Annotated in this window: 211 protein-coding genes, 5 tRNA genes and 2 pseudogenes (2 of these 218 only partly in view); 121 read left to right on the forward strand and 97 right to left on the reverse strand. The window is 60.1% G+C overall.

Annotated elements, in window-relative coordinates:
- The 22 genes from leuD to ACSPX5_RS04780 form a co-directional block, all read left to right on the forward strand.
- Positions 1-568, forward strand: the 3' portion of a protein-coding gene (leuD, locus tag ACSPX5_RS04675; RefSeq protein WP_439821037.1) for a 3-isopropylmalate dehydratase small subunit. It extends 77 nt beyond the left edge of the window; 568 of the gene's 645 nt are visible here — the last part of the coding sequence; the start codon falls outside the window, past its left edge; the stop codon is at positions 566-568.
- Positions 569-712: 144 nt separating this feature from the next.
- The gene (locus ACSPX5_RS04680; RefSeq protein ID WP_439821038.1) at positions 713-1,477 is read left to right on the forward strand and encodes a class I SAM-dependent methyltransferase; all 765 of its coding nucleotides are present in this window, start codon (positions 713-715) and stop codon (positions 1,475-1,477) included.
- 71 nt (positions 1,478-1,548) lie between these two features.
- The gene (leuB, locus tag ACSPX5_RS04685; RefSeq protein ID WP_039770158.1) at positions 1,549-2,631 is read left to right on the forward strand and encodes a 3-isopropylmalate dehydrogenase; all 1,083 of its coding nucleotides are present in this window, start codon (positions 1,549-1,551) and stop codon (positions 2,629-2,631) included.
- Positions 2,632-2,697: 66 nt separating this feature from the next.
- Complete coding sequence (gene asd / locus ACSPX5_RS04690) at positions 2,698-3,810, forward strand: aspartate-semialdehyde dehydrogenase (protein ID WP_007956451.1); 1,113 nt, start codon at positions 2,698-2,700, stop codon at positions 3,808-3,810.
- Between the two features lie 113 nt (positions 3,811-3,923).
- Positions 3,924-4,934: an aspartate-semialdehyde dehydrogenase gene (locus tag ACSPX5_RS04695; RefSeq protein WP_439821039.1), complete on the forward strand. Its 1,011-nt coding sequence runs from the start codon at positions 3,924-3,926 to the stop codon at positions 4,932-4,934.
- 209 nt (positions 4,935-5,143) lie between these two features.
- Positions 5,144-7,783, forward strand: coding sequence for a FimV/HubP family polar landmark protein (locus ACSPX5_RS04700; protein WP_439821040.1), 2,640 nt, complete (start codon positions 5,144-5,146; stop codon positions 7,781-7,783).
- A gap of 150 nt (positions 7,784-7,933) precedes the next feature.
- Entirely contained in the window at positions 7,934-8,758 is an 825-nt protein-coding gene (gene truA, locus ACSPX5_RS04705; RefSeq protein ID WP_169432613.1) for a tRNA pseudouridine(38-40) synthase TruA, read from the forward strand.
- A gap of 64 nt (positions 8,759-8,822) precedes the next feature.
- Entirely contained in the window at positions 8,823-9,437 is a 615-nt protein-coding gene (locus tag ACSPX5_RS04710) for a phosphoribosylanthranilate isomerase (RefSeq protein WP_169429655.1), read from the forward strand.
- Positions 9,438-9,628: 191 nt separating this feature from the next.
- Positions 9,629-10,549 carry an acetyl-CoA carboxylase, carboxyltransferase subunit beta gene (gene accD, locus ACSPX5_RS04715; protein WP_007956457.1) on the forward strand — a complete coding sequence of 307 codons (921 nt, stop codon included), beginning with the start codon at positions 9,629-9,631 and terminating at the stop codon, positions 10,547-10,549.
- Complete coding sequence (folC, locus tag ACSPX5_RS04720; RefSeq protein ID WP_439821041.1) at positions 10,546-11,853, forward strand: bifunctional tetrahydrofolate synthase/dihydrofolate synthase; 1,308 nt, start codon at positions 10,546-10,548, stop codon at positions 11,851-11,853. The genes accD and folC overlap by 4 nt, the downstream gene beginning before the upstream one ends.
- Complete coding sequence (locus tag ACSPX5_RS04725) at positions 11,837-12,511, forward strand: SPOR domain-containing protein (protein WP_439821042.1); 675 nt, start codon at positions 11,837-11,839, stop codon at positions 12,509-12,511. Before folC ends, ACSPX5_RS04725 begins: the two co-directional genes overlap by 17 nt.
- Before the next feature lie 98 nt (positions 12,512-12,609).
- Positions 12,610-13,170, forward strand: a complete 561-nt coding sequence (locus ACSPX5_RS04730; RefSeq protein ID WP_007956464.1) for a CvpA family protein — start codon at positions 12,610-12,612, stop codon at positions 13,168-13,170.
- Between the two features lie 41 nt (positions 13,171-13,211).
- Positions 13,212-14,717 (forward strand): amidophosphoribosyltransferase, encoded by a 1,506-nt coding sequence (purF, locus tag ACSPX5_RS04735; RefSeq protein WP_007956466.1) that lies wholly within the window; start codon positions 13,212-13,214, stop codon positions 14,715-14,717.
- A gap of 80 nt (positions 14,718-14,797) precedes the next feature.
- Positions 14,798-16,009 carry an O-succinylhomoserine sulfhydrylase gene (locus ACSPX5_RS04740; protein WP_439821043.1) on the forward strand — a complete coding sequence of 404 codons (1,212 nt, stop codon included), beginning with the start codon at positions 14,798-14,800 and terminating at the stop codon, positions 16,007-16,009.
- Positions 16,006-16,782, forward strand: coding sequence for an SDR family oxidoreductase (locus ACSPX5_RS04745; RefSeq protein ID WP_169429661.1), 777 nt, complete (start codon positions 16,006-16,008; stop codon positions 16,780-16,782). Before ACSPX5_RS04740 ends, ACSPX5_RS04745 begins: the two co-directional genes overlap by 4 nt.
- A 90-nt stretch (positions 16,783-16,872) precedes the next feature.
- Positions 16,873-16,948, forward strand: a tRNA-Val gene (locus tag ACSPX5_RS04750).
- Positions 16,949-17,003: 55 nt separating this feature from the next.
- Positions 17,004-17,080, forward strand: a tRNA-Asp gene (locus tag ACSPX5_RS04755).
- A 93-nt stretch (positions 17,081-17,173) separates the two neighbouring features.
- Positions 17,174-17,250, forward strand: a tRNA-Asp gene (locus ACSPX5_RS04760).
- A 423-nt stretch (positions 17,251-17,673) separates the two neighbouring features.
- On the forward strand, positions 17,674-20,505 hold the full coding sequence (locus tag ACSPX5_RS04765) for a xanthine dehydrogenase family protein molybdopterin-binding subunit (RefSeq protein WP_439821044.1): 2,832 nt from the start codon (positions 17,674-17,676) through the stop codon (positions 20,503-20,505).
- Positions 20,498-21,037: a (2Fe-2S)-binding protein gene (locus tag ACSPX5_RS04770; RefSeq protein ID WP_039771584.1), complete on the forward strand. Its 540-nt coding sequence runs from the start codon at positions 20,498-20,500 to the stop codon at positions 21,035-21,037. The genes ACSPX5_RS04765 and ACSPX5_RS04770 overlap by 8 nt, the downstream gene beginning before the upstream one ends.
- 2 nt (positions 21,038-21,039) lie before the next feature.
- Positions 21,040-22,275: a c-type cytochrome gene (locus ACSPX5_RS04775; protein WP_439821045.1), complete on the forward strand. Its 1,236-nt coding sequence runs from the start codon at positions 21,040-21,042 to the stop codon at positions 22,273-22,275.
- Between the two features lie 2 nt (positions 22,276-22,277).
- On the forward strand, positions 22,278-23,249 hold the full coding sequence (locus tag ACSPX5_RS04780; RefSeq protein WP_439821046.1) for an XdhC family protein: 972 nt from the start codon (positions 22,278-22,280) through the stop codon (positions 23,247-23,249).
- Positions 23,250-23,301: 52 nt separating this feature from the next.
- Here the strand turns inward: ACSPX5_RS04780 and ACSPX5_RS04785 are convergent, their stop codons facing one another.
- Positions 23,302-24,585, reverse strand: coding sequence for an NAD(P)/FAD-dependent oxidoreductase (locus ACSPX5_RS04785; protein WP_207864987.1), 1,284 nt, complete (start codon positions 24,583-24,585; stop codon positions 23,302-23,304).
- A gap of 184 nt (positions 24,586-24,769) precedes the next feature.
- Between ACSPX5_RS04785 and ACSPX5_RS04790 the strand changes: the two genes are divergently transcribed.
- Positions 24,770-24,846, forward strand: a tRNA-Val gene (locus ACSPX5_RS04790).
- A 1,682-nt stretch (positions 24,847-26,528) separates the two neighbouring features.
- On the opposite strand, the gene ACSPX5_RS04795 is transcribed toward ACSPX5_RS04790, so the two are convergent.
- The 7 genes from ACSPX5_RS04795 to ACSPX5_RS04825 form a co-directional block, all read right to left on the reverse strand.
- Complete coding sequence (locus ACSPX5_RS04795) at positions 26,529-26,879, reverse strand: hypothetical protein (RefSeq protein ID WP_439821047.1); 351 nt, start codon at positions 26,877-26,879, stop codon at positions 26,529-26,531.
- Positions 26,880-27,512: 633 nt separating this feature from the next.
- A complete protein-coding gene (locus ACSPX5_RS04800) occupies positions 27,513-28,976 on the reverse strand; it encodes a DEAD/DEAH box helicase (protein WP_439821048.1) in 1,464 nt (487 codons plus the stop codon).
- On the reverse strand, positions 28,963-29,253 hold the full coding sequence (locus ACSPX5_RS04805; protein WP_439821049.1) for a hypothetical protein: 291 nt from the start codon (positions 29,251-29,253) through the stop codon (positions 28,963-28,965). The genes ACSPX5_RS04800 and ACSPX5_RS04805 overlap by 14 nt, the downstream gene beginning before the upstream one ends.
- A gap of 2 nt (positions 29,254-29,255) precedes the next feature.
- Complete coding sequence (locus tag ACSPX5_RS04810) at positions 29,256-29,663, reverse strand: hypothetical protein (protein WP_439821050.1); 408 nt, start codon at positions 29,661-29,663, stop codon at positions 29,256-29,258.
- 8 nt (positions 29,664-29,671) lie between these two features.
- Positions 29,672-29,941 (reverse strand): hypothetical protein, encoded by a 270-nt coding sequence (locus tag ACSPX5_RS04815; RefSeq protein ID WP_439821051.1) that lies wholly within the window; start codon positions 29,939-29,941, stop codon positions 29,672-29,674.
- A 302-nt stretch (positions 29,942-30,243) separates the two neighbouring features.
- Positions 30,244-31,200, reverse strand: a complete 957-nt coding sequence (locus tag ACSPX5_RS04820; protein ID WP_236197429.1) for a tyrosine-type recombinase/integrase — start codon at positions 31,198-31,200, stop codon at positions 30,244-30,246.
- A 425-nt stretch (positions 31,201-31,625) separates the two neighbouring features.
- Complete coding sequence (locus tag ACSPX5_RS04825) at positions 31,626-31,919, reverse strand: hypothetical protein (RefSeq protein WP_439821052.1); 294 nt, start codon at positions 31,917-31,919, stop codon at positions 31,626-31,628.
- A 442-nt stretch (positions 31,920-32,361) separates the two neighbouring features.
- Between ACSPX5_RS04825 and ACSPX5_RS04830 the strand changes: the two genes are divergently transcribed.
- The gene (locus tag ACSPX5_RS04830; protein WP_323160999.1) at positions 32,362-32,817 is read left to right on the forward strand and encodes a DUF2214 family protein; all 456 of its coding nucleotides are present in this window, start codon (positions 32,362-32,364) and stop codon (positions 32,815-32,817) included.
- 212 nt (positions 32,818-33,029) lie between these two features.
- Here the strand turns inward: ACSPX5_RS04830 and csrA are convergent, their stop codons facing one another.
- Positions 33,030-33,224, reverse strand: a complete 195-nt coding sequence (gene csrA / locus ACSPX5_RS04835) for a carbon storage regulator CsrA (RefSeq protein WP_003179932.1) — start codon at positions 33,222-33,224, stop codon at positions 33,030-33,032.
- Between the two features lie 250 nt (positions 33,225-33,474).
- Between csrA and ACSPX5_RS04840 the strand changes: the two genes are divergently transcribed.
- On the forward strand, positions 33,475-33,843 hold the full coding sequence (locus ACSPX5_RS04840) for an SPOR domain-containing protein (RefSeq protein WP_439821053.1): 369 nt from the start codon (positions 33,475-33,477) through the stop codon (positions 33,841-33,843).
- A gap of 87 nt (positions 33,844-33,930) precedes the next feature.
- Positions 33,931-34,842, forward strand: a complete 912-nt coding sequence (locus ACSPX5_RS04845) for a siderophore-interacting protein (protein ID WP_439821054.1) — start codon at positions 33,931-33,933, stop codon at positions 34,840-34,842.
- 55 nt (positions 34,843-34,897) lie between these two features.
- Here the strand turns inward: ACSPX5_RS04845 and ACSPX5_RS04850 are convergent, their stop codons facing one another.
- The 3 genes from ACSPX5_RS04850 to ACSPX5_RS04860 all read right to left on the reverse strand — a co-directional run bounded on the left by ACSPX5_RS04850 (position 34,898) and on the right by ACSPX5_RS04860 (position 37,150).
- Entirely contained in the window at positions 34,898-35,587 is a 690-nt protein-coding gene (locus ACSPX5_RS04850; protein ID WP_169429669.1) for an endonuclease, read from the reverse strand.
- 4 nt (positions 35,588-35,591) lie between these two features.
- The gene (locus tag ACSPX5_RS04855) at positions 35,592-35,882 is read right to left on the reverse strand and encodes a DUF1654 domain-containing protein (RefSeq protein WP_439821055.1); all 291 of its coding nucleotides are present in this window, start codon (positions 35,880-35,882) and stop codon (positions 35,592-35,594) included.
- Between the two features lie 179 nt (positions 35,883-36,061).
- Complete coding sequence (locus ACSPX5_RS04860; protein ID WP_085712019.1) at positions 36,062-37,150, reverse strand: asparaginase; 1,089 nt, start codon at positions 37,148-37,150, stop codon at positions 36,062-36,064.
- A 339-nt stretch (positions 37,151-37,489) separates the two neighbouring features.
- Here ACSPX5_RS04860 and ACSPX5_RS04865 point away from each other — a divergent pair, with 339 nt between their 5' ends.
- The 8 genes from ACSPX5_RS04865 (at position 37,490) to ACSPX5_RS04900 (ending at position 45,115) form a co-directional block, all read left to right on the forward strand.
- Positions 37,490-37,936 carry a hypothetical protein gene (locus ACSPX5_RS04865; protein ID WP_207864981.1) on the forward strand — a complete coding sequence of 149 codons (447 nt, stop codon included), beginning with the start codon at positions 37,490-37,492 and terminating at the stop codon, positions 37,934-37,936.
- A 200-nt stretch (positions 37,937-38,136) separates the two neighbouring features.
- Entirely contained in the window at positions 38,137-39,093 is a 957-nt protein-coding gene (locus tag ACSPX5_RS04870; RefSeq protein WP_169429672.1) for a sugar ABC transporter substrate-binding protein, read from the forward strand.
- 55 nt (positions 39,094-39,148) lie between these two features.
- Complete coding sequence (locus ACSPX5_RS04875; protein WP_207864979.1) at positions 39,149-40,702, forward strand: sugar ABC transporter ATP-binding protein; 1,554 nt, start codon at positions 39,149-39,151, stop codon at positions 40,700-40,702.
- Positions 40,699-41,676 (forward strand): ABC transporter permease, encoded by a 978-nt coding sequence (locus ACSPX5_RS04880; RefSeq protein WP_169429674.1) that lies wholly within the window; start codon positions 40,699-40,701, stop codon positions 41,674-41,676. Before ACSPX5_RS04875 ends, ACSPX5_RS04880 begins: the two co-directional genes overlap by 4 nt.
- A 3-nt stretch (positions 41,677-41,679) precedes the next feature.
- Positions 41,680-42,699, forward strand: coding sequence for a LacI family DNA-binding transcriptional regulator (locus ACSPX5_RS04885; RefSeq protein WP_169429675.1), 1,020 nt, complete (start codon positions 41,680-41,682; stop codon positions 42,697-42,699).
- A 24-nt stretch (positions 42,700-42,723) separates the two neighbouring features.
- On the forward strand, positions 42,724-43,641 hold the full coding sequence (gene rbsK, locus ACSPX5_RS04890; RefSeq protein WP_439821056.1) for a ribokinase: 918 nt from the start codon (positions 42,724-42,726) through the stop codon (positions 43,639-43,641).
- The gene (gene rbsD, locus ACSPX5_RS04895; protein WP_169429677.1) at positions 43,638-44,042 is read left to right on the forward strand and encodes a D-ribose pyranase; all 405 of its coding nucleotides are present in this window, start codon (positions 43,638-43,640) and stop codon (positions 44,040-44,042) included. Before rbsK ends, rbsD begins: the two co-directional genes overlap by 4 nt.
- Positions 44,043-44,086: 44 nt before the next feature.
- Positions 44,087-45,115, forward strand: coding sequence for a nucleoside hydrolase (locus ACSPX5_RS04900; protein WP_169429678.1), 1,029 nt, complete (start codon positions 44,087-44,089; stop codon positions 45,113-45,115).
- A 32-nt stretch (positions 45,116-45,147) separates the two neighbouring features.
- Here the strand turns inward: ACSPX5_RS04900 and ACSPX5_RS04905 are convergent, their stop codons facing one another.
- Complete coding sequence (locus tag ACSPX5_RS04905; protein WP_207864975.1) at positions 45,148-45,360, reverse strand: hypothetical protein; 213 nt, start codon at positions 45,358-45,360, stop codon at positions 45,148-45,150.
- 131 nt (positions 45,361-45,491) lie between these two features.
- On the opposite strand from ACSPX5_RS04905, the gene ACSPX5_RS04910 reads away from it, so the two are divergent.
- Together ACSPX5_RS04910 and ACSPX5_RS04915 are read left to right on the forward strand one after the other, a co-directional pair.
- Complete coding sequence (locus ACSPX5_RS04910; RefSeq protein ID WP_169429680.1) at positions 45,492-45,797, forward strand: hypothetical protein; 306 nt, start codon at positions 45,492-45,494, stop codon at positions 45,795-45,797.
- A 168-nt stretch (positions 45,798-45,965) separates the two neighbouring features.
- Complete coding sequence (locus ACSPX5_RS04915) at positions 45,966-46,283, forward strand: I78 family peptidase inhibitor (protein WP_169429681.1); 318 nt, start codon at positions 45,966-45,968, stop codon at positions 46,281-46,283.
- Positions 46,284-46,355: 72 nt separating this feature from the next.
- Here ACSPX5_RS04915 and ACSPX5_RS04920 read toward each other — a convergent pair whose 3' ends face one another.
- Both ACSPX5_RS04920 and ACSPX5_RS04925 read right to left on the reverse strand, forming a co-directional pair.
- Complete coding sequence (locus ACSPX5_RS04920) at positions 46,356-46,568, reverse strand: cold-shock protein (RefSeq protein WP_003179963.1); 213 nt, start codon at positions 46,566-46,568, stop codon at positions 46,356-46,358.
- A gap of 291 nt (positions 46,569-46,859) precedes the next feature.
- Positions 46,860-47,159 carry a hypothetical protein gene (locus ACSPX5_RS04925; protein WP_169429682.1) on the reverse strand — a complete coding sequence of 100 codons (300 nt, stop codon included), beginning with the start codon at positions 47,157-47,159 and terminating at the stop codon, positions 46,860-46,862.
- Between the two features lie 372 nt (positions 47,160-47,531).
- On the opposite strand from ACSPX5_RS04925, the gene thrS reads away from it, so the two are divergent.
- The 9 genes from thrS (at position 47,532) to ACSPX5_RS04970 (ending at position 54,987) form a co-directional block, all read left to right on the forward strand.
- Positions 47,532-49,454, forward strand: coding sequence for a threonine--tRNA ligase (thrS, locus tag ACSPX5_RS04930; protein WP_439821057.1), 1,923 nt, complete (start codon positions 47,532-47,534; stop codon positions 49,452-49,454).
- Positions 49,454-50,005 (forward strand): translation initiation factor IF-3, encoded by a 552-nt coding sequence (gene infC, locus ACSPX5_RS04935; protein WP_169432615.1) that lies wholly within the window; start codon positions 49,454-49,456, stop codon positions 50,003-50,005. The genes thrS and infC overlap by 1 nt, the downstream gene beginning before the upstream one ends.
- A 60-nt stretch (positions 50,006-50,065) precedes the next feature.
- Complete coding sequence (gene rpmI, locus ACSPX5_RS04940; RefSeq protein WP_002553160.1) at positions 50,066-50,260, forward strand: 50S ribosomal protein L35; 195 nt, start codon at positions 50,066-50,068, stop codon at positions 50,258-50,260.
- A 30-nt stretch (positions 50,261-50,290) separates the two neighbouring features.
- The gene (gene rplT, locus ACSPX5_RS04945) at positions 50,291-50,647 is read left to right on the forward strand and encodes a 50S ribosomal protein L20 (RefSeq protein ID WP_002553161.1); all 357 of its coding nucleotides are present in this window, start codon (positions 50,291-50,293) and stop codon (positions 50,645-50,647) included.
- A gap of 109 nt (positions 50,648-50,756) precedes the next feature.
- Positions 50,757-51,773, forward strand: a complete 1,017-nt coding sequence (pheS, locus tag ACSPX5_RS04950) for a phenylalanine--tRNA ligase subunit alpha (RefSeq protein WP_065261418.1) — start codon at positions 50,757-50,759, stop codon at positions 51,771-51,773.
- Positions 51,774-51,799: 26 nt separating this feature from the next.
- The gene (pheT, locus tag ACSPX5_RS04955) at positions 51,800-54,178 is read left to right on the forward strand and encodes a phenylalanine--tRNA ligase subunit beta (RefSeq protein ID WP_439821058.1); all 2,379 of its coding nucleotides are present in this window, start codon (positions 51,800-51,802) and stop codon (positions 54,176-54,178) included.
- 3 nt (positions 54,179-54,181) lie between these two features.
- A complete protein-coding gene (gene ihfA, locus ACSPX5_RS04960) occupies positions 54,182-54,484 on the forward strand; it encodes an integration host factor subunit alpha (protein ID WP_002553164.1) in 303 nt (100 codons plus the stop codon).
- Positions 54,465-54,821: a MerR family transcriptional regulator gene (locus ACSPX5_RS04965; RefSeq protein WP_003179985.1), complete on the forward strand. Its 357-nt coding sequence runs from the start codon at positions 54,465-54,467 to the stop codon at positions 54,819-54,821. The genes ihfA and ACSPX5_RS04965 overlap by 20 nt, the downstream gene beginning before the upstream one ends.
- A gap of 89 nt (positions 54,822-54,910) precedes the next feature.
- Positions 54,911-54,987, forward strand: a tRNA-Pro gene (locus tag ACSPX5_RS04970).
- Positions 54,988-55,183: 196 nt separating this feature from the next.
- Here ACSPX5_RS04970 and ACSPX5_RS04975 read toward each other — a convergent pair.
- The 5 genes from ACSPX5_RS04975 to ACSPX5_RS04995 all read right to left on the reverse strand — a co-directional run bounded on the left by ACSPX5_RS04975 (position 55,184) and on the right by ACSPX5_RS04995 (position 60,002).
- Positions 55,184-55,885 carry a VIT1/CCC1 transporter family protein gene (locus tag ACSPX5_RS04975; protein ID WP_084317898.1) on the reverse strand — a complete coding sequence of 234 codons (702 nt, stop codon included), beginning with the start codon at positions 55,883-55,885 and terminating at the stop codon, positions 55,184-55,186.
- A gap of 69 nt (positions 55,886-55,954) precedes the next feature.
- On the reverse strand, positions 55,955-56,926 hold the full coding sequence (locus ACSPX5_RS04980) for an FAD:protein FMN transferase (RefSeq protein ID WP_323160829.1): 972 nt from the start codon (positions 56,924-56,926) through the stop codon (positions 55,955-55,957).
- Positions 56,910-59,090, reverse strand: coding sequence for a PepSY domain-containing protein (locus ACSPX5_RS04985; protein WP_439821059.1), 2,181 nt, complete (start codon positions 59,088-59,090; stop codon positions 56,910-56,912). Before ACSPX5_RS04985 ends, ACSPX5_RS04980 begins: the two co-directional genes overlap by 17 nt.
- A gap of 25 nt (positions 59,091-59,115) precedes the next feature.
- Entirely contained in the window at positions 59,116-59,586 is a 471-nt protein-coding gene (locus ACSPX5_RS04990; protein ID WP_169429685.1) for a DUF2271 domain-containing protein, read from the reverse strand.
- A gap of 92 nt (positions 59,587-59,678) precedes the next feature.
- Positions 59,679-60,002 carry a PepSY domain-containing protein gene (locus ACSPX5_RS04995; protein ID WP_169429686.1) on the reverse strand — a complete coding sequence of 108 codons (324 nt, stop codon included), beginning with the start codon at positions 60,000-60,002 and terminating at the stop codon, positions 59,679-59,681.
- 132 nt (positions 60,003-60,134) lie between these two features.
- Between ACSPX5_RS04995 and ACSPX5_RS05000 the strand changes: the two genes are divergently transcribed.
- Complete coding sequence (locus ACSPX5_RS05000) at positions 60,135-60,794, forward strand: response regulator transcription factor (protein ID WP_439821060.1); 660 nt, start codon at positions 60,135-60,137, stop codon at positions 60,792-60,794.
- The gene (locus ACSPX5_RS05005; protein WP_439821061.1) at positions 60,791-62,119 is read left to right on the forward strand and encodes a sensor histidine kinase; all 1,329 of its coding nucleotides are present in this window, start codon (positions 60,791-60,793) and stop codon (positions 62,117-62,119) included. The genes ACSPX5_RS05000 and ACSPX5_RS05005 overlap by 4 nt, the downstream gene beginning before the upstream one ends.
- Before the next feature lie 125 nt (positions 62,120-62,244).
- Here ACSPX5_RS05005 and ACSPX5_RS05010 read toward each other — a convergent pair whose 3' ends face one another.
- The 7 genes and pseudogenes from ACSPX5_RS05010 to ACSPX5_RS05040 form a co-directional block, all read right to left on the reverse strand.
- Positions 62,245-63,324, reverse strand: coding sequence for an ArsO family NAD(P)H-dependent flavin-containing monooxygenase (locus tag ACSPX5_RS05010; protein WP_439821062.1), 1,080 nt, complete (start codon positions 63,322-63,324; stop codon positions 62,245-62,247).
- Positions 63,325-63,449: 125 nt separating this feature from the next.
- Positions 63,450-63,577: pseudogene (locus ACSPX5_RS05015) on the reverse strand (YgaP-like transmembrane domain); the annotation flags it as partial.
- A 14-nt stretch (positions 63,578-63,591) separates the two neighbouring features.
- Entirely contained in the window at positions 63,592-64,011 is a 420-nt protein-coding gene (locus tag ACSPX5_RS05020) for a DUF6691 family protein (protein ID WP_207864851.1), read from the reverse strand.
- A 2-nt stretch (positions 64,012-64,013) separates the two neighbouring features.
- A complete protein-coding gene (locus tag ACSPX5_RS05025) occupies positions 64,014-64,448 on the reverse strand; it encodes a YeeE/YedE family protein (RefSeq protein WP_207864849.1) in 435 nt (144 codons plus the stop codon).
- Positions 64,445-64,552 (reverse strand): annotated as a pseudogene (locus tag ACSPX5_RS05030) (transcriptional regulator); the annotation flags it as partial. The gene ACSPX5_RS05025 and the pseudogene ACSPX5_RS05030, both read right to left, overlap by 4 nt.
- A gap of 146 nt (positions 64,553-64,698) precedes the next feature.
- On the reverse strand, positions 64,699-65,820 hold the full coding sequence (locus tag ACSPX5_RS05035) for a Gfo/Idh/MocA family protein (RefSeq protein ID WP_439821063.1): 1,122 nt from the start codon (positions 65,818-65,820) through the stop codon (positions 64,699-64,701).
- 120 nt (positions 65,821-65,940) lie between these two features.
- On the reverse strand, positions 65,941-66,861 hold the full coding sequence (locus tag ACSPX5_RS05040; RefSeq protein ID WP_102621554.1) for a MurR/RpiR family transcriptional regulator: 921 nt from the start codon (positions 66,859-66,861) through the stop codon (positions 65,941-65,943).
- A 311-nt stretch (positions 66,862-67,172) separates the two neighbouring features.
- Between ACSPX5_RS05040 and ACSPX5_RS05045 the strand changes: the two genes are divergently transcribed.
- The 11 genes from ACSPX5_RS05045 to ACSPX5_RS05095 all read left to right on the forward strand — a co-directional run bounded on the left by ACSPX5_RS05045 (position 67,173) and on the right by ACSPX5_RS05095 (position 81,190).
- Positions 67,173-69,110 (forward strand): bifunctional 5-dehydro-2-deoxygluconokinase/5-dehydro-2-deoxyphosphogluconate aldolase, encoded by a 1,938-nt coding sequence (locus ACSPX5_RS05045; RefSeq protein WP_439821064.1) that lies wholly within the window; start codon positions 67,173-67,175, stop codon positions 69,108-69,110.
- A gap of 43 nt (positions 69,111-69,153) precedes the next feature.
- Entirely contained in the window at positions 69,154-70,047 is an 894-nt protein-coding gene (gene iolE / locus ACSPX5_RS05050; RefSeq protein WP_439821065.1) for a myo-inosose-2 dehydratase, read from the forward strand.
- The gene (gene iolB / locus ACSPX5_RS05055; RefSeq protein ID WP_323160835.1) at positions 70,044-70,853 is read left to right on the forward strand and encodes a 5-deoxy-glucuronate isomerase; all 810 of its coding nucleotides are present in this window, start codon (positions 70,044-70,046) and stop codon (positions 70,851-70,853) included. The genes iolE and iolB overlap by 4 nt, the downstream gene beginning before the upstream one ends.
- Before the next feature lie 30 nt (positions 70,854-70,883).
- The gene (locus tag ACSPX5_RS05060; RefSeq protein ID WP_439821066.1) at positions 70,884-72,386 is read left to right on the forward strand and encodes a CoA-acylating methylmalonate-semialdehyde dehydrogenase; all 1,503 of its coding nucleotides are present in this window, start codon (positions 70,884-70,886) and stop codon (positions 72,384-72,386) included.
- A 25-nt stretch (positions 72,387-72,411) separates the two neighbouring features.
- Positions 72,412-73,233, forward strand: coding sequence for a TIM barrel protein (locus ACSPX5_RS05065; RefSeq protein WP_169429696.1), 822 nt, complete (start codon positions 72,412-72,414; stop codon positions 73,231-73,233).
- Positions 73,234-73,278: 45 nt separating this feature from the next.
- Positions 73,279-75,210 (forward strand): 3D-(3,5/4)-trihydroxycyclohexane-1,2-dione acylhydrolase (decyclizing), encoded by a 1,932-nt coding sequence (gene iolD, locus ACSPX5_RS05070; RefSeq protein ID WP_439821067.1) that lies wholly within the window; start codon positions 73,279-73,281, stop codon positions 75,208-75,210.
- 35 nt (positions 75,211-75,245) lie between these two features.
- The gene (locus tag ACSPX5_RS05075; RefSeq protein ID WP_439821068.1) at positions 75,246-76,271 is read left to right on the forward strand and encodes a Gfo/Idh/MocA family protein; all 1,026 of its coding nucleotides are present in this window, start codon (positions 75,246-75,248) and stop codon (positions 76,269-76,271) included.
- A 66-nt stretch (positions 76,272-76,337) separates the two neighbouring features.
- Positions 76,338-77,390, forward strand: coding sequence for a Gfo/Idh/MocA family protein (locus ACSPX5_RS05080; protein WP_439821069.1), 1,053 nt, complete (start codon positions 76,338-76,340; stop codon positions 77,388-77,390).
- A 157-nt stretch (positions 77,391-77,547) separates the two neighbouring features.
- A complete protein-coding gene (locus tag ACSPX5_RS05085) occupies positions 77,548-78,474 on the forward strand; it encodes a sugar ABC transporter substrate-binding protein (RefSeq protein ID WP_207864834.1) in 927 nt (308 codons plus the stop codon).
- A 70-nt stretch (positions 78,475-78,544) separates the two neighbouring features.
- Positions 78,545-80,110 carry a sugar ABC transporter ATP-binding protein gene (locus ACSPX5_RS05090; protein ID WP_439821070.1) on the forward strand — a complete coding sequence of 522 codons (1,566 nt, stop codon included), beginning with the start codon at positions 78,545-78,547 and terminating at the stop codon, positions 80,108-80,110.
- A gap of 57 nt (positions 80,111-80,167) precedes the next feature.
- Positions 80,168-81,190, forward strand: coding sequence for an ABC transporter permease (locus ACSPX5_RS05095; protein ID WP_007956055.1), 1,023 nt, complete (start codon positions 80,168-80,170; stop codon positions 81,188-81,190).
- Positions 81,191-81,299: 109 nt separating this feature from the next.
- On the opposite strand, the gene ACSPX5_RS05100 is transcribed toward ACSPX5_RS05095, so the two are convergent.
- On the reverse strand, positions 81,300-81,557 hold the full coding sequence (locus ACSPX5_RS05100; protein WP_207864830.1) for a hypothetical protein: 258 nt from the start codon (positions 81,555-81,557) through the stop codon (positions 81,300-81,302).
- Positions 81,558-81,782: 225 nt separating this feature from the next.
- Between ACSPX5_RS05100 and ACSPX5_RS05105 the strand changes: the two genes are divergently transcribed.
- A complete protein-coding gene (locus ACSPX5_RS05105) occupies positions 81,783-82,112 on the forward strand; it encodes a hypothetical protein (RefSeq protein WP_169429703.1) in 330 nt (109 codons plus the stop codon).
- A 56-nt stretch (positions 82,113-82,168) separates the two neighbouring features.
- Here the strand turns inward: ACSPX5_RS05105 and ACSPX5_RS05110 are convergent, their stop codons facing one another.
- The 4 genes from ACSPX5_RS05110 to ACSPX5_RS05125 form a co-directional block, all read right to left on the reverse strand.
- Positions 82,169-82,582, reverse strand: coding sequence for a VOC family protein (locus ACSPX5_RS05110; protein WP_169429704.1), 414 nt, complete (start codon positions 82,580-82,582; stop codon positions 82,169-82,171).
- A gap of 159 nt (positions 82,583-82,741) precedes the next feature.
- On the reverse strand, positions 82,742-83,686 hold the full coding sequence (locus ACSPX5_RS05115; RefSeq protein WP_169429705.1) for an alpha/beta hydrolase: 945 nt from the start codon (positions 83,684-83,686) through the stop codon (positions 82,742-82,744).
- A 112-nt stretch (positions 83,687-83,798) separates the two neighbouring features.
- Positions 83,799-84,797 carry an NAD(P)H-quinone oxidoreductase gene (locus ACSPX5_RS05120; protein ID WP_169429706.1) on the reverse strand — a complete coding sequence of 333 codons (999 nt, stop codon included), beginning with the start codon at positions 84,795-84,797 and terminating at the stop codon, positions 83,799-83,801.
- Between the two features lie 63 nt (positions 84,798-84,860).
- Complete coding sequence (locus ACSPX5_RS05125; RefSeq protein ID WP_439821071.1) at positions 84,861-86,081, reverse strand: YbfB/YjiJ family MFS transporter; 1,221 nt, start codon at positions 86,079-86,081, stop codon at positions 84,861-84,863.
- Between the two features lie 112 nt (positions 86,082-86,193).
- Here ACSPX5_RS05125 and ACSPX5_RS05130 point away from each other — a divergent pair, with 112 nt between their 5' ends.
- The gene (locus ACSPX5_RS05130; RefSeq protein WP_439821072.1) at positions 86,194-87,069 is read left to right on the forward strand and encodes a LysR family transcriptional regulator; all 876 of its coding nucleotides are present in this window, start codon (positions 86,194-86,196) and stop codon (positions 87,067-87,069) included.
- 66 nt (positions 87,070-87,135) lie between these two features.
- On the opposite strand, the gene ACSPX5_RS05135 is transcribed toward ACSPX5_RS05130, so the two are convergent.
- Positions 87,136-87,858 carry a pirin family protein gene (locus ACSPX5_RS05135; protein ID WP_169429709.1) on the reverse strand — a complete coding sequence of 241 codons (723 nt, stop codon included), beginning with the start codon at positions 87,856-87,858 and terminating at the stop codon, positions 87,136-87,138.
- Positions 87,859-88,071: 213 nt separating this feature from the next.
- Between ACSPX5_RS05135 and ACSPX5_RS05140 the strand changes: the two genes are divergently transcribed.
- Both ACSPX5_RS05140 and ACSPX5_RS05145 read left to right on the forward strand, forming a co-directional pair.
- On the forward strand, positions 88,072-89,022 hold the full coding sequence (locus ACSPX5_RS05140; protein ID WP_169429710.1) for a GlxA family transcriptional regulator: 951 nt from the start codon (positions 88,072-88,074) through the stop codon (positions 89,020-89,022).
- A gap of 90 nt (positions 89,023-89,112) precedes the next feature.
- Positions 89,113-90,585 carry an ATP-binding protein gene (locus ACSPX5_RS05145; protein ID WP_439821073.1) on the forward strand — a complete coding sequence of 491 codons (1,473 nt, stop codon included), beginning with the start codon at positions 89,113-89,115 and terminating at the stop codon, positions 90,583-90,585.
- Here ACSPX5_RS05145 and ACSPX5_RS05150 read toward each other — a convergent pair.
- A complete protein-coding gene (locus ACSPX5_RS05150) occupies positions 90,547-93,333 on the reverse strand; it encodes an ATP-binding protein (protein ID WP_439821074.1) in 2,787 nt (928 codons plus the stop codon). The genes ACSPX5_RS05145 and ACSPX5_RS05150 overlap by 39 nt on opposite strands.
- Positions 93,334-93,666: 333 nt before the next feature.
- Between ACSPX5_RS05150 and ACSPX5_RS05155 the strand changes: the two genes are divergently transcribed.
- Positions 93,667-94,236: a flavodoxin family protein gene (locus ACSPX5_RS05155; RefSeq protein WP_169429713.1), complete on the forward strand. Its 570-nt coding sequence runs from the start codon at positions 93,667-93,669 to the stop codon at positions 94,234-94,236.
- Between the two features lie 7 nt (positions 94,237-94,243).
- Here ACSPX5_RS05155 and ACSPX5_RS05160 read toward each other — a convergent pair whose 3' ends face one another.
- Entirely contained in the window at positions 94,244-94,645 is a 402-nt protein-coding gene (locus ACSPX5_RS05160; protein WP_439821075.1) for a helix-turn-helix domain-containing protein, read from the reverse strand.
- Between the two features lie 210 nt (positions 94,646-94,855).
- Here ACSPX5_RS05160 and ACSPX5_RS05165 point away from each other — a divergent pair, with 210 nt between their 5' ends.
- The 5 genes from ACSPX5_RS05165 (at position 94,856) to ycaC (ending at position 99,576) form a co-directional block, all read left to right on the forward strand.
- On the forward strand, positions 94,856-95,776 hold the full coding sequence (locus ACSPX5_RS05165; RefSeq protein WP_169429715.1) for a LysR family transcriptional regulator: 921 nt from the start codon (positions 94,856-94,858) through the stop codon (positions 95,774-95,776).
- Positions 95,777-95,960: 184 nt separating this feature from the next.
- Positions 95,961-96,377, forward strand: coding sequence for a DoxX family protein (locus ACSPX5_RS05170; protein WP_439821076.1), 417 nt, complete (start codon positions 95,961-95,963; stop codon positions 96,375-96,377).
- Positions 96,370-96,996: an antibiotic biosynthesis monooxygenase gene (locus tag ACSPX5_RS05175; protein WP_323160848.1), complete on the forward strand. Its 627-nt coding sequence runs from the start codon at positions 96,370-96,372 to the stop codon at positions 96,994-96,996. Before ACSPX5_RS05170 ends, ACSPX5_RS05175 begins: the two co-directional genes overlap by 8 nt.
- A gap of 45 nt (positions 96,997-97,041) precedes the next feature.
- Entirely contained in the window at positions 97,042-98,880 is a 1,839-nt protein-coding gene (locus ACSPX5_RS05180) for an amidohydrolase (protein WP_169429718.1), read from the forward strand.
- Positions 98,881-98,949: 69 nt separating this feature from the next.
- Positions 98,950-99,576 carry an isochorismate family cysteine hydrolase YcaC gene (gene ycaC / locus ACSPX5_RS05185; RefSeq protein ID WP_011333417.1) on the forward strand — a complete coding sequence of 209 codons (627 nt, stop codon included), beginning with the start codon at positions 98,950-98,952 and terminating at the stop codon, positions 99,574-99,576.
- 283 nt (positions 99,577-99,859) lie between these two features.
- Here the strand turns inward: ycaC and ACSPX5_RS05190 are convergent, their stop codons facing one another.
- Positions 99,860-101,287, reverse strand: coding sequence for a mechanosensitive ion channel domain-containing protein (locus tag ACSPX5_RS05190; RefSeq protein ID WP_439821077.1), 1,428 nt, complete (start codon positions 101,285-101,287; stop codon positions 99,860-99,862).
- A gap of 63 nt (positions 101,288-101,350) precedes the next feature.
- Complete coding sequence (locus tag ACSPX5_RS05195; RefSeq protein WP_323160850.1) at positions 101,351-102,367, reverse strand: alpha/beta hydrolase; 1,017 nt, start codon at positions 102,365-102,367, stop codon at positions 101,351-101,353.
- A 162-nt stretch (positions 102,368-102,529) separates the two neighbouring features.
- Here ACSPX5_RS05195 and ACSPX5_RS05200 point away from each other — a divergent pair, with 162 nt between their 5' ends.
- Positions 102,530-103,429: a LysR family transcriptional regulator gene (locus ACSPX5_RS05200; protein ID WP_439821078.1), complete on the forward strand. Its 900-nt coding sequence runs from the start codon at positions 102,530-102,532 to the stop codon at positions 103,427-103,429.
- 126 nt (positions 103,430-103,555) lie between these two features.
- Here the strand turns inward: ACSPX5_RS05200 and ACSPX5_RS05205 are convergent, their stop codons facing one another.
- The 3 genes from ACSPX5_RS05205 to gspG form a co-directional block, all read right to left on the reverse strand.
- Positions 103,556-104,128 carry a hypothetical protein gene (locus ACSPX5_RS05205; RefSeq protein ID WP_439821079.1) on the reverse strand — a complete coding sequence of 191 codons (573 nt, stop codon included), beginning with the start codon at positions 104,126-104,128 and terminating at the stop codon, positions 103,556-103,558.
- Between the two features lie 77 nt (positions 104,129-104,205).
- Positions 104,206-105,393 carry a type II secretion system F family protein gene (locus ACSPX5_RS05210; RefSeq protein ID WP_439821080.1) on the reverse strand — a complete coding sequence of 396 codons (1,188 nt, stop codon included), beginning with the start codon at positions 105,391-105,393 and terminating at the stop codon, positions 104,206-104,208.
- 14 nt (positions 105,394-105,407) lie between these two features.
- Positions 105,408-105,836 carry a type II secretion system major pseudopilin GspG gene (gene gspG / locus ACSPX5_RS05215; RefSeq protein WP_439821081.1) on the reverse strand — a complete coding sequence of 143 codons (429 nt, stop codon included), beginning with the start codon at positions 105,834-105,836 and terminating at the stop codon, positions 105,408-105,410.
- Positions 105,837-106,037: 201 nt separating this feature from the next.
- Between gspG and ACSPX5_RS05220 the strand changes: the two genes are divergently transcribed.
- From ACSPX5_RS05220 to ACSPX5_RS05340, 25 genes are all read left to right on the forward strand, one after another.
- Entirely contained in the window at positions 106,038-106,649 is a 612-nt protein-coding gene (locus tag ACSPX5_RS05220) for a lytic transglycosylase domain-containing protein (RefSeq protein ID WP_169429725.1), read from the forward strand.
- 202 nt (positions 106,650-106,851) lie between these two features.
- Positions 106,852-112,677, forward strand: coding sequence for a manganese-oxidizing multicopper oxidase MnxG (mnxG, locus tag ACSPX5_RS05225; protein WP_439821082.1), 5,826 nt, complete (start codon positions 106,852-106,854; stop codon positions 112,675-112,677).
- A gap of 145 nt (positions 112,678-112,822) precedes the next feature.
- A complete protein-coding gene (locus tag ACSPX5_RS05230; protein WP_439821083.1) occupies positions 112,823-114,745 on the forward strand; it encodes a cytochrome D1 domain-containing protein in 1,923 nt (640 codons plus the stop codon).
- A 13-nt stretch (positions 114,746-114,758) separates the two neighbouring features.
- Complete coding sequence (locus ACSPX5_RS05235; RefSeq protein WP_439821084.1) at positions 114,759-115,409, forward strand: SCO family protein; 651 nt, start codon at positions 114,759-114,761, stop codon at positions 115,407-115,409.
- Entirely contained in the window at positions 115,406-116,026 is a 621-nt protein-coding gene (locus tag ACSPX5_RS05240; protein WP_439821085.1) for an SCO family protein, read from the forward strand. Before ACSPX5_RS05235 ends, ACSPX5_RS05240 begins: the two co-directional genes overlap by 4 nt.
- Positions 116,027-116,035: 9 nt before the next feature.
- Entirely contained in the window at positions 116,036-117,586 is a 1,551-nt protein-coding gene (locus ACSPX5_RS05245) for an ABC transporter substrate-binding protein (RefSeq protein WP_439821086.1), read from the forward strand.
- 15 nt (positions 117,587-117,601) lie between these two features.
- Positions 117,602-118,363 (forward strand): SurA N-terminal domain-containing protein, encoded by a 762-nt coding sequence (locus ACSPX5_RS05250; RefSeq protein ID WP_207868238.1) that lies wholly within the window; start codon positions 117,602-117,604, stop codon positions 118,361-118,363.
- Between the two features lie 235 nt (positions 118,364-118,598).
- A complete protein-coding gene (locus ACSPX5_RS05255) occupies positions 118,599-119,132 on the forward strand; it encodes a response regulator (RefSeq protein WP_169429732.1) in 534 nt (177 codons plus the stop codon).
- An 80-nt stretch (positions 119,133-119,212) separates the two neighbouring features.
- Positions 119,213-120,919: a GspE/PulE family protein gene (locus ACSPX5_RS05260; protein ID WP_207868242.1), complete on the forward strand. Its 1,707-nt coding sequence runs from the start codon at positions 119,213-119,215 to the stop codon at positions 120,917-120,919.
- On the forward strand, positions 120,900-121,703 hold the full coding sequence (locus ACSPX5_RS05265) for a hypothetical protein (protein ID WP_439821087.1): 804 nt from the start codon (positions 120,900-120,902) through the stop codon (positions 121,701-121,703). Before ACSPX5_RS05260 ends, ACSPX5_RS05265 begins: the two co-directional genes overlap by 20 nt.
- Position 121,704: 1 nt before the next feature.
- A complete protein-coding gene (locus ACSPX5_RS05270) occupies positions 121,705-122,250 on the forward strand; it encodes a PilN domain-containing protein (protein WP_007956129.1) in 546 nt (181 codons plus the stop codon).
- Positions 122,237-122,785 carry a GspMb/PilO family protein gene (locus ACSPX5_RS05275; protein ID WP_439821088.1) on the forward strand — a complete coding sequence of 183 codons (549 nt, stop codon included), beginning with the start codon at positions 122,237-122,239 and terminating at the stop codon, positions 122,783-122,785. The genes ACSPX5_RS05270 and ACSPX5_RS05275 overlap by 14 nt, the downstream gene beginning before the upstream one ends.
- Positions 122,785-123,303: a hypothetical protein gene (locus tag ACSPX5_RS05280; RefSeq protein WP_207868248.1), complete on the forward strand. Its 519-nt coding sequence runs from the start codon at positions 122,785-122,787 to the stop codon at positions 123,301-123,303. The genes ACSPX5_RS05275 and ACSPX5_RS05280 overlap by 1 nt, the downstream gene beginning before the upstream one ends.
- A complete protein-coding gene (locus tag ACSPX5_RS05285) occupies positions 123,300-125,147 on the forward strand; it encodes a secretin N-terminal domain-containing protein (protein WP_439821089.1) in 1,848 nt (615 codons plus the stop codon). Before ACSPX5_RS05280 ends, ACSPX5_RS05285 begins: the two co-directional genes overlap by 4 nt.
- Before the next feature lie 2 nt (positions 125,148-125,149).
- Positions 125,150-125,623, forward strand: coding sequence for a type II secretion system protein (locus tag ACSPX5_RS05290; RefSeq protein ID WP_169429739.1), 474 nt, complete (start codon positions 125,150-125,152; stop codon positions 125,621-125,623).
- Positions 125,624-125,628: 5 nt separating this feature from the next.
- Positions 125,629-126,003: a type II secretion system protein gene (locus ACSPX5_RS05295; RefSeq protein ID WP_169429740.1), complete on the forward strand. Its 375-nt coding sequence runs from the start codon at positions 125,629-125,631 to the stop codon at positions 126,001-126,003.
- Positions 125,978-126,529 (forward strand): type II secretion system protein, encoded by a 552-nt coding sequence (locus ACSPX5_RS05300; protein WP_439821090.1) that lies wholly within the window; start codon positions 125,978-125,980, stop codon positions 126,527-126,529. Before ACSPX5_RS05295 ends, ACSPX5_RS05300 begins: the two co-directional genes overlap by 26 nt.
- Complete coding sequence (csgE, locus tag ACSPX5_RS05305; protein WP_439821091.1) at positions 126,526-126,918, forward strand: curli production assembly/transport protein CsgE; 393 nt, start codon at positions 126,526-126,528, stop codon at positions 126,916-126,918. The genes ACSPX5_RS05300 and csgE overlap by 4 nt, the downstream gene beginning before the upstream one ends.
- Positions 126,915-127,346 carry a curli assembly protein CsgF gene (locus tag ACSPX5_RS05310; protein ID WP_007956141.1) on the forward strand — a complete coding sequence of 144 codons (432 nt, stop codon included), beginning with the start codon at positions 126,915-126,917 and terminating at the stop codon, positions 127,344-127,346. Before csgE ends, ACSPX5_RS05310 begins: the two co-directional genes overlap by 4 nt.
- Before the next feature lie 29 nt (positions 127,347-127,375).
- The gene (locus tag ACSPX5_RS05315) at positions 127,376-128,236 is read left to right on the forward strand and encodes a CsgG/HfaB family protein (RefSeq protein WP_115077264.1); all 861 of its coding nucleotides are present in this window, start codon (positions 127,376-127,378) and stop codon (positions 128,234-128,236) included.
- Between the two features lie 878 nt (positions 128,237-129,114).
- Positions 129,115-129,495, forward strand: a complete 381-nt coding sequence (locus tag ACSPX5_RS05320; RefSeq protein WP_439821092.1) for a DUF6124 family protein — start codon at positions 129,115-129,117, stop codon at positions 129,493-129,495.
- 72 nt (positions 129,496-129,567) lie between these two features.
- On the forward strand, positions 129,568-129,708 hold the full coding sequence (locus tag ACSPX5_RS05325; protein ID WP_439821093.1) for a hypothetical protein: 141 nt from the start codon (positions 129,568-129,570) through the stop codon (positions 129,706-129,708).
- A gap of 116 nt (positions 129,709-129,824) precedes the next feature.
- On the forward strand, positions 129,825-130,097 hold the full coding sequence (locus tag ACSPX5_RS05330) for a CopG family ribbon-helix-helix protein (protein WP_236196860.1): 273 nt from the start codon (positions 129,825-129,827) through the stop codon (positions 130,095-130,097).
- Positions 130,097-130,372 (forward strand): type II toxin-antitoxin system RelE/ParE family toxin, encoded by a 276-nt coding sequence (locus ACSPX5_RS05335; RefSeq protein WP_439821094.1) that lies wholly within the window; start codon positions 130,097-130,099, stop codon positions 130,370-130,372. The genes ACSPX5_RS05330 and ACSPX5_RS05335 overlap by 1 nt, the downstream gene beginning before the upstream one ends.
- 46 nt (positions 130,373-130,418) lie before the next feature.
- Positions 130,419-130,637, forward strand: a complete 219-nt coding sequence (locus ACSPX5_RS05340) for a hypothetical protein (RefSeq protein WP_439822001.1) — start codon at positions 130,419-130,421, stop codon at positions 130,635-130,637.
- Positions 130,638-130,706: 69 nt separating this feature from the next.
- Here ACSPX5_RS05340 and ACSPX5_RS05345 read toward each other — a convergent pair whose 3' ends face one another.
- The 4 genes from ACSPX5_RS05345 to ACSPX5_RS05360 all read right to left on the reverse strand — a co-directional run bounded on the left by ACSPX5_RS05345 (position 130,707) and on the right by ACSPX5_RS05360 (position 136,335).
- A complete protein-coding gene (locus ACSPX5_RS05345) occupies positions 130,707-132,158 on the reverse strand; it encodes a curlin (RefSeq protein ID WP_439821095.1) in 1,452 nt (483 codons plus the stop codon).
- Positions 132,159-132,184: 26 nt separating this feature from the next.
- Complete coding sequence (locus ACSPX5_RS05350) at positions 132,185-132,649, reverse strand: curlin (protein WP_323160865.1); 465 nt, start codon at positions 132,647-132,649, stop codon at positions 132,185-132,187.
- A gap of 69 nt (positions 132,650-132,718) precedes the next feature.
- A complete protein-coding gene (locus tag ACSPX5_RS05355; RefSeq protein ID WP_207868151.1) occupies positions 132,719-134,953 on the reverse strand; it encodes an Ig-like domain-containing protein in 2,235 nt (744 codons plus the stop codon).
- Positions 134,954-134,988: 35 nt separating this feature from the next.
- Positions 134,989-136,335, reverse strand: a complete 1,347-nt coding sequence (locus ACSPX5_RS05360; protein ID WP_169429748.1) for a hypothetical protein — start codon at positions 136,333-136,335, stop codon at positions 134,989-134,991.
- A 308-nt stretch (positions 136,336-136,643) separates the two neighbouring features.
- Here ACSPX5_RS05360 and ACSPX5_RS05365 point away from each other — a divergent pair, with 308 nt between their 5' ends.
- The 5 genes from ACSPX5_RS05365 (at position 136,644) to ACSPX5_RS05385 (ending at position 145,140) form a co-directional block, all read left to right on the forward strand.
- The gene (locus ACSPX5_RS05365; protein ID WP_439821096.1) at positions 136,644-138,092 is read left to right on the forward strand and encodes a sensor histidine kinase; all 1,449 of its coding nucleotides are present in this window, start codon (positions 136,644-136,646) and stop codon (positions 138,090-138,092) included.
- A 157-nt stretch (positions 138,093-138,249) separates the two neighbouring features.
- A complete protein-coding gene (locus ACSPX5_RS05370) occupies positions 138,250-141,057 on the forward strand; it encodes a multicopper oxidase domain-containing protein (RefSeq protein WP_323160866.1) in 2,808 nt (935 codons plus the stop codon).
- A gap of 17 nt (positions 141,058-141,074) precedes the next feature.
- Positions 141,075-142,145, forward strand: coding sequence for an SCO family protein (locus ACSPX5_RS05375; protein WP_439821097.1), 1,071 nt, complete (start codon positions 141,075-141,077; stop codon positions 142,143-142,145).
- 102 nt (positions 142,146-142,247) lie between these two features.
- The gene (locus ACSPX5_RS05380) at positions 142,248-143,741 is read left to right on the forward strand and encodes a sensor histidine kinase (RefSeq protein WP_439821098.1); all 1,494 of its coding nucleotides are present in this window, start codon (positions 142,248-142,250) and stop codon (positions 143,739-143,741) included.
- Positions 143,710-145,140 (forward strand): sigma-54-dependent transcriptional regulator, encoded by a 1,431-nt coding sequence (locus ACSPX5_RS05385; RefSeq protein ID WP_169429753.1) that lies wholly within the window; start codon positions 143,710-143,712, stop codon positions 145,138-145,140. The genes ACSPX5_RS05380 and ACSPX5_RS05385 overlap by 32 nt, the downstream gene beginning before the upstream one ends.
- Here the strand turns inward: ACSPX5_RS05385 and ACSPX5_RS05390 are convergent.
- Positions 145,131-145,499 (reverse strand): hypothetical protein, encoded by a 369-nt coding sequence (locus ACSPX5_RS05390; RefSeq protein ID WP_169429754.1) that lies wholly within the window; start codon positions 145,497-145,499, stop codon positions 145,131-145,133. The two genes, ACSPX5_RS05385 and ACSPX5_RS05390, sit on opposite strands and share 10 nt — an antisense overlap.
- A 134-nt stretch (positions 145,500-145,633) precedes the next feature.
- On the opposite strand from ACSPX5_RS05390, the gene ACSPX5_RS05395 reads away from it, so the two are divergent.
- Positions 145,634-146,443, forward strand: coding sequence for a class I SAM-dependent methyltransferase (locus ACSPX5_RS05395; protein ID WP_439821099.1), 810 nt, complete (start codon positions 145,634-145,636; stop codon positions 146,441-146,443).
- A gap of 8 nt (positions 146,444-146,451) precedes the next feature.
- On the opposite strand, the gene ACSPX5_RS05400 is transcribed toward ACSPX5_RS05395, so the two are convergent.
- The 19 genes from ACSPX5_RS05400 to ACSPX5_RS05490 form a co-directional block, all read right to left on the reverse strand.
- On the reverse strand, positions 146,452-146,760 hold the full coding sequence (locus ACSPX5_RS05400; protein ID WP_102622394.1) for an addiction module antidote protein: 309 nt from the start codon (positions 146,758-146,760) through the stop codon (positions 146,452-146,454).
- Between the two features lie 2 nt (positions 146,761-146,762).
- Positions 146,763-147,056, reverse strand: a complete 294-nt coding sequence (locus tag ACSPX5_RS05405) for a type II toxin-antitoxin system RelE/ParE family toxin (protein WP_323160871.1) — start codon at positions 147,054-147,056, stop codon at positions 146,763-146,765.
- A gap of 149 nt (positions 147,057-147,205) precedes the next feature.
- Positions 147,206-147,898, reverse strand: coding sequence for a GNAT family N-acetyltransferase (locus ACSPX5_RS05410; protein ID WP_207868138.1), 693 nt, complete (start codon positions 147,896-147,898; stop codon positions 147,206-147,208).
- A 115-nt stretch (positions 147,899-148,013) separates the two neighbouring features.
- The gene (locus tag ACSPX5_RS05415; RefSeq protein WP_439821100.1) at positions 148,014-148,805 is read right to left on the reverse strand and encodes a ChbG/HpnK family deacetylase; all 792 of its coding nucleotides are present in this window, start codon (positions 148,803-148,805) and stop codon (positions 148,014-148,016) included.
- Positions 148,777-149,964 carry a GNAT family N-acetyltransferase gene (locus ACSPX5_RS05420; protein WP_439821101.1) on the reverse strand — a complete coding sequence of 396 codons (1,188 nt, stop codon included), beginning with the start codon at positions 149,962-149,964 and terminating at the stop codon, positions 148,777-148,779. The genes ACSPX5_RS05415 and ACSPX5_RS05420 overlap by 29 nt, the downstream gene beginning before the upstream one ends.
- Positions 149,965-149,968: 4 nt before the next feature.
- Positions 149,969-150,658, reverse strand: coding sequence for an N-acetyltransferase (locus ACSPX5_RS05425; RefSeq protein WP_323160872.1), 690 nt, complete (start codon positions 150,656-150,658; stop codon positions 149,969-149,971).
- A 71-nt stretch (positions 150,659-150,729) separates the two neighbouring features.
- Positions 150,730-152,649, reverse strand: a complete 1,920-nt coding sequence (locus ACSPX5_RS05430) for a hypothetical protein (protein WP_439821102.1) — start codon at positions 152,647-152,649, stop codon at positions 150,730-150,732.
- Complete coding sequence (locus tag ACSPX5_RS05435; RefSeq protein ID WP_207868133.1) at positions 152,646-153,953, reverse strand: lipopolysaccharide biosynthesis protein; 1,308 nt, start codon at positions 153,951-153,953, stop codon at positions 152,646-152,648. Before ACSPX5_RS05435 ends, ACSPX5_RS05430 begins: the two co-directional genes overlap by 4 nt.
- Complete coding sequence (locus tag ACSPX5_RS05440; protein ID WP_439821103.1) at positions 153,950-154,951, reverse strand: polysaccharide deacetylase family protein; 1,002 nt, start codon at positions 154,949-154,951, stop codon at positions 153,950-153,952. Before ACSPX5_RS05440 ends, ACSPX5_RS05435 begins: the two co-directional genes overlap by 4 nt.
- 13 nt (positions 154,952-154,964) lie before the next feature.
- The gene (locus tag ACSPX5_RS05445; RefSeq protein ID WP_439821104.1) at positions 154,965-156,101 is read right to left on the reverse strand and encodes a glycosyltransferase; all 1,137 of its coding nucleotides are present in this window, start codon (positions 156,099-156,101) and stop codon (positions 154,965-154,967) included.
- Positions 156,094-157,062, reverse strand: coding sequence for a glycosyltransferase (locus ACSPX5_RS05450; protein WP_439821105.1), 969 nt, complete (start codon positions 157,060-157,062; stop codon positions 156,094-156,096). Before ACSPX5_RS05450 ends, ACSPX5_RS05445 begins: the two co-directional genes overlap by 8 nt.
- Entirely contained in the window at positions 157,059-158,429 is a 1,371-nt protein-coding gene (locus ACSPX5_RS05455) for an O-antigen ligase family protein (RefSeq protein ID WP_439821106.1), read from the reverse strand. The genes ACSPX5_RS05450 and ACSPX5_RS05455 overlap by 4 nt, the downstream gene beginning before the upstream one ends.
- Entirely contained in the window at positions 158,426-159,532 is a 1,107-nt protein-coding gene (locus ACSPX5_RS05460; RefSeq protein ID WP_432760325.1) for a glycosyltransferase family 4 protein, read from the reverse strand. Before ACSPX5_RS05460 ends, ACSPX5_RS05455 begins: the two co-directional genes overlap by 4 nt.
- The gene (locus tag ACSPX5_RS05465) at positions 159,517-161,109 is read right to left on the reverse strand and encodes a GumC family protein (protein WP_439821107.1); all 1,593 of its coding nucleotides are present in this window, start codon (positions 161,107-161,109) and stop codon (positions 159,517-159,519) included. Before ACSPX5_RS05465 ends, ACSPX5_RS05460 begins: the two co-directional genes overlap by 16 nt.
- A gap of 17 nt (positions 161,110-161,126) precedes the next feature.
- Positions 161,127-162,152 (reverse strand): polysaccharide biosynthesis/export family protein, encoded by a 1,026-nt coding sequence (locus ACSPX5_RS05470; RefSeq protein WP_169429768.1) that lies wholly within the window; start codon positions 162,150-162,152, stop codon positions 161,127-161,129.
- Positions 162,153-162,172: 20 nt separating this feature from the next.
- Positions 162,173-162,820: a CpsD/CapB family tyrosine-protein kinase gene (locus ACSPX5_RS05475; protein WP_169429769.1), complete on the reverse strand. Its 648-nt coding sequence runs from the start codon at positions 162,818-162,820 to the stop codon at positions 162,173-162,175.
- Positions 162,820-163,566 (reverse strand): sugar transferase, encoded by a 747-nt coding sequence (locus ACSPX5_RS05480; RefSeq protein WP_169429770.1) that lies wholly within the window; start codon positions 163,564-163,566, stop codon positions 162,820-162,822. Before ACSPX5_RS05480 ends, ACSPX5_RS05475 begins: the two co-directional genes overlap by 1 nt.
- Positions 163,567-163,584: 18 nt before the next feature.
- Positions 163,585-164,622 (reverse strand): NAD-dependent epimerase, encoded by a 1,038-nt coding sequence (locus ACSPX5_RS05485; protein ID WP_439821108.1) that lies wholly within the window; start codon positions 164,620-164,622, stop codon positions 163,585-163,587.
- Positions 164,619-165,971, reverse strand: a complete 1,353-nt coding sequence (locus ACSPX5_RS05490) for a UDP-glucose dehydrogenase family protein (protein ID WP_207868121.1) — start codon at positions 165,969-165,971, stop codon at positions 164,619-164,621. Before ACSPX5_RS05490 ends, ACSPX5_RS05485 begins: the two co-directional genes overlap by 4 nt.
- Positions 165,972-166,363: 392 nt before the next feature.
- On the opposite strand from ACSPX5_RS05490, the gene ACSPX5_RS05495 reads away from it, so the two are divergent.
- From ACSPX5_RS05495 to ACSPX5_RS05515, 5 genes are all read left to right on the forward strand, one after another.
- A complete protein-coding gene (locus ACSPX5_RS05495) occupies positions 166,364-168,061 on the forward strand; it encodes a sulfatase-like hydrolase/transferase (RefSeq protein WP_323160882.1) in 1,698 nt (565 codons plus the stop codon).
- 57 nt (positions 168,062-168,118) lie between these two features.
- Positions 168,119-168,772, forward strand: coding sequence for an ABC transporter ATP-binding protein (locus tag ACSPX5_RS05500; RefSeq protein WP_207868118.1), 654 nt, complete (start codon positions 168,119-168,121; stop codon positions 168,770-168,772).
- Positions 168,769-171,240, forward strand: a complete 2,472-nt coding sequence (locus ACSPX5_RS05505) for an FtsX-like permease family protein (protein ID WP_439821109.1) — start codon at positions 168,769-168,771, stop codon at positions 171,238-171,240. Before ACSPX5_RS05500 ends, ACSPX5_RS05505 begins: the two co-directional genes overlap by 4 nt.
- Positions 171,230-172,297: a lipocalin-like domain-containing protein gene (locus ACSPX5_RS05510; RefSeq protein ID WP_439821110.1), complete on the forward strand. Its 1,068-nt coding sequence runs from the start codon at positions 171,230-171,232 to the stop codon at positions 172,295-172,297. The genes ACSPX5_RS05505 and ACSPX5_RS05510 overlap by 11 nt, the downstream gene beginning before the upstream one ends.
- A 113-nt stretch (positions 172,298-172,410) precedes the next feature.
- Complete coding sequence (locus ACSPX5_RS05515) at positions 172,411-172,995, forward strand: hypothetical protein (RefSeq protein WP_439822002.1); 585 nt, start codon at positions 172,411-172,413, stop codon at positions 172,993-172,995.
- Between the two features lie 325 nt (positions 172,996-173,320).
- On the opposite strand, the gene ACSPX5_RS05520 is transcribed toward ACSPX5_RS05515, so the two are convergent.
- A complete protein-coding gene (locus ACSPX5_RS05520) occupies positions 173,321-174,142 on the reverse strand; it encodes a glycosyltransferase family 2 protein (protein WP_439821111.1) in 822 nt (273 codons plus the stop codon).
- A 244-nt stretch (positions 174,143-174,386) separates the two neighbouring features.
- On the opposite strand from ACSPX5_RS05520, the gene ACSPX5_RS05525 reads away from it, so the two are divergent.
- Complete coding sequence (locus ACSPX5_RS05525) at positions 174,387-175,205, forward strand: VanW family protein (protein ID WP_439822003.1); 819 nt, start codon at positions 174,387-174,389, stop codon at positions 175,203-175,205.
- Positions 175,206-176,734: 1,529 nt separating this feature from the next.
- Here ACSPX5_RS05525 and ACSPX5_RS05530 read toward each other — a convergent pair.
- The 13 genes from ACSPX5_RS05530 to ACSPX5_RS05590 form a co-directional block, all read right to left on the reverse strand.
- The gene (locus ACSPX5_RS05530) at positions 176,735-177,049 is read right to left on the reverse strand and encodes a barstar family protein (protein ID WP_439821112.1); all 315 of its coding nucleotides are present in this window, start codon (positions 177,047-177,049) and stop codon (positions 176,735-176,737) included.
- Between the two features lie 192 nt (positions 177,050-177,241).
- Entirely contained in the window at positions 177,242-177,712 is a 471-nt protein-coding gene (locus tag ACSPX5_RS05535) for a hypothetical protein (protein WP_439821113.1), read from the reverse strand.
- Positions 177,709-177,876 (reverse strand): hypothetical protein, encoded by a 168-nt coding sequence (locus tag ACSPX5_RS05540; RefSeq protein ID WP_439821114.1) that lies wholly within the window; start codon positions 177,874-177,876, stop codon positions 177,709-177,711. The genes ACSPX5_RS05535 and ACSPX5_RS05540 overlap by 4 nt, the downstream gene beginning before the upstream one ends.
- 200 nt (positions 177,877-178,076) lie before the next feature.
- Positions 178,077-178,463 carry a hypothetical protein gene (locus ACSPX5_RS05545; RefSeq protein WP_439821115.1) on the reverse strand — a complete coding sequence of 129 codons (387 nt, stop codon included), beginning with the start codon at positions 178,461-178,463 and terminating at the stop codon, positions 178,077-178,079.
- Positions 178,464-178,713: 250 nt separating this feature from the next.
- Positions 178,714-179,334, reverse strand: a complete 621-nt coding sequence (locus tag ACSPX5_RS05550) for a hypothetical protein (RefSeq protein WP_439821116.1) — start codon at positions 179,332-179,334, stop codon at positions 178,714-178,716.
- A gap of 186 nt (positions 179,335-179,520) precedes the next feature.
- Positions 179,521-179,916 (reverse strand): hypothetical protein, encoded by a 396-nt coding sequence (locus ACSPX5_RS05555; protein WP_221399339.1) that lies wholly within the window; start codon positions 179,914-179,916, stop codon positions 179,521-179,523.
- Complete coding sequence (locus tag ACSPX5_RS05560) at positions 179,913-184,613, reverse strand: RHS repeat-associated core domain-containing protein (RefSeq protein WP_439821117.1); 4,701 nt, start codon at positions 184,611-184,613, stop codon at positions 179,913-179,915. Before ACSPX5_RS05560 ends, ACSPX5_RS05555 begins: the two co-directional genes overlap by 4 nt.
- Positions 184,613-185,350, reverse strand: coding sequence for a DUF4123 domain-containing protein (locus ACSPX5_RS05565; RefSeq protein WP_439821118.1), 738 nt, complete (start codon positions 185,348-185,350; stop codon positions 184,613-184,615). Before ACSPX5_RS05565 ends, ACSPX5_RS05560 begins: the two co-directional genes overlap by 1 nt.
- The gene (gene tssI, locus ACSPX5_RS05570) at positions 185,340-187,382 is read right to left on the reverse strand and encodes a type VI secretion system tip protein TssI/VgrG (RefSeq protein ID WP_439821119.1); all 2,043 of its coding nucleotides are present in this window, start codon (positions 187,380-187,382) and stop codon (positions 185,340-185,342) included. Before tssI ends, ACSPX5_RS05565 begins: the two co-directional genes overlap by 11 nt.
- A gap of 129 nt (positions 187,383-187,511) precedes the next feature.
- Positions 187,512-188,027 carry an Hcp family type VI secretion system effector gene (locus ACSPX5_RS05575; RefSeq protein ID WP_003226246.1) on the reverse strand — a complete coding sequence of 172 codons (516 nt, stop codon included), beginning with the start codon at positions 188,025-188,027 and terminating at the stop codon, positions 187,512-187,514.
- Between the two features lie 320 nt (positions 188,028-188,347).
- Positions 188,348-189,718 carry a 2-oxoadipate dioxygenase/decarboxylase HglS gene (gene hglS / locus ACSPX5_RS05580; protein ID WP_439821120.1) on the reverse strand — a complete coding sequence of 457 codons (1,371 nt, stop codon included), beginning with the start codon at positions 189,716-189,718 and terminating at the stop codon, positions 188,348-188,350.
- A 112-nt stretch (positions 189,719-189,830) separates the two neighbouring features.
- The gene (locus ACSPX5_RS05585) at positions 189,831-190,769 is read right to left on the reverse strand and encodes an alpha/beta fold hydrolase (RefSeq protein WP_439821121.1); all 939 of its coding nucleotides are present in this window, start codon (positions 190,767-190,769) and stop codon (positions 189,831-189,833) included.
- A gap of 16 nt (positions 190,770-190,785) precedes the next feature.
- A complete protein-coding gene (locus ACSPX5_RS05590) occupies positions 190,786-192,240 on the reverse strand; it encodes a flavin-containing monooxygenase (RefSeq protein WP_439821122.1) in 1,455 nt (484 codons plus the stop codon).
- A gap of 190 nt (positions 192,241-192,430) precedes the next feature.
- Between ACSPX5_RS05590 and ACSPX5_RS05595 the strand changes: the two genes are divergently transcribed.
- Together ACSPX5_RS05595 and ACSPX5_RS05600 are read left to right on the forward strand one after the other, a co-directional pair.
- Positions 192,431-193,504, forward strand: coding sequence for a diguanylate cyclase (locus ACSPX5_RS05595; protein WP_169429785.1), 1,074 nt, complete (start codon positions 192,431-192,433; stop codon positions 193,502-193,504).
- An 84-nt stretch (positions 193,505-193,588) separates the two neighbouring features.
- Complete coding sequence (locus ACSPX5_RS05600; protein ID WP_439821123.1) at positions 193,589-194,824, forward strand: M20/M25/M40 family metallo-hydrolase; 1,236 nt, start codon at positions 193,589-193,591, stop codon at positions 194,822-194,824.
- 88 nt (positions 194,825-194,912) lie between these two features.
- On the opposite strand, the gene ACSPX5_RS05605 is transcribed toward ACSPX5_RS05600, so the two are convergent.
- The 8 genes from ACSPX5_RS05605 to ACSPX5_RS05640 all read right to left on the reverse strand — a co-directional run bounded on the left by ACSPX5_RS05605 (position 194,913) and on the right by ACSPX5_RS05640 (position 203,170).
- Positions 194,913-195,782 (reverse strand): isocitrate lyase/PEP mutase family protein, encoded by an 870-nt coding sequence (locus tag ACSPX5_RS05605; protein ID WP_085733177.1) that lies wholly within the window; start codon positions 195,780-195,782, stop codon positions 194,913-194,915.
- Positions 195,783-195,942: 160 nt separating this feature from the next.
- Positions 195,943-196,977, reverse strand: coding sequence for an arginine N-succinyltransferase (gene astA / locus ACSPX5_RS05610; RefSeq protein ID WP_169429787.1), 1,035 nt, complete (start codon positions 196,975-196,977; stop codon positions 195,943-195,945).
- Positions 196,978-197,032: 55 nt separating this feature from the next.
- A complete protein-coding gene (locus tag ACSPX5_RS05615) occupies positions 197,033-198,049 on the reverse strand; it encodes an arginine N-succinyltransferase (protein ID WP_439821124.1) in 1,017 nt (338 codons plus the stop codon).
- A 118-nt stretch (positions 198,050-198,167) separates the two neighbouring features.
- On the reverse strand, positions 198,168-199,517 hold the full coding sequence (locus tag ACSPX5_RS05620; protein ID WP_207866198.1) for an APC family permease: 1,350 nt from the start codon (positions 199,515-199,517) through the stop codon (positions 198,168-198,170).
- Positions 199,518-199,604: 87 nt separating this feature from the next.
- A complete protein-coding gene (locus ACSPX5_RS05625) occupies positions 199,605-200,357 on the reverse strand; it encodes an N-formylglutamate amidohydrolase (protein ID WP_439821125.1) in 753 nt (250 codons plus the stop codon).
- A complete protein-coding gene (locus ACSPX5_RS05630; protein ID WP_439821126.1) occupies positions 200,341-201,672 on the reverse strand; it encodes a glutamine synthetase in 1,332 nt (443 codons plus the stop codon). The genes ACSPX5_RS05625 and ACSPX5_RS05630 overlap by 17 nt, the downstream gene beginning before the upstream one ends.
- Positions 201,669-202,313, reverse strand: coding sequence for an isochorismatase family cysteine hydrolase (locus tag ACSPX5_RS05635; protein ID WP_439821127.1), 645 nt, complete (start codon positions 202,311-202,313; stop codon positions 201,669-201,671). Before ACSPX5_RS05635 ends, ACSPX5_RS05630 begins: the two co-directional genes overlap by 4 nt.
- A gap of 2 nt (positions 202,314-202,315) precedes the next feature.
- Positions 202,316-203,170, reverse strand: a complete 855-nt coding sequence (locus tag ACSPX5_RS05640) for a MurR/RpiR family transcriptional regulator (RefSeq protein WP_439821128.1) — start codon at positions 203,168-203,170, stop codon at positions 202,316-202,318.
- 317 nt (positions 203,171-203,487) lie between these two features.
- Between ACSPX5_RS05640 and ACSPX5_RS05645 the strand changes: the two genes are divergently transcribed.
- The gene (locus tag ACSPX5_RS05645) at positions 203,488-204,060 is read left to right on the forward strand and encodes a histidine phosphatase family protein (protein WP_439821129.1); all 573 of its coding nucleotides are present in this window, start codon (positions 203,488-203,490) and stop codon (positions 204,058-204,060) included.
- On the forward strand, positions 204,057-204,812 hold the full coding sequence (gene cobF / locus ACSPX5_RS05650) for a precorrin-6A synthase (deacetylating) (protein ID WP_323160899.1): 756 nt from the start codon (positions 204,057-204,059) through the stop codon (positions 204,810-204,812). The genes ACSPX5_RS05645 and cobF overlap by 4 nt, the downstream gene beginning before the upstream one ends.
- On the opposite strand, the gene ftrA is transcribed toward cobF, so the two are convergent.
- Positions 204,781-205,770: a transcriptional regulator FtrA gene (gene ftrA, locus ACSPX5_RS05655; RefSeq protein ID WP_323160900.1), complete on the reverse strand. Its 990-nt coding sequence runs from the start codon at positions 205,768-205,770 to the stop codon at positions 204,781-204,783. The two genes, cobF and ftrA, sit on opposite strands and share 32 nt — an antisense overlap.
- Positions 205,771-205,872: 102 nt before the next feature.
- Here ftrA and ACSPX5_RS05660 point away from each other — a divergent pair, with 102 nt between their 5' ends.
- The 4 genes from ACSPX5_RS05660 (at position 205,873) to ACSPX5_RS05675 (ending at position 209,363) form a co-directional block, all read left to right on the forward strand.
- Entirely contained in the window at positions 205,873-206,307 is a 435-nt protein-coding gene (locus tag ACSPX5_RS05660; RefSeq protein ID WP_439821130.1) for a rhodanese-like domain-containing protein, read from the forward strand.
- A 253-nt stretch (positions 206,308-206,560) separates the two neighbouring features.
- Positions 206,561-207,340, forward strand: coding sequence for an ABC transporter substrate-binding protein (locus ACSPX5_RS05665; protein WP_039767817.1), 780 nt, complete (start codon positions 206,561-206,563; stop codon positions 207,338-207,340).
- Between the two features lie 127 nt (positions 207,341-207,467).
- Positions 207,468-208,580: a succinylglutamate desuccinylase/aspartoacylase family protein gene (locus ACSPX5_RS05670; RefSeq protein WP_439821131.1), complete on the forward strand. Its 1,113-nt coding sequence runs from the start codon at positions 207,468-207,470 to the stop codon at positions 208,578-208,580.
- Positions 208,581-208,646: 66 nt separating this feature from the next.
- Positions 208,647-209,363, forward strand: coding sequence for an alpha/beta hydrolase (locus ACSPX5_RS05675; protein WP_169429799.1), 717 nt, complete (start codon positions 208,647-208,649; stop codon positions 209,361-209,363).
- Between the two features lie 3 nt (positions 209,364-209,366).
- Here ACSPX5_RS05675 and ACSPX5_RS05680 read toward each other — a convergent pair whose 3' ends face one another.
- Positions 209,367-209,933 (reverse strand): hypothetical protein, encoded by a 567-nt coding sequence (locus tag ACSPX5_RS05680; protein WP_169429800.1) that lies wholly within the window; start codon positions 209,931-209,933, stop codon positions 209,367-209,369.
- 86 nt (positions 209,934-210,019) lie between these two features.
- Positions 210,020-210,793 carry a hypothetical protein gene (locus ACSPX5_RS05685; RefSeq protein ID WP_439821132.1) on the reverse strand — a complete coding sequence of 258 codons (774 nt, stop codon included), beginning with the start codon at positions 210,791-210,793 and terminating at the stop codon, positions 210,020-210,022.
- 147 nt (positions 210,794-210,940) lie between these two features.
- Here ACSPX5_RS05685 and ACSPX5_RS05690 point away from each other — a divergent pair, with 147 nt between their 5' ends.
- Together ACSPX5_RS05690 and ACSPX5_RS05695 are read left to right on the forward strand one after the other, a co-directional pair.
- On the forward strand, positions 210,941-211,480 hold the full coding sequence (locus ACSPX5_RS05690) for a chalcone isomerase family protein (protein ID WP_169429802.1): 540 nt from the start codon (positions 210,941-210,943) through the stop codon (positions 211,478-211,480).
- A 127-nt stretch (positions 211,481-211,607) separates the two neighbouring features.
- Positions 211,608-212,876 carry an Nramp family divalent metal transporter gene (locus ACSPX5_RS05695; protein WP_432760326.1) on the forward strand — a complete coding sequence of 423 codons (1,269 nt, stop codon included), beginning with the start codon at positions 211,608-211,610 and terminating at the stop codon, positions 212,874-212,876.
- Here ACSPX5_RS05695 and ACSPX5_RS05700 read toward each other — a convergent pair.
- Positions 212,873-213,766, reverse strand: a complete 894-nt coding sequence (locus tag ACSPX5_RS05700; RefSeq protein WP_439822004.1) for a LysR family transcriptional regulator — start codon at positions 213,764-213,766, stop codon at positions 212,873-212,875. The genes ACSPX5_RS05695 and ACSPX5_RS05700 overlap by 4 nt on opposite strands.
- A gap of 18 nt (positions 213,767-213,784) precedes the next feature.
- Here ACSPX5_RS05700 and ACSPX5_RS05705 point away from each other — a divergent pair, with 18 nt between their 5' ends.
- On the forward strand, positions 213,785-214,483 hold the full coding sequence (locus tag ACSPX5_RS05705; protein WP_439821133.1) for an NADPH-dependent F420 reductase: 699 nt from the start codon (positions 213,785-213,787) through the stop codon (positions 214,481-214,483).
- 105 nt (positions 214,484-214,588) lie between these two features.
- Here ACSPX5_RS05705 and ACSPX5_RS05710 read toward each other — a convergent pair whose 3' ends face one another.
- From ACSPX5_RS05710 to ACSPX5_RS05720, 3 genes are read right to left on the reverse strand one after another with little or no spacing between them, the layout of a single operon-like run.
- Positions 214,589-215,770: an acetyl-CoA C-acetyltransferase gene (locus tag ACSPX5_RS05710; protein WP_169429805.1), complete on the reverse strand. Its 1,182-nt coding sequence runs from the start codon at positions 215,768-215,770 to the stop codon at positions 214,589-214,591.
- A gap of 11 nt (positions 215,771-215,781) precedes the next feature.
- A complete protein-coding gene (locus ACSPX5_RS05715; RefSeq protein ID WP_207866167.1) occupies positions 215,782-216,447 on the reverse strand; it encodes a CoA transferase subunit B in 666 nt (221 codons plus the stop codon).
- 24 nt (positions 216,448-216,471) lie between these two features.
- A complete protein-coding gene (locus ACSPX5_RS05720; RefSeq protein ID WP_085698663.1) occupies positions 216,472-217,170 on the reverse strand; it encodes a CoA transferase subunit A in 699 nt (232 codons plus the stop codon).
- A gap of 173 nt (positions 217,171-217,343) precedes the next feature.
- Here ACSPX5_RS05720 and ACSPX5_RS05725 point away from each other — a divergent pair, with 173 nt between their 5' ends.
- The gene (locus tag ACSPX5_RS05725; RefSeq protein ID WP_439821134.1) at positions 217,344-218,222 is read left to right on the forward strand and encodes a LysR substrate-binding domain-containing protein; all 879 of its coding nucleotides are present in this window, start codon (positions 217,344-217,346) and stop codon (positions 218,220-218,222) included.
- A gap of 13 nt (positions 218,223-218,235) precedes the next feature.
- Here ACSPX5_RS05725 and ACSPX5_RS05730 read toward each other — a convergent pair whose 3' ends face one another.
- Together ACSPX5_RS05730 and ACSPX5_RS05735 are read right to left on the reverse strand one after the other, a co-directional pair.
- Positions 218,236-219,075 (reverse strand): NAD-dependent protein deacetylase, encoded by an 840-nt coding sequence (locus ACSPX5_RS05730; protein ID WP_439821135.1) that lies wholly within the window; start codon positions 219,073-219,075, stop codon positions 218,236-218,238.
- A gap of 81 nt (positions 219,076-219,156) precedes the next feature.
- Positions 219,157-220,203, reverse strand: a complete 1,047-nt coding sequence (locus ACSPX5_RS05735; RefSeq protein ID WP_439821136.1) for a class I SAM-dependent methyltransferase — start codon at positions 220,201-220,203, stop codon at positions 219,157-219,159.
- A 448-nt stretch (positions 220,204-220,651) separates the two neighbouring features.
- Here ACSPX5_RS05735 and ACSPX5_RS05740 point away from each other — a divergent pair, with 448 nt between their 5' ends.
- From ACSPX5_RS05740 to ACSPX5_RS05750, 3 genes are all read left to right on the forward strand, one after another.
- Positions 220,652-221,185: a hypothetical protein gene (locus ACSPX5_RS05740; protein ID WP_439821137.1), complete on the forward strand. Its 534-nt coding sequence runs from the start codon at positions 220,652-220,654 to the stop codon at positions 221,183-221,185.
- A 357-nt stretch (positions 221,186-221,542) separates the two neighbouring features.
- The gene (locus tag ACSPX5_RS05745; protein WP_439821138.1) at positions 221,543-222,382 is read left to right on the forward strand and encodes an HvfB family MNIO-type RiPP peptide maturase; all 840 of its coding nucleotides are present in this window, start codon (positions 221,543-221,545) and stop codon (positions 222,380-222,382) included.
- Positions 222,375-223,124 carry an HvfC family RiPP maturation protein gene (locus tag ACSPX5_RS05750; RefSeq protein WP_439821139.1) on the forward strand — a complete coding sequence of 250 codons (750 nt, stop codon included), beginning with the start codon at positions 222,375-222,377 and terminating at the stop codon, positions 223,122-223,124. The genes ACSPX5_RS05745 and ACSPX5_RS05750 overlap by 8 nt, the downstream gene beginning before the upstream one ends.
- A 65-nt stretch (positions 223,125-223,189) precedes the next feature.
- Here ACSPX5_RS05750 and ACSPX5_RS05755 read toward each other — a convergent pair whose 3' ends face one another.
- The gene (locus tag ACSPX5_RS05755; RefSeq protein ID WP_439821140.1) at positions 223,190-224,497 is read right to left on the reverse strand and encodes an ATP-binding protein; all 1,308 of its coding nucleotides are present in this window, start codon (positions 224,495-224,497) and stop codon (positions 223,190-223,192) included.
- Positions 224,494-225,025 carry the 3' portion of a response regulator gene (locus ACSPX5_RS05760; protein WP_085708690.1) on the reverse strand. Its footprint extends 209 nt past the window's final position, so the window shows 532 of its 741 coding nt (coding positions 210-741); its start codon lies beyond the right edge, outside the window — the gene reads right to left on this strand; its stop codon occupies positions 224,494-224,496. The genes ACSPX5_RS05755 and ACSPX5_RS05760 overlap by 4 nt, the downstream gene beginning before the upstream one ends.

Genomic DNA, 225,025 nt, shown 5'->3' on the forward strand with positions numbered 1-225,025 from the left:
GAAGCAATTCTTGAAGTCGATCAAGCGCACCGGTTTCGGCCCGAACCTGTTCGACGAGTGGCGTTACCTCGATGTGGGTCAGCCGTATCAGGACAACTCCAAGCGCCCGCTGAACAAGGAGTTCGTACTCAACGCCGAGCGTTATCAAGGCGCCAGCGTGTTGCTGGCCCGCGAAAACTTCGGTTGCGGTTCCAGCCGTGAGCACGCGCCATGGGCGCTGGAAGAATACGGTTTCCGCAGCATCATCGCGCCGAGCTATGCCGACATCTTCTTCAACAACAGCTTCAAGAACGGCTTGTTGCCGATCATCCTGAGCGACGCCGAAGTCGACGAGCTGTTCAAGCAGGTCGAGGCCGAGCCGGGCTATCAGTTGCAGATCGATCTGCACGAACAGACCGTGACCAGCCCGAACGGCAAGGTCTATCACTTCGAGATCGACGCATTCCGCAAACACTGCCTGCTCAACGGTCTGGACGACATCGGCCTGACCTTGCAGGACGGTGATGCGATTGCCGCGTTCGAAGCCAAACATCGCGCGAGCCAGCCGTGGTTGTTCCGCGACGCGTGAGATTGATGTAGTCAGGGCTGGCCCCATCGCGGGCAAGCCCGCTCCCACAGGTTTTGTGAACGCTGCATTTACTGTGGGAGCTGGCTTGCCAGCGATGAGGCCGGCAAAGGCAGCGCAAGACTTGACCGAGAAAAGGACGTACCCATGACCAGCACCGCCCACAGTCAGGTTGTACAAAAGCAATTCGGTGAACAGGCCGCCGCCTACCTGAGCAGCGCCGTTCACGCTCAAGGCACTGAATTTGCGCTGCTGCAGGCCGAGCTGGCGGGGAAGGGCGAGGCTCGAGTGCTGGACTTGGGTTGCGGCGCCGGGCACGTGAGTTTTCACGTCGCTCCTTTGGTGAAGGAAGTGGTGGCCTACGACCTGTCGCAGCAGATGCTCGATGTGGTGGCCGCCGCTGCCGTGGATCGCGGTTTGAGCAATGTGTCCACGGTCAACGGTGCCGCCGAACGTTTGCCGTTCGCCGATGGCGAATTCGACTTCGTGTTCAGCCGCTATTCGGCGCACCATTGGAGCGATCTCGGTATGGCCTTGCGCGAAGTGCGCCGGGTGCTGAAACCGGGTGGCGTGGCGGCGTTCATCGATGTGCTGTCGCCGGGCAGTCCGCTGTTCGACACCTATTTGCAGAGCGTCGAAGTGCTGCGCGACACCAGTCATGTGCGCGATTATTCGGCCGGTGAGTGGCTGCGCCAGGTCAGCGAGGCCGGTCTGCACACCCGCAGTACCACGCGTCAGCGCCTGCGTCTGGAGTACAACAGCTGGGTCGAGCGCATGCGCACACCCGAAGTGATGCGCGCCGCGATCCGCCAGTTGCAGCAGTCGATGGGCAACGAAGTACGCGAATATTTTGAGATTGAGGCCGATGGTTCGTTCAGTACAGATGTACTGGTGCTCTGGGCCGAAAAGTAAGTTTCGAACGACAAGCATTTTTCCGGGTGCGCCAGTTCACGGCGCGCACCGACTGAAGACACGAGGAAAGCATGAGCAAGCAGATTCTGATTCTCCCAGGCGACGGTATTGGTCCGGAAATCATGGCCGAAGCGGTCAAGGTGCTGGAGCTGGCCAACGACAAGTACAGCCTGGGCTTCGAACTGAGCCATGACGTGATCGGTGGCGCCGCCATCGACAAGCACGGCGTGCCGCTGGCCGACGAAACCCTGGACCGCGCCCGCGCAGCCGATGCCGTGCTGCTGGGCGCCGTGGGCGGCCCGAAATGGGACACCATCGAGCGTGACATCCGCCCTGAGCGCGGTCTGTTGAAAATCCGTGCGCAACTGGGCCTGTTCGGCAACCTGCGTCCGGCAATCCTGTACCCGCAACTGGCTGAGGCTTCGAGCCTGAAGCCGGAAATCGTCGCCGGTCTGGACATCCTGATCGTCCGTGAGCTGACCGGTGGTATCTACTTCGGCGCACCGCGCGGCACCCGTACCCTGGAAAACGGCGAGCGTCAGTCCTACGACACGCTGCCGTACAGCGAAAGCGAAATCCGCCGCATCGCCCGCGTCGGTTTCGACATGGCCCGCGTGCGTGGCAAGAAGCTGTGCTCGGTGGACAAGGCCAACGTGCTGGCGTCCAGCCAATTGTGGCGGGAAGTGGTCGAGCAGGTCGCCAAGGATTATCCGGACGTCGAACTGAGCCACATGTACGTCGACAACGCCGCCATGCAACTGGTGCGTGCACCGAAGCAGTTCGACGTGATCGTCACCGACAACATGTTCGGCGACATCCTGTCCGACGAAGCGTCGATGCTCACCGGCTCCATCGGCATGCTGCCCTCGGCCTCGCTGGACGCCAATAACAAGGGTATGTACGAGCCTTGCCACGGTTCGGCACCGGACATCGCGGGCAAAGGCATCGCCAACCCGCTGGCGACCATTCTGTCGGTGTCGATGATGCTGCGTTACAGCTTCAATCTGCACGAAGCGGCGGATGCCATCGAGAAAGCGGTCAGCGTGGTGCTGGATCAAGGTCTGCGCACCGGCGATATCTTTTCGACCGGTTGCACTAAAGTCGGTACGCAGGAAATGGGTGACGCAGTAGTCGCCGCGCTGCGGAATCTGTAATCTCTCGGGCCCGCTGCGAAATTCAATACAAAGCAGCGGCCCACTTTTCAAGAAGGTGTAGTTGCGATGAAACGTGTAGGTCTGATCGGTTGGCGCGGCATGGTCGGTTCCGTGCTCATGCAGCGGATGCTGGAAGAGCAGGACTTCGATCTTATCGAGCCGGTGTTTTTCACCACTTCCAATGTCGGTGGCCAAGGCCCGTCCGTGGGCAAGGACATTGCTCCGCTCAAGGACGCTTACAGCATTGAAGAGCTGAAGACCCTCGACGTGATCCTGACCTGCCAGGGCGGCGACTACACCAGCGAAGTGTTCCCGAAGCTGCGCGAAGCCGGCTGGCAGGGTTACTGGATCGACGCGGCCTCGAGCCTGCGGATGAACGACGACGCCGTCATCATTCTCGACCCGGTCAACCGCAAGGTCATCGACCAGCAGCTCGATGCGGGCACCAAGAACTACATCGGCGGCAACTGCACCGTCAGCCTGATGCTGATGGGGCTGGGCGGTCTGTTCGAGGCCGGTCTGGTCGAGTGGATGAGCGCCATGACCTATCAGGCGGCCTCCGGCGCCGGCGCGCAGAACATGCGTGAACTGATCAAGCAGATGGGCGCGACCCACGCCGCTGTCGCCGATCAACTGGCCGATCCTGCCAGCGCGATCCTCGACATCGACCGTCGTGTGGCTGAAGCCATGCGCAGCGATGCGTACCCGACCGAAAACTTCGGTGTGCCGCTGGCCGGCAGCCTGATCCCGTGGATCGACAAGGAACTGCCGAACGGCCAGAGCCGCGAAGAGTGGAAGGCCCAGGCCGAGACCAACAAGATCCTCGGCCGCTTCAAGAGCCCGATCCCGGTCGACGGCATCTGCGTGCGCATCGGCGCCATGCGTTGCCACAGCCAGGCGCTGACCATCAAGCTGAACAAGGATGTGCCGATCGCCGATATCGAAGGGCTGATCAGCCAGCACAACCCATGGGTCAAACTGGTGCCTAACCAGCGTGAAATCAGCATGCAGGAGCTGAGCCCGACGAAAGTCACCGGCACCCTGAACGTACCGGTCGGTCGTCTGCGCAAGCTGAACATGGGTTCGCAGTTCGTTGGCGCGTTCACCGTCGGCGACCAGTTGCTGTGGGGCGCTGCCGAGCCGCTGCGTCGCATGCTGCGGATCCTGCTGGAGCGTTGATCGCTTGACGCAATGAAAGAACCCGCGCCTTGCAAGAGGCGCGGGTTTTTTTTTGCCTGCGTGGCAGCCACCCGGTAAAGTGCCGCTCCCCCCGTTCCACCAGAGGTCGCACCATGAGCCAGCCCATTGATATTGCCGTAATCGGCGCCACCGGTATTGTCGGCGAAACCCTTGTGCAGATTCTCGAGGAGCGCGACTTCCCGGTCGGCAATCTGCACCTGTTGGCCAGCAGTGAATCCGCTGGCAGCTCGGTGCTGTTTCGCAACAAGAACGTGCGAGTGCGCGAAGTCGACGAGTTTGATTTCAGCAAGGTCAAACTGGCGTTCTTTGCCGCCGGCCCGGCCATCACCCTGAGTTACGCGGCTCGCGCCCATGCGGCGGGTTGCTCGCTGGTCGATCTGTCCGGCGCCTTGCCGGCGGATCAGGCGCCGCAAGTGGTGCCGGAGGCCAATGCCGCTGTGCTGGCGAGTTTGAAAGTGCCGTTCCAGGTCAGCAGCCCGAGCCCGTCGGCCACCACATTGGCCGTGGTGCTGGCGCCGCTGCTCGATCTGATCGAGCTGCAATATGTGCATGTCACCGCCAATCTGGCGGTTTCCACCCAGGGCCGCGAAGCGGTTGCCGAACTGGCCCGTCAGACGACGGAACTGCTGAACATGCGTCCTCTGGAGCCGACGTTTTTCGATCGGCAGATGGCGTTCAATCTGCTGGCCCAGGTCGGCACGCCGGATGCTCACGGCCACACGCTGCTGGAAAAGCGTCTGGTGCGCGAGCTGCGTCAGGTGCTGGTCAAACCTTCATTGAAGATTTCGGCAACTTGCGTTCAAGCCCCGGTGTTTTTTGGCGATAGCTTTAGCGTGACCTTGCAGTCAGCGAACGCTGTCGACCTGGAAAAGGTCAATGCCGCGCTTGAAGATGCCGAGGGGATCGAGCTGGTCGAGGCCGGCGATTATCCGACTGCCGTCGGTGACGCAGTGGGGCAGGATGTAGTCTATGTCGGGCGGGTGCGCACCGGTGTCGACGAGCCGTCGGAACTTAATCTGTGGCTGACGTCAGATAACGTACGCAAAGGTGCGGCGCTCAACGCGGTGCAAGTGGCCGAGTTGTTGATAAAAGACCTGCTGTAAAAGATACTTGGCAACAATTTGTCGACTGATTCTAGCCGGGCGCTATGCTTGGCCAGACCGCTTGATGACGTAATACCCTCCGGGACTTTCCGGGGCATCAAAGAAATGATCGCGCGCGGCATGCTGTCGTCGTCGCGCGCAATGCCTTACGGCAGCGACAATCAACATCTTCTCGCTGGCCGAGGAACGTTCAAACAAAGGAAGAGGCTATGGTTCAAGTTCGCAAACTGGTGTTAGCAATAGCGGCCGCCTCGGCGCTGTCCTCCGGTATGGCGCATGCCCTCGGGCTCGGGGAGCTGACCCTGAAGTCGACCCTGAACCAGCCGCTGGTGGCGGAAATCGAGCTGCTCGATGTCAAGGATCTCACCGCTGCCGAAGTGGTGCCGAGCCTGGCCTCGCCGGAAGATTTCGCCAAGGCCGGCGTCGATCGCCAGGCCTTCCTCAATGATCTGACCTTCACCCCGGTGCTCAACGCCAGCGGCAAAAGCGTGCTGCGCGTAACCTCGAGCAAGCCGTTGTCGGAACCGATGGTGAAATTCCTGGTGCAGGTGATGTGGCCGAACGGCCGTCTGCTGCGTGATTACAGCGTGCTGTTGGATCCGTCGAAGTTCTCGCCGCAGACCGCTGATGCCGCCGCTCAACCCGCGCCAGCGCAAACCATCACAGCGCCGACCACGGGTGCAACGCATTCGACCCACACCACCACGCCCCGTGACACCCTGTGGGAAATCGCGGCGAAGGCGCGCACTGGCGGATCGATCCAGCAGACCATGCTGGCGATTCAGGCGCTGAACCCTGACGCATTCATCGACGGCAACATCAACCGCCTGAAAACCGGTCAGGTGCTGCGTCTGCCGGATCAAGTGCAAAGCACCGCGCTGCCACAGTCCAAAGCGATTGCCGAAGTGGCCGCGCAGAACGAAGCCTGGCGTCAGGGCCGTCGTTACGTGGCCAAGCCGGGCACCGGTCAGCAGCAGCTCGATGCGACCAATCGTGGCCGCGCCAATACTGGTGCTGCGCAAAACGCCAAGGACAACCTGAGCCTGGTGTCCGCCGAAAGCGCAAAGGCGCGCGGCAAGGGCCCGGCCGGCGATGCCAAGGCTCTGAGCAACAAACTGGCCGTGACTCAGGAAAGCCTCGACACGACCCGTCGTGACAATGCAGAACTGAAAAGCCGAATGGCTGATCTGCAAAGCCAGTTGGACAAACTGCAACGCCTGATTGAGCTGAAGAACAATCAACTGGCGAAAATGCAGGCTGAAGGTCCGGGCGTAACCCCGGCGCCGGCAGCTGACGCGGCTGCGCCAGCCGTTGCGCCGGTTCCGGCCATTACTGCGGAACTGGCTGCGACTCCGCCGGCGACTCCGGCCCAGGCGGCACCTGCGCCTGAAGCCGCCGCACCGGCACCGGTTGAGCCAGTGGTCGAGTCGAAGCCTGCTGCCGACGAAGACAAAACCTTCAACGAACTGCTGACGAACCCGATCCTGCTGGGTCTGGTCGGTGGCGGTGCGGTGGTGTTCCTGCTTCTGCTGTTGCTGCTGGCCCGTCGCCGCAAGGCGCAACAGGAAGCCGAGAAACACCTGCGCATGGCCCGCGCCCTAGAGGAGCAGTCGTTCTCGCCTGAACTCGATCTGCCTGAAGACAGCTTCGAGGGCCTGGAAGTGCCGGCGGCAAGCGTCAAACTCACACCCGCAGCGGCTCCAGCCCCGGCACCTGCTCCTGTGGTGGCTCCGGTGGTGATGGCCGAGCCAATCGCCGCGCCGCTGGTGGCGCCGGCTGCCGAGCGTTCCGACGACGTCCTGGACAAGGCGCAGTCGCACATCGACGGCGGTCGTCTGAATCAAGCCGCCGCGTTGCTGGAGGAGGGCGTGAGCCTGGAGCCGCAGCGCAGTGATCTGCGTCTGAAGCTGATGGAAGTCTATGGTCGCCAGGGTGATCGCGATGCGTTCGTCGCTCAGGAACGCCAACTGGTTGCCAATGGCGACAACTTCGCCAAGGTCGAAGAACTGAAAAGCCGCTTCCCGGCTATGGCGGTCGTCGCGGCCAGCGGTCTGGCGGCAGCGGCCATTGCCGCCGAGCTGGACGCGGAATACGTCAAGGAGCTGCTGCTGGACGAGCCTGAGGCGCCAGCTGCTTCTGCTGCGGCAGATGACGATCTGGACAGCGCTTTCGACCTGAGCCTCGACGATCTCGACAACATCACGCCAGTAGAACCTGTGGCGGCTGTCGAGCCGGAAGCGCCGGTCGAACTCGACGAATTTCCATCGGACGACGATCTGAGCTTCGAATCGGTGCTGCAGCAGCAGACCGAGATCAAGGAAAACCTCGACGACCTCTCCGACTTCGACCTGGATCTGGACCTCGGTGCAGACCCTGCGCCTGCACCGGTCGAGTTGGCAGACGATGACTTCCTGCTGGATCTGGACGAAGGCGTGAAGGATCTGCCGCTGGTCGAAACTCCAGCCGTGGCCGACGTGCCGCAAGACGATCTGGAGCTGCCAGCCGACTTCGACCTGTCCCTGGCCGACGAAATGGACGCTACACCGGCCGAACCGGATGCATTCGCCGCCGAGCTGGACGACGTCAATGCCGAGCTGGATCGCCTGTCGAGCAGCATCAACGAGCCAAGCTTCACCGAAGCTGATGCTGCGTTGGGTGGTGATCTGGGTGAGGATGACTTCGACTTCCTGTCCGGCACCGACGAAGCCGCTACCAAGCTCGATCTGGCGCAGGCCTACATCGACATGGGCGACAACGATGGCGCGCGCGACATCCTCAATGAAGTCATCAGCGAGGGCAACGACAAGCAGAAGAGCGAAGCGAGCGAAATGCTTTCGCATCTGGTCTGAGTCGGCGTTCAGCGGTAAACAGAACGGCAGCCCATGAGGCTGCCGTTTTTGTTTGGGTCTGGTTTCCCCGTCCCGCCGCCTTATAATGCCCGCCTTTGTAGATCAGCAGGCTGTACCGACTTGGCAAACATAGATAATCCGGCCGCCGAAATGGCCCCCGAAGGCTTTTTTCGTGTCGCCCTGGGCGTTGAATACAAGGGCTCGCGCTACAGCGGCTGGCAGCGTCAGTCCACCGGTGTGCTCACCGTGCAGGAAACCCTGGAAAAAGCCTTGTCGAAGGTCGCCAATTCGCCGATATCGCTGCAATGCGCCGGACGCACCGATGCCGGCGTTCATGCCTGCGGGCAGGTCGTGCATTTCGACACTCAGGTCGACCGTTCGCTGAAAGCCTGGGTCATGGGCGCCAACATCAATCTGCCCCACGACATCAGCGTCAGTTGGGCGAAGGTCATGCCGGCGCACTTTCATGCGCGATTCAAGGCGATTGCCCGACGCTATCGCTACGTGATCTACAACGATCAGATCCGCCCGGCGCATCTCAATGAAGAAATTACCTGGAATCACCGCCCGCTGGATGTCGAGCGCATGGCCGAGGCCGCGAAGTACCTGATCGGCACCCATGATTTCAGCGCTTTCCGTGCCGGCCAGTGCCAGGCCAAGTCGCCGATCAAGCAGATGCATCACTTGCGCGTGACCCGTCACGGCAAAATGATCGTGCTGGACATCCGCGCCAATGCCTTCCTGCACCACATGGTGCGCAACATCGCCGGGGTGCTGATGACGATCGGCGCCGGCGAGCGGCCGCCGGAGTGGATGAAAGAAGTGCTGGAGAGCCGCGAGCGGCGTTCCGGCGGGGTTACGGCGCATCCGTTCGGGCTGTATCTGGTACAGGTCGAGTACCACGACGAGTTCCCGTTGCCCGAGCGTTTCATCGGGCCACATTTCCTTACGGGTTTCTCGGAACTTGACGGCTGACGCCCTCGAATGCATTTGTTACCATCCGGGACTTCCCCGGATTTGCCTTGAGGTTCTTATCGACATGTCGGCCGTTCGCAGCAAGATTTGCGGGATTACCCGCATGGAAGATGCGTTGGCAGCCGTCGAGGCAGGGGCCGATGCCATCGGTTTTGTGTTCTACGCTAAAAGTCCCCGGGCGGTGACCGTGCAGCAGGCGCGGGCGATCATCGCCGCATTGCCGCCGTTCGTGACCACGGTCGGGCTGTTCGTCAACGCCAGTCGCTGCGAGCTCGGGGAAATCCTCGATGCCGTGCCGCTGGATCTGCTGCAGTTCCACGGCGACGAGACCGCCGCCGAGTGTGAAGGCTGGCACCGGCCGTATATCAAGGCCTTGCGGGTCAAGGCGGGCGATGACATTGCTGCTGCCTGCGATGCCTACCCGAGCGCCAGTGGCGTGCTGCTCGACACTTATGTCGAAGGCGTGCCTGGCGGAACCGGCGAGGCGTTTGACTGGTCATTGATTCCGCAAGGCTTGAGCAAGCCGTTGATTCTGGCTGGCGGCCTGACGCCGGAGAACGTCGCTGAGGCCATCGCCCGGGTGCGGCCATATGCCGTGGACGTCAGCGGCGGGGTAGAGGCGAGCAAGGGCATCAAGGATCACGCAAAGATTCGGGCGTTCATCAACGCCGTACGTTGATGTGACGGCTGGCAGACTGCCGCCGTCCACAGCTCTGTAGAAAAGAGGCTGAGGGTCTTTTCGGGTTGTACGCAGGTCAGTTCCGCTGACCCGGCAATCCATCGATCATCGCCACACATGAATTTAGCTGAAGGGCATACGCGGGGCCGCGAACCAGAGCGTTCGGGCCGCCGGTACTGGAGAAAGAAAGCATGAGCAACTGGTTGGTAGACAAGCTGATCCCTTCGATCATGCGTTCGGAGGTCAAGAAGAGCTCGGTGCCTGAAGGCCTGTGGCACAAATGCCCGTCCTGCGAGGCCGTGCTGTATCGTCCGGAGCTGGAAAAGACCCTGGACGTTTGCCCTAAATGCAACCACCACATGCGCATCGGCGCACGTGCGCGTATCGACATCTTCCTTGACGCCGAAGGCCGTGCCGAACTGGGCGCCGATCTGGAGCCGGTTGACCGTCTGAAATTCCGCGACGGCAAGAAGTACAAGGACCGTCTGGTCGCTGCCCAGAAGCAGACCGGCGAGAAAGACGCACTGGTTTCCATGAGCGGCACCCTGTTGGGTATGCCTGTCGTGGTTTCGGCGTTCGAATTCAGCTTCATGGGCGGCTCCATGGGCGCCATCGTCGGTGAGCGCTTCGTGCGCGCCGCCAACTACGCGCTGGAAAACCGTTGCCCGATGGTCTGCTTCTCCGCTTCCGGTGGCGCGCGCATGCAGGAAGCCCTGATCTCGCTGATGCAGATGGCCAAGACTTCGGCCGTGCTGGCGCGCCTGCGTGAAGAAGGCATTCCGTTCATCTCCGTTCTGACCGACCCGGTCTATGGTGGCGTTTCCGCCAGTCTGGCGATGCTGGGCGACGTGATCGTCGGCGAGCCTAAGGCTCTGATCGGCTTCGCCGGTCCGCGGGTGATTGAACAGACCGTGCGTGAAAAACTGCCGGAAGGCTTCCAGCGCAGCGAATTCCTGCTGGAGCACGGCGCAATCGACCTGATCATCGACCGTCGCGAGCTGCGTCCGCGTCTGGGTAACCTGCTGGCTCAACTGACCGGCAAGCCGACGCCAACCTTCGTTGCTGCGCCGATCGAGCCGATCGTCGTTCCGCCGGTGCCTGCCAACGTATGACCGAGCGCACCCTTGGCGAGTGGCTCGCCTACCTTGAGCAGTTGCATCCCTCGGCCATCGACATGGGGCTGGAGCGTTCGCAACAGGTAGCGTCCCGCATGGGGCTGGGCCAGCCGGCGCCTCGGGTGATTACGGTCACCGGCACCAACGGCAAGGGTTCGACCTGCGCTTTCGTGGCTTCGCTGCTGCGGGCGCAGGGCCTGAGCGTTGGTGTCTACAATTCTCCGCACCTGCTGCGTTATAACGAGCGGGTGCAGCTCAATGGCGTCGAAGCCACTGATGCGCAGCTGTGCGAAGCCTTTGCGGCGGTCGAGGCCGGGCGTGGCGAGACGTCTCTGACCTACTTCGAAATGGGCACCCTGGCGGCGTTCTGGCTGTTTCAGCAGGCCGGACTCGATGCGGTGGTGCTGGAAGTCGGGCTGGGCGGGCGTCTGGACACGGTCAACGTGGTCGATGCCGACATCGCACTGGTCACCAGTATTGGTGTCGATCATGCCGATTATCTGGGCAATACCCGCGAATCCGTGGCCTTCGAGAAGGCCGGGATTTTCCGCCAGGGCAAACCTGCGCTGTGCGGTGATCTGAATCCTCCGCAACCCCTGCTGGACAAGGCGCGCGAGCTTGCTTGCCCGTTTTTTCTGCGCGGGCGCGATTTCGATCTGGGTATCACGGATCAGTTCTGGCAGTGGCGTGGTACCGATGCTGAGGGTCAGGTCGTAGAGCTGCGTGATTTGCCTTTGCTCGACCTGCCGATGGAAAACGCTGCGTTGGCGTTGCAGGCTTATCTGCTGCTCGGTTTGCCATGGGATGCCGGGCAGATTGTTGCGGCCTTGCAGGCAACTCGCGTCGTCGGTCGCCTGGATCGTCGTTCGTTCGAATGGAACGGCAAGCGTCTGAATCTGCTGCTGGATGTTGGCCATAACCCGCATGCAGCGGAGTATCTGGCGCGGCGACTGGCCGCTCACCCGCCGGTCGGCAAGCGCCTGGCCGTGTTCGGCCTGTTGGCGGACAAGGATCTGGACGGCGTCATCGGTGAATTGAATGCCAGCGTCCAGCATTGGGCGGTGGCGCCACTGGATTCGCCGCGTGCGCGTCCGGTGGCTGAATTGAATGTTGCATTGCAGAACCTTGGCGCGTCGGTCACGTCTTATGACAGCGTGGCGGCCGCTCTGGAAAGGCAGTGCGCAGTGGCCACCAGCGACGACGAGATCTTGCTGTTCGGATCATTTTATTGTGTCGCCGAGGCCCTTGAATGGCTGTCTCGGCGCTCCACGGAGGAAGCGGCAAATGGCTTTGCTGGATAAAGCGTACAAGCAGCGCATGGTCGGTGCCCTGGTGTTGGTAGCGCTGGCGGTGATTTTCCTGCCGATGCTGTTTTCCCGTCAGGATGAACAGCGTCAGGTGATCGTCGAAGCGCCGGCTGCACCGCAGGCGCCCGCTGTGGCGCAGATCCAGATGGAGACAGTGGCCGTGCCTGAGCCTCAGGTTCTGCCGCAAGAGCCTGTGCCGAGCGATGACGAAGTTGCCCAGCAGACTGCGCCAGCGGCGCCGATTGCGCCTGCTGCGCCGACTCCGGCTCCAGCACCGGTAGCCAAGCCAGTCGCAGTTGCACCTGCACCTGCGCCGGCTCCCGTGGCCAAACCTGCCGCAGCGCCGACGCAGCCAATCGCTGCACTATCTGCCAAACCGGATACCACTCAAAGTCGCGTCGACGCCAACGGCCTTTCGGTGAGCTGGTCGGTGCAACTGGCCAGTCTGTCGAGCCGCGCCAGCGCCGAAAGCCTGCAGAAAACGTTGCGCAGTCAGGGCTACAACGCCTACATCCGTTCGGCCGATGGCAAGAATCGGGTGTTCGTCGGTCCGCTGATCGAGCGCGCCGAAGCCGATCGTTTGCGTGATCTGTTGAGCCGCCAGCAAAACCTCAAGGGGTTTGTGGTGCGCTTCCAGCCCGAGCGTGGCTGAAATCTATCGCCCCGATTGAAATGCACTGACAATCGCAGCTTACCGACAGCCATGCGCTCTGCTAAAATGCGCCGCCTTATCCGTCTGTAGGCTGCACTGTGCCATTTACCTGGGTTGACTGGGCGATCGTTGCAATCATCGCCATCTCCGCATTGATCAGTTTGAGCCGCGGCTTCGTCAAAGAAGCGTTGTCGCTCGTGACCTGGATCATCGCAGGAGCTGTTGCCTGGATGTTCGGTGGCTCACTGTCCGAGTACCTCGCCGGATACATTCAAACTCCATCGGCTCGTGTGATCACGGGCTGTGCCATCATGTTTGTCGCCACACTGATCGTGGGCGCAATGATCAATTATCTTATCGGCGAGTTGGTTCGCGTCACCGGGTTGTCCGGGACCGATCGATTCCTCGGCATGGCCTTCGGCGCTGCGCGTGGCGTGTTGCTGGTGGTCGTGGCGGTCGGGCTGTTGAGCCTGGGGCCGGTACAGCAGGACGGGTGGTGGAAAGAATCACAGCTCGTGCCAAAGTTTCTATTGGTCGCAGACTGGTCCAAAAACCTGATTCTCGGGTGGAGCAGTCAGTGGCTTGCCAGCGGAATCAGCGTACCCGCTGATATTCCGTTCAAGGAGCAACTCTTGCCGTCGGCCAAAACGCCTCAGTGAGTGTTGTTCAGTTCAGATCCATTAAGTAGGGGTTGCGTCGCATGTGTGGCATCGTCGGTATCGTCGGTAAGTCGAACGTCAATCAGGCGCTGTATGACGCGCTAACCGTGCTCCAGCACCGCGGCCAGGACGCTGCCGGTATCGTGACCAGCCATGATGGCCGGTTGTTCTTGCGCAAGGACAATGGCCTGGTGCGTGACGTGTTTCAACAGCGTCACATGCAGCGCCTGGTCGGCCACATGGGTATCGGCCACGTCCGTTACCCGACTGCTGGCAGCTCGACATCGGCCGAGGCGCAGCCGTTCTACGTCAACTCGCCTTACGGCATTACCCTGGCGCACAACGGCAACCTGACCAACGTTGAACAGTTGGCCAAAGAGATCTACGAATCCGATCTGCGTCACGTCAACACCAGCTCCGACTCGGAAGTGTTGCTCAACGTGTTCGCCCATGAGCTGGCCCAGCGCGGCAAGCTGCAACCGACCGAAGAAGACGTGTTTGCCGCCGTGACCGACGTGCACAACCGTTGCGTCGGTGGCTACGCCGTCGTGGCGATGGTGACCGGTTACGGCATCGTCGGTTTCCGTGACCCGCATGGCATCCGCCCGATCGTGTTCGGCCAGCGTCACACCGACGAAGGCGTCGAGTACATGATCGCGTCCGAAAGCGTTTCGCTGGACGTGCTCGGCTTCACCCTGATCCGCGACCTGGCGCCAGGCGAAGCGGTCTACATCACTGAAGACGGCAAGCTGCACACCCGTCAGTGCGCGACCAATCCGTCCCTGACCCCGTGCATCTTCGAACACGTCTACCTGGCGCGTCCGGATTCGATCATCGACGGCGTGTCGGTCTACAAGGCTCGTCTGCGCATGGGTGAGAAACTGGCCGAGAAGATCCTGCGCGAGCGTCCTGAGCACGACATCGACGTGGTCATCCCGATCCCGGACACCAGCCGCACTGCCGCGCTGGAACTGGCGAACCACCTGGGCGTGAAATTCCGCGAAGGCTTCGTCAAGAACCGTTACATCGGCCGTACCTTCATCATGCCCGGCCAGGCCGCGCGCAAGAAATCGGTACGCCAGAAGCTCAACGCCATCGAGCTGGAATTCCGCGGCAAGAACGTGATGCTGGTGGACGACTCGATCGTTCGCGGCACCACCTGCAAGCAGATCATCCAGATGGCCCGCGAAGCCGGCGCGAAAAACGTCTACTTCTGCTCGGCGGCTCCGGCTGTGCGCTTCCCGAACGTGTACGGCATCGACATGCCGAGCGCTCACGAACTGATCGCCCACAACCGTTCGACCCAGGATGTCGCCGATCTGATCGGTGCAGACTGGCTGATCTATCAGGACCTGCCTGACTTGATCGAAGCGGTCGGTGGCGGCAAGATCAAGATCGAAAACTTCGACTGCGCGGTGTTCGACGGCAAATACGTCACCGGCGACGTCGACGAGGCTTACCTGAACAAGATCGAACAGGCACGCAACGATGCCTCGAAGGTCAAGACGCAGGCAGTCAGTGCGATCATCGATCTGTACAACAACTGAGTTTCAACCGGCCCTTAGGGGCCGGTTTTGTATCTGGCAAAAGACTTTTATTTATCGAGAACAGGGCAAGGAGTGACAGCATGAGTCAGGAATGGGATGCCGGTCGGCTGGACAGCGACCTCGAAGGCGTAGCGTTCGATACCCTGGCCGTACGTGCCGGTCAGCACCGTACGCCGGAAGGCGAGCACGGTGATCCGATGTTCTTCACTTCCAGCTACGTGTTCCGTACCGCCGCCGACGCCGCAGCACGGTTTGCCGGGGAAGTGCCAGGCAACGTTTACTCGCGTTATACCAACCCGACCGTTCGCTCGTTCGAAGAGCGCATTGCTGCGCTGGAAGGCGCCGAGCAAGCAGTTGCCACGGCGACTGGCATGGCCGCGATCATGGCGGTGGTGATGAGCCTGTGCAGTGCTGGCGATCATGTGCTGGTGTCGCGCAGTGTGTTCGGTTCGACCATCAGCCTGTTCGAGAAGTATTTCAAGCGTTTTGGCGTGGAAGTCGATTACGTGCCGCTGGCCGATCTGTCGGCATGGGACGCAGCGATCAAATCCAACACCAAATTGCTGTTTGTCGAGTCGCCGTCCAATCCGCTGGCTGAGCTGGTGGATATCACCGCGCTGTCGGAAATCGCGCACGCCAAGGGTGCGATGCTGGTGGTCGATAACTGCTTCTGCACGCCTGCCTTGCAGCAACCGCTGAAGCTTGGTGCAGACATTGTTGTGCACTCGGCCACCAAGTTCATCGATGGCCAGGGCCGTTGCATGGGTGGCGTGGTGGCCGGTCGCCGCGAGCAGATGAAGGAAATCGTAGGCTTCCTGCGTACCGCCGGTCCAACCCTGAGCCCGTTCAACGCCTGGATCTTCCTCAAAGGCCTGGAAACCCTGAACCTGCGGATGAAGGCGCACTGTGCCAACGCCCAGCAACTGGCCGAGTGGCTGGAACAGCAGGACGGCATCGAGAAAGTGCATTACGCCGGTCTCAAGAGTCATCCGCAGCACGAACTGGCCCAGCGTCAGCAGAAGGGTTTTGGTGCGGTCGTCAGCTTCGAGGTCAAGGGCGGCAAAGAGGGCGCCTGGCGCTTTATCGATGCGACCCGTTTGATCTCGATCACCGCCAACCTGGGTGACAGCAAAACCACCATCACTCACCCGAGCACTACTTCCCACGGGCGTCTGGCGCCACAGGAGCGTGAAGCGGCGGGGATTCGTGACAGCCTGATCCGCATCGCGGTCGGTCTGGAAGACGTCGCTGACCTGCAAGCCGACCTGGCGCGCGGTCTGGCGGCGTTGTGATCGAATTGTCCACTCCCAAGACGGGCACTCATGGCCGCGTTGCGCTGGTCACGGGTGCCGCTCGCGGTATCGGTCTGGGGATCGCGGCGTGGCTGATCAGCGAAGGCTGGCAAGTGGTGCTGACGGACCTGGATCGGGCGCGGGGCTCCAAGGTGGCGAAGGTGCTCGGCGAAAACGCCTGGTTTATCGCCATGGATGTGGCGGATGAAAGTCAGGTGGCGCTTGGCGTTGCCGAAGTGCTGGGGCAGTTCGGTCGTCTGGATGCGTTGGTGTGCAACGCGGCGGTGGCCGATCCGCACAACATCACCCTGGAAAGCCTTGATCTGGCCTACTGGAATCGGGTGCTGGCGGTGAATCTCAGTGGGCCGATGTTGCTGGCCAAGCACTGCGCGCCGTATCTGCGGGCGCACAACGGGGCGATCGTCAATCTGGCCTCGACCCGTGCGGCGCAATCGGAACCCGATACCGAAGCCTATGCGGCGAGCAAGGGCGGCTTGCTGGCGTTGACTCATGCGCTGGCAATCAGCCTCGGGCCCGAGATTCGGGTCAACGCGGTCAGTCCGGGCTGGATCGACGCGCGGGATCCCTCTGCGCGGCGTGCGGAGCCGCTGACCGATATCGACCATGCTCAGCATCCGGCGGGCCGGGTAGGGACGGTCGAGGATGTGGCGGCGATGGTGGCCTGGCTGCTGTCGAAAAATGCAGGGTTTGTGACGGGGCAGGAATTCGTGGTCGACGGCGGTATGACCAAGAAGATGATTTACTCGGAATGACATGTTTTTGTCTTTTTGAGAAAAACTTCAATCCTGCTATTGACTTAGGTTCGCTACCTGCGTAAATTTCGCGGCCTCGGAGATGCAAACGGGTGATTAGCTCAGCTGGGAGAGCGTCTGCCTTACAAGCAGAATGTCGGCGGTTCGATCCCGTCATCACCCACCACTCCCGAGATACTTGTGTAAACAAGAGCGTAGGCTGAAAGTGCCTGCACCGACGCGCAGCGGTAGTTCAGTCGGTTAGAATACCGGCCTGTCACGCCGGGGGTCGCGGGTTCGAGTCCCGTCCGCTGCGCCATATTCAACGAGTCAGACACAGTCTGGTTCGTCATTGAAAAGCACCGAAGCTTTCAGTCAAACGAGTTACTTGAGCGTCAGCTCAAAGCGATACGCAGCGGTAGTTCAGTCGGTTAGAATACCGGCCTGTCACGCCGGGGGTCGCGGGTTCGAGTCCCGTCCGCTGCGCCATATCTGTTTCAAGGACCACTGAACGCCTTGAAACACCGAAAGCAACCTCTGGTTGATTCGGCATCGATAGCAAAGACCCTGGTCGAAAGACCGGGGTTTTTTGTGTCTGAAATTTGACCTCTCCCACATTCCTCCTTTGTTGTCCAGCAACGAGCGTAAGCCTTGGCTCGTTTTATACCGCCCGGCAATCTCCCCTGCGTCCATGGGTCGCTGCGATGCGATGTCGCATTGATTTTTGATTCTTTGGTCAAATTTTTGTAACTGGTTGTTTGCTGCGAGCACAGAAACCTTTAAAGTTAACCTTTCGGTCAGCTTTGCACTGTCATCACGCCCTTTGTTTAGCCAAAAAAGGGCTTCTGCAAGACTCGAGATTCCCAGTAGATAACCAGAAGGGCGGATCCATAACCGTCCAGAGGATGATCCATGTCCAACCGTGAAATATCCCGGCGCTCGTTCCTTCAGGGCGGGCTGGTGGCGGGTGTGAGCGTTACGCTCACGCCGCTCAGCAGTCAGGCGCTGGCTGCCTTGATGGAAAACAGCGTGACCGTGCCGTCCGAGCAGTGGCTCGGCAACAACGGCAAGGCGCGCCAGCGTAACGATGCCTTGTCCAAGGTCTGCGGCAGCAAGGTGTTTGCCCGCGACATCCGCTCCAAGGACATGCCGGGCTGGCCCCAGCAGCAAGGTCACGCCATGCTGCTGAAAACCATCAAGGCCGACCGCATTTACGAAGGCTATGATCTGTCGTGGCTCGGCGCCGATCTGCAGCCTGACCGCATCGTCACCGCTGCCGACCTGGACAAGGACGGCATCGTGTTCCCTGAAGAGCACGCGCCGGATCCGCTGCTGCCGGAAGGCAAAGTGCCGATGTTCATCGGCCACCCGGTCGCGATCCTGATCTGGAACGACTTCGAGCGTTTCCGTCAGGCCAAGAACAAGCTCAAATTCAATGACAAAGCGATTCGTTACGGTGCAAAAGTGCCGTTCTACGAAGGCGATCCCTATGGCAGCTTCCGCTACGTGCGCGTCGGTGGCCCGACCTCGGCGGACGAAGACGAGTTCGCCAGCCTCAAGGATTCGATCCTGTTCCCGATGCTCAAAAACCGTCGCCCGGTGTGGAATTCCCAGCCGAACCTGCATGGCAACCTGACCGAGCGCGGCCTGTTCTACGCTGACCGCATGAAGAAAGAGATCGACACCCCGCCGGACAACTGGCTGGTGTTCGACGAGCGTTACAAGACCCCGTCGATCGAACCGGCCGCGATGGAGCCGGACAACGGCAACGGCTGGTACGACCCGGCCACCAAGACCCTGCATTTCGTCGTCGCCACCCAGTGCCCGCTGGAAGCGGCAACCGAGACCGCGAAGATGATCTCGCCGTCGCGTTTCGGCCTGGCCAACCTGAACATGCATCCGGGTTACACCGTCGGCTACGGCTCCAAGGACCACAACATTTTCGTCTACTACGCGGCCCTGGCGGCGTTGTACGGCGCAGGTGTGCCGATTCGACTGGCCAACGACCGTTACGAGCAGTTCCAGAGCGGTATCAAGCGCCACCCGTTCGACATTCGCTATCAGTTGGCAGTAGACAAGACCGATCACAGCTTCAAGATTTTCCGCGCCGAGATGAGCGTCGACGGTGGCGGTCGGATCAACTACAGCCCGTCGGTAGCGGCCGTTGGCGCTACTGCGGCGCAGTCGATCTACTACATGCCGCAGAACGACTTGCAGGTTACCGCTTACCACTCTCGCGCCGTTGAAGCGGGTTCGATGCGCGGCTACGGCACGCTGCAGAGCATGGCCTCCACCGAAATGATGGTCGACGAAATCGCCGACCGCCTCGGTGTCGATGCCATCGATCTGCGCCGCAAGAACGCGCTGCGCTCGGGGATGAAAAACACCCAGGGCGCGATCCCGGCCGGTGCGTTGCGCCTGCACGAGATTCTCGACAAGGCTTCGCTGCACGAAGTCTGGAAAAACCGCGACGCTATCAAGAAACAGCGTGAAGCGGCGGATCCGGACAACTGGTATGGCGTGGGTTTCGCCATTTGCCAGAAAGATTTTGGCACCGGTTCCGAAGCACCGATGGCCAGCATCGAATTCACCGCTGAAGGGCGCATTTCCCTGCGTCATATCGGCATCGAGATCGGCACCGGCATGTCCACTTCGCAAGCCCTGGTGGTCGCCGATTTCCTCGGCAGCCCGGCGCATGATGTGAAGACCGGCGAAACCGAATGGAAGGAAATGCAGCTGGTCACCGCCGGCAACCCTTACATCATGAGCCAGGCCGAGCAGGACAACTTCCTGCGTAACCCGCGCTGGGTCGGCAAACTGGCGTCGGCCTCGTCCGCGACCAACTCCGCCTACTACTTCAGCCACGCCACCCGTGAAGCGGCGCGCGTGCTGTTCAATCACGGTCTGTGGCCGGCGGCGCTGGAGATCTGGCGTCAGGGCCCGTACGGCGGCCAGGCCAACCCCTACGTGGTGCGCCGCGAAGACGCGCATTGGGTCGACGGCAAACTGACCGCCAACGGCATGCAGCCACTGAGCTTTGAAGAGCTGGCCAAGCGTGCCCACGAGCGCGGTCTGGTCACCGGCGCCACGGTTCACGGTTTCAACCGCTGGAGCTGGGCCGAAGCCGAATACAGCATCGACGGCGTGCGCGAGCGTCTACCGCTCGACGGTCTGGCAGTGAAATACGGTGATGGTGCGCCAAAAGCGAAAAAGGCCCAGATGACCAGCGCCGGTTTCCATTTGCTGGATCGGCAGAACATCGCCTATCCGGTGGTTCAGTTGAACAACGCCGCCGTGACCTATTACAGCCCGGTCGCAACGCTGGTCGAGTTGAAGGTCAACAAAGGGTCGGCAGAAGTCGAAGTGCTCAACCATCACTCGTGGCTGGAATGCGGCCGGGTGCTGGTCGAGGAACTGGTTCGTGGCCAGCTCGAAGGCGGGATCGCCATGGGCATCGGTCACGCCTTGATGGAAGAGATGCCGCTGTACGAGGGCGGCCCGGGGGAGGGTGACTGGAACTTCAACCGTTATCGCCTGCCGATGGCGCGCCATGTGGCGGTGTGGAAGCAGACGTCGGAAATCCTGCCGCCGCTGTCGCCAAGCGACCCGTCCAAAGGCATCGCCGAAGTGGTGATGATCCCGGTGGTCGGCGCCATCGGTAACGCCGTGGCCCACGCCATCGGCAAACGTGTCCGCGATCTTCCAATCACTGCTGCGCGCATCAAGGAGGCCCTCAATGGCTAACCGTCCGCTTCAACTGACCCTCAACGGTCAATCCGTCGGTCCGGTGGACATCCCTGATGACCTGCCGATGATCGATTACCTGCACGAATACAAGAACCTCACCGGTTCGCGCCTGGGCTGCGGCCAGGGCATCTGCCACGCCTGCGTGGTGATCGTCGACAACCCGGACGGCACCAGCGAAGAAGTGCGCACCTGCATCACCGGCGCGCATTACTTTGAGGGCAAGAAGGTCCGCACCATCGAAGGCCATGCCAAGCGTGACGAGCAAGGCCAGGTCACCGAGCTGAACCCGATCCAGCAGCGTTTCGTTGATGAATTCGCCTTCCAGTGCAGCTACTGCGCACCGGGCTTCGTCAACGCCGCGACCGTGCTGGTGGAAAAGCTGCAACGCCAGCCGATCGTCAAAAGCAAACTGGAACAAGTCATCGAGGACAGCCTCGGCCATCACATCTGCCGTTGCACCGGGTACGTGCGTTACTACAACGCCACCCGCAACGTGCTGACCGATCTCGGCCTGGTCAAGGAGGGTTAAGCATGAAGCGTTTATTGATCCGCCTGACCCTGGCGGTCGGTTTTGCCGTGCCTGTGCTCGCGGCCCATGCGGATGATCAGGTCAAGCGCGGCGAATACCTCGCCCGCGCGGCCGACTGCATGGCGTGCCACACGGCGTCCGGGGGCGCGCCGTTTGCTGGCGGCCTGCCAATCGTGTCGCCGTTCGGCACGATCTACGGCACCAATATCACGCCGAGCAAGGAGCACGGCATCGGCCTGTACAGCGATGACGAGTTTTTCGCGGCACTCACCGAAGGCAAGCGTCGTGACGGCGCCAACCTGTATCCGGCGATGCCGTACACCTCGTATCACTTGATGCCGCGTGAGGATTCGGATGCGATTCACGCGTATCTGAAAACCATCGAGCCGATCGAGCGTCCAGCCCCGGTGACGAGCTTGAGCTTTCCGTTCAACGTGCGTCCGGGTCTGATGGGCTGGAACATGATGTACGGCAAAGCCTTGAAGCTGGAGCCGGCCGAAGGCAAAAGCGACGCCTGGAAGCGCGGCCAGTACATGGTCGAAGTGCTCGGCCATTGCGGCGAATGCCATACGCCACGTGGCCTGCCTGGCGCGATGCAGTTGGACAAGCGCCTGACCGGCGGCATCCTCAACGGTTACCTGGCGCCGAGTCTGCTGGCGACGGATCTGGCGGCGCGCGGCTGGAATCATCAGGACCTGAGCACGTTCCTCAAGCACGGCATGAGTGCCCAGGGCACGATGTTCAACGAGATGTTTCCGGTGTTCCACAACAGCACTCAGGGCCTGAATGATCCGGATCTGGCAGCAATGGCAACCTTCCTGCTCGGCGACAAGCCTCCGGCGGCGAAAGAGCTGACCGAAATGCCGGTGGAAAAACTCAGTGTCAGCGCTCAACGCGGTCGTCAGGAATACTTGAACGTCTGCGCCGGCTGTCACGCGGTCGGTGGTGAAGGCAAGCCGCATATTGCGGTGGCCATGCGCGGCAACACCACGCTGCGTCTGGAAGATCCACGCAATCTGGTTCGAGTGATCGAAGACGGTATCGGCGAGCAGAAATTCGCCGGATTCGAACGCATGCAGCCGATGCCCGGTTTTGCCGACAAGCTCGGTGCTGAACAACTGACCGATCTGCTGAACTACCTGCGTCAGGGGTGGGGTGGTCAGTCGGCCGAGCTGGCGGTCAGCGATGTGCAGAAGCTTCGGGCTGATGCGCCATCCATCGAGCACAAGGCGCACTGATCATGCAGCATCTCGATCTGCAGGTTGTGCGCCGGGCGCTGGAATGGTCGACGGCGGGGCAACGCATCTGGCTCTGCACCGTGCTGACGACCTACGGTTCGGCGCCTCGCGCGCCGGGTTCGATGCTGGCGGTGAACGACGGCGGGCAGTGGATCGGGTCGCTGTCCGGTGGCTGTGTCGAGGAAGACTTTCTCGAGCGCGTCGCCGAAGGTGCATTTCTTGATGCAATCAATGTCGTGCGTTATGGCGAAGGTGATGAACCGCGTTCGCGGGTCAGCCTGCCGTGCGGCGGCATTCTCGACGTGCTGGTAGAGAAATTTGACGCCGACTGCGATGTGCAGGCGCATCTGCGTGAACTCGAATCGGCGTTGCTGGGGCAGCGCCGGTTGATTCGCGAGGTCGATCTGGCCACGGGCGTGCGTAGCCTGTTTACGGATCGTGAGCAGGGGGCGCGGATCGAGCGTGAAATCGACCGGGTGCGGATCCGTATCGGGGCTGCCCAGCGTTTGCTGCTGGCTGGCTATTCCAGCGTGGCGCAGGCCTGTGCGGAGTTCGCGGTTGGTCTGGGCTTCGAGGTGATTCTCTGCGACCCGCGTGATGAGGTGCTGGAAGGCGTGGTGCTCAATGGCGTGGAGATCCGCCGGCAATTGCCGTCGGTGTTCATCGCCGATGGTGGCTGTCACCGTGATACGGCGGTGGTGGCGTTGACCCACGATCCGCGCATCGACGATCTGGCGATGATGGAGGCCGTGCGCACCGAAGCGTTCTACATTGGCGTGATGGGTTCACTGCAGACGTCACAGAAGCGCTTCGAGCGTTTGCGGCGGATTGGCGGTCTGGGGGAGGGCGAGCTGGCGCGGATTCATGCGCCGATCGGTCTTAACCTTGGCAGCAAGACACCGTCGGAAATTGCTTTGGCAGTGCTCGCGGATATCCTGCGGATTCGTAGCGGGATTGCGCGGGATCAGTTGTAATCCGTGCTGAATGTAAAAAGGGCCGCTTTTCAGCGGCCCTTTTTTTTGCGCGTCAGAAACCGAGTTTGTCGCGTAATCCGTAGTACCACGCGCCGAGTGCGGCAAATGGTGTGCGCAGCAGTTGCCCGCCGGGGAATGGATAGTGCGGCAGGTCGGCAAACGCATCGAAGCGCTCGGCTTGTCCACGTAGCGCCTCGGCCAGTACTTTGCCGGCCAGGTGCGTGTAGGTCACGCCGTGGCCGCTGCAGCCCTGGGAATAATAGATGTTGTCACCCAGGCGCCCGACCTGAGGCAGACGCGACAGGGTCAGCAGGAAATTGCCGGTCCAGGCGTAGTCGATCTTCACGTCCTTGAGCTGCGGGAATGCCTTGAGCATTTTCGGGCGGATGATCGCCTCGATATTCGCCGGATCCCGCGCGCCGTATACCACGCCGCCGCCGAAGATCAGGCGTTTGTCGCCGCTGAGGCGGTAGTAGTCGAGCAGGTAGTTGCAGTCTTCGACGCAGTAATCCTGCGGCAGCAAAGATTTCGCCAGGTCATCGCCCAGTGGCTCGGTGGTGATGACCTGGGTGCCGCACGGCATCGATTTGGCAGCCAGTTCAGGTACCAGGTTGCCCAAGTAGGCGTTGCCGGCAACGATAATGAATTTGGCCCTGACCTTGCCCTTTGGTGTATGCACGACCGGGTTGGCGCCACGTTCGATGCGCACGGCCGGTGACTGTTCATAGATGGTGCCGCCCAGAGACTCCACGGCAGCGGCTTCGCCGAGTGCCAGATTCAGCGGGTGGATGTGACCGCCGCTCATGTCGAGCATGCCGCCGACGTATTGATCGCAGGCGACCACTTCACGGATACGGCGCTGATCCAGCAGCTCGAGCTGGGTGTGTCCGAAACGCTCCCACAGGCGCTTCTGTGATTCCAGGTGGCCCATCTGCCTGGCAGTGAGGGCGGCGAATACGCCGCCGTCCTTCAAGTCACACTGGATATCGTATTTGGCGACTCGCTCGCGAATGATCCGGCCGCCCTCGAACGCCATCTGCCCGAGCAACTGAGCTTGCTTCGGGCCGACGCTGCGTTCGATCACATCGATGTCACGGCTGTAGCTGTTAACGATTTGCCCGCCGTTGCGTCCCGAAGCGCCGAAGCCGACCTTGGCGGCTTCCAGCACGGTTACGCGAAAACCGTTTTCCAGCAGGAAAAGGGCCGAGGAAAGTCCCGTATAACCAGCGCCGATCACACAGACATCCGTCTCCACATCATCCTGTAAGGCTGGACGTGGTGGTACGGCATTGGCCGACGCAGCGTAATAAGACTCTGGGTAAGGGGTGTTCGCCATCCTGCAGCCTCTGTTTAATATATTTTACGAGTGCGGCGATCCTACCCCAGTTGAAAAACCTCCGCCAGCCACCGGGAAATCTTCTTGCGGCGGGTCGAAATTAAATATTTTGCATATTCATAGGGTTAGGTGAAAAAAAGGTGTTGACACCCCTCCGGAATTCCGTAGAATGCCGCCTCACAGCAGGCACGTAGCTCAGTTGGTTAGAGCACCACCTTGACATGGTGGGGGTCGTTGGTTCGAGTCCAATCGCGCCTACCAAACAAAATCCGCTCTGCTGGGCGGTGTGAGGGGGAATCCGAAAGGGTTCCCCTTTTTCTTTGCCTAAGAAAACGTTCACAAATTATAGGCTTCGTTCACACAAGGCAATGTGAACGTGGATTCTCGCCTGCCTCTGTTCACAGTCAAAATTGTGAACGACTCTCCCTAACCTATTGATACGTATGGCTCTAGCACTTTCTTGTCTAGGTGGTGGTACGTTCGCAAGCTCACTCCCTTGCCCGTTGTTCGTCCCTCACAGGGGCAGGCTTTCTAACCAACTGAGCTACGTGCCTGCTGTGAGGCGATAGACGCCTGTCGGCCACGCTCTACACCCCCCAATGCTATGTGTTGAGTGCCGGACGCCATGAGCGACGCTGTAGAAATTCTGTGAGGGTTTCTTTAACAGGGGTGGGGCAGGGGGTTAGGGGGGTACCTATATATATGCATTGTTGCTTCTGGATTTCTAACGAAAACGCCTGTTTCCAGTATCTACAAATTCCCCTGAGTGAGAGCAGAGGTGCTCTGCTCTCGGCCTATCCTTAGGCGTATTGCGTCAGTTTCCAGGTTACTGCTTTGCCGCTGTAAGGCGGAAAGCGGTTCCCTTTTGCGATCGGTGCTGTGGTGCTGGGGGTTCCGACGACCTTCCAAATTCCGCTTTCTGGACAGCTCTGACCGGTGGTCCCTGTAGTGCCAATTGGTGCCTTAGCCATTTGTTTGCTCCATATTTTCTGAATGGCAATCTCATGATTGCTGTCAAAGCGTAGTCAATGATTTCATTTTGGTATCAGGCGTGAGCTAGGATTATTGGGCGATCTGTAAGGATTAATTTCAGATGAGATGGATAGCAGCGTCGATTTTATTTTCAGCGGTACTGATGTCATACGCCATCACCCTTCCTTACCGGGAATGCGTCAATGGGTTTGTCGCTCAAAATGGTGGTGACAGTTCGGTTAGTGCAAAGAGAATGGCGGCGATAGCTTGCAAAATTAAAGGCTAAGCCTTGACCGCTCGTTACGAACCGAGATAAAAAATCATCACGGCAAACGGGCCTAGCAGATGCTGAACTGTATGTCTCAGAGAGTGAGACGCTTCAACGTCAGTAGCGTCATAGCGAACCTTCGATGGTGTAGTGATGATGTGAACGCTCAGAAGACCGAGCCGATGGTTGATAGACAGGCCGAGGTGCCACCCTCAGAGGTGGAGCGCTTACCCCTTTTGGCGTTGTTAGGAGGGCAGGTTACTGATAGCTGAACTATCAGGCACTGTAGGCGCTAGCCCCTGTGAAGAACGGCCAATGTGGTGACGCATTGAGCACCCCTAAGGGGCACTAGGTGAGTACCTAGAACCGAGCGTAAGGCTCTCTATGTCATAGCTATATCAAAATGGATGGCTGCAATGGATAGCGATCAGTCACGCTTGACCTCAATGATAAAAATGACTGCGTTGTATCACCCCATTGGTTTGCTATGTAATGTGCTCATGACTTCTGTCTTGATTGCTGCGTTGTGTATAGCGGCATTCAAGGGCAAGATCATAGGTGCTTTGATTCTCGTGGCTGTAGCTATGATTTTCCGATTTATTATAATGTCGCTGCTAAGATTCTACCTTGCTAGAAAGTATCGCTAATCTGGTTAGTAGCGTTGGGCACCATTACACCTCCTCTGTTTTAATAAATAATTATTCTATTTGCTGCTTACAAGACTCATTCGGATCACATCCGCCTCCATCTCTTCAGCTATACGCTTTTCAATAGCTACTTGGCGCTCTACGTCTGTTTTTCTTGGGCGTCCTACTGGTCTCACGCTACCAGTTACCTTAAGCATCTCCTTAACCGCTGCAATATTTCCGTTGACTAATTCCTGTTTCAATATCTCAATTGACTTGTCATGCCAATAGATTCGGTGTTCCTCCTTCCAGCCTTGTTCCTCTGCGTAACTATCTAGGGTGAGCATGGTCACGCCTAAACGTTTAGCTAAATCGCAGTGTGAGTTAGTCTCAATGTATTCGGTCTTGTCTTTCTCTGTGAGGTTCATGGTGCTCTCTGTCTTGTGTGTTTGATTGTGATTGTTAAGGTGAGTGAATAGCAGATGATATTTAGGGCTATGGCTAGAATGCTGTAGTTCTGCATTATCTGTAATATTAATAACTGCGAGTAATGAATGCAAAGCAGGAGGGTTAGTAGGTAAGTCACAGTCTAGATAGCAGGTGCTTCCTCAATTCCATTTAGATCACATCGTGAGATGTAATTAACGGCTTGCAGGGTGAGGCGATTGTTAAGGGAGATATTGTATAGCGCTTGATGGTCATTGCGCTTGTGAATGATCTCCTTGGCTAGACCTCTAGAGATAACTATATTTCTTATTGCGAATGAGGTGAAGCTAGGTAATCTAATTGTGTCTGAATCTGACATGTTAATGATCCATTGGTAGTTTGTCTTAACGTCACTGAGTGACAGAAGCAAGAGCAAGAGCACGCCACGGAGTGGCATACGCATAAAGAAAGATCAAGAGCGGGTTGCTAATAGGTGCTTCGCTTTTGATTCTCTCTTTTTAATGCGTGCTCTTTGTCGGCTGTGCCGACGTTGCTTTTGCTCTTAAGCATATTGTTATTTGAAGTGTCCACAATTCCTTAAAGATACTCTAAGAGAAAGTGGACAGTTTTATCTGTCAGTTAGTTGTCTTCAGCCATCTGGATACAATGCTTTTGCTAACGTCCATCATTGATGCAATTTTTCTGAGTGATAAGCCTTCAGCGGATAATTCTTTGGCTTTAAGGATGTTGTCCTCTAGCTTGCTGCGTGAGTTTGAGCAAGGTGCTGATCTGGTGAAATCCTTCAGTATGTGGTGGCAACCCTTAAGGTCAAACGCAAGATGCAAACCTGATTCTTCAGTAGGAACAAAGTGAATAGTAGGTCTGTCATTGTTGAAAGTCCTAATGCTGCTACGAGTAGCACCTTGGAATATTAACTCTCTATAGCGTTCGTCTTTTATTGCTTGCTTGCCTGCAGATGAGGGAATTAGCATCTTCTCTAACATCTCAGAATTATTCTGATCGTCAATAGGGTTAGGATTTCCATGTATCAGAGAAAGGGTATGGTGTACGTCTGAATATCCATTCAATCCCCTGGCATCAAAGGGGATGCGTATTACATTGGGGTGATCGTCGAAAGGGTATTTGCACCACTCATGAACTTGAACAAGGATAGGTTCTCCTTGGACAAACTCGATAGCGTCCCGTAAGAGATCGTGCCCGAATACACTATCATTCCATTCTTCAGCTACATTTCCATCAGGGAGCGTAAGTAACATGGTCTTGCTTACCTTACTGCCTCCAATCAATGGGTAGATATAGCTTGCAAACTTATAGCCTCTGTATTCAGGTGTGAATTTAGAGACTGTAATGGAGTAGCCCTTGGTGATGGCGTGCTGATAGGCGAGGGTGCCTGTGACGTTAGCTCCGAGGATGTGTGTCTCAGAGGCGTGCTCATATATTCCGCTTAGGTCAAAGTAATCGATAACCCTGATTTGCCATTTCCACTTATTTTCTTTCTTGCTCAGATATTCCTTGATGAATACGTCTGCCTTGCCCCTGAGTAGTGCTCCTAGGCAAGTGGTAATAGTTGACATTCCCTTGTCATCTATCACGTCTGAATAAATCGCTCGTGCTTCTTTGGTCATTCCTCGCTTGATAGACGCTTTGGTCGAGTCACCATCAATCTCAATGAATTTCTCAAGGAAGTTAGTGTAGGCATGATCGCCAATATCTCTGGTAAGATTATTAGTGACCGACGGGACTTCATCAATGACTACAACCCAGTCTTGTAGATAGCAAGGATCAAGGTCTAGCAAGGTCTTATGCGTAATGATAAGAACCTTGGGGTCATCTTCTAGAAGCGCACATTCCACAGTGTCAGTGACATGCTTATGAGTGTCACTATTGATTACGCAAACGTGGTTGATGCCAATGGCTTGGATACGTTTTACAACGTCCTTGGATAGAACCTTGGTAGGAACTGCGTAAAGGTAACGTTTGTAAGGATCAGCATCCAGTTCTCTGATGAATTGTTCTGTCTTGCCTGTGCCCGGCGTTGCTTCAGCTACGTAAATAATCTTAGGTTCACTTCGGTTCAATCAGCTTTCCTTCTCGGAGTAGGTTGTCTACTTCTTTTATGAGGTAGGAGGGAGTAGTGAAGTGTCCTGAAAGTTCTTGGGGTACTGCCTTATGCCCCTTGACGGCTAGAACTTGATAGAATCCAAACGAGTTCATGCCATATTTAATGTGTTTGTAGTCGCGGATGCCTGAGATATGTCGATTCTTCTGCTCAATGCTGCAATCAATTGCCTCTAGGGCCGAACGCCGTTCTTGTTGTGCGTACAATTCCGATTCGTTGAGATAGGTGTTGCCCATTGTTATTCTCCTTGAGTGTAGGTTGCGCGAATGGCGGCCATTAGTTCGGCTTGTTCTTTCTGTGTGGCGCCAGTCAGCATGGATTTGGTGGTGCCTATAATGTTTCCAGCTTCGTCCCGCTTGATAATACTTTTCTGAGGTTGGGTGCCAAATCCTTTGTAAGTGTTATCTACATTGATAAGCTCTCTTACGAGTGGGTCATTGCGATAAAGCTCATCAGCTACTTTCTGTTTAGAGGCTTTCCATTGCGCTAGGGCGTCTTTAGATGAGGCGAGCGGATTGCCTTTTGGTTGAGGCGGTTCTTCTGTTAGCTGGTAGCCTTGTCCGATTAGCTCTGTCAGTACAGACATAGGGCTGTTGCCAGTACGTCGGGCCAGCTCATTAATTTCACTCATTGTAATAGTTTTCATGTTGATCCTTAGATGTCTAGAATTTTGTACTGGTACGGTGCAGTGTGGGCATCGCCTGATTTGCGGCGCTCGATAATGCCAGTGTCTAACAAGTCTTTGAGGATGTAGTCCACAGCCCTGCGAGTTAGTGCCGTAGCCTTTCCGAAGTCGCTAACTGAAATCGTTGTCCATCCATCTTCTTTGTGGCCATTCCGAATCATGAGGTAGATAAGCTTGCGTGTAAGAGTTCTCAGGCGCACATGGTGTAGCGCCACAATGTCGTCAATTGTAGTAGTCATATGGGTTCTCGTTTCTTGAGGTTGGTTAATAGCAGCAGTCGCATGGATTATGTAAGCTCTCTGGGTTTTCCGTTGATGCGGAAAATAAAGACCCCATGAAATCGTTGCTAATACTATCTATTACTGATTTTTAGGGGTGATGGTCTACAAAGGGTTGCGAATTATTTTCTAAGAGTAATCCTCAGACTTCATCATCCCATTAGTCACTGTCGCTGTGAGCCCCGGTGAAGGGGCTATCAGGCCACATGGCTATGTCGGTGGGATTGGCTACTTGTCGTCGCTCCTGTGAGCTTACAGGGCGTTTAATCAATCAAGTGAAGAACATCCTTAGCGTTCAAGTGGGAGTATCTAGCCACAGACCGAGTGTCCCTGTGTCCCGACACAATCATTATCTGAGCGTTGTTAAATCCTTTCTTGGCTACGTTAGTAATGCGTGTATGTCTTAACTGATGAAGCCTAACGCTATTGTCTAAGCCTGCTTTGTTCCTTGCTAACCTGACAGCCTGTGAGACGCTATGAGGCGTCACAGTGAACAGTCTTCCCTTGTTTGCTCGGTCTGCTAATGCAAGGCGCTGGGCTTCTTTCAGTAACTCCACGGCTCTGATGGTTAGGGGCACAGACCTAGTGCCATTCTTCCCATCAATAACATCCGCAATTCGTTCATCCAGGTGAAGACAGTGAGTCGTCAGCTTGAGTATTTCTGAACGTCTCATAGCTGTTTCATAGGCAAGCTCTACGATGAGAGCCATGGTGGGGGATAGCTTGCTGAGCAATCGTCTTAGCTCGCCTGCACTGATTACCTTGTCACTAGATTTGTCTGGTTTGGGTAGGGCTATGTCACTTACGGGGTTGTGTATGTCGATTAGCAGGCCACGCTTAGCGAACCTGAAGAAACGGGACATGAACGCTAACTGAATGCGACAGGTAGCAGGCTTGACCGTCTGTAGACGCTTCAGCTTGAAGTCATTGACTAGCTGAGGGGTGATGTCATGGATTGACTGAGGGAATGCAGCATAGAGCTGGGCAACGATCTTGATTGCATGGTCGTAGCTACCTTTTCCCTTGAGCAGGGTTTCACAGTAGGTCATGCCCAAGGTGTAAAGCGTATGGGTTTGGTGTTCCTTGGTGACAGCTTCAAGCTGGTCAGCCCATGCTTGGGCCAGTGCTTGAGTGGGGAAGGTTTTAGACTGGGCAGGTTTCCCCTTCAAGCGTACCTGAGCGTTCCAGTTACCTGATGGGAGGGAGCGGATGTTAGCCATTGTTGACGCCTCATAATGTGAATGGGCGTTCTCTTAGGGCCTTAAGCTTCGTGGCTTAGCGCCCAGCATGGTGGCTCTTGACATGGTGGGGGTCGTTGGTTCGAGTCCAATCGCGCCTACCAAACAAAATCCGCTCTGCTGGGCGGTCTGGAAGGGCCCACCGAAAGGTGGGCCCTTTTTTGTTGCCTGCGATTTGCAAAACTTTTGCAAAACCCCATCTCGGAACGCCAATTCGGCGCCCACCTCACGTACTCGATCGTCCAGTCGCTGTGCCCTCCTGGTAGTGCGTCGTCATCTTCTCGTCCGCGTGCCCCGGCAATGCCTGGATGTATTCCTGCGGGAAGTCACTTGGACGCGTGGTGGAGGGCGATTCTGGCGGCGGATGGTGAGATTGATCTGCGAACTGGCGATGGATTTTCAGAGGTTTATAATTTGAGGTCTTTTTGTTGTTCGTCGTTTTTCCATTGAATCCATGACGCTTGAGTGTGTGGATCGGCGTATTCCCCGCTCGGTAATCGAGGGAGGCTCATCAAGCCGTTCAGATTTTTCAGGCTGTGTTCAAACTCTTCCCGATACATTCGAACAGGCGTTGCGCATGGTTTGGCGCTTTCCAGCCCTGCAATCCGCTTCAGCGCTCTAGCTAGCTTCCTGACATATCGTATCGTGTGGTGCGTATTGGTTATGGCCTTTCTGTTGATGCCATCGAATGGTTGAGTCACCCAAAACTCCATTGGAAATAAGAATTCGGGCTTTTTACGTCAGATCACCTGATGAGAATGTAGGCCTTTTCTGTTTTGTATGAGGGGTCTTTCCTGAAAATGACTTTTTGATCTTCGAAATCTCGACGACCATAAAAATAGTGTGGATATTGAAAGGCTTACGATTTTATTGAACCAACCGGTTATCAAAAATACGTTGTTACATACTGAAAAAATCAGTAGTATCCGCCCCGCGTTCACCACCACGGTTTATGCATTTTTAAATCCCAAGCTTCCATCAGCTGCTTGGGATTTTTTTTGCCTGCGATTTGCCTCCTTCAATCGCCATCCTGCCCTTGCTCCTGGCATGCATTGCCCGCCATGGGCGCTGCCGGGCAAAACCATACATTATCGACTACTACTGTCTGGCCGATTTCAATCTCAGTCTGACGGGAGTTCAACAATGCTCGTTCATTGGTTTCTTGCAGCGGTTCATCTACTGGCGTTCGCCCTGGGATTCTGGGCTGTATTGACCCGCGGCACGGCATTCAGTCGTCTGGCTGCCGGGGCTGGTGATGTCGGGCGGGTATTGCTCGCGGATAATCTGTGGGGGATATCGGCATTGGTGCTGCTGGTGAGCGGTGGCATGCGAGCCTTTGGCGGGTATGAAAAGGGTGCCGACTATTACCTGCACCAACCGCTGTTCCACGTGAAGATGACACTGTTTGTGCTGATTCTGGTTCTGGAATTGGCCCCGATGATTACGCTGATCAAATGGCGCATGGCCAGGGGCCGCGGCACCTCGTTCGATAGCGGGCGTGCAAAAGTCTTTGCGCGGATCAGTCATGCTGAAGCGCTGTTGCTGGTGCTGATGGTGATGGCAGCCACCGGGATGGCACGGGGAGTGACATTCGGCTAGGTTGGCACGATTCCTGGCTTCTATTCGGAAACGTCCGACAGCCAACCATTGTGATCATGGTTAGTATCGGTAGCGAAAAAAGAAGACGTGCAGCAAGGGAGTCTGTATGGCCTGCGCCGTCACCAGGGAGGTGGGGGTGGCAAAACGGCGCTCGGTTCTTTAGCCAGTCATTACGCGAAGGTGAACGAACTGGCTACTGACTACGACGGGGCTCAGGGGGTTTGTGGCTTGTCCGGAGCGGTCAGGCCGGCCTGAATGCGCTGGTAAATTTCTTCACGGTGTACGGCAACGTTCTTTGGCGCGTTGATGCCGATGCGAACCTGCTGGCCGCTTACGCCGAGAATGGTGATGGTAATGTCATCACCGATGTTTATGCTTTCACCGACTTTGCGGGTGAGTATCAGCATGGTCTTCTCCTTGATTGCTTTGTAGGGCACCTGATTCAGACAGTGCAGAGGTCGGTGGTACGTATAGATTAGTGCGAAGTCTCACGGTTTGGGTGCCTCTTTCTGACGCGCAGACGTGGCATTAATTCCCAGCGCGTAACTATACAGGTGCGGCAACCATCAATCTCGTAGTTTTGTGCCCATTTTGCGGGGCTCTGAAAGTATTCGTGAATGCTAAGATCGCCGTTTCAAAAAATCAGAGGGAAGCGTTGTGCGCAAATTGGTCTGTTTGGTCGCAGCACTGGCATTGGCAGGATGTGGTGAAGGCAAGAGCGTGGAAACGCAAAAATCAAAAACGGTAGCGGTGACAACGCCTGCGACAGTATCCGGACCGCAGTGGGATCTGGAGGTGCGCGGCGAAACACCTCAAGCCGTAAGTGATCTGAGCGGCTGGTTGATCGAGCATGCGTTTATCGCCAATGTCATCAAGGATCCCAGCGGAAAGACCCGGATCCTGCTGGGGCCATTCAATTCCAAAGCCGAAGCCGAAGCGAAACAGGCCGATGTGAACGCTGCACTGGTCAAGGCGAAAAAGCAGAACATCGAGACACTTGTGATCGAGCGCAGCACGACGCAGTAAACGTTCCTTTCGGCGGAGCGGACTAAAGGGTGTCCGGTGTGATACGTTTTTACTGGAGTCACCGACGATGCTCAGAAGGAGCTCCGCATGGCCTCCGCCAGTCCTTACAAGTTGTTCGACGTTGTATTGCGACACAAGCAGCAGCTCAGTCCGCACCTCATGCGGATCACTCTCGCCGGCTCGGCAGTCAGCGAAATGGCTACCTGGGCTCCTGATCAGCGAGTCAAACTGTTCTTCCCGGCGCCGGATGGCTCTCCCGCCAGGCTCTCTCAGGATGAGGGATGGTACGCTCGTTTGCGCTCGATGCTGGCAGACCGACGCCCGCCGATGCGTACCTACACCATCCGCCACTTGCGAGCCGATCAGGGTGAGGTCGACATCGACTTTGTTCTGCATGGCGAAACCGGCCCTGCTTCTCGCTGGGCCTTGCGAGCGCAACCGGGTGAGCCGATGCAAATCCTGGCGCCTGATAGCCGGTACTCGGCGAGCGAGGCGGGTGGTTTTGAATGGAAGCCTCCGCAGTTGCTCAGGCAGCTTTTACTGGTTGCCGACTCGACTGCGTTGCCTGCGGCGATGGGGATTCTCGATGAATTGGCAGTACTTGCGGATCCACCTCCGGCTCAAGTGTTTCTGGAGGTCGACAGCGCGGCGGACATGCTTGCGGTGCCTGACTGGCCAGGTCTGTCGGTGCAGTGGCTGATTCGCGAGCAGACCGGCACCACAGTGGCCGGGGCGCTGATGGTAGAGGCGGTGCGAAAGGCTGCATTGCCCGTCGACACATCACTCGTCAACCAGGCGGTGGAGTTGGCCGACGTTGATGTCGATCAGGAGATCCTCTGGGAAATCGCTGAAGCCGCCACGGAAGGATTCTATGGCTGGATCGCCGGTGAATCGGCTGCAGTCATGAATTTGCGCAGATACCTGATCAAGGAGCGCGGTATTCCTCGTGAGTCACTCAATCTGATGGGTTACTGGCGTTACAACAAGCCCGGCAGCTGACCACAAAAAAGGCCTCGAGCGTGAAGCGCGAGGCCTTTTCATTATGTGCGAACAATCAGCCGCAGGCTTTCAGGTTGACCGGTCCGACGAACTCGTTGCCGCGTCCCATCACGCACGCCACGCTCTGATTGCGCTGACGTTCCCAATCCTGCACCGGGTACGTCTTGTCCCAGGCTTCATACAGCTGCCGATCCTGCTTCGACAGTCGCAAGCCATATTGCTTGCTCATATAGAAGTAGGTACGGGCGATCATGCCGCGAATCGAAGGACGGGGCATGACCTTTTTCGCCTTGAAATCGACTTGGGTCAGGCATGAGCCATATTGACCTTTTTCGACCGGAAGCCAGCCGTAGCTGAAGTTGCTGCGATCACCATTGACCTCGCCAATGCTCGGTACCAGGTTGTGCAGGTCGGCTTCGGCTTTCTGGTAGCCAGGGTCGTAGCGCGTGCAATTCTTGCGTCCGCCTTCCTGCCAGCATTGGCGCTGATGGCCGAACTCCCAGGCCGGGACGATGTGTTCCCATTCAATCCGGGAGGCACGCTTGGCATTTTTGCGCGGAACGTAACCGCAAGCCGCCAGGTCGACCTTATTGCCCGTGTATTTGCAGCCGCAATAGAACTCGGTGGATTGTGGGGCGTACAACTTCCAGGCGACCTTCTTGGCTTCGGTAAACGTGCGGGGTGCGCCGGCCTGGGCGCCAAGTGAGATGAACAGCAAAAGCACAGCAAGCAAACGGACAATCATTGAGTCAATCTTCCTTCGGTACAACCCAGAAAATCTGCACGCCACCATCGTCGCGATAAGCGAGGGTGACGTTGTCGTTCTCGTCGATCTCTTCCAGCAGGCGTTCCCATGCATCCATCGGTTCATCCGGGAGGCGGAAGATCAGAGCGGCTTTGGCTTTTTGTGCGGAGGGGGAGTTGATGATCTTTTGAACGCGCATACCCATGCGTTCGTAAGCATCGGGAGCGTCAGAGGAAGTGGCCACGAGGTTATCCTTATTAAGCTGTACGTGCATACAGTATTTAACTGTAAGCATTTTCGCAACTGCTTAAAAATCAAGAAAATCCTCTGACAGCGGTTTTCCGGTTTTGATGTGGCTCATCCGAAATATTTGTGCAGGAAAGGAGCGAGGGTGGTGTAGGTAATTTCACCACCCGCGAGGGTGGCGAGTGGTGAAAGAGTTGCCCGGCCGAGACTCGACCGGGCGAGGCTGAATCAGTACTCCCAGAACATCCGCTGCAGTTCTTTGCTGTCGTTGGTTTTGGTCAGGGCGACCATCGCCAGGATGCGAGCCTTCTGAGGGTTCAGGTCGTGAGCGACGACCCAGTCGTACTTGTCGTCAGGCTGTTCGGCGTTGCGCAGAACGAAACCTCCGGCGTTGACGTGGGAAGATCGAATGATCTGAACGCCATCCTTGCGCAGGGCCTGCAGGGCCGGGACGACACGGGAAGACACCGAGCCGTTGCCGGTGCCAGCATGGATGATCGCTTTGGCGCCGGACTGGGCCAGGGCCTTGTAGGCTGTATCGCCGACATTGCCGTAGGAGTAGGCGATTTCTACGTCAGGCAGGCTCTTGATGTTCTTGATATCAAATTCCGAATCCATGGTGTGGCGCTTGGCTGGCAGGCGGAACCAGTAGGATTTTCCTTCGACCACCATGCCCAGCGGGCCCCATGGGCTTTTGAATGCTTCGGTCTTGATGTTGATCATTTTGCTGACATCGCGGCCGGACTGGATTTCATCGTTCATGGTGACCAGTACACCTTTGCCGTGGGCTTCCTTGCTGCTGGCGACGGCGACGGCGTTGTACAGGTTGAGCATGCCGTCCGCCGACATGGCGGTGCCGGGGCGCATCGAGCCGACAACGATGATCGGCTTGTCGGTTTTCTCTACCAGGTTCAGGAAGTAGGCGGTTTCTTCCAGGGTGTCGGTGCCGTGGGTGATGACGATGCCATCGACGTCTTTGCTGTCGGCCAGCTCGGATACGCGGCGACCCAGTTGCAGCAGGTTTTCATTGGTGATGCTTTCCGAGGCGATCTGCATGACTTGCTCGCCACGCACATTCGCCAGTTTGCTCAGCTCGGGGATGCCGGCGATCAATTGTTCGATACCGACCTTGGCTGCCTGATAGGTAGCGCTGTTGGCCGCACTGGCGCCGGCGCCGGCAATGGTGCCGCCTGTAGCGAGAACCACCACGTTGGCCAGTTTGGTCTGGGTTTCAACTTCTTTTGCCTGAAGGGCGGAGGGCAGGAGCAGCAACAGGGCCAAAGCGCCCGGAACCAATGTGTTGAAAGCAGATTTCATTATTTTTCTCTCTAGTAGTGAGACGGTGCTGATTGCAGGTTCATCTAGATGCGCCCCGGGCCGATCTGAATGCCAGGGGTGCAGTAGGGGAGCAGGATCTGTACCAGCCGTACTGTGCTTTAGAGAAATGTTTAACCTTATGATTTATATCAATATTTTTTTGATTGGCGAGAATTGCCTATCCGGTATTCCGAACGGTGGGCGCTTTCGTGTTCGGCTCTCCGAAAGGGACTACGGCCGTTGTCGAACGATTCAAATTGCAGGTTTTGGATTCTCTGCTAAAGAAAGCGCCCCGCAGGCCGATGGTTGTTGAAGGAAACTTGAAATTAGGGAGTTCACATGTCACTGACCATCGGTTTTACAAATCCGGGCGCTGTTACCATCGGCGGTAAAACCGCAGCGACGATCAATGCCATGAATGATGCGCAAGCGGATGCTTCCACCGAAGCACTGGGCGTTGAAAAAACCGAAAGCAACCAAGTCAGAACCGGCGGTGCGGCGCAAGAAGACAGCAAGGCTGAAAGCGGCGACAACCTGAGTGTCACCGTCAAGATGTTGCTGAAACGGATGCAGGAATTGCAGAAGCAACTGCAGGAGCAGCAGCAACGCCTCGCTGCGGCGCAAGCTGCGAGCTACCCGACTCCCGAGGCGAAGTCGCAGGCAGTCATGTCTGTTCAGGGGGAGATCGCTGAAACCAGCGGCGCGCTACTGGAAGTCTCCGCTGCGCTGGTCAAGGAAATGTCCAAGGGCTCATCCGGTGGTAACCTGGTCAACACCACGGCTTAAGCACTCAAGGGGCGAATCTGCAGATTCGCCCTGCAGTCAATACCGATTCTGATTGTTGACAAACGTTGGCGGGATTCGCATAGTTCGGTCTACGCAAACGTTTGCGCGGCTTTTCCGAGACCCTGTTGTCTGGAAGATGCCGACGAAGCTTACGTCAGCGCAAGCGTTGCTCACAATAATCATAAGATCGGAGTGAACCCATGAAGCTGCCATTCGCTGGACGTCTTCTCGCTGTCGCCGTGCTGGCTGCCGCATCCGCCGCACTGCCTGTCTCTTCGGCATTCGCCGAATCTCCGGAAAAACCCAAGGTCGCACTGGTCATGAAGTCTTTGGCCAACGAATTCTTCCTGACCATGGAAGACGGCGCCAAGGCTTACCAGAAAGAACACTCCGCCGATTTCGACCTGATCTCCAACGGGATCAAGGACGAAACCGATACCGCCGGCCAGACCCGCATCGTCGAGCAGATGATTCTGGCGAAGGTCAATGCGCTGGTCATTGCGCCGTCCGACTCCAAGGCCATGGTGCCGGTGATCAAGAAGGCCGTGGATGCCGGCATCACTGTGATCAACATTGACAATCAGCTTGATCCGGCCGTCATCAAGAGCAAGAACATCAGCGTACCGTTCGTGGGGCCGGACAACCGCAAGGGCGCTCGTCTGGTAGGCGAGTACCTTGCCAAGCAACTGAAGGCCGGTGACGAAGTCGGCATCATCGAGGGCGTTTCCACGACGACTAACGCCCAGCAGCGCACCGCTGGCTTCAAGGATGCGATGGAGGCCGCACAGATCAAGGTGGTTTCCCTGCAGTCCGGTGATTGGGAAATCGACAAGGGCAACAAGGTCGCCGCGTCGATCCTCAGCGAATATCCGGACGTCAAGGCGCTGCTGGCCGGTAACGACAGCATGGCTGTAGGCGCTGTTTCCGCTGTGCGTGCTGCGGGCAAGGCCGGGCAGGTGCAAGTGGTCGGCTACGACAACATCAATGCGATCAAGCCAATGCTCAAGGACGGTCGCGTTCTGGCGACCGCCGACCAGTTCGCTGCCAAACAGGCCGTATTCGGTATTGAGACTGCGTTGAAGATTCTCAAGGGCGAGAAAGTCGACAGCGGTGCCAATGGTGTGATCGAAACGCCGGTCGAACTGGTTACCAAGTAGTCCTTCGGCGACACAATGGCGCTCGCCCGTCCGGGCGAGCGCACGGAGAGTTTTTATGTCAGTTTCCGCCCCGAACGCTGTCCTCTCGGTCAGCGGTATCGGCAAGACCTATGCGCAACCGGTACTCACCGGTATCGACCTGACGCTGATGCGCGGTGAAGTGCTGGCGCTGACCGGCGAGAACGGTGCCGGTAAAAGTACCCTGTCGAAGATCATTGGTGGCCTGGTAACACCGACGGCCGGGCAGATGCAGTTCCAGGGCAAGGAGTATCGCCCCGGCAGTCGTACCCAGGCAGAAGAGCTTGGCGTTCGTATGGTCATGCAAGAACTCAATCTGCTGCCGACCTTGTCGGTGGCGGAGAACCTGTTTCTCGACAACTTGCCAAGCAACGGCGGCTGGATCAGTCGCAAGCAACTGCGTAAGGCTGCCATCGAGGCCATGGCTCAAGTCGGTCTGGATGCCATCGATCCGGACACCCTGGTCGGCGAGTTGGGCATCGGTCACCAGCAAATGGTCGAAATCGCGCGTAACCTGATCGGCGATTGCCATGTGTTGATCCTCGACGAGCCGACCGCGATGCTCACCGCTCGCGAAGTCGAAATGCTCTTTGAGCAGATCACTCGTCTGCAGGCGCGCGGCGTTGCGATCATCTATATCTCTCATCGTCTCGAAGAGCTGGCCCGAGTCGCACAACGCATTGCCGTGTTGCGTGACGGTAATCTGGTGTGTGTCGAGCCGATGGCCAACTACAACAGCGAGCAACTGGTCACGCTGATGGTCGGTCGCGAGTTGGGCGAACACATGGACATGGGCCCGCGCAATATCGGTGCCCCTGCGCTGACGGTCAAAGGCCTCACTCGTTCCGACAAGGTCCGTGACGTGTCCTTCGAAGTGCGTGCCGGTGAGATTTTTGGCATTTCCGGTTTGATCGGGGCAGGGCGCACGGAACTGCTGCGCCTGATTTTCGGCGCCGATCTCGCCGACAGCGGCAGCGTTGCTCTCGGCTCGCCGGCACAGGTGGTGAGTATTCGCTCGCCGGTCGACGCAGTGCGCAACGGTATCGCCCTGATCACGGAAGATCGAAAAGGTGAAGGCCTGCTGCTGAGTCAGTCGATCAGCGCCAATATTGCTCTGGGCAATATGCCGGAGATTTCCAGCGGTGGTTTCGTCAACAATGGCGATGAGATCTCTCTGGCCAAGCGGCAGATCGATGCCATGCGAATCCGCAGTTCCAGCCCGACTCAACTCGTATCCGAATTGTCCGGCGGCAACCAGCAAAAAGTCGTGATCGGCCGCTGGCTGGAGCGCGACTGTTCGGTGTTGCTGTTCGATGAGCCGACTCGCGGTATCGATGTCGGTGCCAAGTTTGACATTTATAACCTGCTCGGCGAACTGACCCGGCAGGGCAAGGCGCTGGTGGTGGTGTCCAGCGACCTGCGTGAGTTGATGTTGATTTGCGACCGTATCGGTGTGCTGTCGGCGGGGCGCCTGATCGATACCTTCGAGCGTGACAGCTGGACCCAGGATGACTTGCTTGCCGCGGCGTTCGCCGGCTACCAAAAACGTGATGCGTTGCTCAACGAAGCAGCGCCTAGGGATCTCCCATGAAAACTGCATCTTCTGCCGGCAAACGTAGTGGCAACTTCTATGGTCTGGGTACCTATCTGGGCCTGGCCGGTGCCTTGCTGGCGATGGTCGCGCTGTTCTCGGTCATGAGCAGCCACTTTCTGTCGTACAACACCTTCAGTACTTTGGCCAATCAGATTCCCGACCTGATGGTGTTGGCGGTGGGCATGACCTTTGTCCTGATCATCGGTGGCATCGATCTTTCGGTGGGTTCTGTACTGGCGCTCGCGGCCTCCACCGTCAGCGTGGCAATCCTTGGCTGGGGCTGGAGTGTTTTGCCATCTGCACTGCTCGGCATGGCAGTGGCGGCTTTGGCAGGGACGGTTACCGGTTCGATCACGGTTGCCTGGAGAATTCCGTCTTTCATCGTCTCGCTCGGCGTGCTCGAGATGGCCCGGGGGCTGGCCTATCAGATGACCGGTTCCCGCACGGCCTACATCGGCGATTCCTTCGCCTGGTTGTCGAACCCTATCGCTTTCGGTATCTCGCCCTCGTTCATCATTGCCTTGCTGGTGATTTTCATCGCTCAGGCAGTGTTGACCCGAACCGTGTTCGGTCGTTACCTGATCGGCATCGGTACCAATGAGGAAGCGGTGCGACTCGCGGGCATCAATCCCAAGCCCTACAAGGTCCTGGTGTTCAGTCTGATGGGTTTGCTGGCCGGCATCGCCGCGCTGTTCCAGATTTCCCGTCTGGAAGCGGCCGATCCAAACGCCGGTTCAGGCCTTGAGCTGCAGGTGATCGCTGCCGTGGTGATCGGTGGTACCAGCCTGATGGGCGGCCGGGGTTCGGTCATCAGCACTTTCTTCGGCGTGTTGATCATTTCGGTGCTGGCAGCCGGCCTTGCGCAGATTGGTGCAACGGAACCGACCAAGCGCATCATCACCGGCGCGGTAATCGTTATCGCTGTGGTGCTCGATACGTATCGCAGCCACCGCGCAAACCGGCGGGGCTGAGACATGGCAACGATCAAGGATGTGGCGGCACTTGCGGGTATTTCCTACACGACCGTCTCTCATGTTGTGAACAACACCCGGCCGGTGAGTCAGGAGGTGCGGCTGAAAGTCGAGGCGGCGATCAAGAGCCTCGACTATGTACCGAGCGCCGTCGCCCGATCGCTGAAGGCCAAGACCACTGCCACCATTGGTTTGCTGGTACCCAACAGTCTCAACCCGTACTTCGCCGAACTGGCGCGGGGCATCGAGGATTATTGTGAGCGCAATGGCTACTGCGTGATTCTCTGCAACTCCGACGACAATCCGGAAAAACAGCGCAGTTATCTGCGAGTGTTGCTGGAGAAGCGTATCGATGGCTTGATCGTCGCCTCTGCTGGCGGTGACAGTGGTCTGGCGCAGGGGCTGGCCGGGGTCAAGACGCCGATGGTGATCGTTGACCGGGGGCTGGAAGGTGTGGACGCCGATCTCGTGCGCATCGACCATGAATATGGCGCCTATCTGGCGACAAGACACCTGATTGAACTTGGACATCGTGATATCGCCACAGTTGGCGGTCCTGCGAGCACCAGTGTTGCGCAAATGCGTCAGGCAGGTTTTTGCCGCGCCTTGAAAGAGGCGGGTATTGAAGTGCCGCCATCGCGGATGCTGGAAAGCGATTTCACCAGCACTGGCGGTTACAACGCGGCGGCGGTGTTGCTTGAGAGCAATCCTCCCAGTGCCATCTTCGCCGGCAACGACATGATCGGCATCGGTGTACTGCGAGCCGCCGCCGAACGCAATGTACGTGTGCCTGCCGAGTTGTCGGTGATCGGTTTCGACGATATCCAGATGAGCCGTTACGTGTATCCGGCGCTGACGACTGTGGGGCAGTCGATCCTGCAGTTGGGCGAAATGGCAGCGGAAGTGTTGCTGCGAAGAATTGCCACCCCGGATCTGGCCACTGATCAGCGGATCGTGACCCCGAGTATTGTCCTGCGAGAGTCGACCGCGCCACTGGCTGGCGTGTTTACCGAATATCGCTGAAACCGAATTGATGAGTAGTGATGTATGCCCGCAAATGTAGTGGTAATAGGCAGCCTGAACATGGACCTGGTCACCCGGGCGCCTCGCTTGCCTCGGGGTGGCGAAACACTGATCGGTCATTCGTTCGCCACTGTGTCAGGTGGCAAGGGTGCCAACCAGGCGGTAGCCGCTGCCCGGTTGGGGGCACAGGTGTCGATGGTGGGTTGTGTCGGCAATGACGACTACGGCGTGCAGTTGCGCGACGCATTGTTGGCCGAGCAGATCAATTGCCAGGCCGTCAGTGTGGTCGAGAATTCCAGTGGCGTAGCGCTGATTGTGGTCGATGACAACAGTCAGAACGCAATCGTCATTGTTGCCGGGGCCAACGGTTCGATGACGCCTGGGGTGGTCGACCGTTTCGACGCGGTGCTGCAGGCGGCGGATGTGATCATTTGTCAGCTGGAAATTCCCGATGCCACCGTCGGGCATGCGCTCAAGCGCGGTCGCGAACTGGGCAAAACAGTCATCTTGAACCCGGCTCCGGCCAGCCGTCCGTTGCCATCAGACTGGTTTGCCTCCATCGACTACCTGATTCCCAATGAAAGTGAAGCCGCCGCCCTCAGCGGTTTGCCGGTGGACTCGCTGGAGAGCGCTGAAAAAGCGGCTGCCCGGCTGATTTCGATGGGTGCCGGCAATGTGATCGTCACGCTGGGCGCTCAGGGGGCTTTGTTCTCCAATGGCGCGGGTAACCAGCATTTTCCTGCACCCAAAGTGAAGGCGGTTGATACCACGGCTGCCGGGGATACCTTCGTCGGCGGTTTTGCAGCGGCGCTGGCCGCTGGCAATACCGAGGTCGAGGCCATTCGTTTTGGTCAGATAGCCGCGGCGCTGTCTGTTACTCGGCCGGGTGCCCAGCCGTCCATTCCCACTTTAACCGAAGTCCAGGCATTCAAACCCGTATGAAAAAGACTCCATTGCTCAACATCGCGCTGTCTCGGCTGATCGCCTCCCTTGGTCATGGCGACATGGTCGTGATCGGTGACGCCGGCTTGCCTGTACCGCCGGGCGTCGAGTTGATCGACCTTGCGCTGACGCACGGTGTTCCGGACTTCGTCAGCACTCTGAACGTCGTCCTCAGCGAAATGCAGGTCGAGAGTCATGTGCTCGCCCGGGAAGTCTTCGACAAACAACCCGGTGCGCTGGCTTCGCTGGACGCATTGAATGACGAAGGCGCACTGGGGCGGCGCGATCTGCTCACTCACGAGCAATTCAAGGTTCTCAGCCGACAGGCGCGAGCGATTGTCCGTACAGGCGAATGTCAGCCGTATTGCAACATCGTGCTGGTCGCCGGGGTGACGTTTTAACCGGGTTCAAACCCTTTCGATTTCATAAGCACAAGGAATGCGCCATGCACCGCTATGCTCAAAAACTGCACCAACTGATCCGGAGTCTGCTGCTTTTGTCCGTGATAACCGCGACCGGCGCCCAAGCGGCGGAAAAGATCGATCTGATCATCGACACCGATCCGGGGGCCGATGATGTGGTGGCCCTGTTGTTTGCTCTGGCATCGCCGGAGGAGCTGAATATTCGCGCGCTGACCACCGTGGCCGGCAACGTGCGTCTCGACAAGACTTCTCGCAATGCGCGACTGGCCCGTGAGTGGGCAGGGCGCGAAGAGGTTCCGGTCTATGCGGGCGCGCCAAAACCGTTGATGCGCACGCCGATCTACGCCGAGAACATCCATGGCAAGGAAGGCCTGTCGGGTGTCACTGTGCATGAGCCGAAAAAAGGTCTGGCCAAGGGCAACGCGGTCAACTACTTGATCGATACGCTGAAGAACGCCAAGCCGCACAGCATCACTATCGCCATGCTTGGCCCGCAAACCAACCTGGCGCTGGCGCTGATCCAGGAGCCGGAGATCGTTCAGGGCATCAAGGAAGTGGTCATCATGGGTGGCGCTCACTTCAATGGTGGCAACATCACGCCGGTGGCCGAATTCAACTTGTTTGCCGATCCACAGGCGGCTGAGGTCGTTCTCAAGAGCGGGGTGAAACTGACTTACCTGCCGCTGGACGTGACCCACAAGGTGCTGACCAGCGATGCACGTCTGAAGCAGATCGCAGCGCTGAACAACAATGCGAGCAAAATTGTCGGCGACATCCTCAACGAGTACATCAAGGGTGACATGGAACACTACGGCATCCCGGGTGGCCCGGTGCATGACGCCACGGTTATCGCTTATCTGCTCAAGCCGGAGCTGTTTACGGGTCGTTCGGTGAACGTGGTGATCGACAGTCGCGAAGGTCCGACATTCGGGCAGACCATCGTCGACTGGTATGACGGTCTCAAGGCACCGAAAAATGCATTCTGGGTAGAAAACGGCGATGCTCAGGGCTTCTTCGATCTGTTGACCGAGCGTCTGAAACGTTTGAAGTAAGCGTGATGCCCGCAGGTGCCAGCCTGCGGGCTTTACTCATTCCCTGTATCCGGTGTGCCTTTGAAGTCGTCCGGATATTTCTCGAACAGCTGGGCGATGAATGATTGCGCAGCTTGTGTTCCCAGCGTCTTGACCAGCAGGTCGATGCTGATCAGCGCCAACTCCTCAGGACTGCCCGGACTGTAGGAACTATGCCCTTGTGGCCAGTGGGCCTTGATGTCGGCGGAGATGCTTACGGTCGTCATGTCGGGGCTCGGGAGGTCGCTGGGTCGGAGTTTCGAGTTAACCATTTTGTCCGGCGTTTGGCACTGCGACTTAGGCATGAACGCGGGGCTATGCGACACTTGGTCGTCTTTAAGAAACCAGGTACCGAGCCGTGCAGATCGATTTGAATTCTCCCGATGGCCTGACACTTGACGCTGTGCGCCGGTTGCTGGCCTCCGCCAGTGATGATGAGCACACCCAGTTGCGTGTGACCAAGGGCGGGATTGCCTATATTTCGGCGGGGGTCACTGGCGGTCAGGATATCGATGGGCTGTCGTTTCGTCTGGAAACCTGGGCAAAGGGATCTGGCTATGTGGGAAACGTCGCAGCCAGTGATGAAGTCTGGGTCATGCAGATTTTCAATGCTCTCAAAGACAATTGGCCGAATCCGCCGCTCGACTACATCGACATCTACTGAGCTCGTTAATATTCGGTGACGATTGTATGGAGATGCATTGCGCGCGCTTCAGGCAGACTCAGCGTTTTTTCCGGGTAGTGGGGCAGGGTGTCCACAGGTGTTGTGAAACCAAACGCCGGAATGGCGGTCGCACGATCTCAGCTTAACCATTAGAAAGAAGGAGGCTTCATGCCTTTGAAGTTCGCATCACTGGGTGCACTTATGGCCGCTGCCATGTTGGCCGGATGCAGCACGACCTCCAGCGAGTCGGCAAAGGATCCTGTGGCGTCCGATGCCGGTCATGGCCGCTGTGAAGCAAAGGCTGCGGAATTTGCCATCGGTAAAAGGGCTTCCCCGGAGCTGCTAGAGCAGGCTCGTGCCAAGTCTGGCGCGCAAAATGCCCGCTTCCTCAAACCTACGGACATGATCACCCTGGAATACCGCTCCGATCGCCTGAATCTGAACACCGACAACAATCTGGTGGTCATCCGCGCCAACTGTGGCTGATCCCGGGTCGTTTTTGTCACAGGCATAAAAAACCCCGTCACATGGACGGGGTTTTTTTAGTGCGCCGGGAAATTACTCTGGGCGAACTTGTGCAGCTTGCATACCCTTTTGGCCTTTCTCAGCCACGAAGGAAACGGTCTGGCCTTCTTTCAGGCTTTTGAAACCGTCGGATTCGATAGCTTTGAAGTGTACGAACAGGTCGTCACCGCCACCTTGAGGAGTGATGAAGCCGAAGCCTTTTTCATCGTTGAACCATTTAACGGTGCCGGTTTGGCGATTAGACATGGTGTATCTCCAAGAAACATATATTTTCAGTAGTACTGTGCTGCTCAGGCCAACTGGGCACACCCGGGTATCATAGTCGAAATGTTCGGTTTGGTAGCCCCCCGGACGTGCTGTTTGCTTTCATATTGCAGACGCTTCGACAGTTTGAATGTCTGTAACCCCCGGTTTCAGAGGCTTTCAGCCAATTCGAAGGGGTGTAAAAAAAGCTATAAAACCTGCATAAAATATCGAATTCAGGGGCATTTCGGCTGTTTTGCGCTTATCGAATGCCCACAAATCCGTTCATCGGGACTATTTTTGCACTCGGCAAACCGAGATTTCTTTCAGTGCGCGCTGACCCAATTCGCCACTCGGCGGGGTGTTCTTGTCCATCAGTTGAGCGATTTCCTGCGTGGTGAATTTCTTCTCCAGGACATCAGCGCCGCAGGTGCAGTGTTGTTTGGCTACAGTCGGGTTGACGCTTTGGCTGGCCGCCTTGGTGCAGTCATTCATGTATTGCTCTTTTACGCCTTTCGGCCAGGCGGCCTGCGCGCTCAGCGGCAACAGCAGAACTAAAGGGACGACTGCGGCAAATAGGGTGTTCAGACGCATGCGAAGATGCTCCTTGTGGGTCGATGTCTTGTTATCTGATGGCTGAGGGGCCGATCAAGTTCATCACTTTGGCATAAAACAGACGATTTGCCTGCCGGTAAAACCAGCGTGCGTGCGCGACCGTTCATCTGTGCTAGCATGGCCGACTCGAGCGTTTCGCAGGCACCGGATGACCTTCAGTCCCGGTAGCGGCGGCGTACGAATACTCTGATTTGAATCCCAGTCACTCTGGTTCGGTTTTCCGGTTGGCCGCAAGGCTCCTGCCGCTGTAAGGCAGGCGTTCGTCATTGAATGGCCTGGATCGGATCTTGTACTGGCTCATCCCAACCCACGTGACCTTTGGTAGGGGTCACCACTAGGAGAGGAGGCGCCATGCCAACTATTACTCTTCCCGACGGCAGTCAACGTTCATTCGATCACCCGGTTTCCGTAGCCGAGGTCGCCGCGTCCATTGGTGCAGGCCTGGCCAAGGCCACCCTGGCCGGCAAGGTGAACGGCAAGCTGGTCGACGCCAGCGACATCATCGACAGCGACGCAACGCTGCAAATCATCACGCCAAAGGATGAAGAGGGGCTGGAGATCATTCGCCACTCTTGCGCCCACCTGGTTGGCCACGCGGTCAAGCAGCTGTACCCGACGGCCAAAATGGTCATCGGTCCGGTCATTGACGAAGGCTTCTATTACGACATCGCCTTCGAGCGTCCTTTTACTCCGGACGACATGGCGGCCATCGAACAGCGCATGCAACAGCTGATCGATACCGAATACGACGTCATCAAGAAAGTCACTCCGCGTGCCGAAGTGATCGAAGTGTTCAAGGCCCGTGGCGAAGACTACAAGCTGCGTCTGGTCGAAGACATGCCGAACGAGCAGGCGATGGGCCTGTACTATCACGAAGAATACGTCGACATGTGCCGCGGTCCGCACGTGCCGAACACTCGCTTCCTGAAATCCTTCAAGTTGACCAAGCTGTCCGGCGCCTACTGGCGCGGTGATGCCAAGAACGAGCAATTGCAGCGCGTTTACGGCACCGCCTGGGCTGACAAGAAGCAGCTGGCTGCTTACATCCAGCGTATCGAAGAAGCTGAAAAGCGCGATCACCGCAAGATCGGCAAGCGCCTGGGCCTGTTCCACACCCAGGAAGAAGCGCCGGGCATGGTGTTCTGGCACCCGAATGGCTGGACGTTGTACCAGGTACTCGAGCAGTACATGCGCAAGGTGCAGCGCGACAACGGCTATCTCGAAATCAAGACGCCGCAAGTCGTTGACCGCAGCCTGTGGGAGAAATCCGGGCACTGGGCCAACTACGCGGACAACATGTTCACCACTGAGTCGGAAAGCCGCGACTACGCCATCAAACCGATGAACTGCCCTTGCCACGTGCAGGTGTTCAACCAGGGCCTGAAGAGCTACCGCGAGCTGCCGATGCGCCTGGCGGAGTTCGGTGCCTGCCACCGTAACGAACCATCGGGTGCGCTGCACGGCATCATGCGTGTGCGTGCGTTCACTCAGGACGACGCCCACATCTTCTGCACCGAAGAGCAGATGCAGGCTGAATCTGCTGCGTTCATCAAGCTGACCATGGATGTTTACCGCGACTTCGGCTTCACCGACGTCGAGATGAAACTGTCCACTCGTCCGGAAAAACGCGTTGGCTCCGATGAGCTGTGGGATCGCGCCGAAGCGGCACTGGCTGCTGCCCTTGAAAGTGCTGGCCTGCCGTACGATCTGCAGCCGGGTGAGGGAGCGTTCTACGGTCCGAAGATCGAATTCTCGCTGAAAGATTGCCTCGGCCGCGTGTGGCAGTGTGGTACCTTGCAGCTCGATTTCAACCTGCCTGTGCGTCTGGGAGCCGAATACGTCTCCGAAGACAACAGCCGCAAACATCCGGTGATGTTGCACCGTGCGATTCTCGGTTCGTTCGAGCGTTTCGTCGGGATTCTGATCGAACACTACGAAGGTGCATTCCCTGCGTGGCTGGCGCCAACCCAGGCAGTGATCATGAATATCACTGATAAACAGGCAGATTTTGTCGCCCAGGTGGAAAAAACTCTCAACGAAAGCGGGTTTCGTGCCAAGTCTGACTTGAGAAATGAAAAGATCGGCTTTAAAATCCGCGAGCATACTTTGCTCAAGGTTCCATATCTCTTGGTTATTGGGGATAAGGAAGTCGAGATGCAGACTGTCGCTGTGCGTACTCGTGAAGGTGCTGACCTGGGCTCGATGCCCGTCGCCCAGTTCGCTGAGTTTCTCGCGCAAGCGGTTTCCCGGCGTGGTCGCCCAGATTCGGAGTAATTATTATTAAGCGTGAAATGAGACAAGATAAACGAGCTGCACCGAAAGCCCCGATCAACGAGAATATCTCGGCACGCGAGGTTCGGTTAATTGGCGCTGATGGCGAGCAGATTGGCATCGTCTCGATTGATGAAGCGCTTCGTATTGCTGAAGAAGCAAAGCTTGATCTGGTAGAAATCTCTGCCGACGCAGTCCCACCGGTTTGCCGGGTGATGGACTACGGCAAATCGATCTTCGAAAAGAAGAAGCAGATTGCTGCGGCGAAGAAGAACCAGAAGCAGATTCAGGTAAAAGAAATCAAGTTTCGTCCAGGGACGGAGGAAGGGGATTACCAGGTAAAACTGCGCAACCTGGTACGTTTCCTGAGTGACGGGGACAGGGCCAAGGTATCCTTGCGATTCCGCGGCCGTGAGATGGCCCACCAGGAGCTGGGGATGGAACTCCTCAAGCGGGTTGAACAAGACCTGCTCGAGTACGGTTCGGTCGAACAGCATCCTAAGATGGAAGGACGCCAGCTGATCATGGTCATCGCCCCGAAAAAGAAGAAGTAATCAACAGGGCACGGCAGGCCTTCTGATTATGTTTATCAACTGAATGCGGAGTATCCGAACATGCCAAAGATGAAAACCAAAAGTGGTGCTGCTAAGCGGTTTCTGAAAACTGCTAACGGTATCAAGCACAAGCACGCTTTCAAGAGCCACATCCTGACCAAAATGTCGACCAAGCGTAAGCGTCAACTGCGCGGTAGCAGCTTGCTGCATCCGTCTGACGTGGCAAAAGTCGAGCGCATGCTGCGCCTTCGTTAATTTTTGGATCAAGAATAGAGGAAGTAACTCATGGCTCGTGTAAAGCGTGGCGTCATTGCCCGTAAACGTCACAAAAAAATTCTGAAACTTGCTAAAGGCTACTACGGTGCACGCTCGCGCGTATTCCGTGTTGCCAAGCAAGCGGTAATCAAGGCAGGCCAATACGCCTACCGTGACCGTCGTCAGAAAAAACGTCAGTTCCGCGCTCTGTGGATCGCTCGTATCAACGCTGGTGCTCGTGTTAACGGTCTGTCCTACAGCCGTTTCATTGCCGGCCTGAAAAAAGCGTCCATCGAGATCGACCGTAAGGTTCTGGCTGATCTGGCAGTGAACGAAAAAGCGGCGTTTGCTGCGATTGTCGAGAAAGCTAAAGCCACCTTGGCTTAAGTACCCCCGACAGTCATCCGGCCTCACCTTTGTGGGGTCTGGTGTTAAACGTCATAAATAGGGGAAGAGCCTTCAAGCTCTTCCCCTATTTTGTATCTGGAGTCTGTACATGGAAAACCTGGATGCGCTGGTCTCTCAAGCACTAGAGGCTGTGCAAAGCGCTGAAGATATCAATGCCCTGGAGCAAATCCGGGTTCAATACCTTGGCAAGAAGGGTGAATTGACTCAGGTGATGAAGACCCTGGGGAATTTGCCGGCAGAGGAGCGTCCGCAAGTCGGCGCCCTGATTAACGTTGCCAAGGAACGTGTAACAGGCGTTCTCAATGCGCGCATGGCTCTGTTTGAAGAGGCCGAGCTGGCTGCCAAACTGTCTGCCGAATCCATTGACGTGACGTTGCCGGGCCGCGGTCAGACCTCCGGTGGTCTGCATCCGGTTACCCGGACTCTGGAACGAGTCGAACAGTTCTTCACCCGAATCGGCTACGGCATTGCCGAAGGCCCTGAGGTTGAAGACGACTACCACAACTTCGAGGCGCTCAACATCCCAGGCCATCACCCGGCCCGGTCGATGCATGACACCTTCTATTTCAATGCGAACATGTTGTTGCGCACCCATACCTCGCCGGTACAGGTCCGCACCATGGAATCGAAAAAGCCGCCGATCCGCATTGTCTGCCCAGGCCGTGTGTACCGTAGCGACTCCGATATCACCCACTCGCCGATGTTCCACCAGGTCGAAGGCCTGCTGGTTGATCGCGATATCAATTTTGCCGATCTCAAAGGCACGATCGAAGAGTTCCTGCGGGTGTTCTTCGAGAAAGAACTGGCCGTACGTTTCCGTCCTTCGTACTTCCCGTTCACCGAGCCATCCGCAGAAGTCGACATGGAATGCGTGATGTGCAGCGGTAAGGGCTGCCGTGTCTGCAAACAGACCGGCTGGCTGGAAGTGATGGGCTGCGGCATGGTTCATCCGAATGTGCTGCGCATGTCCGGCATCGATCCGGAAGAGTTCTCCGGCTTTGCTTTCGGCATGGGTGTCGAGCGTCTGGCCATGCTGCGTTACGGCGTGAACGACTTGCGTCTGTTCTTCGACAACGACTTGCGGTTCCTCGCGCAATTTCGCTAGTCGTAACGAATTCTTAGGAGAGCAGGATGAAATTCAGTGAACAATGGCTGCGTGGCTGGGTCAGCCCGCAGGTAGATCGCGACGCGCTCGTTGCTCGTCTGTCGATGGCCGGTCTTGAGGTCGATAGCGTTACGCCGGCCGCCGGTGTTTTCAGTGGCGTGGTGGTGGGCGAGGTGCTGAGCACCGAGCAGCACCCGGATGCCGACAAGTTGCGTGTTTGCCAGGTCAGCGATGGCGCGGAAACCTTCCAGGTCGTGTGCGGTGCGCCAAACGTGCGTCCGGGCCTGAAGATTCCGTTTGCGATGATCGGTGCCGAGCTGCCGGGTGACTTCAAGATCAAGAAGGCCAAGCTGCGTGGCGTCGAGTCCAACGGCATGCTGTGCTCGCAATCCGAGCTGCAGGTCGGTGAAGGCAATGACGGTCTGATGGAGCTGCCGGCCGATGCGCCGGTGGGCGAAGACTTCCGTGTTTATATGGACCTGGAAGACGCCAGCATCGAAGTCGATCTGACTCCGAACCGTGGCGACTGCCTGTCCCTGGCCGGTCTGGCCCGTGAAGTCGGCGCGCTGTACGACGTTCCGGTCACTCGCCCGGTGGTGATGACCGTTCCTGCGGTGCACGACGAAGTGCGTTCGGTAGAAGTCCTGGCACCTGCTGCCTGCCCGCGTTACCTGGGCCGTGTCATCCGCAACGTTGATCTGTCCAAGCCGACGCCGCTGTGGATGGTTGAGCGCCTGCGTCGCGCAGAAGTCCGCAGCATCGACGCCGCCGTCGACATCACTAACTACGTGATGCTGGAGCTGGGTCAGCCGCTGCATGCTTTCGATCTCGCCGAAATCAATGGCGGCATCCGTGTGCGCATGGCGGAAGAGGGCGAGAAACTGGTATTGCTCGACGGTCAGGAAGTCAGCCTGCGTAGCGATACGCTGGTGATCGCCGACCACACTCGGGCTCTGGCGATTGCCGGCGTGATGGGTGGCGAACACAGCGGTGTATCCGCGACCACTCGCGACGTATTCCTTGAAAGTGCGTTCTTCGACCAGATCGCTGTGGCGGGCAAGGCTCGATCCTACGGTCTGCACACTGACGCTTCGCACCGCTACGAGCGTGGCGTGGACTGGCAACTGGCCCGTGAAGCCATGGAGCGCGCCACTGGCCTGCTGCTGGAAATCACCGGTGGCGAAGCCGGCCCGATCATCGAAACCGTCAGCGAGCAGCATCTGCCGTCGATCGCGCCAATCACCCTGCGTGCGCAGCGCATCACCCAGATGCTGGGCATGGAAATGGATTCGGCCGAAGTCGAGCGTCTGCTCAACGCTTTGGGTCTGAAAGTTTCCGACGACGGAGCAGGGCAATGGCGCGTAGAAGTGCCGAGCCATCGCTTCGATATCAGTCTGGAAGTCGATCTGATCGAAGAGTTGGCACGTCTGTACGGTTACAACCGCCTGCCGGTTCGTTACCCGCAAGCTCGTCTGGCGCCGCAGGCCAAAGCCGAAGCGCGCAGCGATCTGCCGGAACTGCGTCGTCTGCTGGTTGCTCGTGGTTATCAGGAAGCGATCACTTACAGCTTCATCGATCCGAAGCAGTTCGAACTGTTCAACCCGGGCGTCGAGCCACTGCTGCTGGCGAACCCGATTTCCAACGACATGGCTGCCATGCGTTCGTCGCTGTGGCCAGGTCTGGTCAAGGCGTTGCAGCACAACCTCAACCGTCAGCAGGATCGTGTTCGTCTGTTCGAGAGCGGTCTGCGCTTCGTTGGTCAACTGGATGGTCTGAAGCAAGAGCCGATGCTGGCCGGTGTTGTCTGCGGTAGCCGTCTGCCGGAAGGCTGGGCGCAAGGTCGCGACACCGTCGATTTCTTCGACGTCAAGGCTGACGTAGAAGCGGTGCTGGGTTTTGCCGGTGCGCTGGATTCGTTCACTTTTACTCCGGGCAAACACCCAGCGCTGCACCCGGGTCAAACCGCGCGCATCGAGCGGGAAGGGCGTGAAGTCGGCTTTATCGGTGCGATTCACCCTGAGCTGTCGAAGTCCCTCGGTCTCGACCGCCCGGTCTTCGTTTTCGAGCTGGTTCTGGCTGAAGTGGCGTTGGGCAAAATGCCTGAATTCCACGAGTTGTCGCGCTTTCCTGAAGTGCGTCGTGACCTGGCACTGATTGCGCACAAAGACGTTGCGGCCTCGGCTGTATTGAGCGTAATCCGTGAAAATGCAGGCGAATGGCTCACGGATCTCAGGCTGTTTGACGTGTATCAGGGTAAAGGTATTGATCCTGATAGAAAAAGCCTTGCAGTCGGCTTGACCTGGCAGCATCCATCGCGCACTCTTAATGACGATGAGGTGAATTCGACGACGCAAAATATCCTCACCTCGCTCGAACAAAGGTTGAACGCCACGTTAAGGAAGTGACGTATGGGGGCTTTGACGAAAGCTGAGATGGCGGAACGTCTGTATGAAGAGCTGGGCCTGAACAAGCGGGAAGCCAAGGAATTGGTCGAACTGTTTTTCGAGGAAATCAGGCACGCTCTTGAAGACAACGAGCAGGTCAAATTGTCGGGTTTCGGCAATTTCGACCTTCGGGACAAGCGCCAGCGGCCTGGCCGCAACCCGAAAACGGGGGAAGAAATCCCGATCACGGCTCGCCGTGTGGTCACCTTTCGTCCAGGGCAGAAGTTGAAAGCCCGAGTTGAGGCTTATGCTGGAACCAAGTCATAACGACGAACTACCCGTCATCCCGGGAAAACGCTACTTCACCATCGGTGAAGTCAGCGAGCTGTGTGCGGTAAAACCACACGTGCTGCGCTACTGGGAGCAGGAGTTTCCTCAGCTCAACCCCGTCAAACGCCGCGGAAATCGCCGGTATTATCAGCGCCAGGATGTGCTGATGATCCGGCAGATCCGCGCGCTCCTTTACGATCAGGGGTTCACCATCGGCGGCGCGCGCCTGCGGCTGTCCGGTGATGAGGCCAAAGACGACACAACCCAATACAAGCAAATGATCCGCCAGATGATCGCTGAGCTCGAAGATGTTCTGGTGGTACTCAAGAAATAATTTCCTGCTTTTAAATACTTCCAGTTTTCAAAAGCTTGCGATATATTCTTGAGCGTTCTTCGAGATGGAGAACGAGTTTCAAACCTAGTCGGGGCGTAGCGCAGTCCGGTAGCGCACTAGCATGGGGTGCTAGGGGTCGAGTGTTCGAATCACTCCGTCCCGACCATATAATTCAAAGGGTTGCGAGATTTTATCTCGCGACCCTTTTTTATTTTTGTTGTTTTTACCCTCACAAAACGGCTGGCTCTGGGTGGAATCTTAGGTCGCGCGTTGTTTCTGGAAAGGCTGTACAAGGGGGGCGCTGATCGGCAAGAACCAACAACTTCCGCCTCCCCCTTTGCGTTTCGAGAGCGTACGCCTTACTAAACCACCGCTCCGAAAAGCGATCCCACCATTGCCGTAATGCCCATAGCCAGCGCGCCCCAGAATGTCACCCGCCAGGCCCCGGTGATGACCTTGGCTCCGCCGGCCTTGGCGGCGATGGCGCCCAGTGTCCCGAGAAACACCAAGGACATGCCTGATATCCAGGGCACCACGCTGTGCTCCGGCGCGACAAACGTCACCGCCAGCGGCAAGGCGGCGCCCACCACGAAACTGGCGGCGGAGGCCAGGGCTGCCTGCAAGGGTTTGGCGGTGAGGGTGGCGCTGATGCCCAACTCGTCCCGGGCGTGGGAGCCCAATGCGTCATGGGCCATCAATTGATCGGCCACTTGATGGGCCAGTTCGGGTGATACGCCGCGATGCATGTAGATGTTGGCGAGCTCGATGTGCTCGGCTTTCGGGTCGCTCGACAGTTCTGCCCGTTCGCGGGACAGATCGGCCCGCTCGGTATCGGCCTGGGAATGTACGGAGATGTACTCGCCAGCGGCCATGGACATGGCTCCGGCCATCAGGCCCGCCATTCCGGTGACCAGCAATGTGGCGTGGCTGGCATTGGCGGCCGCGACGCCCATCAACAGGCTGGCGGTAGAGACAATCCCGTCGTTGGCGCCCAGGACGGCGGCGCGCAGCCAGCCGATACGATCGCTTCGGTGTGCCTCGGTGTGCCTGTGCATGAACTTCATTGTAGAACGGGGCTCCCTGTCATTAGGCGGTTCACGTCGGATGGGTTCCGAGCGGCCCGGCAATCTGCGTCAGCGGGTTTCAATTTGCGCCTGCAACTGGCCGCCGACAATGGATATTTCTTTGAATTGTTCACCCTCGCGCAGCACGAACAACGCGTCCATCCCGCGTTCCTGAGCCAGACGTGGGCCCTCGGTTTCGCCCAGGACCATCAACGCTGTGGCCCAGGCATCGGCGAGCATGCACGAGGCCGCCACCACGGTGACGGCGGCGAGCGGGTTGCACAGCGGCGCGCCGGTGGCCGGGTTCATGGTATGAGCATAGGACTGACCGCCCACGTCTACCCAATGTCGATAGTCCCCGGAGGTCGCGATAGCGGCATCGCCAAGTTCCATCACGCCCATGACTTCACGCACGCCCCGGTTGGGCTTTTCCAGGGCCACGACCCAGCATTGGCCGTCAGGTTTGGCGCCCCGGGCGCGCATTTCGCCATCGATGCCGACCAGGTAGCGGGTGATGCCCAAACCCTCCAGGCAGCGGGCCAGTTCATCCACGCCAAAACCTTTGGCGATGCCACTCAAGTCAAGGTTCAGCGGTAGGCGCTTGCGTGCCTGATTGTGTTGCGGGTCAACCACTAATGCGGCGCTGGCCAACAGCCGGGCGCGCAGCGGCATCGTGCCGATCGTCTGCTCTGTGACTGTCTGTTCCCCGGGACCGAACCCCCAGGCGTTCACCAGGTCACCGACAGCGATGTCGAAGGCGCCGCCCGATTGCTGACTGACGCGCAGCGCAGCCGACAGCACCGTGGCCAGTTCCTTGGGCACGGACACCCATTCCTGCTCGGGGGCGGCGTTGAGGCGGTTGATATCCGAGTCGGGTTTCCAGGTGGACATTTGCTGGTCCACTCGGGCCACGGCGCGCGCCAGTCGACGGCCAACGTCGTCGGCATCGATCCCGGCCCCGGCATAAAACAGGGCGGTGTAGCGAGTGCCCATGGTTTCGCCGTTCAGGCTATAGCGCTGCAACTCAGTAGACGTCTTCACGGTAGCGTCCTTGTGCCTTGAGGTTCAGCACACTCAGGTTGAGAGGCGCCAACACTTCATCGAGGGCCTGTATCACGCCTTTGGCCATTTCGCGGCTGCCACACACCAGCACTTGGGCACCTTTTTCAATCAGCCGGCGCAAGGTCAAGGCATCGCCGATCAGCCGGTCTTGAACGTAGCAGCGGTCCTGAACCTGAGAGAAGGCCGCGCGCAGTGCCGTGAGGCGACGGTCTGACAAGTATTGGTTGAGCTCCGGCTCATAGAGAAAGTCCGAGGTCGGGTTGCGCCCGCCCCAATACAAGTGCATCGGGTGCCTGGCCTTATTGTTTCGGATAAAACCGGCCAGAGGACCGATGCCGGTACCGGCGCCGATCAGGATCACCGGGTGCGCGCCCGACGCCGGACGAAATTGCGGGTTGGGCTGGATAAAAGCTTCGATCTGCGCGCCGATGTTCAGGCCATGAAGGAATTGCGAGCACATGCCACCGTTGTGTTTACGCACACAGATCTCCAGCACGCCGTCCCGGGAGCCGCTGGCCAGCGAATAGAAACGCGGGATCGGGCTGCCGGGGGGCACAACCCCGACCAGGTCACCGGCCAGAAATCCCGGCAGTTCGCCGCAGGCTTTGAAGCGCAGGATGTGGGTCGGCGCATTCACCTGTTCGCCATAGGCAATCCGCTCTGTCAGCTGCAATTGATGGGTACGCGGCTGCTGCGGGGTGTGAACCAGCACCAGATCCTGCCCCAACACTTCGCCCAACGCATGACCCCAGCGGGCAAACTCCTGAGAGGACTGGCGGTTGACGGTTTCCAACCCCAGCAATGGCGAGCCACCGGCCTGCAGCATCGCGTCCTGCACCTGATGGGCGTACTGACAGAACTGTGCAAACTGACGGTCGCCCAGGCCCAGCACCGCAAAAGGCAGACCGGGCTTGAGGCCGGTTTTGGCCAGCCGCGCCAGGAACTGCGAAGCCGAGGCCGGCGCATCGCCGTCACCGTGGGTCGCGGTGAGGATGAACACCCGTTGGGCTTTGCGGTAATCACCCACCCAATCATTCATCGCCGCGCTGTGCACCTGATGACCACTCTGGTGCAAGGCGTCGTGCAAGGTTTTGGCAAAGCCCCAGGTGCTGTTATTTTCACTGCCCACCAGAATTACGCTGTCGGCGGAGTGGGCAGGGCTGTTGTGGCGGATATTCGGGCCAGCCTTGCGGCGGCGCCACCACAACAGGATGCCGGTCACGCTCATCAACGGCACGCAGAGGGCGCAGAGTCCAAGCGGCAGGCCCAGCCACCAGAGGCCTTCGCCGGTGTGCAACTGATAGATCCATTCGTAGAGGTTGTGCATCGAGTCATGGGCTTGATAGGACAACAAGGCGCCGCTGGCCTGGTCCACGTAGCCGTCGCCCTGGGCCGTGCGCAGGGAAAACACATCGTGCGGGTTGCCAGGGCTCGGGTAAACCAGCTCGCGCAGGTCGTTGAGGTCGGTGGCCTGCAAGGCTTGCAGTGTCGCCACCGGCAAGGTCGGACCGGTACTGACGTGGGCGGGGAAGGCGGGTTCACTCTGACTGCCGTCGGCGATAAAACCGAACGTGGTGGCGGACATGTAGAGCCCGCTCAATGTCGACAGCAGCAGCCCGAGCAACGCCAGTCGCCCAACTTCAGCATGCCAGCGCTGGCTGAAGGTGCCCCGCAGTGGCCGCAGCAAGTTGCGCCAGCCACCCAGGCGCCGGGCCAGCAATAGCGCGCCGGACACCGACAACATCAGCATGAACAGCGCGCCGACACCCGACGCTCCGTGGCCTGGCGTGCCAAGGAACATCGAGCGGTGCAGCTCTTTCACCCAACGCGTAAACGCGGAGGGTGCATAAGGCGCCAGGCCTTCGCCGGTCAGTGGATTGACCGTTTCAGCCCCGGCCTGACCGTTCTTGTTGTAGTAGACGATGACCGTCCCGGACGCCGTGCGCTGGATCTGCTCCACGCCCGGGAAGTGATTGGCCACACGTCCGGCCAGTTGGCCGACGTTGAGTTGCCCGGCGGCGGTGGCGGTGTTGTGCAAGCGTTCCAGCGCCGGGTCGACCGACAGGATCGCACCGCTTATGGCCAACAGCATGACCAACAGGGCCGCGATCAGGCCGGGCAGGGAATGGGACTGGCGAAGCATGTTCAGCCTCCAGAAAGGGCAGGTGCTACAGATCGTAAGTAAAGGACTCGACATAGGTGCTGCCGGTCGCCGGCTGGCCCGCGCCCTTGGACGTGAGCGGCGCGCTGACATCGGCGCGAGCGTCGCGTTTGTCCTCGACGGCACTGTCGATGCGGATCTGATACCCGGCATCAATCAGGGTGTCTGCCAGTTCGACGCTGACTTTTAGCGTGCGCCCACTGCCGACACTGGCGCCGCTGACCCCGTCAAACTCGCTCGGGTTCATCCCGCTGCCACGGGCCCAGTCGCTCAGGTGCTTGTAGTACTTGGCTTTCTTGCCGGCCACCCAAAGGGTTTTCTGGTATTGGCCGTTGGCGTCGGTGACATAGATCGCCAGGTAGGCATCATTGCCGCTGTAGTCCTTGAGCTGTGTGGTCAAGGTCACTTCACGAGCCTGAGCCAGACCCGGCAGGGCAATGGCGCCGGCAAGGCAGGTGGTTGCGATGATCTTTTTCATGAGGGTGTCCTTTTGATCGTTAGGTCGAGAGCCTGGACCTGCTTGCTGACAGCAACCTGAAGCGCAGGGAAAACTCATCGACAGGTGAGGCGTCATTCGGTGAGCGGGCTGCCGAGGTAATCCCTGGCATCGCCGTCGTCGCGGAAATGGATCTCGAGTGTGCGCAAACGCAGCGAGGCCGGTGAGTAGCTGGCTTCGATGGCGTTGCCTTTTCGATCCAGCCCCTTGAGCTCGTAACAACCGTCGTCGACCTTGATGCGTTGCACGCTCCAGCCGTATTGCCGCTCGACCTGCTGACGCAAGGTTTCGCGCGGTTGCCAGTCGCTCACCGGGTCGCTGCAATCGTCATCGGCCAGGGCGTAACCACTGAGCAGCAGGCTCAACAGCGTGGCATTGGCAATAGAACCTGTTTTCATGATCTGTCTCCTGCCGAGGTCGGTGTCTGTGGCATACCCTAAGGTGCATTCCTGACAACCAGCTGAATCTTCAGATTCACGTCAGGTAAGGCGATTAAGGTGCTGCATGACAACCATCGCAGGAGGTGCCAGATGCGGGTTCTAGTGGTCGAGGACGCTCCAGGCTTGGGGGAAGCGGTGCGCGAGCAGATTGCCGATGACGGCCACGCCGTCGATTGGGTGCAGCGCCTGGACCACGCGCGCAACAGCGCACGCACCACGCCTTACGACCTGATCCTGCTGGACCTGATGCTCCCGGACGGTCGCGGGCTGGATTTTTTGCGTCAGCAACGTTCGGCAGGGGACGTGACCCCGGTGATTATCCTGACCGCCCAGGATCAGATTTCCGATCGTATCGCTGGCCTCAACGCGGGCGCCGACGACTACCTGGTCAAACCGTTCGACCTGTTCGAGCTGTCGGCCCGTGTGGCGGCGGTGGCCCGGCGCTGCAGCGGCAACCCCAATCCACAGATCAGACTCGGCGACTTGCAGGTCGACATGAGTGCCCGCACGGTGTTGCGGGCCGGTGCGACGGTGGACCTGACCGCGCGGGAGTGGGCGCTGTTCGAAGCGTTTGTGCAGCGCCCCAGCGCGCTGCTGTCCAAGTCGCAGCTAGAAGAGCGGTTGTATGCCTTCGGCGCCGAAATCGAGAGCAACACCATCGAGGTCTACATCAGTCGGTTGCGTAAAAAACTCGGGCGCGACCTGATTGAAACCGTGCGGGGCATGGGCTACCGGTTGATGTCCGCATGAAGCCGTCGTCAAGCCTTCAAAAACGCCTCGGCCTGGGGCTGACGTTGGGCACGACCTTACTGTGGCTGGCGGCGACCGTTGGCGCCTGGCTGGTGGTGCAGCATGAATTGAACGAGGCGTTCGACAGTGCACTGGAAGAGACTGCGCAGCGCATTCTGCCTCTAGCCGTGCTGGAAATCAGCAACCGGGAAAACCCCAGTGAGGCACAACATGTCGCCACCCTGAAAATGCACAAGGAATACCTGACGTACCTGGTGCGCGATGCCAAGGGCGAGATCCTGATGCAGTCCCACGACGCCAACCCGAAGATCTTCAACCAACAACCGGCCGAAGGCTTTTCAACCACAAAAAAATACCGTCTGTACGGCGCCAGTGCGCTACGTGAAACAGTGTTTATCGAGATTGCCGAACCTCTGGAACACCGCCGTGAAGCGGCACGTGAAGCGTTGCTTGCCCTGTTGTTGCCATTATTGGCGCTGATTCCCATCAGTCTGTTGGGGACGTGGTTGTTTGTGCGTATCAGCTTGCGCAGTGTATTGGCCTATCGTCGTGCCGTGGAGACTCGTGGGGTGGGTGATCTGTCGCCGATCAGCGGAGCGCGATTGCCGGCGGAAATCGCACCACTGGCGGAGGCGGTCAATCATCTGCTGGAGCGCTTGCGCAAGGCTTTGGAGAGCGAACGCAGCTTTACTGCCAACAGCGCCCATGAACTGCGTACGCCACTGGCGGCAACCCTGGCGCAAATCCAGCGACTCCACCAAGAGGCGCCCGAGGGCCCGTTGCGACTACGTGCGGCGAAAATCGAAAACGCGTTACGCGAGCTGGCGCGGCTTTCGGAAAAACTCATGCAACTGGCCAAGGCCGAAGGCGGTGGCCTGTTGTCCGAAACGCCTCAGGACCTCATTCCGTTGCTCGCCCATGTGGTTGATGAGTGGAACAACCGCAGTGGGCACCGGATCAGGTTGCAGCTGCCAAACCAGACCTGCGTGTACTCGACCATTGATCCGGACGCCTTTGGCATCCTGTTGCGCAACCTGATCGAAAATGCGCTGAAGTACGGGGCAGCGGATCAACCGATCGATGTCAGTCTCACCGAACAGGCACAGTTACGGGTGGTCAATAGCGGCCCGGCGGTGCCGCAGTCGGTATTGCAGCACCTGACAGAGCGCTTTGTGCGCGGTCACAGTGAAATCAGTGGTTCAGGGCTGGGGTTGGCGATTACTAAAACCATCGTGCAGGGGGTCAACGCGAGAATGAAATTGTTTTCCCCTGCAACAGGTCGACAGGAGGGGTTCGAAGTGTGCGTCTGGTTACCGCTTGCCTAGTTCCAACCAGGTCGTCAGGCGCCACTTGGCTTTTTCTCAGCGTCGAGAATAACGAGCGAAAGTTGAGTTCGGCGCGTCCACAGGCTCATTTCATTCATGTCCTCTACTCCTGGGATGCAGGCGCACTAGTGCACGGACGGATCGCCAAGACAGGCCGCGATCTCATTCACTGTGCTGCGTGCTGTGCGTGTTACACCGATCAGCGTGGCGGAAGCCGAACCTGTCCACTCGCCATAGCCCACCAGCCATAGTCTTGGTTCCTGGATCGAGTGAGTGCCGTCGACCTTAACGCGACCTTCAGTGTCGATCACCCCCAACGTATCCAGATGCTGAAGTGCGGGCCTGAACCCGGTACACCAAATGACCGCGTCCACTGCAGATTCAGATCCATCGGCCCACATCACGCCATCGCGAGTGAAACGTTCAAATGGGCGTACAGACTTGAGAGCATCACGCTCACGGGCTTCTACAACGGGTGGCACCATGACGATGTCTCCCAACCCGCCGACCGGCTGGTCAATGACACGCCCCTCTTGCTGGGCCTTCAAGCGCTGAGTGGCGCGCTCGAACAGCACCCGTCCATCCACATCGTCAGGCAAAAAGACCGGTTCAGTAACGGTTACCCAAGTGGTCTCGGCGACCTTGGATACTTCTGCCAGAATCTGCGCTCCTGAATTGCCACCACCCACCACCAAAACCTTCTTGCCAGCAAACGCTTGTGCATCGACATAGTTCGCGGAATGCAATTGCCGACCGGCGAATAATTCGGCACCGGGGTAGTGGGGGATATACGGATTGCTCCAGGTGCCGGTAGCGCTGATTACTACCTTGGCATCCCAATACTTGCCGTCAGAACGTACTCGTAAGCCAGACTCTAAGCGTTCCACGGAAACGACCCGAACCGGGCGTTCCACCGGAAATTGGTAGCGCTGCTCATATTGGTTGAGATAGTCGATTACATGATTTCGTGTGGGATAGCCTTCTTGCGCGGGCGGCATCATCCAGCCGGGTATTGAACTCCAGGTGGCCGGAGAGAATAAACGCAGCGAGTTCCAGCCATGCCGCCAGGCACCACCGGGCTCTTCCTCTGCGTCGAGGATGACGAACGAAAGTTGAGTTCGGCGCAGGAAATACGCTACCGCCAAGGCTGACTGACCTCCACCGATAATCACTACATCTCGTTGGTCGCTGGGCGAAGGAGTCATGGTGGAAACCTAAAGTCGATGCCGGTAGCCAGTATAGCGACCCACGTTTGAATCCAACTGATCTGGCTCATAGTTTGAGGATGCAAAGAACACGCGTGGATCGTTCAGGAAATGGAGTGCTCACTACCAGTGGCCAGCGGCACTAAACTGATCCAACCCCCGCGCCGATCACACCGGACAGACTGAGGCCTATGAGAAGCAGGCCAGCGACAATGCGCAGGCGACGGTCAATGGTTCGAATGTCCGCTTTCATGGCGGATCTTCCGATCAATGGCTGCGCCGGCGCTCCAGTGCAGTAAACAACAACATGCCGGCCAGCATGGCCAACATGAACACGATCACTTGCCAGTGCCCTGTCAGTAGAATGGCCACTGCGGGGCCAGGACAGATGCCCGCTATTCCCCAGCCGATGCCGAACAACAGGCTCCCGCCAATCAAGCGCGGGTCCAACTCACGTTTGATCGGTAGCTGCATTGGCCTTCCCAACAGCGAACTGGATTGTCGGCGGGCCCAGGTAAGCGGGCCAATGGCCACGCCAATGGCCCCGACCATGACCAACCCCAGGGAAGGGTCCCAGGCACCGGTTAAATCCAGGAAAGCGAGTACTTTGCTCGGGTTTGCCATGCCTGCCAGAAGCAGGCCCAGGCCGAAAAGCAGGCCAGCAATGAACGCAGTCAGTTTGGTCATGTTCAACCCCCCAGCAGATGACGCAAGACAAACACCGTGACGAAACCGCTGAACATGAAGCACACAGTGGCGACCATCGATCGCGGCGAAAGGCGCGATATGCCGCAGACCCCATGGCCACTGGTACAACCTGATCCGTATCGGGTGCCGATGCCGACCAATACACCGGCGACGATCAGTCCGCCCCCGCCACTTTTGAACTCAATCTGCGGCAGCGCGGCGAACAAACCCCATAGAAGCGGCGCGATGAGCAGGCCCAGGAGAAAAAGTGCTTTCTCACTCACGCCCTCGCTCCCACGCTGTAAAAGACTGCCGATCAAGCCGCTGATCCCGGCGATGCGCCCGTTGGCGACGACGAATAGACTGGTCGCCAGGCCAATCAATGCGCCACCGGCAAGGGATGACCAGGGAGTGAAGTTGAGCCAGTCGACATTCACGAGCTTTCTCCTACGCAAAAGTGTTGATACAGGGTTTGGATGACTGCCAATGCTGCGGGACTGCTGATGCAATAGACCACCTGCTTTGCGTCACGGCGAGTGCTTGGGTACATGGCAACCTCCAAGATAGCGATTTAAGTATCGCTTCTTGGCGCCCGTTGTCACGGGACAGGTCCACCAGTTTCCCTCCTCATCAAAGTCCGACACTCAAGCCGATCACCTGGATCGGCTTTTTTGTGCCCCCACAAAACTAGCCAGTGATTTCACTGACAGACACCCAGCGCCGCTCCTCAGCCGCGATCCGAATCGCCGTCGCCAGCCTCTCCACTTCAAACGCCTCCTCAAAATCAGTCCCGGTTTGCTCGTTCCCGGCCAACGCCACGATCAGTTCATGTACTTCCAGCGTCTTCAATTCGTTGTAACCCAACTGATGCCCCGGCGCCGGGCTGAATGCGGCGTAGCCGGGCAAGTCCGGTCCGGCCAGTAAACGCTGGAAGCCGCCTTGGCCGGCGCGACACAGGCGTAGCTCGTTCAGGCGCTCCTGATCGAACGCCAAGGTGCCTCGGGTGCCACTGATTTCGAAGCTCAGATGATTCTTGTAGCCATGCTTGAGCCAGCTGCTGCTGAAAGTGCCGCGCGCGCCGCTGGCAAAGCGCAGCAACGCATGGGCCTGATCGTCGACCGCAATGTGGCGTTGTTCCTGGCTGCCGGTTGTGGCCGGGCGTTGGCGATGGACGGTGTGGGAGTCGGCGCACACCGCTTCGACATCGCCCAGCAGGTAGCGCGCCATGGCGAGCAGGTGGCTGCCCAGATCCGCCAGTGCCCCACCGGCATGTTCGGGTTCGCAACGCCACGACCAGGGCGAAGCTGGATCGGCCATGAAATCTTCGCTGAATTCACCTTGAAAACTGATGATCTCGCCGAGTTCGCCACTCAGGATCAGCTCGCGTGCCAGGCCAATAATCGGGTTGTGTTGATAGTTGTAGCCGACCCGGGTGACGACGCCGGCATGCTTCGCTGCCACGTGCATCGCATGAGCTTGCTCAAGATTCACCGCCAGCGGCTTTTCGCAGTACACCGGCTTGCCAGCGGCAAGGGCGGCCATGGCCATCGGATAGTGCAGGTAATTGGGTGTGGTGATGGCGATCAGGTTGACCTTGGGGTCGTCAATCAATCTCTGCCAGTCGCCATGGGCCTGCTCGAAGCCCCAGGCGGTGGCGCAGGCTTTTGCGCGTGCGGGATCGGCGTCAGCCAGAGCGGCCAGACGAAGGGTGAAGGGCAGTTCGAATGCCCCGCTGACATTGCGAAAGGCCAAGGCGTGGGCGCGCCCCATGAAGCCCGTGCCGATCAGGCCGATTCCGAGTTCACGCATGACAGGATCCTTTGAGTTCTTGTTTTCAGAGGTCCTGTTTATAGAATAAATATCCCCTATACTCAAATAATGGAATAAATATTTTGATCTGGTGTGTCAGCTGGGATGACGGAGCTCCGGTCAGTCCTCGAATCCGACCTGCTCGTGAATCTCGTCCACCTTCAACTCTAGTCGATAGGCCACCGCGATAAACAGCGCCTGGCACAGGCACAAAGTCGCACTCAAGGAGCGGAACGCGAACGAACTGCCTTCGTTGACCAGCAGCAAAGTGTTGGCGCGCTTGGCCAATGGCGAGAGATTGCTGTCAGTGATGATCAAGGTTTTCGCCTGATGGTGCTGGGCGATGCGCAGGCAGTGCTGGGTTTCCTTGCCGTACGGCGTGAAGCTGATGGCGATCACCAGGTCATTGGCGCGCACGCTGCGCATTTGCTCGCGGTAGCTGCCGCCGAGGCCCGAGACCAGGTGGATGCGCTTGTTGGTGTGTTGCAGGTTGTAGACCAGATAGTCGGCCACGGCGAACGAGCGGCGCACGCCGACCACGTAGATATTGTCGGCATTGACCACCAGGTCCACAGCCTTTTCGAAGGCCTGGTCATCGAGCTCCTGCCCCAGGCGTTCGATGCCCGACAGGGTGGCGTCGATGCACTCGCGGGCAAGGTCGCCGCCGCTGGCTTTCTGCGACTTGTTGGCGATCATGCTGCGAATGCGCTGCTGGTAGTTCTGCACCGGCGTGGCTTTGTGGGTATACGCCTCGCGGAACAGCGCCTGCATTTCGCTGAAACCGCTGAAACCGAAACGCTGGGAGAACCGCACGATGGCCGACGGATGCACTTCGCATTCGCGGGCGATGTCGCTGATGCGGTCGACCATGATCCGGTCGCTCTGCTGGCTCATGTAACTGGCGATGCGTTTGAGCTGGCGCGGCAGGCTTTCGTATTCACGGGTAATGAGCTGCAGCAGACGCTCGGCATTGATCGGGGGGCTGGCAAGATCGCTCTCGGGCGTGCTCTCGGCGGTAGCCGGCTGATCGGTGCGGGACATAAATAATCCTTCTGGCTTGTTCTTATAGGGACGGTTGTACGTATCGTCCCCTGACAATAGGTTGGCTGTGCGCAGTCTACAGGCTCGGCCCGGACAAAATCTTGAGCTTGCGCCAGCAGGATCCCTGCTGAAACGATGCACTGTGTCTGGAGCGCCTGCACTGAAGCTTATTGGAAAAAATATTCCACGTGAAAAATAATTGGAATATTTATTGATTGTTCGATCCGGCTCGTTTTAGTCTGCATCCACCAAGAGTGCCCGGCGCGGTCACCGCGTCGGGGCACAGGCTGATAAAAATAACAGGAGCCAGCATGGGCCAGACTCGTTTTGCCAGTGGACGTCAATTGGATCTGATTTGCCTCGGGCGCCTCGGCGTCGACCTCTATGCGCAGCAAGTCGGGGCACGGCTGGAGGATGTGAGCAGCTTCGCCAAATACCTTGGAGGCTCCTCCGCCAACATCGCGTTCGGCACCGCCCGGTTGGGGCTCAGATCGGCGATGCTGAGCCGCACCGGCGACGATCACATGGGGCGTTTCCTGATCGAATCCCTGGCCCGTGAAGGTTGCGATGTCAGCGGCATCAAGGTCGATCCGGAGCGACTGACCGCCATGGTGCTGCTCGGTCTCAAGGATCGGGAAACCTTTCCCCTGGTCTTCTACCGTGAGAATTGCGCCGACATGGCGCTGCGGGCCGAAGACATCAGCGAAGCCTTTATCGCCTCCAGCAAAGCCTTGCTGATCACCGGCACCCATTTCTCCACCGACGGCGTCTACAAGGCGAGCACCCAGGCGCTGGACTACGCCGAAAAGCACAACGTCAAACGGGTGCTGGACATCGACTACCGCCCGGTCCTGTGGGGGCTCGCCGGCAAGGCGGACGGCGAAACCCGTTTCGTTGCCGATCAGAACGTCACTCAACATGTGCAACAAATCCTCCCGCGCTTCGACCTTGTGGTCGGGACCGAAGAAGAGTTTCTGATGGCCGGTGGTTCCGAGGATTTGCTCACTGCGCTGCGCAATGTCCGGCGGCTGAGTGCAGCGACCCTGGTGGTCAAACTCGGCCCACAAGGTTGCACGGTGATTCACGGAGAGATTCCGGCGCGTCTTGAAGACGGCGCGATTTATCCCGGGGTGCGGGTCGAAGTGCTGAACGTACTGGGCGCCGGCGATGCGTTCATGTCGGGTTTCCTCAGCGGTTGGCTGGAGGATGCCAGCGACGAGCGTTGCTGCCAGTTGGCCAATGCCTGCGGTGGTCTGGTGGTATCGCGCCATGCCTGCGCACCGGCGATGCCAACCCGTGCCGAGCTCGATTACCTGTTCAGCAGCCCGGTGCCGATTACCCGGCCTGATCAGGACGCCATCCTGCAACGTCTGCATCAGGTCAGTGTGCCGCGCAAACAGTGGAAGCAACTGTTCATCTTTGCCTTCGACCATCGCGGGCAATTGGTTGAATTGGCCCAGAAGGGCGGACGCGACCTCGGCGCCATCGGCGAACTCAAGCAACTGTTCATCAAGGCCGTAGAGCGTGTCGAAAAAGATCTGCGCGAGCAGGGCATCGAAGCCGATGTCGGGCTGCTGGCGGATCAGCGTTTCGGCCAGGACTCGCTGAACGCCGCCACCGGTCGAGGCTGGTGGGTGGCGCGGCCGGTCGAGGTGCAGGGCTCGCGGCCGCTGGCCTTCGAGCATGGGCGCTCGATCGGCAGCAACCTGATCGTCTGGCCGCAAGAGCAAATCATCAAATGCCTGGTGCAATTTCACCCGGACGACGAACCGATGCTGCGCCTGGAGCAGGAGGCGCAGATCAAGGCGCTGTATCAGGCGTCACAAGTCAGCGGTCATGAACTGCTGCTGGAAATCATCCCGCCCAAGGATCACCCCTCACCTCATCCCGATGTGTTGTATCGCGCGCTCAAACGCCTCTACAACCTGGGCATCTACCCGGCGTGGTGGAAGATAGAAGCGCAAAGCGCCGAGGAATGGCGACAGCTCGACGAACTGATCCAGGCGCGCGATCCCTATTGCCGAGGCGTAGTGCTGCTGGGCCTGAATGCCCCTGCATCAGCGTTGGCCGAAGGCTTTCAACAGGCCAGTCATAGCCAGACCTGCCGTGGGTTCGCCGTGGGCCGGACGATTTTCCAGGCGCCGAGCCGCGCCTGGCTGGCCGGGGAAATCGACGACGAAACGCTGATCCGCCAGGTACAGGGCACCTTCGTCGAGCTGATCGATGCCTGGCGCACGGCCCGGGCCTGAGCCGCGGTTGAACATTCTAGAAATAACAATAAAAGGTGCAGCCATGCCCGCTATCCGAATTGGCATCAACCCGATTTCCTGGAGCAACGACGACCTGCCGTCCCTCGGCGGTGAAACACCGCTGAGCACCGCCCTCAGCGAAGGCAAGGCCATCGGTTATGAAGGCTTCGAACTCAACGGCAAGTTTCCCAAGGACGCCAAAGGCGTTGGCGACGTGCTGCGCCCGTATGACCTGGCGCTGGTGTCCGGCTGGTATTCCAGTCGCCTCGCACGTCGTTCGGTGGCCGAGGAAATCGACGCGATTGCCAGCCATGTCGAGCTGCTGGCGAAGAACGGCGCGAACGTGCTGGTTTACGGTGAGGTGGCCGACTCGATTCAGGGCCAGCGAATTCCCTTGGTCGAGCGCCCGCGTTTTCACACCGAACAGGCGTGGCAACAATACGCCGACAAGCTGACCGAACTGGCGCGCTTCACCCTGTCACAAGGCGTGCGTCTGGCGTATCACCACCATATGGGCGCCTACGTCGAATCCCTGTCGGACATCGATACCCTGATGGCGCTGACCGGCAATGAAGTCGGGCTGCTGTTCGATTCGGGCCATTGCTACATGGGCGGGGGTGAACCCTTGCAGGTGCTGCGCAAGCACCTGTCGCGCATCTGCCACGTGCACTTCAAGGATGTGCGCAAACCGGTGGTGCAACTGGCGCGTAACAACCTGTGGAGCTTCCCCGACTGTATCATCAACGGCACCTTCACCGTGCCGGGGGATGGTGACATCGACTTCGCCGAACTGCTGGACGTGCTGCTGGCGGCCGATTACCACGGCTGGCTGGTGGTCGAGGCCGAGCAGGATCCGGCAGTGGCGCCGAGTTATGTCTACGCAAAAAAAGGCTTCGACACCTTGCGCGCGTTGCTCGACGAGAGGACTGCACGATGAGCCTGCTGGTCAAAAGCAATGCCCGTGGCCGGACCATGGTCGAGCTGGCTGAAGGTGAACTGCAATACGTCGGTTTTGCCGCCTATCGGTTGAGCCTGGGTGAAACCTTGCCTGTTGCCGCAGGCGACAAGGAGCTGTGCCTGGTGCTGCTCAGCGGCCGGATCGGCATCCACGGCGAAGCACCGGGGCAGGGCGCCTTCAACTGGGACAACCTCGGTGATCGCCAGTCGGTGTTCGAAGACAAATCCCCGTTCGCCGCGTACCTGCCACCCGGCAGTCAGGCGCAGGTGGTGGCATTGAGTGATGCGCAAGTGGCGGTTTGTGCCGCTCCCGGCTCGAGCACTACGGATCTCGGCCCGCGCCTGATCAGGCCTGAAGCCATGAAGCGCAGCGTGCGCGGCAAGGGCGCCAACACCCGCTATGTCTGCGACATTCTGCCGGACAGCGAACCGGCCCATTCGCTGCTGGTGGTGGAAGTGCGCACGCCGTCGGGGCACTCCTCGAGCTACCCGCCGCACAAGCACGACACCGACGACCTGCCGCACCAGAGCTTTCTCGAAGAAACCTACTACCACCAGATCAACCCGCCCCAGGGCTTCGTGTTCCAGCGGGTCTACACCGACGACCGCAGCATCGATCAGGCCATGGCCGTGGAAAACAGCGACCTCGTCGTCGTGCCCAAGGGCTATCACCCGGTCAGCGTGCCGTATGGCTACGAGTCCTACTACCTGAACGTGATGGCCGGGCCGAAACGCGTCTGGCAGTTCCATAACGACCCGCAGCACAGCTGGCTGCTGGATCTCTGAATTCCAACTTTCGCACGGAGAACAAGAACAATGAGCGACGCCCCGGTCATAGGCCACTACCTCGACGGTCAGGTGCAGGACAGCGGTAGCGAACGATTCAGCGATGTCTTCAATCCGGCCACCGGCGGCGTTCAGGCGCGGGTCGGGCTGGCCAGCCAGAAGACCGTGGACGCTGCCGTCGCTTCGGCGCTGAAGGCCTTTCCGGCCTGGTCCGAGCAATCGTCCCTGCGCCGTTCGCGGGTGATGTTCAAGTTCAAGGAATTGCTCGATCGTCACCACGACGAACTCGCCGAAATCATCAGCCGGGAACACGGCAAGGTGTTTTCCGACGCCAAGGGCGAAGTCACCCGAGGCATTGAAATCGTCGAGTACGCCTGCGGTGCACCGAACCTGTTGAAGACCGAGTTCAGCGACAACATCGGCGGCGGTATCGACAACTGGAACCTGCGTCAGCCGCTCGGCGTCTGCGCCGGGGTCACGCCGTTCAACTTCCCGGTGATGGTGCCGCTGTGGATGATTCCGCTGGCGCTGGTCACCGGCAACTGCTTCATCCTCAAACCGTCCGAGCGCGACCCGTCCGCCAGTTTGCTGATGGCTCGCCTGTTGACCGAAGCCGGTTTGCCGGACGGTGTGTTCAACGTGGTCCAGGGCGACAAAACAGCGGTCGACGCATTGCTGCAGCACCCGGACATCGAGGCGATTTCGTTTGTCGGTTCGACGCCGATTGCCGAATACATCCACCAACAGGCCACCGCGCGCGGCAAGCGGGTGCAGGCGCTGGGCGGCGCGAAGAATCACATGATCGTCATGCCCGACGCGGATCTGGATCAGGCGGCGGATGCCTTGATCGGCGCCGCTTACGGATCGGCCGGTGAGCGCTGCATGGCGATTTCGATTGCGGTCGCGGTGGGCGAAGTCGGCGATCAACTGATCGCCAAACTGCTGCCGCGCATCGATCAGTTGAAAGTCGGCAACGGTCTGCAAGGCGACAACGACATGGGCCCGCTGGTCACCGCCGAACACAAGGCCAGGGTGGAAGGCTTTATCGATCAGGGCGTGGCCCAGGGCGCGCAGCTGATTGTCGACGGCCGTCACTTCAAGGTGCCGGGGGCCGAGACGGGCTTTTTCGTCGGCGCGACGCTGTTCGATCACGTCACCACCGACATGAGCATCTATCAGCAGGAAATCTTCGGCCCGGTGCTGGGCATCGTTCGCGTGCCGGATTTCGCCAGTGCCGTGGCGCTGATCAACGCCCATGAATTCGGCAATGGCGTGTCGTGCTTCACCAGCGATGGCGGGATCGCCCGCGCCTTCGCCCGCAGCATCAAGGTCGGGATGGTCGGCATCAACGTGCCGATTCCGGTGCCCATGGCCTGGCATTCGTTCGGTGGCTGGAAGCGCTCGCTGTTCGGCGATCACCATGCCTACGGAGAAGAAGGCATTCGTTTCTACAGCCGTTACAAAAGCGTGATGCAGCGCTGGCCCGACAGCATTGCCAAGGGGCCGGAATTCAGCATGCCGACGGCCAAATAATTCCTCTGCGCGGAGAACAACAAGAATGAGTACTCCCCTGCGTTTTGCCCTCAACCGAATGGTCGCTCCACGTTTGTCCCTGCTGGCGTTCATCGAATTGGCGGTGACCCTCAAGGCCGACGCCATCGAGATCCGCAACGACCTCAAAGGCATCGAGATCGAGGACGGCACCGCACCCGAACACGTGCGTGAGTTGTGCACGGCCCACGGCATCAGCGTGCTGTCGATCAACGCGCTGTATCCGTTCGACGTTTGGAATGACGAGCGCCGCGCGCAGGCCTTGAAGCTGGCTGCCTATGCCCGCGATTGTGGTGCGCGGGGGCTGGTGATGTGCCCGTTGAACGATCGCGCCGATCCGCGCAGCGTCGCCGAACGTGCGTCGGGCCTGCGCACCGCGTTGAGCGAGCTGGCGCCGATCCTGCGCGATCATGGCCTGCTGGGTTTCATCGAGCCGCTGGGTTTCAAAGCCTGCTCGCTGCGTCGCAAACGCACGGCGGTGGAGGCGATCAGGGCGGGCGGCGGGCTGGATGTGTTCCGTCTGGTGCATGACACCTTTCACCACCACCTGGGCGGTGAGCAAGAGTTTTTCCCTGAGCTGACCGGGCTGGTGCACATCTCCGGTGTCGAGGAGACCGAGGCGCCGCTGGCGACCCTTGGCGATGGTCACCGGGTGCTGGTGGGCGCGGACGACATTCTCGGCAACGCGGCACAAATCAACAGCCTGCTCGCTGGCGGCTACAGCGGCTATCTGTCGTTTGAGCCGTTTGCCGACAGCGTCCATGGCCTGGCGGATATTCAGACGGCGATCGGCGCGAGCATGGACCACCTGAGCCAATCCCTGAGTTGACAGTGCCCCTCGCAGGGATCGGATCTGAATTTGAAAGGTGCGGTTATGACCACAACAAGACTGACCATGGCCCAGGCCCTGGTGAAATTCCTCGATAACCAGTACATCGAGGTCGATGGCGTTCAGAGCAAGTTCGTCGCCGGGATCTTTACCATTTTCGGCCACGGCAACGTGCTGGGTCTGGGGCAGGCGCTGGAGCAGGACAGCGGTGACCTGATCGTCCATCAGGGCCGCAACGAACAAGGCATGGCCCATGCGGCGATCGGTTTCGCCAAGCAGCATCTGCGACGCAAGATCTACGCCTGCACCTCGTCCGTGGGGCCGGGCGCGGCGAACATGCTGACCGCTGCCGCCACCGCGACCGCCAACCGGATTCCCTTGCTGTTGTTGCCGGGTGACGTCTATGCCTGCCGTCAACCGGATCCGGTGTTACAACAGATCGAACAGTTCCACGACCTGAGCATCAGTACCAACGATGCGTTCAAGGCCGTGAGCAAATACTGGGATCGCATCAACCGCCCCGAGCAATTGATGACTGCGGCGATCCACGCCATGCGCGTGCTCACGGATCCCGCCGAAACCGGCGCCGTGACCCTGGCCCTGCCGCAGGATGTGCAGGCCGAAGCCTACGACTATCCCGATTACTTCCTGCAAAAACGCGTGCACCGGATCGAGCGTCGTCCGGCCACTGAAGCGATGCTCGGCGATGCCTTGGCGTTGTTCAAAGGCAAACGCAAACCGCTGATCATCTGTGGTGGCGGCGTCAAATACTCGGGTGCCAACGCGGCGTTCCAGGCGTTTGCCGAGCGCTTCGATATTCCCTTCGCCGAAACCCAGGCCGGCAAAAGCGCGGTGGTGTCCAGCCATCCGCTGAACATCGGTGGCATTGGCGAAACCGGTTGCCTGGCGGCGAACCTGCTGGCGAAAGAGGCGGATCTGATCATTGGGGTTGGCACCCGCTACAGCGATTTCACCACCGCGTCGAAATCCTTGTTCCAGCACCCTGACGTGCAATTTCTCAACCTCAATATCAGCCCCTGCGATGCCCTGAAACTCGACGGCGTGCAACTGTTGGCGGACGCCCGAACAGGTTTGTCGGCGCTGGCCGGAGCGTTGGGGGACTACCGTTCCGGCTGGGGCGACCAGCCCCGTCAGGCCCGGGCGCAACTGGACGAGGAAGTGGATCGCCTTTATCAGATCGACTACCAGGCTCGGGACTTCGTCCCGGAAATCAACGACCATCTCGATCCGGCGGTGTTGCGCGAATTCATCGAGCTGACCGGTTCCTGCCTGACCCAGAGCCGTGTGCTCGGCGTGCTCAATGAAACCCTTGCCGATGACGCGGTCATCGTCGCCGCTGCCGGCAGCCTGCCCGGTGACTTGCAGCGCAGCTGGCGTAGCAAGGGGGTGAACACTTATCACGTCGAATACGGATATTCGTGCATGGGCTATGAGGTGAACGCCGCGCTGGGCGTGAAGCTCGCCGAGCCCGAGCACGAGGTTTATGCGCTGGTGGGCGACGGCTCTTACATGATGCTGCACTCGGAGCTTGCCACCTCGATCCAGGAGCGGCGCAAGATCAACGTGGTGCTGTTCGACAACATGACCTTCGGTTGCATCAACAATCTGCAGATGGGCAACGGCATGGACAGCTTTGCCACCGAGTTCCGTTTCCGCAACCCGCAGAGCGGCAAGCTCGACGGTGCTTTCGTGCCGGTGGATTTCGCCATGAGCGCGGCGGCCTACGGCTGCAAGACCTACAAGGTGAACACCGTTGAAGAGTTGCAGGCGGCGCTGGCCGATGCGCGCTTGCAGACGGTCTCGACCCTGATCGACATCAAGGTTCTGCCCAAGACCATGATTCACGGTTACCTGTCGTGGTGGCGGGTCGGCGTGGCGCAAGTCTCCACCAGCGCCCGCACCGATGCGGTGGCCAAAACCCTGAACGAACGACTGGCCAAGGCCCGTCAGTACTGATTGCTCTGAATCGAACAACTACAAGGAATCCTTTTATGTCATTGCTTTCCCAAGCGTTGCGGCTAGGCGTCATCGGCACCGGGGCTATCGGTCAGGATCACATCCGTCGTTGCAGCCAGACCTTGCTCAACAGTCAGGTCGTCGCGGTTACCGACATCAATTTGCAGCAGGCGGCCAAGGTCGTGGCTGACCTGAATCTGACCGCCGAGGTCTATCCCGACGGCCACGCGCTGATCCAGGCGCCGGACGTCGAGGCGATCCTCGTCACCTCCTGGGGCCCGAGCCACGAAGAGTTTGTGCTGGCCGCGATTGCGGCGGGCAAACCGGTGTTCTGCGAGAAACCGTTGGCGGTGACCGCCGAAGGCTGCCGCAAGATCGTCGAGGCCGAAGTGGCCCACGGCAAACGGCTGGTGCAGGTCGGTTTCATGCGTCCGTACGATGAAGGTTATCGCGCGCTGAAGTCGGTGATCGACAGTGGCCAGATCGGCGAGCCTTTGATGCTGCATTGCGCGCACCGCAACCCGAGCGTGGGCGAAAACTACAAGACCGACATGGCAATCACCGACACATTGATCCATGAACTGGACGTGCTGCGCTGGTTGCTCGACGACGATTACGTCTCGGTGCAGGTGGTGTTCCCGCGCAAGAGCAGCAAAGCCCTCGCGCATTTGAAAGATCCGCAGATCGTGCTGCTGGAAACCGCAAAGGGCACACGGATCGACGTGGAGGTTTTCGTCAATTGCCAGTACGGCTATGACATCCAGTGCGAAGTGGTGGGGGAGACCGGCATCGCCAAATTGCCGGAGCCGTCTCAGGTGCAATTGCGCAGCGGGGCCAAGCTGTCCAACGCGATTCTGATGGACTGGAAGGATCGCTTTATCGCGGCCTATGACGTCGAGTTGCAGGCGTTCATCGATGGCGTGCGGGCAGGGCAGGTCGGCGGGCCGTCGGCGTGGGACGGCTTCGCCGCCGCTGTTGCCGCCGATGCGTGCATCGAAGCGCAGCACAGCGGGGCGATCGTCAACGTCGCACTGCCTGATCGCCCGAGGTTCTACGGCTAACCCTGCTCCCACAACCACGGCGATTTCCCGTAACGCGGTGACATAACAATAAGAAGGAGCTCAGACATGCGCATCGGACTTGTCGGTTACGGCCACGGCGGCCGGTTTTTTCATGCTCCGCTGATCAGCAGCCTGCCGGCGGCGACGTTTGTCGGCGTGGTCACTCGTTCAGCGGAGCGCCGACAGTTGCTGGCGGCGGAGCATCCGGGTGTGCCGGCCTTCGACAGCATCGGCCACTTGGTGGAAGCCGGGATCGATGTGCTGGTGGTATCGACGCCCCTCAAGGGGCGGCCGGCACTGGTGCTCGACGGCATCGAACACGGCGTGGCGGTAGTCAGCGACAAGCCGTTCGCCGCCGACTGGCAGCAGGCGCAAACCCTGATCACCATGGCTGAGCGCCAGAATGTGCGGCTCAGCGTCTATCAGAACCGGCGCTGGGACTCAGACTTTCTAACCGTGCGCAAACTCATCGAATCCGGCGCGCTGGGCCAGGTCAGCCGTTTCGAGTCGCGGATCGAGCGTTACTCGCCGTCATCGGTTCACAACAGCAGCGGCGGTGGTTTCCTGCGCGATCTGGGCAGTCATCTGGTCGATCAGGCGTTGTTGCTGTTCGGCCCGGTGACACGGGTCTACGCCGAACTGGACTACCTGGAAAAAGACCAGACCTTCGATCACGGCTTCTTCATGTCCCTGACCCACGTCAACGGCGTGACCTCGCACCTGGGCGGCAGTTGCCTGCAGAACAGCCCCGGCCCGCGCTTTCGGGTGAGCGGTACGCTGGGTTGTTACAGCGTCGAGGGGCTGGACGGGCAGGAGGCCCAGGCGCTGGCCGGGCTTTCGCCGAAGACCGAAGGCGAGCGCTGGGGCGTCGAGGAGCACCGACGTTGGGGCTGGTTCGAACACGGAGAAGAGCGCGAACGGGTTCCGTCCGAGCGCGGCTGCTGGAGTCAGTTCTATTTGCAGCTACAAATCGCGTTGCAAAACGGTGGCCCACTGCCCGTGGATGCCCGCGATGCACTGGCGACAACCCGCGTGCTAGACGCTGCGCGACTGAGTTCCAAACGTCATCAGGTAGTGGAGCTGAGCGAGTTCGCAAGCCATGGAATAAAATCACAATAAAATTCTAAAACAGGTTGATATAGAAAATAATTTCCAATAGAGTCGATTTCAGCTTCTCTGTCTCGCCATACGTTCCAACGCCTCGACTGCTTGTCCGCTTACTGAAATCGTCACGCCTCATCCATAAAACCAACAAGAATGTGGAGAAAGACTTTTCATGAAGACCAAGACCCGTTTTGCCTCACTGGCCTTGTCCCTGATGTTTGCCAGCGGCGCTGTGCTGGCCGATATGAAGATCGGCGTCAGCATGTCCCAGTTCGATGACACCTGGCTGACCTACCTGCGTGAATCCATGGACAAGAAAGCCAAGTCCTATCCCGACGGCGTCAAGCTGCAGTTCGAAGACGCCCGCAGCGACGTGGTCAAGCAACTGAGCCAGGTCGAAAGCTTCATCAGCCAGAAGGTCGACGCCATCGTGGTCAATCCAGTGGATACCGCCGCCACCAAGAAGATTACTGAGGCGGCAGTGAAGGCCGGCATTCCACTGGTCTATGTCAACCGCCGCCCCGATGACCTGAACCTGCCTAAAGGCGTCGTGACCGTCGCCTCCAACGACCTGGAGGCCGGCGAGATGCAGATGCAGTACCTGGCCGACAAGATGGGCGGCAAGGGCAACATCGTGATCTTGCTGGGTGACCTCGCGAACAACTCCACCACTAACCGCACCAAGGGCGTCAAAGAGGTGCTGGCCAAATACCCGGACATCAAGGTCGAGCAGGAGCAGAGCGGCGTCTGGCTGCGGGACAAGGGCATGACCCTGGTCAACGACTGGCTGACACAGGGCCGCAAATTCGACGCGGTCGTCTCCAACAACGACGAAATGGCCATCGGTGCCGCGATGGCGCTGCAACAGGCCGGCGTCGCCAAAGGCAGCGTGCTGATTGCGGGTGTCGACGGCACGCCGGACGGCTTGAACGCCGTGAAGAAGGGCTCGCTGGCCGCTTCCGTGTTCCAGGACGCCAAGGGCCAGGCCGACGGTTCCATCGATACCGCGGTGAGAATGGCGAAGAACGAGCCGGTCGAGCCGGCCGTCTGGGTGCCGTTCCGCCTGATCACGCCGCAAAACGTTGACCAGTTCAAATAGTCCGTCCGTTCAATAACAACAATAAGCCCGCAAGGTGGCGATCGCGACCTTGCCGATGGAGTACCTGATCATGTTCGCTTCAGCGACTGCTTCGAGCACCCCTTTGACGGGGAGCCCGCCCACTGCAATACCTGTCGAAGAGCCGTACCTGCTGGAGATCCTCAACGTCAGCAAGGGTTTCCCCGGTGTGGTGGCGTTGTCCGATGTGCAACTGCGGGTACGCCCCGGTTCTGTGCTGGCGCTCATGGGCGAGAATGGCGCGGGCAAATCCACCCTGATGAAAATCATCGCCGGCATCTATCAGCCAGACGCCGGCGAACTGCGCCTGCGGGGCAAACCGGTGGTGTTCGAAACGCCACTGGCGGCGCTTCAGGCCGGGATAGCAATGATTCATCAGGAACTCAACCTGATGCCGCACATGAGCATCGCCGAAAACATCTGGATCGGCCGCGAGCAGCTCAACGGCTTTCACATGATCGACCATCGGGAAATGCACCGCTGCACGGCGAAACTGCTGGAGCGCCTGCGGATCAACCTTGATCCCGAAGAGCTGGTCGGCAATCTGAGTATTGCCGAGCGGCAGATGGTCGAGATCGCCAAAGCCGTGTCCTACGACTCCGACATCCTGATCATGGACGAACCGACGTCGGCCATCACCGACAAGGAAGTCGGCCACCTGTTCTCGATCATTGCCGACCTGAAACGTCAGGGCAAAGGCATTATCTACATCACCCACAAAATGAACGAAGTGTTCGCGATCGCCGATGAAGTGGCGGTGTTCCGTGACGGTGCCTACATCGGGCTGCAGCGAGCCGATTCCATGGACAGCGACAGCCTGATTTCGATGATGGTCGGTCGCGAATTGAGCCAGTTGTTTCCGGTGCGTGAAAAGCCGATTGGCGATCTGTTGCTGTCGGTGCGCGACCTCAGGCTCGACGGTATTTTCAAGGGTGTTTCCTTCGACCTGCATGCCGGGGAAATCCTGGGCATCGCCGGCTTGATGGGCTCCGGCCGGACCAACGTGGCTGAGGCGATCTTCGGCATCACGCCCAGCGACGGTGGCGAGATCCGTCTCGATGGCGAGGTGGTGCGCATCCGCGATCCGCACATGGCGATCGAGAAGGGCTTCGCACTGTTGACCGAGGATCGCAAGCTCAGTGGTCTGTTCCCGTGCCTCTCGGTGCTGGAGAACATGGAAATGGCCGTCCTGCCGCACTACGCCGGCCACGGTTTCATCCAGCAAAAAGCCTTGCGCGCCTTGTGCGAAGACATGTGCAAGAAGCTGCGGGTGAAAACACCGTCGCTGGAGCAGTGCATCGACACCTTGTCGGGTGGCAATCAGCAGAAAGCCTTGCTGGCGCGCTGGTTGATGACCAACCCGCGAATCCTGATTCTCGACGAGCCGACCCGCGGCATCGACGTCGGCGCCAAGGCCGAGATTTACCGGCTCATCGCCTACCTCGCCAGCGAAGGCATGGCGGTGATCATGATTTCTTCGGAGCTGCCGGAAGTGCTCGGCATGAGCGACCGGGTGATGGTCATGCACGAGGGCGACCTGATGGGCACCCTCGACCGCAGCGAGGCGACTCAGGAGCGGGTGATGCAACTGGCTTCGGGCCTGTCCTCGGTTCATTAACGGATACCGCTGGTGGCCGAGGCCGCCATCGATGATGCGATAGAAAGGTGAGTGGTTATGAACGCGATACTGGAAAACAAACCGGCCACGGCACCGGTCAAGAGTCGCCGGCGCTTTCCGACGGAACTGAGCATTTTCCTGGTGCTGATCGGCATTGGCCTGGTGTTCGAACTGTTCGGCTGGATCGTGCGCGACCAGAGCTTTCTGATGAACTCCCAGCGGCTGGTGTTGATGATCCTGCAAGTGTCGATCATCGGCCTGCTGGCGATTGGCGTGACCCAGGTGATCATCACCACCGGTATCGACCTGTCGTCGGGTTCGGTACTCGCGTTGTCGGCGATGATCGCGGCCAGTCTGGCGCAGACTTCGGATTTCGCTCGGGCAGTGTTTCCGTCACTGACCGATTTGCCGGTCTGGATTCCCGTGATTGCCGGGCTTGGTGTCGGGCTGCTGGCGGGGGCGATCAACGGCAGCATCATCGCCATCACGGGGATTCCACCGTTCATTGCCACACTGGGGATGATGGTTTCAGCCCGTGGTCTGGCGCGTTATTACACCGAAGGCCAGCCGGTGAGCATGCTCTCGGATTCCTACACGGCCATCGGCCACGGCGCGATGCCGGTGATCATTTTTCTGGTGGTGGCGGTGATCTTCCACATCGCGCTGCGCTACACCAAATACGGCAAATACACCTACGCCATCGGCGGCAACATGCAGGCGGCGCGCACGTCCGGTATCAACGTCAAACGCCATCTGGTCATCGTCTACAGTATCGCCGGGTTGCTGGCGGGGCTGGCAGGCGTGGTGGCTTCGGCCCGCGCCGCTACCGGTCAGGCCGGGATGGGCATGTCTTATGAGCTGGATGCGATTGCCGCCGCGGTCATCGGTGGTACCAGTCTGGCGGGTGGGGTGGGGCGCATCACTGGCACGGTGATTGGCGCTCTGATTCTGGGGGTGATGGCCAGCGGGTTCACGTTTGTCGGGGTCGATGCCTACATTCAGGACATCATCAAGGGGCTGATCATCGTGGTTGCCGTGGTGATCGACCAATACCGCAACAAGCGCAAGCTCAAACGCTGAAGTTCATCGTCCTGGCTTGGTAACGCGGGATGAACGTCACACAGTAAAGCCGATCGGAAAGATCGGCTTTTTTGTTCCTGCGAAAAGACTGCTGAGGCGGCCAAGCCGTTCAGGGTTTCTTTTCTTGCATCCCATCCTTTGAGCCGCTGGACGTTTGCGCATCCTTATCTGTTTCGTGGGTCTCTGCACCGGAGTTTGACCCCGAGGCTTCTTCACCCTTTTTGTCGGCCCTGTCTTCCTTGGATTCGGTGCCTCCCTGGTTGACTCCGGGAATACCGGTAGGCGGGACGCTGCTTCCCGCCATCGCAAGCGGTGCAGTGGCGGATAAAAGACTTCCAAGCATGAGGGCTGCAATGGTTCTGTTCATCGTCGGGGCTTGCGCGTCAGGTGTATTGACGTTGGAAAATCAGAAGCGAAACAAAGTGCCGGGCGGCTGACGGGCGGGAGAGCTGGGAGACGGGTGGCTGTGTAGTCGAGCAGCTTTATAGAGAGCCTTCGGCCGAACATGGCTGCAACAGGCGGCAAATTGCTGGCCCCCGAATGTTTGAAGTCCCGGCAAACTCGCCTTTTTTCAAAAGGTTAGGTGGGCTATATGCGGACGATTGTCATCACCGTAGCAACGCTTTCCCTCGCTCTGTTCGCGGTGCAGGCCCAGGCCAGGGAACTGAGCAAGAGCCATCGTTTTGCGTGCACTTGGGGCTCGGACATCGCTGCCGGCGCGCAACAGTCGAAGTTGTCAGGGATTTCCCTGTACGGCGCCCGCAAGCGCTTGCAGGTACGTAAATTTCAGCAGCCGTGGATGCGCATGACCGCGATGGGCATCACGGAGCAAACCTATAACAGTACCTCGCGTCTCAAGCCCGCAGCCGTCAAGCAGACCTATTACGAACAATGCGTGAGACATGAACTGGCTCAGCGATAAAAGTGAAGCCCAACCTCAAGAGGTTGGGCTTTTTATTGTCTTGCGCAAACGCAGCGCTATTTGTCGCTTTCGCAATTGACCATCCATGACACGCCAAAACGATCCACCAGCATGCCGAAGCGTGCGGCCCAGAAGGTGGATTCCAGCGGCATGTCGACACGACCGTCCCTGGCCAGGGCGTTAAACACCCGTTCGGCCTCGGCGATGCTGTCGACATTCAGGGAGATCGAGCAGCCGCTCATGCCTGGGGTCGGGCGGTCGGGTGTGGTGTCCGAAGCCATGAGCATCTGATCGCCGACTTTCAGGCAGGTGTGGATGATCAGGTTGTGGTGCTCTTTGGGGACATGTTCGGCGGCTGGGGTTTCGCCGAAGGTCATCATCGCTTCGAGCTTGCCTTGCAGGCATTGCTCGTAAAACGTGAAGGCTGCGCGGCAGTCGCCGTTGAAGATCAGGTACGGGTTGATTTTCATGGTGGTGCTCCCGAATAGGCAGTGGAACGCTGCGCGGCCGGGTGTGCCGAAGCAGCGTCATGGATTGACTCCATCCAGCAAAGCGTTAGAACGCCGGATTGCCAGCCGATGCTGCAAGAATTTCCTTTCGGGGTGACCGATGGTCTGTGGGGAGGGATGTCAGGAGTCTCGCGGGTTTTTCTGTACCGTAGCGCCCGCCACCCGGGCGGCAGGTCGGGTTTGCATCAGCGCATCGATCGCCTTGCGATAGTTCTGTCCGCCCAGCGCCATGCTGTTGTTGTGCGTTGCGCCGGGCACCAGCAGCAGGCGTTTCGGTTGCCGGGCGGCGGCGAACAGTTGCTCGCTGAAGCGCGACGGCACGAATGCGTCGGCCAGACCGTGCACCACCAGCAGCGGCATGTGGATCTCGGCAATCTTGTCGATGGAGTCGAACTTCTGCGACAACAGCCAGCGCACGGGAAGAGAGGTGTTGGCCACGGCAGCCGCCACATCCGCCAATGAGGTGAATGTGGATTCGATGACCAGTCCGCGCACCGGCAGAGGGGTGTGATTTCTGGCAGCATCGCGACCGAGTTCGGCAGCCAGGTCGATGGCGACCGCACCTCCCAGCGAATGTCCGTAAATCAGGCGTTTGTTCGGGTCGGGCTGCAACAGCTGGAAGCGTTCCCAGGCCACCCGCGCATCCTCGTACACCGTGCTTTCCGACGGCAGGTCGCCATGGCTCTGGCCGAAGCCGCGATAGTCGATGGCCAGCACCGAATAACCTGCCGCACGCAGTTGCTCGATACGGAACAGTTGCCCGGTGAGGTTCCAGCGCACGCCATGCAGATAAAGGATGGCCGGAGCATCGGCGCGCTCTGCCGGCCACCACCAGGCGTGAATGTTCTGCCCGGCCTTGAAGCTTTTCGGTTGCAGGTCGAGTTCCTGCACGCTGCCGGGCAATCCGTGATACCAGCCGGCCGTGCCCGGCTCGATGCGAAACAGCAGCTTGCGTTCGGTGTGTTCCAGCACGGCACAACTCGCCGGCACGCCGATAATCAGGGCGGCCATGCAGGCGAACGCCAGACGGCGGCGTCGAAGTCGGGTCATGAAGGCAAGGAACATTAAACGTTTCACCACGGCGCGGACAAAGAACGCTTTTTACCAGATGCCTTGACCTGCGCGTGACATTTTCGACCACCGCACGCCTGCAACGATTACAAAATGCTGCAGCGACTCAGTCGATCTTCAGCACGATCTTGCCGATGTGATCGCCCGCTTCCATGTGCGCATGGGCCTTGGCTGCGTCGGCGAGCGGGTAAACCTTGTCGATGATCGGCAGGCAGCGTCCGGCGGCCAGCACCGGCCAGACGTGTTCGCGCAATTGATCGGCGATGGCGGCTTTTTCCGCTGAGGTACGGGCGCGCAGGAGCGAACCGGTGACCACCGCACGCTTGCCGAGGATGGCCAGCAGATCGATGTCGTTGGCCCGCGCGCCGCCGAGGAAGCCGATCATTACCAACCGCCCATCCATCCCCAAGGCGCTGATGTTCCCGTTGAGGTACGAGCCGCCCATGATGTCGAGGATCACATTGACGCCCTGGCCGGCAGTTTGCTCGGCGATGACAGTCGCGAAATCCTGTTCCCGGTAGTTGATCGCTTCACCGCCCAGATTGCGGATCGCTGTGCATTTGTCGGCGCTGCCGGCGGTGGCGAAGGCTTCGATGCCAAACTCGCGGCACAGCATCAACGCGGTGGTGCCGATGCCGCTGGTGCCGCCGTGGATCAAGGCGCGCTGGCCACGGCTGGCGCCGCCGAGACCGAACAGGTTGGCCCACACGGTGAAAAAGGTTTCCGGAATGGCCGCTGCCTGGATCCAGTCCAGCCCATCGGGGATTGGCAAGACCTGGCCCGCCGGAACCGCGCAATATTCGGCGTAACCGCCGCCATTGGTCAGCGCGCACACCCGGTCACCCACCGCGAACGTGCTGACGCCATTGCCGACCGCCACGACTTCACCCGCCACTTCAAGGCCCGGGATCGGGTTCATGCCAGGCCTCATCGGGTACTTGCCGGCGCGTTGCAGGGCGTCCGGGCGATTGACGCCGGCGGCGTGCACGCGGATCAGTACTTCGCCTTCTGCGGCGACCGGCAGCGGGACGCGTCGGGATTGCAGAACCTCGGGCCCGCCAGGTTCGGTGATTTCCATTCGGGTCATATCAGTGGGCAACGTCATGTTCGATTCCTCTTGAAAAAGTGATCAGTAGATGGGAACGCAGTCAGGGCGCAATGATTCCCCTCATTCGGTGCAGCAGCGTTGCTCGACGGAGGAGGGCAGCAGTTTCAGGGCGTGCTCAAGTATCAGCGCGATCACGATGGCACCACCGGCAATCACGAAGAGCAATACATGCTGTCCGCCCGTGGCGTTGAACAGCGCCGAATAGGCGAAGCCCGCCAGCGCCTGAAACGTGGCGAACGACACCGTGGCCCGGCTCCACGCCACCTGCTGGCGATGGTGATCCGGTATCAGCTCATGCACTCGGGCCAATGCCAGCGGCACAATGCCCGGCGGGAATGAACCGAGGACCACCGCCAGCAGTGCCAACGCCAGGCACGAATGCGAAATGGCCAGCAAGCCAAGGGTGATCGCCTGCACCACCAGCACCAGACGAATGCCGGTCCGCGCGCCGAGATGATCGGCGAGAAAGCCGTAACTCACCGGGCCGACGATGGCGCCCAGACCGTACATGACCCACATCAGCGCGCCGACATGCGACCCGGCGCCCAGACCCCGGGCGACATAATCCACCAGAAAGACCATGGCCGGCACCAACCCGGCGGCCATGAACGCGTACTGGGCAAATAGCAGATAAACCGCAGGCGGTGTCGGCTCGAGCGGATCCACCTGAGCCGTTGCGGTGGTTGCATGGGGCTGCTCCGAGGGCCAGCCGAACCAGCTCAAAGCCGTCAGTGCCAGCGACAGCACGCCCAATCCCAGCCATGTTGCTTGCAAGCCCAGGCTCAACAGCAGCGGAACGATCGTGCCCGAGCCGGCGATGCCCAGACCGATGCCGAGGAAAATCGCCCCGCTGGCCAGGCCTTTGCGCTCGGCCGGTACATGGGGCAATACAGTCGCAGCCACCAGCACCATGATCGCGCCACCCGCGATTCCCGACAGCAGGCGCCAGCCGAAATACCAGCTCACCGACACCGGGTACGCACAGGCGAAAAACGCCACGGTCACCGCCAGCATCATCAGGCGCAGAGCGTTTCTCTGAGTGAGCCGGCGTGCCAGCGGGCGGCCGAGGAGGGCGCCGATCAGGTAACCGACCAGGTTGGCCGCGCCGAGATAGACCACATCATGGGCGGAAAACCACTGCGCCTGAATCAGCGAGGGGATCAGCGGCGTGTAGGCGAAACGCGCCAGGCCGATGCTGACCAGGCTGGCGCAGAGTCCGGCGAAAATCGCCAGCCAGACTCTCGCGTCCGGACGCTCGGGCGAAGCAATTGAAGTGGGCATGACGGCAATCCTGTGGAAAGGTTTATGGCGCCCAGCATATCGGCTATCGTTGCTGCGTTAATGCAGCGAGTTTGCGTGATAGTGATGCGTTTATGCATCAATGGAGAACGGTATGAACTGGGATGATGCACGGGTGTTTCTTGCGGTCTGCCGCGAGTCGACATTGCGCGGTGCCGCCCGTGTATTGGGCGTGGATCAGGCAACGGTCGGGCGCCGCATCACGGCACTGGAAAAGTCGCTGGCCGCGACCTTGTTCCTGCGCACCTCCGAGGGCTATGCGCTGACGGCAGTCGGTGAAGCGGCGCTCAAATCGGTGGAAAAAATGGAGCATTCGGCACTGGAGCTGGAACGGCGTATCCAGGGCCTGGACGATCGTCTGATCGGCAGCGTGCGGGTCAGCACCACCGATTCGCTGGCCATCGATTTCCTGATCCCGGCCATCGCGCAGTTGCACGAACAGCATCCGGACGTGCGCGTGCAACTGGACGCCTCTACGCAGATCCTCAGCCTGGCCAAACGTGAAGCGGACATCGCCGTGCGCAATACCCGTCCGGACAACCCGGACCTGATCGCCCGGCGCATCGCGCGTTGGCCGGTGGGTTTGTTCGCCTCGCAGGCCTATGTCGACAGCCATGGCGTGCCGGCGCCGGGCAGTGCGTTCGAGGGCCATGACCTGGTGGTGTACCAGCCGTATCTGCAGGGCAACAAGGATCTGACCCTCGTGTCGGAGCCTGTGACTCGCGGGCGGATCGTCGCCGGTCTGAGCTCCAGCCTATTGGTCCGACGCTCGATTGCCGCCGGTTTGGGAGTAGGAGAAATCCCGCTCTACATGGGCGAGCGTGATGGTCTGGTCAGGCTGTGGCCGGAGCGCACGCGTCCGTTGCCTTATGAGGTGTGGCTGGTGACCCATGCGGATTTACGCCACACCGCGCGGGTCAGGGCGGTGATCGAGCACATTGTCGAAGCGTTTGTGCCGGAAAATGAGTAGTCGTTCTGTCAATGAAAAAGCGGCCTTCACTGAAGGCCGTTTTTTGTGAGCGTTGAAACCGGTGCCTCATGGCATTTCAGGCAACTCCTGAGGCCGCAGGTCAAACACCAGCACTTCGGCATCCTGGCCATTGCTCAGGGTCAGTGCCTGTTCTTCACGAACCCGTACGCCATCGCCTTCCTTCAACTGCACGCCGTTCAGTTCAACGCTGCCGCGAGCAACGTGGACATAGGCGTAACGGTTGGCAGGCAGCTTGAGGGTGGCACTTTCCTCGCCATCGAACAGCCCGGCATATACTCGTGCATCCTGGCGCACTTTCAGCGAACCGTGACTGCCTTCGGGCGAGATGATCAGTTGCAGGCGACCGCGTTTTTTCTGTTCGTTGAAGTGCTCTTGCTGATAGCGCGGTTTGGCGCCGCTGACGTCCGGCACGATCCAGATCTGCAGGAAGTGCACAGGCTTGGTCGCCGAGTGGTTGAACTCACTGTGGGCCACGCCACTGCCGGCACTCATCAGTTGCACGTCGCCGGGGCGGATCACCGAACCGGTGCCGAGAGTATCCTTGTGTTCCAGGGCGCCTTCGAGCACGTAGGAGAAAATCTCCATGTCGCGGTGCGGGTGCTGGCCGAAGCCTTTGCCGGCGGCGACGCGGTCATCGTTGATCACCAGCAGGTCGGAGAAACCCTGTTCACGCGGGTTGCGATAACTGGCGAAGGAAAAGGTGTGGAATGACTTCAACCAGCCATGATTGGCCAGACCACGGTCGGAAGCTTTGCGAAGGGTCAGCATGATCAGATCTCCTTTCAGGACGTTGATTCGTCCAAGTGAGGAGAAGGTTACTGGTTACGCTGGTGTGCAATAAGTAGGTGAAAATTGAAATACTGTCCCCTTGGGGTTGACAGTAATGTGCGTCAGTTCACGCATTCTTTTTCAACGTTTGCGCTGTACTTGGCCATAATGCTGCAACTTATAACTGTTCATTGATTTCAGTGATGTCTGCTCATGAAAACCGTGGCAATGGTGTTGTTTCCCGAGTTTCTACTGCTCGATATGGCCGGGCCGCTGGAAGTGTTCTCGGTTGCCAACCGATACCTTAAGCCGGACGACCATTATCAACTGACGCTTCTGGGGACTGAACGTGGGCCGCTGCGTGCCTCCAATGGTGTGCGGGTGCATACCGACGGGCACATCGACGAAGCCGGCGATCGCTATGACTTGCTGTTGGTGCCAGGCGGACCCGGTGCCTACAACAAAAAATGTCCGCCGCTGCTGGACTGGCTCAAAGGTGCGGTCAGTCGTGCCGGGCGCTACGGTTCGATTTGCACGGGTGCCTTCGTGCTTGGCTACGCCGGGCTGCTGGATGGGTATCGCGTGACCACCCACTGGAACTACACCGAGCGCTTGATCAAGGGCTTTCCCAAGGCAGATGTCGCGACCGACCAGATCTTTGTCGAAGACCGCAACCTGATCACCTCGGGTGGCGTGACAGCCGGAATCGATCTGGCACTGGCGGTGGTGGCCCGCGATCACGGCAAAAAACTCGCTCAGGATGTGGCCAAAGTGCTGCTGGTGGTGATGAAGCGCCAGGGCGGACAGGCGCAATTCAGTCCGCTGATGGCAGCGGTTGCGCCACAGGAAACCCCCGTCACCCGTGTACAGAACTACGTTCTGGAGCATCTTGAGGAAACCTTCACCGTTGAGCGCATGGCCGGTGTGGCGAACATGAGTGCACGCCATTTCGCCCGCCTGTTTGCACGCGAAGTCAACATGACGCCCATGGAGTTCCTGCAAAGTGCACGCATCGACTGCGCGCGCAATCTGCTGGAGACCAGCGATCTGCCGCTGAAGACAGTGGCCTACAAAAGCGGTTTCGGCAGCGTGCGGCACATGCGTTTTCTGTTCGGCGAAAAGCTCGGATTGACCCCGGCTCAATATCGCGAGCAGTTCAGCTAGAGCTGTTCTGTCCGTTACGGGCATCCGGATGTCCGTGCTGGGCCCCGCATGGTGGTTGTGCCGTCATCGATGCCTGCGAAGATAACGGACATGAACAGTCTTTACGAATTGAGCTCGGCGTCGGTCCTGCGTTTCGGCCCGTACGCATTCCATTTGCGGCAACGGTTGATCCTCGAGGGGGATCGGCAACTGCGCATGGGCGGTCGTGCGCTGGACATTCTGCAAGTGCTGGTCGAGCGTGCCGGTCAGGTGGTCGGCAAGGAGCAGTTGATCGCGCTGGTGTGGCCGACGTCGGTGGTCGAGGAAATCAATCTGCGGGTGCACATCGCGGCGTTGCGTCGGGCGCTTGGCGACGGCGAGAACGGTCAGCGCTATATCATCAATGTGCCACAACGCGGGTACAGCTTCGTCGCGCCGGTACAGAGCGACGCTGTTGCGCAAGTGGTGTTCGAAAGTCTGCAAGTGCCGCAGCACAATCTGCCTGCACGGTTGATGCCGGTCACAGGTCGCGATTCGCTGGTCGGCAGTCTGGTTCGGCAACTGCCCTTGTCCCGGCTCATGACAGTGACGGGAGCTGCCGGCGTCGGCAAAAGCACGGTAGCACTGCGTGCAGCGGAGCTGCTGCTGCAACATTTTCGTGACGGCGTGTGGCAGGTGGATCTGTCGCTGATCGACGAAGACACCCCGCTCCTCGATCACCTGCTGCAAACCCTCGACATCGATTTCCCCACACTGGCGGGGCGCCACGCGTTGCTGGTGCTGGACAATTGCGAACACCTGCTTGAAGCCTGCCGCAGCCTGCTGGAAACACTGCTCGACGCAGCGCCCCGTCTGTCGATCCTTGCCACCAGCCGCGAACCGTTGCGTCTCGGTCTGGAAGTTCTGCAGCCACTGCCGCCCCTGAACCTTCCCAAAGCCTCGGCGCTCAACAGTGTCGATGAAGTCATGGGCTATTCGGCGGTGCAACTGTTTGTCAGTCGGGCCCGTGCGCGTCAGCACGGCTTCTGTCTGCGTGAGCAGGATCTGGAAACGGTGCGCGATATCTGTCGGCGACTCGATGGTCTGCCCCTGGCTATCGAACTGGCAGCAGCGCAGATCGATGCGCTGGCGTTGGTCGGGTTGCAGTCTCAACTGGACCACGGTCTGCAGGTCTTGAGTCACGGTCGGCGGACGGCCGTGCCACGCCACCAGTCGATGAAGGCCGCACTGGACTGGAGTTATCAGCGCTTGAGCGAACAGGAACAGCGCGTGCTGCAACGGTTGTCGGTGTTCAGGATGGCGTTCACTCTGGATGCCGCAATCGGTGTGATCAGTTGCGCGCAATTGCCACCCTCGACACTGGTGGCAGTCGTTGAGCAATTGGCGGCCATGTCGTTACTGACGATGGATCGATCCAGTGGGACATTGCGCTATCGAATGCTCAACACCACGCGTCGCTATGCCCGCGAACAGCTGGAGCAGGGCGGCGAGCTGAATGAAGTCGAGCGTCGGCATGCGCGTTATCTGTGCCGCACGCGCCTGAGCTCAAGCGGCCGACTGACCGCGCAGTTCGTCGAGCAGTAAGCGCACCTTGCGCAAGTCCGGGGTGGCATAGCCTTCGGTGAAGCGCTGGTAGACCGGCGTCAGCAAATCGAGTGCCTCACGATAGCGCGACTGACGCTGCCACACCTGCGCCAGCGACGTTGCGCTGCGCAGTTCCCAGGCCAGGGCACCTTGGGTCCGGGCAATCTCGAGCGATTGCTGCAAGGCGCTTTCGACCGTGTGGTGACAGGGCGATTCAGCGGCCAGCAATCGCTCGGCCCGGGCCCGCAAAATCTCCGCAGTACTCCAGCCGGCCGCGCCGCTTTGTGCTCGTTCAAGCAGTGCATCGTCAACGAAACCCGGATCCAGCGTGACCATGATTTCCCTGACCAGACCGCTGTCGGCGGGCGGGATGGCGGGGGATTTGTCGGCGTCGATCACCTGCGCGTAGTGCCGCGCCCACGTGTAGAACAGCAGCACCGAATGCTTCTGCGCCTGTTCGAGCAACAGTTGCAGCAGCGCCCGGGCGTTCTGTGTATCTCCGTTGTAATGGGCGATCAGGCACGAGGCGAGTGCCAGGGTGTAGCAGATCGAGGTGCCGTGGTTGATCTGCATCGCGATGTCCAGCGCCTGCCGCGCCGTACGCCACGCCTGTTCGGGAAAACCTTGCAGCCACAGCACCCGGGCGAGGACGGTCAGTGAGGCGACGCTCTGATCGTATTGCACGCCGAAACCGTGGGTGAAGCGGTTGAGGTGGCCGCTTTGAGCCATGCGCTGGATCACCTGCTCGGCGTGGATCCGAGCCTGGTGCTGATCGCCGGCGTAGTGCAGGGCGAGCACCCGCAAACGGTGGGTGCTCAAGGACAATTGCGCGTCGCCGTGCAGGCCGAGGGTTTCAAATTGCTCGCTCTGCTCCAGCGCCATGCGGTAATGGCCGCAACTGAGATTGACCGCCATGTGCCCTGACACGGCACGCAACTGGCCGGCCATGTCGTCGTGCTTCTGTGCCAGCAGACGGGCGCTGACGAACGCTTCGATAGTCTCCGGCGTGCCGCCCCAGGTGTGGTAACAGGCGCTGCCGAGGGCCAGTTTCAAGGCGATTTCCAGGCGCGGACAGGGTTCTTCCGATGACGCGAGCAACGCGAGTGCCCGACGCACATGAACGCCGTACTCCTTGAGCAAGGACAGCTCCTGCCACAACGGCGCCGAAGTGGCCGTCAGGCGCACGCCAAGATGACGCGAGCCTTCATCGTTCAGTGTCCACTCAAGCGCTGCCCGCAGATCTTCCAATCCTCGGGCGTAGCGCTCGATCCACACCCCGGTCGGCGTGTTTTCCCATTCGGCCTGGGCCTGATGCATCAGTGCCAGGCAGCGTTCGGCATGACGCTCACGGGATTCGCCGAGTTCGGCAGCCTGCTCGAGTTTCTCCAGGGCATAGCGGCGAGTGGTGTCGAGCAGGCGATAGAACACTTCTTCATCGCCGACCTCGACATTGAGCAGCGATTTGGCGACCAATTGCGTGATCGAGGCGAACACTTCGCCAGGCTCGATATGCTGGCCCACGATCACCGCGGCAGCAGACTCCAGCGTGAAGGCGCCACGAAATACACCCAGGCGACGCAGACCGGTCTGCTCGCAGGCGTTGAGCAGGTTAAAGCTCCAGTCCAGCGTGGCGCGCAAGGTTTCATGGCGTCCGAGACTGGTCTGATTGCCTGCCGGCAGACGCCCCTGCAACTGGCTCAGCAAGCCGCCCAGGCCGAGGTTTGCGACTTGCGCGGCAGCCAATTCCAGCGCCAGCGGGATGCCATCCAGCCGGCGACAGATTTCGATGATCACGGGCAGGTCGGCATTGTCCGGCTCAAAGTGCTCGTGGGCGGCCATCGTCCGCTCGACGAACAGTTGCAGTGCGGAGAATTCCATTGCCTGATCTCGGTCGAGCACCGCAATCGGTGGCGGGCAGTCGAGGGATTCCAGGCGCTGCACATACTCGCCCTCGGCGCGCAGGCTTTCGCGGCTGGTGGCCAGGATATGCACCTGCGGCGCGCCACGCAGGAGACTCTCGCCAAGCAGCGCCACGGCGTCGATCAGGTGCTCGCAGTTGTCGATCACCAGCAGCATCTGCCGTTCGCGCAGGCTGTTGATCAGGCAGGCCATCGGTTCATTGTCGTGCAATGAAAGATCCAGCAGGGCGGCGAGGTGAGAGCAGATCGAGCCCGGATCGTTGAGTGGCGCCAGATCCAGCAGACGAATCCCGTCGCGATAACGACCGATCAGTTGCTCGGCGACGCGCAAGGCCACGGTGGTCTTGCCGATGCCGCCGGGGCCGACCAGGGTGATGCAGCGCTTTTTCGGCAATTGCGCCATCAGGTTGTCGACCACGGTCTGGCGGCCGATCATCCGTGTGCGCCGCAATGGCAGGTTATGTCGGCCGATAGGGGCGGCGGCGGGGCGCTGTTCGATGGACTGCAACAGGATCGGCGCGACGAAACTGTAACCGCGCTGCGCCACCGTGACGATGTAGCGCTGCCCGGCCTGACCGTCGCCGAGCGCCTTGCGCAAGGCTGCCATGTGCACGCGCAAGTTGATGTCTTCCACCACGCTGTCCGGCCAGACTTCGGCGATCAATTGCTGCTTGCTCACCACCTCGCCGGCGTTGGCCAGCAAGATCAGCAGAATGTCCATGGCACGGCGTCCCAGGCGCAAAGGCTGGTCGCCCTCGAGCACCAGGCGCTGGTCAGTGTGGATCCGATAGGGGCCGAAACCGATGGCCTGATTCGGGGAAAGACTCAACCGCTCACTCCTTCATTGTTCTTGTGATCCTGCCCCGGCGTAGGTGAAAAAACCGTGACGGGCAGGGCGGATGGCGACTTGAAGGTCATGCAAGCCGTCTGGTCCGCCGTTTCCGAGCATATTCCTCAGGATTGGGTGTCAGCGCAATGCGCACAAAGGTTTGCTGCTGGAGCATCTATCGGTATGCGGCGTCATCACTACCGTATTTAAAGGCTCGAACCTGCGCCTGCCTGCCCGACAGAGGAGGAAAATTAACAACGATTAACTCGTCCACGCCTGCTCCAGAGCCAAAACTCCAAGGCAATGGAGTGCATACGTCTAGAGGACGCTGCGATGAGCAAGGTAGTAGTGGTCTATCACAGTGGCTACGGGCACACCCGCGTCATGGCCCAGGCTGTGGCCGAAGGTGTGCAGCGCCACTTGGGCAGTACCTGCCTGCTGTTGGCGGTGGAGGATGTGGAGGCCCATTGGGACGAATTGCACCGTGCCGATGCGATCATTTTCGGCGCGCCGACTTATATGGGCAGTGCGTCGGCGGCGTTCAAGCAATTCATGGAAGCCACGGCGTCGTTCTATCTGGTTCGGCCGTGGCGCGACAAACTCGCCGCAGGATTCACCAACTCCGGCAGTCTGTGCGGCGACAAACTCAATACCCTGCTGCAAATGGCGGTGTTCGCGGCCCAGCATTCGATGATCTGGGTCGGGCTCGATCTGCTGCCGGCCCGTGCTGGCGCCAGTGGCTTCGACGGCCAGTTGAATCGCCTTGGCAGCTCCCTTGGGGCCATGTCCCAATCGTCTGTCGAGAAACCGCCCGAGCACGCCCCTCCGCTGGAGGACCGCCTGACCGCTGTGCATCTGGGGGAGCGGGTGGCGCGACTGGCTCAGCGCATGGCCCGGGGATGAAAGCGGCTCAACGTTTTTTCATGACCTGACAGCGCCAGGCAAACGGGTTGATCCCTTCACTGCGAGTGAAAATATGACAGAAGTGCGACTGATCGCAGAAGCCGCACTCCAGGCTGATCTGCGTCAGGCTGTGATCGGTGTGCTGGATCAACAGTTTGGCCCGGGCGATCCGCTGGGTGCGGATCCAGTCCTGTGGCGAGAGCCCGGTGCTGCATTTGAACGCCCGGGAAAAATGACTGCGTGACAACGCACAGGCATTGGCCAGCTCAGTGACCTCCAGGGGTTCGCCCAATCGTTCCAGGATCAATTGTTTCACCAGTCGTTCCCGTTGCGGGCTGAGGCCCCCGGTGCCGATTTTGCGGGATTCGCTGGCAGGGACGCGGGCGACGGTTTGCTGAGAAGGAGCCATGGCCAAGTACCTATCGGGGGCGGGAGTACACGGTCGGTGCGTTCCCACAGGTCAATGAAACAACGCTGTGCAGAGGGTTTCATTGTTTGGCGCAGGGCAAAGACTGACGAGTTAAACGTTGTTAATTCCGCGGCCGGACCTGATTTCGAATGGCCGCCGATCTAGTAAAGTGCGTAGCACTTGCGCCTGGCCAAAAAGGAAAACACGCCCATGAACCGAAACGATCTGCGCCGCGTCGACATGAACCTGCTGGTGATCTTCGAAGCACTGATGTTCGAAAAGAACCTGACCCGCGTCGCCGAAAAACTGTTCATGGGCCAACCGGCAGTGAGCGCGGCGCTGGGACGCCTGCGCGATCTGTTCGACGACCCATTGCTGTTGCGCAACGGTCGCGGCATGGAACCGACGGCACGGGCGCTGGCGATTCTTCAGGAGCTGCAACCGGCGATGGACGTGATTTCCGGCGCGGTCAGCCGGGCCAAGGAATTCGATCCGGCCACCAGTTGCGACGTCTTCCGCATCGGCCTGTCGGATGACGCCGAGTTCGGTCTGTTTCCGCCATTGCTGCGCCAGTTGCAGGAAGAGGCGCCGGGGATTGTGGTTGTGGTGCGGCGCGCCAACTATCTGCTGATGCCCACGTTGCTGGCGTCCGGGGAAATCTCGGTGGGCGTGAGCTACACCACCGATCTGCCGGCCAACGCCAAGCGCAAGAAACTGCGCGACATTCCCTGCAAGGTTCTGCGCGGCGATGACCGCCCGGGGCCGCTGACCCTCGATGAATACTGCGAGCGACCCCACGCGATGGTGTCGTTCTCGGGTGATCTGAGCGGCAACATCGACGTGGACCTGGCCAAGGTCGGCCGCAGCCGCCGCGTGGTGCTCGGCGTGCCACAGTTCAGCGGTTTGCGCGCCTTGCTCGCCGGCACCGAGATGATCGCCACCGTGCCGGATTACGCGGCATGTGCATTGGTCGAAGGGTGTTCGTTGCGGGCTGAGGATCCTCCGTTCCCCATCGATGCGGCGCAACTGTCGATGGCCTGGAGCGGGGTGCATGACAACGATCCGGCGGAGAAATGGCTGCGGTCGCGGATCAGTCAGTTCATGTCGGTGTCGCTGGATATTCCGGTGTAACAAGACCTGAAACACAATTCGTTTGTCGCCTTGTAACCCTGTGGGAGCGAGCTTGCTCGCTCCCACAATGATTTTGTGTCGTTCTTGCGTTCTGTGTGTTTTCGCAAACAGAGCACACCCATCCAATTTCCCCACCGATCAATCGTTGCACCATGGCCTGCAATGATTGATCAAGGGTGGGCCCATGAACGCTATACAACGCAATGACCAGGCGCAAAACCTCGGCCTGCTGTTCCTGCGGGTCGCCGGCGGGTTGTTTCTGCTGTTCGTCCATGGCTTGCCCAAGCTGCTGGACTTCACCGCGCAACTGCAACAGATCGAAGACCCGTTCCACCTCGGTGCCCACCTCACGCTGATCCTGGCGATCTTCGCCGAAGTCCTCTGCCCACTGCTGATCGTCGCCGGGGTGCTGGCACGTCTGGCGTGCTTGCCTATTCTGTTTGTGCTGCTGGTGGCGTTGCTGATCGTGCATCCGCAATGGAGTGTGGCCGAAGGGCAGTTCGGCTGGTTGCTGTTGATCCTCTTCACCACTGTTCTGATCGCCGGCCCCGGACGGCTGGCGCTCAATGTTCGTTTGCCCGGAGTGCTCCGTTATGCCTGATGCCCAGAACCCGAAAAAACCGGGACCCGAAGAAACCGTGACGCTGATCGTCAAGCACCGGGTCAAGGCCGGTTTCGAACAGCCGTACGAAGCGTGGCTGCGCAATATCGTCAGCGTGGCGGGGCGCGAAGAAGGGCATCTGGGCGTGGACGTGATGCGCAGCCAGCAGGGCGGGCTCGCGTTGTTCACCTGCGTGCTGCGTTATTGCTCGACCGACGCGATGCAGCGCTGGCTCGATTCGCCGCAACGTCAGAAGCTGATCGATGAAGCCGCGCCTATGCTCGCCGACGGCGACCAGACCGAAGTCAATGCGGCCAATGAGTTCTGGTTCACGCCACTGGCCGAAGCCGGCTCGCCGCCACCGCGCTGGAAGCAGGCAGTGGTATCACTTTTCGTGATCCTGCCACATACCTTGCTGGTGCCCTTGATCTGGGGGCCGTTGCTCAAACTCAACGGATTTCTTTCCAACTATGTGGTCGCGACGTTTCTGATCACCCTCACCATCGTGGTGTCGGTGGTCTACGTGTGCATGCCGGCCGCCACCCGATTGTTCGCGCCATGGCTGACCGCCAGTCAGCCCCATGAACACCTGGAATCCAACGCCAACCCGCCGCGCTGAAGCGGTGGGTCCGGGCTTCGTTTCACTTATCTCGAAGGAACTGCGATGAACGCCGATCTGATTCTGTTCAATGGCCAATTTCATACGGTAGACCGCGAAAAACCTCTCGCCAGTGCGGTGGCGATCAAGGACGGACGCTTTGTCGTCGTCGGTAACGATACGCAGGCCATGGCCCTGCGCGGCGCCGGTACGCAAGTGGTCGATCTCAAGGGTCGCTGTGTGATTCCCGGGCTCAACGACTCGCACTTGCACCTGATCCGTGGCGGCCTGAACTACAACCTCGAACTGCGTTGGGAAGGCGTGCCGTCGCTGGCCGATGCGCTGCGCATGCTCAAGGATCAGGCCGATCGCACGCCGACCCCGCAATGGGTGCGCGTGGTGGGTGGCTGGAACGAATTCCAGTTCGCCGAAAAACGCATGCCGACCCTTGAAGAAATCAACCAGGCGGCGCCGGACACCCCGGTGTTCATTCTGCACCTGTATGACCGCGCGCTGCTCAACCGCGCCGCGTTGCGCGTGGCTGGCTACACCCGCGACACGCCGAACCCGCCGGGTGGCGAGATCGTGCGCGATGCCAACGGCAACCCGACCGGCATGCTGGTGGCGCGGCCGAACGCGATGATTCTGTACTCGACGCTGGCCAAGGGGCCCAAGCTGCCGCTGGAATATCAGGTCAACTCGACCCGTCAGTTCATGCGCGAGCTCAATCGCCTCGGTCTGACCAGCGCCATCGATGCCGGCGGCGGTTTCCAGAACTACCCGGACGATTATCAGGTGATCGAACAACTGGCCAAAGACGACCAGTTGACCGTGCGCATCGCCTACAACCTCTTCACCCAGAAGCCGAAGGAAGAGCTGACCGATTTCCAGAACTGGACCGGCAGCGTCAAGTTGCATCAGGGCGATGACTTCCTGCGCCACAACGGCGCTGGCGAGATGCTGGTGTTCTCGGCGGCGGACTTCGAAGACTTCCTCGAACCGCGCCCGGACCTGCCGCAGACCATGGAGCAGGAGCTGGAGCCGGTGGTACGCCATCTGGTCGAACAGCGCTGGCCGTTCCGTCTGCACGCCACCTACAACGAATCGATCAGCCGCATGCTCGATGTGTTCGAGAAGGTCAACCGCGACATTCCGTTCAACGGCTTGCCGTGGTTCTTCGACCACGCCGAAACCATCACCCCGCAGAACATCGAGCGGGTGAGGGCGCTGGGCGGCGGTATCGCGATTCAGGATCGCATGGCGTTCCAGGGCGAATATTTCGTTGATCGCTATGGCAAACAGGCTGCCGAAGCCACACCACCGATCAAACGCATGCTCGCCGAAGGCGTGCCGGTCGGCGCGGGCACCGATGCCACTCGTGTTTCCAGCTACAACCCGTGGACTTCGCTGTACTGGATGGTCAGCGGTCGCACCGTTGGCGGTCTGGCACTGTACGAAGAAGGTTTGCCACGTACCACCGCGTTGGAACTGTTCACCCACGGCAGCGCCTGGTTCTCGTCCGAGCAGGGCAAGAAAGGCCAGATCAAGGTCGGGCAACTGGCGGATCTGGCAGCGCTGAGCGCGGATTTCTTCCACGTCGAAGAAGAAGCGATCAAGTGGATCGAGTCGGTGCTGACCGTGGTCGGCGGCAAGATCGTGTACGCCGCTGGCGACTTCGAAGACCTCGGCCCACGTTCGCTGCCGGTGCTGCCGGACTGGTCGCCGGTGGTGAAGGTGCCGGGCCACTGGCGCCCGAATTCGCCATTGCAGGCGCAGGTGCATCAATGCAGCGGCCCGTGCGCGGTGCATACCCACAGCCATGAAAAAGCGCGGATGTCGAATGCGCCGGTCAGCGATTTCGCCGGTTTCTGGGGCGCGTTCGGTTGCTCCTGCTTCGCTTTCTGATCCTTTTGAAAAAGCGCCGTTCTGCGTGAGCGGCGCTCCCCGCAACAACCATCCATCGAGGAGTTTCACATGAGCAACGTTCCTTACAAACGCTTGAACAAAGACGACGCCGTGGTTCTGCTGGTCGACCACCAGACCGGCCTGATCTCGCTGGTGCAGGATTTCTCGCCGAACGAGTTCAAGAACAACGTGCTGGCACTGGGTGACATCGCCAAGTTCTTCAACCTGCCGACCATCCTCACTACCAGCTTCGACAGCGGCCCGAACGGCCCGATCGTGCCTGAACTGAAAGAGCAATTCCCGGACGCGCCATTCATTGCCCGTCCTGGCCAGATCAACGCCTGGGACAACGAAGACTTCGTCAAGGCCATCAAGGCCACCGGCCGCAAGCAACTGATCATCGCCGGTGTGGTGACTGACGTGTGCGTGGCGTTCCCGACCCTGTCGGCCATCGCTGAAGGCTTCGAAGTGTTCGTGGTCACCGACGCTTCCGGCACCTTCAACACCACCGTGCAACAAGCGGCGTGGGCGCGCATGTCGGCTGCCGGCGCGCACCTGCTGAACTGGTTCGCTGTAGCCTGCGAGCTGCAGGGCGACTGGCGCAACGACATGGAAGGCCTGGCGAACCTGCTGTCCCAGCGTCTGCCTAACTACCGCAACCTGATCAACAGCTACACCAAGTTCACTGCCAAGTAATCGGTCGAAGAAAAAAATGCCCGCTGAAGAGCGGGCATTTTTTTGCGGTGTTGATAGGGGGGTATTTCAATTTGAGAACCAGCCCTCACCCCAGCCCTCTCCCGGAGGGAGAGGGGGCCGATTGAGGTGTTTGGGAGAAACACATCGACCTGGAAGTTTTGAGTCGAACTCAGGACCCGAACAGCATGGAGATCTGCCCCCTTTCCCCCTCGCCCCCCTGGGGGAGAGGGCTGGGGTGAGGGGGTAGATCTTGAAGGTGGCAACGATTCTGAACCCGCAAACATTATCGCTTCTGCAACCACCCCAAAAAACCGCCCTTGCGAACCGGCACAGGCTTGGCCATCAACGCCAGCCGACTGTTCTGCTGCCGCACCGCCTGCAATTTGTTCAACGCCAGGCCCACTTCACTGCGCTGCTCCATGCACTGGCGAGTCAGGTTCTTGTCGAGGCGATAAATGATCGAGGACGTCAGTGCGGTAAACGTCGCCTGCGAAGGCGTATCCGCGAGGATGCTTTGCTCGCCCATGACCTCGCTTGGGCCCATGCGCCCAGCCTCGGTGAAACCGTTGCCGTCCGGCACGCTGGCGCTGACCACGCCGGTGGCGATCACGAACAGGCTGTCCGGCACTTCCTCAAGATCAAGCACCACCTGCCCGGCGCTGTACTGCTGCGCGACCATCGATTCGGCGAGGCGATCGCGTTCTTCATGGCTGAGCGAGCGGAAGATTTTCACTTCATCGAGCAAGGCACGGGCGCGGGTCGAAGGTTCGATCACGCCATCGGGGTGGCGCGAAATGCCGGCCGCTTCGAGATGACGGTGGGCGAGGTCGAACAGTTGATTGCGCACCTCACCTTTCTTGCCCAGTTCAGCGATAAAACCGCTGGCCACGTATTCCGACATTTCTTCGCCGGCCTCTTTCAGTATTGCTTTCGGCGCCGGCGTCAGCAGCAGGCTGCTGCTGCCTTGCAGCGTGCGGTCGAGGGCGTCCAGCACGCGGCGCGGACGGATGTGGTTCGGCACCTTGATGCTGATCGACACGCCATGCAGGTTGTTCGGGCGGCTGAGGTTGACGATTTTGGCCTTGGCCGCCACCGAGTTCGGCACTACGGCCAGGGTCCCGGCGCCGGTCAGCAGATGTGTGGCGCGCCAGTCGATGTCGAGCACCTTGCCTTCGACGCCGTCGATCACCACAAAATCGTCCACCTGATACGGCTTGGTGGTGTTGAGCACGATGCCCGAGAACACGTCGCTCAAGGTGCTTTGCAGCGCCAGACCGACCACGATGGCGAACACCCCGGAGGTGGCGAGCAGGCCTTTCACCGGCAGCTCCAGCACATAACCGGCCGCTGCGACGATGGCCGCCAGAAACACCAGCGCACCGATCACGTCCTGCAACAGCCGGCCGCTGTGGCCGATGCGGCGCATCAGGATCAGGCCGATCACTTCGGTCAGCGCCCGCGCGGCGTACAGCCACCAGAAAATCCCCAGGGCCGTTGCGCCAAGCTGGGCAACCGGGTCATCGGCAAACAACGGCGCCTGCAACGGGCTGACGCCGGCATTGATGATCAGCGCGCTGAAGGCCAGAAACAGCACCAGCCGCACACCGACCCGTTGCGCACGATGCTTGAACGGCGCGAGGTGCCAGAGCAGGGCGTCGAGCACCAGCAGCAGGGCGCTCCAGGACAACAGGTGGGCAGAAAAAAGGCTCATGGGATGAACTCCGGCGGGCACCAAAGAAAACGCCACACCCGAAGGTGTGGCGAGTGGCTGGACTCAGTTCAGATGGGTCTTCAGTTCTGCCGCGGCCTGACGCACGGCGGCCTTCACTTCAGGTATGCCGTTCAGCGGGTTGAGCAGGCCGAAGTCGTGAATCATCCCGTTGTAGCGCACCGAGGTCACCGGCACACCCGCCGCGTCGAGATGACGGGCGTAGCCTTCGCCTTCGTCACGCAGCACGTCGAACTCGGCGGTCTGCACCAGCGCGGCGGGCAGGCCCTTGAGCTGTTCGGCGCTGGCGTTGAGCGGCGAGGCGTGGATCTGCGCGCGCTCGGCCGGGTTGGTGGTGTAGTTGTCCCAGAACCACTGCATCATGCCCTTGGTCAGGAAGTGGCCCTCGGCGAATTGCTGGTACGAGCCGTTATCGAACCCGGCGTTGGTCACCGGCCACATCAGCAACTGGAAGCGCAGGGCCGGGGTTTTCTGTTCCTTGGCCATCAACGCCACGACCGCCGCCATGTTGCCGCCGACGCTGTTACCGGCCACCGCCAGACGCTTGCCGTCGACACCGATCTCCTTGCCGTGCTCCGCCACCCACTTCGTCGCGGCGTAAGCCTGATTGATCGCCGTCGGGTACTGTGCTTCCGGCGACGGCGTGTAATCGACATACACCGCGACCGCGCCAGAACCCACCACCAGATCACGAATCAAGCGTTGGTGCGTCGGGTAGTCGCCCAGTACCCAGCCGCCACCGTGGAAGAACATGAACACCGGCAGCTCGCCCTTGACCTTGGCCGGGCGCACCACTTTCAGGTTGATCGTCTGGCCCTCGACCTTGATCGCCTTGTCGCTGACTTCAACACCGGACAGGTCAACCTTCACCGAAGCCTGGGCGCCGGTCAGCACCGCACGGGCGTCTTTCGGGCTCAGTTGCTCCAGCGGTTTGCCGCCGCCGGCGGCGAGGGCATCGAGGAAGGCCTGGGTGGTGTGTTCGACCCCAGTGCCTTCGGCGGCGAAGGCGTTGCCGATGGACAGGGCGAGGAGGGAAGCGGCGAGGGTTTTCTTGATGTTCATGTGCAATTCCTTTTTAAGTCGTTTGAGTTTTTGTATGCCTTGGGATCGGGCTGCTGTGGCGCTGGGCTTCAGGCCTCAGCAACACCGTGAGCACAGATTAATGAGGTGCCGGAAAGTGAAAAAGCGGCTATAAAGCGTTTAACTGTCAACCAGAGAGTGACAATGAACCCGTTCGAAGACATGCGTATTTTTTGCCAGGTCATGGACTCCGGCAGCTTCACGGCGGCGGCCGATCAGTTGGGCCTGTCCAAGCAGTTCGTCAGCCGCCGGTTGATGCAGCTGGAGGAGCGCCTTGGCGTGCGTTTGCTCAACCGCTCGACCCGGCGCCTGGACGTGACGCCGCTGGGCCAGAGCTATTACGAATCGGCGCTGCGTTTGCTCGGTGAAGTGGAATCGGTGGAGCAGGGCATCGCCGGGCAGACCGCCGAGCCGCGGGGGGCGATTCGCGTGAGTGCGCCGCTGTCGTTTGCGCTGGCGCATCTGGGCTGTTTGCTGCCGCCGTTTCTGCAGCGTTATCGCGAGGTCACGGTAGAGGTGGACCTGAGCGACCGGCCGGTGGATCTGCTGGGCGAGGGCTACGACCTGGCGCTGCGCATCGGCGTGCTGGAAGATTCGACCCTGATTGCCCGTCGCATTGCCGCCATCGAGCGGGTGTATTGCGCCAGTCCTGGGTATCTGGCCGAGCGTGGCACACCGCTCAAACCGGAAGACTTGCTCAGCCACGACTGCCTGCCATACGGCCACGGGCGTTCGGTGCAATGGCGGTTCAACGCGGGGCAGGGCAAGCCGCAACTGGTGAATGTCACCGGGCGGATGCGGGTCAACAATGGTGAGTTGCTCAGGGATGCGGCGGTGGCGGGGATGGGGATTACTTATCTGCCGACGTTCATTGTCGGCGCGGCATTGAAGGATGGGCGGCTGGTGCCGGTGCTGGACGAGTTTCGGCCGGAACCGCTGACGCTGTCGGCGGTGTACCCGCAGCATCGTCAGGCATCACGGCCGGTGCAGGCGTTGATCGAGTTTTTGCGTGAGCGGCTGGATCAGACAAAAGGCGTTTTGTAGGCGCTACAAAACATTGTGGGAGCGGGCTTGCTCGCGAAAACGTCAGGTCTGTCACTCCTGTATTGACTGATCCACCGCTTTCGCGAGCAAGCCCGCTCCCACAGGGGTAGGGCGTTTCAAGGTGATTTAGTTGGCGCGCTTGTCATCGCCCGGCTCGCCGCCAACGTGTACACCATGGTCATCGCCGACCTCGCCTGCGCGGTGTACGCCATGGTCATCGCCGACCTCGCCTGCGCGATGAACGCCATGGTCATCGCCTATTTCACCGGCCCGATGAACACCATGATCGTCGCCCGCTTCGGCGTGGGTGCCGTTGCGTCCTGAAGAAGCGCTGTCACCGGAATGGCCCGAGCCATGGTCGCTACCGCTGTGGCCGCTGTTTCCACCGCCGCCACTGCCACTGTTGCCACCACTGCCGCCACCACCGTGGCTACCGCCATTGCCGCCGCCGCCACTGCCACCGTTGCCGCCGCCTCCACCGCCGCTACCACCCCCTCCGTTGCCTCCACCACCGCCCCCATTTCCGCCGCCACCACCGCCACTACCTCCGCCGCCACCACCACCGCTTCCTCCACCCCCACTTCCACCTTCCTTGGCCTGAACGCTGGACACCCCGGACAGGTTGTCCGGGATCAATACGGTGGACGCCGACAGGACTGCGCCGATGGCCATTGCGAGCATGAGCTTTTGAATGTGCATATCGTTCTCCGTCTTTGTTGTCTTGGTTGGGAACGTGGATGTGTCTTGTTTGTGTGTGAACCGACCCGTTCCCGAGGTCAGTGGATACTCGAAGCCAGTTCGAAGATGGGGATGTACATCAGGATCACGATCACCCCGATCAACAGGCCGATGAAGGTCATGAGCAGCGGTTCGAACAGGCGCACGAACCACTCGATCCAGCGGCTGATTTCCTCGTCGTAGAAATCGGCGCTGCGCTCCATCATCTGCCCCAGGTTGCCGGACTGTTCGCCGGCGCGCAGCAGGCGCAGGGACACCGGCGTCACCAAGCGATTGAGCTCCAGCGCAGTGGACAGCGACTGCCCCTCGCGCACCCGCTCGCAGGCCTGGTCCAGACGTGCCCGCGAGGCCACGGTGAGCAGACCGCGCACCATGCCCATGGCGGTCACCAGCGGAATCCCGCCTTGCAGCAGAATTCCCAGCGAGCGATAAAACCGCGCCAACTCATACATGAAGATCCGCTGGTGCACGGCGGGCAGTTTCTCCACCAGCCGATCCAGCCCACGGCGAAACGCCGGTTGTTTCTGCAACACGGCGAGGGCGGTAATGATCGCCGCCAGAATCCCGAAAAACTCACCCTGATGGGCGTGCAAAAACATGCCGCTGCTCATGAGCATCTGTGACAGCCATGGCAGGTTCGAGCCCAGCCCTTCGAACACCAGACTGAAGCGCGGCACCACATAACCCATCAGAAACAGCACCACGCCACCGCCGACCACCAACAACAGCAACGGGTAGATCGAGGCACTGACGATCTTCTGCCGCACCTCGTCCATGCGCTGGCGATAGCTGACATAACGCCCCAGCGCATCGCCGACCGCGCCGGTCTTCTCGCTGGACTGCACCAGCGCCACGTACAGCGGCGGAAAAACCCCCGACAACTGAGCCAACGCCTGGGAGAACGATTTGCCCTCGTACAGCAACCGCACCAGTTCAGTCAGGGTTTTGCGGGCAGCGGGGGCGGATTCTTTTTCTGCCAGGCTTTCCAGTGCATCGATCAACGGCAGGCCGGCGTTGAGCAGCGTGGTCAGCTCCTGGCTGAACAGCACCAGGTTGAAAGTTTCACGCTTACTCAGGCGCAACGAACGCCAGTGGCGCTCGGCGTGCAGGCTGACCACGCGCAAACCCTGATCCTCGGCGATGCGCCGCGCTTCGCTGTGACCGGGCGCCTCGATGTTCAGCGACACCACGCCTGCCTTGCCCACTGCCTTCAGATGAAAACGCATGCCGTGTGCTCCGCTCATTGCCAGTTGGTGACTTCGGCGTTTTCGCCTTCGCCGCCGGGCTGGCCGTCCTTGCCCATCGACAGTAAGTCGTACTCGGCGTTTTCGCCGGGATAGCGGTAGGTGTAATTACGGCCCCACGGGTCCTGCGGGAGCTTTTTCTGCAAGTACGGGCCGGTCCATTTCGCCTCGTCGCTCGGCGCGCTGACCAGCGCCTGCAAACCTTGTTCGGTGGACGGGTAGTGGCCGACTTCCAGCCGATACAAGTCCAGCGCCTTGCCCAGGCCTTCGATCTGCGCCTTGGCGACTTTCACTTCGGAGCGCCCCAGCTGAGCGAAATATTTGGGCGCGACGATCCCGGCCAACAGGCCGAGCACCACCAGCACCACGAGCAATTCGAGCAGGGTGAAACCCCGTTGGGCGCGCGGACGAACATGCAGCTTCATGATGACCTCCGGTGAGTGGCAGCCGAGTCGCCTCAGGGCTTATGCAATTGCCATGCTCAGCCCCCGATAAATCCTGCGTTCGGGTTGGAACCCTTGTATTACGGGCCTCTCGAGAGTCGGCACAGTGCTTGCGTACGGCTGAATCACGACAGGTCAGTGGGGCATTTCCCCCAATTTTCCGGGCCTGTCAGGGGAGGCCCAATGCTCAATCCAATCTGCGCAGGACTGCTTGGCTGCATGCTGCTGACCGGCATCGCCGAAGCTGATGTGTTTGTCTCCGTGGACACCCGGGGCGGTTATGTACTGTCCAACGTTCACCGTCCCGGACGCACCTACGAACGGGTGATTCACGAGGCGCAAATGCCCGTGGTCAGCCTCGATCAACAACCGCAGTTGATCGCCAACCAGCCTTACGCCGAGCTGGTGTCGGCCGCCGCTGCAGCCAATCACTTGCCCGAAGCACTGCTGCACGCGGTGATCAACGCCGAGTCGAACTACAACCCCGGCGCGACATCGCCCAAAGGGGCCGGCGGGTTGATGCAACTGATGCCCGACACCGCCCGGGAACTGGGGGTGACCGATGTCTACGACCCCCGGGCCAATATTCAGGGCGGGGCCCGGTATCTGAAGCGCCTGATGACCCTTTTCGACAACGACATCACTTTGGCCGTGGCGGCCTACAACGCCGGCCCCGACGCGGTGTTGAGCCGTGGGCGGGTGATCCCGCCGTTCGCTGAAACCCAGCGTTATGTGCCCAGCGTCCTGCGCCAGTACCGGCGTTTGCAGGGGTTGGCGGCGGACGCGCCGTTGTAAACCTTCAACCCGGTTTTCCCCACTTTCGGGGCAAATCCGCCGGGTCGGAAAAACGGGGAATCGGGTGGGGAAAATCCCCCGGACTCTCAAATGGTTTCTGTAAATGATTGATCCGTAATGCAAAATTTTGTGGCATGCGGATTGCTCCAGCGGGTTTGTCGAGAATCATTCCCTGTGAGCACCCACTGCGAGGTTTCCGATCATGGTTGGCATTCACCACGCTCCGTCCCTGTTGAACTGGCTGCTGTTGCTGGCGTCGATGCTCAGTGTCGAACTGGCCAGCGCCACCGTGCGCTGCGAGCGCAATCTGGTGGCCAATGTGGTCGCCTTCGATCAACCGCTGATGTTCAACCGCCTCGGTGCGCAGAACGTCAACGGGATGATGTTCGCGTTGCGCCGCGATGTGGTCGATGACCATGACGTCTCGCTGGCCTATGGCGGCAGTGCGGTGCCGGGCAAGGTGTCGCTGCGTGCGGACAAGCGTCCACGGCCGTTGGTGCTGCGGGTGGCCGCCGGTGATTGCCTGACGATCAACCTGCAGAACCTGCTCGATTACCAGGCCAACCCGAACAAGCACTTCGAAGGGCCTGAAGGCGAGGAGGGCACCGTGAACCCCGGTGGCGCCGATGCCTTCAAGGTCGACGAACAGGTCGCCGACCGCCATGTCGGTTTCCAGGTCAACGGCCTGCAAGCGGTGAACAGCATCGACGACATTTCCTCCTACACCGGGCGTAACGCCAACACCCTGGTGCCGCCGGGAGCGAGCCGTTCTTATGTTCTGTACGCCGAGCGGGAAGGGGCGTTCGCCGTCAGCAGCCGTGGCGCGACATTCGGCGGGGAGGGCGCGGCCGGCAACGTCGCCAATGGCCTGTTCGGCCAGGTCGTGGTGGTGCCGAAATCGGGACGCACCTATCGCAACACCCTCACCGAAGAAGAAATGCGTCTGGCAACCACCGGCCGCACACCGGCCGGTCACCCCATCGTCGATTACCAGGCCCGCTACCCGCAGCGCGAACCGTGGTTGCGTGAAGGCAAGGCCGGTACACCGATCATCAGCATGGTCGACGGCAACGAAATCATTTCCAGCGAAAGCGATGCAATTGTCATGGGCAGCAACGCCGATGGCAGTTTTGCGCCCAGCACCTATCCGCTGGAATCGATGGGCAAACGCAACCCGGCGATCCCCAACCGCCTCGAGCCGTTTCGCGATTTCGCCTCGCAGTTCCAGGACGAAACCGCCGCCACCCAGGCCTTCCCCGCCTACTGGGCCGATCCGGTCATGGCCCATGTGCTGGAGCCGACCCGCGACTCGTTCATGATCAACTACGGTTCCGGCGGTATGGGCGCTGAAGTGGTCGCCAACCGCCTCGGCGTGGGGCCGATGCACGATTGCCTGTCGTGCGCCTACGAAGAATTCTTCCTCAGCTCGCATACCGTCGGTGACGTGGCGATGCTGGTGGACGTGCCGGCCAATACCGGGCTTGAGAACATCGCCCCCGGCCAGACACCCAGCGCCGATCAGGTCGGCGTCAAGGCCACCATGGCCCTGTATCCGTCGGAGCCATCGAACGTCAACCACAGCTACATCGGTGACTTCGTCAAATTCCGCAACACCCACAACGGCCACGAGCAGCACATCTTCCACCTGCACGGCCATCAGTGGCTGTTCAACCCCAACGACGACAACTCCGACTACGTCGATGCCCAAGGCATCGGCCCAGGCGCCGGCTATACCTACGAAATCGCCAACGGTGGTTCCGGCAACCGCAACCGGGTGGCCGGCGATGCGATCTATCACTGCCACTTCTACCCGCATTTCGCCCAAGGCATGTGGTCGATGTGGCGGGTGCACGATGTGTTCGAAGAAGGCACCCGGCTGGAAGTCTCGCAACAGGGCGCCGATGGTTATCACAGCGAACCTTACGCACTGCGCAGCGGTAAACCGGCCGCCGGTGCCCGGGCCTTGCCGGATGGCGAGATCATCGCCGGCACGCCGATTCCTGCCGTCGTGCCGCTGCCCGGCAAAGCCATGGCCCCGATGCCGGGCAAAGTGGTGGTGGTGCCGAAAATCGGCGAAACCCTGGTCGCCGGCCACGATGAGGAAGAAGAGGGCGATGACGACGGCGAACACCATGGCGGTAACGGTGGTTCGCAAGCCATTGGCTCACTGGCACTGGTCGATCGCAGTGAAGCCAACCGCAACGCCGACGGCAGCCTGAAAAACCCTGGCTATCCGTTCTGGATCGGCGGCATGGAAAGTTCGGTGGGGCAGCGTCCACCCACCCCACCGCTGGACATGCTCGACGCCGCCACCGCGCAATCGTTGAAAGCCAGCGGCAAAGCGCTGTGGGCCAACCTTGACCCGAATCAGTCCGGCGGCTGGGACGGCGGCTTGCAGCGTCACACCCTCGATGGTGTATCAGCCGGAGGCGCGGCGCACACCGTGACCACCTCGCTGGACTTCTCCAAGGAAGTCACCCGCGCCAAACCGATCTACCTGCCCGAAGAGGGCACTGAAGTGGAACAGGCCGCGATGGCATTCCACGCGAAAAAGGATCACCCAAGCTTTGCCTTGCTGCCCGGCAACCAGATCGTGGCCAAGGCCTTTCGCACCAACGGCGCCTTGCCGATGGCCGGTGCGCCGTACTACGAACCGTGCATGGACGACCGGCAAAAACGCCTGACCAGCAGCGCCGGCAGCGGTGAATTCGCCAGCGGCGACCGGCTGGACGGCATGTCCTTCGTCGGCGCCTCGACCTTCACCGCCGACCGCCCGCGCATCTACAAGGCCGCCAACATTCAGTTCGACGCGGTCTACAACAAGGTTGGCTATCACTTCCCGCAAGCCCGGATTCTGGCGCTGTGGGAAGACGCCTGGCCGGTGATCACCAAGCAGCGTCCGCCAGAGCCGCTGGTGATGCGCATGAACACCTTCGACTGCGTGCAATACCAGCAAACCAACCTGGTGCCCGCCACCTACGAGATGGACGACTATCAGGTGCGCACCCCGACCGACGTGATCGGCCAGCACATTCACCTGCCGAAGTGGGACCTGACGGCCGCCGACGGTTCTTCCAACGGCTGGAACTACGAGGACGGCGTGCTCTCACCCGGCGCCGTTCAGGAACGCATTCACGCGATCCGCGAATTCAACCAGTGCGAGGGCAGCGACCCGCGCGACGGCACCCAGGCCTGCCCGAAAGCCAAGGCGCATCCGTTCTTCGGCCAGTTCGGGCGCAGTGACTGGATGGGCGCGCGCACGGCCATGCAACGCTGGTTCGTCGACCCGGTGGTCAACGCCAAGGGCGTGGATCGGGGGCTGGGCACCATCTTCACCCACGACCACCTCGGCCCATCGACTCACCAGCAGATCGGCCTGTATGCCACGGTGCTGGCGGAACCGGCCGGTTCCACCTGGTTCCACGCCGAAACCGGCGAGCCTTTGTACAGCGGCGCGCGGCAGGACGGCGGGCCGACCTCGTGGCAGGCGGTGATCAACACCGGCGACCTCGACGGCGACGGCAAGAACGACAGCTTCCGTGAGTTCTTCCTCGAATACAGCGACTTCCAGCACGCCTATGAAGCCGGGGTGTACGTGGGCGCCGGCCCCAACGGCGTGCCCAATCCGCAAGCGTTCCCGGCCACCGCCGACAGCTTCCGCTACGCGATCAACCCGCCGGTGCGCAACAACGCCAGCACCCTGCTCGAAGGCGTGCTGGAAGTGCAGGGCGGTCAGGTACCGGGCTGCCCGAGCCGGCCTTGCCCGCAAGCGATCTCCGTGGATGACCCCGGCATGTTCGTCGTCAACTATCGCAACGAGCCCCTGGCCCTGCGGGTCTACGACCCGAACAAGGTCGGCCCGGACGGCAAGCGCGGCATGCAGGCCGACGGCCTCGGCGGCGATCTGGCTTACGCCATGCAAAGCCGTACCGACCGGGCGATCCCGGCGATGAACCTGGCACCGAACCTGGTGACGGCCGCCACCGGCCCGACCGGTGGCACCACGCTGTTCCCGCCGCACATCAACAAGGGTGGCAGCGAACCGGGCGATCCGTTCACCCCGATGCTGCGCACCTACACCGGCGACAACGTGCGTCTGCGGGTGCATGCCGGCGGCCACGAGGAAGAGCACAACGTCACCCTGCACGGCGTGAAATGGCTGCAGAGCGGTTCCGGTTTCGGCAACAGCTCCAACTCCGGCTGGCGCGCCTCGCAGATGATCGGCATCTCCGAACAGATGGGCTTCATCGCACCTGTTTCGATGCTGTCGAGTTCCGCCGCGACCACCGGTGACTATCTGTACTCGATGGACGCTTCGATCGAAGGCTACTGGAGCGGGATCTGGGGGGTGATGCGCAACTACACGGCCAAACGCAATGACCTGTTCGCCATCCCCAACAACCCGAGTCCGGCCGGCATGCGCAACACCGTGGCGTTCGAAGGCAGTTGCCCACGGATCAGCGCCAACCCCAACGGCATCGGCACCCGGCCGACGGTGCAGCGCAACTATGAAGTGGTGGCGGCGCTGGCCAACGACATCCTCGGCAATCCGCTGGGCCTGAGCATCGGCGATTCGGCCGGGCTCGGTCAGCATGTCGGCGGGCCGCTGAATCCGGCGGGCGGCACCCTGGTGCTGAACTCGCGCACGGTGAGCATCCCGCAAGTCACGGTGACCGATCCGGAGGACGGCGAGACCATCACCATCGGTGGCCAGAGCGGGCCGCTGCATGATCCGACGGCGATCCTGTACGTGCGTAAATCCGACCTCGATCCGGTCAGCGGCAAGCTCAAACCCGGCATTGCGGTCGAACCGCTGGTGCTGCGCGCAGCGGCCGGGGACTGCATCAACATCACCCTGGAAAACCGTCTGCCGAGCGTGATGCCGGACCTGACCCAGACCGCAGTGATGCTAGGCATGGTCAAGCGCGACCGCAACAGCGGCCTGGGCTCGACCACTTTCAGCAACAACCTGATGCGGCCGTCCAGCCACGTGGGGCTGCACGCCCAACTGCTGGCCTACGACATCACCAAATCCGACGGCACCAACGTCGGCGCCAACCCGACCCAGACCGTGCCACCACGGGTTGGCAGCAGCGGCGCCTACCCGACCCGTACCTATCAGTACTACGCCGGGCACCTGGAGCGTGAAGGCAAACCGGTCACGCAACTGGGCCGCAGTGTCGACAACATCAACGCCACGGCCGTGGAGTTCGGTGGCCTGAACTTCACCCCGGCGGATGTGATCAAGCAACCGCAAAAAGGCCTGGGTGGGGCGATGAGCATCCTGCCGATCGGCGCGACCTGGGTCGACGATGCGCGCAAGGTCAACGCCACGGTCACCGCACCGGGGCAGACGACTTACCGCGACTTCGCGATGGTCTGGCACAAGGCGCTGAACACCCGTTGGGCCAATGGCCGGCCGGTCGAAGGCATCGCTGCCGAGGGCTTCGGTGTGCCGACCGATCCGCAGGACAACTCGAGCATGGCGATCAACTACAAGACTGAACCTTTGTGGTACCGCTTCGGCCTCGCCCCGGATGCGCCGTTCGGCCATGCCGATGGCGCGGGTTACGGCGACATGACCAACGCGCACATGGCCTACAGCAATGCGTTGGTGGGGGGCGATCCGCAGACACCGGTGCTGTATGCCAAACCGGGCCAGCCGTTGCGTACGCACATTCTGATGCCGAGCGGCGGCAGTCGCGGCACGACGTTCCAGCTCGACGGGCACGTCTGGTCGCTCAACCCGTTCCAGGCCGAGAAGAGCGACACCGGCGGCTACCCGATGGGTGCGCCGGGCGTGGGTTCGGTGCGCTTCGGCTACAACCCGATGTCGATGTACATCGGCGCTCACGAAAGCATCCTGCCGGCGGCGCACTTCAGCTTCATGATCCCGAGCGCCGGGGGCAGCAACGCGATACCGGGGGACTACCTGTTCCGCGATTACGCCGCCTATGGCAACACCTCGGGGCTGTGGGGATTGCTGCGGGTGACCAATGAGCCGGAGCCGGCGCCGCCTGCTCAGTAGCTGGAATGCAGTTCCCTTGTGGGAGCCAGCCTGCTGGCGATTGGGATCGATGCGGTTTTGGATGGTGTAGCGCCGAACGCCATCGCGAGCAGGCTCGCTCCCACAGGGCGGTGGTGTTTCGGACAATGTGTCAGGGGAGAGAGGTATGAACAGGATCATCAACATCATCGGCGTCTGCCTGCTGGCAATGGCCGGCGCGCTGCTCACGCTGAGCGAGATTGCCCTGGCGCAAACCGGCGCCGGGCAGGTGCTGACCCGCGACGGCGTGTCGATCGCCTTCAACCTGAAGCCGCTGGCCAGCGACGGCCAGTTGCGTGAGGGGGAGTTCGCCGACGTGCAATTCCGCGTCACCGACGGCGCGTCCGGCCAGCCGTTGTCCGGCGTGGCGCCGGGGGCGTGGATCGATCCGCAAGCCCTTGCTGCTGATCAGGCCCAGGGCCGTGACCAGAGCTGCAAGTCGCGGGTCGGCACGTTCCTCAAATCCAATATCGGTGCGCGGCCGCTGCTCGACCTCAACAGCTATTTCCTGCTGGTGATGAACCGCGATGCCAGCGTTTCGGTGGTCGATCCGTCGGTGTCGGTCGGCGGTATCACCAGCACCCTGGCGCGGATCGAACTCAAGCAATCGCCGATGGACTGGGTCACGCCCAAGGACAACAAAAAGGTCTTCGTGTCGATGCCGACGGCGGGGGAAGTGGCGGTGATCGACAGCGAGCAATTCAAGGTCATCGACTCGGTGGCCGCCGGCAGCCAACCGGTGCGGGTCGCGCTGCAACCGGACGAGCGCCTGCTGTGGGTCGGCAATAACGCGAGCAAGGCTGAAGAATCCGGGGTCACGGTGATCGACACCCAAAGCCTCAAACCGCTGAAACACCTGGCGACCGGGCGCGGCCACCACGAAGTCACGTTCAGCAAGGACAGTCGTTTCGCCTTCGTCAGCAACCGCGACGACGGCACCCTCAGCGTCATCGAAATCGCCAGCCTGAGCCTGCTGCAACAGGTCAAGACCGGTTCAAGTCCGTTGTCGGTGGCGTACTCGCCGCTGTCCGGCGCGGTGTATGTGGCCGACGGCAAGGACGGTACCGTTACGGTGATCGACGCCAACAGCCGCGCCGTACGCCGGGTGATCCAACTGCAACAGGGGCTCGGCCCGATGGGCTTCAGCGCCGATGGCCGCTTCGGCGTGGTGCTGAACACGGTGGAAAACCGCGCCACGGTGATCGATGCGGCCAATGATTCGGCGATCCATGATCTGGAAGTCTCGGCCGAACCCTATCAAGTGGTGTTCACCCAGGCCTATGCCTACGTGCGCGGACTGGCCTCGCCGAAGGTCACGATGATCAATCTGGCGTCGCTGGGCGAAGGGCGTCAGCCGATCAGCCAGGGTTTCGAGGCCGGGCCGCAGCCGCCACGGTTGGCCGGGGACCTGCCACTGGCGTCGAGCCTCGCGGTATCGCGCGATGACAACGCGGTGTTCGTGGTCAACCCGGTGGACAACACCACCTATTTCTACGCCGAAGGCATGAACGCGCCGATGTCCGGTTACCCCAACCGGGGGCAAATCGCCCGCGCCGCGCTGGTCATCGACCGCAGCCTGCGCGAAGTGTCGCCGGGGCTATACAGCGCCCGGGTGAAACTGCCGGCGGCGGGGCGCTTCGACGTGGCGTTCCTGCTCAACCAGCCGAACATCATTCATTGCTTCAGCGCCCAGGTGGCGTCCGACGGCGCGCCGGAAAAACACCTGGGGGCGGCAAAAGTCGAGTTCCTGCTGGACAAGACCGCCGTGGCCCTCAACGACCCGTATGTGGTGCGTTTTCGCATCGTCCAGGGCAAACAGAAGATCCAGCGCAGCGGCGTGACCGACGTGCAGTTGCGCTACTTCCTCGCGCCGACCTCACGGCCCCGTGAAGTGGCCGCACGGGAAGTCGCCGACGGCGTGTACGAAGCGCCGGTGACCCTCGACCGCAGCGGCGCCTGGTACCTGCACGTGCGCGCGGCCTCGCTGGGCGCCGGTTTCGATGACAAGACCTTTGCCAGTGTCCGGGTGCTGCCCGGCCAGACTCAGTGACGAGGAAACGACCATGAACCGATTTGCATCCCGTGGCCTGCTGACCCTGTGCCTGTTAGCCGTCGGTATCCAGCAGGCCAGCGCCCACTCGGCGGACGCGCATGCCGGGCACACGGCACCAGCCGCCAACGGCCAGGAGCACGCCCAGGTCAATTTCGCCGACGTGCCGCTGCTCGACCAGAACGGCAAGACCGTGCACCTGGAACAGGATCTGGTGCACAACAAAATCGTCGTCATGAGTTTCATCTACACCAGTTGCACCACGGTCTGCCCGGTGGTCTCGTCGATCATGGGCAAGGTTCAGAAACAGCTGGGCTCGCGGGTCGGGGGTGAAGTGCAGCTGGTGTCGATCAGCATCGACCCGCAGCGCGACGACCCGAAACGCTTGCAGGATTACGCCCGCACCTTCCAGAAAGGCCCGGGCTGGAGTTGGCTCACTGGTTCGCCGCAATCGATCACCGCCACCCTCAAGGGTCTCGGCAGTTTCAGCGGCGACTTCAAGAATCACCAGCCGCTGATCCTCGTCGGTGACGGCAACAGCCGTCACTGGATGCGCTACTACGGCTTCACCGATCCGGCACTGCTGGCCAAGGAAGTCGAGAAACTCAGCGGCCTGCGCACCCACGCCAAACACACCGCGATTGCCATGGAGCAACAGCCATGAGAATGCTCGACTGGATCTCCCTGACGATCTGTTTCCTGATTCTCGGCAACGTGGCGTTTGCCCACGAAGGCCATGCGCCCGAGCCCCCGGCGATGGTTGCTGCCGCGCCGGCCAAAGGCACTCATGACGCGAAAACCTGGTTCACCGATACGCCGTTGCTGGATCAGCACGGCAACACTCGGCGCTTCTACAGCGACGCGCTGCAAAACCGTGTGGTCCTGCTCAACGTGATCTTCACCCGCTGCAACGATGCCTGCCCGCTGATCACCCGCAAGCTCAAGGAAGTCCGCGAGCTGCTGGGCGACAAGGCCGATGGCATCACCTTCATTTCCCTTACCAGTGATCCGCTGCGCGACACGCCGGCGGTCCTCAAGGCTTACACCTTGAAGCAGGGCGCCGATGACCCTCACTGGCTTTTCCTTACTGGCGACAAGGCGCAGATGGATCTGGTGCTCGGTCGCATCGGCCAGATCGTGCCAACGCCGGAGCAGCACTCGACCCAGTTGATCGTCGGCGACGTCGCCAACAAACGCTGGAGCAAGATCCGTCCCGATGCCCCGGCCGCCGCCATTGCCCAGCGCTTGCAGCTGCTGACAATGCCCGTGGCCGGCCGCTGAGTCCGCGCCATGAACCTCGGCCGCGTCCTCGCCCTGATCCTGCTCGCTGGCGTCAGCCTCGGCGCGGCCGCGTTGCCGCTGACCGATGAAGAAAGCGCCGGCAAGCGCCTGTACCGCGAAGGCCTGTCTGCCAGCGGTGAGCCGATCATGGCGCGGGTCGGCGCGGCGGACGTTTTGCTGCCGGCCACCAGCCTGCCGTGCGCCAACTGTCACGGCACCGACGGCCTGGGCCGGCCCGAAGGCGGGGTGCGGCCGCCAGAACTGAACTGGTCGCGACTGACCAGTGTTCATGGTCAGCAGCGGGTCAACGGACGTAGCTACCCGGCATACACCGACAGCAGCCTGGCGCAGGTGATCCAGCAGGGCCGCGACCCCGGCAACAACCGGCTCGACCCGAGCATGCCGCGGTTCCTGTTGTCGATGAAGGATCAGCGCAACCTCACTGCCTATCTCAAACGCCTGGCCGATGATCGCGATCCCGGGCTCGATGACCAGACCTTGCACCTGGGCACTTTGCTGCCGAGCCAGGGACCGCTGGCCGAGGAGGGCGCCACGGTGGCGGCGGTGCTCAACGGCAGCGTGGCGCGGATCAATCAGGCGGGCGGCATTCATGGCCGGCAACTGCGCCTGACAGTGGTCGATCCCGGCCCGGATCGCACCAGCGCCGAGCAGGCTTTGCAACGGCTGATTGACGAGGAAAAGGTCTTTGCGCTGATCGCGCCGCTGGCCCCGGCGCTGGACAGTGAACTGGCGCCACGTCTGGAGCAGGCCGGGCTGCCGCTGATCGGGCCGTTGTCCTTGATGGGTTCGGTGCAGGCCAGTGCGCAGATCTTTGAACCGCTGCCGGGATTGCGCGAGCAGTTGATCGCCCTGGCCGATTACGCCACCGCCAGCCTGAAAGTGCTGCAAGGGCCGACCTTGATCGCCTATCCCGACGATCCGACTCAAGTGCAGGCCGCGCAGGGGTTGGGACAGTACTTGCAGGATCACGGCTGGCAAAAGGTCCGGCTACAGGCCTACGACCCGGCAGCGGACAGCTTGCCGCTGGGCTCGCGTTCAGTCTTCTACCTGGGCAGCGGCAGCGGTTTCAGTCAACTGGCGGCGGGGCTGCAGCATGCCGGGCAGCTGCCGTACCTTTTCGCGACATCAGGCCAGGTGGCGGGCGACCTGCTGCAAGTGCCCGAGGGCTTTTCCCGGCGCGTCTTCCTGGCCTATCCCTTCGTGCCCAGCGACTGGACCCAGACCGGGCGCATGGCCATGACTTTACTGCGCGAACATCAGGGCCTCGGCGCGCAACATGCGGTGCTGCAAGTCGGCGCTTACGCTTCGATGCTGCTTTTGAGCGAAGCCATGAAACAGGCCGGGCGCGACGCCAGCCGCGAAAAGATGGTGGCGGCCCTCGAAGGCCTGCACGACTTCGATACCGGCCTGACCCCGCGCCTCAACTTCGGCCCCGGACGACGATCTGGCTTGAGTGGGGCGCATGTGGTCACCGTCGATTTACCCGATCAGCGCTTCTATCTGGTCGCGCCTTACAAATCGATTCTCGCGAGCCCCTGAACGGAGGCGCTGATCATGAAGCTCAAAAACCTGTGGTGGCTGCTGGCGTGCTGGTTGCCAATGGCGTTTGCCAATACCGAACCGGTGGCGGCGCGGGTCAATGGCGAGGTGATTTCCGAGCTTCGTCTGGAGCGGTTTTTCGTTGAATACCTGGAAGACCGGGGCCGCGCCGTGGCGAGCATCCGCAGTCCCAAGGCTTACAGACAGTTGCGCCAGGCGGCTCTGGATGTGCTGATCGACAAGGAACTGCTGTGGCAGGAGGCGCAAAAACGTGGCTTGAAGGTTGACGATCAAGCGGTGCAGCGACAGGTCGAGCAGATTCGTGTCGCCATCGGCGGTAGCGAAAGGTTCGTGCGGCGTTTGCAGGACGCGGGCTTCGACGAGGTCTCGTTCACCGAATACACCCGTCGTGAACTGGCAGCGCAGCAGATGTTCGCCGCGTTGATCCGGGCCAACACCTTGCAGGCGCGGCATCTGCTGGTTCGGGTGGCGCCGGATGCGGATGCCGCCACAGACGCGGCGGCACGTCTACGCTTGATGCAGATGCGCGCCGCGGTGGTCGACGGCGCATCGTTCGCCAGCGATGCCGTTCGCTCGCCATTCGGCTGGCATTTGATTTACTTGCCGAACCACTTGGAGGCGGTCGATGTCCCAGGTTTGCAGGGATCTGGAACGGTTCGGGTGCAGCGTGCCCGACAGCAACAGGCCCAGGCTCGTCGCCAGGTGCTCGCGCAATTGCGGGCGCAGAACAGGATCGAACGAATTGACGACGATTGAAGGTTCCCCCCCAATAGTGGGGAATGGCTTCGATGCCCATTCAGGTGCTTCCCCGTTTCTGGGGAACGGGGTGCCGGGACGAGCGGGCATTGTCATCAAATTCAAGGACATGAAGACATAAATTTACCGGCACTCGGCCTGGCATGAAGTGTGCGTTACCTCCTGTGAGGCGCACTCCAGCAGGTTCGGGCAGTTGATGTGAAGAGGCCGGATTTGTAGCTGCAAGGAGTTCACCTTGGTTAACAAAGTACTGGTTGTCGAAGACGAACTGCTGCTTGCACAGAACCTTCAGGATTATCTGTCGGCGCAAGGGCTGGACGTCCGGATTGCACATGACGGCGCAGACGGGATCGGCCAGGCCGCAACCTTTGCTCCCGATGTGGTGGTGTTCGATTACCGCTTGCCCGATATGGAAGGCTTTGAGGTGCTCGACGCTATCCGCCAGAACAGGACGTGTCATTTCGTGCTGATAACGGGTCACCCGACCGCCGAAGTCTGTGAGCGGGCGCGGCAACTGGGGGTCAGTCACATCCTGTTCAAACCGTTTCCACTGGCGGAACTGGCCCGAGCTGTCTGCGACCTTCTGGGAATCCAGCGCGAAGCGAAACCCGGTGCGAGCCCATCCGAAGGCTTCGTCGAACGACGCCAGAGCAGGACCGAGAGCTTCCCGTTGCAGTTGTACGATGGCAGTTGGGTGCTGGCGGATCGCCGACGAAACAGGTCGGAGGCCATGGCACCGGACGACGATCAAATGCTCACCGGGGAGTAATGGCGCGATAGACGTTCCGGCACTCGCCGCAATGGCCTCCCGCGCCGTCAGGGCCCCAGGCCCCGGTGGGAGAGCAAGCCATGGAACGTTTGTCCGTTGTCGTCGAAGCGTTGCAGCCTGCGTGTGCTCCGGCACGCTTTTCCAGTGAACAACTGGCCCAGGCCCGGGCTCGGGCCGGCACCTGTGGAGAACGCGTCCTCGACGCTCTTTGTGTGCTCTGCGAACTGGCGCCGATGCCGTTCATTGCCAGCCTCGGCGCTACCCTGCATTACCCGGTGCTCGACACCGATGCCCTGTTCCAGGCGACGCCGGTGTTCGATCGGGTCACCTTGGCGCAATGCCTCAAACGTGAATTCATCCTGCTGCGACACAACGACGAAGTCATCGGTGTGTTCGCCGACCCCTTCGACACCGCGCGCCTGGCCTGGATCGATGAATGCCTGCATGGCGCACCGCTGTATCTGGTGCATGCCGACGACCTCAAGGCTTATCTGGCCCGCCACGAAGAAAGTTTCCACGCCGTCGAATCGCTCAACGCCCAGGCTGACGCCGGCAGCGAAACCGACACCCTGCAAAGCCTGTCGCTGACCAGCATCAGCGAAGACTCGAGCGTGGTGGTGAAACTGGTCAACTCGACCCTGTACGACGCGCTGAAAATGCACGCCAGCGACATCCACCTCGGCACCACCGGCAACGGTCTGGTGATCAAGTACCGGATCGACGGCGTGCTCAACAACATCAGCAAGATCCAGGGCAGCGAGTTCGCCGAGCAGGTGATTTCCCGGGTCAAGGTCATGGCCGAACTGGACATCGGCGAAAAACGCGTGCCCCAGGACGGACGCTTCAAGATCGGCATCAGCGGCCGGCAGATCGACTTCCGGGTGTCGATCATGCCGAGCATCTTCGGCGAAGACGCGGTGCTGCGGGTGCTCGACAAACAGGACCTGGCCGACAAGGTCTGCGGCGTGCAGCTGCAAGCACTGGGCTTTGAAGACGAAACCCTGCGCCAGCTGCGGCGTCTGGCCGCTGAACCCTACGGCATGGTGCTGGTAACCGGCCCCACCGGCAGCGGCAAGACCACCACGCTGTACGCGATGATCACCGAGATCAACCACGGCGTGGACAAGATCATCACCATCGAAGACCCGGTGGAATATCAGTTGCCCGGCGTGCTGCAGATCCCGGTCAACGAGAAAAAGGGCCTGACCTTCGCCCGCGGCTTGCGCTCGATCCTGCGCCACGACCCGGACAAGATCATGGTCGGCGAGATCCGCGACCCGGACACCGCACAGATCGCCGTGCAATCGGCGCTCACCGGGCACCTGGTGTTCACCACCATCCACGCCAACAACGTGTTCGACGTGATCGGTCGTTTCACTCAAATGGAAATCGACCCCTACAGCCTGGTCTCGGCACTCAACGCGATTCTCGCCCAACGCCTGATCCGGCTGGTGTGCAGCAGTTGCAGCACACCGGCCACCCCGAGCGACGAGGAACTGCGCGCCTCCGGCCTCGACCCGCACAAGGTCGGCCATTACCACTTTGTCCACGGCAAGGGCTGCGGCCACTGCCGGGGCAGCGGCTATCGCGGACGCACGGCGATTGCCGAGCTTCTGCACCTGGACGACGAACTGCGGCAGATGATCGTCGAGCGCCAACCCATTACCCGGATCAAAGCCCTGGCCTGCGCCCGTGGTTTGCGCCTGTTGCGCGAATCGGCGCTGGAGCTGGTGGAGCACGGTCGGACCACGCTGGAGGAGATCAATCGTGTCACTTTTATCGCGTGATCACTTTATCGCCGTGCTCGGCGCCAGCGGTGTCGGCCTCGGCCAGCGCCGGGGCAACGACACCCTGTGGCTGGGCAGCGTCGGTTACATCGACGAAGGCTTCCACAGTTACGCGGTGGCGCTGGACACCCTCGATCGCTTGCTCGGCGAACACGCCCGCGCCGGTGCCGAGCTGAGCGTGGTGATCTCCGGGCACTTCAGCCGCTTCTGCCTGGTGCCGTGGAGCGAGCAGATCAGCACGCCAGAGGAACTGCGCGGCTTGGCTCAACTGTGCTTCGAAGACCTGTTCGGCGCGCCGACCCAACCCTGGACGCTGGTGCTGTCCGCGGAGCCTGCGGGGCATGACCGGATTGCCAGTGCCTTGCCGCAGGATTTGCTGGAACGCCTGCGCACGCAGGTCACGGGTCGCGGCCTGCGCCTGCGCTCGGTACAGCCGTACCTGATGACCGCGTTCAACCGCTTCGACAAAAGCCTCGATGGCGGCGACTTCCTGTTCGTGGTCGCCGAGCCACAACGCAGCGTGCTGTTGCTGGCAAGGGAAGGGCGCTGGTCGTCGGTGCGTTCGGTGGGCGGCAGCGACAGTGACGCGGCGCTGACGGCGCTGATCGGTCGCGAACGGCAACTGCAAGCCTCCACCAGCGAACGTGCGTTCAACGTTTATCTGCACGCCCCGGCGCGCCTCGATGCGCAACCGGAGGTGGCGGGGGTGCGCCTGCGCACTCTCGAAGACAACTCGATGACCGTGCGTGACGCCTTGTACGTCATGTCCCGGGCGGTGGCCTGACATGCGCGCCTTGAACCTGGACTTCCAGCCCCGCCCGCGTTCCGGCCCTTTGGGCTGGAGCCTGCTCGGCGGCGGCGTGTTGCTTGCGCTGGTGTGCTTCGGCGTGCAGCAGCACCTCGGCGATCAGGCCGAACAACAGCAGGGTCACTTGCAGCACACCCAGCGCCAGCTCACTGGCGACAGCGGCAGCAAGACAACGCTGAGCCCGGCGGAAACCCGCGAGCAGGCGCAGAACCTCGCCGAAATGCGCAAGGTCTCGCAGCAACTGCGCCGGCCCTGGGAACGCCTGTTCGCCATGCTCGAAGCCATGCCGCGCGACGACATCGCCTTGCTGACCCTGACCCCGGATGCGCGCAAGGGCCAGGTGCGGATCAGCGCCGAAGCGCGGGATCTGCAAGCGATGCTGGATTTCCACAAACGGCTGGAGGCCAGTGACGAGCTGTCCGACGTGTCGCTGCTGAGCCACGAAATCGTCGTCAAATCGCCGGAACAACCGGTGCAATTCAACCTGTCGGCGACCTGGGAGATAGGCGATGCGAATCCCTAGACTGATCGTTCACGAATACCTGCAAGGCCTCGGTGTTCCGGGTCTGGCCGGTCTCGCGCTGCTGCTGGTCACGGTTGCCTGGGCACTCGGCGGTTTGCTGCCGGGCTGGCAATCGCTGCAACAGCTCAGCCAGCAAACCCGGGAAGCCAGCGAATACCTGGCCAAGGTTGAGGACGGCAGCATCGCGCCGCCCGTGGTGCCGCAGCGTCAGCTCGATGATTTTCGCAACAAGCTGCCGGCCCAGCCGCAGGCCACCGTCGCCATCGACCGCATCTACGCCCTGGCCGCGCAGGAGCACATCACCCTGGCACGCGGCGAATACGCCCTCGGCGTCGATCCCAAGACCCATTTGGCGCGCTACCAGATTCTGTTGCCGGTGCGCGGCAGCTACCCGCAACTGCGCCGCTTCCTGCACGCCTTGCTCGGCCAGTTGCCGGCGGTGGTGGTGGAAGACGTCGAGTTCCAGCGCAAGAAGATCGCCGACACCGACCTCAGCGGCCGGATCCGTATGACCCTTTACCTGTCGAGGTCGTGATGAACACCAAGCGCATAACAGGGTGGGTGGCGTTCTTCGGCGTGGCGGCGGCGCTGGCCTGGTTACCGGAATATTTCTCGCCGAGCGACGAAGCGGATTCGACCGAGGTCGCGGTGACCCGCCCGGCAAAAGCCACCGCCCGTGGCGCCTTGCCCGCCAGCAGCGCCAAGGCGAATGCAGCGCCGATCAAGGACCTGAGCCCGGCCGGCGACCTGTTTGCGAGCAAATCCTGGAAGGCCGCACCGACCCTGGCGACGGTCACCGAACAAGCGATCAACCCGACCCCGATGGTGCAAGCCCCGAGCCTGCCACCGGTGCCGTTCCAGTTCGTCGGCCGCCTGCATGACCGCAGCGACCTGCAGGTGTTTTTGCAGGACGGCGAAAAAATCTACGTCGTGCGCAACGGGGATGTGATCGACGACACCTGGAAGATTGCGGCGATTTCCGACGCGGAACTGAGCCTGGTCTACCTGCCTCTGCATTTGTCGCAGACCTTGTCTGTGGGGAGTACGCAATGAACAGATCCCGTTTGCTGATGAGCCTTGGCCTGTGCGCCGGGCTGGCCGCGTGCAGCTCCGCGCAGGTCGCCAACAAAGAGGCCGCCGACCTGATCGAGCAGGGGCAGTACGAGGCGGGCCTGGCCCGGATCGAGGAAGGCTTGCGGGAAAATCCGCGCGACACCGAGCTGCACCTGCTGCTCAACAGCGGTCGCGCCAAGGCGATCACCGCGCTGCTGACCTCCGGTGACACCGACCGCGCCCGCCGCGATTTCGCCTCGGCCCGCACCGCCTACAGCCGGGTGCTGACCATCGAGCCGAACAACCGCCGCGCCCAGGATGCCCTGCGCCAGCTCGACTACCTGCGCAGCATGGACGAGAAACTGGAGCTGGCCCGTGGCGACCTGCGCCGGGGCGACATCTACGGCGCCGACCGCCAGGTCAAACAGATCCTCGAACTCGACCCGAAAAACGACGGCGCACTGGAGCTGCAAGGCAACATCCGTCTGGTGCAGAGCCGCAACGTGATCCAGTACCCGCAACTGCGCACCCGGCTCGATCGCCCGGTGACTCTGGAATTTCGCGACGCCAATCTCAAGACCATTTTCGAAGTGCTGTCGCAGGTCGCCGGCCTGAATTTCATCTTCGACAAGGACCTGCGCCCGGACATGAAAGCCACGATCTTCGTGCGAGACGTACGCATCGAAGACGCCGTGCAACTGCTGCTGCAACAGAACCAGCTGCACCAGAAAGTGGTGAACGAAAACACCTTGCTGATCTTTCCGGACTCGCCGCAGAAGTTGAAGGACTATCAGGAGCTGGTGATGCGCACCTTCTACCTGACCAGCATCGACGCCAACACCGCGCTGAACATGATCAAGACCATGCTCAAGACCCGCGACGTGTTCGTCGACGAACGCCTGAACACCCTGACCATGCGCGACACCGAAGACGCCGTGCGCATGGCCGAGAAACTCCTGCAATCGCAAGACCAGTCCAACCCCGAAGTAGTGCTGGAAGTGGAAGTGATGGAAGTCGCCACCCAGCGCATTCTCGACCTCGGTCTGCAATGGCCAAACACCTTCGGTGTGGTCAACAGCGACGGTTCGGCGGTGAGCATTCTTGATCAGCTCAAAGGCATCAACTCCAGCCGCATCTCGATCGCGCCGTCGCCGCAAGCCAAGATCAATGCGCAGGACAACGACATCAACACCCTGGCCAGCCCGGTGATCCGCGTCAGCAACCGCGAACAGGCGCGCATCCACATCGGTCAGCGGGTGCCGATCATCAGCGCCACCTCAGTGCCGTCGACTCAAGGCCCGGTGATCACCGAAAGCGTCACTTATCTCGACGTCGGTCTGAAGCTCGAAGTGCAACCGACCGTTCACCTGAACAACGAAGTGGCGATCAAGATCGCCCTGGAAGTGAGTAACGCCACGCCGCTGGAACCGACCCGCCAGGGGACGATTCCGGTGCAGGTCGATACCCGCAACGCCCAGACCTCGCTGCGTCTGCATGACGGCGAAACCCAGATCCTCGCCGGCCTGATGCGCAACGACCACGGCGCCACCGGCAACAAGATTCCGGGCCTCGGCGACATTCCAGGACTGGGCCGTTTGTTCGGCAGCAACAAGGACACCATCGGCAAATCGGAACTGGTGCTGTCGATCACCCCACGGATCGTGCGCAACCTGCCGTACCAGAGCCCGTCGGACATGGAATTCCCCACCGGCACCGAAACCAGCATGCACATCCAGGCGCCGGACCGTTCGCAGAACTACACCATGCCAGCGCCTGCCGCGCAGCCTCGTGCAGTCGGTGAAGCGGCCGTGGCCACCACCCGTGTAACCGTCGAGAAGCCTTGATCATGAACGCCTCCCAACGCGGTTTTACCTTGATCGAAGTCGTGGTGACGCTGGCCCTGATCGGCCTGCTGGCCGGCATGGCCGCGCCGCTGACCGAGACCCTGGTACGGCGTGGCAAGGAGCAGGAACTGCGCACCGCGCTGTATCAGATTCGCGATGGCATCGACGCCTACAAGCGGGCCTTCGATGCCGGCTACATCGAGAAGTCGCTGAACAGCAGCGGTTACCCGCCGAACCTGAAAGTGCTGGTCGAAGGCGTGCGCGACGTGCGCAGCGCCAAGGGTGCGAAGTTCTACTTTCTGCGCCGGATACCGCGGGATCCGCTGGTGCCGGCCAAACGTGACGACAACGGCGGTTGGGGCCTGCGGGCCTACGACAGTTCGGCCCAGAACCCCCGCGATGGCGAGGACGTGTTCGACGTCTACTCCCACGCCCGGGGTAAAGGCCTCAACGGCATCGCGTACCGCGAGTGGTGATTCTCATGCGTCGGCAAAAGGGTTTTACCTTGCTCGAGCTGATGGTGGTGATGGCGATCATCGCGACCCTGATGACCATCGCCTTGCCGCGCTACTTCAACAGCCTCGAGGCCTCGAAAGAGACCACGTTGCACCAGAGCCTGTCGGCCATGCGCGAGGCGCTGGACCACTACTACGGCGACACCGGGCGCTATCCCGATTCCATCGAGCAACTGGTGGAAACCCGCTACCTGCGCAATGCGCCGCTGGACCCGATCACCGAACGCAATGACCAATGGGTGCTGATCGCGCCGCCGGACGGCGTGGCGGGCGGCGTCGCCGACATCAAGAGCGGAGCTACCGGGAGGGCGCGTGATGGCAGCCAGTATTCCGAGTGGTAAGCACGCGCAGCAGGGTGGGTTCACCTACCTGGGCGTGCTGTTCCTGATCGTGATCATGGGCATGGGCCTGGCCAGCGCCGGCGAGTTGTGGTCGACCGTGTCGCGCCGTGATCGCGAGAAGCAACTGCTGTGGGTCGGCACCCAGTACGCCCAGGCGCTGCGCAGCTACTACCGCAGTTCGCCGGGGCTGGCGCAGTACCCGAAAGACCTGGCTGACCTGTTGCAGGACGAACGTTTTCCGGAGCCCCGACATCACCTGCGCCAGCTCTATCCCGATCCGATCGGCGGCGGGGAATGGGCGTTGCAACGGGGCTTCGACGGACGCATCACCGGGATCAACAGTCCGTCCACCGAGGTGCCGTTGAAGCAGGCGGACTTCCCGTCGCAGTGGTCGGATTTCGAAGGCATGCAGCGTTATTCGGACTGGCAGTTTGTGGCCGAGAAAGCCTTTCTCGATGGCGCCGGCTCTGGCAACGCAGGCCCTGCCAAGGGCCAGTCAGCCCTGCCGCAGGCGTTGCAGCCATGAGCCGGACATGGTGGTGCGCGTTGATCCTCGCGGCCGTGGCGTCTTTCGCCAGCGCCGGCGAAGAAGACGAAATGATGGGCTTCATCGTCGACGACACGATCTCGCACATCGGGCACGACTTTTACTACTCGTTCAGCGAACGCCTGCGCGACACCAGCCGCATGGATTTCAACCTGGTGGTGCGCGAGCGCCCCGACGCACGCTGGGGGAGCCTTGTGACCGTCGAGTATCAACAACGCCTGGTGTATCGGCGCTTCCTGCCGCCGAACACCGTGGAACTGAAGGACGAGGCCTACGAGGCCGCCGACTCGGTTCGACTGGAAGTGGTCCGGCGCAAGCTGGAAGCCTTGTTGCAGGACACCACCGACCTTGAGAAGGACGAACTATGAACACGACAACGTTCTCACGGCGCAGCGGATTCTGGATCTCGGGGTTGTTGATCGGGCTTGCCAGCGCCGCTGCCGTCCAGGCCACCGAACTGGTCTACACGCCGGTCAACCCGTCGTTCGGCGGCAACCCGCTCAACGGCACCTGGCTGCTCAACAACGCCCAGGCGCAAAACGACCACGACGATCCGGACCTCAAGAAGCGTTCGACGGTGGCCGGCACTTCGGCCCTCGAACGTTTCACCAGTCAATTGCAGTCACGGTTGCTGGGGCAACTGCTGGACAACATCTCCACCGGCAACACGGGGAGCCTGTCCACCGACGCCTTCATCGTCAACGTGGTCGACGACTCGGGGGCGCTGACGATTGAAGTGACCGACCGAGCGAGCGGCGAAGTTTCCGAAATTCAGGTGAACGGCCTCAACCCATGACGGGATGACGGTTCCGGGGAGTGATGGACATGAAAAAAATAATAGCGCTAGGGCTGATGTTGGCAGCATTACAAGGGTGCAGTCTGCGCGAGCCGATGCCGGCCGAGCAGGACACCGATACTCCGACCCTGACCCCCAGGGCCTCGACCTATTACGACTTGCTGAAAATGCCGCGACCCAAGGGCCGGCTGATGGCGGTGGTGTACGGTTTCCGTGACCAGACCGGGCAGTACAAGCCGACGCCGGCCAGTTCCTTTTCCACCAGCGTCACCCAGGGCGCGGCGTCGATGTTGATGGACGCGATGCAGGCCAGCGGCTGGTTTGTGGTGCTCGAGCGGGAAGGGCTGCAGAACCTGCTGACTGAACGCAAGATCATTCGTGCTTCGCAGAAAAAGCCCAATACGCCGGTGAACATTCAGGGCGAGCTGCCACCGTTGCAGGCGGCGAACATGATGCTCGAGGGCGGGATCATCGCTTACGACACCAACGTGCGTAGCGGTGGGGAAGGGGCGCGGTATCTGGGGATCGATCTGTCCCGTGAGTATCGGGTCGATCAGGTCACCGTCAACTTGCGCGCGGTGGATGTGCGTAGCGGGCAGGTGTTGGCGAACGTGATGACCAGCAAGACGATTTATTCGGTGGCGCGCAGTGCGGGGATTTTCAAGTTTATCGAGTTCAAGAAGTTGCTTGAGGCTGAGGTCGGGTATACGACGAATGAGCCGGCGCAGTTGTGTGTGTTGTCGGCGATTGAGGCGGCGGTGGGGCATATGGTGGCGCAGGGGATTGAGCGGCATCTTTGGCAGGTGGCGGGGGATGCTTCTACCCCGGGTCAGGATGATGTTTTGAATCGGTACCTGACTCAGAACAAGGTTGATCCGGAGGCTGAGTGAACTTGGCGGCCTTTGGGCCGACCAGGTTCTCTGGGTGGTCTGGGTGAATATCCGTTTCTTAGGGTGTTGCGGCTGGCGGTTTCGCCCTTACGGCGAGTCCCTTTTGCAAACGCCCAAAAGGAACCAAAACGCTTGGCCCCGGCGTTCGGCCCCTCGCTGGGGCTCGGGGTTCCTTCGTTCCAGGATTCATCCGGGGGCATCGCCTCCGGTTTGCTTCGCTGCACCTCCTCTCGATGTGTTCGACTTCGTCGAACGGTCGCTGCGCTCCCACCCCCGGATAAATCCCTCCACTCAGCCTTCCGAAGGGGCCAGCACGTCAAAAGCTTTACTCGAGCTAACGCTCATTGTTTGGTTTGGTGTGGGCGCAGACTGTGTAGGTGGGGTTCGTTGTTTGGTTTGGTGGGGGCGCAAGAATGTGTAGATGGTTTTGATTTTTTGTTTTGAAAGCTTTAGTTCAACTCGATAGTTCAGGTCGATGTAACTCGAATGAACAACTCGGTCGGCTCCCTCTCCCCCCGGGAGAGGGCTGGGGTGAGGGCCAGCGTCCTAAAATCTGTTTAAAAACGTGTCCGAATACACCGAACCTTCCCACAAGGTTTTCAGGTTGTCCGTCGGAAGCGCGGGCTCTAGCCTGTTTCGGTCGCTGCCAATTCAGTGATCGGGATTGGAAACCCCGACTAGAACCGAGCGCACAAGCGCTGTTCATAACGTATGCTTGCGCACCTTGAAAAGTGTGCACTCCGTTATGGCGGCTGTGCGCGGGAGACCTTCGGGTCAACCGGGTTCTCCGTTCCCCGGGTTTCCAGCCTGCGTACAGCTGCCACCCCTTCGTTCGGAAACCGAATGGGCCAGCTTCATTTCAGGATCGGAGATTCACCATGTTCAAACCAACACCCAACCCACCCGAAACCCAAGCCAGTCTCGAAACCGACCCAACCTCCCCATACACCTCCGCCCACTCCAGAAAACTCCACGAAGCCGCCGAACGCGCCCTCGATCATTACCTCTGCCCCGGCGCCCACATCATGGGCAGCGTCAACGAACCCGCCCCGATGTACCTCGCCAACCCGGCCTACAACACCGAATCCCTGCTCGCCAACGCCAGCGAATCCCTGGGCTCGGCCAGCGAAATGCTCAACAACTTCGCCGCCACCCTCGACCCGGCCCATCGCAAGACCGCCCTGGGCATCGCGCAGATCCTCATGCTGGGTGAACTGGCCGTGAATCAGGCCTTGGATCACGTCGAGCTGAAGGACTGATCCAGCACATCCCCAATAAAAAAACGCGACCCAGCAATGGGTCGCGTTTTTCACATTCAAACTGGAGTCACTATGGATCCCCTTATCTCCGCAATCGTTTCAGACTTCGAAAGCGAAGAGCAGGCCGCCAGCTACGACCGCTCATCGGTTGCAAGCTCGCTTTACCAGATTCAGCGCGAAGACGCGGTCAGAGAAATGGAGTATTGCGATTAATCATGATTAACTTCGATTCAATTTGTGTGAATGACCGGCTAAATCAATCGTCGCGGTTAGACTGTTATCGAGTGGCTTGTCTATTCACCTCAGCAGTCGCCCGAGGAGTTAATCAAATGGCTACCCCCGTAAAAACCCGTTCTGTGACCGCCCATGTTCCTGTGCAATTGGCTGAGAAAGTCGATTTGATGGCTGAAAGACTGGAGCGGTCGCGCAACTGGATCGTAAAGCAAGCCCTGAGCGCGTGGATCGATCAAGAAGAAGAACGCAGCCGTCTGACCATGGAAGCGCTGGCCGATGTGGATGCTGGTCGCGTCATCGACCACCAGGCCGTTCAGGCATGGGCCGATAGCTTGACGACAGATAATCCATTGCCGGTACCGCGTTAATGGAGTTGCAGTGGACCAGTAAAGGGCTTTCTGATCTGGCCAGACTTTACGAGTTTTTGGCAACCGTGAACCAACCCGCAGCTGCACGGACGGTACAGCAACTTACAGCAGCTCCAACAATGTTGATCGGTAACCCGCGTTTGGGTGAGCGGCTGGAAGAGTTCGAACCACGTGATGTACGACGGATTCTGGTGGGGCATTACGAGATGCGATACGAGATCGTGGGTTCTGTCATTTACTTGCTACGGCTCTGGCACACGCGTGAGGATCGATAAGCCGTACTGGATAACCTATCGCTCTTACCATATTGAAGACACTATTTTGGATAGTTCACGATCACTGGAAATCGAACGCGCAGTGTTCGACAAATTTATCGGTCATTGGGAACAGGGGTTGTTTGAAGGGCAGCGTCTGGGTCAAGCGTTCTACAATCACTTTCGGCTGCATCGGGTGAGCGATCAGTCTTTGCTGATGGGGCTTTACGAAGCAGATGGCAAGAAGGCACGTAATGAGATACGGCGCATTTTTCATCTCGGATGATGGCGATCCGATCACTCACGTAAAAGCCGCGATGCTTTACAGCAATCGCGGCTTTTTTGCGCCCAACACTTACTGCTGCAAAACCGTCGCCTGGTTAGCCGACCCAAACTGCTGAATGGTCGCGGTCTGCGTCATCCCGCTCTGATCCACGTTGGCAATGTTCCCCGTCCCGCCCTGGGTCACGTACGCCACGTTCATGGTGTCAGCCTGTTTCACGGTGATCATGTTGTCGCTGCCATACAGCTGCGCGGTGTACGCCTGGTTGCCGGCGCCGGATTGATCGAACTCGGCACTGTTGCCGGAGCCGTTCGACGAGCCCTGAACCAGGTTGGTGGTGCCGCGTTGATCGGAGATCAGGATGTTGTCGCTGCCGTTCTGGTCGAAGTACAGCTCGTTGTAGGAATCCGCCTGGCTGACCGTGGTCTTGTTGCCGGTTCCGGTCTGATTGGTGGTCATGATGTGGCCGACGCCGTCCTGGGTGAAGCTGGCGATGTTGCCGTTACCCGCCTGGGTGACGGTGGCGCGCTGGTTGCTGCCGAACTGGCCGCCGTGTTGCGGGCCTTTCCAGTTGCTGGCGTAGACCTTGTTGTCGTTGCCCACGGAGGTGGCGTTGAGTGTGTGACCGTCGCCGCTCTGGTAGGTGAAGTGCACGTTGCCGTTGCCGACTTGATAGAGCGCCAGGGTCGAGTTGACCGACTCGAATTGATCGGCGTAGATGGCGTTGGTGTTGCCGACCTGGGTGATGGCGGCGGTGTTGTTTTCGCCGAAGCTCTGGTCGACCACGGTTTCGTTGCTGTCGCCGTACTGGTTGACGGTGGCCTGGCTGGCCAGTTGCGAGTCTTGCCAGATTTCGCTGCCGTTGAGGTTGCCGAACTGGTTGATGGTGATGTTGCCGCCAGTGCCGTTGCGCTGGTCGGCGTAGCCGTAGTTGTTTTCGCCGGCCTGGTTGATGCCGATCTGGCCGCCGTTGTGGGTGACCTGTTCGGCGGTGCCGTAGTTGGCGGTGCCGTATTGGGTGATCACCGAGCTGTTGCCGCTGCCTTCGTACAATTGCTCGATGTTGGCTTCGTTGCTGTCGCCGAACTGGAAGGTCTTGCCTTCGCTGCCGTTCTGCGAGTCCTGGTAGACGAACGAGAAATTGCCGGTGCCTTGCTGCTGTTGCAGGGCTGTGTTGGGGGCGCCGAAACCCAGCGACTGGCTGGCGTGGGTGGTGTTGAAGGCGCCGACCTGTTGCTGGGTGATGGTGCCGTTGTCTTCATAGAGTTGCTCAGCGTAACCGGCGTTGTAGTCACCGACCGCGTCCTGGGTGATGACGCTGCTGGCGGTGTCTTGCACGGCGGCGGCGTCGTTGCCCTGGCCCATTTGGGTCTGGGTGGCGCTGCTGAACGGGGCCTGGGTCTGCTTGACGTTGGCGATGTTGGCGGTGCCGAGCTGGCTCTGGGTGGAAAGGCTGTCGTCGGCCATGGCCTGGGCACTGATCATGACCAGGATGGCGGCGGTGAGGGGCGTCAGTTTGAACATGATGAACTCTCCGATGATTGCAGTGCTTAGCGGTATTGCCTGACCGAAACGCTCATGCCGTTGCCCGACTGGGTCACGGCGCTTTGCAGCCCCGTGCCGGCCTGCTCGATGCTGGCGTCGTTGTTGTTGCCGTTTTGCGAAATCTGCGCGCGGTTGTGGCTGCCGGTTTGCGTGATGGACGCGGCGTTGCCGGAGCCGTTTTGCGTGATCAAGGCCATCAGGTCGCTGCCTTGTTGCAGGATGTACGCCTCCTGATTGCTGCCCGACTGCACGATCTTGCCCAGCAGCGACTGACCGTTTTGCGAGAGCAGCGCGAGGTTGACCTGGCCGTTCTGGTCGATCAGGGCTTGCTGGCCCACGGGGGGCGGCAGCTCGCCGAGATCGGCGCTGTTGGGCGCCAGGTCATCGTTGTCCATCAGGTCGTCGGCGCGCACGCCCGCACTGACGCACAGGGCGAGCAGGCAAAGCAGGGCGGCGGTCGGCGTGTTCATGGCGTGATCCTGTCTGGGGTTAAGCGTCGAGCGTTGCCCCGCCAGCCCGAAAGCAGGCGGGGCGCAGCCTTACAGCGTGGTCACCGACACCGTGCGCACGGTGCCCTGGGACGAACGGATGGTGGCGGTCGGGTTAGCCGACGGCACGACCAGCGTGTTGTTCAGCGTCAGCCGCCAGCGTCCGGTCACCGGTACCGTGGTTGTACCCAGCGTTACCAGCCCGGTCGGGGTGGTGACCTGCACGGTGATGGTGTTGCCGGTGGTCACCGACGAGGTACCGGTGAAGTCCCAGTTGAAGCGTCCACCTGCCCGCGCCTGCACCGTTGAAGCGGTAACGGTGAAAGTCTCCGCCGCAGGCCGTGGCGACACTTGCACCGTGACGGTCGCCGGCGTCGACTGGGCGCCGAAGCTGTCCCGGGCGATGTAGGTGAAAGTCGTGGTGAAGGCCGTGGTCACGGTGGCCGGTGGGGTGTAGGTGATCACCGTGCCGTCGGTGCTGACCGTGCCGCGTCCTGCCGGCGGTTGGGTCAGGCTGGCGACGCCCAGCGGTGTGTTGCCTTCCGGATCGGTGTCGTTGGCCAGGACGTTGATCGGGATCGCGACACCGAGGGTGGCGACGCTGTCGGCGACGGCGGTCGGTGGTCGGTTGGGCGCGACGGTAACCGTCACGGTCGCCGGGTTGGCCGAGGCCAGACCTTTGCTGTCTTGCGCCTTGTAGGTGAAGGTCGTGGTCAACGGTGTCGTCACCACGGCTGGCGGGGTGTAGACCACCGACGTGGTGCCGTTCAGGGCTACGGTGCCTTGGCCGGCGGCCGGTTGAGTCAACGCGGTGATGGTCAGCGGCACGTTGTTGTCCGGGTCGCTGTCGTTGGTCAACAGGCTGAGGGTGATGGGTACGCCGAAGCTGGTACTGCCGGTGTCGGCGACGGACAGTGGCGCCTGGTTTTCACCGGTGTCCGGTGCTGCACCGACCACCACAACCGGCTCGGTGTCGCTGCCGCCGGCGGCGGATTTGACCGTGACGGTGGCAGGTGGCTGGGTCAGGTCGGCGACGGTGATTTTTTGCAGCGTGCCGGTTTTCGACAAACGTCCGTAGCCTTGGGCAACCATGTCCGGCACCGCGACTTCATCGGTCGACGTGGCCTCGATCAGCAGGCTGTGATTGGCCCAGCTGTAGCGGGCGGTCTGGATTTTCACCACGTCGGTGAGCTTGGCCGAGACGGCCGTCGGACGGGTAGTGCCGGCCGGGTTGGTCGCGGTCACGACCACCACCGACGGCAGGGTGCCGGTGCCCAGGCGCTGGCCGAAGAACAGCCCGTTGTTGTCACCCAGCAGACTGGTCTGGCACGGCGTCGGCGGTGGGCCGGGCAGTAACGCCAGGGTTTCGCGGAAGCACAGGGTCGTGCTGCTGTCAGCCTTGGCGAACACCTCGGCGCGCACACCGGCCGAAGTCCGGCGATAGGTGGCGCGGTCGATGGCGACGTGGGTCTGCTGACGGTTGTCGAGGACCTTGCCGGCGACGGTGAACAGGTTGGTCTGAATCGAGCCAACACCCGACGGACCGTCGATCCGCAGGAAGTTGGTGTTGAACGGGCTGCCGGTCACCGCTTCGGTGAGGTTCGGGTCGCCGACGAAGGTTTCGACGTTGCCGGTGTCCGGGTTCACTTCGGTGTACGGGCCGTTGATGCTGCGCAGGAACGGGCCGATGGCGCCGTTGAGCGCACCGCTGAAGTCGCCTGGCGCGCCGATGCCGATGTCTTTGGTGATGTTGATCGCCCGCCTGCCCGGCGTGGTGACGTTGACGGTTTCGACACCATAGGGGTGGGTGATGGTGTAGGTGCCGGCCACGGGTACGTTCACCCGAATACGGATCCGCGCGAAGCTTTGCTGATCGCCATCCACCGGATTTCCTGAAGCGAACGCCGCTTCGATCCCGGCCACGTAGGCATCCACGCCGAAACCGGCGCCGTTGTTCGCGATGTTGGTTTCCGCCAGGAACCAGAAGGCCTCCGGCGGCCAGTTGTCGGGGAACACCATGGGCAAGGTGTCGTCGAAAACGCCCGGTTCCGGCAGCAGGGTGCACATGTACGCCGGCGGGGTGCTGACCGGCACCCGCGAACTGGCGGCGCGCGACTGGCAGAGTTCCATCGATAGTTGATTGTTGTCCTGGTACCACATCGGGAATTTCCCGGTGGCGAAGGTGTAGGGGCCGGGATCGACGGCGGCCAGTTGCGCGAACGCACTGCCGGTCAGCGAGATTGTCAGCCCGAGCGCGTTGAGCGCGAAGCGTGGCCACTTGTTCATGATGCCTCCTGATGCGGATCTGGGCATGTGAGCGTTCATTGCACGATGACCACTTCTTCGGTATCGCTGCCGCCGTTGGACGACGTCACTCGAACCCTGGCCGGTGGAATCGGCGTGATCCCGGTGGCCAGGGTTTTCACCGCGCCATCACCGCCCAGCGCACCGATGGTGGCGCCGGTGCCGGAGGTGGCGGTGAGCACCGGTGGCGAGGTTTCGTCACTGGTCGAGGCCACCACGGTCAATTGCCCGGAAGTGAGGCTGTACTCGGCGCGCTGGATCACCACCAGGTCGGTCAGGTTCATGGGCAGGGTCGTCGGCGAGCTGGTGGCGATCGCCAAGTGGTTGTCGGCGGTCACTTGCAGCACGGTCGGCAAGGTCGGGTTGACCGCTGATTGCGCATACCAGCTGCCGGTGCTGTCGGCTTCTGTCATGTTCACCACGGGCGTGCTGCTGGTGATCGCGGCGGTGCCCGGCGCGGGCGGCGCCTGGACGAACACGTCTTGCTGGGCCACCGGCGCACTGTCGCCCGGTTTGCGCGAGTAAGTGCTGCGCTGAGGAATCAGCGGAGTCGGCCGCACGACTGTCGACAACTTGCCGGACACGGCGAAGGTCGTGCTGCGCAGGTCTATGCCACCGGGGCCTTCGATGCGCACGAAATTGGTGTTGAACGGGCTGCCGGTCACGGCTTCGTTGAGGTTCGGGTCGCCGACAAACTGCTCGGCCGCGCCGGTCACCGGATTGGTCTCGGTGTACGGCCCGTTGACGCTGCGCAGGAACGGACCGATGTCACCCTTGAGCGCGCCGTCGTAGGTTTTCGGGGTGCCGATGCCGATGTCGCGGGTCATGTTGATGGCGCGGCGACCGGGGGTGTCGACGTTGAACACATCGACACCGTACGGGTGGGTGATGACGTAGGTGCCGGCGGTGGGCACATCAACCCGGATGCGGATCCGCGCGAAGCTGATCTGGTCGCCTTCCAGCGGATCGCCGCCACCGAACGCGGCTTCAACGGCGCTGACGTAAGTCAGATTGATGCCGCGAGCCGCATCGACGATGGAGGTATCGCCGGTGAACCAGAAGGCTTCATCGGGGAAGTTGGTGGGGAATACGAGCGGTTGTGTGTCATCGAACACGCCGGGGGTCGGCAGCAGCGAGCACATGTAGGACGGGGCGCCCGGCGTGCTCGGCACGCGGGAACTGAGTGCTTTGGACAGGCACAGATCCAGGGTGCGCCCGTGGCTGTCCTGATACCAGCTGGCGAAACCGCCATTGGCCGGCGTGTAGGGGCCGGGGTCGACGGCGAACAGAGCGGCCTGGGCAATGCCCTGGGCCAAAGCGCTCACGACCAGGACGGTCGCGGTTTTGGACAGTAAAGGGTGCATGAGTTAATCCCTCTATCGAAGTGCCTGCCCCTTGGGGGTGGGTCAGTTGCAGAGGGGCGTTTCAACTTCCATACCAACGGCTGCGCAACTGGCGCGAGAGGCCCGTGGGGCAAGGGTTGGCGAGTGAGGAGGAGGGCTTTTTCGCGGCGCGGACATCGGGCGACAGTCCCCAGCATTGGGGGGAGGTGGGGATCAATCGACAGCGCCGATTGGCGGAGGGGGATCGCAGGACCGTTCACCCCCCGCATCCGGGCAATCACCCAACCGTGGGCTATAACCCTATAGGGACGTATCGGGAAGTCGCCGCCATGAACATGCAGTCAAAATCACTACCGGTCCAGGAGAGCAGCCTGCGGCTGAACTCGCGCAAGCAGCCGTTCAATCTGTTGCGCTGGTTTTCATTGGTCAGCATGGCAGTGATCGGCACCGTAGCGGTGGCGCTCGGAGCGGTGTCGACACGGTTCGTGATCGAAGAAAGTGTGCAGCGCGATGCCTTGCTGACCGCGCAGTTCATACAGGCCATCGCGTCGGCGGAAGTGCGCCACGTCTCGATCCCCAATATCCGCACCATGGGAGAGTTGCTCGACCCTCGTCAGGATAACGACTTTCCCGATGTCGACCCGGAGGCCCGTGCCAATGCACGAGGCGAATTTCTCGATCACATCGAACATTTGCCGGACGTGATCCTCGCCAACATTTATGCGCCGGACCGTACCGTGATCTGGTCGACCAATCCCGCGCTGGTCAACACCCGCATTCACGCCGACGAAGACCTCGACCGGGCCTTCGATGAAAAGATCCCGGTATCGGCCAGCTATCACGACGTCGACAAGGCGCGTGAAGAACAAAAGTTCGTGGTGCCGCCGGAATACATCTTCATCGAGAACTACATCCCGTTGTTCGACGCCGAGGGCAAGAACGTCACGGCGATGGTCGAGATCTATAAAGAGCCCAAAGACCTGATTGCACGCATGGAGCGCGGCCTGACGCTGATCTGGCTGGCCACCGCACTGGGCGGCGGGCTGATTTACCTGGGGCTGTACTGGATCGTGCGACGGGCGGCGATTTTGCTGACGGCCCAGCAAAAACAACTGATCGCCAATGAAACCTTTGTCGCGCTGGGTGAGATGTCTTCGGCGGTGGCCCACAGTCTGCGCAACCCGCTGGCGACCATCCGCTCCAGCGCCGAGCTGGCCCTGGAGTTCGACGCCGGCCCGGCGCAGAAAAACATCAAGGACATCATCGGTCAGGTCGACCGCATGTCGAAGTGGGTGCGCGAACTGCTGCAGTCGCTGCGACCGCTCAACGATGACCCGGAACCGGTGAATCTGGTGGCGGCGCTGCACGAGAGTCTGGTCGCGTTCGAACAGCAGATCGCAAAAAACGCGGTGCACGTGGTGTTTCATCCGCAACAAACGCCGATGGTGCTGAGCCAACCGGTGCAACTGACGCAAATCCTCAACAGCCTGCTGGCCAACGCACTGGAGGCCATGGACAAGGGCGGCACGTTGACCATCACCCTCGAACCGAGCGACAGCCGTGGCGTGAGCGTCATGCTCAGCGACACCGGTAAAGGCATGAACGAGGAACAGCGCAGCATGGCGTTCCGGCCGTTTTTCACCACCAAGCAGGGTGGGCTCGGTGTGGGGCTGGTGCTGGTCAAACGGATCATGGAACGCTTCGGCGGCGGTGTGACCCTGGACAGTCGCGAAGGCGAGGGCACCACCGTTCGTCTTGCGTTTCAACTCATCCAGTAATGGGGGTGAACTTCCCCCAGGAGCGGGTGTCAGGCCCCGGTCGCCGGGGAGTGGGGAATGCAACAGCGTTTGTAACGGCTTGTTTCAACGGGGATTAATACTTTGGCGAGGTAATTGCAAAACACCATCACCCCTTCCTTAAATGAGGCGGCTGGTGATGGACAGAGCAATGCGTGACCCCCAAAAGCTGTTTCTGTTGACGCCACTGAGCGTCTTTCTGATGTTGACCCTCGGCCAGATGGCCGGGGTTCGAGCGAGCCCGATCGACGACGAGAATCAGCCGGAAGCGTCCGACCCGTCGGCGTATTACGACGAGCCCGCAGACCGTGCCGGTGCGCTCAACGCCATCCTGACGATGCCCGAGGCCAACGAATACTCCTTCGATCTGCCCAACGGGGTCACAGGCACGCGCAATACGACGCGCACGGAAAACATTCTGCCGCCCACCGTCCAGACCAGTTTCAATTACCCCACCAACGGCAAGCCGAGCCCGCTGTATGGTGCTCAGCCGTTCACTCAGCAACTGGTGCTGTTCGAAGAGTTCGGCCCGGAAAAACTCGACCCGACCACCCCGGCCGCGCCGTTGGGCTTTCCGCCAGCCGCCATCGGCCCGGCGCCGGCCCAGGACCCGAACAGCGTCGCCCGCAGTGCGCCACCCGGCACCGCGCTGGACGCATTCCTGCGTCAACCGGGGCTCACGCCATTCCCGAGTCAGTTTGCCAACGTGGTTGACCGCAACCCGTGGCAGGCGCAGATCGAACTGTTCCTCAACCGGCATATCGGCTCGTCCGCCGAAGGCCGGCCACCGGGAAAAGGCTGGGCTCACCAGCGCTGGAACGAGTTTTACCCACAAGTCGCCTACAAAACCGTGCAGACCGGCGCGCGTCTGAACGGTGGCCTGCGTGACAGTCGGCAGATGCACGGTTATGCCGTTGGCGAATTCGGCCCCGGTGGTCTGTACCACAACGTCGCTGGCGTGCCGGCGACGGATGGCACGGCCAAGGGTGTCGACCCGCGGTTCCACCCGGCGATGCCGGTGCAGGACCACAATTCGGTGTGGACCTTCGACGGCACGCTGCCGCCGAAACTGCTGATGGTGCGCTACGGCCAACCGGTGATGATGCGTCACTACAATGGCTTGCCGATCGATCCATCGGCCAACCGTGGCTTCGGCCTGCACACCATCACCACCCACGAGCACAACGGCCATGCGCCGGCGGAAAGCGACGGCTATGCCAACGCGTTTTTCTTCCCCGGCCAGTACTACGACTATCGCTGGCCCATCCAGCTCGCCGGTTACGACAGCATCAACACCAAGGCTGAAGATCCACGTGCAGCGTTCCCGTGCGCGCCGGGGGAAACCCTCTGGGTCAACGACATGCAACCTGCGAAAAAGACCTGCGACCACGGCACCATCAAGATCCGTGGCGACTGGCGCGAAACCATGAGCACCCACTGGTTCCACGACCACATGCTCGATTTCACCGCGCAGAATGTCTACAAGGGCAACGCAGCGATGATGAACTACTACAGCGCCCTGGACCGCGGCAACGAATCGGTGAACGACGGCGTCAACCTGCGTTTCCCCAGCGGCAGCGCCTTGCCATGGGGCAACCGCGACTATGACGTCAACCTGGTGTTCGCCGACAAGGCTTGGGATCAGCAGGGCCAGCTGTGGTTCAACCCGTTCAACACCGATGGCTTCATCGGCGATCAGGTGCTGGTCAACTGGCAATGGAAACCGAGCCTCGACGTGCGGGCCCGCAGTTATCGCTTCCGGCTCCTCAATGGTTCGGTGTCGCGCTACTTCAAACTCGCGCTGGTGCGTGAAGTCAAAGGCACCAGTGGTGAGTTCCAGGGACCGAGAAACTCCGGTGTGTCCTACAGCCGCGTGCCGTTCCACATGATCGCCAACGACGGCAACATCATGGAACACAGCGTGCCGTTCGACGGTTCGATGGATCTGGATGCCGACGGCGACAAACAGAACCACAACGCGATTCTGCCGACCCAGGGCATCGCCGAGCGGTTCGACATCATCGTCAACTTCGCGAAAAACGGCATCAAGCCGGGCGACAAGCTGTTCTTCGTGAACCTGCAGGCCCAGGACGACGGCAAGGGCCCGAAAGAAGTGATCCCGCTGGCCGACGTGCTGTCGGAGAAATACCTGGCGGTCATCAAGCAGACCAGCAAAGGCCCGCAATGGGACCGGGGCGATCCGGTGGTGGGCAAGGTCCTGCAACTCAACGTCAAGGCGTATTCCGGACAGGATCTGTCGATGAACCCGGCCGCCTACGAGCCTGCCAAACCGGGCAAGGCCGAAGGCATGGTGATGATTCCGCTGAAGATCCACCGCGACAACGCTGCCGACAAGGCTTTGCTCGCCAAGGCGCTGCACCGGACCTTCACCTTCGGTCGCGCCGACGGCACTGATGAAGCGCCGTGGACGATCAAGACCGATAGCGGTTTCGGCTTCCACATGGACCCACGCCGGTTGAATGCCTCGACCAAACTGGCCAGCGGCCCGACCGACGCCGGGGTCAACGGCATCGGCACCTTGGAGGTGTGGAACATCAAGGCCGGCGGCACGGGCTGGAGTCATCCGGTGCACGTGCACTTCGAGGAGGGGATCATCCTCAGCCGTGGCGGCAAGGCCCCGCCTGAATGGGAAAAATGGGCACGCAAGGACGTTTACCGGATCGGTTCGGAAGCCGACGGGCTGGACAACGTCGAGATGGCGATCAACTTCCGCGAGTTTGCCGGGACCTACATGGAGCACTGCCACAACACCCAGCATGAGGACAACTCGATGCTGCTGCGTTGGGACCTCGAGAAACCCGGGCAACTGCAGTTGATGCCGACACCGCTGCCGAGTTGGGATGGCGTGCGCTACGTCAACTCCGCCGCGCTGCCAACCTTCCGCACCGGCGACGGCTTCGGCCCGCAAGTGACCGTGAAACCATGAAAAGGGAGGGAGCCGACATGAAACAGCCAACGCCGCGCTCCCGCGCCCTGGGCATGCACTTGATGCTGGTGCTGGTCACCTGCCTGCTTGGCAGTCAGGTGCTCATCGCCCATCAGGCGCAGCCCGAAGGCGCCAGTGAATCCGCCACCCCCTGGGGTGGCGACTATTTCCCCAACACCCTGCTGACCGATCAGGACGGTCGGCAGGTGCGGTTTTTCGATGACCTGATCAAAGACAAGGTGGTGGTGATCAACTTCATCTTCACCTCCTGCAGCGACTCCTGCCCACTGGAAACCGCACGCCTGCGCCAGGTGCAGAAACTGCTGGGGGATCGGGTCGGGCAGGACATCTTTTTCTACTCGATCAGCATCGATCCGCTGAGCGACACCCCCGAAGTGCTCAAGGCCTATGCGCAACGCTTCAAGGTCGGACCCGGCTGGAAGTTTCTCACCGGCGAATTCGAAGACGTCACCGACCTGCGCAAGAAACTCGGGCTGTTCATCGAGGGCGTCGACAACGGCCGCACCAAGGATCACAACCTGAGCCTGATCGTCGGCAACCAGAGCACCGGGCGCTGGATGAAGGCGTCGCCGTTCGAGAACCCGTGGATTCTCGCCGATCAACTGGCCAACACCTTGCAGAACTGGAAGCAGCCGAGCGTCGAGCAAAGCTACGCCAATGCGCCGGAAATCCGCCCGCCGAGCAACGGCGAAGAACTGTTCCGCACCCGCTGTGCTTCGTGCCACAGCCTCGGTCCGCAGGACGGCGAAGGCATCAGTATGCGCAACATCGGCCCGGATCTGATCGGCGTGACCCGCCAGCGTGACCCGGCCTGGCTCAACCGCTGGATTCGCGAGCCGGATCGGGTACTGGCGGAAAAAGACCCGATTGCGCTGCAACTGTTCGAACGATACGAGCGGATCCCGATGCCCAACCTTCGTCTGGACGAGCTGTCGGCGCAGTCGATCATCGACTTTTTGCGCGATGAAACCGAGCGCCGGCAACCGACCACGCAGCCCTTGGCTGACGGGGCGTTGACGCCAATAAGTCCGGCCGTGAGCAGCGAATCGGTGAGCCGCATGCGCTAGCGGCTAAATAGCATCATTGAGTCCTGTATCACGGTCATTGCCACCTACACTCAGTCGTGAGGTGGCTGTAACCGGTTCGATACAAAACGCCAGGACACCCCCATGCAACGACTGGAAGAACAAAAAACACCTGCACCGAATGTCGCGGTAGCAGCCATCAAGAGTTGGGGCGGGCAGTTCAACCTGCTGCGCTGGTTCTCGCTGGCGAGTTTTTTCATCATCGCGGCGGTGGCGCTGGGCCTGGGCTATGTCTCCACGCGGTTCGTGGTCACCGAAAGCGTGGAGCGCGATGCGTTGCTCACGGCGCAATTCGTCCAGGCCATCGGTGACGCGGAAATGCGTCACGCCGGCATCACACCGCTGCGCACCATGGGTGAAATGCTTGACCCGCGCCAGGACGAAAACTTCCCCGACGTCGATCCGCTGGCCCATGGCGCGGCGCGGGCCGAGTTTCTCGATCACGTCCAACACATGCCGGATGTGCTGCTGGCGACGGTCTATGCCCTGGATCGCACGGTGATCTGGTCGACCAACCCGGAACTGATCGGGGTGAAATTCGAGGATGATGACGAACTGGACGAATCGTTCGAAATGAAAGTCCCGGTGTCCTCCAGCTATCACAAGATCGACGACGAGAAACCCGAACAGAAACTGTCGCGCGAACCCAAGTACCTGTTCATCGAGAATTACATCCCGATGTTCAACACCGACAAAAGCAAAGTCGTCGCCATGGTCGAGATCTACAAGGAACCGGAGGATCTGGTAGATCGCATCGATCGCGGGTTTGCCTCGATCTGGGCGGCGACGATCCTCGGCGGGGCGGCGATTTACCTGGGGCTGTTCTGGATCGTGCGACGCGCCTCGACACTGCTGCAAAGCCAGCAGCAGCAACTGATCAGCAACGAAACCTTTGTCGCACTGGGGGAGATGTCATCGGCGGTGGCTCACAGCCTGCGTAATCCGCTGGCAACCATTCGTTCCAGTGCCGAACTGGCCCAGGAAGTGGCCAGCCAGAACGCCCAGCGCAATATCGGCGACATCATCAGTCAGGTGGATCGCATGTCGCGCTGGGTCCGGGAGTTGCTTGTTTCGCTGCGGCCGATGAGTGACGACGGCGAAGCGCTGGATCTGCAGGCCGCCGTGGAAGACTCGCTCGGCGCGTTCGACGCGCTGATCCGGCGCAATGGCGTCGAAGTGCGACTCAACCTGAGGGACTGCCCGCCGGTCCTCAGCCACAAAGTGCTGCTGACGCAGATCCTCAATAGTCTGTTTGCCAACGCTCTGGAAGCGATGCCCAAGTGCGGCGTGCTGAGTGTCGACATCGAAGCCCCTCACGCCGGCCAGGTGTGTATGACCGTGGGTGACACCGGCAGAGGCATGAACGTGCAGCAGCAACAACTGGTGTTCAAACCGTTTTTCACCACCAAGCAGGGCGGCCTCGGGGTTGGCCTGGCACTGGTCAAAAGAATCATGGAGCGTTTTCAGGGTTCGGTCGTGCTGACCAGCCGCGAGCAGGAGGGAACCCGCGTCAGTCTCAACTTTAAAGTGGCATCGGGAGGGGAATATGGAACACAGCATTCTGCTGGTCGAGGATGACGAACTGTTGGCCGACAATATTCAGACCTACCTGGAGCGCAAGGACTTCGAGGTGACGGTCTGCCATTCGGCCGAAGACGCGCTGGAGCAATTGGGCCGCTTCATGCCGGACGTCGTACTGACCGATAACTCACTGCCGGGCATGAGCGGGCACGATCTGATCCAGAAGCTGCGCATCAGCGCGCCGGAGCTGAAAGTGATCATGATGACCGGTTACGGCAACGTCGAAGATGCGGTGGTCGCGATGAAGGAGGGCGCCTTTCATTACGTCACCAAACCGGTGGCATTGCCGGAGCTCAAACTGCTGCTGGACAAGGCCCTGGCCACCGAGCGGATGGAGCGCACGCTGTCGTTCTATCAGGAGCGCGAGGCACAGAAATCCGGTTTGCAGGCGCTGATCGGTGAATCGGCGCCGATGCAGCATCTGAAGAACACCATCGGCCAGTTGCTCGAAGCCGAGCGGCGCATGACCGGTGGCGACCTGCCGCCCGTGCTGGTGGAAGGCGAGACCGGCACCGGCAAGGAACTGGTGGCACGTGCGCTGCATTTCGACGGCGCGCGCAGCAAGGGCCCGTTCATTGAGTTCAACTGCGCGTCGATCCCCGCCAACCTGGTGGAGTCGGAGCTGTTCGGTCACGAGAAAGGTGCGTTCACCGACGCCAAGGATCGCCGCGTCGGGCTGGTGGAAGCGGCTGACGGCGGTACGTTGTTTCTCGACGAAATCGGCGAGATGGATCTGGTCCTGCAGGCCAAACTGCTGAAGTTGCTGGAGGACCGTACCATTCGCCGGGTCGGCTCGGTGAAGGAGCGCAAGGTCAACCTGCGGGTGATCAGCGCCACCAATTGCAACCTCGAACAAATGGTGCAGCAAGGCAAGTTCCGCCGAGACCTGTTCTTCCGCCTGCGGATTATCTCGATCAAGGTGCCGCGCCTTTATGCGCGCGGCGACGATGCCCTGTTGCTGGCCCGGCATTTTCTCGCCAGCCACGGCAAACGCTACGGCAAGCCGAATCTGCATTTCAGTCAGCAGGCTGAAGAGTTGCTGCTCAATTACACCTGGCCGGGCAACGTGCGCGAACTGCGCAACATGCTTGAACAGACCGTGCTGCTGGCGCCGGGCGACACCATCGCCGCGCACCAGTTGAACGTGTGCATGAGCCTGGTGGACGAGCCTTCGCTGCATCAACATCGCGAGGTGCCGCACTTCGAACCGCGCCCGGCGAGCAACACCGAGTCGATGAATCTGCCGGAGGTCGAGCGCGACATGGTGCGCAAGATGCTCGACAAGACCGACTGGAACGTCACCAAATCCGCCCGCTTGCTGGGCTTGAGCCGCGACATGCTGCGCTATCGCATCGAGAAGCTCGGCCTGGCGCGCCCGGACAAGCGTCAGTGGTAAACGGCGTTGCTGCGTGGATTCGGCGGGCTCAGGCATTCCAGCAGGCACGTGGGGTCCAGCACCTCGTCATTGACGTAGATGCCGCGCTCGGCGTCGTACGTGCGGATAAACACCCGCACCGTTGCATCGGCCACGGTCGGCAACTGTGAGTCATGGAACACGTGGCGATCCGGGATGACGATGAAATCCTGCGGCGACGTGTCATCGAACGCTCGCGGCGGCTGTGCGTACAGCGAGGGCGGAGCGGGGTGGGCGAAGGGCTGGTCGGCCCCGTAGTAATTGAAATTGCTGTCGAGGGCTTGCGCCTGGGCGGCGGCGAGCAGACAGGCGGATAACAGCAGCCGGTTGAACGTTTGCATGGCGGCACCTGTGGAAGCGGTTTTCCCCAAGGCTATTAACTATAGCCGGCCATTGGCTTACAAGTTCGCAACAACCTGGATCGGCAGGCTCAACTAGACTCGGGCCGCTCAATCAAGAGCGTGCGGAGTGCGCCATGGAAGTGCCAAACAACAAGAACGCCATCGAAAGCAATCGTCAGGCGTGGAACGATTCGGCCCGCCATCACCAGGATTCGCCTGACTGGCAGGCTTTGCTGACCGAGGTCACCCAGGCTGACTTTTCCTGCCTCGACGATACCCTGCGCGGGCTGCTGGAGCAGGTCGGTGTCGCTGGCAAGGATGTCGTGCAACTGGGCTGCAACAATGGCCGCGAGAGCCTCTCGCTGTTCGCGCTGGGGGCGCGAAGTGTCGTCGGGGTCGATCAGTCGGCGGCGTTTCTCGAACAGGCCCGGGCGTTGAACAGCCGTTCGCCACACCAGGCCCAATTCATCGAAGCCGACATTCACCACCTGCCCGAATCACTGTGTAATCGCTTCGATGTGGCGCTGATCACCATCGGCGTCCTCAACTGGATGCCTGACATCGGTGAGTTTTTCCGCCACGTCGCCTCGACCCTCAAACCGGGCGGGCGGCTGGTGATCTACGAAACCCACCCGTTCCTGGAAATGGTCGATCCCGAGGCCGAAGATCCGTTTCGCCTGGCAACCTCGTACTTTCGCCGCGAGCCGTTCGTGCAGCAGGAACCGATCGTCTACGTCGGCAAGGTCGAACAACAGGCCGCACCGTCGTACTGGTTCGTGCACAACCTCGGCGCCATCTTCACCGCCGCCCTCGACGCCGGGCTGAACATCGTGCACTTCAAGGAGTATCCGCATTCGAACCGGGAAGAGGCGTATGACCAATACCTGAACCGCGAGGCGCAGATGCCGATGTGTTTTACGTTGGTGACTGTGAAGGGCGAGTAGCGTAACTCTCAGGAAGTTGAATGATTCAGCACATGCCCTGGTTGCGCACAGAGATCGATGCCAAGTGCATGAATAACTCTGAGCACAGTGTCAAAGCGGGGCTTGGCTCCAGGCGCGAAAGCTTTGTACAAGCTTTCGCGACCCATTCCCGAGTCCTTGGCTATTTGAGTCATGCCACGTGCCTTGACCACATAGCCGATTGCACGAAGAAACTCCTCGTTGTCACCGTCGGCCAGCACTTGGGAAAGGTATTCGCTGATGGCTTCATCGCTGTCCAGCAATGCTGCCATATCAAAAGTTGTCAAAGTCTGGCTCATGGTTAAACCTCCTTTGCCATTTTTTTTGCACGTCTGATGTCCGCACTTTGTGATGATTTGTCCCCACCGGCCAGCAGGACAATGACAACACCACTACGCTTCGTAAAGTAGACCCGATACCCGGCACCGACATCAACGCGCATTTCCGATACACCGTCACCTACCTGTTTGATGTCGCCTAGATTACCCGCTGACGCACGATCAATGCGACGGGCAATAGCAACCTTGGCTCGTACATCACGAATCGAGGTGTGCCAAGCCATGAAAACTGCTGTTTGTTGTATGAAGTAGTTCATCGCTCGAGTGTATTCACTTGGATACAATTGAGCAGTCAGTCAGTTCTTTTATCAAACTTGGATGTGTCGTAAGTGTTTGTAGGCAAGAAGGTTATGATTTTGTAGGAGCTTACGCTGGCGTAGCTCCTACAGATCACACTAAAAAGCTATCAAGCCTGCGCAGCCGCCGTCACCACCGGCCGCCCCGGTTTGCGCAGCGGTTCCAGTCGCGAGCCTTCATACCGAGTCTCGCGGAAGAACCGCCACTTTCCAAACAACCCATAGACGTGGGTCACACGGCCCTGTTCCTGATAGCCCATGCGAATGTGCAGCTTCAGCGCTGGAATGTTGTGGGTTTCGCAGACGTCCACCACCTTGTGGCAACCCTGGGCGGCCATGGCTTGCCAGAGGGTGACTTGTACGTCCACCGACAGGTTGCTGCCAAAGTAAGCGCGGGTCATTTCGCCGCCGAACTCGAAGAACTCGCCAGGTTTGACCGGGAAGTTGCAACCGTAATAGTGACGGTCGTGATAGTCGCGGGTGCTGCCCCAGATGAAGGCTACGGCGTGGTCGTCGGCGTCCAGATACATGTGCCCGGTGTGGCCTTCGCTGGCGAGTTCGGCCATGGTCTGCACACGGTCTGCGAAATGCCTGGCGAACGCACCGGCATTCTGTGGCGTGATGTCGACTTTACGCAGGCCTTCGTAAGGGCGCAGTTTGTGCGGTGGTACCGGGCTGACCAGGTCGCGTTCCATCCACAGCAGTTCCCAATGGAAGAACACGTAGCGTTTCCACAACGTGGAAAACGTGCGGCCCAGGCCTTTTTGCTTGATGCGTTCGCGCAGTTTTTCGATGACGCTCATGATGCCCTCCGCGGCCGAAGCCCGGGTGTTTTTGGATGTGGCTTTTGTGGGTATAGATCAAGCTGGCAAGTTCATTTCAAAGTGCCATCTTCGAAATTATTGCCAGTTGTGTAACTCAATCGAGTGCCGCGGCACCGCTTAGGAATTCCTTGTTCAAGTCAGCGTAGGAAACCCGTGGAACGCCCAGCAGCCGGCGCTCTAGCAGGCGACTCAGGGACTCTCCGGGTTCGAGATAGGCATCACCGAAATCAGCCCCGAGCTGATTCGGATGGGCGACGATTTCCAACACACCGTCGGTCGGTGCAGCCTCGCTGCGCAGGTCCACCGGGGTGCAGACATAGTCCGCCGTCGCACCGGCCAGCCCTTGCAAACGACGGTTGAGCAAACCCTTGAACAGGCGCTTCGGCAGGCTGAGGTTCTGTCCCAGGTTGCGTGCCAGTCGCACCGGCACACCCTGGTGGGCGGCGAAGCGCGCGACGATCTCGCCGATCGGCCAGATGTTGTGCACGTGCTGATGTGAATCGAGGTGACTGGGGCGTACGCCGTGATCCACACAACGCTGCCACTGCGTCTGCAATTCCTCCTGTACCGCTTCGCGATCTTCACGACTCAGCCACAGGCTGTGCCGCGCAAGGCTCAGATCGAACACCCCGTGGCTGTCGCAGAAGGTGGGGCGGGCGAGAATCGCCTGACTCAATGGCCGGCCGTACGTCAGGTTGAAGTGCAGGCCGACCCGCCCCTCCAGCAAGTGATGACGAGCCATCGCGCAGGCCGCTTCGAATGCCGGCATGTTGGCCATGGCCGTTGCGGAGCTGATGACCCCGGCCTGGAACGCATTGAAGATCACCGCATTTTCGTTCGGGCTCAGGCCGAAATCGTCAGCGTTGACTATGACTTGGCGAGGCATGTTCGCCCTCCGTGGTGGGGTGGGTGGCCGATTTCGCGAGGGCCGCCGGTTTTGTCGTTGCCTGCCGTGCGCGCCACTGCTGCATTTTCGGTTTGAGCCGCTGCCAGACACGCAGCCCAAGCCCCAGCAACAGTCCGCTCGGGCGCCAGGAGTAGAAGCTCCAGCGCCAGTGCTCCAGTTGTCCGGTCATGCGTTCCTGCAGTTGGTGGCTGGAGTTTTCCAGACTGACCCGCGAGGCATCGATCCAGCGCCAGTGATCCTCAAGGCCCCAGCGAATCCACTCCTCCAGCAACACTCGGCCGCTGCCCAGATCGGCGTACTGCGGCAGGAAGGCGAGGTTGTAATCGTAGAGCCGGCCCTGTTCGAGCAGGCCGAGGCGGTAGCTGATGCAGCGACCGTCCAGCTCCAGCGTGACCACGCGCACCAGACCTTGGGCGGCGAGGGCGGTGAAGGCGCTTTCGATGCAGCGTCGGCTGCGTTCGGTGGCGAAGATGCCGACGCCTTCGTCGCCTTTCCAACTGACGGCTTCGACTTCGCTGATGGCTTGCAGCAACGGGCCCATGGTCAGGGCATCGGGAATGATCCGCCGTACCCGTGCGCCACACGCAGCAATGCGTTTGCGTGCACGGCGCAGTTTGTAGCGCGGATCACCGGAGACCTCCTGAAGATCGGCGTCACTGATCAGATGCACCGGTACCCGACAGCTCAAGCGCCGTTCGCCGGTCGAGCTGTGCGCCATCCATTCGGTGAGGACACTTTCCTCGCCCGCAGGCTCCGACAGTTCGTTGAATTGCAGCAAGGCGTGGGGGATGCGATGGCGGATCAGCCGCAGTGCCTGGCGCATGTCTTCGGCCGCCAGCACAGACAGCAATGCCAGGCGATCCGCCAGCGGATACCCGAGGTGATGCACCACGCCAAACGGTATCCCGCCAAAGCGTTCACGACCGGACACCAGCGGCAGGCACAGGCGCAATTCGTCCGCTTCCCAGCCCAGCAGAATGTGCAGATGCTCACTCGCATCGAGTGTCTGCTCTGCCGCGATCAACCAGCCGATGCTGTTGAACGGCGTGTGATCCATCACCCGCAGGCGCAGCGCTTCATAAGCCGCTGCCGGGAAGTCAGGGGCGCACAACGAGGTGCGCCATTCGAATCGCGCCATAGGCTCAGGTCGCCGTTGCTGTGACGGAGGGACGAGAAGGTTTGCGCAACGCATCCAGGCGCGAGCCGCTGTAGCGGGTTTCGCGGTAGAAGCGCCAGCGGGCGAACAGGGTATACACGTTCATGATCCGGCCCTGTTCGGTGTAGCCCATGCGCAGGTGCAGCTTGAGCGCCGGGATGTTGTGGAACTCGCAGACGTCCACCACCTTGTCGCAACCCTGGGCGGCCATGGCTTTCCACAGTTCCAGTTGCAGGTCCACCGACAGTTCGGTGCCCCAGTAGGAACGGGTCAGTTCACCGCCGAATTCGAAGAACTCGCCGGGGTTCACCGGGAACAGGCAGCCGTAATAGTGGCGGTCGAAATAGTCCCGGGCGCTGCCCCAGATGAAGGCCACTGCATCGCCGTGATCGTCGAGGTGCATGTGTCCGGTGTGACCTTCATTGGCCAGTTCGGCCATGGTGCCGACGCGGTCACCGAAATAGCGGGCGAAGGCGCTGGCGTTGTCCGGGGTGATCTTCACCACCCGTAGCGGCGAATACGGTTTGAGGCTGTGGGGCGGCACCGGGCTGACGAGGTCGCGCTCCATCCACAGCAGTTCCTGATGGGAAAAGACGTAGTGCTTCCACACCTTGGCCAGCGTGGCCCGCAGGCCTCTTTGTTTGATGTGTTCGCTGATTTTTTTCACAACGTTCATGGTCGGTACTCCTGATGACGTGGCATCGCGCGGCAAGTGGCCTGCGCGGCAGGACATCAACGGGCGGTTCATCAAGCGCTCCAGCTCAGGGAAAACAGGGTCTGCCCCGGCAGTTCGAAACGCACGCGACCGTCCTGACAGCGAAAGGGCGCGTCGCGGCTGCGGTTGTCGGCGCCGAAGTAGCGCAGGGCACCGTTGTTCAACGGGCACGTGACCCCCGCCAGATCGACATGCTGCAATCGCGTGCCTTTGTTTACACCCAGCAACCCGCGCTGATCGTCGCCGGCCATGGCCAGCACATCGACTTCGAAGGCATCGTTCTCCAGCCACAGCACATTGTGCAGCCAGTGTTGCTGGATGAACTGCTGGGCCAGGCCCACGGGTTTGAGTTCGAAGTGTTGTTCATCCGGCGAGACGCGCAACATGCCTTTGGGATACTCCGGCTCATCGGCGGCCTGGAACCAGTTGAGCATGGTCAGCAAGCCGTCCTGGGAGGCGTTGATCACCACCGAGGCCCACCACAGCGAGGTGTAATGGGTTTCCTGATCGTAGGGGCTCAGGCTTGAGCCGCTGGACAGATTGGTCTGATCCAGCAGCAAGGCCTTGCGTGGCTGCCCCCTGGCATCAAGGCCCACCAGATCGGCGGCGCGGCGCACGCTGTCGCGGTAGACGCGAGTGGCGAGCAGGTCGCGGATCATCCATTCATGCCAGGCCAGCGCATCGACCTCATCGGCGGATTCGCCCAGCAGTCGCCGGGCCCAGTCGATGCCGCGTTTGTTTGCCGCGTTGTCGGCGAACGGGCCGTTGACCAGCCGCGAACTGGCCGGCATCGCGATGCGCACACCGGCCCGGGCGTTGGCCGGATCGCTGCGCACCTGGCGGGCCATGCTGGTGAAGATCGAGCGATACTGTTCGTAACTCGAATAGTTGAGATTGGGCTCGTCGGCAAACCCGATGTAGTGCGTGCCTTTGCCGCCAAGCAGCCGGGTGCTCGCGAGCCAGGCGTCGAGGCCGCCGTTGCTTTGCATGTCGGCACGCAAATCAGCCTGACGCTGACTGCCGGCGAGCAGGGTGATGTCCTGGCGAATGCCGAAACGGTCCTGATAAACCTGGCGAAACGCGTCTTCGAACTGCGGTTTTTTCGCCGTCACATCGACGAAGCTGTAGTAACTGGCGGCCGTCGGTTTCAGCGCATCGAGGGCGGCATGGCTGGCGGGCGGCGGCATCACGTAGGGCAGGGCGATGCCCAGGTCCGGCGTGCGGCCGAGGACTTTGTCGTGCAGGGTCAGGCGGGTCTGGCCGTCGTCTTCGCGCAGCGGTTTGAGCTGCTGCGGATTCTGCGCAAACAGATTGGCCGTACCGTCGAGCCAGAACGCCGCTTTGCCGCTGCCTTGCAGACGCACGCGCCAGACTTGTTCGCGGTCGCTGACCGGCAGCGCGAGCTGATCGAATTGCCAATAGGCGCGATACGGTTTGAGCCCCAGCGACAGTTGTTGGCCGTCGCCGACCCGCTGCGCTTGCAGGGCGCTGACGCCACCGTGGAACTTGCCCGCCAGCACTGCGTGTTCGCCCGGCGCAATCCTGAAATACAGCTCATCGCCGTCGCGGGTTTCCGCGCTGAAATGCACCTTGGCCGGGGCGAACAATGCGACCGTGTTTTCGTCGTGCTCGACCCGGTAATTGCGAAAGCTGTAGCCGGGGATTTCCAGCTGATAACTCGCGGCGCCCGGCGCCAATGGCCAGCTCTGGCTGCCACGGGTTTCGCTGGCCTTGATGAAGCGCTCGCCCTGCAATTTGCCCCGGCCGTCGAGCAGGTACAGATGCTCTTCGTTGGCGTCTGCCTGCCATGCCGGCGCCCAGCGCACGGTCACGGTGTCGGGGCGATCCGCTTGCAGGTACAGGCTGCCGTCGCGAATGTCGCCCCAGCGCATCGACGCCGCGAAGGCGTCCAGCGAGAGGCCTATTCCGAGCAGCAGGGCCAGGCGTTTCATGCGGCTTTCCTGCGCTGCAACATCAGCCACATTGGCGCTATGTCGCCGGGCAGGATGATCAGGGTTTGCCAGAACGGCACGTGGCTCAGACGGCAATACAACACCAGCATCGCCACGGTCACCGCCAGGTAGGCAATCGATGACGCCGCCGCGGCGCCGACAATCCCGTAAGTCGGGATCAGCAACACGTTCAGGGCCAGGTTGAGCAGGGCGCCGAGGCCCATAAGCAGCGACACCGTGCCCGGGCGATTTTTGCCCAGCAGGTCCAGCCGCAGAATGCTCGCGTAGCACAGACCCAACAGCCCCGGCAGCAACGCCAGCAGCGCCGGATACGCCGGTTGGTAGGCGGCGCCGAACAGGGTGACGATCAGCCATTCGCCGATCACGGCCATGGTCAGGCAAGCGCCGAGCATCACCGTCGCCGTCAGGCGCAGGGCCAGCGGGGTGACCTTGTCCATACCTTCGTCCTGTTGCAGCAGGCGTTTCATCAGCGGTGTGGTCACCGCTTCCGGGACGATCAGCAGCAGTTCGGCGGCGGCGCTGGCCATCGCGTAATGACCGAGCGCGGTACTGCCGAGCAGGGCGCCGATGAACAGGTAGTCGGAACGTAGAATCACTTGTTGGAACAGCAGATCCGGATGGCTGCGGGCGCTGTAGCGCAGCAGTTCGTTCTGGCTGGCGCGATCCCATTGCAGTTGCAACGGCTGCGCGCGCTTGAGCCAGACCCAACCGGCCAGCACCACCAGACTGATCCCGGCCAGCCAACTGATCAGCGCCGCTTCCAGTGCCGCTTCTTTCCACATCCAGAACAACGCGAGAAACAGCAACAGCGGCGCCAGGGATTCCACCAGGCGCAAGGCATTGAACGCGACCACGCCGCCGGACGCATTGTGCAGCGTCAGCAAGCCGCTCTTGAGCACGGTCAACGGCACCGCCAGCAGCAACAGCCATGCCAGCAGGCCGAGTTGCACGGTCACGTCCAGCTCACTGCCGAACTCACGTACCAGCGTCACCACCAGCAAGGTCAGCAATCCTGCCAGCAAGCAACCGAACACCAGCACCTGAGCCAGCAGCAACCCCATCGGCCGCTGCTTGGCGGCCTGGTAACCGACGGCGGAATTCAAACCGCCGCTGGTGGCGGCGCTGATCAGGTCTGGCAGGGTGCTGAGCAGGGCGAACAAACCTCGCTCACTGGGGCCGAGGATTCGCGCCAGCAACACGTTCCTCAGCAGGCGCAGGGCGATCATTGCCAGTTTGGTGCCCATGCTCAGCGCCAGGTGCTTGAGGTAACTGCTTCGACTCATGGTCGCGCTCCGCGAAAGATCCGCCACGACAGCAGCTCGGGGTTGCGCGCCGTACGTTGACTGACGCCAAAGCGCGGCAGGTTCAGCGGATCACCGGCGCCGCGATAGATCCCGGTGCCGGTGCCTAGGGCGAACGGATAGTCGTGGTGGGCAATCTGTTCGCGGACTCGAGCGTCGTTGTCGCCGTTGGGGTAGCAGTACACCGGCAATGGCCGATTGCAGCCGTTGTTCAGGGCGTTGCGGCTGCGGCTGATTTCTTCGCTCAGACGCACATCGTCGAGTTGGGTCAGGATCGCGTGACTGGCACCGTGAGGACCGAAACGCACCAGCCCCGAAGCCTCCATCGCCCGCACCTGATGCCAGTCCAGTGCCTGAGGTTGCGACTCTTGCGGGCACTCGTCGGTCAGGCGTTCGAGCATCATCGGGTCAAGTGCTTTAAGCCTTTGCAGGTAATGCAACAGGGTCAGACTGCGCCGATCCACGTCGATGTCGTCCAACAAAACCGGCACGGGATGATGGAGCGACTGCAAACATTCGATCAGGTGCATGCGCGGTTTTTCGCCGTGGCTGCCCCACAGGGTTTCACCGAGGCTTTCCCACCAGAAGCGCTGACGGCTGCCGATGAAGTCGGTGGAGAGAAAAATGCTCGCCGGCACCTGATGCTTCTGCAGCAGCGGGAAGGCGTTGGCGGCATTGTCGCGCCAGCCGTCATCGAAGGTCAGCGCCACTTGCGGGCGTTCGCGGCGCAGGGCGTTGGGCTGCAGGATCTCCATCAGCGGCACGCAATCGAAATGCTTGCGCAGCCACACCAGCAAATGCTCGAAGGCTTTCGGGCCGACACACAGTTCGTTGCGGTGCGCCAGGTCGGCGGCGCGGTCGTTGGACAGCACCCGGTGCAACATCAGGATCACCCCGGCGCCGTGCAACTGGTTTCGTCCCACGGACGAGTTGAGATAGAGCCAGCCGCTGGTGCGTTTAATCAGTTGTTTGATCGCCATGGCTTGAGCCCTCTCAACGGTTTTGGTCAGGGTTCCACTGGGCGTAACGCTGGCCGCGCAGGAACTGCCACAGGCCAATGCTCATGCCCGCCAGCGTCACCAGCAGGAATGCCGCAAGGCGGAACGGTTTGGGCAAGCGGTGTTGCGAATCCAGCAGGCCGGCAATCGCGATGGCGTAGCCGAGCAGTTGCGCGATCAGGCAGAGGCGATAGAAAGCGTGCTCTTCCCACAGCCAGAAATTGCTCAGCAGCAACGGCAGCAACAGGATCGGCGCCAGGCGCCGGATCAATTTGTGGCTGATCAGCGCAATCGAATACAGCCCGTGCTTGAGCGGATTGAGCAGCTCGCTGCGCTGGGCGAGGCTTTGCAGGCCGCCGACGGTGACCCGCTGGCGGCGGCGGAACTGTTTGTCCGCTTCATCGACGCCGTGGTCGATCACTTGCGCTTCAGGCACGTAGACGATGCGTTTGAATTTCACCGGGGCGCAGGTGCTGATGAAGAAGTCGTCGTTGACCTCCGCTGGCACGTTTTCGAACAGTTCCCGGCGCAAGGCGAGCAGGGCGCCGTCGGCGGAGACCATGCAACCGGTGCGATTCTCGACCCGGCGCAGCCAGCCTTCGTAATGCCGATAGAGGCTGTCGCCGACGCTCAGTCCGCCGCCGGTGACCGGGATCACCATGTGCCCGGCGCAGGCGCCGACCTGCGGATCGCTCAGGGGCGCCAGCAGGTAGCCGAGGGTTTCCCGCGACCATTGGTTGTCGGCATCGGTGAACACCAGAATGTCGCCCGTGGCCAGCGCTGCACCGGCATTCAGCGTGGCAGCCTTGCCCTGGCGGGGCAGGTCAAGCACGGTAATCCGTGGATCGACTACTTTGTGAGCGCAAGCCACGGTGTCGTCAGTGGAGCCGTCGCTGGCCAGAATGATTTGCAGGGTGGCCGGTTGATAATCCTGGGACAGCAGCGAGCGCAGCTTGTGTTCGATATGCCGCGCTTCGTTGTGCGCGGCGATCACGATGCTGATGTTCAGCGGTGGTGCCGGGCTGTGGCGCCACGCCGGGAACAACGGCGCGAGCAGCGTCAGCAGCAGCGGGTAGCCGACATAGGCGTACACCGGCAGCAGCAGGCACATCCAGAAAATGAATTCAGCCACGGGCAGGCCTCCTGGCGTTCCAATGACACAGACTGAGAATGAACGCCGCACCGGCCAGGTGCAGACGCATCCAGTGCAGGCCCCACAGTTGCAGGGTCAGGACGATATCGTGCTGGCGGAGACTCTGACGAATGCTCAGTACCAGCGCCGGGATCGTGGTCACGATCACCATGACCGCGGCGTGATGGGGAAAACCGTTGAGCAGTGCGGAGATCGCCAGCAGATCCAGCAGCCACGCCGCCAGTGACAACAGCGGAAAACGCAGCAGGCGCAGGCTGAAACCATGGGTGCGCAGCAGTTGCAGATGACTGCCCTGGCGCCATATTTCCTTGCCCATCCATTCGCGCCAGTTCATTTCGTAGCCCCAGTGCAGGGCCACGGTTTCGTTGACCGACAACAGCCGTGCGCCCTGTTCGCTCTGACGCAGGGTGAACTCTTTGTCTTCACCGGTGCGCAGGGTTTCGTTGAATCCGCCGACCTTGTCGAACCAGCGCCGGTGCATCAGCAGGTTGGAGCTGGGCAACCAGTCCACGGCATGAGCCGTGTGGCTGATCGGGCGCTGGGTGCGGCGTTGCCAGGCCACGGCGTACCACGGTGCAGAAGCAGGGGTGTGCAGGTCCAGTCCGAACACATCGGCGTGGCCCTCGGCCTCGAGAGCGAACAGCCGGGTGAGCCAGTCTTCGGGCATTTCGATGTCGGCGTCGATGAATGCCAGCCAGTCACCGGTGGCGATGGCGGCACCGCGATTGCGCAGGGCGCCGATCAGCACGCCCGGCACCACCAGCACGTGCGCGCCGAACTGGCGGGCGATCTGTGGACCGTTATCGCGGGAGCCGTTATCGACCACGATCAGTTCGCACTCGACATTGGCCGCGTGGGCGGCTTTTCGCGCCGCCAGCAGGGTGCGGCCGATGTGGCGGCCCTCGTTGTACATCGGGATGACGACACTGATCCGGCTCATGTCCTGGCCTCTTCCAACGGTGCTTGCTCGGCCTTCAGGCGCAGGACGCTGGTGAGCGCGAGCATGATCCACACGTACTTCTGATTCGGTGCACTGAGGAACATCAAAAACAGGGTCAGCGACAGGAAACTCACGCCCAGGTGGGTCATCATGTCGGCCTGTTCCCAGTCGCGGCGCTGCATCCAGACGCGGCGTGCGCGGATCAGGTTGTACAGGCCCAGTCCGAGCATGCCGACGAACAGCAGACCGGCAGGAACCCCCACTTCGCTGAAGATTTCCAGGTAGGTGTTGTGCGCCCGGCGGTACAGGTCGCCGATCTTGCGGTTGGCGGAAAACGCCTTGGCGTACCCGGTGGTGGCGTAATGCAGGGGAAAGGTGCCGGGGCCGGAACCGAGCAAAGGATTCTCGCGGATCATCTGGCTGCCGACCACGATGTACGACGCACGGCGACCAAGGGATTCGTCATCGTGGCCACGGGCGCCGGCACTGAGCACGCTCAGCGACTGGATACGTGCCAGATAGCCGGCGGGCATCGCATAGATCGCCAGCGGAATCACGATCGCCATGCCGAGCATGGCGAAGCCCAAGTGCCGTGGGCGGATGCGTGTCAGTTGCGCGCGGTAGTGCCAGCAACCGATCACCAGACTCAACGCCAGCACCACCAGCCCGGAGCGGGATTCGGTCTTGGTCATGCCGCCGAGCAGCAGCAGGCAGCAACCGCCCCAGAACAAACGGTGCAACAGGTTCGGGCTGCGAATGATCAGCAGCAGGCCCAGCGGTACGGCGAAGGCGATCAGCATGGCAAAGGCATTCGGGTCTTCGAGCAGGCCGGCGGCGCGGCCCTGATCCTGGAATTTGCTCGAGAACATCGCCATTGCGCAGGTGGCGCTGACGGCCAGCGTCACCAGCCGGGCGAACAGGTCGAGATTCAGTTCTCGACCGATCAGCAAAGTGATGACGAACAGAATCAGACCGACACTGAGTTCGCGCAGATGACCCAGAGACATGCCCATGTCATCGGTGTTGAGCAGACTCAGAAAGTACAGAACCATGAACCAGACCAGGTAACGCCAGATATTGCTGCGCAGGCGTTCGGACGGGATCTGATGCATCGCCAGTTGCAGCATCAGGATCACTGCCAGCGACGCACCGATCAGCTTGCTGCCTGACAGTGAGCTGTCCTTGAAGAAACCCTCGAACGGCACCAGCGCAGCAATGCCGAGCAGGCCCCAGGTCGGCTTGCGGTAGAGCACGGTGAACCCCACCAGACCCAGCACCGCTCCTGGCGCAAGATAGGGCCAGGGGCTGGCCAGCAAGGCGATGCAGACCAGACCCAGCAAGCTGACGATCGAGAGCGGGAAAATCATGCGCGTGCCTCCCGTGCCGTGCGGATGTACAGCTGCGACCAGCGTTCGGCCAGGGCCTTGAGGTCGTAGCGGTCCTGTTGCGTGCGTTTTGCGTTGTCTCGCAGTCTGCGCGCCAACCCGCTGTCGCTCAGCAGGGTATCGAGCTGACGGGCCAGGGCGTTGCTGTCGGTCGGCGTGGCGAGCAGGCCGTTGTGCCGGTGTTCCAGCACATCGGGAATCCCGCCGACAGCAAAGGCCACCACCGGCACCCCGGTCTGCATGGCCTCGAGCAAAATCATCGGTGTACCTTCGGTGCGCGAACTGATCACCAGCGCGTCGAGTCGCTGCCACCAGTGGCGCATGTCGGTCTGATAACCCGGCAGTCGAATGCGTTGCTGCAACCCGGCGGCTTCGATTCGTGCCTGCAATGCCTCGCGTTCCGGGCCGTCACCGAGCATCACCGCGTCGAGCTGCGGGTGCTGATGACACAACGGGATCAGGGCATCAAGGAACAGGTCCGGGCCTTTCTCGCTGCTCAAGCGGCCGACGTATCCGGCGAGCCAGCGCGGATTTTCGACTTGCAGAGTCCGCTGGACGATCGCCGCCGGCAGGCCGTTGGGGATCACTTGCAGCTTCTCCGCCCGCACGCTGGCCTGGCGATGCAGCACCGCGATGCTTTCGGCCACGCACACCACCCGATCCACCGAGGCGGTGCGGCACAGTTGCAGGCTGAGCCAGGTGTAGAACTTCTGCTTGCGGCTGCGCGGGGTGAAACCGTGTTGTGTGATCACCAGCGGCAGACGCAGCAACGAGGCGCCCACCCAGCCGAACAACAGGCCCTTGAAATTATGGGTGTTGATCAACGGACGTTCTGCCCGGCGCTGGCGCAGATGCCCGAGCAGTGCGCCGAGCCCGGCGCACCCTTGCGCATCGACGCCGGCCTCGCGAAAGCGCTCGATCAGCTCCGCTGGCGCATCGAGAAACAGCACCTGATGCTGCCCCGGTGTCGCCAGGCAATGATCCAGCAACATCCGCTCGGCCCCATAGAAGCCGCCGCTGCTGAGCAAATGAATGATCGGCAGCGCGGCGTTCGGGGAGGACGGCGTGTTCAATTGCGCACCCAGTGCACGAAGCTTGGCACGGTCCAGTTCTTGTGCGGATTGCCGGGTTCGGTGCTCTGATCGTTGATCACCAGCAGCACCGGTACGCCCAGCTCGTGGCTGATTTGCGCCGGGTGTTTGAAGCGGTGATCGAAGAACTCACGCACGTAGACCAGGGCAATCGCCAGCAGCAGGCCGGTGAACAGACCGAACGGAATGATCAGCAGCGGTTTGGGGAACGCCGCTTCGGTCGGTTCAAACGGTGGGCTCAGGACCCGGGCGTTGGACAGGTCGTCGTTCAGCGCGCGGGTGGTGCTGCTTTCGGCAAAGCGTTGGGCGTAGGTCGAGAACGCGGCGTGCAGGGCATCGATTTCGGTGTCCATCTGCCGCAGTTTGCTTTGGGTTTGCTGCAGATCATGGATGCGCGCCTTGAATTCGGCGATGCGCGCCGTCTTCTGATCGATCACCTGTTGCACCACGGCCAGATCGTTGGTGCGTTCCTGAATGCGGTTGCTCACCACTTTGAGAAATTGCTGGCGGGTACGGGCGATCTGCTCACGGGTCAGCAGCATCGGCTCGCTGCCGGGCTGGAACACCGCCAGATCATTCATGTAGCGGCTGACCTGGGTGGTCAGTTGCTCGCCCAGCTGTTTGATCTCCCGGTCTTCGAACGCCACATTGTCGACGGTGGTGGTGAAGGTGTAGGGGAAGGTGTAGTCATTGAGCTTGTTGTTGCTGGCGGCGGCCAGGCTGGTTTTCAGGTATTCCAGCCAGCGCTGGCTCTGCAGCAGGCGATCCTGATACAGGTTCAGTGCCTGTTCTTCAGTGTTGATTGCGTTCAGGCGGAAGGTGATTTCCTCCTTCGGATCCGCCGCACCGACACTTTCCAGCAACGCCTGGCGGTTTCCTTCCAGACCATCGAGGCGCACCTGATACAGGTGTTTCTTGGTCTCGTAGAACGACTGCGGCAGGTCGATCGATTGCAGCGCCTGACGGCTGACCAGATAGTTTTGCAGCAGGGCAGCGACGAAGGTCGTGCCTTGATGCGGATCCGGGAAGCTGTAGACGATCGAGATCACGTTGGAACCGGGCAGGGTCTCGATCTTCAGGCTGTCGATGGCCTGTTGCGTCAGCCCGTCGAGCACGGTGTCTCGCACCGGGTCGGTTTCCAGTCCCAGCAGGTTGCGCAGCGGGTTGATCAGGTACTGGCGCAGGGGCGAGGTGATGTAGCGCTTGAACGGATCGCCGATCAGCCGGGCGAACATCCCGGGAGGCGGGGTGTATTCACCCTTGTCCCGCAGTTCGCTGATGGTCTGACGGATCAGCGCCGGCGAGCGCAGGATGTTGCTCTCGGTTTCCATGTCCGCCAGTGACGGCGGAATGAATGTGGCGTTGTCCACGGTCAGCGACGTGGTGGCGTCGCCCTGGGAGAGTTTTTTTGACTGCACGATCACCTGGGCGGTGATATCGAAGCTCTGTTTGAGCACCAGCGGCAGCACCAGCGCGATCACTGCAAAGATCAGGAAGACACGCTTCACCAGTCGCTTGTTGGCGAAGAGGATCCTGAAGAACTCATGCAGGTAGTTTTCCTTTGGATTCATGTCAGGTCACCCGAGAGTCAGTTGTTGTTGCTGCCTTTGTTGTCGACGCGGTAGCCGAAGCTGAACCCCACGCCCTGGAACAGCACCACGTCGGCCAGTTGCCGGGCCAGATCGCCGGCACTCGCCAGTTTGGTCTTCGGCACGAAAAGCATGTCGTCCGGCTGCAGGTAGGCGATCTGCGAGGCGTCGCCGGCCAGCGCCTTCTCGACGTCGTAATGCACGGCCTGCACCTGATTGCCGTTGCGCCGCATGATCACCACTGAATCCAGCCGCGCCTTGACGTTGGTACCACGGGCCAGGGTCAGCGCTTCAAGTACCGAGACCGGCCGCCGGATCGGGTAGGAACCGGGCTGGCCGACTTCACCCAGCACGTAGATCTCGTTGCCGGCGGTGGACTTGAGCAGCACATCCACGGTCATCCTTCCCGGCAGTTGCGCATAGCGTTTGTTGAGGAAGGTTTCCAGTTGATTGACGGTCATGCCTTGCAGCGGCACGGCGCCGATTTCCGGGAAGCTCGCGTAGCCGTCAGTGCCCACGGTGATCTCGCGGCTCATGCCGGTGGCGGGGTGGTTGAGGGCGCTTTTCAGGTTTTGCTCGTTGGTCAGCGGACTGATGATCTGAACGGTCAGCTGATTGCGATTGGGCTGGAACAACTGTTTGCGCTGGTAGGCGCGCTGGATTTCTTCGCGAGCCTCGTCACTGGTCAACCCGACGATCTTCACCGAGGTGTTGGCGCCCGGCAGGTTGATGGTGCCGTCCGGCAATACCAACTGGTTGCCGTTGAGCTGGCTGGCGGCGGTGAAGTTCAGGCCGATCTGGTCACCGGCCTGCACGCGGTAAGCGTCCGAGCCGCTGGTGCTGATGTGGAAGATCACGTCCAGCACATCCTGCGGGCGCAGGGTCTGTTCGACCTTGGGCATGTCGGTGGCCTGGGCGTTGGCCGGGGTGGCGGTGAGGATATTCACCGGCATGGTCTGGGTTTCGGAGTTGCTGGAGCAACCTGCAAGCGGCAGCATCAGCAGAACCAGTATCTTGGCGTTCATTGCGTCATCCCTCGCGTTGCTTACAGGTTTTTGTACAGCCATTTGGGCATGTAGTACTTGCGCCGGTTGAACACGCTGCCGACCACTTTGGCCCCGGCCTGGGTCAAGCGCTGCACGGCTGCTTGCGCGACTTCCCAGCGGGTGTCTTCGGCGCGGACCACGAACACCACGCCGTCGACCTGAGTGCTGATGACCAGCGTGTCGGCGGCTGAATACACCGCGTCGCCGTCGATCACCACAAAGCGGTACTGAGCGCCCAGTTGATCGAGCAACGGGCTCAGGCGCTCGGCGGTCAGGTGTTCCAGGGTGCGGATCGGCCGGCCGTTGGGCAGCACGTGGAAGGGCAGGCTTGACACCTGCACCACGCAGTCCTGCAACAGTGGCGGGTTGTCCGGGTTGAACAGCAGGTCGCGCAGGCCGCGCTCCTTGCCCAGGTTCAGTTGCTGGGTGAGGTTGTTCGCCGACTGACTGGCATCGACGTACAGCACCAGTCCGCTGCTCATCTGTGCCAGTTGGCTCGCCATGGCCAGCGCGCTGGTGGTAGTGCCGGCGCCGGGGTTGGCGGCGGTCAGGAAAAGGATCCGCAGATCCAGGTCCAGCACGGTCGATGTCAGGTTCGACTCGCTGGGGCTGGCGATGCTCAGGCTTTTGTTGGTTGAACCGTCCATTAGCTTGCTCCGTGGCCGCTGAATACTTTGAAAGGGGTTTTCAACAGGATCTTCAAATCAAGCAACAGGCTCTGCTCGGCGATGTAGCTGAGGTCCAACTCAACGCGCTGGTCGAAGTCGATATTGCTGCGCCCGGAGATCTGCCACAGGCCGGTCATGCCGGGGTAGATCGCCAGACGGGCGAGGTGCTTGTCCTTGTAGCGGTAGGCGTTGAACGAGGTCGGACGAGGGCCGACCAGGCGCATGTCGCCGGTCACCACATTGATCAGGTTGGGCAGTTCGTCGAGGCTGGTGCGCCGAAGGAAACCGCCGATCCGGGTGATGCGCGGGTCCTGATCAATCTTGAAGTCGATCGCATCGGCACCGTGTTTATTGAGGTGGCGCAGCGACTCTTTGAGTTCTTCCGCGTTGGCGACCATGGTGCGAAATTTGTACATGCCGAACTTGCGGCCGCGATAGCCGGTGCGTTTCTGCACGAACATCACCGGGCCTTTGCTGGTGAGCTTGATGGCAAGTGCCAGACCGATCAGCAGCGGCGAAATCATCACCAGAATGACCAGCGCGCCGAAGCAGGCCACCACCCTGTTGGTGCGCGACAGCTGCCAGGGACGGCCACCCTCGCGTCCGGTCACCCAGCCTTGCCCCTGGCGGTGGATGGCCGCGTCGAGGCGCATTCGATGTTCCGGATCCATGCGTTTGTCACGAACCAGATGTTGGATCGGTACACCTTTTTCATGTCCAGTCATGGAGTCCTCCGCTGGTGTTCAGCCGCGAACGGCGCGTGGGCGACAGGCAGTCGGGTAGTATTCGCGGTACCAGGCGATGAAACGCCCGAGACCTTCATCCAGCTCTATCCGGGGCTGGAACCCGGTGGCCTGAGCCAGATCTTCGGCGTCGGCACAGGTGTTGAGCACGTCGCCCGGTTGCAGGGGCAGCAGCTCGACAATGGCTTTGCGGCCGAGATGTTTTTCCATCAGGGCCAGGTAGGTTTTCAGCTCCACCGGATGGTGGCCGCCGATGTTGAACAGGCGCCACGGCGCCATGCTGCTGCCCGCATCGGGGTGCTCGCGATCCCATTCCGGATGGGTATGCGGCGGCTGGACCGTGAGGCGGGCAATGCTTTCGACGATGTCGTCGATGTAGGTGAAATCGCGCTGGTGCAGGCCGTAGTTGAACAGCTTCAACGGCAGGCCTTCGGTGATGGCCCGGGCGAACTGGATCGGCGACATGTCCGGCCGCCCCCAGGGCCCGTACACCGTGAAAAAGCGCAGCCCGGTGCAGGGAATGCCGAACAGGTGGCTGTAGCTGTGGGCCATCAGTTCGTTGGCTTTCTTGGTCGCGGCGTACAGCGACAGCGGGTGATTGACGCCGTCGTGCACCGTGTAGGGGGTGTGCTGGTTGGCGCCGTACACCGAGCTCGACGAGGCATAGATCAAGTGTTCAACCGGGTGATGCCGGCAGCACTCCAGAATGTTCAGGAAGCCACTGAGGTTGCTGTCCATGTAGGCCCGTGGATTTTCCAGCGAGTAACGCACCCCGGCCTGCGCCGCGAGGTGGATCACCACTTGCGGGCATTCACGGACGAAGAGGGCGTCGACGGCGGGGGCGTCGGCCAGATCGACTCTGGCAATCTGGAAATCGCCGACCTGACCGCGGACCCAGCGCACACGATCATGCTTGAGTTGCGGGTCGTAATAGGCGTTGAAATTGTCCAGGCCGACGACCTGATGCCCGTCGCGCATCAGCCGCAGCACGCAATGAGCGCCAATGAACCCGGCCGCACCGGTGACGAGGATTTTCATGACCGCAGCCCGTCAGGCGCGATATGCCGCAGGCCGATGCCGCTGTAGTGCAGGCCGGCGGCTGCCACTTGTTCAGGGTTGTAGAGGTTGCGACCGTCGATGATGACTTTCGAGCGCAGCTTGCTGGCCAGCAGCTCGAAATCCACCACGCGGAAATTCTTCCACTCGGTGCAGATCACCAGTGCGTCGGCATCCTCCAGGGTGTCGTCGCGGGTGGCGCACAGGTGCAGGTCATTGCGGTAGCCGTAAATGCGCCGGCATTCGGACATGGCCTCGGGGTCGTAGGCCTGCACACTGGCGCCTTCGGCCCACAGGGCATCCATCAGATAACGGCTGGGGGCTTCGCGCATGTCATCGGTGTTCGGCTTGAAGGCCAGGCCCCAGATGGCGATGGACTTGCCAGCCAGGCCTTGCGGGAACTGCGCCTTCAGCTTGCTGAACAGGATGTGCCGCTGGGTGTCGTTGACGTCGGTGACACTGCGCAGCAATTTCAGCGGCATACCGTTGAGCTCGGCGGTGTGCAACAGGGCGCGCAGATCCTTGGGAAAGCACGAACCACCGAAGCCGCAGCCGGGGTAGATGAAGTGATAGCCGATGCGCGGGTCGGAGCCGATGCCCTTGCGCACGGCTTCGATGTCGGCGCCCAGCAGTTCGGTAAGGTTGGCCAGTTCGTTCATGAAGCTGATGCGGGTGGCGAGCATCGCGTTGGCCGCGTACTTGGTCAGCTCGGCGCTGCGGTTGTCCATGAACATCAGTTTTTCGTGGTTGCGGCAGAACGGTGCATACAGCTCGCTCAACTGCTCCCGGGCGTCAGGGTCCAGGGTGCCGACAATGATCCGGTCCGGACGCATGCAGTCGGCGAGGGCGCTGCCTTCTTTGAGGAATTCGGGGTTGGACACGATTCGCACGTTCAGGCCGCTTTTGCCGCGCCGGTGCAATTCGTTGTTGGCGGTGTCGAGTACCTGATCCGCCGTGCCGACCGGCACCGTGGATTTGATGATCAGGGTGCGATCGGCCTCCATGAAGCTTGCGATTTGCCGTGCCACGCTGAGCACATGGCTGAGGTCGGCGGAACCGTCCTCGTCAGCCGGCGTACCCACGGCGATGAAGATCAGTTCGGCGTGTTCAACGGCATCGCTGGCCTGGGTGGTAAACAGCAAGCGCCCGGCCTTGATGTTTTCTTCCAAAGTTGCCGACAGTCCCGGTTCACTGATCGGCGGAACTGCCTGTTGCAGTTGTTTAATCTTGTTCGGGTCAATATCGACGCACAACACTCGATGTCCGACATCGGCGAGTGCCGCAGCTTGAATCAGGCCAACATAGCCCGTACCAAATACGCTCACGTCCATATTGGCGTGCCTCGTAAGACGGTGGAAAGAAGATCGAATTGGAACTGTCAAAAGGGGTATAGCGCAGGGTGGGGAAAGCGTGTCAGCAAAATGACATGTTGCATGTGTATAACACCCCCGTTTTTGGGGGCGATTGGCCATCAAGTACTTGCTGTATCTGGATTTGTCCCGTCCTTGACATGCTTTTCACATTTCAAAGAAAACGATAAACGGTCGTAGGCCACAAAATACAAGGCCTGTAACGACTTGGGTGTGTCAGTTTTGAGTCAATGTTTTTTTGACGCTTTTGGCAAAAGTCGGACAATTCTTGCGCTTTGATGGCCCGCTGCTAGTGTCAGAAAATGACCGACAAGCGATTGACCATGCCCCGTCGCAAGCGTCCCGGAATCGCCATGTTTCGATATTTGAAAGAACTGCTTTTAATTATTTATCTACTGCTTTATTCCGATTATTACCTTGAACGTTTAAACGCCATGGGTATCGGTCCGGCAGTACTACTTTTTGGCGCGATGTTTTTGGCGCTGACGTTCGCATTATTGCTAACGGCCTATATAAGGCAGACTTTCATTCGGCACTTGTTCGCATTGGCGATGTTTATTTCGGCGGTGTTCTTTGATGTCTATACCCGGGTCACTGCCGATTACCTGACGTACAGCAGTTTTGTCTCACTGGTTTATTCGGGCGGCTTCATCCAGGAAGCGGCGTACCAGTACCGGGACGCGATCGCCCACGGGGTGCTCAACGGTCTTTTGCTGTTGATCGGCATCGGCCTGCGGCCGCGTCATTCGATTCCGGTTCCCAATGCACTGAGAGTCGCGGCGCCGGTGCTGGGGGTGTTGCTGCTCAGCGCCGTACTGTTCGTGCGGGCCGGGGAAGGGGCGCGGGGCTTGCCGATCATGTACACGCCGCTGGCCTACCTCAACCTGTTTGGCTACGAGGCGCTGCACAACACTGTCGGCCCCCGTGAGCCAGTGACCCTGACGCGCAACGGCCCGGCGGTGAGTCACGACATCGTGCTGATCATCGACGAAAGCATTTCCGGCAATTACCTGGACATCAACGCGCCGTTTGGCGTGCACAGCAACCTCAAGCAAGCGCATCCGGGTGTCGAGATCTTCAACTACGGCTACGCGGCCTCCATCGCCAATTGCAGCGCCGACACCAACGTCACCCTGCGCTACGGCGGCACTCGCGCCGATTACATGCGCATCAACACCACGCTGCCGTCGATCTGGCAGTACGCGAAAAAAGCCGGCCTGCGCACGGTCTACATCGATGCCCAGCGTACCGGCGGCAACCTGCAGAACCTGATGACCGACACCGAGAAAAAGGACATCGACGAGTTCGTGCAATTTGACCAGACCAGCGTCCGCGATCGCGACATGGCCGCCGCTGCCAAGCTGATCGAACTGCTCAACGACGACAAACCGGAGCTGGTGGTGATCAACAAGGTCGGCGCGCATTTCCCGGTGCACGACAAATACCCGGACGCCTTCATGGCCTACCGCCCGACGTTGCCGCGAGGGCAGTTCACCGAAGTTGCCGACACCGGCAAGCGCGACGGTTTCAACGGCCAGCCGGATGACTGGGTGCTGTACCGTAACGCCTACAAGAACACCGTGTTGTGGAATGTCGGCGAATTTTTCTCGCGGGTGTTTGCCCAGGCCAATCTGAACAACGCACTGCTGATCTACACCTCGGACCACGGCCAGGACCTGCACGAGCGCGGTAACCCGGGGCTCAACACCCATTGCGGTGGCGACCCGGTGGAAGAGGAGGGGCTGGTGCCGCTGGTGGTGATTCAGGGCGATCAGTTGCACTCCCTCGACTGGTCGGCACAACTGGCGGCCAACAAGGATCGCTCCAGTCACTACAACATCTTTCCGACGCTGCTGCAGTTGATGGGCTACGACCTGGCGGGGATCGAATCGGTCTACGGCAAACCGCTGAGCGTGCCGACAGCGGACGATTTCACCTTCAACTACCGCTTCAATGCGCGGTTGGGGGCCAGGCCCGAGTGGAAACATATCGACCTGAACAGCATCGTCACGCCGGGTGAGTCGCCCACCAGCATTGCAGCAGGACAGTAACCCTGCGCCACCCGCTATCCGCTATCCTTGCCCCACACGGTTCGATCGGATGGCGGCATGCTGCAGGTTCAAAACGTCTTCAAGAGCTATCTCACCCCTCAAGGCCCGTTGCCCGTGTTGCAAGGCATCGATCTGACACTCAAACCGGGAAGCAGTCTGGCGCTGATGGGCGAGTCGGGCAGCGGCAAAAGCACGCTGCTGCACCTGATTGCCGGTCTGGATAAAGTCGACAGCGGCAGCATCCGCAGCGGCGAACATCGACTCGACGAAATGAGCGAAGCGCAACTGGCCAACTGGCGCCGCACGGAAATCGGTCTGGTGTTCCAGCAGTACAACCTGATCGGCAGCCTGCGCATCGAAGACAACCTGGCGTTTCAGGCACGACTCGCCGGACGCCATGATCCGCGCTGGCAGAACCATCTGGTGCAGCGTCTGGGCCTGGACGATCTGCTCAAGCGTTATCCCGAACAACTCTCTGGTGGCCAGCAGCAACGGGTCGCGCTCGGCCGGGCGTTGGCATCGCGGCCCAAGTTGTTGCTGGCCGACGAACCCACCGGCAGCCTCGACGAGTCAACCAGTGACGAGGTGCTGCGGCTGTTGCTGGAACTGCTCGAGAACACGCCGACCACCTTGCTGATGGTCACTCACAGTCAGCGCGTGGCCGCGCGACTGGCGGAGCGGGTGGTGTTGTCCAGCGGTCGACTGACGTGAGGGTTTTCCGGCTGGCCCTGATCGCCTTGCTCAGTCACTGGCGGCGACATCCGGTGCAGTTTTTCAGCGTGCTCACCGGGTTATGGCTGGCCACCAGTCTGTTGACCGGCGTCGAAGCGCTCAACAGCCAGGCGCGGGACAGTTACGCGCGAGCCAGCCGGATGATCGGCGGCGAACCCCAAGCCAGCCTGAGTGCGCCAGGTGGCGCGACGTTTTCGCAGCAGTGGTTTGTCGATCTGCGCCGTCAGGGCTGGCCGGTTTCGCCGGTGTTGCAGGGCCGTTTGATCCTCAAGGACCATGAATCTCAACGCCTGCAATTGATGGGTATCGAGCCGGTGTCGCTGCCGGCCGATAGTGCTGTGGCGGGGCAGGCGATGCCGATCGAGCGCATCGTCGAGTTCTTCAGCCCGCCGGGCAGCACCTGGATTTCCCCCGACACCTTGCAAGCGTTGAACCTGTCAGAAGGTGACGCACCGCAAACCGGAACCGGTCAGACGTTGCCACCGTTACTGGCGCAGAAGGACATGGCTCCCGGTGTCTTGCTGGTGGACATCGGTGTTGCTCAACGTGTGCTCGAACAACCCGGTCAACTGTCGCGGCTGACGTTGCCCAACGATTTTCACGCCGACGTACCGGCCGCGTTCAAGGGCCGGTTGCAGCTCAAGAGCAGCGGCGAAGAAAACAATCTGGCGCGGCTGACCGAGAGTTTTCATCTCAATCTCGATGCACTTGGTTTTCTCTCGTTTGTCGTCGGCCTGTTCATCGTGCATGCGGCTATCGGTCTGGCGCTGGAACAGCGTCGTGGGCTGTTGCGTACGTTGCGCGCCTGCGGTGTCAGTGCGCGAATGCTGATTGCTTGTCTCATCGTCGAACTCGGTGCGCTGGCGTTGATCGGCGGACTGTTTGGTGTCGTCAGCGGCTACTGGCTGGCCAGTGTGCTGCTGCCGGATGTCGCCGCCAGCCTGCGCGGGTTGTACGGCGCGGAGGTGGCGGGGCAGTTGCGTCTGAGTTCGTGGTGGTGGTTCAGCGGCATTGGCTTGAGTCTGCTCGGCGCGTTGCTGGCCGGGGCCAACAGCCTGTTGCGAGCGGCGCGGCTGCCGTTGTTGGCGGTGGCCGATCCACAAGCCTGGCATGAACAGCATGCGCGCTGGTTGCGCCGACAGGGCTGGGTGGCCGGGGTGTTTGCGGCGATTGCTTTGATTGCGCTGGTGTCGGGTAACAGTCTGGCCAGTGGTTTCGTGTTGATGGCGGGGTTGTTGCTCGGCGCCGCGTTGGCGCTGCCGGTGGTGCTCAGTGCGCTGTTGAACGGCTTGCTCGGGCGCAGTCGTTCGGTGCTGGGGCAGTGGTTTCTCGCCGACTGCCGACAGCAATTGCCGGCGCTGAGTCTGGCGCTGATGGCGTTGCTGCTGGCGCTGGCGGCGAACATCGGCGCCGGCAGCATGACCACCGGTTTCCGCCAGACCTTCAACGACTGGCTCGAACAACGGCTCACTGCCGAGCTCTATCTGAACCCGAGCAATCCGGCTCAGGCGCGCGAGCTGTACAGCTGGCTCAAACAACAGCCGAGTGTCACGGCGATCCTGCCCAACTGGCAGGTTTCGGTGACGCTGCAAGGCTGGCCTACGGAAGTGTTCGGCATCATCGACCATCCGCACTATCGTCAGCACTGGCCGCTGCTCGAAGCCCGGGGCAACGACCCGTGGGCTTTGCTGGCCACCGATGACGCGGTGATGCTCAGCGAACAACTCGCGCGCCGGCTCAAGGTGCGGCCGGGCGATCACCTGACGATTCCGACGCCGGGCCTGTCGTGGTCGCCGCGCATCGTCGGGATCTACGCCGACTACGGCAATCCCAAGGGCCATGTGCTGGTCAACAGCAATCACCTGTTGCGCAGTTGGCCGCAACTGACACCGAACCGGTTCAACCTGCGGATCGAACCGGCAAAGATCCCGACATTGCTCAGTGCCTTGCAGGCACGCTTCCAGCTCGACGACAGCCGCATCGTCGATCAGGCGCGGCTCAAGGGCTGGTCGGTGCAGGTTTTTGAGCGGACCTTTGCCGCGACGGCCGCGCTCAACAGCCTGACGCTGGCGGTCGCCGGTGTGGCGTTGTTCATCAGCCTGCTGACCCAGAGCCAGAGCCGTCTCGGCCAACTGGCGCCGTTGTGGGCCTTGGGGGTGACGCGACGGCAATTGATGCTGCTCAACCTCGGTCAGACCTGGTTGCTGGCGGTACTGACGCTGGTGTTGGCATTGCCATTGGGCATCGGGCTGGCGTGGTGTCTGGATGCGGTGATCAACGTGCAGGCCTTTGGCTGGCGCCTGCCGTTGCGGGTGTTTCCGTTGCAGTTGCTGCAACTGACCGGGCTGGCGCTGCTGGCGACGCTACTGGCCTCGGCGTGGCCGCTGTATTCGTTGTACCGCACGCAGCCGGCGGACTTGTTGAGGACGTTTGCCCATGAGGATTAACTTCGCCGCGGTGTGCCTGGCGCTGTTGCTCACTGGCTGCGACAACCCGGCACCGGAACAGAAAGGTTTTGCCGGGATGGGCGCTCAGGCGCAGGCCTTCACGCCGGTGGTGCCGGGGCGGGTGTTCAGTTTCCCGGCGGATCACGGCGCCCATGACGGTTTTCGCATCGAATGGTGGTATGTCACGGCCAATCTCAAGGATGCTCAGGGCAATGATTTCGGCGTTCAGTGGACGTTGTTTCGCAGCGCCCTGAACGCGTTGCCGGAACAACCGGCGTGGGCCAATCAAACGATCTGGCTCGGTCATGCGGCGGTGACCTCGGCCAGCGTCCATCACGCCGCCGAGCGTTATGCCCGGGGTGGTGTCGGCCAGGCCGGGGTGCGTGCCGCACCGTTCGAGGCGTGGATCGATGACTGGCGTTTCGTCAGTCAGGCGAGTGATCCGCTGGGCGACATGCAGCTCAGCGCAAAGGACAAAAACTTCAGCTATCAGTTGAGGCTGACTTCCAGCCGTCCGCTGGTGCTGCAAGGTGATCACGGTTTCAGTCAGAAATCCGAACAGGGACAGGCGTCGTATTACTACAGCCAGCCGTTTTTTCAGGCCAGCGGCACCCTGCAGATCGACGGCCAGACCTACACCGTCAACGGCCCGGCCTGGCTCGACCGCGAATGGAGCAGCCAACCGCTGACCGCCAACCAGACCGGTTGGGACTGGTTCTCCCTGCATCTAGATGGCGGCGAACACGTCATGCTCTACCGCATGCGCCAGAAGCAAGGGGCGCCGTACCTCACCGGCACGTGGATTGGCGCCGATGGCCAGGTCGAAACCCTGCATGCCGATCAGATCAAGCTGACCCCGCAGGGCACTGCGAAAGTGGCCGGCCGTTCGATGCCGGTGCGCTGGTCGATCGACATTGCGCAAAAAAACCTGCAAATCACCCTCGATGCAGTCAACCCCGATGCCTGGATGAACCTGCGCATTCCGTATTGGGAAGGGCCGGTGCGCTTGAGCGGCAATCGGGGCGGGCAGGGCTATCTGGAGATGACCGGGTATTGATTGACCCGGTTCGGGGAGCAACGGCCGATCAGCGTCTATGCTCCTTGGCACGCGCGGTGCCGAGACCGATTCGGCGCCGGGTGTTGTCATCCATCACAGGGAAAGTACCGCTTATGAAGCTCAAAGCACTGACGCAAACGATTGCACTCGCCGCCGCCCTTTCTGCTGCCAGCCTTTCGGCGATGGCCAACGATATCCCGCTGTCGGCCACGGTCGAGGCCGACCGGGTAACCACCAAAGTGCTGGCGGTTGACCCGGCCAATCATCAGGTTGTTCTTGAGGGTGCGGAAGGTCGCCAGGTACATATCCAGCTCAGCGACAAGGCCAAAAACCTCGGAAATCTGAAGGTGGGGGATCTGGTCAAGATCGAGGTGACTCGTTCGGTCGCCGCTTATCTGGACACCGATGTGGATAAAGGTCTGCCAGGTTCCACCGAGCGCACCGGTGAACTGCGCAATGCCGTGGGCAGCAGCAACCCGGGGGGCGAGGCTTTCCGCCAGGTTCAGGTGCAACTGAAAATCACCAAAATTGATTTGGCGACAAACCAGGTCACCCTGGAAAATCCTTCAGGCCAGTCGAAAACCCTCAACGTCGAGAAGCCTGAGATTCAGGCCAAACTGAAAGATTTGAAAGTCGGGCAGAGTGTGGTGGTCACATACACCGATGTATTAAAAGTGACCAGTCAGCATGAAAGTTGAGTATTGACTCTACATAACGGCTGTTCTTGTACAAGTAATTGTATGAGAGCAGTCATATAAAGTGTTCAAGGTGATGAATTCAGAAAGTTTGTCGGGAAATATCGACGAATATTTTCTTTAACTTTTCAGTACATAAATTTCATGTTGAAGCAGGACGACATATCCGCCAATTTCCATTAAAATCCTTCGCGTTCGCCCAGTGTCAGGGCTCTTTACCGGTGCATGGATTGCCAGGCCATTACACTGGGCGAACACCTCCTCGGAGTGGAGGCCAAAGAATTCAGATGCAAAAAGGGCGACTGTGAAGTCGCCCTTTTTTATTGTCTTACGATTTGGCGGGTCGCATGCCTTGTTGTAACTGAAGGCGCTTGAGCGTTTCCTGGTACATGGTGGTACGGCGGTGTCGCGTGCCATATCCACCGATAGCAGCCACGGTGCCGGCCTGGATGTGATCCAGGTAGCGGAAGATCGTCCGCGGCGAGAGGCATTTGATGCCGAAGCCAAGGTTGCTTAAACGATCCTGCAGCGTGTATCCCGGGACCCGGTCATCCATCGAAAAATGCAGCCCGTGAGCCTTGATCAACCGAGCGTTCCACAAGGTGCAGAAGCTTTTCAGGTGAGTTTCCCGGTAGGGTTTTGGATCTCTGGAGGGCAACCCAAAATGCTGTTTTGCCCGGCGGAAATAGTGTTTGAAGTAACGTGAAGACAAACGCCAGGTGTCTCTAAGGACGCCGCGATCTAATTGTTCGACGCAACCGACCGCCGCTGTATCCAAAGATTGCATGCACTCATTCATCATCATCGAAAAGACAGTACTGTCAAAAACGAAAGTGTCGGTGTGCAGCAAAAACAGGTAATCGGTTTCAACTTTCGCAAGTGCCAGATCAAGTGCCTTGCCATGAGCAATATGCCCCGCTTCCTTGCCGGGTGAAGGGCGCTCGATCAAGTTGATCCAGTCCAGGGACCGCAAGTAGATCAGGCTTTCATCGGCGGAATCGTTGTCCACCACCCACACCGGAATTTGATGCTCCTTGACGTATTGCTGGAGAAACTCCAGGCACATCCGGGTTATTTCCGGCGTCTTGTAATTGACCAATACAAGACTGAAGGCGGGCAGTTGTTTTGAGGTGGAATCGATCGCACTCATGGTCTGGGCTCACTTCAAGTTGAAGGGTTCTGCTGACGGCAATCAGCCCACAGAACCGCTGCTTTGTGGCCCGGATGGTAGGGACGCAACCTTAGTTCAAGCTTAATTTTCGAGCGTCCGGACCGGGCGACTTGTTACGGCTTGCGACACCGGCGAGGCGCTTGGCGATCAAGCGCGGTTCCACGGTAAGATGCGCCGCCATTTCAAGTTCAAGGAAGACAACGGCCCGCGTCGTTCGCCACGGATGAAACCACTTTCCCTCTACCACCCGGCCCTTTACTGGCTGCGCGTGTGGCAAAAAAGACTGTTTCGCCACATCGCCTGGCACTGCTCGAGCAAACGCTACGCACGGCCGGCCACGACGTCCGAGCGCTTGCCGTATCGCTACCTCAAACACACCTCAAAACTGATCCGCAAACTCGGCGACTCGGACCTGGCGCTGCAACACAACAAAGTCACCAACCTCAAACTCGCCGTCGCTGCCATCGACGGCGTCACCATCGCCCCCGGCGAATATTTCTCCTTCTGCCGCCTCGTAGGCCGCCCGACCCGCCAACGCGGCTACGTCGAAGGCATGGAACTGTCCTTCGGCCAGGCCCGCACCGGCATCGGCGGCGGCATCTGCCAACTCAGCAACCTCATCCACTGGATGGCCATTCACTCACCCCTGGTCGTCATCGAACGCGCCAACCACAGCTTCGACCCCTTCCCGGACGACGGCCGCGTCCTGCCATTCGGCTCCGGCGCAGCGATCTTCTACAACTACATCGACCTGGTACTGCACAACCCGACGGATCGCAGCTTTCAGCTGAAGCTGAGGGTGGGGGAGACGCAACTGGAAGGGGAGTTGTTGTGCGACCGGGAACGGGCTTATCGGTATCACGTGTTCGAGGTGGGGCATCGGTTTGTGCGGGAGGGGGAGCGGGTGTATCGGGAGAATGAGATTTGGCGGGAGGTGAGGGAGAAGGGGCAGGTGGGGGTGTTGGTGGAGAGGGAGCGGTTGTATGGGAATCGGGTGGTGGTTAAGTATGAGGTGTTGGACGCGTTGATCGATACGAAGTAATCATGGTTCTGGAATTACTATTCTTCTGCATCCATGAGTTTTCTGTATTTGGAAAATATAGCGATGGCTTGTCTGTCGCCATTAATCAGGTTTTCATAAAAATTAATATCTGAAGCTCACTCAGCGAATACTAACTTGCTTTCTGGCTTTGATTTTAAGGCGAGAAAGCAAAGTTTCCAATAGCACGAAAGTTTTCTGTCGATGACTTCGAAAAAGTCAGCTGCGACAGGAATGGGATATTCATCATGGGTTTCTGAGCATATTTAGTACAAAGGGCAGTTGTCCCGGAATACTATTCCGTAGACAATGTATTCTTTTCCTATTTGCAGGTCTAATTCGCCATCAGGAAGTGATATGTGTTTTTTTAATCTTGATACGGTTTCTGGATTTGGTGCTTGATTGAGGTTATTGAATATACATACGACCATCATTTGATGGAATCTCCAAGCTCTGAGGTATGTGGTGGGATTGTCTTCAAGAACATAATGTATGAAAGAGGTTGAAAAGGGAGCAGATTTATTTTCTTCAGCGAAAAAAATTTTGGTTTGTTATGCTTCAAGCATAAAATCTTCGATTTTTTTAATAAATTCCATCTTGTTTTTGTTTTGAATTCCCCTAGGAATGTCTCGGAGTTTTTTAAAGGGTTCCCTTTGTTGTCGTACTTGATTGTTAGGAATTCAATTACAAACTCTCCCGATGGATCTCCTTCTGGTTCAACTCTGGAGTCAAAGCAGTGTCCCGTAGTTTGTCGTGCACCACCTAGTAAAACTGAGCTACTAAACCAGTCTGCAGTTTCGGGAGTGAGATCAACCTCGTAAAGGTTGTTGATTGTGATTGTCCATCCGCTTGGTACTCGGAGGGGTTGGAGATCGTATTTAAGTTTTCTTCTCATATTGTTTGGTATTTTCCATGTGTTTTTGAACTTGATCTGGAGATGCCGGAAATCTGTGTGTTACATATTGAAAGGGGGGGCGGACGTATTTTGTCCGACGAAAAATAAATCTGTCCCCTTCTTTGGTTGAATAAGATGTTGGATGTGGATGTTTTTAATCTTCTTCATTCCATTCCGCATGGGTCTCAATGGCTATTTTTAGCCACGCGCTGAAGTCAGGATGTTCTCCGTGAAGCTCCCATCCCTCTGAAGCATATGCATGTATTATTAGCACTTTTGGATTGCCGGATAAATCATCGCCGTCAAAGCAAGCAATATCATCATTCGCATTGAATTTGGCGAAAGGAACTAGAGTGCGGTTTGGGTAAGGTTTTTTTTAGTGTGTTGTGCCAGTAATTTATTTTTCCCTCTTGATATATTAGTAACCACCAAGGTTCAATGTCCGGTTCAGGTTCCGTAGTCGCGAATTCTATGAATGTACTAGGGAAATTATAGTTTTTCAGGTGTTCAATGTTGAGAAAAATTTTCATTTTGTCTGTTGGTTTTGAAATGCGGAAAAGGGGACAGGGGCAGATTTATTTTTTTTCAGTAAAAAATAAATCTATCCACGTTGTTTTGTAGTTTTGATAGTCCCCTTTTATCTTTCTAGTGGTTGCTCTAGATAATAGTTAAACTTTTCCTCCCATCCGAAATTCACATCCTGTTGCTTTGTGCGTTCAAAAATATTTATTATTTTATTGTACGAATCTCCCATGTTTTTTTGAGAGCATTCAGAATTTTTCCATATTAAATCTACGGGGCGTTCCACGTCGGTGCTGAGTAGGTCCCATAAGGCGTTGAGATTGTTTCCATAAAAATCTGTCACCGCAAAAGCAATGGCTATTTTTTTATGAAACTCTTGCTCTGATGAAATGGTTAAGCCATCAAGTACAATTATAATTTTAAGACTCACTTCCAGGTTCCAATAGAGCTAACGGTTTCGTAGTGGTCGCTGGTTATATAAAGAAGTCCATCGTTTGAATGAATTAGTCTTGTTCTTAGTGAAAAAAGGGGACGGTTTTATGTTTTTTTAACGAAAAATAAATCTGTCCCCTTTGGATTTCCTTTGGATTTTTTAGCTACTAAATCCAGATCCCGGAACCGACTAAAGATTCTCAATATCTGTGTTGCAGCCATTGTTTTTCAGTCTTTGAATTTCTTGCTCAAAAGAATACTTGGATGAGTTTTCATTTTTTTTGTCATACACTTTTCTCAAGTGTCGGAAGAGTTTGCCAATGTTGTTTTTTGTCTTGTCGTCAAGGCTATCGATAAGGTCGTAATCATCCATTGATAGAATGTGTAATTTACTCTTTAGAACGTAGTATGCGGTAATGTTCGAAAGCAAGCCCGCCGCATCTTCGTAGTTCTCTTTCAAGTATTTAGCATAATCTTCAAAGATTTTTGTCAAAAGACTCTGCGCGGCTTTTTGAGTTTTCAATACGCTGCACATTTCCTGCCAGTTGCTTACATACAGGTGGTCACCCCAATCGGAGCCTCTAGCAAAATAAATTCCTTCTCCTTTGAAGAATTCAGAAATTTCATGCTGGTCTAAGGCAGTTTCAAATGTAGTTTTCATTGAAGCTTTTCCCAATCGTCGAAATTTTTCAACAGCGTTCCAATGTCGCTGTTGTGGGTGACATTCTCAGAGCCGATCAGAGCGGCTTCTTTTGTACCGCTTTTCGTTGCACCACCAGGAACCCATTCGTTAGGGTAGGCGCCATTTTCCTTACCATTTGGCATCTCATATTTAAAACGAGGGTCATCCGGCTTTATTTTAACAATATAGATGCCTTCACCTTCGAGAGTCTTTGCACCAAGGTTCAGCTCTTTATTCAGAACTCGCCAGTGGTTGAAAAGGGGGCAGATTTATTTTCTTCAAATAATAAATCTGTCCCCTTTGGATTTTGGATTTTTTGCTTTTTCTTTTTTCGATTTTGTGGTTATAGCGGATATTCACAGCGCCATGGTATAGTGAAAAGCTCTGGATCGATATCGAGTTTTTCAAGTAGAGCGTTGATCTCATCCTCGGAGTTCATGGGTTCTATTTTTTCGATAGTAATATCGCGGTCATCTATGCCGTCGCTTGTTTCAAGTGTTTCGGTAGGAATTGTAAATATTACAATCGCGTATCGGAAGCTTTTTGAATGGTGGATGAACTCGTAATATTGGTTTGGGTCGTTGGTGAAGGAGTACTTGTAAATGGCATAAACTGAAATCCATTTTCTTAATGATGGTTCATCGGATTTTAGCTCTTGCGCAATGTTGTCGTAGCCTGTCCCGTCAAGCCCATACCATACACTTCGTGGGATATATTTTTGCGCTGTCATTTTTGCCCATCGAACGGATTCGGCCAATAAATTCGGATGACTTTTCCATCTTTAGCAAAAAATAAATCTGTCCCCTTTGACTCTTTGACTCTTTGACTCTTTGACTCTTTGACTTTCATACTGATAGCTGTTCAACCCACCAGCAAGCTTGATCGGATCCGGAGTCAGAAACGCCCAGTCCCCTTTGGCTTGTCCCCTTTGGCTTCTTAAATAAAAAATGAATCTGCTCCCCGTTGTGATCGCGTGGTAATTATTTATTGTAAATTCGATAGCCAGCGTCAAAGTTGCTAATTGTATGAGTGTTGCTATATGTGGGGTCGAATAGGCCTGTGAGAGGTGGTTGAGTAGGTTTTTCTCTTGAATTTAGTTTTTCTAAAGATTTTTGAAGTTCGGGGTAGCTTTCTATGTATGTGTAGTCTGATGAGTTAAATTCAAGTGTTATAGTGCTGGGTGAAATGAATGCGAAGTTAATTAAAAGCTCCGGGTTCGAAAAGAGTCTTCCGCTGATGTCGTAGATCTTGTCTCCGGTGTTCAATTTTTGGCCGTAGCGTTCGTGGGTCAAATATCCGTGGTCTTGGTTTAATAGTCGTAATAATTTTTCGTAGCCTTTTATTGACTCAAAGGAAATACTGGCTCGTCTTATTACAAGGAAGCCGTCTTCGGTCATGTTCTCCAAAAAGTTTGAGTTCTGCCTGTTGATCGAGGCGATGACGGGCTCGTCGATTAAGTTAAGTACGAAGTTTGATAGATTAAGGTGAAATTTTTCCCGAGGGTTTTCGATGGGGGGGATGCTGATATAGCTTATGATCCCGCCTGCGTTATCGGAGTCGATCGCGCCAAAGCACTCTGTGATATCAATTGAAAAAATCATTTTGCTCTCTCGATAATAGCAAAAAATAAATCTGTCCCCTTTGATTCCTTGATTTAGTTCTATTTAAAGTTGCGCGCTGCTGGCTTTTTTTAGAAGGTTTTCAAGTTCTGGATAGAACGAGAAATAGATCTGTCCCCTTTGACTTTGGGTTTGAAAAGGAGACAGATTTGTCAATTTTTGTTGAGTTCAGTCTAGCGGGTACTCGCAGGTCCATGGGGGCGTAAATAGCTCGGGGTTTATGTTATTTTCATAAAGAAAAGAGTTTATTTCTTCCTCTGTTTCCATGGTTTTGCACTTTGTGATTGTTGTGTCGTTGGCGCCAATGCTGTCTCTTGTTTCGAGAAAGTGGATTGGGAGAGTGAATTCTATAATGACGTATTTAGAATTTTTTGCATCCTCTAGAAACTTGTAGTAACTCTCTCCAGGGTATCTATTTTCAAAGTTTAAATGATAAACAGCATAGATTGCGATCCACTTTCTAAGTGACTCATCCTGCGAAGGTAGTTCCTGCGCAATCTCTGTATATGATTTTGCCTCCAAACCCCACCAAACTTTTCTAGGGATAGTCTTCTGGGTGCTCATTTTTGTCCTTCAAATTGGTTTGGCCAATAGATTCTTATAACTTCCCCTTTCACAGGGTGAAGCTGCAAATGTGGATGATCACCATGTGGGTCGCTCGGGTCGTGGTTCGCCATTGTGACCTTTCTTGTCTTAATGTCTGAAACCGGTGTGTCATCCCAGTGATAGTATTTTTCGGGTTCTTTTGTTTTTCTAAAATGCGTTTTGGCAGTCGCGGAGTTGAATTCTTCGGCGTTTCTATATCCTTGGCCTACATATTTCCCTAAAAATAGCTCTTCAGCTTCAGCTCTGCTGTTCACGGTGACGGAGGTAGCACCTCGATCAAGTGCGTCTGATGCCCTTTTTACAGAACCATTCGACCACGGGATATCGGGTGCCGAAGGTTCTTTCGTATCGACTCGCGCCTTCTCTGTTGGTGCAGTTGGGTTTCCTTGACCATCTCCATCTGGTGGGCATCCATTCAAACCCAACGGATCCACCCACCCCGTGGGGTTAGGCACGTACTGGTAGTTATTCAACCCACCCGCAAGCTTGATCGGATCCGGAGTCAGAAAACGCCCAGTCCCCGGATTGTAGTAGCGATGACGGTTGTAGTGTAGGCCCGTCTCTGCGTCGAAATACTGACCCTGGAAGCGCAACGGGTTGTCGATTTCGCTGACGTCCAGCGCCGCGAGGTTGCCGTAGGCGCGGTACTTCGCGGACCACATGATCTCGCCACTGTAGTCGGTGAGTTCCTGCGGTGTGCCCAGATGATCGAGCTGGTAGTAGAACGGCGTTGCCTTACGCGGGCCTTCGCCGTCGAGCATGGCCAGCGGGCGGAAGCTGCCGGGTTCGTAGATGTAGGTGCGGTAACGGTTGTCGCCACTTTCGGCGATCAGGCGTTCGCCTTGCCACAAGAATTCGGTGGTATGGCCATCGACAGTTTTCTCGATGCGGCGACCGAAAGCGTCGTACTTGTAGGACGCGGTTCTGCCACCCGGCAGGATCGCGCCGATCAGTCGATGCTGGCAGTCGTAGCGATATTCGGTGACGAGCTTCTGCCCGGTGCCGCGACGTTCGCGAATCAGGTTGCCATACGCGTCGTAGTCGTAGTGGCGGTCGCCCTGCATCAGCAGACGGTTGCCTTTGACGTTGGCGAGGTTGGCTGTACCTTCGTTGTTCTGGCCGAGCAGGTTACCGGCCGGGTCGTGGGCGAAGGTTTCCGGTGTCGCGCCACGTACGCTGGTCAAGCGGTCCAGCGGGTCGTAGTGGAAGCTGCGGTTGCCCTTGCGGCTGTCGTCGATGCCGGCGAGGTTGCCGTTTGCGTCGTAGTTGTAGCGGCGCTGGAACAGGTTTTTGTCACGCTGGCTGACACTGTGCGCTTGCAGGCGACCTTGTTCGTCGTATTGGTACTGGCTGAGCAGCAGACCTTGCTGGCGCTGTTGTTCGCGACCACCGCTGAACTGGTGAGACGTCAGGCGCGAGCCATTGAGATCGATGCCGCTGAGCATACCGCCGGGCTGGTGGCGGTAATCGAGTTTGCTGCCATCGGGCAAGCGACAGTGCTTGAGCTGGCCGACGCTGTCGTACTCATAGCGCAAGGTGCCCCAGCCCTGGTGTTCGGTGACGAGGCGATCTTGCAGGTCGTATTCGTAGGCGAGCGGCCAGTGTCCGTCGTCGACGTTGACCAGGCGACCGAGGGCATCGTAGCTGTAGTGGATTTCTTCGCTGTCGGGAAGTGTCTTCACCAGAAGCCTGCCTGCGGCGTCGCGTTGGTATTCAGTCACCAACTCGCTGCCGTCATCGCCGAATTCGGTTTTCTTCAGCAACTGGCCATTGAGGTCGTATTCGTACGCAGTGCGACGACCGTCGAAGCCGGTTTCCTGCTGGATCAGGCCGTTGGCGTAGTAGTCGAGGTTGTAGTGCTCGCCGCGCTCGTTTTCGATTTGGGTCAGCAGCAAGCGCGAGTTGTCGTAGCGGTAGCGCAGTTGGCTACCGTCAGGATTGATGCGACGGCTGACAAGGTGCAGGTTGTCGGCATATTCGTACCGGGTGACGCGGCCGAGTTCGTCGCGTTCGGCAGTGACTTTGCCGTAGGCGTTGTAGGTGAACGCGCGTGTTGCACCGCCCGGCAGGGTAATTTGTGCAAGTCGGTTGGCGGTATCCCATTGGTACTGGGTGATGGCCCCGGACTCTTCTTGCCGAGTAATCTGCCGACCCAACGCGTCGTAGCGATATTTGCGTTGACCACCGTCGGGCAGGCGTTCTTCAAGCAATTGACCGAGGTTGTTCCAGCCCAGTTGGTGGCGGCTGCCATCCGGGTGACGGATCTCCAGCAAACGTCCTTGACGGTCGTAGCTGTAAAACGTCGAATTTCCGTCCGGGTCGATTTGCTGGGTAACATCGCCCTGTCTGTTGCGTTGATACTTCCAGCTGGCTTTGCCGCGATGAACATCGCTGACGAAACCGTTGCTGTACTCGTAGGTGATGGCCTCATCTTCAGGAGGGATTACGGCGATCATCAATCCATTGTCGTCGTACCGGTATTCGGTCACGGCGCCGAGAGGATCCTTTTCCGCGACTAATTGTCCTTTGTCGTTATAGGCCTTGAGGTGCTCGGCACCATCCGGATCGATCTTACTGATCAGTCGTGCCTGGTCGTCGTGGGTGTAGACCTCTTCGCTGCCATCGGCGTTGGTAACGGTCACGCTGCCTTTGTCATCCCAGGCGTAGTGCGCGTCCATCTGCGAGAAGTTTGCCCAGTGGTGGATGCATCGAGCCAGTTTGCCTTCGTTCTCCCACTCCCAGAAGAAGCTCGCGCCGCCGGCCAGTTGCCGTTCCAGAATCACATGTTGATCGTTGTAGCGATAACGCTCGGCTTCCCCGGCAGCGTTCTGTGCTTCGATCAACCGGTGTTGCGCGTCATAGGTGTAGGTGACCAGCGTCTGGACTGTGTTCCAGGCATCCTCAAGATTGTCTGCTGGAAGAAACTGCTGATAGTCGACCGCGACAATGTGTTTGCGGTCGTAGCGTAAAAGCAGGGCACGACCTGCGCCGTTGTCGAGGCGTTTGATGCGCCCGTGGATGTCCCGTGTGATGTGCAGGCGATTGCCATAGCTGTCGCTGATGGCGATCAGAGTTGCGCCTTTGCTGTTGAAACGGAAGTGATAGAACGAAGGACGCTTGCCGGCTTGGGCCAGTACCAGTTCTGACGGGTCATCGCCGAGGAAAATGGCTGCACGCGAGAGGCTGTTGGTGATCGCCGGGCGCTGTTCGCTTGGAAGCGGGAACGGTGTGGAACGGTTTTCGTGGTCGGTCCAGATGACTTCATCGCCCACGATTTCGATGCGATGGGCAAGGGCGTGACTCCACCCGTATCCCAAGCCACAGTCGATTTCCACGGCGCTGGTTCTGTACAGGCGTGTCCATTCAAACGGCAGCAAGCCGTCAAGTTGGCCATCTGTCAGCGTCAGTAGTTCTTCGCCGGTGACCATCGACACCGGGCATCCGTTGGTACACGTCCCCGAGGCCGGTTCGGCGCTCTTTTCCGCAGGCGTCTTTGCCTGTTTTGAAGCGTCATCACCGACTTCGCCTTTACCCAGCCTTGCGTTCTTTTTTCCGTCGAATCGCAGCTGAGAGACGCCGTTTCTCACCTTTGCCGTCACCCCACGCGCCGCAACAGCGGTGTATTTCGCGACATACTCCATAAAGCCATTGATGATCTTGAACAACGATTTCACGAAGCTGGTGACAGCGTTGATGACAAGCTCGCCGTACTTCTTCAGTCGGGCGGCGAGGTAGATAACCCCTGTGCCTTCAGCTGCAATCGTCAGTACCACGCCAATCACGATGTCGATCGCGATGCCGACGACAATGGCCGTGGTCATCTTCGCAACGTCGCCGGCCATCTTCATTGGCGGCAAGCCAGCCAGCCAGATCACGGCACTGCGTACCAGCAGGAACAAAGCGGCCTCGTCGCTGGCCAGCAACATGGCTTTTTTCATGATGTCTGGCGAGCTTTGGGCGACTTTGATCAGGTCCTGGACGCCGGCACCGAGATCATTCGCGAACTTCTTGGGGTCTTGCAGAATGTCGAGCACCAGACTAATGCCATCCCACACGCCTTTGATGGCTTCCCAGCCACCTTCAAGAATGCCGTTGCCGATCGCCATCGCAGTGCCTGAAGCCGACAGGTTCGACCATTGCGGCTTGAACCCGGCCCACTCCTTGCGCAGGAAACCTTCGAGGTCTGCTGTCACGCCGCTGTAGGAGCTGAACAGAGCGTCGATCTGCGCGGGTGTCACTTCGTTATGAACACGGATTTTGTAGAACTTGCCGGGAATCCCACCGGTCCAGCTGGCTTTGCCTTGTTGATCGAGTTTGACCTTGCTGACTGCACCACCTTCAACAGCGACGATCTCGACTTCGATATCGCCTACAGGGATGTCATAAACCGATTCGAACTTGCTCTCGATCAGCAGCGGTCCCTTCAACGGGCACTGAGCCACGTTCGAAGTGAAGTCGCCGTCGGTCATGCTCACCGATTTGCTGGTGTTGCCAACCTTGATGACTCGCTCCATGCCCAGCAGGGAAGGGAGGTCAGCCGCTCGGCTGGCTTTGTCCGCGACGTTGGCGTACCAGGTTTTGGTCTGTTCCTGATACAGCTTCAGACTGTCCTTGAAGGTGTTCAGTTGGTTGTCAACAAAGGCAACGCGATCCATCAGCCTTGCTCCAGAATCAGGTGGTTTAACAGTGCTTCTTTAAGGTTGTCCGGAGCATCCGGGCGACGCACGAAACGGGTGATTTTCAGTTTCAGGTTGTTCTCGGGCCACGCGCTGTAGAGGTCCGGCCGTGCTTCTTCGAGCCACTGCATCAAATTGCCGACAAGCGTCGTGTGATCCTCTTTCGCCAACTGATCCAGCAACTTCTTTGGCACCTCCCACCACGGCCAATCCCTCACCTTCGGCACCACCCTCGACCCGACTTCCAGGCTCCGTCCATTAATCAGATACCGCTCAAACACCGGCAGCACTTCCCCAGCCGTCTCACCCAACCCTTCCAGAATCGGATAGATATGCCGCCCATCCCAGAACCGGAAAAACACTTCGGTCCCGTCCGGCATTTTCACTTGGGTCAGGCTGCGCAGGTGTTCGAAGACTTCGTTGGGTTCCGAGCGGGAGATCGCCAGCCAGCCCCAGTCGAGGGCGTCGGTTTCGGTGATCCAGGGCAGGAAGGCCGAGTTGGCCTTGAGTTCGGCGACGTAAGGCATCACCGGTTGCCAGGTGGAGTAGGGCGTCCCGCCCCAGACGGGAATGGCCTGCACGGACGGTTCACTCTGATACAAAGCCTTGAGCGCTTCGGCATCACTGGCGGCGCTGACGATCAAATACAGACGCTCATCTTTTTGCAGCGGCTGTTGTGCCAGCCAATCCTTGGGTGTCAGTCGATTAGATGGCACAAGCACCTGCCTTGCATTTTTCACACTCTTCACAAAACGGCGCATTACGCTTGAGGGTGTTGATCTGCGCCGGGGTCAGCACGGCGCCAGCCTTGTCGGCATCCGCCTGCTTCAGCACGCCCGGCATCAACGGCGCCGCCCCCGTGCCGCTCCCCGGCCCACCACCGGAGTTGATGTTGATTGCCGGCCCGCTCATGGTCACGCCGCCGCCATCGATCTTGATGAAGCTGCCACCGCCGACCAGCGTCAGTTCGGCCCCAGCCTCCAGCACCACTTTCATTCCGCTGCTCAGGTGAATTTCCTGGCCAGCGTCGATGAATTGCCCGGTGCCAATCTTGATGTGCTGGTTCACGCCCACGGTCAGGTGGTCGTTGGCCCGTGCTTCGACTTTGCGGTCTGCGTAAACCGTGTGGTGTTCTTCGGCCTTGAATTCCGTGTAGCTGTTCTTTTCCACGACGTCGTGGCGTTCGTTGCCGACGCGGATTTTCTGGTCGTGTTCGATGTTTTCGTCCCAGTCGCGCTGGGCGTGGAGGAAGATCTGTTCCTGACCTTTCTTGTCTTCGATGCGCAGTTCGTTGAAGCCACCGCCGCCCATGGAACTCAGGGTTTTGAAGGTGGTGCGGGTCTTGTTCGCCGGCAGGGCGTAGGGGACGGTGTTTTCCTTGTGGTACAGGCAGCCGCTGATCAGCGGCTGGTCGGGGTCGCCTTCGAGGAAGGTGACCAGCACTTCCATGCCGATGCGCGGGATGGCGATGCCGCCGTACTGGGCGCCGGCCCAGGCGGAAGACACGCGCAGCCAGCAACTGGTCTTGTCGTCCGCCTGACCTTCACGATCCCAGTGGAACTGGACTTTGACGCGACCGTATTCGTCGCAGTGGATTTCTTCACCTTTCGGGCCGGTGACCACGGCGCTCTGGCTGCCGAGGATGCGCGGTTTCGGGTGGCGCAGGGGCGGGCGGTTCGGCACGTCCCACGGGGTGGCCTGGAAGCGGTTGCGGTAGCCCTGATGGAAATCGTCTTTCAGCGCGGTGGTGTCACTGGTGACCGACTCTTCCAGCACCTGCGGCTGCTTGCCTTCGTGCAGGACTTCGGTGAGCAGCCACAGGTCATTCCACTTGGGCTTAGGGTGTTCTTTCAGCGCGAGGAAATGGCCGCTGACCAACAGCGGCTGATCGCTCTTGCCTTCGGCGAGCTGGAAGTCGCTGCGGTGGCGTTCGAGGGCGCGTTTGGCCAGGTGCTTGCCGCGTTCTCGGTCGACGAAACGGCCCGGGTAATCGTAGTCCTCGAGGTCGGGCAGGGCGTCGCCACGGTTTTCGCTTTCGAGGGTGATGCGCGGTTTTTCGAAGTCGTAATCGCGGCGGGTGGTGCGGCTGGTGCGGGTTTCCAGGCGCAGGTCGAAGCGCTTGATCACCGGGTCGCTGGCGACCATGCCGGAGTCCTGCTGATAGGCCACCGGCGCCAGTTTCTTAAACACCGTCTGGTCGTCGCCGAACACCAGCTTGTGGCCCGTGGCGCTGTGCTGGAAGTGGTAGTGAATGCCTTCTTCTTCGCACAGGCGCTGGATGAAATGCAGATCCGATTCGTCGTACTGCACGCAGTAGATGCGCTCGGGGTAGATCGAGCCGGTCTGGAAGGTGTAGGCGTTGCCCTGAATGCCGTGTTCTTCGAGGACCTTGCCGATGATTTTCGGCACGCTGAGGTTCTGGAAGATCCGCTGGTTGATTCGGTGCGCGAGGTACGCCAGTTGCGGGCGCAGGGTCACGGAGTAGCGCGTCAGGCGCTTGCCGGAATCGCCTTGCGCGGCGCGGTAGATCAGGCCGTGGATGCCGCTGCCGTCGGGCGACAGCTGCAAAAAGGCCGGTTTGTGCAGCAGGGTTTCGAGGTCCAGCGACGGCTGCTCACTGACCAGCTCCACCTCGAATACGAAAGGCTGGCTGACGGCTTCCCGACCGGTGAGGGTAAACACCTGGAAATCGGCGGAAAGACCTTCGATGGTCAGGGCAAAGTGGGTTTCATTGGCCGGCGCGAACATCCCTTGTTCCTCGTGCTGCATACGGCGTGTGTCGACGACCGCCAGGCGGATCAACGCACGCGAAATTCTGGAGGGCGTAAACAACATCGACCAGCAGAGCTGGCCGATGCTTGCAACGATCAGCCGTAATTAAACGACTGGAGCACGCCAGTCATCGGAACCCGAAGTACCGGATACTTCGTGGGTCCAGGTGATTTTGCGGTAGGTGAACTGCACTTCTTCCAGGTGGGTGAAGTGCGAGTTGCCTGGATCCTGGCAGTTGTGCATTTTGTTGTTGATGGCGACGATGATCGCGTCTTCCAGTTTGGTGGTGTAGTAGTGCTCTTGGGTACCTTGAGCCGAAGTGCGGTACCACTGGATAACGATTTCGCTCATGCGCTCGCCGGAGGTCAGAGCAGCTTGCAGCAGTGGCGAAGCCTTGTCGTAGACCTTGGTGATGATCACTGGCTTGTGAACGCGCTGACCGGTTGGCTGACCGGATTGCGGGTCACGCGGGATGATCACGTCGTGGCTGAACGCCTGAACCATGACCTGGTCTTCGTGACCTTCCTGGTAGGTGTTGCCAACGGAGTCGGCGGTGAAGGCGCCGGCAGTGATCAGGCCTTGTTTTTCGCCGGTAACCGACATGTACGCTGGTGTTGCCATGGGATGCTCTCCTTGCGGATAAAGTTAGGGTGCCCGGGAGGCGAAATCGCCCGGTGGGTGCCTGACTGTTATCAAGGAGCGTGCCAGCTTTTGCCACGTCCCCGGGAGCCGGGGAGTTGACCGCTCTGGATCGCGGCTTTGAGCGTTTTTTGATCAGCTCGGTAGCTCGAAGTGCGCAAGAAGTTGCGCAGTACTGCGCAACTTCTTGCGCACTTGGTTGTAGGCCTTGATACACAAGGCCTACAGCGGTTCGAGAGGCCTTTTTATTACCAGCAACTGCGCAACTTCTTGCGCAGTATGGCCAAAGGCCGCATTGCCGCTTATCGAGTCAGCGCCGTGAGGCATTCTTCAATCGAACGACGCTGTGTTTCGGCATAGAGCCCCAACTCATCAATGGTCGAACGCCCCAAGGCCAACTCGAACGCCTGTCGATTGGAATGCTCGCCATAGTGCGTCTGCGCCGCATCCCCCAGGTTCGACTGAAAAATCCCTGCCGCACTGACCGGCAGGAAATCTTCGTACACCAGCGGTTCGGCTTTCACATAGCCGTCGCGTAATAACCCTTGCAGCGTTACTTCAGCGGGACGACTTCCTTTGCCTGTCAGGAAATAGCGGAAATACGCCAATTCCTGTTCGCGCATGCCATCGAGGCTGTCAGGGAATTCGCTGAAGTGTTGGGTCATCAGCGCGTTGTAGCGTGAGGCATTGGCTTCGTTGGGGAAGTCACCCAACTCATCTCGCGCAGCATTCAGCAGACGGTCGTATAACGCCCGGCCCTTGGGTGTCAGCGCCGCACCTCGTTGTTCGATCTCGCCGAAGCGAGCACTGTGGCTGCCTCGGGTTTCTGTCTGGTCAGTGAAGGCGATCGGCTCGTCCAGCGCCTTGAAACTGGTCTGACGCAACAGGATCGGGTGTTGCCGACGCGGCGGCCCTTCGATCACCGCTTTTGGCGTGATGCCATGCAGCGGCATCTGCGCCTGAACGATGTCGATGTCCAGCGTGCGCGGGGTCAGGTGGTTGATGTGCGGGCCCTTGAAGGCCACGACATCGGCGATCAGACGATGCTGAGCGCTGAGGGTCTGGTATTGCGCGGCGGTGACGGTGGCGCTGTGGTGCCAGCGAAAAGTCTCCAGCGCTTGCAGGACAAATTCCCCGGCTTCGGACTCAGTCAGTCCGCCAGCGGCTTCGGCCTGCTCGATCAGGCGCAACGCTGTCGGGGTGAAGATCGAACGCTGATCCAACACTGATTGAGCGAAGGCTCGCAGTTCGGGGTCTTCAATCAATTCCAGTCGCAGCAACGAAGTGAACACCCGGAACGGGCTGACCTGCAGCGCATTTTCATGCACCGCACGGAACGCCGTGGAATGTACCGGCACGCCGGCGGGTGTCAGGTCGTAATAACCCACAGGCTGCATGCCCATCACGGCGAACAGGCGGGCGAGGGTGGCCAGTTCGGTGGCAGTGCCGACGCGGATTGCACCGTGGCGTTCCATGTCCAGCCGTTCGATTTCGCCGGTGCTGTGCAACTGACTGGCGATCTGCGGCTCGCGTGCCAGCACTTCGCGGTTGGTCTGCTCCACCAGTTCCATCAGTGCGCCATACAGCGGCACTTCTTCGCGGTACATATCGGACATCGCTTTGGAGAAGCGTTGGCGGATCAGGTCGGGGCTGACGAACGGCTGCACGGTCATGAAAAAAAATTCCTGGCACGGTCACGTAAAGGATGGAGGAAAAGATCGCAGCCTTCGCCGACGCGGGCAAACGAAGAATCCTACGAACTTCATTCTGCCAACGACTGACCGTTTACCTGTCCTCGCGTGAGTTTTCTCCCAGGAACTCCCGATACAAACGTGCCGTGTTCGACGGCTGCTCGACCATCGGCATGTGCCCGACACCGTCCCACACATCCACCCGCAGATTGGCGATGCCCTTGCTCCACACCGGCACGCTGCTGACATCGATCAACCGATCCTTGCGACCCCAGAGCAACAGCGCCGGGCATTTGATGTCCGGCAGCTTTGGTTCCATCGGCGGGCTGGCGCGGAAGTCCCGGAAGATCTCTTCCAGTTCGTCCCGTTGCTGTTCATAGCGTTGGGCAATGGCATCGAGCACCAGTCCGGGTACCCAGGGCGGTGAGGCCATGGTCATCGCATAGAAGTGTCGGAATTCTTCCCGGGAATTGATCAGGAACGGATTGTGCCCACGAGCCAGGTGACGCTCCATGTCGCTGGCTTCTGGTGCGGTGACGCCGGCCGGGTCGATCAGCGCCACCGAAGCGATGCGATCCGGATAAGTCGCCGCCAGCCACGCGGCGATGTAACCGCCCATGGAGTTGCCGATAACGTGGACTTTCTCTACCCCGCAGACGTCGAGCAGCTGAATCATGCGTTTGGCCTGAACCGGAATGTCGTAGCCGCCACCGGCCTTGAAGCCGGTTTCGCCGTGACCGGCCAAGTCCGGGATGATCACCCGATACTGGCTGACAAAGTGCCGGGCAAAACGCAGCCACAGGTTCTTTTCGGCACTGTAGCCGTGCAGCATCAGAATGCTGCTCGACGCTTCATAGGGCCCGCCTTGCCAGGTCGACACGGTCATTTCGGCGATGGGCACTTCGATCTTGTGCAACCGGTAAAGCCTGGCCTCCAGGGCCGCGCTCAGGTCGTAGAGCCAGTGACCGACCGCCGGGTAACTCAACCAGCTCCAGGCCACGAAAACTGCGAGGGCGACAAACAGCAAAAGCATCGTGGGTCTTCCTTGTTCAAGACAGAATGTGGTCGGCCGGTTTCAGCGCCCGGGTCAACCGGTGGTAGCTGAAACTGAAGCCGGGAAACATCGCGATCACATGACCGCTCTTGCTTTGATACCAACTGTGGCAGCCGCCGGTTTTCCAGACCGTGCGCTCCATCTCCCGGTGAATCATTTGAGTGTAGGTACGTTCTGCTTCGGGGCGAACTTCGATGCTGCGCAGACCTTTGGCCTGCACGGTGCGGATACAGTCGAGGATGTAGTTCATCTGCGATTCGATGATGAACAATGCCGAGGTGTGACCGATGCCGGTGTTCGGCCCGGTGACGATAAACAGATTGGGAAAGTCCGGCAGGCTGGTGCCGAGGTAGGCGCGTGGATACTGCGCCCAGACATCGCGCAGTTTTACGCCGTTTTTTCCGCTGACCGGGTAGGAAATCACGCCGTCGGTGGCGTCGTAACCGGTCGACCAGACGATCAGATCGACGTCGATGTGCTGGCCATCCGTGGTGAGAATGCCGGTTTCGTCGAGGGCGGCGATACCTTGTTCGCGGCTGTGCAAGGTGACATTGGGCCGGGTAAGCGCCGGATAATAGGTGCTGGAGACCAATACCCTTTTGCAGCCGATGGTGAAGTCCGGTGTGAGTTTTTTCCGCAACTCGGGGTCAGCCACCTGGCGTTTGAGAAACTTCAGGGCGTGTCGCTGCACCATGTGAATCGCCGGTTTCGAGTATTTGAAGGCGATGACCCGGGTTTCGAATTGCCAATAGATCATCCAGCGCAGCAGTTTGTAGGCCGGTTTCAGACCCAGCAACCAGCGCTGGAACCGCCCGAATGTCCGGTCGGCCCGGGGCAGCACCCAGTGCGCGGTGCGCTGAAATACGTGCAATTCGGCGACCTCGGGTGCAATCGCGGGAATCACCTGAGCCGCACTGGCGCCGCTGCCGACAATTGCCACGCGTTTAGCGTGATAGTCGTAACTGTGATCCCAATTGTTTGTATGAAAAATCTTGCCCTTGAAGCGATCCTGACCGGGGAAGTCTGGGATAACCGGTTGGCTCAACGGCCCGGTGGCATTGATCAGGAACTGCGCATAAAAAATGCCTTTGGTGCCAGTGTGTACAGCCCAGCGTTTTTCGGTGTCATCCCACTCGACCCGCTCGACGTTGGCCTCCAGTTCCACCCGATCGCGCAGGCCGAAACGCTCGATGACGTGTTCGGTGTAGCGTTGCAGTTCGGCCTGTTCGGCGAACATCTGCGTCCAGGGGTAGGGCGCAAACGAAAGGGAATACAGGGGCGACGGCACGTCCACCGCCGCGCCGGGGTAGGTGTTCTGGCACCAGGTGCCGCCGAAAAAGTCCCGCCGCTCCAGCAAGCGAAAATCGTCGATGCCGGCCTTGAGCAAATTGACCGCCGCGCACTGGCCGCCAAACCCGCTGCCGATGATCACCACTTGATAGGTCTGCATGGGCCTCCTTCTTAGAGTCTTTTTTCCATTTTCTTCCTTTCATGTATAGCCAATCATTTGCTCGCCGTGTGGTGCTGATGACGGGGTATTCGGCCCGCTGGCCGGTGATGGCTATTTGACGTTGCCCTGATAGACTCCCAATACATCGGGTCTGCGGTCTGCGCAGTGCCGTCGAGTGGTCGAGGCCCCTATGGGAAGAACGGGAGGAAAGGGACTTTCACTGGCCAGGAGGCTCTATACATCGCGAATCCTCGGGCTGGTTCTGGGGCTTCTGTGCGTGAGCGTCGCGATGTATCCACTTGATCCGCCGGCCTGGGTCTGGGCGGTGATGCTGTTCAACGGACTGGTCTGGCCGCATCTGGCGTTTCAATGGGCCCGACGGGCGCGGGTGCCTTATCACGCCGAGCACCGCAATTTGCTGATCGACGCCTTTCTCGGTGGCTTCTGGGTCGCCGCCATGCACTTCAATCCCTTGCCCAGTGCCACGACCATTTCGATGATGGCGATGAACAACGTCGCCATCGGCGGCCTGCGCTTTCTGCTGGCCGGGGCGGCGGCGCAGTTGCTCGGGGTTGGCGTCGGGCTGGTGGTATTTGCCCCCGCGTTCATCCCGATGACCACGTCGGCACAGCTTTATGCCTGTCTGCCACTGTTGATGCTGTATCCGTTGGCGCTCGGCTGGATCTGCTTTCGCCAGGCCTACACCCTCGGCTTGCATAAACGTGAACTCCTGGCCCTGAGCCGCACCGACAGCCTCACCGGACTGCTCAACCACGGCGCCTGGAAGGATCAACTGGAAATCGAATTCCAGCGCTGCAAACGCCAGCAGACAGGCGCAGCGATTGCGCTGATCGACATCGACCACTTCAAGGCGATCAACGACACCTACGGCCATGTGGCCGGCGATATCGTCCTGCGGCAGTTGAGCAAAATGCTCAAGCAGAACCTGCGCATGGCGGATGTGGCGGGGCGTTATGGCGGCGACGAGTTTTGCGTGATCCTGCCGGACCTGCCGCTGTTCAATGCCGCGCAGGCGATGGAGGCGTTGCGTGAGCGTTTTTCCTTTCTGGTGTACGAACAGAACCCGGCGCTGAAAGTCAGCCTGAGCATTGGCCTGGCGGCGCTCGATCCGGCTCACGGTGATGCAATGCGCTGGCTCAATGACGCTGATGAGGCACTCTACGAAGCCAAGGCCAGCGGGCGCAACCGGGTGATCTGCTGCAACGATGACAAGCCGCGGCGCGAGGTATTCGATTCGGTTTGAACGGAATGGGTGTCGCATCCGGGATAGAGCCTTGGGGCGATGTCAGGTACGGTTCAGTACCCGACACGAAACAAGGATTGATTCATGACGTTCAATTTCCCTCGTTCCCTGCTGGCCGCCGGTCTCGGCCTGAGCCTCTCTTTCGCCACCGCTGGCGCGTTCGCTGAACCGCACAAGCAGGTGCTGGCCGACGCCGAGCAATACAAACCCGAAGCCCTGAAACTGCTCGAGCGCCTGGTCAATATCGATTCCGGTTCCGGCTATGAGCCGGGGCTCAAGCAAGTCAGCGAAATCGCCATCGATGAGTTGAAAAAGCTCGGTGCCACCATCGAACTGGTGCCCAATACGCCGGAAAAAACCAACCACGTGCTCGCCACGCTCAAAGGCACCGGCAAGACAAAAATCCTGCTGATGGCGCACATGGACACGGTGTTCAAGGAAGGCTCCGCTGCTGAGCGACCGTTCCACATCAAGGACGGCCGCGCCTACGGGCCGGGGGTGATGGACGACAAGGGCGGGATCGTCGCCGGCATCTATGCGCTGAAAATCCTGAAGAACCTCGACTTCAAGGACTACGCGCAAATCACGTTCCTGCTCGATGCCAGCGAAGAAACCGGCTCGGACGTTGCCACCGACCTGATCAAGAAAACCGCCAAGCTCCACGACGTCACCCTCAACCTCGAACCGGGCCGTCCGGCCGATGGTCTGGTGGTGTGGCGCAAGGGCAGCGCCACCGCGCTGGTCGAGGTCAAGGGCAAGGCTGCTCACGCCGGCGTCGCGCCGGAACTGGGGCGCAACGCGGCGATGGAGGCGGCGCACCAGATCCTGCAACTGGGCAAGCTCGGCGACGAAGCGAAGAAAACCACGATCAATTTCACCGTGCTCAAGGCTGGCGACCGCACCAACGTGATCCCGGATCAGGCTACCGCCAAGGCTGATGTACGGGCGGCGGTGCCGGAGGAGTTCGACCGGATCGAGAAGGATCTGGCGCGGGTGTCGCAGGACAAACTGATTCCTGACACCGAAGTGAAGACTTCATTGCAGCGCGGCTTGCCGCCGATGCCACAGACGGCGGAGTCAGACCGTTTGATGGCGATGGCTCAGGGGATTTACGGTGAAATTGGTCGCAAGTTGACCGAAGAAGGTAGCGGCGGGGCGGCGGATGCGAGTCTGTCGGCCGGGGTTGGGACGCCGACGCTGGACGGGTTCGGGATTGTCGGCGGCAACATTCATACGCCGGAGGAATACGCGGAGGTGGAGAGCGTGGCGCCGCGGATTTATCTGTTGTCGCGGATGATCATGGAGTTGGCGAAACGGTAATGGCAGGCAGCGGTTTCGCGGCGGGCGCCACGCGAGTGGACTCGTAATGGCGTCGGGCCGCTCTGCCTCTTTGTCGCGTGGTGCGAGGTTACTCTTTGACGCTCATGTATTCCTTGGCCCAGAGGATGTATTCCTCAGGCTGGGTGTAGGTGTGGGTCAGTTCGGTGGCGCTCAGGTCCGAGGCCTGGGTGAAGATCTGGCGTTGTTCGCGCAGGCTGTCGTAGGTCGCCTTGATCGCGGCGAAGTAGGCACCGTGGCCGTCGATGGTCACGCGCACACCCAGTTCAGCCAGGCGTTTGTCGTCGCGCAGCGCCGGGTTGCCGTAGGTCACCAGCATCAGCGGGACGGTCAGGTGTTCGGCGATCTGCTCGAGCTGGTCGAAGTCCTGAATACCGACCATGCAGATACCGTCGGCACCGGCGGCCTGGTATTGCCTGGTGCGGCTGATGATTTCCTGGTTCGGCAGGATGCCGGCGTTGGTCCGGGCGATGATCGCCATTTCCGAATCGACCCGGGCTTCCAGCGCCGCGCGGATCTTGCCCACGCCTTCGGCGACGGTGATCAGGTCGGTGGATTTGCGGCCGAACTGGGCCGGCAGCAGGGTGTCTTCGATGGTCAGCGCGGCGACGCCGGCGCGTTCCAGTTCGACGATGGTGCGCATCACGTTGAGTGCGTTGCCGTAGCCGTGGTCGGCGTCGGCGATCACCGGCAATTGGGCGACGCGGCCGATGCGAGTGGCCTGCTCGGCGAATTCGCTGAGGGTGATCAGGGCAAAGTCCGGAGCGCCCAGGACCTGCAACGAAGCGACCGAGCCGCCGAGAATCCCTACTTCAAATCCCAGGTCAGCGGCAATGCGGGCGGACATCGGATCGAACACCGAGGCGGTGTGATAGCAGGTGTCGGAAGCCAGCAGCTGACGGAAGTTACGGCGCAAATCTTGATGAGAAAGCCTGGTCATACGAGTTCCACCAATACAAAGGAATGGAAAGGCTTGAGCAAAGGTGTCAACGCCGAAGGTGAAAAGGCTATCACGCCAATGGGTCAAGGATCATGACGAATTAACGAGGAAGTTAACCAGGAAAAACCTGTTCAGGCTTTCTTGCAGCAGGCTGAGGCGCTCAGGCCGCCACCGCCTGCTGCTGTTGATTGGGCAACGGCACCGCCCGTACCGAGTTGCCCGGCTGCAATTGCAGGCGTTTGGCGGTGAGGCGGTCGATCACCAGGCTGCTGCCGACCCGGCGGCCCGGAGCGACGGTGATGCGGCAGTTTTCCAGGCGCCGGTTGTGGATCAGCCACAGCGGCGCCTGATCGTCCGGTGTGCCGATGCTCAGGCTCAGTTCCAGGCTGTCGCGCACGGTGCGGATGTTGTGGATCGGCGCCTCGATGACCGGGCCGCCATCGAAGATATCGATGTAGCCCTTGTGGGCAAAACCTTCGGCCTGGAGGATCTTCAGTGCCGCTTCGGTGTTGGGGTGAGCCTGACCGATCACGGCCTGGGCCTGTTCGGTGAGCAGGCAGGTGTACAGCGGCTGACGCGGCATCAGTTCGGCAATGAACGATTTGTTGCCTAATCCTGACAAGTGGTCGGCGTGGCTGAAGTCCATCTGGAAGAAGTGTCGGCCCAGGCTGTCCCAGAACGGCGAACAGCCTTGTTCGTCAGCGCTGCCGCGCAGTTCGGCGATCATCTTCTCGCCGAACAGGTGCGGGAATTCGGCGACGAACAGCAGGCGCCCCAACGACAGCAGACGTCCATTGCTGCCGTGGCGCTGGTCATGGCGCAGGAACAGCGAGCACAGTTCCGATTGGCCGGTCAGTTCATTATTCAGAAACAGGGTCGGAATCTGCCGCTGAATACCCAGATCCGGTGCCGAGCTGACGGTCAGCCCGACCCGGTAGTTGTACCAGGGTTCGCGCAGGCCGACGGCGCCGGCCAGGGCACTGACCCCGACCACGCGCTGGTCATCATCCTCGAGGACAAAAAGATAGTCGGCATCGGCGCGTTCGACCTGCTCGGCGAAGGCGCGTTGCGCCCAGCGTACCCGATGGGTCAGGCGATCTTCATTGGCCGGCAGGGTGGTGAAACCGGGCCCGGCCTGTTGCACCAGGGTCATCAACGCTGGCAGGTCGCTGACTTGGACCGGACGGACAATCATGCTGCAACTCCTTTTGCGCGCCTGCTCGGGCACTGTCGTTGGGTACGGGCGCAGTTCACAGGGCAATCACCCGCACCGTGCCGCCATGGCTGACGTTCAGTGCCGCACACAGCGACGGGGTGAGCGCCAGGGGCTGACCGGGCTGGTAATCCAGCTCGGCGACCATTGCCCGGTAGCCATGCAGCGCATCGTTACTCACCAGATAGCGACCGCGGGCGTCGATCCGTGGTTCCTCCCGGACCGTGGCGATCCGACTGCTGGCAATCGAACGGACGTTGGCGGTGCGGGCGTACAAGGTCGGACCGGCGTCGAACAGATCGATGTAGCTGTTGGTTTCAAAACCCTCGCGTTCGAGGATGTCGAAGGCTTCCTGGCCGTCGGGGTGGATGCGGCCGATGCAGTCCTGCGCCGCCTGCGGCAGCATGGGCACGTAGATCGGGTATTGCGGCATCAGTTCGGCGAGAAACGTGCGGCTCTGCAAGCCGCACAAGCGCTCGGCCTCGACGTAGGGCAGGTCGAAGAAATGTTTGCCCAGCGCGTCCCAGAAGGGCGAATGGCCGTTTTCGTCGCTGTAGCCGACGATTTCGGTGATCACCGCTTCGGCAAACCGCTGTGCATGGGCGGCGATGAACAGCAGGCGGGCCCGCGACAGCAATTCGGAAAACGGTGTGCGTACCAGTGCCGCGTCGATGTGGAAACCGCGCAGCAGCGTGTGGCCGCTCAGGTCGTGGCACAGCGACAGCGCCGGCACGCCGTGTTCGATGTTCAGCTCCCGCGAGGCACTGGTGAAGTGGCGGTTGCGCAGGCTGTAGAACGGTTCGTTGTAGCCGGCAGTGGCGAGAATCTCCGAGCAGCCCACCAGACGACGCTTGTCCAGGTCTTCCAGTACGAAGAAATAATTCTCCGGGCCCTGGGCCGAGGCATGGCTGTCGAACGACGCGCAGGACGCGGCGATTTTCCCGCTCAGGTGTTCGCGGTCATCCGGCAGGGAGGTAACGCCCACCAGGCTGTCGCGAGCCAATTGTTGCAATTGAGGCAGGTCGGTTGGCTCGACTGGACGTAAGACCAGCATGGATGCACTCCTGTATCAAAAGGTTCGGCCCATTCGCCGAACCTGACTATCACTGTCGGTTTCCACGCGTTAAAGCGGCGGTCGCCTGATTTGTTGTCAGACGCCGCTTTTTTTCTTGTCAGCCATTGCTCGGGTCAGGCAGCGCGGTACTGGCGCCGAGCTTGTTCAGGAAGAACAGGTACACAAGACCCAATGCGATCCAGATCAGGCCGAGCTTCTGTGCATCGACGCCCATGTTGTACATGATGGCCGCGACGATGATGAAGCCGATCACCGGGCAGATCAGGTGACGGATCACCTGTCCGGACTTCTGCCGGCGCCAGTAGTAGTTGATCACGGTCAGGTGCAGCAGCATGAAGCCGCTCAGGGCACCGAAGTTGACCAGCGAAGTCAGGGTGTCCACCGAGTTGATGAACAGGTAGCAGATCACCAGCGACAGCACGGCCACCAGATAAATGCTCAGGTAGGGCGTGTTGTGTTTCGGGTGCACCTTGGCCAGCATTTTCGGCAGCTTGCCGTCGCGGGCCATGCCGAACAGCAGGCGTGAGACCGCCGCTTGCGAAGTGATCGCCACCGCCACGCCCCAGGCCAGGGCGGTGGCCACGCCGGTCAGGGTCGCCAACCAGCTGCCGGCGGCGATTTCGGCGATTTCATAGAACGCGGTGTCGGCGGACTTGAAGCCCATGCCCGCTGCCAGATCGGTGGCGATCCAGGTCTGTACGACGAAGATCGCGCCCATCACCACCAGGGTGATCAACGCCGCTTTGCCGACGCTGCGGCCCGGATCGCCCTTGATCTCTTCGGCAAGGGTGGAGATCGCATCGAAGCCGAGGAACGACAGCACCGCAATCGACACCGCTTGCATCAGCAGGGCGAAGTTGAAGGTTTCCGGGTGATACAGCGGCGCCAGGGTCAACTGGCCGTTGCCGCCACCGTTGTGCAGGGCGTTCCAGGCGTAGAACAGGAAAATCCCCAGCACCACGAGCTGCGCCAGCAGGAACAGGATGTTCATGCGGGCGGTGAAAGTAATGCCGCGCAGGTTGACGAAGGTCGCGCTGACCAGGAACGCCAGAATGAAGCCGACTTTCGGGATATCCGGGTACAAATGGTTGAGCGCCATTGCCGCGTAAACGTAAAGCAGCGGCGGAATCAGCAGGTAGTCCAGCAGCATCAGCCAGCCGGCGATGAAGCCGACGTGTTGATTCAGGCCCCGTTGCGCGTAGGAATAGACCGATCCGGCAATCGGAAAGGCCCGGGCCATGCTGCCGTAGCTCAGCGCGGTGAAGACCATCGCCACCATGCCGATGATGTACGCCAAAGGCACCATCCCCGGTGCCTCGGCGTTGACGTAGCCATACACGCCGAACGGGGCGATGGGGATCATGAAGATCATCCCATACACCACCAGGTCGGTCAGTGTCAGGCTACGTTTCAACTCCTGTTTGTAGCCGAACTCTTCTATTTCCATGAAGCGCAACTCCTTGTCAGCCAATCGGTCGTTTTAGTCGTTATGTCGGTCCGTCGTTTACAGCGTCAGCAGTGGTTACAGCAATGTTCAAAGCAGTGGAGCCAGATAATTTGCCCAGCGGTTCACCGCTTCCGGGCTGCGCAGCAGGTCATTGCGCACTTCAATCAAAACCGACTCCAGGCCTCGGGCATCACCGTGAACCGGGACGGTCATGTCGCCCAACGGATCAATCCTGTACGGCTGGTTGCCCGCGACTTTCAGCGGATGCTGGCCGAGACCTTCGAGCAGGCGCTGGGCGTATCCCTTGGCCTGACCGAACAGCACGCCGACTTCCAGCTCACGCGGCTGGCCGTAATAAACTGACGTGAAACTGTGAATCCCCACCACCCGCACCGGCCGGCCTTCTGCCAAACGTTCGTCGATCAGCTGTTGCAGCCGCGTGTGAAACGGCTTGAACAGGCACTGGCGACGGTATTCGCGTGTGGCTTCGTCGAGTCCGCGATTGCCCGGCACCTGATAGATCTCGCTCTGCGCCGGAATGCTGTCCGGGGCGTGGCGGGGCCGGTTGAGGTCGATCAGCAGACGCGAATAATTGGCGCTCAGCAGCGTGGCGCCGATTTTTTCCGACAGTTGTTCGGCCAGATCCAGCGCACCGATGTCCCAGGCAATGTGTTCATGCGCAGCCTTTTCATCCAGACCCAGATTGTTCAGGGCGTCGGGGATGTGGCGGCTGGCGTGCTCGCACACCAGAATCAGTGGGTGCGTCGAATCTTCACGGATCAGGTTGTAGACCGGTCGGGTGTACAACCCAAGTTCGGCGGATTCAGTAAAGGCGTGCATAGTGCTCACACAGGTCGGCGGGTGAGAGCTGTTCCGTCAGCGCCAGTTCCTCGGTTTTAAGGGCGAAATACGTGTCGAGCAACGGTGCCGGCAGCGCTGCCATCAGCGCTTCGCTGCGACGCAGGCAATCCAGTGCCTGAGCCAAAGAGGCGGGCAGGGCAACAATGCCCCGCGCCTCGCGTTGTTCGTCGTTGAGTGCATCGGGGATTTCATCGGTGATGGCGTTCAGCGCCAGGCGCTGCTCGATGCCCAAACGTCCGGCGATCAGCAGCGCAGCCATTGCCAGGTGCGGCGAGGCGGTGGCGTCCATGGCGCGGAATTCCAGGTTGTACTGCTTCGCCACGGGTTTGTTGCCCAGGCTTACGGTCGGGCAGATGCGCAGCGCCGCTTCGCGGTTCTGCTGGCCGAGACAGGCGTAGGACGCGCTCCAATGGTGCGGCTGCAGGCGCTCGTACGACACCGGCGTCGGCGCAGTGAACGCACACAGCGCCGGCAAGTAATGCAGCACGCCCGCCGCCCAGTGCTGGCCGAGGGTCGACAGGCCATTGCTGGTGCCGGCGTCGTACAACATCGGCTGGCCGGCCAGATCAAGCAGGCTGACGTGCAGGTGTACACCGTTGCACACCGCGTCGGCGGCGGTCTTTGGTGAGAAGCTCAGATCCAGGCCCATCTGCCGGGCGATTTCGCGGGTGATCTCGCGCACGTTTACCGCGCGATCTGCCGCTGCCACGCCGAGGGTCGGACGGCAGGTGATTTCGTATTGATGCTTGCCATATTCGGGCAGGAACATTTCCGGCTCGACGCCGCCGGCGCGCAGGGCGCTGAGCAGCCAGCCACCGAATTCCGCGCCCTGGCGCTGGGATTCGAGGGAGAAGGCCAGGTGTTCGGCAAACCCGGCGTGCAGGTTGAATTCGTGTTCGAACGCGGCGTTGATCTGCAACCCGAGTTGATCGCGATAGCGCTCGATCTCATCGCGCAGCAGCGTGCGCGGGCAGGCGCCCCACGGGCGCCCGTCGGTTTCGCGGATGTCGCCGTGGATGAAGTCCAGCGCCGGGGCGGCGGCGTCCGGGCCATTGCCGACGGTGACGCGGCTGGCCAGATCGGGAATCAGCCGCAGATCGCCATAAGCGCCCCACGGGTTGGTCGAGGCAATGATGTCCTGCGGCGTCAGCGCGCTGTTGGCCGGCACCCAGCCGCAGCCGGCGGCTTGATAGTGTTCCAGCTCATCGCTGGGAAACGAACGGCCCCGGGTGATGCCGATCAGGTCGGTGGTGACGATGGTGGTCATCGGCAGCGGCAACAGGCGTTCGCTCATGGCTGCATCTCCCGCAGACGACCGAGTACGGTGTCGGTATCGGTGATCCAGCAATAGCCCTTGATCGCGTTCAGGCAGGCATCGTGACGTGCTTCGGTGTAGGTCGCGCAGGCGTCCGCCACCAGTGTGACGAGGTAACCCCGGTCGGCGGCATCGCGCACGGCCATATCCACGCATTGATCGGTGACGATGCCGGCAATGATCAGGTGACGGGTTTCCAGATTGCGCAGCACGTAGTCGATGTTGGTCGAGTTGAAGACCCCGGAAGAGGTCTTGGGCAGCACGATTTCGTTTTCTGCCGGGGTCAGTTCAGCGATGACCTGTGCCTGCGGGCTGCCCTTGGGCAGGTGCATGTTCGACAGTTTGTGATCCAGCGAGCGGTCGCGGCCGTCGGCGGTCAGGCTTTCGATCAGGGTGTGCAGCACGTTCTGCCGTGCGTCACGGAAGGCGTTGAGCAGGCGCACCTGATTGGGCACCACTTGCGAGCGCGCGCGATTGAGGAAGTAGGCGGCGTCCGGGCCTTCCAGGTGCGGGTCGAACTGCGGCTCGAGCCAGGCACGCTGCATGTCCACCAGCAACAGCGCAGTGTGGTCGGTGACAAACGGCAGGTCCCGCGGCGAGCGGTGGGGAAGGCTGAACATCCTTATTTATCCTCCAGCAGGTGGGTGTCGAAGTCGTTGCGCAGGGCATCGATGCCTTCCAGGCGATCGGCCAGGTCCGGGCTGCGCAGGGTCAGGCAAGCGATCAGCGCTTCAACCTGAGCCAGCGCCGGAACCATGGTGTCGAACGGTGAAGCCGACTCCACCGGAGCGCTGATGATCATGTCGGCCAGTTCCCGCAGCGGCGAAGCATAAATGTCGGTGAACAGCACCACGCGAGCATTGTTGTTCTTGGCGGCGGAGGCCACGCGCAGGGCCTGGGTCTGGTAGCGGCGATAGTCAAACACCAGCACCAGGTCCTGGCGTTGCAGGTCGAACAGGCGATCCGGCAGTTGCGCGTTGTCCTCCAGCGCAAAACAGCCGGGGCGCAGCAGACGCAAATGATTGAGCAGGTAAGTGGCCATCAGGCTGCTGAAACGCCCGCCGAAGCAGTAGACCTGATGGCGCGTATCGAGCAGCCATTGCGCCAGGATCCGCACGTCTTCGGGTTGGGTCAGCGCCTGGGTTTCCGCCAGCAGACTGTGGCTGTGGGCCAGATAATGGCTCCAGGCATCGTCCTGGTTCAGGTTCGAACGCGGTTGCAACAGCGTGCGTGGCGAGCGCAGGCGATGATCCATGTCGCTCAGCAGAGCGTCCTGGAATTCGGCGTATCCGCCAAAGCCGAGTTTTTTTACCAGACGCACGATGGTCGGATCGCTGACGCCGGCGTGCTCGGCCAGCCGCGCCATGGGCCCGAGGCCGTTGCGCGGGTACTGATCGAGCAAGGCCCGGACGACTTTGCGCTCTGACGGCGTAAGGTCCAGGCCGGGATCGGTAATCAGGTCTCTTAGAGGGGGCATCCGGGCTCCTGCTGGATGAGGTGTTGGATTCGCTTCACAATCCGTTAAAACAGTATTTATGTAACTGACGTTACATGTCTAGTGAATTTTCTGCGCCTTCCGTGGAGCCCCAAAATGGGGCGAAATGCCCGTGTAGCAAGGGCTTCATGGTTTCCCTGTAGTGTGTAGTCCATTGCCTATTGTGGTGTCAGACATTTCCGTTTTCTTTTGACGGACCGTTTTACCAGGCTTGCCCGGAACCACCCGGTTTACGGCACAATTGCCGTCCTGTCGGCATTCCGCCGGTGGTTGTTTACCTTCTGACCGAGTGACTCAACGTGCAAGCCACCCGTTTGACCTTGATTTGTCACGCCAGAACCGTCTCACAAAAATTGGCGCGTTTTCCTACGAACGAGTCCGTTGAAGAAAGCGCTGTAGCGTCTGACTTGTGGGTCGCCCGGTTCGGGTTGCCGCGTCGTCTGATCTGCGGCCCTGAGCTGCGCACCTGCCAGACTGCTCAATGGTTCGGCGAGGATGCGCAGGTTGATGAAGCCTTGCGCGATTGCGACTGGGGGCGCTGGCAAGGGCAATCGATCAAGGACTTGCAGCGAAATGAGCCCGACGCGTTGCAAGCCTGGCTCGAAGATCCTGGCGCCGCGCCCCATGGCGGAGAATCGGTGGCACAACTCGGTGAACGGGTGGCCGCATGGCTGGCAGCGCTGCAAACCACGCCGGGGCACGTGGTGGCCGTGACGCATCCGTTCGTCATCCGGGCAGCGCTGACGCAGGTCATGCAAAGCGAAGCCTTCCACAGCATCGATGTCGAGCCGCTGGCGCTGGTCGAGTTGAGTTTCTTCGGACGCTGGCGGCTTCGCTTGCCCGGCATTGATCTTGAAGGAGACCGCACATGAAGCGATTGCTGGTCATCGGCATTGGCGCCGGCAACCCCGACTACATCACGATGCAGGCGGTGAAGGCGCTTAATCGGGTGGACGTGTTTTTCCTCATGGACAAGGGCCAGAGCAAGGACAAGCTGATCGACCTGCGTCGAGAAATCTGCGAGCGCTACATCACTGATCGTACGTACCGCTTCGCCGAAGCTCACAGCCCGGAGCGCGAGCGCGGCGAGGTGGACTACAGCGCCAGCGTCGAAAATCTGAATCAAGCCAAGCAGCAAACCTTTGAACGCCTGATCAATGACGAATTGGCTGACGGGCAGTGCGGCGGTTTTCTGGTGTGGGGCGATCCGGCGTTGTACGACAGCACTATTCGTATCCTGCAGGCGATTCTCACCTCAGGTCGATGCGCGTTTGAGTTCGAGGTGATCCCCGGCATCACCAGCGTTCAGGCCCTGGCGGCGCAACACAAAGTGCCGCTTAACACCATCGGCCGCTCGATTGAAATCACCACCGGCCGGCGCCTGGCGGCGGGGCAGGTGAGTGATGCCGACAGTCTGGTGGTGATGCTCGATGCCGAAGATGCCTACCATCGAGTGGCGGATCAGGAGACCGAGATTTACTGGGGGGCCTACCTTGGCACGCCGGATGAAATCCTCCTCAGCGGAAAGCTCAAGGACGTTGCCGATGAAATCGAGCGGGTGCGCAAGGCGGCGCGGGCCGAGCATGGTTGGATCATGGACACCTATCTGTTGCGCAAGCCTTGACCTTACGACCAAAGCGCTCGCGATACACCGACGGCGGGACCCCGACCACGCTGCGAAACGCCACACGAAAGCTTTCCACCGAACGATAGCCGCAGCGCAGGGCGATCTGCTCGGTGTTCTGCGGTGTGCTTTCCAGCAACTCTCGGGCCCGGGCCAGGCGTTCGTGTTGCAACCAGGTTTTGGGTGACTGGCCGCTGGCTTCGGTGAATTTGCGCAGGAAGGTGCGTTCGCTCATCGCCGCTTCGCTGGCCAGGTCGCGCACTTCCAGTGGCTCGTGCAGGCGCTCGCGGGCCCACTGCATCACGCGCGACAAGTCACTGCGCGGAGTCGGGCTGACTGGTGTCGGAATGAATTGCGCCTGACCGCCGGTGCGTTGCGGCGACATCACCAGTCGGCGCGCCACCGAGTTGGCCACCTGAGTGCCGAAGTCCCGCGTCACCAGGTGCAGGCAGGCGTCGATCCCGGCCGCGCTGCCGGCCGAAGTGATCAATTGGCCGGAATCGACGTAGAGCACGTCCGGGTCGACATCGATGGCCGGGAAGCGCTCGGCCAGTTCCGAGGTATAGCGCCAGTGGGTGGTGGCGCCATGCCCGTCAAGCAGCCCGCTGGCCGCCAAAACAAAGACGCCCGAACAGATCGAGAGCAACCGGGCACCACGCGAATGGGCGCTGCGAAGTGCTTCGAGCAAGGCCTCCGGCACCGGCGCGCTGCGGTCGCGCCAGCCGGGAATGATGATGGTGCGCGCATCCGCCAACAATTCCAGACCACCATCGGCCAGCACCTGAATCCCGCCCATGGCGCGCATCGGGCCTTGATCCACCGCTGCGATGCAGTGCGCGTACCACGGAAAATCGAATTCCGGCCGGGCCAGGCCGAAGATCTCCACAGCGATGCCGAACTCGAAGGTACAGAGGCCGTCGTAGGCCAGAATCGCGACCAATCCAGGTGAATCAGGCATTTGGCGGAAATTTCCCGGTGAGTGTCTTGTGCGCCACTGTAGCGGCAAGCGGCGGCTCGATAAAGTCTGTTCATCCCTTCACCGATGCAGGAGCAACACAACATGCCCAGCCTGGTTCGCCAATTTCCCGCAGCCCCTTCGGCCATTGCCCTGATGCACTTCAGCAACCGTCTGACCTTCGAAACCGATTGTTCCGACGTCTTCAGCAGCCAGGAGGCGGGCGAGGTCGATTTCGTGCTGGTGGACGTGCGCGGACCCCTGGCCTTCGAGCGCGGCCATGTGCCGGGGGCGATCAACGTTCCGGGGCGTCTGCTGACGGCCGAAGCGCTGGCGGACTACCCGACCTCCACACTGTTCGTGGTCTATTGCGCCGGGCCCCACTGCAACGGCGCCAACAAGGCGGCGGTGAAGCTGGCGGCGTTGGGCTATCCGGTCAAGGAGATGATCGGCGGGGTGACCGGCTGGCTGGATGAAGGCTTTCAGTTGAGTGTTACGACACCGCGCGTCGCCACTGCCCCGATCGCTTGCGATTGCTGATAACCGGAAAGTTGCCGCTTCGGCGGCACCTTTGTCCGCTTTGTCCTACAACCCTTGCACCGCTCCGGCGCACACTTTTCCCACGTGATGGCACTCGCCGATTTTCTGCAAGTATTTGTCGCTTAAACACAATTTGCCCCGTGCGCGCCGCCATAGACTGCCGGCCACTTCGGTTTCTTTGCGCTCCATAGCCCAAGGCCGAACCTGACAATCGAAAGCTGCCAATAAAAGCCTCCGCACACGGGAGTAATAAATGAAAAAGCTGGTTATGTTCGGTGCCCTGGCACTGTCGATGTTGTCCCTGACCGCCGTGGCCGAAGACGCCAAACCGATTCGGATCGGTATCGAAGCCGGTTACCCGCCATTCTCGATGAAAACCCCTGACGGCAAACTGGCCGGTTTTGACGTAGACATCGGCGATGCGCTGTGTGAGCAGATGAAAGTCAAATGCACCTGGGTCGAGCAAGAGTTTGACGGCCTGATCCCGGCGCTGAAAGTGAAGAAGATCGACGCGATCCTGTCCTCGATGACCATCACGGACGACCGCAAGAAAAACGTCGATTTCACCATCAAGTACTACCACACCCCGGCGCGCTTCGTGATGAAGGCAGGCTCCGGCGTGAAAGACCCGCTGGTTGAGCTCAAAGGCAAGAAAGTCGGCGTGCTGCGCGCCAGTACCCACGACCGCTACGCCACCGAAGTGCTGGTACCGGCCGGGATCGAACTGGTGCGTTACGGCTCGCAGCAGGAAGCCAACCTGGATATGGTGTCCGGCCGTATCGATGCGATGCTGGCCGACTCGGTCAACCTGAGCGACGGCTTCCTGAAAACCGACGCCGGCAAAGGCTTCGAATTCGTTGGCCCGACCTACGAAGACGCCAAATACTTCGGCGGTGGCGCCGGTATTGCAGTGCGTAAGGGCGATACCGAGCTGGCGGAGAAATTCAACGCCGCCATCAACGAAATCCGCGCCAACGGCAAGTACAAGCAAGTGCAGGACAAGTACTTCGACTTTGACGTGTACGGCCATTAATACGCCGTAGAAAAAAGTGGCCCCGTTGACGCGGTGGCCACTTTTTTTTGGCCCGTGATTTATCCTGTCAGCACATTTCCAATGCAGTCACTGGGTAGCAGCGACTGCAGAATTTCAGGAGTTCCCCATGCAACGCATCGACCATGTTCTGCCCTGGAGCCATCTGGGCAGCGAACGCTCCCTCAGCGTCTTCCGTTACGGCGTCGGCCCACGCAAGGTTTATATCCAGGCCAGTCTGCACGCCGATGAGCTGCCGGGCATGCGCACTGCGTGGGAACTGAAAAAACGCCTGGCCGAGCTGGAGAGCAACGGTCAGTTGCAAGGTGTGATCGAACTGGTGCCGGTGGCCAACCCGATCGGCCTTGATCAGCACCTGCAAGGCAGTCACATGGGCCGCTTCGAGCTGGGCAGCGGCAAGAACTTCAACCGTTCCTTTGTCGAACTCAGTGCGCCAGTGGCCGAGCGCATCGGGAATCTGCTGGGCAGCGATGCCGAAGCCAACATTGCGCTGATCCGCCAGACCATGGGCCAAGTGCTCGACGGATTGCCGGCCCCGGCCTCGCAACTGGAAGCGCTGCACCGTCTCTTGCTGCGCCACGCCTGCGAGGCCGACATCACCCTCGATCTGCACTGCGACTTCGATGCCGCAATTCATCTCTACGCCTTGCCGCAGCACTGGCCGCAGTGGCAATCCCTCGCCGCACGCCTGAAGGCTGGCGTGGCGCTGTTGTGTGAGGACTCTGGCGGCAGTTCTTTTGACGAATCCTGCTCCACGCCGTGGTTGCGCCTGGCGCGGATGTTCCCGAACTCGGCGATTCCACCGGCCAACCTCGCCACCACCCTGGAGCTGGGCAGCATGGGCGACACCCGCGTCGATCAGGCTCAGGCCAATGGCGAGGCGATCCTGGGCTTTTTGGCCGAACAGGGCTTCATCAGCGGCGAATGGCCGAAGGCGCCGGAGGAGTGCTGCGAAGGCATGCCGTTCGAAGGCACCGAATACTTGTTCGCCCCGCACCATGGCGTAGTGAGTTTCCTGCGTGATGCCGGTGAGTGGGTCGAGCGCGGCGATGCGCTGTTCGAAGTGGTCGATCCGTTGAACGACCGCGTGACCACCGTGCGCGCCGGCACCAGCGGCGTGTTGTTCGCCATAGATCGCGGTCGCTACACCCAGCCGGGGATCTGGCAGGCGAAGGTGGCGGGGCGCGAGCCGATTCGGGCGGGCAAGCTGATCAACGACTGACAGCCCATCCTCTGGATCGCAGTGTTAGGCTCTGTCGCGAACCCTGCACTGTGTGAAGGAAGGCTTATGTTGAAGGTGTTTGCTCTGCTGACTCTCCTGGCGTCCAGCGCCGTCCATGCTCAAACCTCGCTGCAAACCGATCTGCCACTCAACTACCTGGCCCAGGTGCACCCGGACGCCGAACCGCGTCCGCTGGTGGTTTTCCTGCATGGCTACGGCAGTAATGAAGCCGATCTGATCGGCATGAAATTTCAGCTGCCCAAGCAGTACAACTACCTGTCGGTGCAGGCGCCGATGGCGTTGGGGGAAGGGCGCTTCCAATGGTTTCGCAAGAAAGGCGACGGTGCCTACAACGGCGAGACTGATGATCTGAAGGTTGCCAGCCAGAAACTGCGGGCTTTTATCGCGGCGGCGGCGCAGAAATATCACGCGCGACCGGACAAGGTGTACCTGGTCGGTTTCAGCCAGGGCGCGATGATGACCTACGAGGTGGGGTTGAGGCAGCCGGCGGCGGTCGGTGGCATCGCCGCGTTGAGCGGGCGGGTGTTGCCGGTGCTCAAGAGCGAGCTGACATCAGCGCAACAACATCCGCCGCTGGAGATCTTCATCGGCCATGGCACGGCGGATGACCGGGTCCCCTACACGGGCGCCACTGCGGCCAAAGAGTTGCTCGAGAAGCTGGACTACACACCGGCGTTCCATGCCTATCCCGGCGTCGGCCACAGCATCAGCGCGGCCGAGCTTCGGGATCTGAACGACTGGTTGCAGCGACTCAACCCCTGAGCATCACTTTTCCTTGAGGATGGTTTTCACCAGCGCCTCGTGACCGCTCTTGTCGCTGGCCCGGGAAATCACCTGGACCAGCGCCATGCGCGTGCCGGAGCCGGCCAGCAACGTGGTGTTGAGGGTCTGGCCGCCGCCCTGGGTGGCGGTGCTGTCGACCTGACGCAGGCCCAGGCCATTGCCTTTCTGGGTCAGGCTCTTTTCGCTGAGCTTGTTGAAGTCCGGCAGGGCCTTGCGCTGAGCGTCGATGAAATCGGACACGGTGCCGTCGAGGAACGCACTGTCGTTGTCCTTGACGTTGTTGCCTTCGGGAATCTGGTTTTCGGCGGTGATGACCACCGTCTTGGTGGCATCGTTGGTGTACATCATGCCTTTGGCGCCGGTCGGACCGGCCGGCAGCGGGTCGCCGACGAAGCCCTTGGGCAGGACGAAACTGAATTTGCCGTCGAGCATCGAGACGTTCTCGGTGACAGCCTTCTCTTTGGCCTTGGCTGCCTGAGCATTGATGGCGCCGAAACCGGCCACCGCCGCCAGCAACAGGACGACGGCTTTCTTGCTAAGCAATGACATTCGAATCTCCGAGGGATGGTCGCGCTTGGGCGGCGATCATCCCACGGAGAACACCCGGCACTCCAGAGCGGTTTGTCCGGGCGAGGTCAGTTCGGCGACGGCGCAGGCGCCGGTTTGGCCAGCAACTGCCGGGTGACCCCGAGCATCGCCACCGAAACGGCCACCGCCACCACGAAGCCACCGAAACCAAGACCTGGAACGGTCAGCGCCAAGACCAGACAAAACGCCGAGAACGAATACATCCCCGTCGCCGTCGCCCGCAACAGCGCGGCAGTAAACGCCGGGCCACGGGTCTGCTGGGAAAACACCGCCATCACACTGCCGAGCACCGGGAACACCGCGAGCAATCCGCTCCAGCGCTCGCCCACCGTGCTGGCCAGCATCGTCACCACCAGCGTCAACGCCGCCCCGGCGATCATCCGCCACACCAGTTTGTCCGACTTCGGCGCCGGGCCGTTGACCACCGGTTGCACCTTGGGAAACAGGTACGGCGCAGCAAGAAGGGCAGTTGCAGCGGCGGCGACGGAGAAGGGCAACGACGCCGGAATCAGCGACAGGATCAGCGCCAGCACGGCCCAGACCGAAAGAGAAACCACCAGCGCCAACAGCCAGTTCGCCCGCTGCGCCACCTGCGCATAAGTGACGCAAAACGCGATCATCGCAAACATGGCCGACAGCGCCGCGACCGCCGATTGCGCGGCAAACGCCGGGCCTTGTTCGATGGCGAGGAAAAACAGAATCGGCCCGACCACCACCGGCAACCCCGACAGCCACCCGGCAACGCTGGGGCCCCAACGCTTGCCGGCGAGGGAAATCAGCAGCAGAAAACCGGGAATCAGCAGCAGTTTGAGGATCAGCACGCAGGTGTCTCCATCGGGTCAGAGGTGGCCACGTTAGCATTGTCGTGAATGGATTGCTGAAGATGCATGCAAAAAATGTATACAAAGTGCCGGGCGTGATCGCCGACTATGCTCTGACTATCAGGGTTTACCGGAGTCGATGCCGCAATGAGCAGAACACCGAAGGTGTTGCGTGGATGCTGCGGTATCGGCTTGTGGGCCTTGCTGCTGACGCCCACCTGGGCCAGTTGGCAGGACGCGGTGCCCGGCGCGCAGATCATCGGCACCGGCGATTTCAGCGTGTTCGGTTTCGACATTTATAACGCCCGGTTGTGGAGCGCCGCGCGTCCATTGGCTGACGGTCAGCCTTTTGCCCTGGAGTTGATCTACCGACGCAACGTGTCCCGCGATGATCTGGTCAAGGCCAGTGTTGATGAGATCAAGCGCCTGGCGGGTTCCTCCATCAGCCCGGCGCAATTGGCGGTGTGGCAGGTCCAGATGCAGCAATCGTTCGTCGACGTCCAGGCCGGCACGCGGATTACCGGGGTGTATCTGCCGGGGCAGGGCGCGCGGTTCTTTGTCGGTCAACAGTTGCAGCATGAAATCGATGATCCGCAGTTCGCTCGGGCGTTTTTCGACATCTGGCTCGACCCGCGCACACGCAGTCCCGAGTTGCGTCAGCAATTGCTCGGCACTGCCAAACCCTGAGCGCAGCACGTCTGCTCTTGGGCACGCCGACTGAAACGTCTAAGCTGCGCCTTTCGACTTGTTTCTGGATGTGTGCGTGAAATTCAGTTTGCCCAAAATCGCCACCGCGCCGTTCTGCCCGCCGGAAGTGGCCGGCAGTGTCCCGGTGGATCCGAATGCCTCGTTCTTCAAACGCGTGCTGCGTTTTGCCGGCCCCGGTTTGCTGGTGTCGATCGGCTACATGGACCCGGGCAACTGGGCCACCGCAATCGAGGCCGGTTCGCGCTTCGGTTACAGCCTGTTGTTCGTGGTGTTGCTGGCGAGCCTGGCGGGCATGGTCGTGCAATGCCTGTGTTCGCGGCTGGGCATCGCCACCGGGCGTGATCTGGCACAGCTGTCCCGCGAGCGTTACAGCACTCCTACGGCACGGCTGCAATGGGTGCTGGCGGAAATCTCGATCATTGCCACTGACCTGGCAGAAGTGCTTGGTTGCGCACTGGCGTTTCACTTGTTGCTGGGTTGTTCGCTGACATTTGGCATCGCCCTGACCGCATTCGATACGTTACTGGTGTTGGCCCTGCAAAACCGCGGTTTCCGGCGGCTGGAAGCGATCATGCTGGTGCTGGTGGGCACCATCGGCGTGTGCTTCTTCGTTGAATTGTTGCTGATCAAACCGTACTGGCCGGACGTCGCTCAAGGTTTCAAGCCGTCACTGTCGGCGATCAGCGAGGCGGCGCCGCTGTACCTGGCCATCGGCATCCTTGGCGCCACGGTGATGCCGCACAACTTGTACCTGCACACCTCGATCGTACAAACGCGACTGATCGGCCGGGACCTCGCGAGCAAACAGGATGCAGTGAATCTGGCACGCATCGACACCATCGGCTCGCTGGCGCTGGCGTTGCTGGTCAACGCGGCGATCCTGATCCTTGCGGCGGCAGCCTTTCATCAGTCCGGGCACACCGACGTGGTGGACATCCAGGACGCCTATCACTTGCTCGATCCGCTGGTGGGCGGCGCGCTGGCCAGCGTGCTGTTCGGTGTGGCGCTGCTGGCGTCGGGGCAGAGTTCGACCTTCACCGGCACCATCGCCGGGCAGGTGATCATGGAAGGCTATTTGAATCTGCGGATTCCCTGCTGGCAGCGCCGCTTGATTACCCGTGGGCTGGCGCTGATTCCGGCGTTCATCGGCGTGTGGCTGATGGGCGACGGCGCGGTGGGCAAGTTGCTGGTGTTGAGTCAGGTGGTGCTGAGCCTGCAATTGCCGTTTGCGCTGTATCCGCTGATTCGCATGACCAACGACAAACAGCTGATGGGGCCGTTTGTGAATCGCTGGCCGACGCGGGTGCTGGCGTGGGGGTTGTTTGTGGTGATCAGCGGCGCCAATGCCTGGCTGATTCTGCAGTTGGCCGCCTAACGGCCGAAAGCATCCACCACAAAATCAATGAACACCCGAGTCTTGGCCGGCATCAAGGTGCGGCTCGGGTAGTACAGCGATATCGCCCCGGCATCGCACTGCCAGTCGGGCAACAGCCGCACCAGTTCACCGCGCTCGATCTGCGCGCTGACATCGGGCAACACCAGCATCGTCACCCCGAGGCCCAGCAGCGCAGCCTTGCGCATGGCCATTGGATCGTTCAGCACAATATTCGGATTGAGCAGGGCGCTGGCCTGTTCGCCAGCGTCGTTGTGCATCTGCCATTGGCGAATGCGCCCGGTGCGCAGGCCGCGCATGACGATGCCCTGGTGATCGGCGAGGTCTGTCGGATGTCGGGGCAGGGCGCGTCCGGCCAGATAGGCCGGTGAGGCCACTGCCAGTATTTCAGCAGACGCCAGTCGCCGGGAAACCACCCCGGGCGTCAGCTCGAATCCGCCGCCAATCGCCACGTCGTAGCCCTCGGCGATCAAATCCACCTGGCGATTCTCGAAGTGCCACTCCGGGCGAATCAGCGGATAGCGCGTCAGAAACTCCGGCAACAGCGGCAGCATGTGATCGATGCCGAACGTCGGCGGCAGGCTGATCTTGAGCACACCCGCCGGCTCCCCGCGCTCGGTCGCCACCGTCGCAATCGCGGCCTGCAAGGCATCGAGGTTGCCGCCGATACTCGCCAGAAAACCTTCGCCGGCCTCGGTCAGCGACAGCTTGCGGGTCGAGCGCTGGAACAGCCGCACGCCGAGGTTGCGTTCCAGAATCGCCACGTTACGGCTGATCGCCGCCGGGGTCAGTGCGAGTAGCCGTGCTGCGGCGGAGAAACTGCCGGTCTCGGCGCTGCGGACGAAGGATTCAAGATTGGCAAGGGTTTCCATGGTTTCGACCTGATAGCGATGCTTGAAGATCATTCAAGGTATTACCGGCTAATCAAGTGGGAATGGCAAGTGCAAGATTGGTTTCGAGTCTTACCCCACTTTCTGGAGAACACCATGAGCACTATCGGAATCATCGGCGCTGGCGCCATCGGTTCAGCGTTTGCCAAAGCCTTGTCGCGTCAGGGCATCCCGTTGGTCATCGCCAACAGTCGCGGGCCGGAGACTTTGGCCGAGCTGGTGGCAGAACTCGGTCCGACCGCCCGCGCCGTTACCCGTGAAGAAGCCGCTGCCCAGGACATCGTGCTGGTCGCGGTGAACTGGTCGAAACTGCCGACGGCGCTGGCCGGGCTGCCGGACTTTGGCGGGCGGATCGTCATCGATGCCAACAACTCGATTGAAGCGCCGTCGTTCAAACCGGTGGATTTGCAGGGCCGGCCGTCCAGCGAAGTGTTCGCTGAGTGGGTGCCGGGTGCGCGGGTGGTCAAGGCGTTCAACCATTTGCTGGCGCGTTTGCTGGAGGCGGATCCGGCGTCGGAGGGTGGCAAGCGCGTGCTGTTCCTGTCCGGGGATGATGCGCAGGCCAAGGCTGAAGTCGGCGCGCTGATCGATCAGCTCGGCTTCTTTGGTATCGATCTGGGCGAGTTGAGTGTGGGTGCGCGCCTGGTGCAGTTCCCGGGCGGGCCGTTGCCGGTGCTGAATCTGGTGAAGTTCGCCTGACAGCGGACAAAAAAATACCCGGTGCGACGTGAGTCGTACCGGGTTTGTTGCCAACGGATATTGGATGTCGTGGATCCGCCGTCCGCTGTTGAACTTCTTTTGCGCTTACGCGCGTTCCAGCGCCAGGGCTACGCCCTGACCGCCGCCGATGCACAGGGTCGCCAGACCCTTTTTCGCATCACGCTTGATCATTTCATGCAGCAGGGTCACCAGCACACGGCAGCCCGATGCACCGATCGGGTGACCGAGAGCGATGGCGCCGCCGTTGACGTTGACCTTGTCCAGATCCCATTGCAGATCCTTGGCCACCGCCAGCGATTGCGCGGCGAAGGCTTCATTGGCTTCGATCAGGTCGAGTTGGCCGATGCTCCAGCCCGCCTTGTCCAGACAGCGGCGAGTGGCCGACACCGGGCCGATGCCCATGATCGCCGGGTCGACGCCGGCGTTGGCGTAGGCGGCGATTTTCGCCAGGACCGGCAGGCCCAGAGCCTTGGCTTTTTCGGCGCTCATCAGAATGACGGCGGCGGCGCCGTCGTTCAGCGACGAAGCGTTGCCGGCGGTGACGCTGCCGTCCTTTTTGAAGGCCGGGCGCAGTTTGGCCAGGGATTCGGCGGTGGTGTCGCCCCGTGGCTGCTCGTCGACCTTGAACGCCACCGGATCGCCCTTGCGCTGCGGGATCAGGATCGGGGTGATTTCATCGACAAAACGGCCGGCCTCGATGGCCGCGGCGGCTTTCCGTTGCGAGGCTGCAGCGAAGGCGTCTTGCTGCTCGCGGCTGATCTCGTATTTCTCGACCAGATTCTCGGCGGTGATGCCCATGTGGTAATCGTTGAACGCATCCCACAGGCCGTCGCTGATCATGGTGTCGACGATTTGTGCGTGACCCATGCGCAGACCGGTGCGCGCGCCCGGCATCACGTAATTGGCCAGGCTCATGTTTTCCTGGCCGCCGGCGATGATCACGTCCGCGTCGCCGCAACGGATCGCCTGGGCACCGAGGTGCAGGGCCTTGAGGCCCGAACCGCAGACCTTGTTCAGGGTCATGGCCGGCACGGCGTGGGGCAGGCCGGCCTTGATCGCCGACTGGCGCGCCGGGTTCTGGCCGGCGCCGGCGGTCAGCACCTGGCCCATGATCACTTCATCGACCTGAGCACCGTCCAGACCGGTCTGCTCAAGCAACTGGCGGATGACCGCCGCGCCCAGGTCCACGGCGGAGACGGTGGCCAGCGAACCCTGGAAACTGCCGATCGCGGTACGCGTGGCGGCAACAATGACGACGTCTTGCATTTTCGAATTCCTCACTCGGCAGCGAACTGCATTTCCGGTACGTGATCCGGGACGATCAGTTTACCAGCGGTTTTGGCGACGATTTCCTCGACGCTGACGCCAGGTGCGCGTTCCTTGAGGACAAAAGCGCCATTTTCGATTTCCAGGTACGCCAGGTCAGTCAGCACGCGCTTGATGCAACCTGCACCGGTCAGCGGCAGGCTGCACTGGCTCAGCAACTTGGACTCACCGTCCTTGGACGCGTGGGTCATGATGACGATGATGTTGTCGGCGCCGGCCACCAGGTCCATCGCACCGCCCATGCCCTTGACCAGTTTGCCGGGGATCATCCACGAGGCGATGTTGCCTTGTACGTCCACTTCGAAGGCGCCCAGTACGGTCAGGTCGACGTGACCGCCACGGATCATCGCGAAGGACTCGGCGGAGTTGAAGATCGAAGCGCCGATGCGCGCAGTCACAGTCTGTTTGCCGGCGTTGATCATGTCGGCATCAATAGTCTCTTCAGTCGGGAAAGGCCCCATGCCGAGCAGGCCGTTTTCCGATTGCAGCATGACTTCCATGCCTTCGGGGATGTAGTTGGCGACCAGGGTCGGAATGCCGATACCGAGGTTCACGTAGTAGCCGTCCTGCATTTCGCGGGCGACGCGTTGAGCCATTTGTTCGCGGGTAAGTGCCATGTTCTTGTTCTCCGTCAGCCTGGATTATTTGCGGATGGTGCGTTGTTCGATGCGTTTTTCGAACGTGCCGCAAATGACCCGGTCGACGTAGATGCCGGGCGTGTGGATGTGTGCCGGATCCAGCTCGCCGGGTTCGACGATTTCTTCGACTTCGACCACGGTGATCTTGCCGGCGGTGGCGGCCAGCGGGTTGAAGTTCTGCGCGGTGTGGCGGTAGATGACGTTGCCGAAGTGGTCGGCTTTCCAGCCTTTGACGATGGCGAAGTCGCCAGTGATGGACTCTTCCATCAGGTACTTGCGACCGTGGAATTCACGCACTTCCTTGCCTTCGGCGACCGGGGTGCCGACGCCAGTAGCAGTGAAGAACGCAGGGATGCCGGCACCGCCTGCGCGCATTTTTTCGGCGAGGGTGCCTTGCGGGGTCAGGACGACTTCGATGTCGCCTTTGAGCAGTTGCTCTTCGAACAGTTTGTTTTCGCCGACGTAGGAGGCGACCACCTTGCGGATCTGGCGGTCGGTCAGCAGCACGCCGAGGCCGAAACCATCCACGCCGCAGTTGTTGGAGACGACGGTGAGGTCGCGGGTACCCTTGCGCTTGATCTCGGCGATCAGGTTTTCCGGAATGCCGCACAGGCCGAAGCCGCCGGCGATCACGGTCATGCCGTCTTCAAGACCTGCCATGGCTTCCTCGTAGGAATACACGCGCTTGTCGAAACCTGCCATATGCACCTCTTTTATTGTTTGTCGGGCGGCTGGCTAGCCGAATGACTGGAGTGTCGCGCTGAAGGATATATTTGTTAAGTTGATTTTTAAGGTTGATTGATTGATAAAGCTCATTAAATGTCCGCCGTGGTCGGCGGACGGATGTTCAGCTTAGTCCGTCGAGTAAAACAACCATGACCATCAAGCAGATGCGCGCCTTTCTCGCCGTGGCCCAAAGCCTGAGCTTTGCCGTGGCCTGCGAGCGTCTGCACCTGTCGCAATCGGCGCTGAGCCTGACCATCAAGGCGCTGGAAGAAGGCCTGGGCGGGCGCCTGTTCAGCCGAAATACGCGCAACGTGGCGCTGACCCCGGAAGGGGAATCGCTGCTGCCGCTGGCCCGGCGCCTGATCGCCGACTGGGACAACGCCGAAGACGAAATGCGCCAGCGCTTCAGCCTGCAACGGGGGCGAGTGACGCTGGCGGCGATGCCGTCGTTTGCCGGCAATCTGCTGCCGCCGATCCTCAAAACCTTCCGTGCGCGTTATCCGAACGTCAACGTCACGGTCAACGACGTGATCAACGAGCAAGTGCTGGAAATGGTCCGCGATCGTCAGGTCGAACTCGGCGTGGCGTTCGAGCCGATGCAAAACACTTCGCTGACCTTCACACCTCTATACAAGGATCGCTTTGTCGCGGTAGTGCCGCAGGATTCACCGCTCGCCCAGCGCACTGACATCGACTGGCAGACCTTGCTGCAGGAACCGTTCATCACCCTGCAACGACCGTCCACGGTACGGGTGATGCTGGAGGAACATTTGCAGGCCCGGGGCATGAAACTGCCGGTGGAATTTGAAAGCCATCAACTGGCAACGGTCGGGCGGATGGTGGCTAGCGGGTTGGGCGTCAGTGCGGTGCCAGCCTTGTGTGCCGGGCAGATGCGCGAACTGGGCGCGCATTGCCTGACCTTGCACGAGCCGGTGGTGGAGCGGGCGATTGGCGTGCTGACGGATCCGGGGAATGAATTGTCGGCGGCGGCGCAGGCGCTTTTTGACATTCTCAGGGCTGAACACTGACTTTGGGAGGCCGCTAAGTCAGGCGTTCTGCCAGTAGCGGCAGCAACTGTTCGCACGACTCCTCAATCTTCAAATCCAGCAACTCGTCCGCCCGCGTCTTGCCGAGATTGATCGCAATCAACGGCTTACCCCGATCCGCAATCACCCGGCACAGGCGAAACGCCGAATACGCCATCAACGACGAACCAACCACCAGCATCCCGGCTGCGTTCTCTGCCGCCGCCATGGCCCGCGCCGCCGTCGGTTGCGCGACGTTCTCACCAAAAAACACCACGTCCGGCTTCATCCGCTCACCGTCACAATGCGGACAATGCGGCACCTGGAAACGTGCCTCGAAAGCCGGATCAAGCAGGGTATCGCCGTCCGGCGCCTGCACAGCATCGACACCCGCCAGATATGGATTCTGCGTTTCCATCAGTTGCTGAATCGAATCCCGCTCGCTGCGCTGGCCGCAATCCAGGCACAGCACCCGATGCAGACTGCCGTGCAGTTCGATGACATCGTGGCTGCCGGCCTGATCGTGCAAGGTATCGACATTCTGGGTGATCAATCCGCCGATCCGACCAAGGTTTTGCAGGCTGGCCAGCGCCTCGTGCGCGGCATTCGGTTGCGCCTGACGTACGCGTGGCCAACCGAGCATCGCCCGGGCCCAGTAGCGACGGCGCGACTCGGGTGCCGACAGAAATTCCTGATACATCATCGGCTGCCGGCCCCGGCGCACACCGTTGATGTCGCGGTAATCGGGGATGCCCGACGGCGTGCTGATACCGGCGCCGGTCAGCACCATGAAATCGCCGTCGGCCATGGCCTGTTGCAGGTAATCGAGGTGTTCGTGGAAGGGGCGGTCGAGCATGGTCAGCGCTCCGCAGGCTGTAAGTGCCTTGCAGGTTAGCACTGCCGGGCGCCTCTTTTCAGAGGCGCCCGCTGCGGACGTTTACTTGCGAGCCTCCAGGATCAGGTTGAACGGCGTCTGCGTCGCCCGCCGGAACTGCTTGAATCCGGCTTCACTGAACACTTTGCGCAAGCGCATCTCGCCGGCTTGTGCACCAAGCCCCAGACCCACTTCCTGAGACAGCGAGTTCGGCGTGCAAATGAACGTCGAGGCTGCATAGAACAAGCGCCCGACCGGATTGATGTTGTCGTCCAGTGTGTCGTTGGCAAAGGGTTCGACCAACAGCACGGTACCGTCGTCTTTCAGGCAATCGTAAGCATGCCGTGCGGCACCGACCGGGTCGCCCATGTCGTGCAGGCAGTCGAAATAGCAGATCAGGTCGTAGTCATCGCCGGGAAAGCTCTTCGCCGTTCCCTGGAAAAACCGCGCCCGGCTGCTCACTCCGCCTTCTTCGGCCCGCTGGGTGGCGACGCTCACCGAGGGCGCATGGTAGTCGAAACCGACGAAACGCGAGTTGGGATAGGCCTGGGCCATGATCACCGTGGAAGCGCCATGACCACAGCCGACATCGGCGACCTTGGCGCCTTCTTCGAGTTTGGACACAACGCCCTCCAGCGCCGGCAGCCATTCGGCGATCAAGTGCCCTTTGTAGCCGGGGCGGAAGAACCGTTCTGTGCCGGTGAACATGCACGGATGGTGATCGCCCCAGGGCAGGGCGCCATTGCCGCGCATGGCTTTGACCAGCTTGTCCTTGTCGTGGAAAAACGACGCCACCACGCCGAGCCCGCCGGCCACGTAGACCGGCGAATCTTCCTTGGCCAGGGCCATGGCCTGTTCTTCCGGCAGACGGAACTTGCCGTCCAGGTGTTCCATGTAGCCTGAGGCGGCGTGGGCGCTAAGCCATTCGCGCACCAGGCGAGTGTTGCAGGCGGTTTTTTCGGCGAGGGTTTCCGGGGATATCGGCTGGCTGTCGGCCATGGCTTTATACAAACCAAGTTCTTCGCCGACGATGACATTGGCCAGCATCGCCGCACCGCCCATGTCGTTGACCAGTTTGCCCATGAACTCGTTGAGTCTGGCCTCGTCCATGTCATGTGCTCCTGTCAAGGATCACAGTCCGGTGGTGATGGGGGTCGAGGCATTCACCACCGGGCGGTGGTCGTGGAAACGGGCAGGGCGACACTGCTGTCCTGCGTCCCCCTCGACTGGGTACTGATTGAGTCTAGTCGGTCTTCGTGCCGGCGAAAGCACGCTAGGCGCACTTCCTTACGCAACACGCAGATTTTGCCTACAACTTCGACGTGACGCGATCCCATATTCTGAATCGACTCGGTCGAGGCAAGGACTTTTGAGTGCTGAAGTCTTTGTTTATCTGCGAAGTCCGAAGCCACTTGCTTGCACAGGCTGATCAAATCCGCCGAGAAATCATCCCCGCTAAAAGCCATGAACTCTGTCGTCTTGCCGGGTTACTCACCGATGGTGCACGCGAGCCGAAGCGCAGAAATAAAATGATGCATTGGATGCCACGGAGAGCGAATTGACCGCCTACTTTCCACCGCTGTGCATAGGCGGATTGACGTACAACCTTTCTCATCTCGAACCCTTTACATTCACGATTCAGAGTCAATTGGCGAAGCGTGATTTACGCGTGCATGTCACTTTTTCGAATCATTGTTTCAGCAAGGGATACGATCAAGACTTACATCCGGCTGAGGAGCCAATCCTGCTCGACCATGCCCAGCGACAGCGTACCTTTTGCATAATCCGCTACCGCCTTTCACTGTCACTGCCGCCAGTGATCAAGGGGTTGAATCATCCCCAGGCGAAAGTCAGTGAAACGGCGGCGATGCGAAACTGGGCGTACTCCATCATGATTGAGAACCCGAACGGACCCTACCATGTCTTTTTTGAGTTACGCCGCGCTGCAGAAGGGAAGCCACAAGATCTCAACCTGGTCGTGGAAAGCGCCTACCACCAGACTGAAAAGCCGCCCAGGCTGTTCGGGAAAATGGGATTTATGCTGCTGTGCGGTAAGGTCTATCTTCGTCAACCGACCTCCACCAAGCGCTGACACCAGAAACGAAAAAGGCGCCAAAGGCGCCTTTTTCGATTCGGTAAAGCAGATCCAGACACCACTTACGAACCGCCTTGCGCGATTACAGCTCTCGCTGCTGGGAAGCGCTCAATCTCATCTGGTCAGTCGCTTCGATGGGGCAAAGCTAACGAAAACTGGCGGATACGTCAATGAATTCGTAACCCGTCGTTCACGAAGAAGTCAGCGGGTTCTGTATCCCATTGTGTACAGACCAGCCGCCGATACAAAACCCGCCACTTCCCGCGCATTGCCCACACAGCCGCGATACACCCGCCGGTTTAACTGAGTCTGTCAGTCGCCACGCCCGGCGGCTCTTCAGCAGAGGTCTTGCCCATGCAGACTCCCCACCCCACCTTGCAGGCCAGCGTCGGGCTCGGCCTGCGTCGCGGCTTGATGAAGGATCTTCAAACCGCCCGCATCGGCGATTTCGACTTTCTCGAAGTCGCCCCGGAAAACTGGATCGGCGTCGGCGGTGCCCACGGTGCCGCGCTGTGTGAACTGGCCGAGCGTTATCCGTTGTCCTGCCACGGCCTGTCGTTGTCGCTCGGTGGATCGGCGCCGCTGGACGTCGATTTCCTTCGGGAAGTCCGGGTGTTTCTCGATCATTACAACGTGCCGCTGTATAGCGAGCACTTGAGCTATTGCAGCGACGACGGTCACCTCTATGACCTGCTGCCGCTGCCATTCACCGAAGAGGCGGTGCACCACGTTGCCGCGCGGATCCGTCAGGCCCAGGACATTCTCGGCCGGCGCCTGGCAGTGGAAAACGTTTCCTATTACGCCGCCCCCCGGCAGGACATGGACGAGGTGACCTTCACTAACGCCGTGCTGCGTGAGGCCGATTGCGACCTGCTGCTGGACGTCAACAACGTCTACGTCAACTCGATCAACCACGGGTTCGACCCGCAGACATTTCTGGTCGGGATCGAGTCGGGCCGGGTGGTCGGGATGCACGTGGCCGGGCATTTCGACGAGTCCGACACGCTGAAGATCGATACCCACGGCGCTTCGGTGAAGCCGGTGGTCTGGTCGCTGCTGGCAGATGCCTATGCACGCTTTGGCGCACAGCCGACCTTGCTCGAGCGCGACTTCAACTTTCCGGCCTTCTCGGAACTGGTGGCCGAGTTGCAGACCATTCGCCGCTTGCAGAATCAGGGAGGCCAACGTGGATAACCTTGAGCAGCAACAACTGGCGCTGACTCGCTACTTGCGCGATCCCGAGAACGAGACGCCCCCGGCCGACATGAATGCGGCGCGGGTCAACGTCTATCGCGATCTGGTGTTCAACAATGTCTCGCAACTGTTGGGCGGGACGTTTCCGGTGCTGATCCGGATCATCGGTCAGGAGCGCTGGCGCACATTGATTCGCGGCTTCCTGCGGGACTACCGGGCTCAGACGCCGAAATTCGGTGAGATCGCCGAGGCGTTTGTCGATTACCTCGCCTCGGAACCCGCAGCGTTGAGCATGGGCGAGTGGCCGGCGTTTTTGGTGGAGCTGGCGCATTACGAATGGGTGGAAATGGTGTTGCAGCAGTCCGATGCCCAGCCGCTGTCGGCAAGTGATCCCGCGCTGCTGCTGGAGCGGCCACTGCAGGTTTCGGCGCTGGCGTGGCCATTGGCGTACGCATGGCCGGTACAGATGCTCGGGCCGGATCATCAGCCGTCTGCGCCACCGGCCCAGCCAACGTTGTTGCTGGTGCGGCGCACAATGGATTTCAGTGTGAAGTTTTCCGAGCTGAGCCCGTTGGCGTGGCGGTTGTTGCAGCGAATTGGCGAGTTCCCTGCGCTGAACGGTCGTGAACAACTGGAAGGGTTGGCGATGGAAGCGGGGTTGCCGGTAACAGCATCGTTCATGGACAGTGGTCTGGCGTTGTTGCAGCAGATGTATGAGGACGGTGTGTTAGGCATTACCTGATTTCGCAAACACCGCAAATCCTGTGGGAGCGGGCAAGCCCGCTCCCACAGGGAATTATGTTTGACTCAGGAATGCATGGGCAGCTTCAGTTCAGCACACAACCCGCCACCGTCACGGTTGCTCAGATTCAGCGAACCCCCCAGCGCCATCGCCAGTTGCTGGGCAATCGCCAGACCCAGTCCCGTACCGCCAGTGCTGCGGTTGCGCGAGTTTTCCACGCGGTAGAACGGCTCCATCACCTGCGCCAGTTCCTCTTCGGCGATGCCCGGTCCGCGATCCATGACTTTGATCGAGAGGCCGTTGCTTTGGCGTTCGACCAATAGTTCGGCAGCACCGGCAAATTTCAGCGCGTTGTCGGTCAGGTTGACCAACACCCGGCGCAAGGCATGAGGTCGGGTGTCGATGACCGCTTCGCTCTTGCCGCTCAACTGCACCTCCTTGCCCATGTCCTGATAGTCGAACACCAGGCTGTCGAGGAACGAATCGAGGTTGGTGCGGCGGCTTTCCTCGGTCGCGCCGTGGATGCTGCGCGCGTAGGCCACGCCTTCACGCACCAGATGCTCCATCTCGCCGAGGTCGTTCCACAGCTTGTCCTTTTCCGTCGAATCGTCCATGAACTCCGCGCGCAGTTTCATCCGGGTGATCGGGGTTTGCAGGTCATGGGAAATCGCTGCCAGCAGTTGCATGCGTTCTTTAAGGTACGCGGCGATCCGCGCCTGCATGGTGTTGAACGCACGGGCGGCGTAGGCCACTTCGCTCGGACCCTTTTCGTCCAGATTGATCGGGTGAGCATTGGGGTCAAGGGTTTCCACCGCGTTGGCCAGTCGGGTCAGGGGACGGATGGCGATGCGTACCGCCAGCCAGGTGCAGGCAATCATCAGCGCCAGTTGCCCCAGCAGCACCACCGGCAGCCACGGCGACAGCGGCACCATCGACGGGCGCACGTCGATGGTCACCGGGCTGCCGTCGCTCAGGCGCAGGTGGCCCTGAAAGTGCTTTTTCGGCCCCGGAATGTCGGTGAAGGTCAGCGGGTACTTCTCGCCAATGGCGTCGGTGATCGAGGTGACCGCGATCGGCACTTCGCCGGCGCCGATCGGTGTACCCGGTTCGCCCTCGCTGAGCAGGTAACCGTAGTTGTTCCGGGCCAGGCGTGCGAGCCACATCGGACGCTCTTCGGCCGGCAAGCGATCGAGGATCGCAATCGAGGTCGAAACGTCGGTTTCCAGGTTGCCGAGCATGGTGTTTTTCGCACTTTCATATCGCTCGTAATACTGCGCACCGAACGACAACGCCTGGGCCAGCAGCAAGCCGATCAGGAAAATCAGCGACAACCGTGAGGCCAGCGTGCGCGGCCAGTGCAGGGCGAACGTCATGCGGGCGCTCCGAGGATTTCGACCGGTAGCGAGAACACATAACCTTCACTGCGCACGGTCTTGATGTAGGCAGGTTCCCGGGCGTCGTCCAGCAGGCGCTGGCGCAAACGGCTGACCAACAGATCGATGGAACGATCGAACAGATCGGCGTCGCGGCCCTGGGTCAGGTTGAGCAGTTGATCGCGGCTCAACACTCGTTGCGGATGGTCGAGGAACACCCGCAGCAAACGGTATTCCGCGCCGCTCAGGGCGACCATGGTGCCGTCGGTGTCGAGCAGATGGCGGGCCGAAGTGTCGAGTTGCCAGCGCCCGAAGGCCAACAAGCGACCGCTTTCGGTGACCACCAGATTGGGTGGCAGCATCCGCGTGCGGCGCAGCACGGCGTTGATCCGCGCCAGCAGTTCACGGGCGGCGAAGGGTTTGGTCAGGTAATCGTCGGCACCCATTTCCAGGCCGATGATGCGGTCGGTTTCGTCGTTGCGGGCCGTCAGCATCAAGACTGGCGTGGCCTTGTGTTTGCCGGCGCGC

It is taken from the genome of Pseudomonas sp. HLG18 (genome assembly GCF_051903985.1).
Lineage (GTDB): Bacteria > Pseudomonadota > Gammaproteobacteria > Pseudomonadales > Pseudomonadaceae > Aquipseudomonas > Aquipseudomonas fluorescens_BT.

What these genes read in the sequence shown, in the direction of transcription:
- ACSPX5_RS04680 (WP_439821038.1), top strand. Translation starts at nt 713, where the DNA reads ATGACCAGCACCGCCCACAGTCAGGTTGTACAAAAGCAATTCGGTGAA.
- leuB (WP_039770158.1), top strand. Translation starts at nt 1,549, where the DNA reads ATGAGCAAGCAGATTCTGATTCTCCCAGGCGACGGTATTGGTCCGGAA.
- asd (WP_007956451.1), top strand. Translation starts at nt 2,698, where the DNA reads ATGAAACGTGTAGGTCTGATCGGTTGGCGCGGCATGGTCGGTTCCGTG.
- ACSPX5_RS04695 (WP_439821039.1), top strand. Translation starts at nt 3,924, where the DNA reads ATGAGCCAGCCCATTGATATTGCCGTAATCGGCGCCACCGGTATTGTC.
- ACSPX5_RS04700 (WP_439821040.1), top strand. Translation starts at nt 5,144, where the DNA reads ATGGTTCAAGTTCGCAAACTGGTGTTAGCAATAGCGGCCGCCTCGGCG.
- truA (WP_169432613.1), top strand. Translation starts at nt 7,934, where the DNA reads ATGGCCCCCGAAGGCTTTTTTCGTGTCGCCCTGGGCGTTGAATACAAG.
- ACSPX5_RS04710 (WP_169429655.1), top strand. Translation starts at nt 8,823, where the DNA reads ATGTCGGCCGTTCGCAGCAAGATTTGCGGGATTACCCGCATGGAAGAT.
- accD (WP_007956457.1), top strand. Translation starts at nt 9,629, where the DNA reads ATGAGCAACTGGTTGGTAGACAAGCTGATCCCTTCGATCATGCGTTCG.
- folC (WP_439821041.1), top strand. Translation starts at nt 10,546, where the DNA reads ATGACCGAGCGCACCCTTGGCGAGTGGCTCGCCTACCTTGAGCAGTTG.
- ACSPX5_RS04725 (WP_439821042.1), top strand. Translation starts at nt 11,837, where the DNA reads ATGGCTTTGCTGGATAAAGCGTACAAGCAGCGCATGGTCGGTGCCCTG.
- purF (WP_007956466.1), top strand. Translation starts at nt 13,212, where the DNA reads ATGTGTGGCATCGTCGGTATCGTCGGTAAGTCGAACGTCAATCAGGCG.
- ACSPX5_RS04740 (WP_439821043.1), top strand. Translation starts at nt 14,798, where the DNA reads ATGAGTCAGGAATGGGATGCCGGTCGGCTGGACAGCGACCTCGAAGGC.
- ACSPX5_RS04765 (WP_439821044.1), top strand. Translation starts at nt 17,674, where the DNA reads ATGTCCAACCGTGAAATATCCCGGCGCTCGTTCCTTCAGGGCGGGCTG.
- ACSPX5_RS04770 (WP_039771584.1), top strand. Translation starts at nt 20,498, where the DNA reads ATGGCTAACCGTCCGCTTCAACTGACCCTCAACGGTCAATCCGTCGGT.
- ACSPX5_RS04775 (WP_439821045.1), top strand. Translation starts at nt 21,040, where the DNA reads ATGAAGCGTTTATTGATCCGCCTGACCCTGGCGGTCGGTTTTGCCGTG.
- ACSPX5_RS04780 (WP_439821046.1), top strand. Translation starts at nt 22,278, where the DNA reads ATGCAGCATCTCGATCTGCAGGTTGTGCGCCGGGCGCTGGAATGGTCG.
- ACSPX5_RS04785 (WP_207864987.1), bottom strand. Translation starts at nt 24,585, where the DNA reads ATGGCGAACACCCCTTACCCAGAGTCTTATTACGCTGCGTCGGCCAAT.
- ACSPX5_RS04795 (WP_439821047.1), bottom strand. Translation starts at nt 26,879, where the DNA reads ATGAACCTCACAGAGAAAGACAAGACCGAATACATTGAGACTAACTCA.
- ACSPX5_RS04805 (WP_439821049.1), bottom strand. Translation starts at nt 29,253, where the DNA reads ATGGGCAACACCTATCTCAACGAATCGGAATTGTACGCACAACAAGAA.
- ACSPX5_RS04810 (WP_439821050.1), bottom strand. Translation starts at nt 29,663, where the DNA reads ATGAAAACTATTACAATGAGTGAAATTAATGAGCTGGCCCGACGTACT.
- ACSPX5_RS04815 (WP_439821051.1), bottom strand. Translation starts at nt 29,941, where the DNA reads ATGACTACTACAATTGACGACATTGTGGCGCTACACCATGTGCGCCTG.
- ACSPX5_RS04820 (WP_236197429.1), bottom strand. Translation starts at nt 31,200, where the DNA reads ATGGCTAACATCCGCTCCCTCCCATCAGGTAACTGGAACGCTCAGGTA.
- ACSPX5_RS04830 (WP_323160999.1), top strand. Translation starts at nt 32,362, where the DNA reads ATGCTCGTTCATTGGTTTCTTGCAGCGGTTCATCTACTGGCGTTCGCC.
- csrA (WP_003179932.1), bottom strand. Translation starts at nt 33,224, where the DNA reads ATGCTGATACTCACCCGCAAAGTCGGTGAAAGCATAAACATCGGTGAT.
- ACSPX5_RS04845 (WP_439821054.1), top strand. Translation starts at nt 33,931, where the DNA reads ATGGCCTCCGCCAGTCCTTACAAGTTGTTCGACGTTGTATTGCGACAC.
- ACSPX5_RS04850 (WP_169429669.1), bottom strand. Translation starts at nt 35,587, where the DNA reads ATGATTGTCCGTTTGCTTGCTGTGCTTTTGCTGTTCATCTCACTTGGC.
- ACSPX5_RS04855 (WP_439821055.1), bottom strand. Translation starts at nt 35,882, where the DNA reads ATGCTTACAGTTAAATACTGTATGCACGTACAGCTTAATAAGGATAAC.
- ACSPX5_RS04860 (WP_085712019.1), bottom strand. Translation starts at nt 37,150, where the DNA reads ATGAAATCTGCTTTCAACACATTGGTTCCGGGCGCTTTGGCCCTGTTG.
- ACSPX5_RS04865 (WP_207864981.1), top strand. Translation starts at nt 37,490, where the DNA reads ATGTCACTGACCATCGGTTTTACAAATCCGGGCGCTGTTACCATCGGC.
- ACSPX5_RS04870 (WP_169429672.1), top strand. Translation starts at nt 38,137, where the DNA reads ATGAAGCTGCCATTCGCTGGACGTCTTCTCGCTGTCGCCGTGCTGGCT.
- ACSPX5_RS04875 (WP_207864979.1), top strand. Translation starts at nt 39,149, where the DNA reads ATGTCAGTTTCCGCCCCGAACGCTGTCCTCTCGGTCAGCGGTATCGGC.
- ACSPX5_RS04880 (WP_169429674.1), top strand. Translation starts at nt 40,699, where the DNA reads ATGAAAACTGCATCTTCTGCCGGCAAACGTAGTGGCAACTTCTATGGT.
- ACSPX5_RS04885 (WP_169429675.1), top strand. Translation starts at nt 41,680, where the DNA reads ATGGCAACGATCAAGGATGTGGCGGCACTTGCGGGTATTTCCTACACG.
- rbsK (WP_439821056.1), top strand. Translation starts at nt 42,724, where the DNA reads ATGCCCGCAAATGTAGTGGTAATAGGCAGCCTGAACATGGACCTGGTC.
- rbsD (WP_169429677.1), top strand. Translation starts at nt 43,638, where the DNA reads ATGAAAAAGACTCCATTGCTCAACATCGCGCTGTCTCGGCTGATCGCC.
- ACSPX5_RS04900 (WP_169429678.1), top strand. Translation starts at nt 44,087, where the DNA reads ATGCACCGCTATGCTCAAAAACTGCACCAACTGATCCGGAGTCTGCTG.
- ACSPX5_RS04905 (WP_207864975.1), bottom strand. Translation starts at nt 45,360, where the DNA reads ATGACGACCGTAAGCATCTCCGCCGACATCAAGGCCCACTGGCCACAA.
- ACSPX5_RS04915 (WP_169429681.1), top strand. Translation starts at nt 45,966, where the DNA reads ATGCCTTTGAAGTTCGCATCACTGGGTGCACTTATGGCCGCTGCCATG.
- ACSPX5_RS04920 (WP_003179963.1), bottom strand. Translation starts at nt 46,568, where the DNA reads ATGTCTAATCGCCAAACCGGCACCGTTAAATGGTTCAACGATGAAAAA.
- ACSPX5_RS04925 (WP_169429682.1), bottom strand. Translation starts at nt 47,159, where the DNA reads ATGCGTCTGAACACCCTATTTGCCGCAGTCGTCCCTTTAGTTCTGCTG.
- thrS (WP_439821057.1), top strand. Translation starts at nt 47,532, where the DNA reads ATGCCAACTATTACTCTTCCCGACGGCAGTCAACGTTCATTCGATCAC.
- rpmI (WP_002553160.1), top strand. Translation starts at nt 50,066, where the DNA reads ATGCCAAAGATGAAAACCAAAAGTGGTGCTGCTAAGCGGTTTCTGAAA.
- rplT (WP_002553161.1), top strand. Translation starts at nt 50,291, where the DNA reads ATGGCTCGTGTAAAGCGTGGCGTCATTGCCCGTAAACGTCACAAAAAA.
- pheS (WP_065261418.1), top strand. Translation starts at nt 50,757, where the DNA reads ATGGAAAACCTGGATGCGCTGGTCTCTCAAGCACTAGAGGCTGTGCAA.
- pheT (WP_439821058.1), top strand. Translation starts at nt 51,800, where the DNA reads ATGAAATTCAGTGAACAATGGCTGCGTGGCTGGGTCAGCCCGCAGGTA.
- ihfA (WP_002553164.1), top strand. Translation starts at nt 54,182, where the DNA reads ATGGGGGCTTTGACGAAAGCTGAGATGGCGGAACGTCTGTATGAAGAG.
- ACSPX5_RS04965 (WP_003179985.1), top strand. Translation starts at nt 54,465, where the DNA reads ATGCTGGAACCAAGTCATAACGACGAACTACCCGTCATCCCGGGAAAA.
- ACSPX5_RS04975 (WP_084317898.1), bottom strand. Translation starts at nt 55,885, where the DNA reads ATGAAGTTCATGCACAGGCACACCGAGGCACACCGAAGCGATCGTATC.
- ACSPX5_RS04985 (WP_439821059.1), bottom strand. Translation starts at nt 59,090, where the DNA reads ATGCTTCGCCAGTCCCATTCCCTGCCCGGCCTGATCGCGGCCCTGTTG.
- ACSPX5_RS04990 (WP_169429685.1), bottom strand. Translation starts at nt 59,586, where the DNA reads ATGAAAAAGATCATCGCAACCACCTGCCTTGCCGGCGCCATTGCCCTG.
- ACSPX5_RS04995 (WP_169429686.1), bottom strand. Translation starts at nt 60,002, where the DNA reads ATGAAAACAGGTTCTATTGCCAATGCCACGCTGTTGAGCCTGCTGCTC.
- ACSPX5_RS05000 (WP_439821060.1), top strand. Translation starts at nt 60,135, where the DNA reads ATGCGGGTTCTAGTGGTCGAGGACGCTCCAGGCTTGGGGGAAGCGGTG.
- ACSPX5_RS05005 (WP_439821061.1), top strand. Translation starts at nt 60,791, where the DNA reads ATGAAGCCGTCGTCAAGCCTTCAAAAACGCCTCGGCCTGGGGCTGACG.
- ACSPX5_RS05010 (WP_439821062.1), bottom strand. Translation starts at nt 63,324, where the DNA reads ATGACTCCTTCGCCCAGCGACCAACGAGATGTAGTGATTATCGGTGGA.
- ACSPX5_RS05020 (WP_207864851.1), bottom strand. Translation starts at nt 64,011, where the DNA reads ATGACCAAACTGACTGCGTTCATTGCTGGCCTGCTTTTCGGCCTGGGC.
- ACSPX5_RS05035 (WP_439821063.1), bottom strand. Translation starts at nt 65,820, where the DNA reads ATGCGTGAACTCGGAATCGGCCTGATCGGCACGGGCTTCATGGGGCGC.
- ACSPX5_RS05040 (WP_102621554.1), bottom strand. Translation starts at nt 66,861, where the DNA reads ATGTCCCGCACCGATCAGCCGGCTACCGCCGAGAGCACGCCCGAGAGC.
- ACSPX5_RS05045 (WP_439821064.1), top strand. Translation starts at nt 67,173, where the DNA reads ATGGGCCAGACTCGTTTTGCCAGTGGACGTCAATTGGATCTGATTTGC.
- iolE (WP_439821065.1), top strand. Translation starts at nt 69,154, where the DNA reads ATGCCCGCTATCCGAATTGGCATCAACCCGATTTCCTGGAGCAACGAC.
- iolB (WP_323160835.1), top strand. Translation starts at nt 70,044, where the DNA reads ATGAGCCTGCTGGTCAAAAGCAATGCCCGTGGCCGGACCATGGTCGAG.
- ACSPX5_RS05060 (WP_439821066.1), top strand. Translation starts at nt 70,884, where the DNA reads ATGAGCGACGCCCCGGTCATAGGCCACTACCTCGACGGTCAGGTGCAG.
- ACSPX5_RS05065 (WP_169429696.1), top strand. Translation starts at nt 72,412, where the DNA reads ATGAGTACTCCCCTGCGTTTTGCCCTCAACCGAATGGTCGCTCCACGT.
- iolD (WP_439821067.1), top strand. Translation starts at nt 73,279, where the DNA reads ATGACCACAACAAGACTGACCATGGCCCAGGCCCTGGTGAAATTCCTC.
- ACSPX5_RS05075 (WP_439821068.1), top strand. Translation starts at nt 75,246, where the DNA reads ATGTCATTGCTTTCCCAAGCGTTGCGGCTAGGCGTCATCGGCACCGGG.
- ACSPX5_RS05080 (WP_439821069.1), top strand. Translation starts at nt 76,338, where the DNA reads ATGCGCATCGGACTTGTCGGTTACGGCCACGGCGGCCGGTTTTTTCAT.
- ACSPX5_RS05085 (WP_207864834.1), top strand. Translation starts at nt 77,548, where the DNA reads ATGAAGACCAAGACCCGTTTTGCCTCACTGGCCTTGTCCCTGATGTTT.
- ACSPX5_RS05090 (WP_439821070.1), top strand. Translation starts at nt 78,545, where the DNA reads ATGTTCGCTTCAGCGACTGCTTCGAGCACCCCTTTGACGGGGAGCCCG.
- ACSPX5_RS05095 (WP_007956055.1), top strand. Translation starts at nt 80,168, where the DNA reads ATGAACGCGATACTGGAAAACAAACCGGCCACGGCACCGGTCAAGAGT.
- ACSPX5_RS05100 (WP_207864830.1), bottom strand. Translation starts at nt 81,557, where the DNA reads ATGAACAGAACCATTGCAGCCCTCATGCTTGGAAGTCTTTTATCCGCC.
- ACSPX5_RS05105 (WP_169429703.1), top strand. Translation starts at nt 81,783, where the DNA reads ATGCGGACGATTGTCATCACCGTAGCAACGCTTTCCCTCGCTCTGTTC.
- ACSPX5_RS05110 (WP_169429704.1), bottom strand. Translation starts at nt 82,582, where the DNA reads ATGAAAATCAACCCGTACCTGATCTTCAACGGCGACTGCCGCGCAGCC.
- ACSPX5_RS05115 (WP_169429705.1), bottom strand. Translation starts at nt 83,686, where the DNA reads ATGTTCCTTGCCTTCATGACCCGACTTCGACGCCGCCGTCTGGCGTTC.
- ACSPX5_RS05120 (WP_169429706.1), bottom strand. Translation starts at nt 84,797, where the DNA reads ATGACGTTGCCCACTGATATGACCCGAATGGAAATCACCGAACCTGGC.
- ACSPX5_RS05125 (WP_439821071.1), bottom strand. Translation starts at nt 86,081, where the DNA reads ATGCCCACTTCAATTGCTTCGCCCGAGCGTCCGGACGCGAGAGTCTGG.
- ACSPX5_RS05130 (WP_439821072.1), top strand. Translation starts at nt 86,194, where the DNA reads ATGAACTGGGATGATGCACGGGTGTTTCTTGCGGTCTGCCGCGAGTCG.
- ACSPX5_RS05135 (WP_169429709.1), bottom strand. Translation starts at nt 87,858, where the DNA reads ATGCTGACCCTTCGCAAAGCTTCCGACCGTGGTCTGGCCAATCATGGC.
- ACSPX5_RS05140 (WP_169429710.1), top strand. Translation starts at nt 88,072, where the DNA reads ATGAAAACCGTGGCAATGGTGTTGTTTCCCGAGTTTCTACTGCTCGAT.
- ACSPX5_RS05145 (WP_439821073.1), top strand. Translation starts at nt 89,113, where the DNA reads ATGAACAGTCTTTACGAATTGAGCTCGGCGTCGGTCCTGCGTTTCGGC.
- ACSPX5_RS05155 (WP_169429713.1), top strand. Translation starts at nt 93,667, where the DNA reads ATGAGCAAGGTAGTAGTGGTCTATCACAGTGGCTACGGGCACACCCGC.
- ACSPX5_RS05160 (WP_439821075.1), bottom strand. Translation starts at nt 94,645, where the DNA reads ATGGCTCCTTCTCAGCAAACCGTCGCCCGCGTCCCTGCCAGCGAATCC.
- ACSPX5_RS05165 (WP_169429715.1), top strand. Translation starts at nt 94,856, where the DNA reads ATGAACCGAAACGATCTGCGCCGCGTCGACATGAACCTGCTGGTGATC.
- ACSPX5_RS05170 (WP_439821076.1), top strand. Translation starts at nt 95,961, where the DNA reads ATGAACGCTATACAACGCAATGACCAGGCGCAAAACCTCGGCCTGCTG.
- ACSPX5_RS05175 (WP_323160848.1), top strand. Translation starts at nt 96,370, where the DNA reads ATGCCTGATGCCCAGAACCCGAAAAAACCGGGACCCGAAGAAACCGTG.
- ACSPX5_RS05180 (WP_169429718.1), top strand. Translation starts at nt 97,042, where the DNA reads ATGAACGCCGATCTGATTCTGTTCAATGGCCAATTTCATACGGTAGAC.
- ycaC (WP_011333417.1), top strand. Translation starts at nt 98,950, where the DNA reads ATGAGCAACGTTCCTTACAAACGCTTGAACAAAGACGACGCCGTGGTT.
- ACSPX5_RS05190 (WP_439821077.1), bottom strand. Translation starts at nt 101,287, where the DNA reads ATGAGCCTTTTTTCTGCCCACCTGTTGTCCTGGAGCGCCCTGCTGCTG.
- ACSPX5_RS05195 (WP_323160850.1), bottom strand. Translation starts at nt 102,367, where the DNA reads ATGAACATCAAGAAAACCCTCGCCGCTTCCCTCCTCGCCCTGTCCATC.
- ACSPX5_RS05200 (WP_439821078.1), top strand. Translation starts at nt 102,530, where the DNA reads ATGAACCCGTTCGAAGACATGCGTATTTTTTGCCAGGTCATGGACTCC.
- ACSPX5_RS05205 (WP_439821079.1), bottom strand. Translation starts at nt 104,128, where the DNA reads ATGCACATTCAAAAGCTCATGCTCGCAATGGCCATCGGCGCAGTCCTG.
- ACSPX5_RS05210 (WP_439821080.1), bottom strand. Translation starts at nt 105,393, where the DNA reads ATGCGTTTTCATCTGAAGGCAGTGGGCAAGGCAGGCGTGGTGTCGCTG.
- gspG (WP_439821081.1), bottom strand. Translation starts at nt 105,836, where the DNA reads ATGAAGCTGCATGTTCGTCCGCGCGCCCAACGGGGTTTCACCCTGCTC.
- ACSPX5_RS05220 (WP_169429725.1), top strand. Translation starts at nt 106,038, where the DNA reads ATGCTCAATCCAATCTGCGCAGGACTGCTTGGCTGCATGCTGCTGACC.
- mnxG (WP_439821082.1), top strand. Translation starts at nt 106,852, where the DNA reads ATGGTTGGCATTCACCACGCTCCGTCCCTGTTGAACTGGCTGCTGTTG.
- ACSPX5_RS05230 (WP_439821083.1), top strand. Translation starts at nt 112,823, where the DNA reads ATGAACAGGATCATCAACATCATCGGCGTCTGCCTGCTGGCAATGGCC.
- ACSPX5_RS05235 (WP_439821084.1), top strand. Translation starts at nt 114,759, where the DNA reads ATGAACCGATTTGCATCCCGTGGCCTGCTGACCCTGTGCCTGTTAGCC.
- ACSPX5_RS05240 (WP_439821085.1), top strand. Translation starts at nt 115,406, where the DNA reads ATGAGAATGCTCGACTGGATCTCCCTGACGATCTGTTTCCTGATTCTC.
- ACSPX5_RS05245 (WP_439821086.1), top strand. Translation starts at nt 116,036, where the DNA reads ATGAACCTCGGCCGCGTCCTCGCCCTGATCCTGCTCGCTGGCGTCAGC.
- ACSPX5_RS05250 (WP_207868238.1), top strand. Translation starts at nt 117,602, where the DNA reads ATGAAGCTCAAAAACCTGTGGTGGCTGCTGGCGTGCTGGTTGCCAATG.
- ACSPX5_RS05260 (WP_207868242.1), top strand. Translation starts at nt 119,213, where the DNA reads ATGGAACGTTTGTCCGTTGTCGTCGAAGCGTTGCAGCCTGCGTGTGCT.
- ACSPX5_RS05270 (WP_007956129.1), top strand. Translation starts at nt 121,705, where the DNA reads ATGCGCGCCTTGAACCTGGACTTCCAGCCCCGCCCGCGTTCCGGCCCT.
- ACSPX5_RS05275 (WP_439821088.1), top strand. Translation starts at nt 122,237, where the DNA reads ATGCGAATCCCTAGACTGATCGTTCACGAATACCTGCAAGGCCTCGGT.
- ACSPX5_RS05280 (WP_207868248.1), top strand. Translation starts at nt 122,785, where the DNA reads ATGAACACCAAGCGCATAACAGGGTGGGTGGCGTTCTTCGGCGTGGCG.
- ACSPX5_RS05285 (WP_439821089.1), top strand. Translation starts at nt 123,300, where the DNA reads ATGAACAGATCCCGTTTGCTGATGAGCCTTGGCCTGTGCGCCGGGCTG.
- ACSPX5_RS05290 (WP_169429739.1), top strand. Translation starts at nt 125,150, where the DNA reads ATGAACGCCTCCCAACGCGGTTTTACCTTGATCGAAGTCGTGGTGACG.
- ACSPX5_RS05295 (WP_169429740.1), top strand. Translation starts at nt 125,629, where the DNA reads ATGCGTCGGCAAAAGGGTTTTACCTTGCTCGAGCTGATGGTGGTGATG.
- ACSPX5_RS05300 (WP_439821090.1), top strand. Translation starts at nt 125,978, where the DNA reads ATGGCAGCCAGTATTCCGAGTGGTAAGCACGCGCAGCAGGGTGGGTTC.
- csgE (WP_439821091.1), top strand. Translation starts at nt 126,526, where the DNA reads ATGAGCCGGACATGGTGGTGCGCGTTGATCCTCGCGGCCGTGGCGTCT.
- ACSPX5_RS05310 (WP_007956141.1), top strand. Translation starts at nt 126,915, where the DNA reads ATGAACACGACAACGTTCTCACGGCGCAGCGGATTCTGGATCTCGGGG.
- ACSPX5_RS05315 (WP_115077264.1), top strand. Translation starts at nt 127,376, where the DNA reads ATGAAAAAAATAATAGCGCTAGGGCTGATGTTGGCAGCATTACAAGGG.
- ACSPX5_RS05320 (WP_439821092.1), top strand. Translation starts at nt 129,115, where the DNA reads ATGTTCAAACCAACACCCAACCCACCCGAAACCCAAGCCAGTCTCGAA.
- ACSPX5_RS05325 (WP_439821093.1), top strand. Translation starts at nt 129,568, where the DNA reads ATGGATCCCCTTATCTCCGCAATCGTTTCAGACTTCGAAAGCGAAGAG.
- ACSPX5_RS05330 (WP_236196860.1), top strand. Translation starts at nt 129,825, where the DNA reads ATGGCTACCCCCGTAAAAACCCGTTCTGTGACCGCCCATGTTCCTGTG.
- ACSPX5_RS05335 (WP_439821094.1), top strand. Translation starts at nt 130,097, where the DNA reads ATGGAGTTGCAGTGGACCAGTAAAGGGCTTTCTGATCTGGCCAGACTT.
- ACSPX5_RS05345 (WP_439821095.1), bottom strand. Translation starts at nt 132,158, where the DNA reads ATGTTCAAACTGACGCCCCTCACCGCCGCCATCCTGGTCATGATCAGT.
- ACSPX5_RS05350 (WP_323160865.1), bottom strand. Translation starts at nt 132,649, where the DNA reads ATGAACACGCCGACCGCCGCCCTGCTTTGCCTGCTCGCCCTGTGCGTC.
- ACSPX5_RS05355 (WP_207868151.1), bottom strand. Translation starts at nt 134,953, where the DNA reads ATGAACAAGTGGCCACGCTTCGCGCTCAACGCGCTCGGGCTGACAATC.
- ACSPX5_RS05360 (WP_169429748.1), bottom strand. Translation starts at nt 136,335, where the DNA reads ATGCACCCTTTACTGTCCAAAACCGCGACCGTCCTGGTCGTGAGCGCT.
- ACSPX5_RS05365 (WP_439821096.1), top strand. Translation starts at nt 136,644, where the DNA reads ATGAACATGCAGTCAAAATCACTACCGGTCCAGGAGAGCAGCCTGCGG.
- ACSPX5_RS05370 (WP_323160866.1), top strand. Translation starts at nt 138,250, where the DNA reads ATGGACAGAGCAATGCGTGACCCCCAAAAGCTGTTTCTGTTGACGCCA.
- ACSPX5_RS05375 (WP_439821097.1), top strand. Translation starts at nt 141,075, where the DNA reads ATGAAACAGCCAACGCCGCGCTCCCGCGCCCTGGGCATGCACTTGATG.
- ACSPX5_RS05380 (WP_439821098.1), top strand. Translation starts at nt 142,248, where the DNA reads ATGCAACGACTGGAAGAACAAAAAACACCTGCACCGAATGTCGCGGTA.
- ACSPX5_RS05385 (WP_169429753.1), top strand. Translation starts at nt 143,710, where the DNA reads ATGGAACACAGCATTCTGCTGGTCGAGGATGACGAACTGTTGGCCGAC.
- ACSPX5_RS05390 (WP_169429754.1), bottom strand. Translation starts at nt 145,499, where the DNA reads ATGCAAACGTTCAACCGGCTGCTGTTATCCGCCTGTCTGCTCGCCGCC.
- ACSPX5_RS05395 (WP_439821099.1), top strand. Translation starts at nt 145,634, where the DNA reads ATGGAAGTGCCAAACAACAAGAACGCCATCGAAAGCAATCGTCAGGCG.
- ACSPX5_RS05400 (WP_102622394.1), bottom strand. Translation starts at nt 146,760, where the DNA reads ATGAGCCAGACTTTGACAACTTTTGATATGGCAGCATTGCTGGACAGC.
- ACSPX5_RS05405 (WP_323160871.1), bottom strand. Translation starts at nt 147,056, where the DNA reads ATGAACTACTTCATACAACAAACAGCAGTTTTCATGGCTTGGCACACC.
- ACSPX5_RS05410 (WP_207868138.1), bottom strand. Translation starts at nt 147,898, where the DNA reads ATGAGCGTCATCGAAAAACTGCGCGAACGCATCAAGCAAAAAGGCCTG.
- ACSPX5_RS05415 (WP_439821100.1), bottom strand. Translation starts at nt 148,805, where the DNA reads ATGCCTCGCCAAGTCATAGTCAACGCTGACGATTTCGGCCTGAGCCCG.
- ACSPX5_RS05420 (WP_439821101.1), bottom strand. Translation starts at nt 149,964, where the DNA reads ATGGCGCGATTCGAATGGCGCACCTCGTTGTGCGCCCCTGACTTCCCG.
- ACSPX5_RS05425 (WP_323160872.1), bottom strand. Translation starts at nt 150,658, where the DNA reads ATGAACGTTGTGAAAAAAATCAGCGAACACATCAAACAAAGAGGCCTG.
- ACSPX5_RS05430 (WP_439821102.1), bottom strand. Translation starts at nt 152,649, where the DNA reads ATGAAACGCCTGGCCCTGCTGCTCGGAATAGGCCTCTCGCTGGACGCC.
- ACSPX5_RS05435 (WP_207868133.1), bottom strand. Translation starts at nt 153,953, where the DNA reads ATGAGTCGAAGCAGTTACCTCAAGCACCTGGCGCTGAGCATGGGCACC.
- ACSPX5_RS05440 (WP_439821103.1), bottom strand. Translation starts at nt 154,951, where the DNA reads ATGGCGATCAAACAACTGATTAAACGCACCAGCGGCTGGCTCTATCTC.
- ACSPX5_RS05450 (WP_439821105.1), bottom strand. Translation starts at nt 157,062, where the DNA reads ATGAGCCGGATCAGTGTCGTCATCCCGATGTACAACGAGGGCCGCCAC.
- ACSPX5_RS05455 (WP_439821106.1), bottom strand. Translation starts at nt 158,429, where the DNA reads ATGATTTTCCCGCTCTCGATCGTCAGCTTGCTGGGTCTGGTCTGCATC.
- ACSPX5_RS05465 (WP_439821107.1), bottom strand. Translation starts at nt 161,109, where the DNA reads ATGAATCCAAAGGAAAACTACCTGCATGAGTTCTTCAGGATCCTCTTC.
- ACSPX5_RS05470 (WP_169429768.1), bottom strand. Translation starts at nt 162,152, where the DNA reads ATGAACGCCAAGATACTGGTTCTGCTGATGCTGCCGCTTGCAGGTTGC.
- ACSPX5_RS05475 (WP_169429769.1), bottom strand. Translation starts at nt 162,820, where the DNA reads ATGGACGGTTCAACCAACAAAAGCCTGAGCATCGCCAGCCCCAGCGAG.
- ACSPX5_RS05480 (WP_169429770.1), bottom strand. Translation starts at nt 163,566, where the DNA reads ATGACTGGACATGAAAAAGGTGTACCGATCCAACATCTGGTTCGTGAC.
- ACSPX5_RS05485 (WP_439821108.1), bottom strand. Translation starts at nt 164,622, where the DNA reads ATGAAAATCCTCGTCACCGGTGCGGCCGGGTTCATTGGCGCTCATTGC.
- ACSPX5_RS05490 (WP_207868121.1), bottom strand. Translation starts at nt 165,971, where the DNA reads ATGGACGTGAGCGTATTTGGTACGGGCTATGTTGGCCTGATTCAAGCT.
- ACSPX5_RS05495 (WP_323160882.1), top strand. Translation starts at nt 166,364, where the DNA reads ATGTTTCGATATTTGAAAGAACTGCTTTTAATTATTTATCTACTGCTT.
- ACSPX5_RS05500 (WP_207868118.1), top strand. Translation starts at nt 168,119, where the DNA reads ATGCTGCAGGTTCAAAACGTCTTCAAGAGCTATCTCACCCCTCAAGGC.
- ACSPX5_RS05510 (WP_439821110.1), top strand. Translation starts at nt 171,230, where the DNA reads ATGAGGATTAACTTCGCCGCGGTGTGCCTGGCGCTGTTGCTCACTGGC.
- ACSPX5_RS05515 (WP_439822002.1), top strand. Translation starts at nt 172,411, where the DNA reads ATGAAGCTCAAAGCACTGACGCAAACGATTGCACTCGCCGCCGCCCTT.
- ACSPX5_RS05520 (WP_439821111.1), bottom strand. Translation starts at nt 174,142, where the DNA reads ATGAGTGCGATCGATTCCACCTCAAAACAACTGCCCGCCTTCAGTCTT.
- ACSPX5_RS05525 (WP_439822003.1), top strand. Translation starts at nt 174,387, where the DNA reads ATGAAACCACTTTCCCTCTACCACCCGGCCCTTTACTGGCTGCGCGTG.
- ACSPX5_RS05535 (WP_439821113.1), bottom strand. Translation starts at nt 177,712, where the DNA reads ATGAAAACTACATTTGAAACTGCCTTAGACCAGCATGAAATTTCTGAA.
- ACSPX5_RS05540 (WP_439821114.1), bottom strand. Translation starts at nt 177,876, where the DNA reads ATGCCAAATGGTAAGGAAAATGGCGCCTACCCTAACGAATGGGTTCCT.
- ACSPX5_RS05545 (WP_439821115.1), bottom strand. Translation starts at nt 178,463, where the DNA reads ATGACAGCGCAAAAATATATCCCACGAAGTGTATGGTATGGGCTTGAC.
- ACSPX5_RS05550 (WP_439821116.1), bottom strand. Translation starts at nt 179,334, where the DNA reads ATGATTTTTTCAATTGATATCACAGAGTGCTTTGGCGCGATCGACTCC.
- ACSPX5_RS05555 (WP_221399339.1), bottom strand. Translation starts at nt 179,916, where the DNA reads ATGAGCACCCAGAAGACTATCCCTAGAAAAGTTTGGTGGGGTTTGGAG.
- ACSPX5_RS05560 (WP_439821117.1), bottom strand. Translation starts at nt 184,613, where the DNA reads ATGGATCGCGTTGCCTTTGTTGACAACCAACTGAACACCTTCAAGGAC.
- tssI (WP_439821119.1), bottom strand. Translation starts at nt 187,382, where the DNA reads ATGTTCGCGCCGGCCAATGAAACCCACTTTGCCCTGACCATCGAAGGT.
- ACSPX5_RS05575 (WP_003226246.1), bottom strand. Translation starts at nt 188,027, where the DNA reads ATGGCAACACCAGCGTACATGTCGGTTACCGGCGAAAAACAAGGCCTG.
- hglS (WP_439821120.1), bottom strand. Translation starts at nt 189,718, where the DNA reads ATGACCGTGCAGCCGTTCGTCAGCCCCGACCTGATCCGCCAACGCTTC.
- ACSPX5_RS05585 (WP_439821121.1), bottom strand. Translation starts at nt 190,769, where the DNA reads ATGCTTTTGCTGTTTGTCGCCCTCGCAGTTTTCGTGGCCTGGAGCTGG.
- ACSPX5_RS05590 (WP_439821122.1), bottom strand. Translation starts at nt 192,240, where the DNA reads ATGCAGACCTATCAAGTGGTGATCATCGGCAGCGGGTTTGGCGGCCAG.
- ACSPX5_RS05595 (WP_169429785.1), top strand. Translation starts at nt 192,431, where the DNA reads ATGGGAAGAACGGGAGGAAAGGGACTTTCACTGGCCAGGAGGCTCTAT.
- ACSPX5_RS05600 (WP_439821123.1), top strand. Translation starts at nt 193,589, where the DNA reads ATGACGTTCAATTTCCCTCGTTCCCTGCTGGCCGCCGGTCTCGGCCTG.
- ACSPX5_RS05605 (WP_085733177.1), bottom strand. Translation starts at nt 195,782, where the DNA reads ATGACCAGGCTTTCTCATCAAGATTTGCGCCGTAACTTCCGTCAGCTG.
- astA (WP_169429787.1), bottom strand. Translation starts at nt 196,977, where the DNA reads ATGATTGTCCGTCCGGTCCAAGTCAGCGACCTGCCAGCGTTGATGACC.
- ACSPX5_RS05615 (WP_439821124.1), bottom strand. Translation starts at nt 198,049, where the DNA reads ATGCTGGTCTTACGTCCAGTCGAGCCAACCGACCTGCCTCAATTGCAA.
- ACSPX5_RS05620 (WP_207866198.1), bottom strand. Translation starts at nt 199,517, where the DNA reads ATGGAAATAGAAGAGTTCGGCTACAAACAGGAGTTGAAACGTAGCCTG.
- ACSPX5_RS05625 (WP_439821125.1), bottom strand. Translation starts at nt 200,357, where the DNA reads ATGCACGCCTTTACTGAATCCGCCGAACTTGGGTTGTACACCCGACCG.
- ACSPX5_RS05630 (WP_439821126.1), bottom strand. Translation starts at nt 201,672, where the DNA reads ATGAGCGAACGCCTGTTGCCGCTGCCGATGACCACCATCGTCACCACC.
- ACSPX5_RS05635 (WP_439821127.1), bottom strand. Translation starts at nt 202,313, where the DNA reads ATGTTCAGCCTTCCCCACCGCTCGCCGCGGGACCTGCCGTTTGTCACC.
- ACSPX5_RS05640 (WP_439821128.1), bottom strand. Translation starts at nt 203,170, where the DNA reads ATGCCCCCTCTAAGAGACCTGATTACCGATCCCGGCCTGGACCTTACG.
- cobF (WP_323160899.1), top strand. Translation starts at nt 204,057, where the DNA reads ATGAAGCGATTGCTGGTCATCGGCATTGGCGCCGGCAACCCCGACTAC.
- ftrA (WP_323160900.1), bottom strand. Translation starts at nt 205,770, where the DNA reads ATGCCTGATTCACCTGGATTGGTCGCGATTCTGGCCTACGACGGCCTC.
- ACSPX5_RS05660 (WP_439821130.1), top strand. Translation starts at nt 205,873, where the DNA reads ATGCCCAGCCTGGTTCGCCAATTTCCCGCAGCCCCTTCGGCCATTGCC.
- ACSPX5_RS05665 (WP_039767817.1), top strand. Translation starts at nt 206,561, where the DNA reads ATGAAAAAGCTGGTTATGTTCGGTGCCCTGGCACTGTCGATGTTGTCC.
- ACSPX5_RS05670 (WP_439821131.1), top strand. Translation starts at nt 207,468, where the DNA reads ATGCAACGCATCGACCATGTTCTGCCCTGGAGCCATCTGGGCAGCGAA.
- ACSPX5_RS05675 (WP_169429799.1), top strand. Translation starts at nt 208,647, where the DNA reads ATGTTGAAGGTGTTTGCTCTGCTGACTCTCCTGGCGTCCAGCGCCGTC.
- ACSPX5_RS05680 (WP_169429800.1), bottom strand. Translation starts at nt 209,933, where the DNA reads ATGTCATTGCTTAGCAAGAAAGCCGTCGTCCTGTTGCTGGCGGCGGTG.
- ACSPX5_RS05690 (WP_169429802.1), top strand. Translation starts at nt 210,941, where the DNA reads ATGAGCAGAACACCGAAGGTGTTGCGTGGATGCTGCGGTATCGGCTTG.
- ACSPX5_RS05700 (WP_439822004.1), bottom strand. Translation starts at nt 213,766, where the DNA reads ATGGAAACCCTTGCCAATCTTGAATCCTTCGTCCGCAGCGCCGAGACC.
- ACSPX5_RS05705 (WP_439821133.1), top strand. Translation starts at nt 213,785, where the DNA reads ATGCTTGAAGATCATTCAAGGTATTACCGGCTAATCAAGTGGGAATGG.
- ACSPX5_RS05710 (WP_169429805.1), bottom strand. Translation starts at nt 215,770, where the DNA reads ATGCAAGACGTCGTCATTGTTGCCGCCACGCGTACCGCGATCGGCAGT.
- ACSPX5_RS05715 (WP_207866167.1), bottom strand. Translation starts at nt 216,447, where the DNA reads ATGGCACTTACCCGCGAACAAATGGCTCAACGCGTCGCCCGCGAAATG.
- ACSPX5_RS05720 (WP_085698663.1), bottom strand. Translation starts at nt 217,170, where the DNA reads ATGGCAGGTTTCGACAAGCGCGTGTATTCCTACGAGGAAGCCATGGCA.
- ACSPX5_RS05725 (WP_439821134.1), top strand. Translation starts at nt 217,344, where the DNA reads ATGACCATCAAGCAGATGCGCGCCTTTCTCGCCGTGGCCCAAAGCCTG.
- ACSPX5_RS05730 (WP_439821135.1), bottom strand. Translation starts at nt 219,075, where the DNA reads ATGCTCGACCGCCCCTTCCACGAACACCTCGATTACCTGCAACAGGCC.
- ACSPX5_RS05735 (WP_439821136.1), bottom strand. Translation starts at nt 220,203, where the DNA reads ATGGACGAGGCCAGACTCAACGAGTTCATGGGCAAACTGGTCAACGAC.
- ACSPX5_RS05745 (WP_439821138.1), top strand. Translation starts at nt 221,543, where the DNA reads ATGCAGACTCCCCACCCCACCTTGCAGGCCAGCGTCGGGCTCGGCCTG.
- ACSPX5_RS05755 (WP_439821140.1), bottom strand. Translation starts at nt 224,497, where the DNA reads ATGACGTTCGCCCTGCACTGGCCGCGCACGCTGGCCTCACGGTTGTCG.